Consider the following 224204-nt stretch of genomic DNA (forward strand, 5'->3'; position numbering starts at 1 on the left):
ATGCGGCACCGGCTATCACGACCGCTTCAAGCAGCCCAAAGTCGAAGGCACCTGCGACGTTTGCGGCAGTCACGAGTTCAAGCGGCGTCCGGATGACAATGAGGCGACGGTGCGGACTCGCATGGCCGAGTACCGCGCCAAGACCGCGCCGATCCTTCCCTTCTACGAGGCGCGGGGCCTTGTCCGCCGAGTCGATGGCATGGCCAGCGTCGAAGAGGTCGCGGGCCAGATCGACGCCATTCTGGACGGCGCGGCCGACTGACGGCATCCTGCACCGCTCGAGGGGAGTGGTGCGATGCGAACGATGCTTCTGGCCGTCCTGACGCTTGGGGCCGCCGTCCCGGCGCCCGCCGCGGTCCTGACCGCCGACGATCATGGTTTCGAGGTTGAGCAGTCGGTGGCGCTGGTCGTCCCGCCGGCCCAGGCCTTCGCCGCCTTCGCCAGCCTGCCGGCCTGGTGGGACCCCAGGCACAGCTACGGCGGAAAGGCCGAGAACCTCAGCCTGGACCTTCGGCCGGGCGGCTGCTTCTGCGAGCGGCTGCCGGGTGGCGGCGGGGTCGAACATCTGCGGGTCACCGCGTGGAAGCCGGGGGACGAGGCGGTGCTGACGGGCGCGCTCGGGCCGCTGCTCAAGGAGGCGGTCAGCGGCGTGATGGACGTGCGGGTCGAGGAGATCGCGGGCGGCTCGCGGCTGACGATCAACTATCGCGCGGCGGGCTTTGCGCGCGGCGGTGCGGACAAGCTGGCGCCGGCGGTCGACGGGATGCTGGCAGGGCAGCTCAAGCGGCTCCGTGCCTATGCGGCGAACCGTCCGCGCAGCTAGGCGCGCTCGAGCGTGACGAAGGCGAACGGCAGGCGCGGCCCGTCGGCGGCATGCTCCTCGCGGGCGGTCTCCCGCCAGCCGCCGCCGTCCCGCGGATCCGGCATGAGGGTGTCCCCGTCGACCTCGGCTTGGACCTCGGTCAGCTCGATGCGCCCGGCGAGCGGCAGGAACAGACGGAAGATCTCCGCCCCGCCGATGATGCTGACCGGCTCATCGCCCGCCGCCCGCAGGGCTTCCTCGGGCGAGTGGACGACCTCGGCGCCGGGCGCGTTCCAGCCTCCATCGCGGGTCAGGACCAGGTGACGGCGCCCGGGCAGCAGCCCCGGCAGGCTCTCGAACGTCCGGCGCCCCATCACCATGGCGGTGTTCATCGTCAGCGCCTTGAAGCGCCGGAGGTCGGCGGGAAGGTGCCAGGGGAGCTGACCGTCGCGCCCGATCACGCCGTTGGCGGCGCGGGCGACGATCAGGGTGACGAGACGGCTCATGCCCGCCTCTTCGCGGCTGGGAAGCGCGCGCGCAAGCGGCTAGGAACAGGGTCATGACAGCGGCCCAGCAGCAACTGATCGAGCGCCTCCGGGGCGAGCTCGGCCCCGGCGGAGTGATTGACGACCCGGCCGACATCGCGCCGTGGCTGACCGACTGGCGCGGCCGCTATCATGGCGCGTCTCCGGTCCTGCTGGCGCCTGGCAGCACCGCGGAGGTGCAGGCCGTGGTGCGAGGTGCAGCCGCGCTCGGCGTGCCGCTGGTTCCGCAGGGCGGCAACAGCGGGATGGTGGGGGGCGCTACTCCGCCCGCCGACGGCAGCGCGCTACTGGTGTCGCTGCGACGGCTGAACCGGGTGCGCGCGATCGACCGCTCGGCCCGGCTGATGGTCGCGGAGGCCGGCTGTATCCTCCAGAACGTCCATGAGGCGGCGCTCGAACAGGGGCTGCGCTTTCCGCTGACGCTCGGCGGCAAGGGCAGCGCGACGATCGGGGGGCTGGTCTCGACCAACGCGGGCGGCACGCAGGTGCTGAAGTTCGGGACGATGCGCAGCCTCGTGCTGGGGATCGAGGCGGTGCTGCCCGACGGAACCCTGCACGACGGACTGACCCCGCTCAAGAAGGACAATCGCGGGCCGAGCTTCGACCAGCTGCTGTGCGGCGCGGAAGGGACGCTGGGGATCGTCACCGCGGCGACGCTCCGGCTCTATCCGGCGGTGGCGGAACGGGCGGTCGCATGGATCGGGGTCGCCGATCCCTTCCGGGCGCTGGAGCTGCTGCGCATGATGCAGGTGCGAACCGACCGGGTGGAAGGGTTCGAGATCGTCCCCGCCGACACGCTCGGGCACGTGCTGGAGCATATTCCCGGGACCCGCGCGCCGCTCGCCGCGGCGCACCGCTGGAACGTGCTGGTCGAGGCGACGGTCGACGGTCCGGGCGACAGTCCGGCGGCGCTGCTCGAGGCGCTGCTCGGCGAGGGGCTCGAGCGCGGGCTGGTCGAGGATGCGGTGCTCGCGGGGAGCGAGGCGCAGGCGGAGGCCTTCTGGAAGCTGCGCGATAGCATCTCGGAGGCCGAGCGGGCGACCGGGCCGGCCGCGCAGCACGACATCAGCGTGCCCGTCGACGACATGCCGCGCTTCCTGGTCGAGGGCGCGGCCGAGGTTGAGCGCGCCTTCCCCGGCGTCGAGGCTTCCGGGTTCGGGCACCTGGGTGACGGCAACATCCATTTCCACGTGCGCGCCGCCGCCCGGCAGGGGCCCGACTGGTACGAGCGCGAGGCGCCGGCGGTGAGCCGGCTCGTCCACGATCTGGTGACCGCGGCCGGCGGCTCCATTTCGGCCGAGCACGGGATCGGGCAGATGAAGCGTGACGAGCTGGCGCGCCTTTCGCCCGGGCGCGTCGCCGCGCTGCGGGCGCTCAAGGCCGGGCTCGACCCGCAGGGCCTGTTCAACCCGGGGAAGCTGGTCCGCTAGCTATTTAGCCTGGGCGAGCTACCTGCACGCTGCGTCCGGGCGCTGGTCGCTGGCGGAGAAGCGGCGGTCGGTCCCGGGCTCGGCCTGGTTCCCGGAGACCGGGCGAGCACCGCTCGACCCCGCGCTCGCCGCCTGGCTGCGGGCGGGCGTGAAAAGCTTGCGGCGGGCGCATCCGACGGCGCCGCTGGTGGTTTTCTGCCGGGCGGATTGCTGGATGAGCTGGAATGCCGCGAAGCGGCTGCGCGCGTGGGGGTTCGGCGATGTTCGCTGGTACCCGGCGGGCAGCGACGGGTGGGCGGAGATGGGGCGGCCGCTCGTCGCGGTGCGGCCCTATGGGGAAGGGAAGAATTGATGTTGCCGCTGCTGCTGCTCGCCGGGGTCGAGGCCGAGCCGATCATCGTCACCGGGCGCGGTCTCCCACCGGGCGAGACCGCGGGTGCGGCGAGCGTCAGCATCGACCGCGAGCGGATCCGCCAGTCGGCCAGTGGACGGCTCGAGGACGTGCTGCGCGATGTCGCCGGAGTGCAGAGCTTCCGCCGCTCGGACAGCCGCTCGAGCCATGCGACCAACCAGTCGATCACGCTGCGTGGGCTGGGCGGCAACGCCTCCGCCCGCGCGCTGCTGCTGCTCGATGGCGTCCCCCAGGGCGACCCCTTCGGCGGCTGGATCAGCTTCCCCGCCTACGCGACGGACCGCATCGGGCAGGTTCGGGTCACGCGCGGCGGGGGAAGCGGCTACTACGGGCCAGGGGCGCTCGCCGGAACGGTCGAACTCGAGAGCGCGACCCCCAGCGAGAGCAAACCGTTCGTCGGCTCGGTCGCCTATGGCAGCCGCGACAGCCTCGATGTCCGGGGCAGCGCGTTGCTGACGGGCGGGAGCTCCGCGCTGACCATGTCGGGCGCCTTCGCACGCGGCGATGGATTTGTTCCGATCACAAGCTCGACCCGCGGTCCGGTCGATCGTGCCGCACCCTACAAGCAGGCGAGCGGCGCCGCCCGTTACGTCCAGCAGCTGGGCCAAACCGAGGCGCAGCTCAACGTTTCGGGCTTCTACGACCAGCGCGATCGCGGCGTTCCCTTCACCGAGAACCGGGGCAAGGGCATCGATACTTCGCTCCGGCTGGTCGGCAAGGGCGGCACCCGCTGGTCGGTGCTCGGCTATGCGCAGTTCCGCAACTTCGCTTCGCAGTTCAGCAGCATCAACGCCGCGCGAACCACCAGCACCGAGACGCTCGACCAGTACAGCGTGCCCTCGCGCGGGTTCGGCTTTCGTGGCGAGATCGCGCCGGTGTCAGGGCCGTTCGACCTCCGCGTCGGGACCGACGGGCGGTTCGTCCGCGGCGACACCAAGGAACTCTACCAGTTCGTCGCCGGCGCTCCCACCCGCCGCCGCGACGCCGGCGGACGGTCGAGCACCGTCGGCGCCTTCGCCGTGGCGACACTCACCCACGAACCGGCAAGCGTCAGCGCCAGTGGGCGGCTCGACCGCTGGGCGATCAGCGACGGTTTTTTCTTTCAACAGACCTTGGCCGGCGCGACGCTCACCAACACCGACTTTCCCGATCGGCACGGTTGGCAGGGGAGCGGACGGCTGGCGGGCGAGGCCCGGGTCGCGCCGCCACTCAAGCTGCGTGCGGCGGCCTATCGCGGCTGGCGGCTGCCGACCCTCAACGAGCTTTACCGTCCGTTCCGCGCCGGTGCCGACGCGACCGCGCCTAACCCGGATCTGCGGCCCGAGACCATGTGGGGCGGGGAGGTAGGAACCGACCTCGACCTTCCGGCCGGGTGGCGGGCGGCCCTGACTGGCTACGTCGCCAGGCTTCACGGCGCGATCGCCAACGTCACGCTGGGCAGGGGGCCCGGGACCTTTCCGATCGTCGGCTTCGTCGCTGCGGGGGGTGCGTACCGCCAGCGGCAGAACCTCGACGCGATCCGCTCGCGTGGCCTCGAGGCGGACCTGAGCGGCCGGCTGGCCGGGCTGGACGCGCGCTTGTCCTACGCCTTCGTCGATGCGCGGGTCGATGCGTCCGGGCCTGCCGCGGTGCTGGATGGGCTGCGTCCGGCGCAGACACCGAAACACCAGCTTTCCGCGACGCTCGGCTGGACCGGACCGAGCGGCTGGTCGGTGTCGGGGACCGGGCGAGTGCTGTCGGCGCAGTTCGACGATGACCTGAACGTGCGGCGACTGCATCCGGCGTTAACGCTGGACAGCTATGCCGCGCTGCCGCTCGGCCGGCATCTCGCCGTCGAGCTGCGGGGCGAGAACCTGTTCAACCGGACGGTCGAGACCGCCCGCGGCGCCGATGGATCGATCGAGCGGGCGCTGCCGCGCACGCTGTGGCTGGGGCTGCGGCTGCGGTGAACGCTCGTTATACCAGGACGGCCGCTTGGCTGCACTGGATCATCGGCGCGCTGATCATCGCCAACCTCGTCATCGCGTTTAGCGACGGAAGGGTCGGCACGATCCGCGCGCACAAGGCGATCGGGATCACGGTGCTGGTACTGAGCCTGGTTCGGCTCGGCTGGCGGCTCACCCACCGACCGCCACCGTTCCCGGACGACGTCACTCCCGCCGAGCGAGTGTTGGCCACGGGCGTGCACGCGATCTTCTATGCGCTGATGATCATCGTGCCGCTGGCCGGCTGGCTGTTCGTTTCCAACGCCCGGGAGCTAAGGCCGCTGAGCTGGTTCGGGCTGTTCCCGATTCCCTACCTCAAGCTTTCACCCGTTATCTATGCGCTGGCGAGGTATGTGCTTGAATGGCTGGGGATAGGCTTTGCGGTCCTGATCGCCGGGCATGTCGCCGCCGCTCTCAGGCATCAGCGGATCGGTCGCGACCGGCTGCTGGCGCGGATGAACCCCGTCTAGTCGCGGACGATGGTGCCGCCCTTCACGACCAGTCGCACCCGCCGCAGCGCGCTCATGTCGGCGGCGGGATCGCCGCTGACGGCGACGAGGTCGGCGAGCAGGCCGGGGCGGAGGCTGCCGCGGTCGGTCATCCGGAAGTAAGCAGCGTTGCCCGCGGTGGCGGCGTGGAGCACGGCGAGGGGGGCCATGCCGCTGCGCGCCATCAATTCCATCTCGAGCACGTTCTGGCCGTGCGGGAAGACACCAACGTCGCCGCCCATGCACATCGGCACGCCAGCCTGGAGCGCGAGCCGAAAGGCCCGACGGTTCTCCGCGACGGACTCGGGCGCGGGTTCCTGCCCGCTCCAGTGATTGAAGTAACGCGCCACCGACTCGCTCGCCGCCAGCGTTGGGCACAGCGCGATCCGTCGGGCGGCCATGGCGCGGAAGATCTCAGCGGTACCCCCATAGCCATGCTCGACCGTGTCGACCCCTGCCGCGATCGCCCGCTTCATGCCCTCGGCGGTCGCGGCATGAACCGCGACCTGCAGCCCGGCATCATGCGCGGTGCGGACTGCGGCGGTCATCTCGTCGAGCGACAGGGTCGGGCGGCTCGGCTCGCCCTTGCGGTAATGATAGTCGGCGTAGAGCTTGATGAAGTCCGCGCCTCCGGCGATCTGGTCGCGTACCGCGCGGACGATCTCGTCGACGCCGCTGACCTCCTGCGCGCCCTGCGGGATCGGCACGCCGGGCTCATAGCCCTTGGGGCCGTAGGCGCCGCGAGCGACGATGGCCTTGGTCGCGACCATTAGCCGGGGGCCGGGCACGATCCCTTCCTTGATCGCCTCCTCGAGCCCGACATCGGCGAACCCCGCGCCTTCGGTCCCGAGATCCCGAAGCGAGGTAAAGCCGGCGTCGAGCGTGGTCTTCGCCTGTGCCACCGCGCGCGCGGTGCGCAGCGCCAGCGGCTCATGGAGGACCTGATCGTCCCACAGCCGCTCGTTATAGGGGTGGAGGAAGAGGTGGGCATGGCCCTCGATCATGCCCGGCATCAGCGTGGCGCCGGCAAGATCGACCACGCGTGCACCAGCCGGGGCAGCGAGAGCCGGACCTGCCGCCGCGATCCGGTCACCCTGAACCAGCACCTGCCATCCCGGATGCATGGCACTGCCGTCGAACACCCGATCGGGACGGAGAATCAATGTGTCGGCGGTGGCGGGACCGGCAACGGAGAGGCTGGCTGCGAGCAGGGCGAGAAGGCGGCGCATGATGTGGAGGCTAGCCGCAGCGGGGCCAGGTGGACAATGGCGCGCGACCCTTCTGCTCACGCCATGCTGCCGTTCGCACTCGACCGGCTGGGCAGTTCGGGATGGAAGGGGGCGCTGGTTGACTGTTCGACCGGCGCTTGCGAGGCGCGGACCTGCAAAGGAAAAGGGCGCCCCGCGCGGTGCGGGACGCCCTTTCCTGTTCGAGAAGACCGAAGCCCTTAGCGCTTCGAGAACTGGAAGCTGCGGCGAGCCTTGGCGCGGCCGTACTTCTTGCGCTCAACGACGCGCGGGTCGCGGGTCAGGAATCCGGCGCGCTTGACGGTCGTGCGGAGCGCCGGCTCGTAGCGGCTGAGGGCCTGGGCGATGCCGTGCAGCACCGCGCCGGCCTGGCCCGACAGGCCGCCGCCCTTGACGGTGGCGATCACGTCATACTGGCCCTGCCGCTCGGACAGGTCGAACGGCTGGTTGATGACGAGGCGCAGCGTGGCGCGCGCGAAGTAGATCGACTGGTCGCGGCCGTTGACCTCGATCTTGCCCGAGCCCGGCTTGAGCCAGACACGCGCGACGGCGTCCTTGCGCCGGCCCGTCGCATAGGCACGGCCGTACTTGTCGAGCTGCTGCTCGCGAAGCGGAGCTTCGGGCTGGATGTTGACCGGCGTCGGGGCTTCTTCCGGCGCGACGTCGGCGGCGGGAGCCTCGGCGGCGGCAGCGGCCGGAGCCGGAGCCGGGGTCGCGGCCTGCTGCTGCGTCAGCGCGGCGAGATCGGACAGGGACTGGCGATTGTCGCTCATTATGCGCCCACCTTGTTCTTGCGGTTCATCGACGCAACGTCGAGGTTCTGCGGGTTCTGGCCGGCATGCGGATGCTCGGTCCCGTTGTAGAGGTGCAGCGAACGCATCTGCTGGCGCCCGAGCGGACCGCGCGGGATCATCCGCTCGACCGCCTTCTCCAGCACGCGCTCGGGGAAACGACCCTCGAGCACCTTGGCCGCGGTCACTTCCTTCAGGCCGCCGGCATAACCGGTGTGCTTGTAGTAGAGCTTCTGCGACGCCTTGCGGCCGGTGAAGCGCACCTTGTCGGCGTTGATGACGACGACATGGTCGCCGCAGTCGACGTGCGGGGTGAAGCTCGGCTTGTGCTTGCCGCGCAGGATGTTGGCGATGATCGTGGCGACACGCCCGACGACCAGCCCGTCGGCATCGATCAGATGCCAGTTCTTCTCGACCTCGGCCGGCTTGGCCGGCTTGGTGGTCTTCAACAGCGCCTTCATGGAGCCTGTGACCTTCTGCTAAACGAAAGAGACGCCGCCCAGCGGGCAGCGCCTGTGGCCGCGCTAATCGCGGGAGGGGGCGGGAAAGTCAAGCAAAAGCGGGGCGTTCACGGCAGGTAAAATGATACCGTAAAGAATTTTCCAAGCTTTTCCGGCGGTCTGCAGCGCTGTATTATGGACTCGTGGGCGTTCGGACCGGTCGGCGAGGAGGTTCGCATGGACTTCGACGCGGTAATGCTGCTGGCGATTGTCGCGAGCTTCTTCCTGTTCATGGGGATCGAGGCTGTCGCACCGTCCGGGCGGTCGATGCCGGTGATCCGTCACTGGCGCTGGGTCGGGATGGCGGCGTTCGCGCTGAGCCTGGCCGGGTTCGTCGGCATCCCCTTGCTGGTCGTGCCGCTCCTCCCGCCGATGGCGGTCGTCAACCTGTCGGGCTGGGGGAGCGTCGCCTTCCTCCCGCTATGGTTGCTGACGACGCTCATCAACTACGGTTTTCACCGCTTCATGCATTATTTCGACTGGGCGTGGCGGGCCGGGCACCAGTTCCATCATTCGGCCGCCCGTCTCGACATCGCCTCGGCGATGATGTTCCACCCGGTCGACACGCTGATGCAGGGGGTGCTCGGCGGGCTCCTTGCCGCAGGGCTGCTCCACGCCACCCCGCATGCGGCGGCCTGGGCGGGGCTGTTCGGCTTCTGGGCGAGCCTCTACCAGCATCTCGACGTCCGGACGCCGGCCTGGACGGCGCTGCTGTGGCAGCGGCCCGAGGCCCACATGCTGCACCACGAGCGGGACGTCCATGCCCGCAACTACAGCGATTTTCCGGCCTGGGATCGGCTGTTCGGTACCTATGCAGCGCCCGAGGAACGGACGATTCCGCTCGGCTTCGCGCCGGGTCGGGGACGACGCTGGGTCGCGATGCTGGCGATGCGCGACGTCAACCGCGAGGCCGACGAGAAGGCGCGGATCAGCCTGTAGTGCTGTCCGTCACCCAGTCGGCGTAGGTGGAGAGCAGCTTTTCCACCGGCCAGACGGTGATCGCCGGTACCGCATAGCTGTGAAGCCCGGCGATGGTCGTCATCAGCCGGTCGGAGAGGTCGGCGCTGGTCTTGAGGATCGCCGGCACTTCCTGCGCCGTCTCGATCGCGCCATTCCAGCGGTAGATGCTTCGGCAGGGCGGGAGGATGTTGATGCAGGCGGCAAGCCGCTGCTCGATGACCGTCCGTCCGATCCGCTCTGCTTCCTCGGCGCTGGCGAAGACGCAGTAGACCGAGACGACGGTCACGCTGCGGCGGCGGCGGCGGAACGGCGCTGCTCGCCCAGGCGGTGCGCTGCCATCAGGGTCGTCGCGAGCAGCACTACGGCGGTCGCCTGGTGAAGCGCCGCGACCTCGATCTTCACGCCGGTGAGCAGGGTGGCGATGCCGAGGAGGATCTGCAGCCCGACGGCGGCGTGGATGAGGATAGACTCGCGGCGGCCGCCGGCCCGCTTCACGGCGCGGGCGAGCAGGATCACGAAGCCGAGCACCACGAACGCCCACCAGCGGTGGACGAACTGGACGGTGATGGGGTTGTCGACGAAGTTGCGCAGCGCTGGCCGCATCCACTCCGCTGCTGTCGGGTAGAGCTGGTCGCCCATGAGCGGCCAGGTGTTGAAGGCGTAGCCGGCGTCGAGGCCCGCGACATAGGCGCCGAACATCAGCTGCACCGCGAGCGCCGCCAGGGTCCAGATGCCGAGAGTCGGAACGCTGATCCGTCGGCTGGCCGGCCCGAGCAGATCAAGCGCGGTCCACAGAGTGGCGGAAAAGATCAGCAACGCGGTGAGGAGATGGATGGCGAGCCGAACATGGCTGACGTCGGTCCGGTCTACGAGACCGCTCGACACCATCCACCAGCCGATTGCCCCCTGCAGTCCTCCGAGCGCGAGAATGACGACGAGCCGCGGCCCGTAGCCGGGCGGGATCTGCCGCTTCACCGCGAACCAGAGGAGCGGCAGGGCGAAGGCCACGCCGATCAGCCGACCGAGCAGGCGGTGAACATATTCCCAGAAGAAGATGTGCTTGAACTCGCCCAGCGTCATTCCGCGGTTGATCTGCTGATATTCCGGGATCTGCTGATAATGACGGAACTCGTCCGTCCACTGCGCCTCGTTAAGCGGCGGCAGGGTTCCGCTGATCGGCTCCCAGCGGGTGATCGACAGGCCGCTTTCGGTCAGCCGGGTGATCCCGCCGACGACGACCATCAGGAAGATCATCGCGGCGACAACCAGCAGCCAGTTCGCGACCGCGCGCGGGCGGGCCCGGCTGACCTGGGACTCGGGGAAGGCGGAGGCGCGAGCGGCGGCGGCGGTGGTGGGCGTCATGGGCAGCGCGCCTATGCGCCTCCCGTCCGCGCGCTTCAAGCAGCGGCGTGCGGGAGCCTGGCCGAACGCAGCGGCCGATCGGTCTTCGATCGGGGCGCGATTGTCACCTTTCAGCAACGATGTGATGTTGTAACTTCGGGCGGGTGTCTTTATATCATCGACCGTCATGACCAACGCCCATGTCCATCGCTCGCACCGGTTCGACCGGCTGGCGATCGGCCTGTCCGGCCTGTGCCTGGTCCACTGCCTTGGAACCGCCGTTCTGCTGGCGACTCTCTCGTCGTTCGGCGGGATGCTCGGCGCGCCGTGGATCCACGAGGTGGGGCTGAGCTGCGCGATGGTGCTCGGCGCCATCGCGTTGCTCCGCGGCATCGAGGAACATGGCTTCATGATGCCGAGCGCGGTGGGCGGCCTCGGGCTCGGGGTGATGGCGGGAGCGCTGACGCTTCCGCACGACGGCGGCGAGGCGCTCTACACGATGGTAGGCGTTGCCATCCTGGCGCTTGGGCACGATCTTAATCGGCGCGGCACCGTTCATCCCTTCTGAGGCGCTCGGCGGAAGGCCGGCGCTCTCGAGGGATCAGGAGCCGCAGCAACGGGAGTGGCAATGGCGGGTCACCATCACGAGCTGCACGAAGGAGATTCGCTCAAGGACGCCGCGCGCGAACAGCTGATCGAGCATGGCGAGCAATGGACCAAGATGCGCGAAGCGGTCTTCGAGGCACTCGCCGGCTTCAAGCGACCCGCGTCGGCCTACGACGTGGCGGAGGCGGTATCCAAGGCCGAGGGTCGGCGAGTCGCGGCGAACAGCGTCTACCGGATCCTCGACCTGTTCGTCGGTGCCAACCTCGCGACCCGCGTCGAGAGCGCCAATGCCTATATCGCGAACCAGCACCCGGGCTGCGTCCACGACTGCATCTTCCTGATCTGCGACGGGTGCGGGACGACCACCCACATCGACAATGACCGCCTTTCCTCCGGAGTTCGCGAGGCGGCCGAAAATGAGGGCTTCGCGCCAAGCCGCCCCATCATCGAAGTCCATGGCAAATGCGGAGAATGCGCTTAGGTTTTGCCATGGAACGGAAGGGCGTATAGGGCCGGAGGGATGTCCGATCGTCCCCAGACGCCCCTGCTCGACACCGTCCAGTACCCGGAAGACATCCGCAAGCTCGAGAAGGACCAGCTGCCGCAGCTGTGCGAGGAGCTGCGCCGCGAGGTGATCTCCGCCGTTTCGGTGACTGGGGGGCACCTTGGCGCCGGGCTCGGCGTGGTCGAGCTGACCGTCGCCATCCACTATGTCTTCGACACGCCGACCGACCGCCTGATCTGGGACGTCGGCCACCAGTGCTACCCGCACAAGATCGTGACCGGCCGGCGCGACCGGATCCGCACGCTTCGGCAGGGCGGGGGGCTGAGCGGCTTCACCAAGCGGAGCGAGAGCGAATATGATCCGTTCGGCGCGGCGCATAGCTCTACCAGCATTTCCGCCGCGGTCGGGTTTGCCACCGCCAACCGGCTGGCGAACCGACCGGGCCACGCGATCGCGGTGATTGGCGACGGCGCGATGACCGCCGGCATGGCGTACGAGGCGATGAACAACGCGGAAGCGGCCGGCAACCGGCTGGTCGTGATCCTCAATGACAACGACATGTCGATCGCCCCGCCGGTCGGATCCCTGCGCAATTCGCTGGCGCGGCTGGTTTCGTCGAACAAATATCTGACGCCGCGGCGGCTGGCGCAGAAGCTTGCCCGGGTGATGCCGCGCCCGCTCCATCGCACCGCGCGCCGGGTGGAGGAATATGCGCGGGGCCTCGTCACTGGCGGGACGCTCTTCGAAGAGCTCGGCTTCTATTATGTCGGCCCGGTCGATGGGCACGACGTGATCAGCCTGGTCGAGATCCTGGAGAATGTTCGGGATGCCGACGAGGGGCCGATGCTGGTCCATGCCGTAACCCAGAAGGGTAAGGGCTACGCCCCGGCCGAGAGCAGCGCCGACAAATACCACGGCGTCGTCAAGTTCGACGTCGTGTCGGGCCAGCAGGACAAGGGCCCGACCGGCGGGCCGCCGAGCTACACCGCGGTGTTCGCCGATGCGTTGCTCCACGAGGCGCAGCGCGACGACAAGGTGGTGGCGATCACCGCGGCGATGCCGTCGGGAACGGGGCTCGACAAGTTCCAGAAGGCCTTTCCGGACCGCACTTTCGACGTCGGCATCGCCGAGCAGCATGCGGTGACCTTCGCGGCCGGGATGGCGGCGCAGGGCTACAGGCCGTTCTGCGCCATCTACTCGACCTTCCTCCAGCGCGCTTATGACCAGGTCGTCCACGACGTTGCGATCCAGAACCTGCCCGTCCGCTTCGCAATGGATCGTGCGGGGCTGGTCGGCGCCGACGGTGCGACCCACGCGGGCAGCTTCGACCTCGCCTACCTCGGCACCCTGCCCAACTTCGTGGTGATGGCCGCCGCCGACGAGGTCGAGCTGACTCACATGGTTCACACCATGGCGATGCACGACAGCGGGCCGATCGCGGTCCGCTACCCACGCGGCAACGGGCGCGGGCTGGTGATGCCGGCCGAGCCCCAGCGGCTCGAGATCGGCAAGGGGCGGATCGTCCGCGAAGGGCGGCAGGTCGCCATCCTTTCGCTCGGCACCCGCCTCGAGGAGGCGGAGAAGGCCGCCGACCAGCTCGCCACCATGGGTCTATCCGCGACGATCGCCGATATGCGATTTGCCAAGCCGATCGACACCGACCTGGTTCGCCGGCTGCTCACCACCCACGAGGTGGCAGTGACGATCGAGGAAGCCGCGATTGGCGGCTTCGGTGCGCACGTCCTGACCTTCGCCAGCGACGAGGGGCTGATCGATGCCGGGCTCAAGCTCCGAACCCTCCGCCTTCCGGATCGCTACCAGGATCAGGACAAGCCCGAGAAGCAGTATGAGGAAGCCGGGCTGACCGCCAAGGACATCGTCGAGACAGTGCTCAAGGCTCTTCGGCGCAACGACCTCCACGCGGAGCACGGGGTGCTGGCCTGACGAAGCAGCGGGTCGATCAGCTGCTCGTCGCTCGCGGACTGGCCGAGTCCCGCGCTCGCGCGCAGGCCCTGATCATGGCGGGGGCGGTCTTCTCCGCGGAGCGAAAACTTGCAAAGGCCGGTGAGACGCTGGCCGGGGACGCGCCCCTCGAGGTGCGCGGGCGCGACCACCCCTGGGTATCGCGGGGTGGGATCAAGCTCGATCATGGGCTGGCTTACTTCGGCTTCGATGTCAGTGGGGCGATTGCGCTCGATGTCGGCAGTTCGACCGGCGGCTTCACGGACGTTCTGCTCAGCCGCGGCGCGACGAAGGTCTATGCGGTCGACGTCGGCACCAACCAGCTTGCCTGGAAGCTGCGGAGCGATCCCCGGGTGATCGTTCACGAGCAGACCAACGCCCGCCATCTCACCTCCGACATCATCCCCGAGCTGGTCGACATTGTCGTCTGCGATGCGAGCTTCATCAGCCTTGCCAAGGTCCTCGATGCCGCGCTCGACCTCGCGCGGCCCAGCGCGCGGCTTGTGGCCCTGGTCAAGCCGCAGTTCGAGGCGGGCCGGGCCGAGGTCGGCAAGGGTGGGGTCGTCCGCGATCCCGCCATCCACCAGCGGGTGTGCGACGCGGCAGCGGCGTGGATCACGGGTCGCGGCTGGCACGTTGAAGGCGTAACGACCAGTCCGATCACGGGGCCGGAGGGCAATGTCGAGTTCCTGCTCGGCGCCACAAAGGAGGGAAGCTGATGGCTACAGTTCCTGGGTCCCGTCCGCTGCTCCGGACCGCGCTCGTTACGGTTCCGGCGATCGTCGTGCTGGGCTTTCTCAGCGGCTGGCTGTCGAACAGCGGCTTCGGCAATGGCTGGTACGAGCCACTGGTGAAGCCGAGTTTCCAGCCGCCTGCGATCGCCTTTCCGATCGTATGGACGACCCTCTACGTGCTGATGGGGATCAGCCTTGCCATCGTGCTCACCTTGCCGCCGTCGGCGGAGCGCCGCCGCGGGCTTGCCCTGTTTGCGGCGCAACTGGTGCTCAACCTCGCCTGGTCGCCGATCTTCTTCGGGGCGGGCGCGATCGACTGGGGGCTGCTGGTCATCCTCGCGATGGACGTTCTGGTCACCGCCACGATCGTCAGCTTCGTTCGGCTTCGCCCACTGGCGGGACTGCTTCTCCTGCCGTATCTGGCCTGGTTGTGCCTGGCGACCGCGCTCAATCACGAGACCGGCCGCCTCAATCCCGGTGCCGACAGGGCGCCGCTGGGCCTGACGGGAGCTTGAGATGCAATCGCAGAACCGCCTCTTCGATGATTTCGTGAAGATGATGAACGGCGCGGCGGGCACGCTCGCCGGGGTCGGCCGCGAGGCGCAGGAGGGCATGCGCGAGCGGATGCGCGAGTTCATGGGCGGCATGGACTTCGTCTCGCGCGACGAGTTCGAGGCGGTCAAGGCGATGGCGGCCGCCGCGCGCGACGAGGTCGAAGCGCTGAAGGCCGAGGTCGCGGCGCTGCGGAGCCAGGCTGCAATGGGTAAGGCGCCGGGTGCGGCAAAGACGGCGGCTGCCTTCGCGGCGGATGCACCCAGGAAGAGCCGCGGCGCCAAGCCGTCGGCCGGTCTCGAGACCCCGGAAGAGTGACAGCGGCTTGAGCGAGGAAGACGGCGAGCGCGACGACGGCGCTCCGATCGAGGCTCTCGAAGCCTATTTCGAGGCACGCGGCTGGGCCTGCGAGCGCTCGGGCGAGGGGGAAATCATTGCCTCCGCGCCGGGCAGCTGGGCACAATATGAGCTGCGCGGTGTGTGGCGGCCCGACGATCAGGTGCTGCAGTTCCTGGCCTTCCCCGACATCAAGGTCGCAGCCGACAAGCGCGGCCCGATCTACGAGGCGGTCGGGCTGATCAACGAGCAGCTGTGGATCGGCCACTTCGAGATGTGGTCGGGATCCGGGCTGATCGTGTTCCGGCACGCGGTCCTGATCGACAATGGCGAGGGCGAGGGACTGACGCTGGAACAGGCCGAGGCGATCGCCGAAGCGGCGCTCGAGGAGTGCGAGCGCTTCTATCCGGTGTTCCAGTTCGTCCTGTGGGGCGGGAAGACCCCGGCCGAGGCGATCTCCGCCGCGCTGATCGATACGCACGGCGAGGCCTGAACTGGTGGACGGCGCATTGTGGCTGGTCGGCTGCGGGAACATGGCCGGAGCGATGGTCGAAGGCTGGCGCAAGGCCGGGTTCGACTTTGCCTCCACGATAGTTGTTCGGCCGAGCGGGATCCCCGTTGCCGGTATCCGCACCATAACCGAGCTTCCGCTTGGCGAACCGCCGGCCATCTGCCTGCTTGGGGTCAAGCCACAGAAGCTGGACGAGGTCGCCCCCAGGCTCTTGCCAAGCATCGCCCCCGCCACCGTGCTGGTGTCGATGCTGGCCGGGGTCGAGGTGGCGAGCCTTCGCGACCGTTTCCCGCAAGCCCGGGCGATTGTGCGTGTGTTGCCCAACCTTCCCGTCTCAGAACGGCGCGGCGTGCTGCCGCTGTTCGCGGACGGCGACCCCGGAGTCCGTGACGAGCTGCTCGCCTGGTTCGGGCTGCTCGGCCATGCCTTCTGGTGCGACGAGGAGCGGGAGCTGGCGGCGGTCGGCTCGGTCGCCGGCGCCGGTCCCGCCTATGTGGCACGGTTCGTGGCCGCGCTGGCCGCCGCGGGTGAGGAGCGGGGGCTGGCCCCGGATTGCGCCGCGCGGGTGGCGCTGGAGACGGTGCTTGGCACCGCCTTGATGGCAGAGGCGGGGCAGGAAGACATGGTCTCGGTTGCCCGCCGGGTCGCCAGCCCCAAGGGCACGACCGAGGCGGGCCTCGCCGTGCTCGACCAGAATCGCGCGCTCGACCGGCTGGTCGCCGCGACCATCGCCGCGGCCGCCCACCGGGGCGAGGAGCTGGCGGCGCTCGCCCGCCGCGATTGATTCAGCCCGGCCGCTGCCCTAGGCGCGCAGGCCAGAGAAGGATGTAGAATGCCCGCGACTTTCGACGACCGTGACGGATTTATCTGGTTCGACGGCAAGCTGGTGCCGTGGCGCGAAGCGAACGTCCATGTGCTGACCCACGGCCTTCATTACGCCGGCGCGGTGTTCGAGGGGCAGCGCGCCTACGGCGGCACGATCTTCCGCTTGCGCGACCACAGCGAACGGCTGAAGCGCAGCGCCGAACTGCTCGGCTACCAGATCCCGTGGAGCGTCGAGGAAATCGACGCCGCCTGCAACGAGGTCGTGTCGGCAAACGGCCTCACCGACGCCTATGTCCGGCCGATCGCCTGGCGGGGATCGGAGCAGATGGGGGTCACCGCCGGCAACTTCCCGCCGCACCTCGCCATCGCGGCGTGGAACTGGGGAAAATATTTCGACGAGGACAAGGCCGCCAAGGGCCTCCGCCTGGATATCGCGCCCTACCGCCGACCCGCCCCCTACACGGCGCCGGTGCACAGCAAGGCTTCGGGCCTGTACATGATCTGCACCTACTCGCGGCAGATCGCCGAGCAGCGCGGCTATGACGACGCGCTGATGTTCGACTGGCGCGGGCAGGTCGCGGAATCGACCGGCGCCAACGTCTTCTTCGTAAAGGACGGCGCGCTGCACACCCCGACCCCCGATTGTTTTCTCGACGGCATCACCCGGCGCACCGTGATCGATCTGGCTCAGCGGCGCGGGCTTGCGGTCAACGAGCGGGCGATCTGGCCGGAGGAGATGGAAAGCTTCGAGCAATGTTTCCTGACCGGCAGTGCGGCCGAGGTGACGTTCGTCCAGTCAGTCGGGCCCTATTCGTTCGAGATCGGCGATCTCTCGCGTCAGCTCGCCCGCGACTACGACGACCTGGTGAACGGCCGGCTTCCCAACGCGTGATCGCTCGCCGGCCTCGCGGTCGGTTTCAATCCTTCTTAATTCATGCTCACTATCGCGCTGGTGTTCCGCATTTTCCTGCGGCGCACGAGTGAGGACGAGTGATCTTCGAGGCGTTCAGGCGGCGGCAGGATGAAGCGGCGGAGATTGCGTCCACCGAGTCGCTGCGCTCCCTGCTGTCCTTTGCCGAGCCAGTCGACGAGCCCTCGCGAATCGTCCGTAAGGCGCAGATCGACGCCCTGATCCGCCTCGTTCCGGCGACCATCGTCTGCCACTTTGCCGTCGCCGCGGTGATCTGCACCGGCTTCTACACCGAGGTCCCCGGCTGGCAGCTTGCGCTGTGGCTCGGCTTCAGCTTCATCCTGTGCGGCTCGCGCGCGGTTCGGGCCTTTCGCCTTCGGCACAATCTCGATTATGCCCGGCGCCGCCCGACCAGCATGCGGGCGATCTGCGTCATCGTCGCCATGCTCGCGGCAACCTGGGCCGTACCCCTGTGGTGGAACGACCTAATGGGGCCGCATGACCGGCTGCTGCTGGGCGTTGTCTACGTTGCGCTGACCTGCGCCGGGACGGTCACGCTCGGCACCGTCGCGCCGGCTGCGATCACCTATGTGGTCCTGCTCACCGCCTGCGAGGTGCTGGCTGGGTTCTGCCTCGGCAGCATGCCCTATGTCGTGCTCAGCACGCTGTTCGGGGCCATCATGATCTGGTCGGTGCTGAACGGAGCGCGTCGCTTCAACGCCAACGTTCGCTCGCACCTTGAGCTGCAGGAGCAGAGCGAGCTGATCGCTCTGCTGCGCGAATTCGAGGCGAGCGGGTCCGACTGGCTGTGGGAACTCGATGAGAAGCTCCACGTCACCTACATGTCGACCGCCATGGCGGAGGCGATCGGCATTCCGCATGCCGAGCTGATCGGTCGGCCGGCCAGCCTCGTCCTCGATCCCGACGGCGAGGTGGCCAAGCTGTCGACCGGCATGCGCGCGATGTTCGCTCATGTCTCCGACCGGACCCCATTCAAGGACCTTGCCGTTCCAGCTCTGAAAGGCCGCCGCTGGTGGTCGCTGTCGGGCAAGCCGCTGATCGACAGCCGTGGCCGCTTCCTCGGCTGGCGTGGTGTCGGCTCGGATATCACCGACCTTCGGTTGAGCGGCAGCGACGCGGTTCGCGCCGCGCGGCGCGACCCGATGACCGGAATTGCCAACCGGCTGCTCGTCCGCGAGCAGCTGGAGGAGGCGCTGCTGCGGCGGCTGGCCGGCGAAGCGGGATGCACGCTGATGCTGGTCGATCTCGACCGCTTCAAGCTGGTCAACGACACGCTTGGCCACGCGGTCGGCGACCAGCTGCTGTGCGAGGTCGCGAGACGGCTCGAGCGGGTTGCGGGAAGCGGCAGCTGCGTCGGCCGGCTGGGCGGCGACGAGTTCGCCATCATCTGGACCGGCCCGCAGGACCATCCGGCGCTGTCCGGATTGGCCGAGCGGATCATCGCCGAGATCAGCCGGACCTTCCAGATCGGGGCGGCATCGCTGCACGTCGGCTGCACCGTCGGGATCGCGATCGGCGGCGGCGACGGGATCAGCGAGGAGACGCTGATGCGCAGCGCCGACCTGGCGCTCTACAGCGCCAAGGAAGAAGGCCGCGGTGGCTATGCCTTCTATGCCAACTTCATGCTCGAGCGCGCCGAGGGCGACCGGCTGCTGGAGAACGATGTGCGCGACGCGCTCAACAGCGATGCGCTGAGCCTCGCCTACCAACCGATCGTCGATGCGCGCTCGGGCGCGATCGTAGGTCGCGAGGCGCTTCTGCGCTGGAACCACCCGCAGCGCGGCGCCATCCCGCCCGACCTGTTCATTCCCGTGATCGAAGACGCAGGCCTCATTCACCAGATCGGCGACTGGGTGCTCCGCGAGGCCTGCACCGAGGCGGCGACCTGGTCCGACGAAGCCAGGGTCGCGGTCAACATCTCCGCCGCGCAGCTCGGCGGCGCCGGACTCGCCAAGACGGTGTTCGGCGCGCTGGCCAGTTCGGGGCTTGCCCCGGGCCGGCTCGAACTGGAGGTCACCGAGAGCATCTTCATGGGCGACGACCTGTCGACGCTGGGCAGTCTCGAAGCGCTCCGCTCGCTCGGCGTCGGGCTCGTGCTCGACGACTTCGGTAAGGGTTACTCGAGCTTCGGCTATCTCAGCCGGGCGCGTTTCTCCAAGATCAAGATCGACCAGAGCTTCGTGCGCGCCGCGGCGGCGGGCGAGCGCGAGGGACGCGCGATCCTCGATGGCATCCTGGCGCTCGCTCGCGGTCTGGGAATGGCGACCACGGCGGAAGGTATCGAGACGGAGGCCGAGGCCGAGGTCATGCGCGAGCTCGGCTGCCACCAGTTGCAGGGCTATTATTTCGGGCGCCCGCGTCCTGCCGAGGCCGTCGCGAAGGAAGAACGGCGCGCGGTCCGCCGCCGCGCCTGACCCGTTAACTCAGATGCCAGCGTACCACTGATAGCCGGCGACATCCTCCCAATAGCCGCCCTTGCCGCGCCCGATCCGGCTCAGACGGTCAACCGCTTCCACCCGCATCACATATTTGGCCTGCTTGTAGCCAAGCTGCCGCTCCACCCGCAGTCGCAGCGGCGCGCCGTGCCCGACCTCCAGCGGCCGCCCGTTCATTCCCCAGGCGAGGATCGTCTGCGGGTGGAAGGCGTCGATCAGGTCGATGCTTTCGTAATAGGGTGTGCCGCCAAAATCGTCGGCGCAGTGGAAAACGATGTATCGGGCTTCGCTGCGTAGGCCGGCGGCCTTGAGCAGAAGGGCGAGCGGAACGCCGGTCCACTGGCCGATCGCGCTCCACCCCTCAACGCAGTCGTGCCGCGTGATCTGGGTCCGCGCAGGTAACCCGCGGATCTGCTCGAGCGAGAGGGCGAGGGGACGCGTGACCAGCCCGTCCACCACCAGGCTCCAGTTGGCGAAGTTGCCCGCTAGGAGCTGCGCATAGGCGGGGGAGGCGGGCATGCTGTTGCCGTTGGTTCGGAACACCGGGCTCATCTCGGCCGCCGAGAACTCGGGAGCGAGCGCGTCGCGCGGGATGATCAGGCGCTGCACGCGTGAAGTCAGGCCCTCGCCGGCGTCGAGGAACCCTTGGAAGGGCTTGGACTGGCTCAGCCGATCGCAGCCGCCGAGCAGCAGTCCGCCCGCACCGAGCAGCAGGCCGCGACGATCGAGGCTCATCGCTGGTCCTCCGGCAGCTTGTAGCGACCGGTAATCATTGACCTCACCTCGTTGATCGGCCCGGCGAGCAGCACCATCAGCAGATGGACCACAATGAAGCCGAGGATCGCCATGGCCACGATGAAATGGAGTGACCGTGCCGACTGGCGGCCGCCGAGAAGGGTCAGCAGCCATGGCCAGCCCGCATCCATTCCCGGCGACATGGCCAGTCCGGTCAGCACCATCAGCGGCAGGAACACGAAGATCAGCGCGACATAGCTGAGCTTCTGCAGCACATTGTAGTCGCGCGCCGCGGCGCCGGTCGGGAAGCGGAGGCGCGCGTGCTGCTTGACGTCGTGCCACAGGTTGGCGGGCCGCAGCTCGCTTCCGGTCAGTCGGAGGTCGCGGCGGAAATGGCCATTGGCGAAGCTGAACAGCCAGAAGGCGAGCCCCGGGATCACCAGCAGCCAGGCGAAGGCGAAATGCCAGCGACGACCCCCGGCGAGGTCGTAGACGCCCGGCGCCGCAGCCCAGTCGGGGAAGGCATAGGTCCGTTCCTGCCCATCGAACCCACGCGAGCGGCCGAGCAGGCCAGTGGTGTCGAGCTTGACCCTGCCGACCCGCAGATAGCCGCTGGTCCGGGTGGCGCCGATCTCGAGCCACGGATGGTCGGCGTTGGCGCCTGCGGCACCCCAGTAGAGCCGTGGATGGGCGTTGAAGATCATCAGCCCGCTGCCCAGCATGAAGGTGATCGCAACCGCGTTGATCCAGTGCCAGAGCCGGGTCGACAGGCGGTGGCGGTAGACGGTGTCCCCACCCTTCAGTGGCTCCGCGGGCGGAGCGGACCCGGACAGTTCTGCTGCGGAAGTCGCCACCTTGATCCTCGTCGTCGTTGCCCGGCTACGCCACAGCTACGGACCCGACGTCCTGGCGGTTGCGAGCGCGCCCGTGGTTCACCACCATGATCTCTCCGGCCGGTGCACGCCAGCCCTTTCCACCGCCCGAACGGTCGCTATAAGCCGCCGCGCTGCTGGGGCGTCGCCAAGTGGTAAGGCACCGGTTTTTGGTACCGGCATTCGCAGGTTCGAATCCTGCCGCCCCAGCCAGATTTTTCGTACCCGCGGACGCAATGCGTCGCGTGCGGCTAGGTCGCGCCAAGATCCGCGTTCTTTCAATCGGTTGCCGAAGGCTCGAAAAGCGTTTCTTTTCAAAGCCGCCGGTTGCCCGGCTCCAGTGGTCTGCTACGCGGGACGGCAGGCGAAGTAGGGAGCGGGCATGGCGATGGGTTGGAAGCTGGCGACGATCATGCTGTTCGCGGCGGCGGGAACGGCGGAAGCCAAGCAGTATGAGCTCCCCGTCACGCCGACGACGGTCGCCTGGGGCCATTACGACGCCTCCGCGGCGCCCGTTCTCACGGTCCAGTCGGGCGACACGGTGGTGGTACACACCTTGCTGACCAACAGCCCGAAGGGCCTGGAGGGAGCGGGGCTGCCGGCCGACCAGGTTGAGCCGTCGCTGCGGGCCGTGTTCGATGCCGTGCCCGCGTCGGCACGCGGGCCGGGCGGGCACATCCTCACCGGACCGATCGCCATTGCTGGAGCCCAGCCGGGGGACACGCTGGAGATCCGGATCCTCAAGATCGATCTCGCCATCCCTTATGCCTATAATGCGTTCGGGCCGACGACAGGCTTTCTCCCCGACGACTTTCCATACCGCCGGATCAAGATCGTTCCCCTCGATCGGCGTCGCATGACGGGGTCGGTCGCACCGGGGGTGGAGGTGCCGCTGCACCCCTTCTTCGGGTCGATCGGGGTGGCACCGCCGGCTCCGTTCGGCCGCTATGACTCGACCGCACCCGCAATCCACGGCGGCAATATGGACAATCGCCTGCTGGTCGCGGGCACAACCCTGTTCCTGCCCGTCCACGCGCCAGGCGCCCTGCTTGAGGTGGGCGATGGGCACGCGGCGCAGGGAAACGGCGAGGTGGACATCACGGCGCTCGAGACTTCCCTGGTGGGCACGTTCGAGCTCGTGCTTCACAAGAAGGGTGCTGGAGCCGCCGCCGAGGCCGCCTATCCGCGCGCGGAAACGCCCGATGCCTTTGTGGCGATGGGCTACGACGAGGATCTTTCCAACGCCGCTCGCAAGGCGGTGCGCAACATGATCGGCTTCCTCGTCGCCGCGAAGGGGATGAGCCGCGACGATGCCTATATGCTGGTGAGCACAGCCGGCGACGTGGAAGTGACCGAGCTCGTCGACCGCAACAAGGGCGTGCACGTGGTGCTGCCCAAGCGGGTGTTCACCAGGCGCTGACCGGCGGTTCCGCGCGGCCGCAGCGACGTCGCCGCGCGCCAAACCGGCCGAGTTACGCTCGCATCGTCACCATGACGACGCCATGGGCGGGCACGGTGGCGAGGTAGCGACCGCTGATCTGACCTTGGTCCCGGTGCGTCCACAAGTCGCGGACCCGCAGCCGCAGCGACGCCGGATAGCCGAGCATCGACCAGTCCGCAGCAATGGGGACGCTGGCCTCGCTCCGGTTCCACAGCAGCACCGCACGGCCCCCGTCCGCAAGCGGCTTCATCCAGACCTCGCGATCGCCATCCTTCCAGACGCGGTGACCCTGGATGCCCGCAGCATCCTGGTCCACCGCGATGACGTCGCGATTGAGCAGGATCTCGCGGGTCGACGGGGTCATCCTCGCGACGTCGTTGCCGGCGATGAGCGGCGCCGCCATCATCGCCCAGAGCGAGAAGTGCGAGCGATATTCTGCGTCGCTCATTCCGCCATTGCCGACCTCCAGCATGTCGGGATCGTTCCAGTGCCCGGGACCGGCATAGGGCCACAGGGGTTCGTTCAGGTCGGCGATCGCCGCCACGCCCAAGCTATAGTCGTGCTTGCCGGTCCACTTGTCGGTGATGTCGCTGGTGGTGCGCCACAGATTGCCGATCCGGCTCGCCCAAAGCCAGGGCTTGGCCGTGCCCCACTCGCACATGGACAGGAGAATGGGGCGGCCGCTGCCCTTCAGCGCGTCGGCCATGAGCGCATAAGCCTCCTCGGCGTTGCGGGGACCGGTCGAGCACCAGTCATATTTGAGGTAGTCGACACCCCAGCGGGCGTACTGGAGCGCGTCCTGATATTCATGCCCCTGGCTGCCCGGCCGCCCGCCGCAGGTCTTGGCTCCCGCGTCGGAATAGATGCCAAACTGAAGCCCGCGGGCATGGACATAGTCGGAGAGGGCCCTGATCCCGGACGGGAACCGGACCGGGTCGGCCGTGATGAACCCGTTCGCGTCCCGTGGCCCATGCCAGCAGTCGTCGATCACGACATAGCGGTAGCCGGCTTCCCTCATCCCGTTGGTGGCCATGGCGTCGGCGGTGTCGCGGATCACCGTCTCGTTCACGTTGCAACCGAACTTGTTCCAGCTGTTCCACCCCATCGGCGGCGTCGCGGCGAGACCGTTGCCAAAGCGTTGCGAACCCTGGTCGGGTGCGACAACCTCCTGCGCCGCCGCTGCCGGGATGCAGGGGAGGGTCGCGACGAGGCTTGCAAAGAGGAGGAGAAGCGCTGCAGCGCTTTGGCGGATCAGCGCGAGCGTCTTCATCGATATCCCTTCTGAGACGAACAGATGGCGGAGGCAATGCGCGACCTGCAAGCGCGATGATGGATCGCCGCTGAGCGCTCGGCCGTGATCCTCGTGTCGATCAGCCGGCTCAGGCGACCGGGGGCAGCCGCCCGAGGTGCTTCTCGAGCGTGATCGGGTAGTCGCGCACCCGAACGCCGGTCGCATTGTAGACGGCATTGGCAATCGCCGCGCCCACCCCGCACAGGCCGAGCTCGCCGACACCCTTGGCCTTCATCGGGTTGGCAAGGTCGTCCGCTTCCTCAAGGAACAGCACGTCCTGATGGGGAACGTCGGCATGGACCGGGACTTCGTACCCCGCGAGATCGTGATTGACGAAGAAGCCGAACCGCGGATCGACCGCCAGCTCTTCCATCAGCGCCGCCCCGAGACCCATCGTCATGGCACCGATCACTTGGCTTCGAGCCGAGACCGGATTGAGGATGCGGCCCGCGGCACAGACCGCCAGCATACGGCGGACCCGGGTCACGCCAGTAAAGGAGTCCACGCCCACTTCAACGAAGTGCGCGCCGAAGGTCGACAGCTGGTGCGTCTTGCCGAGCTCGCCGAAGTCGATCTTGTCCTCGGCCACTAAGTCACCTTGCGCCGCCGCCTGGCGGAGGTCGAGCGAGTGACTGCCGCCCCGCACCTTGCCGCCAGCGAAGACGGCCGTCGCAGGGTCGAGCCCCAGCCGACCGGCCACGGCCTCGCGCAGCTTGACACAGGCGGCGTAGACGCCGGCGGTCGCGTTGGCTGCTCCGAACTGACCGCCCGACCCTGCCGAGACCGGGAAGTCGGAGTCGCCGAGGCGAACGGCGACTGCGTCGATCGGGACGCCCATCATCTCCGCTGCCGTCTGCGCGATGATGGTGTAGCTGCCGGTGCCGATATCGGTCATGTCGGTCTCGACCGTGACCCGGCCGTCGCGACCGAGCCTCACGCGCGCTCCAGACGCCATGTTGATGTGGTTGCGGAAGGCGGCGGCCACACCCATCCCGACCAGCCAGCGGCCGTCCCGCACGTGGCTCGGCCGGGGATTGCGCCGGTTCCAGCCAAAGCGCCCGGCACCCTCGCGCAGGCAGCGGACCAGCTGACGCTCGGAAAAGCGGCGTTCGGGTTTGGCAGGATCCACCTGAGTGTCATTGCGAGCCCGGAAGTCGATCGGGTTCATCCCAAGCTTCTCGGCCATCTCGTCCATGGCGATCTCGAGCGCCATCAACCCGGGCGCCTCGCCCGGTGCCCGCATCGCATTGCCTTCGGGAAGGTCGAGTACTGCGAGCCGCATGGCAACCATCCGGTTGGCCCCGGCGTACAGCAGCTCGGTCTGGTTGACGGCCGTTTCCGGCCCGCCTCCGGGCTGATCGCCGGAGCCGCTCTCGTGCCCGATGGCGACGAGGGTACCGTCGTGATTGGCCCCGAGCCGAATCCGCTGGCGAGTGGCCGGCCGATGCGTGGTGTTGTTGGCCATCATCGGCCGCGGCAAGGCGAGCTTGACCGGCCGCTTCGCCGCCTTGGCGCCGAGCGCCGCCAGCACCACGTCGGCCCGAAGGAACAGCTTGCCGCCAAACCCGCCGCCCACGTAGGGCGACACCAGCCGGACCTTGTCCTTCGGGATGCCGAGCGTCTTCGCAAGATCACCCCGGCCCCAGTCGATCATCTGGTTGGAAGTCCAGACGGTCAGCCGGTCACCGTTCCACTCGGCGATGGTGGCGTGGGGCTCCATCATCGCGTGGCTGTGGTCGGGAGTGCTGTAGGTGGCGTCGAGCTGGACCGGAGCGGCGGCGAACGCCTCCTCGAACTTGCCGACCCGCTTGACCGGGGGCGCCGCGCTGCCTTCGCCGCTCGATCCGCCCGTGAGCGGCGCGTGCTTCAATTCCTCGTCGAGATCGAAGCGGCCTTTGGCCCGGCTGTACTTGACCCGAACCAGCGCAGCCGCGGCGCGCGCCTGCTCGAAGCTCTCCGCTACGACGACCGCGATCGCCTGGTGGTAGTGGTGGACCTCGCTCCCACCGAACAGCTTCGCCGTGTTGAACTTGCCCTTGTCGAGCTTGCCGGCGTCGGGGGAGGTGACGATCGTAATCACGCCCGGCGCGCGCCGCGCCTCTGCCGTGTCGATCGACGCGATCTGCCCCCTGCCGATTGCCGCGCCAACCGGATAGCCGTAGGCCATCCGCTCGAAACCCTGGTGCTCGTAGGCGTAGGGGGCGCGGCCACTGGTCTTGAGCGGACCGTCGATCCGGCTGTGGGCACGCCCGACCACCGACATCCGGTCGATCGGATTGCTGCCCGCGGGCGTGTCGAACTTCATGAGTGCCTCGCTTGGCTGATCACCGCGGCAAGCGTGCGCTCGGCCAGCGGCAGCTTGAACGCATTGTGGGTCGTCGGGCGAGCGCCGGCGAGCAGACTTGCGGTCACCGCCTTTGCGCCCTGCGGCAGCGCCGCCTCGGCGGCCTCGACGCGCCACGGCTTGTGCGCCACGCCACCCAGCGCCACCCGGCCCCGGCCGTCGCGCCCGATCACCGCCGCCACCGAGACCACGGCGAAGGCGTAGGAGGCGCGGTCGCGCACCTTTTCGTAGAAGTGTCGGCCCCCGATCGGCTTGGGCAAAGTCACCGCGGTGATCAGTTCGCCCGGCTGCAGCACGGTCTCGACCTGCGGCGTTTCGCCCGGCAGCCGGTGGAACTCGGCGATCGGGATCGAGCGGGCAGCGCCATCGGATCGAACGGTTTCCACCGCGGCATCCAGCACCCGCATCGCCACCGCCATGTCTGAGGGGTGGGTCGCGATGCATTGATCGCTGGAACCGATCACTGCCAGCTGGCGCGAGTAGCCGCCGATCGCCGCGCAGCCCGAGCCTGGACGGCGCTTGTTGCACGGCATGTTGGGATCGTAGAAATAGGGACAGCGAGTGCGCTGCATGAGGTTGCCGGCGGTCGTCGCCTTGTTGCGCAGCTGGCCCGAAGCGCCTGCGACGATTGCCTTCGTGAGCACCTGATAGTCACTTCGCACGCGGCGGTCGGCGGCGAGATCGGTGTTGGTGACCAGCGCGCCGATCCGCAGCCCGCCCTCGCGGGTTTCCTCAATCCTGTCGAGGCGGAGATCCTGCACGTCGACGAGATGGGTCGGCGTCTCGATCTCGAGCTTCATCAGGTCGAGCAGGTTAGTGCCGCCGGCGAGGAACTTGGCACCGGGCCGCTCGGCGACAATCCGGGCGGCCTGAACCGGGTCGCTCGCGCGCTCGTAGGTGAAGGCCCTCATCCCTGATTCCCCGCGACCTCGGCCATCGCTTCGGCAATGTTCGAATAGGCGCCACAGCGACAGATGTTGCCGCTCATCCGTTCTCGCAGCTCCAAGTTGCTCATTCGCGGCCTGTCCGCCGGGTCGGCCTGAACATGGCTGGGTATTCCGCGGCGGATCTCGTCGAGCACCGCCACCGCCGAGCAGATCTGCCCCGGCGTGCAATAACCGCACTGGTACCCGTCATGCTTCACGAACGCGGCCTGCATCGGGTGCAGCCGTTCGGGCGACCCCAGCCCCTCGATGGTGGTCACCTTGTCGCCCTGATGCTGGACGGCGAGGCTGAGGCAGCTGTTGATCCGCTGACCATTGACCAGGACGGTGCAGGCCCCGCACTGCCCATGATCGCAGCCCTTCTTGGTGCCGGTCAGGTGCAGATGCTCGCGCAGTGTATCGAGCAGCGTAGTCCGGGTGTCGAGCTGCAGCTGTCTTGGCTGTCCATTGACCTCGATGGTGACCGGGACGAGCGATGGAACAGCCGCCGATGCCGGGCGTGGCTGCGCAATGGCTTCCATGCTAGGCGTTGCTATCACGGCCGCGGAAGCGGCCCCGCTGACCAGCACGCCTCGCCGAGTGACGGGCAGGCGATCCGTTTCTTCCATTGACTCCATTCCCTCGCAAAGGTCGCGCTTCAAGATTTTGCACCTGGAAGACCCCGCTGACGTGGCGCGCTAGCTCGGTTGGTAACTCTCAGTGGGGCGAAACTATCCGGACCAAAGCTGCTCGAAAACGAATTCTCCTGGTCTCCGCGACGGGAGTCGGCATCGTTTGCTCAGGTGTCGTTGTGCTTGGATTGGCGACAACGTCCCAGCATCAGGCCCTGCTCCAGCCGGTGGCACAGCTCGGCGTAGAAGTCGGACAGAAAGCCATAGTCGTCGCCGTCGCTGGCTATGGCGAACTTGTCGCGAATAGTGTGCGCGACGGTCGCCACCGCGGCCGGCTGCTCGCCGCGGAGCACCTGCTCCAGCCGCTGCAGTTCGTAGATGCCATAGGCAGCGAGCGCCGCTTCAGGGAATTGGCGGCGATGCCCGCGTGGCTCTCCCACAAGGTCGGAGGAGAGCGCTTCGCGACGCGCTTCGACCACCCAGGTACCCGCGACCAGGTCACCGACGCGCAGCCGGTCGCGGTTGAACAGCGGGAAGAAGAGGAAGATGCCGCTCCACCCCAGCGCGAAGATGGTGAGAAAGCTGTCGGCGAGCCCCTCGCTGGCCTGCGCGGCGAGGAAGGAGAGGGGGAGGAAGATCTCGATCTCGCGCATCGCGTTGCGGGCGACGACGGCGGCTCCGGTCAGACGGTCGCCGTCGCGGGCCACGACCCGCAATCCGGTCAGCCGCTTGCCCGGGGTTGCGCCGCGGCGGCCCATCTCGAACAGCACGAACCAGAAGTTCCGGAGGAGGAAGAAGCCGATCAGCCAGAGGATCATGAGGAACTGGTCGAGCTGCTTCACGCGCAGGTAGAGCAGGAACAAGGTAACCGCGACCAGCAGCGCGACCATCAGCAGCGCGTCGACCATGAAGGCGCCGGCGCGCGCGCCCGCGGTTCCGAGCGACAGCTGAAGATCAACCCCTTCCGGCGTGACGAAATGGCGGCGCATCGATCCGACGCTGCGACGGGCGGCAACGGCGTTCATCGTGCCTCGTCCACGGTCCGGCGAGGCAGGAAGAAATAGAGCAGCCAACCCGCCAGGGCGACTGCCCCGACCAGCAGGCGGAGCCCGTCGTCGGTGATCGTCTGCCGTCCGACCCCCTCGAGGATCCCGGCGACGCTCAGCATCAGCACCGCGCCGAGCATCGCGGTTGCCGCCGTCCGGCCTGCCGCGACCAGCGCCTCCATCCGCTGCGCGGCGCCGGGGAAGGCGAGCGCCAGCCCGATGCGGATGCCGGCAGCCCCGGCGACACAGATGGCGAGCAGCTCGGTCGTGCCGTGGATCAGCAGCCAGCCGGCGAGGTTGTGGGCGAGCCCGTGCGCGGCGAAGACCGCGAAAATCGCGCCGAGCATCAGCCCGTTGTAGGTGATCAGCAGCACCGACGGGACGGCGAAGGCGAAGCCTAGCGCGAAGGCGAAGATGGCGATCTGGGCATTGTGGGTGAAGAGGAAGGTAGCGAAGACCATCAGCCCGTCGCGCTCGTTGCCGTAGAGGGTGCCGCGCAGGAAGGCGGTCGAGGCGGCTGGATCGCGCCCGGCAGCCATGCCCTGCGGGATGATCCCGTAAAACCAGTCCGGATCGCCGCGCACCAGCAGGAAGGCGGCGAGCGCGGACGCGGCGGTCAGCACGGCGCAGAACAGCAGCTCGCGCCACAGGGCCTGAATCGCCAGCGGCCAGCCCCGCGCGAAAAAGCGGAGGACCTGCCGCCCGGGCGAAGTCTGCACTCCGTAGATCTGGAAATAGGCGCGGGTGCTGAGCTGCTCGAGATAGGTCAGCAGCGAGCGGTCGAGCGAGGTGTCCCGCGCCACCGACAGGGAGGACAGGGTCGAGCGGTAGAGCCGCGGAAGATCGAGCAGGTCGTCGTCGCTGAGCGAACGGAGCGACTTGCGCTCGAGGCGGGTGACGAGCTGGTCGAGCCGCTCCCAGTCGGCCGAATGCTCGGCGCGAAAGCGGGTGGCGTTCACGAGCGGGCCGCTCACAGCCGGTCCCTCCGCTTGATCTCGAGATAGGCCTCCGCAATCGCGGGCGCGACTCGCTCGTGGTCGGCCTCGAGCACCTCGACGCCGAGGCGGCGGAGCTCGGCAATGACCTCCTGGCGGTCGCGGATCAGCTCGGCGGCGGTGATCGCCCGGGTGACATCGTCGGCGCTGTCGGGCCGAGCCTCGACGAACGCCTCCAGCTCCTCGTCGCGGAGCACCACGACGAGCAGGAGATGGGTCCGGATCAGCAGTCGGACGGTGGCGAGCAGGAAGCGCGCCGAGACGCGATCGGTGAACTCGGTGAAGAGGATCACCAGCGAGCGGCGCGACAGGCGCGCGTTGAGGTCGGTCAGCGCGAACGTGTAGTTGGTCTCGTCGACGCCATAGTCGATCGAGGCGGTGAGGCGCTGGACCTCGGCGAAGGCGCCGGCGCCCGAGACGAGGCCGCTGGCGACCCGCGGGCGGCTGTCGAAGGCGTTGATCGCGACCCGGTCGCCGAGGCGCAAAGCGAGCCAGGCGGTGAGCAGGATCCCGGCGATCATCCGGTCCAGACGCGGCAGCCCGGCGACCGGTTCCGACATCTGGCGGCCGCAGTCGAGCGCGAAGACGATCTGGTTGTTCTTCTCGCCATGATAGTGGCGGGCGAGCAGCCGGGTCGCGCGCGCGCTGCTCTTCCAGTCGATCGCACGCCGGTCCATCCCGGGGCGGAATTCTACGAGCGCGTCGAAGTCGCTGCCCTCGCCGCGGGTGAATTGCCGCATCGTCCCGTCGACCGCATAGCGTTCGAACAGGGTCGCCCCGAGCCGCTGGGTGGGGCGGAGGTCGGGAAGAATGGGGAAGGGCTGGTCGACCGCCTGCTCGTGCTGGCGCCAGACCAGCCCCAGCGGCCCCTGCCAGCGCAGCCACAGCCGCTCGATCCTGGCGGTGCCGCGGCGGAGCATGGCGAGCGGGAGGCGCACGCTCGCTGCGCCGGCGGCAAGTCCGACCTCCGATCGGTCGCTACCCAGCGGCTCGACCACCGGCGAGTGGGCCAGCGCGAGTTGCGCAACGTCGGCGCGGGCGCCGAGCCGAAGGTCGACTGTCGCGTCTCGGGTCTCGCCGACATAGGCGCTGCCCGGAAGCTCGAGCGCCACCGCGAGCGGGCCCCGGCTCTTGAGGGCGTCGAGCCCGACTAACAGCACGATGACGAGCGGCCACACCAGCGCCATCGCCCAGCGGCCGCTCGACCACGCCGCGACGGCGAGCGCCAGCAGCGCGCCGAGCGCCATCAGCACGACCGCGCGGCGGGTCGGGTAGATCAACGCGGCGCCTCGATCCCGTCGATGATCGAGAGCACCACGTCCTCGACCCGACGGCCGTTGATCTCGGCCGAGGGCGAGAGGAGGATGCGGTGGCGCAGCACGGCGGGGGCGAGCGCCTTCACGTCGTCGGGAATGACGAAGTCGCGGCCGTCGAGCGCGGCGCGGGCGCGGGCGGCGCCGGCGAGCATCGCCCCGGCGCGCGGGCTGGCGCCCGACTGGAGGTCGGCGACCTCGCGCGTCCCGCGGATCAGCGCGGCGATATAGTCGACGATCTCCTCCACCAGGCGAATGCGGTCGACCGCTCCGACCGCGGTGCGGATGGAGTCGGCGCTGGCGACCGCTTCGACTCCCCAGCTTCCGGGCTCCATCGCGTTGGGCCGAGCGCTGTGGCTGGCGATGATCCGCCGCTCCTCGGCTGGGCTCGGATAGTCGACCAGCTGCTTGAACAGGAAGCGGTCGAGCTGCGCCTCGGGGAGCGGATAGACGCCCTGCTGCTCGATCGGGTTCTGGGTCGCCACGACGAGGAAGTTGTCGCCGAGCGGGAAGCTCTTCCCGTCGATCGTGACCTGCCGCTCCTGCATCGCCTCGAGCAGCGCGGCCTGAGTCTTGGGCGGGGTGCGGTTGATCTCGTCGGCGAGCAGCAGGTCGGTGAAGATGGCGCCGCGGGTCAGCGTGAAGCTGGACGTCTGGAAGTTGAACAGGTTGGCGCCGAGAATGTCGCTGGGCATCAGGTCGGGGGTGAACTGAATCCGCCCGAAACCGAGACCGACCGCGGCGGCGAAGCTCTGCGCGAGGAGGGTCTTGGCGGTGCCCGGCGGGCCTTCGAGCAGCATGTGGCCGCGCGACAGCATCGCGACCAGCATCAGGTGGACCGTCTGGTCCTGCCCGACGACGGCCTTGGCGACCTGCCCGCGGATCGCGTCGCCAAGCGCCTTCACCTCGTCAATCGTCACTCACGCGTCTCCTCGATCCATCGGGTCATCTGTTGGGCCGCGGCGACCAGCTCGCCGCGGGTGCGGGCTCCCGCGACATTCGCCGCGAGCGCCGAGAAGGGGCGCTCGGGGCGGAGGCGGTCGAGTGCGGCGTCGGTCTCCGCGGCGCTGGTGGACGGCGGAAGGCGGTACAAAGCCGCCGCGCGGTTCCGCGCCACCTCGGCGTAGCGGCCGCCGAGCCGCGTCTCGCGCCGCGCCTTGCGGACCAGCGCGGCGCTGTTCTCGACCAGCGCGGCCTTGCCGAAGGCGATCGCCCGGCGCGGCACGAGCGGCGCACCGAAGCGGGTCAGCGCCTGCCAGCCGGCGAGCAGAAGCGCTGCCGCGAGGCACAGGGTGACAGCAAGGAAGGGCGGGTCGAAGGCGAGCCGGAGCGGGCTCCGCGAGTGGCCGAGGCCATTGGTGGTGACGTCGAACAGGATGCTCCTGGCGCCGCTGCTGTTGAGGTCGTCGAGCATCGTCAGCGCGCCCAGCGCCTGCTGGCGATCCGCCATCGCCACATTGTCGAGGAGGTCGGGGTCGGACAGCAGGAACAGGTTTCGCGTGCCGATCTGGCCGAGCACGGTCGCTCCCCGGCTGTCGACGATGACAGGGGTGACGTGCGCGCCCGCGATGCTCTGCATGATCGGCGGCTCGCGCAGCAACGCGGCCGACGGGACCAGGGGAGAGCGGTTTTGCAGCGGGGCATGAGCGGTCTTCCGCCGCGAGACTCGGATGCGGATCGCGGGCTCGAGCACGTTCTCGAGGAGCATCGGTGGCATCAGGCCGCTCGCCGACACCCAGCCGGCGGGTCGCTCGCGCTTCTCGGTCTGCCACTTGGGAAGGACGATCAAGGTCGCGCGGGCCCCGCGCGCCGCAAGCACCTTGCCGAGGTCGGTCGAGCCGCTCGGCGGAGTGATCACCGCCAGGTCGTCGCTGGTCCCGAGCTCCTCCTCGCTGCGATAGATCCGCGGGTTGCGGCCGGTAAGTTCGGCGAGGCGGACGAGACCGCTGAAGCCGATCGCGGCGTTCGACAGCGCGTGGCCGCCGCCGTTCCTGCCCGAGCGGAGGTCGGGGGCGTAGGCGCCGAGTAGCAGCGTAGCGACGAACGCCAGCACGCCGACGCCCGTCAGCAGCAGGAGCAGCGAGCGGCGGAACGGGTCAGGCGCGCTCGATGCACTCATCGCGACCAGCTCGAGGCAAGCGCGAAGGCGCTGTAGGCGGCGCGCGCTTCGGACCATTCTCCGCCGTCGACCGCGCGGCCGCCGAACAGGCTGCGCTCGACGGTCGACGCGATGCCGGAGAAGAGCACGCGTGCCCGCTCCGGCAGCAGGACCGAGGCGGCGAGCTCGCGGCCGGTGAGGGCGGGGCGGGCGAGCTGCGGCCGGCGTCGCGCGATGTCGTCGACAGAGCGCAGCAACAGGCAGTGGATGGCCTCGGCGAACCGGCCCTGCGCGGCGAGCGCGTCGGCCTCGTCGAGCCAGGCGCGGACCGGCGCGGCGTCGGGCTGCCAGTCGAGGTCGGCCGCCTCGCCCGCGGGAAGCGGGGGCTGGCGGTGCCACGGCCACCGCCACTCGCCGCTGCGCGCCCGCTGGACGACCAGGTAGAGGATCAGCGCGGCGCCCGCGACCAGCAGCGTGACCAGGATGATGCGGGCGTAGGCGGCGTCGGGGAGATGGCTGAACAGCCAGCCAAAGAAACGGCCGATGGGGCGCAAAGCGGCCTCGACCCATCGCCCGAGCGTCTCGACCCAGGCTGGTGGCTTGGGCTTCGGCGCGGCGGGGGAGAGGCTGAACTGGATCGAGGGATCGGCGTGAAGCTGCCGCCACGCCGCGTCGAACGATGGCGCGCGCGCCGTCGACCCGGCTCCGTTGTCGAGATCCCCCATTAAACTGAAGCATGAAACGTCGTCAGCACGGGCGCAAGCGCAATAAGGCTGGACAGCTCGTTCGCCCCGCCGCAACCTGTCTCCGGTCAATGGGGGACAAGCAAGATGGCGACTGCGTATCAGGCCGTGTCGGGCGAGGTGTCGATTGGCCGCGTCTTCTCGCGCGCGTTCGGGTTCATCGGGCGCAACCCGGCGCTGGCGCTCGTCACCGCCTTCCTGTTCAGCGCGCTTCCGGTCGGGCTTGGGCAACTGCTCAACTTCGGTGCGATCCAGCCGGGCCTGTCGCGACCCATGGCGGCGGGGCTGGGCACGCTGCAGCTGCTTTCCTTCCTGCTGATCGCCGTGTTCAACGCGCTGTCGCAGGCGACGATGACCCGCGCGCTGGTGGTCGAGCATGAGGGGCGCGGGCCGTCGCTGGGCGAAAGCCTGTCGGCGGGGCTGCGCTACGCGCTGCCGGTCGTCGGCTTCACGATCCTCTGGTACATCGGCATCTTTCTCGGCACCCTGCTGCTGATCGTGCCCGGCCTGATCCTGCTGACCATGTGGGCCGTCGCGGTTTCAGCATTGGTCGAGGAGCGGACCGGCGTGATCGGAGCGTTTGGCCGCAGCCGCGAGCTGACCAAGGGATCGCGCTGGAAGGTCTTCGGCCTGCTCGCCGCCATCCTGGTTGTCTTCTATCTTTCGCTGGCACTGGTAGGTTTCGCCGCTCGCCTGACCGGGTCGCCGGGTCAGTTCACCCAGCGTTTGCCGCTGCTGATGTTCGTCTGGAGCGTCGTTTCGACCGGCATCTTCAACCTGCTCTGGTCGACCATCCAGCCCTCGCTGTTCATCGAGCTTCGCGACGCGCGCGAAGGCGGCGGCGCCGGCGAACTGCACCAGGTCTTCGCCTGATCTCGGGCAATCCCTCGCGTTCGGCTCACGTCTGGTTACTCCGCAATCGAACCGGAAATCGTTGCCGAAGCGTTGCAGGACAGGACCGTTGTGACGGGGGCGGCGGCGTCCGAGAGCCCGCCCTACACGCGTGAGACCCAGCTGAAGGGCAGGGTGGGCGATGCCTCCGGGGCCTGAACTGATATAGCGGTCGGACCGAATCGATCCGAGCCTTGTTTCGGGTCTAGCGACGCGATCAGGGAAGCGGAGAATCGATGCCCCCCACTATCCTCGGGGCTCCGGATGTGAAGCTCACGTCCCGACAGCTGCAGTGCCTTGAAGGCTTCTGGCGCCGCAAGACGGCGAAGGAGATCGGTCGGCAGCTCGGGATCACCCACTACGCGGTGGAAAAGCATCTGCTGGCTGTTCGCCAGCAGCTCGGTGTTACCTCGTCCGCGGCGGCGGCGGCCCTCGTTTTCGGCGGTCCCCAAGGAACTACGGTCGAGCCGTACTATGGCGGCGCAGAGCTACCGCAAGGGCGCGAAAGCTCGGAGATCGAGAGCGCGCTGGACGGCGGACGATCCGCTGCCGGCGCGGCTATCGACCAGCCGCCGCCGATCAACACGCTCGGGGCGGGGATGACCTTGCTGGCGATCCTGGCCGTCGCGGTCGGATCGATCCTGTCTTTGGCCGCTCTCGTCGGAGCGGCTCAGGGCGCCAACCAGCTTTGGAAAACCTTTGGCCAATAGTCTCCGTCTCGGCGTACGCCCCATTGTTAGGAGACCCCAGTGCTTAATCAACGTCATGCCGCGGCGCAGGCCGTCGCCCGCGAGCTCATCCCGGCGGAGCGGGACCTGGATGCCGCCATCGTGCACAGCGCGAAACTTGCTATCGCAGTGGTCGAAGGTCGCAAGGCAGCGAAGCTTCCGCTCGCGACGGGGCAGGAGGCGCTGACCCTGATCGCCGGCGCGACTGCGCAGCTGGTCGCCGCCCGCAAGCAGATGATCGAAGCGCACCACGCGTTCCGCGAGACCCAGATCGAGATCGGGCTCGGTGCCTTCAGCTATGGGGACATCTGGGAATGCCCGCCCTCGTCCGAGCACGAGGCTGCGCCGCTCTCGATCGTCGCTTGATCACTGGGGCGACGGAAAGGCGAAGAACGGGGGTTCAGCTTGCTTCACATCATCGCCTTTCTCGTCGCCCTGGGATTCTGTTCCATCTACGCCTTTTCGGCGGGCGCCGGGCCGGAACGGGTGGCCATTGTCGCGCAGCTCGGCGCCTTGCTGATGTCCTTCTCGGCCGGCTTCGTGCGGATCTCCGGCGGATTTAGCAGCCTGCCGGCGGGGCTTGCAGTCGCCGACCTTGCGCTCGGCGCGGCGCTCGTCGTCCTGGCGCTCTGGGCCAATCGTTTCTGGCCGATCGCGCTGGCCGGCCTGCAGGTCGCGACGATCCTCGCCCACATCGCCAAGTCGATCTTCCCGCCGCTTCCGGCGGCCGGTTACGCGATCCTGGTCACCGTCTGGGCTTGGCCGATGCTGGCGGTCACCGCCGTCGGCATCATGAACCACCGCCGGCGCGTGCTGCTGCACGGCGCCGAGCGCGACTGGAAAGACAGCTGGAGATGACGATGGTCGCGGAACCGGCCGTCCGGCAGAAGAACCCGAATGGCGGTTAAAACGTCCTCGGCCGACCGTGACCGCCTGATCGATTTCGCGCGCGCGGTGATCGCGCATCGCAGCGTGCGCCAGCGGCACTTCCCCCTCAACATGCTGGGCGAGACCGCGTGGGAGGCCCTTCTAGCCATCTACGTCCATGACCCGGTCGGCCCGATGGACCTGCCTGAGCTTGCCGCCAGCCTTTCCAGTTCGTCGGCATCGCTCACGCGCTGGCTCGACTATCTGGAAGCCGAAGGGCTGATCGAGCTTCTGCCGTCGGGTAGAGGCGAGACGAGGCAGCTCCGCCTCAGCGCCAGCGGTCTCGAGCGTACGGAAGCTTGCCTTGGGGAAATGTTGCGCAGCTGGTCCGTTTAATGCATTATTACCGGATCGTGCCGGCAGGCGGACGCGGGGAGCCGCTTGTATGCATCTATCAGGTCCAGGCGAGCGCGCGCGACTGCATTCCATCGGCCAGATCCAGCATCATGTCGAAGCGGCCATTGCGATCATGGACGCGTTGGAACCCGGTTCCGCCTTTGCCGCGGCCTGCCAAGATGCACTGGATCGCCTTCTGGAAAGCACTGCGGCCTCCCGTCATTTGCCACACTAAGGACTCTTGAGTCCGGGCGATCGACGTCGCAGGTCGATCCGGACCTAGTCGTCCGCGCGCGGTGTCGCGCCGGGGCGCATGATGGTCCAGCCGGCCAGGCGATGGCCCTTGCTGGCGGCCGCGGCAATGCTGTCCCCGCTCAGCCGCGCGGAGAGATAAGCGGCGTTGAAGGCGTCGCCCGCGCCGCTCGTGTCGACCGGATGGAGCACCGCGGCGGGCGCCACCGTCTCGCCCGAAGGAAGGCGGCACCCGGCACTGCCGAGCTTGACGATCGTCTCCGCGCAACCCAGCCCGGCCCAGTGTTCCGCAACTTCCGCCGGATCGCGCCAGCCCGACAACGCGGTCTCGTCGTCCAGCGTGGGGAGCCCGATGTTGGCGAGCGCAACCGCCTGGTTGCGGGCCTCGCGCGCCGATGCCCGATCGCGCCAGAGGCTCGGCCGGTAATTTCCGTCGAAGGCGACCCTGCCGCCATGCTCCCGCACCCGGCGGACAAGGTCGAACAGCCGCTCTCGGCCGGCGCGCGGCAGGATCGCCAGCGTGATCAGCGAGAAGAACAGCAGCGCAGAGCGCTCGGCCATGGCAAGCTGAGCCTCGCTCGCGAGCTCGAACATGGCCTGGGCTGCGCTGTTGCCGCGCCAGTAGGTGAAGCTCCGCTCTCCCTCAACGTCGGTGGTGATCGCATATAGTCCGGCGCGACGCGTCGGATGGGTCAGCACCAGCTCACCAAGCACGCCCTCCGCCAGCCACGCCTGCCGCAACGCGGCGCTGAACGGATCGAGGCCGAGCGCCGTGAGGAACTGGACCGAGTGCCCGGCCCGCGCGAGGTGAATCGCGGTGTTGAGCGTGTCGCCGCCATAGCCCAACTGACAGTCGCCGAGCGGCGCCACAGCGCTGGCGGCGGAGAGCTCCAGCATTCCCTCGCCGCAGCACAGGATGGTCGCCATGGGCCTATTTCGTCCGGTGGTCGAGCCATCCGCCGTCGGCGAGCCAGTCCGCCAGCCGGTCCGGCCAATGAAGGATGGAGATGCGGTTGGACTCGTCGAGATTGAAAGCGTGGTCGGAGTCCGCATACATGTGGAGTTCCGCTGACACGTGCGCCTTGCGCAGCTGCTCGTAGAGCGCGACCGAGGGCGGTCCGCAGCAGGCATCGAGGGAACCGGCGACGATGAAGGCGGGGGGTGCATGGGCGACGTCGTTCGCGGGCTGTCCGAGCGGGCCGGGGAACACCAGCACCTGGAAGTCGGGCTTGCCGTTCAGCCGGTCGAGCGCGTCGCGCACCGGGCGACCCTTCGGCTCTGCATTGTCGGCGACCAGCGTGACCAGCTCGCCCCCCGCGGAAAAGCCCATCAGCCCGACCCGGGCGGGGTCGATCCCGTAGTCGGCGGCATGCGCGCGGACCCAGCGGACAGCGCGCCGCGTATCGTCGGCCGCATCTCCCTCGATCGAGGTATGGGATCCCGGCTCGCGCGCCAGCCGGTACTTGAGGACGAAGGCGGACACCCCCATGCGGTTGAGAGCAGTGGCGACCTTCACCCCCTCGTTGGTCCAGACCAGGAACTGGTGCGCGCCTCCCGGCAGGATAATCACCGCCGCCCCGCTGTTGTGCTTTGCGCTTGCCGGGAAGGCCAGCAGCGAAGGGTTTTGGATGTTGCGGACCCAATAGTCGCGCGCGATCTCGGGTTCGTTCCGCCGCGCCTCGGAGCCGGACGCACCGTTCGGCCATAAAGGTATGGCGGTATAGCTCGGCGGTGGGACCGGCGCCGGGTCGGCGGCCCAGGCCGCAGCCGGTGCGAGCAGGGCCATGATCAGGCCGATGAACATGCGCATCTTCTTCTCTCCTGCGGGCGGGGGCGATGATTTCACGATGTTACGACCTCAAGGCGATTGCGCCGCGGCGCGGCGGGCCACAAGGTGCGCTCGCCCGACCGCAACGGGCGAGCAGGGAGTGAATGCCGTTGTTCGATCGTCGCACGGTTCTGGCCGGCAGCCTTGCCCTCTTCTCCATGGGTGCTGCGCGGGCTGCGGGCACGCCCACCGAGCTCCGCCTGCGGCGCTTGTCGCCGGCACTCGACAAGATGGTGGCGCCCGGGGCGCAGCCGCAGGTCATCGCTACCGGCATTAAATGGGCGGAAGGGCCGCTGTGGGTACCGGCCGGCGGTTTCCTGCTCTTTTCCGACCCGCCAGCGAACCGGGTCCGGCGATGGCGCCCCGGTCACGGCGCGACCATCTTTCTCGAACCCTCGGGCGCTGCCGGAACTGATCCCAAGCTGGTGCGGGAGCCCGGGGCCAACGGCCTGGCGCTCGACCGGCATGGACGGCTGCTGATCGCCGACAGCGGCGGCCGCAGCATCGATCGCTTCGATCTCGGCAGTCGGCGCCGAGTGGCGCTCGCCGACCGCTACGCCGGCAAGCGCTTCAACAGCCCCAATGACCTGCATGTCGCGCGCGACGGGTCGATCTACTTCACCGATCCGCCCTACGGTCTGGCCGGCGGAGATTCGTCCTCGCTCAAGGAGCAGCCGGTCAATGGTGTCTATCGCTGGCGTCCCGACGGCGAGGTGGCGCTGCTCGACGGGAGCCTGACCCGTCCGAACGGCATCGCGCTGTCGCCCGACGAAAGGCGGCTCTACGTTTCCGTGTCCGACGAGGCCGCACCGCGGATCATGGTCTACGACCTCGATGCGCGCGGCCATCCGCGCGGGTCGCGGGTGCTGCTCGATGCCAAGGCGATGGCTGGCACGGGTGCGCCCGGTCTGCCCGATGGGATGAAAGTCGCGCGCGACGGGACACTGGTCTGTTCGGTGCCGGGCGGGATGATGTTCATGACCCCCGAGGCGGAGCCGCTCGGGTTGGTCGAGACCGGCGGTCCGATCGCCAACTGCGCGTTCGGCGAACGGGGCCGTGCCCTGTTCATGACCGCCAACGATCGCGTCCTGCACCTGCCGCTGCGAGCCGGTTGGCAAGGCTGAGGTCAGCGCGTCGGCAGCTTGGTGCCGAGCAGCACCAGCCGCCGGCCGCTGATCTCGAAGCCGTGCGGAACTCCGGCCGGGATCAGCATCACGTCGCCGCGCCGGAGTGGACGGCGGGTGCCACCGACGATCCGGTCGCCTTCGACCAGGTCGGGACGGGTCGTGCTGGCATTCTCCAGCGTTCCACCCGACACCAGTGTCCCTTCGCCGTCGATCACCGTCGCATATTCCGCCTCCGCCGGGTGCACCGCAGGGCGGCCTGGGTGTTTCCAGATTTCGAGGGCGGCCACACGGTTGCCGTCGCGGACCACCGGCTGCCAGGCGAAGCCCTGGCCTGGCTTCATTGCCCGGTCCATCGCCGCCACCTGCGCGGCGATCGCGGCGGAGGAGGCGAAGGCGGTCGGGTCACTCGCCGCGCCCTGCGCCAGCGCGGTACCGGAGCAGGCCAGCGCCAACCAGCGGAGCGCGCGGGTCATGACCGGCCGTCCAGCCGAAGCGTCCGGCCCTCGCGCGCCGAGCGGTAGATCGCCTCCACGATCCGCATGTCGCGAAGTCCCTCGTCGCCGGAGACGATCGCCTCGCGCCCGGTGCGGACGCAGTCGGCAAAATGGTCGAGCTGGCCCGCGAACTGCGTCTTCGCCGGGCCGGGCGCCGGCATGATCTCGCGCTCGCGCCCGTCCTTCCCAACCCACATGTGGTTGCCGTCGTAGCGGGTCGCCGGCTCCAGCTCGACCCGTCCGGCGTCGCCCATCAGCAGGATATGGTTCTGATTGGCGCTGTACATCGACTGGCAGCTGGCGATCGCGCCGGAGGGAAACTCGAGCGTCCAGTCGATGATGTCCTCGACCTCGGTGAAGCGCGGGTCGCGGCGGTCGGTAGACTCGCGCGCGGTGACCGCAATCGGCTCCTCGCCGGTCATGTAGCGCGCCGCCTGCAGGCTGTAGATACCCATGTCCATCAGCGAGCCGCCGCCGGACAGCGCCCGCTTCAGCCGCCACCTGGAAGGGTCGCGCTGGACGAAGCCATGTTCCGAACGCACGTAGCGGACCTTGCCCGCGGCGCCGGTCCGCGCCAGCCGCATCGCTTCCAGATTATAGGGCTCGAAGTGGCAGCGATAGCCGATCATCAGCTTGCGGTTGGCCGCCCTGCACGCAGCGATCATCGCCTCGCATTCGGCGACCGACACGGCCATCGGCTTCTCGCACATGACGTGCTTGCCGGCGCGGGCGGCACGGATCGTGTATTCCGCGTGCATCGAGTTGGGCAGGCAGACATAGACGATGTCGACGTCGGGATTGTCCCGGATCCGGTCGAAGTCGGCATAGGAGTAGATGGAGCGGTTCGGCAGTCCGTGCTCCGCCGCGACCCGCTTGGCCTTGGCGGGATCGCCGCTCACCACCGCCGCCAGACGGCTGTGCGTGCAGTTGGCGAACTGCGGGATAATGACCCCGAGACCGTAGGAGCCGAGGCCGACGATCGCATAGCCGAGCGGCCGGTCGCCCGGCCCGCGGCCAATGGCCTTGCTGGCGACGGCGAGGCCGATTGCCGAAGTGATCAGGTCGCGCCGGGCCAACGTCATCATCCCCTCCCTGGTGTTGGCGGTAACGAACGGCGCCGCCATTGTTGCCGCGGCGCGGCCGACGGGTCAGGCGCGGCGCGCGTCCTCGCTCCACATGCTGGCGGCCATTGCCACCTGCGTCCGGTTGCGGACGTTGAGCTTGCGCATGAGCGCGGTCATGTGCGCCTTTACGGTCGACTCGGCGATCCCGAGCTCGAATGCGATCTGCTTGTTGAGCAGGCCCGAGTGGACCCCGTGCAGAACCTTGAGCTGGGTCGGCGTCAGCGCCGGAGCATTCCCGTGCCCGGCGACCGAGGTCGTCCGCTCCCAACCGCTTCCCGATGTCCCGAAGTGCGCGTTCATCGACCATCTCCTCCAAGTGGCGGACTGCTGATCTGACGTCAGGTCCTGAAGACGCCCGCCTGATCGCAGTAGAAGATATTTGTTGGACAGGTTCAAGCCCATTTGTGACAAGGCTCGGAAAGTTTCAGAGAGAGCGGGAGCGGGGAAGGGGTGAAAACCTGTCCAACAGAAACGCGCCGAGTCTGGCGTGAGAGCCGTGCTCGCGGGCGCGGCCCTTGCGCAGCATCGGCGCCGCGTCCATGCTTCGCCGGCGCGGTCGGGGGCCTGAGATGACGCACCTACGGTTGGCCGATCGGGCCTATGCGGGCATCGTCCAGTTCATCAACGACGAGCAGGCCGATGTGGGCGATCGGCTGCCGTCCGAGTCGCGGCTGGCGGAAATGCTCGGCGTGTCGCGCACGGTGGTCCGCGAGGCGCTCGCGCGGCTGTCGTCTGACGGCATCACTGAAGCGCGGCGCGGCGCGGGCTCGTTCGTCAAGCGGCGCCCGTCCGACCGGCTCGCCGCCTATCTGCCGCTGGCGCAGATGCCGACCACCATGGGCAGCTACGAGGTTCGGCTGGTGCTCGAGGCCGAAGCCGCGCGGCTCGCCGCGGCGCGCCGCTCGCCCGAAGCGATGGCGCTGATCGAGCAGGCGCTCGAGCAGCTCCGGGCCGCGCTCCTGTCGAACGCGCCGGCGCACGAGGAGGATATGGAGTTTCACCGCGCGGTGGCGGAGGCGACTGCGAACGAGGCGTTCATCGCCGCCTTCGACGCGTTGCAGCCCGGCGTCGACCAGATCATGCGCGCCGGGGTCGCCATCTCGCGTTCGCGCCCGCCCGAGTTCATCAACGCGATGATGCGCGAGCATGAGATGATCGTCGACGCGATCCGGGCGCAGGATCCGGACGGCGCCGCGCTGGCGATGCGCTGGCACCTGTCCGAGGGTCGCAAGCGGCTGCTGCCGTGATCAGCCGGCGGACTGGACGCTCCCCATCCAGCCGAGAATCTGCGTGCACAGGGCGTCGGGCCGGACGTTGCTGAGGAGGATGGTCGCCGGCTCGTCCGCGGCCGGCCGCTCGAGCACCGCAAACTGGCTGTCCAGCAGCGACACCGGCATGAACTCGTGCGACCGCGCGGTCAGCCGCTGCAGGATCTCCTCGCGGCTGTTGTCGAGCATGACGAAGCGCGTGGTGCCAGGGATCGCCGAGCGCAGCCGGTCGCGATAGGCGCGGCGCAGCGCGGAGCAGGCGATCACCACCCGTCCGTCGTCGGCGATCGCCTGACCGGCGGCGGCGGCGATCCGGTCCAGCCACGGCCAGCGGTCCTCGTCGCTGAGCGGGACGCCGCCCTGCATCTTGGCGATCGCCGCCGGGTCGTGGAAACTGTCGCCTTCGAGGAAGCGGCAATCCAGCGCCCGCGCGGCGAGCGATCCGACGGTCGACTTGCCCGAGCCGCTGACGCCCATCACGATCAAGGCGGTGCGGCCGGCGCCGGGTCGACGAAGACTGTGTTGCAATGTGGATTCCCGCCCTGCGACCGACTGCCGCTCGACCGGCTCATACCGGGCGGCGCGAGCGGCGAATACTACGACCATCGTCGGGAGGTGACCGGGCGGCAGGTGCGCTCTAACCGCTCGGAAGGAGGGGAGCGCGGCTCCCCGGTCCGCATGGGAGAAGGCGATGCGCGCGGTGGTAGTGGCGACGGGCTTGCTGATCGTCGGCAGCCGGGCCGAGGCGGGCGTTTCCTTCTATCCGGTCGCCCCGGACGAGCCGCAGGCGATCGTCGTCAAGGGTGTCGGCGACGGCCGCGCCGACGACAGCGCCGCGCTCCAGGCCGCGCTCGATGCCGCGCCGAACAAGGCCGGGCACGGGATCGTCTATCTTCCTTCCGGCCGCTACCGGCTGACGCGAACGATCGTCGTGCCGCCGGGCGTCCGGCTGTACGGAGTCGGCCCGACCCGGCCGGTGCTCTACCTCGCGCCAGCGACGCCCGGGTTCCAGACTGGCGTCTCAACCATGGTCGTGTTCGGCGGGGGCGACCAGTACCAGGTCGGCAAGGTGCCGGTGCCGGTGCCGACCGTCGTTCCGCGCGACCGCATCGTGCGCGACGCCAATTCCGGCACATTCTACTCGTCGATGAGCAATGTCGACGTGCTGATCGGCCGAGGCAATCCGGCGGCGGCGGCGATCCGCTTCCGCATGGCCCAGCACGCCTTCCTCAGCCACATGGACTTCGATCTCGGGACCGCCTTCGCCGGCGTCTACCAGGCCGGCAACGTGATGAAGGATGTCCACTTCCGCGGCGGGCGCTACGGGATCGTCACCGAGAAGACCTCGCCCGCCTGGCAGTTCACGCTGATCGATTCCAGTTTCGACGGTCAGCGCAGCGCCGCGATCCGCGAGCATGAGGCGGACCTGACGCTGGTGAACGTGGCGATCCGCCGAACCCCCGTCGGGATCGACATCGACCGCGGCTACAGCGATTCGCTGTGGGGCAAGAACGTCCGGTTTGAGGACGTGTCGCGGGCGGGGGTGGTGATCTCGCAAGAGAACCGCGTCTTCACGCAGATCGGCTTCGACCAGGCGAGCGCCGTCCGCACGCCCGTGTTCGCGCGCTTCCGCGACAGCGGGCGGACGGTCGCGGGCAAGGGCCGGTCCTACGCGGTCCGCTCGTTCAGCTACGGGCTCCACGTCCCCGCGCTGGGGCGAATGGGCGAGTATCGCACACTCGCCGACATCGTGCCTGCGGCGGCGCCCGCGCCGGCGAGCCCCGCGGTTCGCGCGACGCCGCCGGTCAGCGAGTGGGTGAACGTCCGGACGCTCGGCGCGAAGGGTGATTTCGTCGCCGATGACACCGCCGCGCTGCAGCGTGCGATCGACACCCACCGCGTGCTCTACTTTCCCGCCGGCTTCTACAAGGTGACCGCCACGCTGCGGCTGCAACCCGACACGGTGCTGATCGGCATGCACCCGGCGCTGGCGCAGCTGGTCATTCCCGACGAGAACCCGGCCCATTCCGGCGCGGGATCGGTGGTCCCGATCCTCGAGACGCCGCGCGGCGGCGACAACATCCTGTCGGGGATCGGCCTGTTCACCGGCCGGGTCAACCAGCGCGCCTCGGCGCTGCTGTGGCGCTCGGGCGCGAACAGCCTGGTCGAGGACGTGAAGATCATGGGCGGGGGCGGGACCCCGACCGCCGATGCCAAGCCGCTCGGCTCGCTCCAGGCGCGCTCGGGCGATCCGGTCGCCGACGGCCGGATGGACGCGCAATATCCGAGCATCTGGGTGACCGACGGCGGCGGCGGCACCTTCACCGACGTGTGGAGCCCCAACACCTTCGCCTCCGCCGGCTTCGCGATCACCGACACCAGCACGCCGGGGCATCTCTACGAGGTGTCGGTCGAGCATCATGCGCGCAACGAGTTCGTGCTCGACAATGTGCAGAACTGGGAGTTCCTCGCGCCGCAGACCGAGCAGGAGGTCGCCGACGGCCCCGACGCGGTGTCGTTCGAGATCCGCAACTCGCGCAACCTGCTGCTTGCCAACTACCATGCCTATCGCGTGACCCGCAGCTACCACCCGGCGCCGATGGCGGTGAAGCTCTTTCACTCCACCGACCTGCGCTTCCGCAACGTCCATGTGAACGCCGAGAGCGGCTACGCCTCGTGCGACGACGAGGGCTGCGGGACCTTCCTGCGCGCGAGCAAATATCCGTTCGAGAATGTCATCGACGACCAGACCAGCGGCGCCAAGCTGCGCGAGCGGGAGTTCGCCGCGCTCGACGTCACCGCCGCGCCGCCGCCGGCGGAGCCGCCGTCGGGGACGCCCGAGCCGCGCCGGCTGGCGGGCGACTTCTTCTCCATCTCGGGGGCGGCGGTCAGTGCCGACGGAACCCTCTACTTCATCGACCGCCGCTTCCAGCGCATCTACAAATGGACAGAGATGCGCGGGCTCGAGATGGTGCGCGACCATTCGCTCGACCCGGTGAACCTGGCCGTTGACCGGTCTGGCCACCTGCTGGTCCTGTCGTCGCTCGGCGCCAAGGGGGCGGTCTATTCCTTCGATCCCAACGGTCCCCGCACCGACTATCAGCTGATCCGCCCGACCCCCGCCGGCGCGGCTCCAGGATCGCGCACGTTGCTGCCGGTGAACTGGTGGGTGAACGGCGAATTCCGGGACCAGCTCGACCAGCGCAGCTACGCGTTCACCACCATGGCCCAACTGTTCGCGGCGGAGGCGGGCACGCCCAAGGCGATGCACTATGTCTCGCCCGACGGGAGCATCGCGCTGCCGGCCTTCCGCGTCTGGCAGCAGGGCCCGACCGACCATGTCGGCTGGCGCTGGTCGGACGCGCTCAACGCCAACGGCTTCGTCAGCGGGGCGGTCGGCGACCGGGTCTATGTCACCAACGGCTCGGAGAACCTGACCTACAGCGGCAGGATCGCGGCCGGAGGCACGCTCGGCGACTTGCGGCCCTTCGCCGATCGCGGCGGCGAAAGTGTCGCGGCGGGCCCCGACGGACGGGTCTATGTCGCGAACGGGCAGGTGTTCGTCTACGACGCGAGCGGGCGGAGCAGCGGGCGCATCGACGTTCCCGAGCGGCCCACGCAGCTGATCTTCGGCGGGGCGGACGGGCGCACCCTGTTCATCCTCACCCACCACACGCTGTACGCCGCCCGGACCTGACCAGCCCGCGACTTTGGTCGTGGGTGTCGCGGTTGGGGCGATGCACTATCCCGGCGGAAGGGGCCAATCCGACCGGACTGGCCAGTTCATATTTCAGGGGGCTGCAAATATGCCGATCACCGCACCGCATCGTCGCCGCGCCATGCTGGCGAGCGCCAGCATCCTTGCCGTCGCCGCGATCTCCGCTCCGGCGTCCGCGCAGACGATCACCCCGCAGGGCAGCGCAACGGTGCCCGTGACGACTCAGTCGGCCGATCCGGCAGCGCCGCCGCAGCTGGTCGCGCCGGCCGCGCCGACCCGTCCCACGTCTTCGGACGAGATTATCGTTACGGGTTCGCGCATCCAGACCAGCGGCTTCACCGCGCCGACCCCGAGCACGATCATCGGCCAGGACCAGATCCTGAAGAACGCCCAGCCGAACATCTTCAACACGATTGCGCAGCTGCCCTCGTTGCAGGGATCGACCGGCGTCGCCACCGGTACCTTCAGCACCTCGAGCGGCCAGCAGGGGCTGAGCTCCTTCTCCCTGCGCGGGCTCGGCACGATCCGTACGCTGACCCTGCTCGACGGTCAGCGGGTCGTCGGCGCGAACGTGACCGGCGTTCCCGACATCAGCATGTTTCCGCAGCTGCTGATCAAGCGCGTGGACATCGTCAACGGCGGTGCGTCGGCGTCCTACGGTTCCGACGCGGTCGGCGGCGTGGTCAACTTCATCACCGATACCCGCTTCGTCGGCCTGCGCGGCAACGTCCAGGGCGGGATCACCAACTACGGCGACGACAAGCAGGGGCTGGCGCAGCTCGCCTGGGGCGGCGCCTTCGCGCACGATCGGCTGCACGTCATCCTCAGCGGCGAATATGACGACGAGCAGGGAGTCGGCGCCGGCGACTTCGGGATCGACCTGGCGAAGAGCCGCGACTGGCACCGTGCGACCACGCTGGTCAACACTGGCATCACCAACAACGGGTTGCCGCAGTATCTCTACCGCGATTACGCGCAGCCGTTCCAGTACGCGAAATACGGGTTGATCAGCGCCGGCCCGCTGCAGGGCATCGCGTTCGACGCCAACGGCGTCCCGTTCAACTTCCAGTATGGCTCGAACGGCGTTCCCCAGCGCAACAACAACAGCGGCAACGTCACCGGCTGCTTCGTCGGCTTCTGCGTCGGCGGCGACTTGTCGGGCGCGGTCGGCTCGGGCGCGTCACTCAAGTCAGCGCTGAAGCGGGCCGACGGCTACTCGCGCATCGGCTTCGACTTCGCGCCCGACAACGAGATCTACCTGACGACCAACATTGCGCAGGTGAAGACCAGCAACCAGCCCAATCCGGGCGCAGCGAAGACCGGGCTCACCATCCAGTGCGCCAACCCGTTCGTGCCGCTATCGATCAAGCAGCAGTGCGCAACCGCGGGGATCACCAGCTTCCAGTTCGGAACCAGCAACGCCGAGCTGCCGAACATCAAGGTCCACACGGACCGCCGCCAATATCGCTTCGTCGGCGGTCTCAAGGGCAAGCTGGGATCGGGACCGAGCAACTGGCGCTACGACGCCTATTACGAGCATGGGCTCAACATCACCGACATCAATGTCGACAACATCACGCTGACCCCCCGCTTCAACGCCGCGATCCAGGCGATCAATCTCAACGGCCAGATCGTCTGCGCCAACGCGGCGGCGCGCGCGTCGGGCTGCGTTCCGCTCAACCTGTTCGCCGGGAACGCGCTGCCGAGCGCCGCGACGCTGGCCTATATCGCGCCCGAAGCCGGACCGTTCCAGCACACCAAGCAGACGCAGGACGTGGCCTCGATCGCCTTCTCGGGCGAGCCGCTGAAGCTGTGGGCGGGACCGCTCTCGCTGGCCTTCGGCGCGGAGTGGCGGCGCGAGTTCTACCGGGTCAACGCCGACCCCTATGGCGCGGGCGTCACCACCATCAGCCCGAACGACAGCGACTATCCCGCCGACCCGCTGCTGAACACGGTCAACGGCAGCAACTGGTACGCCGGCAACTACAAGAACGGACGCGGCCGCTACACCGTGTACGAAGGCTTCGCCGAGATGAACCTGCCGCTGTGGGACAATCAGGCGATCGGCCGGGCCAATTTCAACGCCGCCGCCCGGCGCACCCACTACAGCACGTCGGGCACAATCTGGGCGTGGAAGCTGGGCGGTACCTGGCAGACACCCTGGTCGGGGATCCGCTTCCGCGGCGTCACCTCGCGCGACATCCGCGCGCCGAACCTGTCAGAACTGTTCGCGGCGCCGGTGACGACGACCGTCCCCAACTTCACCGACCCGTTTACCAACACCCAGGTTTCAATCATCCAGAGCACGATCGGCAACTCGGCGCTGCGGCCCGAGACGGCGCGCGATACCGAGCTGGGCGTGGTGCTGTCACGGCCGGCCTGGCTGCCCGGCTTCAGCGTCTCGGTCGACTATTACCACATCAAGCTGAAGGACGTGATCTCGAGCCTGTCGGCGCAGCAGATCGTCAATCTCTGCTTCGCCGGCGACCCGACTACCTGCGGCGCCTTCAACCTGCACAACACAACGGGGCCGAACTTCGTCAACGTTCAATCCTTCAACCTGGCTTCGTGGGTCACCAGCGGGCTGAACATCGAGGCGAGCTATCAGTGGAACCGGCCGCTCGGGCTGCCCGGCAACTTCACCGTCCGCGCGCTCGGGACCCATATCTACAAGTTCATCGTCAACGCGGGCATCCCCAACACCATTCCGAACGACCAAGCCGGCGTGAACACCGGCGCGACGCCGGACTGGAAGTGGCTGGCGATCCAGAGCTACACGACCGACAAGTTCAGCCTGACCGCGCAGGAGCGCTGGTTCAGCGATGGCGTGTTCGGCCACCAGTATGTCGTCTGCCAGACGGGCTGCCCGGTTTCGACGGTGAACAATCCCACCATCGACTTCAACAAGATGAAGGGTGCCTTCTACCTGGACGTCGGCGGCTCCTATAACCTCAACCGCAACTTCACCGCCTTCTTCAAGGTCGACAATGTGTTCGATCATGACCCGGCGCCGGCGCCCCAGACCAACACCGGGCTGGACGTGAACCCGGCGCTCTACGACACGCTCGGCCGGATCTACCGCGTCGGTCTGCGCTTCAATTTCTGACCGCGTGACGTAAGGACAGGAGGCGGGGTGACGGGAAGGGTGAGCGTGGGTCGAGTGGCAGGAAGCATCGCCGTCGCGGTCCTCGCCGCTGGAACCCTGTGCGTGCAGGCTGGGCCAGCCCTAGCCTCGCCGTCGGTGCTGACCAGCCTTCCGGACGACCCCCGCGCAGTGCGAGTGGCCGGGGTGGGCAACGGGGTCGCGGACGACAGCGGAGCGATCCAGCAGGCGATCGACCAGGCGGCGAGCCGGGGCGGGGGCGGGATCGTGTTCCTCCCGGCCGGCCGCTACCGGATCAGCCGGACGATCCTGCTGTGGCCCGGCGTCCGGCTGCTCGGCATCGGCAAGCGGCGGCCGACGCTGGTCCTCGGCGACCATACGCCCGGCTTCCAGCAGGGGATCGCCAACATGGTGATCTTCGCCGGCGCGCGTCCCGGGAGCGAAACCAGTCCGCGTCGCCCTGTCCCGTTCCCGCCGCCCGGCAGTGTTCCGTTCGACAAGGATCTTGCCGACGCCAATCCCGGCACCTTCTACTCGGCGCTCAGCAACATCGATTTCCGCATCGGGGCGGGGAACCCGGCGGCGGCGGCGATCCGCTTCCACTCGGCCCAACATAGCTTCGTCAGCCACGCCGACTTCGATCTCGGCTCGGGGTTTGCCGGCCTCTATCAGGTCGGCAATGCGGGCGAGGACCTCCATTTCCGCGGCGGCCGCTACGGCATCGTCACCGAGAAGCCCTCGCCGGCGTGGGGCTTCGCGCTGGTCGACTCCAGCTTCGAGGGGCAGCGTGACGCGGCGATCCGCGAGCATGAGGCGGGGCTGACCCTGCTCAACGTCAGCTTCCGCGACACGCCGGTCGGGATCGAGGTCGATCGCGGCTACGGCGACTGGCTGTTCGGCAAGGGCGTCCGCTTCGACCGGGTCGCCTCGGCCGGAGTGGTCATCTCCAACGAGAAGAATGTCTACACCCAGGTCGGCTTCGAGGATGTCGTCGCCACCGGCACGCCCAACTTCGTCCGCTATCGCGACAGCGGGAGGGTCGAAGCGGCCCCGGCCCGCACCTATCGGGTGGCCTCGTTCAGCTACGGCCTGACCCTTCCGTCGCCGACGGGAGAGGGCGAGTACAAGAGCCTGTTCCGTGCCGAGCCAATGGCGAGCCGGCCGCGTCCTGTCGCCCCCGTTCTCCGCCCGCTCCCGCCACCCTCGACCTGGGCGAACGTCCGTACGCTTGGGGCCAAGGGCGACGACCGGACCGATGACCGTGCCGCGATCCAGGCGGCCATCGACGCCCACCGCGTGGTCTATTTCCCCGCCGGCTTCTACCGGGTCAGCGATACGCTGCGGCTGCGCCATGACAGCGTCCTCATCGGGCTCCATCCCGGCCTCACCCAGATCCTGCTGCCCGAGCATGCGCCTGCCTTCCAGGGTCTCGGCACCCCGCGCCCGCTGCTGCAGTCGGCGAAAGGCGGCGACGCGATCGTCAGCGGGCTTGGGCTCGCCACTGGCGGCACCAATCCGCGCGCGACCGGCCTCTACTGGATGGCGGGGGAACGGTCCCAGATCAGCGACGTCAAGTTCCAAGGCGGGCACGGCACCGACCTGTTCGACGGAACCCGCTTCAATCCCTACGACGCGACCGCCAGCGGGGATCCCGACCCGGCCAAGCGCTGGGGCGGGCAATATGCCAGCCTGTGGGTGACCAACGGAGGCGGCGGCACCATCTTCAACGTCTGGAGCCCCAACACCTACGCCGACCCGGGCATCTACGTTTCCGACACCAGCACGCCCGGGCGCATCATCCAGGCCTCGGTCGAACATCATGTCCGCACCGAGTTCGCCTTCAACCGGGCCGCGAACTGGGAGCTGTTCACCCCGCAGACCGAGGAGGAGGCGGGCGAGGGGCTCGACACCGTCGGGCTGTCGATCCGAGACTCCCGCAACCTGCTGATCGCCAATTACCACGGCTATCGGGTGACCCGCACCCGCCAGCCTGCGCCGGCCGCGGTGGTCGTCGCCAACTCGACCGACATCCGCTTTCGCAACATGCATGTGAACGGGGAGAGCGGGGTCGGCACCTGCGATCCGGTGGGCTGCTTCACCTTCCTTCGCCTGACTCGGTTCCCGTCCGAGAATGCGATCCGCGACCTCACCCGCGGAATCGACGTGCGCGAGCGTGAGTTCGCGGTCCTCGACCTGACGGGCGAGCCGGCGCCCGTCCAGCCGCCGGCGGTGACAACCGCCCGTATCGACAAGCTGGCCGACGGCTTCTTCTCGATCGGCGGTGCGGTCGCCGCACCCGATGGCACCCTCTACTTCGCCGACCGGCACCGCCAGAAGATCTATGCCTGGTCCGAGGCGCGCCGGCTGGAGATCGTCCGCGACCAGCCGCTCGACCCGCTCAACCTCGCGATGGACCGCAGCGGCAACCTCCTTGTCCAGGCCGTGAGCGGGCGACAGGGCTCGGTCTACAGCTTCCGCCCGGGCAGCCCCGACAGCGAACTCACCCCGATCCCCGCTACGCCCGCGGTGCCGCACCCGGGCGCGGTCGTCGCGCTGCCGGCGAACTGGTGGGCGAATGGAGAATTCAGAGACCAGCTCGATCCCGCCACTAACCGGTATCCGACGCTGGCCGAGCTGTTCGCGCGTGAGCTCGCGACGCCGACCGAGCGCGAATATGTCTCGCCCGACGGCTCGGTGGTAATCCCCGCCTTCCGGGTAGTCGAGCAGGGGCCGCCCGATTACCGGGCGATGCGCTTCTCGCACGCGCTCGACAGCTACGGCTTCGTCGCTGCGATGCCTGGCGCCGAGGTGCTGGTGACCAGCGGGGCGGAGAACCGGACCTATGCCGGCCGGGTCGGGCCCAAGGGAACGATCACCGACCTTCGGCCGATCGCCAATCGGGGCGGCGAAAGCGTCGTCGCCGGGCCCGATGGCCGCATCTACGTCGCCAACGGGCAGATCTACATGTTCAGCCGTGACGGGCAGCCGCTCGGCCGGATCGACCTTCCCGAACGGCCGCTGCAGCTGATCTTCGGCGGCAGCGGCAACCGCACACTGTACGCCCTCTCGCATCGCTCGCTCTACGCGGTGCGCCTGCCATGAGCAGCGCCGCGGGCGAGAGCGCCGGGACCCGGCAGGAGGGCACAAGCGTGGACGATCTCGAACGGCCGACGATCCGGCAGATCTCGGCCCGGCTGATGCCGCTGCTCGGGCTCATCTACATGGTCGCCTACATCGACCGGCAGAACGTCAGCTACGCCAAGCTGCAGATGGTCGGCGACCTCGGGCTGAGCGAAGCGGCGTACGGCCTCGGCGCATCGCTCTTCTTCATCGGCTATTTCCTGTTCGAGGTGCCGAGCAACCTGCTGCTGGAGCGGGTCGGCGCGCGACTGTGGTTCGCTCGGATCATGGCGAGCTGGGGCGTCGCCACCGTCCTGCTCGGCTTCACCTCCAGCCCGACCATGTTCTACCTGCTCCGCCTCCTTCTCGGGCTCGCCGAGGCCGGCTTCTTCCCCGGCGTCCTCTACGTCCTGACCTTGTGGTTCCCGCACGCCTACCGCGGCCGGGCGGTGGGCTCGTTCATGCTGGCGAGCGCGGTCGCCAATGCGGTTGGGGCGGCGATCGGCGGGGTGCTGCTCGACTTCGACGGGACCCTGCACCTGCGCGGCTGGCAGTGGGTTTTCCTCGCCACCGGCATCCCGGCGGTGCTGCTCGCGCCCGTGGTCCTGCTGCTCCTGCCGAGCCGGCCCGACCAGGCCCGCTGGCTCGGCGCAGAACAGAAGCGATGGCTCGCCGACACACTGGCGCGCGAGCATCCGGAGGCGTCCGAGCGCGAGGGCAATCCGGTGCGCGCGCTGGCCGATCCGCGTGTCCTCCTGCTTTGCGTTGCCTACATCGGCTTCCCACTCGCGGCCTATGGGCTCAGCTATTGGCTGCCGACGATCGTCAAGGGGTTTGGCGTATCGAACACCGCCAACGGCTTCATCAACGTCATTCCCTGGACGCTTGTCGGGCTCGCGCTGTGGTGGGTGCCGCGGCACGGCGCCCGCTTCGAGGACCAGCGCTGGCACATCGCCGGGCCGGCCTTCGTCGGCGCGCTGGCGCTGCTACTCAGCGTGCTGGTGAAGGGGCCGGTGCTGCAGTTCGCCATGCTGTGCATCGCCGCGCCGGCGATCTTCTCCGGCCAGCCGGTGTTCTGGACCCTGCCGCCGCGCTTCCTCAGCGGGGCGCGGGCGGCGGCGGGGTTCGCGGCCATCAACTCGGTCGGCAATCTCGGCGGCTTCGTCGCGCAGACGGTGGTGCCGAAGATCCACGACCAGACCGGCAGCAATCTGGCGCCGATGCTGTTCCTCGCCGCCTGCCTGGCGGCGGCAGGGGTGATGGTCCTACTGGTCGAGCGCCGGCTCCCGCGCGCCGCGGCGTGACGGGCCAGTTCCACCGCTGATCGAAGATCCGGGCGGTCTGCTGCTTAGGTTAGGGCAGGCCGCGGCGGAAAGCTTAGGCCTTCAGCCATGACCGGTCGCGACCCCCGCCTTCTCTCCCTCCGAGCCTTCGGGCCAACGTCGAGCTCGCCGTCACCCACGCCACCCCCGACCAGGCCGCCGTCCTCTGCCAGTGGCAGCCGCAGCTGTGTCAGTGGGAACAGTCCACCATTCCCCCCGCCGACCGGTCGCTCGCCGGTTTCTTTGAACCGGCGGCCAAAGGTGAGGAAAGGTAGGAGCGGGAAGAGACGGCAATGGCTGCTGTGCAAAAACAATGGAACTTCACGACACGCGGTTAAAATTAATGCTCCATAACGCCGCTTACCTGCAAATAAAACGCGAGGCACAGAGCGGCGCAATCTTGCTCAAGAAGGCCTGTTAGCTCACTCATCTTCCGCAGGATGCGCTCAGATTTGGCGATGTTCCCGGCGCCCGCTACAGCAAGCCATGCCTCATGCTCTAAATCTGTGGTTGTTCGCGTTTTCAGCGCTTGTTTCGATTGCCTTGGCCTATCTTGCCGCTGGCACGCTGGTCCGCCGCGGCTTTCCTCTGCCCGAACCCTCTTCGCGCCTCGGCCGGATCGACGGATTGCGCGGGCTGCTCGCAATGAGCGTCGTCATCCATCATTTCTTTCTGTGGATGCAAATCCAGTATTTTGCGGCACCCTGGGAAGCACCATCGATTGCACTTCTGAACCAACTTGGCGCTGGCGCGGTCGGGCTCTTCTTTATGACCACTGGGTTCGTCTTCTACCCTCGGGTTCTGAACGGCTTCCGTGACACGTCCTGGATCACCGTGCTGGTCAGCCGTGCCTTCCGCATTCTTCCGCTCGTCATCGTGTCGACCGTTGCCGCGGCCGTGATCAGCTTCCTGTTCCTAGGCGGGAGCCACGACATCGGCGATTATGGCGGGCAGATGCTCCTCTGGGTGGCGACCTGGGGTGAGCCGAACCTCGGCGGTCTCGCCGACAGCGGCCGGATCAACGCCTATGTCCTTTGGTCGCTCAAATATGAGTGGGCCTTCTATCTTTTCGTGCTGCCGCTATCGGCCGTTGCGATGGATATTGCCCGCGCGCTCCGCTTCCCAAGTTGGACGGTACCCGCGGGATTGCTGGTCGCAACAGCCGGTTTCCGCCTAGTCGATCAGGTCGAAAAGCATGCCACCTTCCTACCCCTGTTCGCGGTCGGCATGCTGGCGTTCGAGGCCAGCCGATCGCCAGCCTTGCGCCGCATCCTGACCGCTCGCCCGGTCGGAATAGCCGCCACTATCGGGCTGGTTGTCGGCGCGTTGACCACGCCGCTACCCTATTATGCCTCGCTGCCGCTCTTCAGCTTCTTCTTCGTCTGCGTCGCGTGCGGCAACCGCCTGTTCACGACACTGGGAAAGCCGAACTGGCTGGTGCTCGGGGAGTGCTCGTTCGGGATCTACCTCCTTCACGGAATCGTGCTCTTCGCCATCTTCACCGCAGGCCAACCGCTTGTGCCAAGCATATCTGCCGACGCGTTCCTGGTGGCCATGCCGCTCGCCTCCGTGATCATCGCTCCGCTGACGGCAGCCTGTTTCGTCGGCATCGAGAAGCCGATGATCGCGACCGGCAAGCGGATCGCTAGGGAGCTCACCCAGCAACGCGGGCTGCCCCCGGCGGAGCTGGAGGTCGCGCCCTAGTTGTTTTCCGGCGCGACCGCGGATCACTCTCGAACCTGGCGATCGTCGGTCGACTGATGAAGGGGAGGCCCTAACGCACGTCGCCGAGCAGCGAGACCGGCCCGATCAGTCCAGAGGGTCGCAGCGGAGCGTCGGCGCGGTAGGTCGGCATGGCGGTCCAGCTGATCTTGCGCGTGACGCCCGGCTGCGCGTCGCCGATCAGCCGGTTGACCCACAGGTTGGCGACCCGGATCGACAGTCGGTTGGTGCCGGGCCGCACCGCCTTGCCGATGTCGATCTGCCACGGCGCATGCCAGGCGCTTCCGACCAGCCGGCCATTCACGGTCACCTCCGCGATGTCGCAGACTCGGCCGAGATCGAGCAACAGGGGACGCCCGGGCCGCACCCCGCGCGGAACGGTGAAGCTTCGGCTGTAGGTCGCGATGCCCGAGAAATACTTCACGCCGGGGTCAGCCTGTTCGTTGAGCCGGCCGAGCGCGGCAAGGCGGAGCTGCGCGGCCGCGCCGCGGCCCGGCTGGAAGGCGACCGACCAGCCGTCCGAGAGCGTCGCGAGCGTGACTCGGCGCGGCGTCGGCACGGTGCGCGAGGGCGCGGCGGCGGGCTTGCGGAAGACGATGAAGACGCTGTCCTCCGGCGCCAGCGTGAGCGGAACCAGCGTCACCCCCTGCTCGACCCGGTAGCTCGCGGGCTCGCTGGTGCCGGTGTCGGCGCGCCAGATCTCCGGCGCCTTGCCGGTCACCCGAAATCGCGCGGCGAGCGTCTCGGCACGGCCCAGCCGGTTGCTGACGAAATAGGCGTCGCCGTCGGCGAGCTTGCGGTGGACGAAGAGTAGCCGGCTGTCGGGGGCGCCCCCGGGGACGAAGTCGGGCTGAACGCCGATGCCGGCGAGCGCCTGCTCGACGTCGCTCGAGGCAACCACCCGGCCAGCGCCGACACGGGTCACCGGCTGGCCGCTCCATAGCCGGCGGACCAGCGCGGCGTAGCGGGCGGGGTCGTCGCCGAGACCGGGAGAGGAGGTGGGCGCGAGGCCGACCACCGTGGCGCCCTGCTCCGCCAGCGCGGCGAGCTTCTCCAGCATGGCCAGGGTCATGCGTGGGCTCGACCCGCCAAGATAGAGCAGCCGGTAGCGCGCGCCGCCGGTCGATACCAGCTCGCCGTTCTCGACCCGCAGATGGTTCATCACCGCGTCGGCGCCGGCGAAATCATAGGCGTAGCGGGTCGGCGCGTCGGCCACCGGCTGGTCGCCGTAAAGCGCGGTGAGCGGCGCCTCCTCCCCGTAGAAGTACGCGACGTCGGCAACGTTGCGGCCCTGCTGCAGCAGGAAGCTGCTGCGCGCCATGTAGTCGACCCATGGCCTGGCGAGCTCGGCCCAGCTCTCGTGTCGGTTGAAATATTGGCCGAAGATGAACAGCGAAAGCCCGGGGACCTTGTCGTCGACCGGCTGGTGCACCGAGGTGTGGATCACCGGGCGGTTGACCCCGGTGGCGAACTCGAGGTCGATGAACTTGCGCAGGTCGTGCGGCGCAAAGTTCCACGGCTGGAGTGCCGCGGTCATCGATTCGGCTGCAACTAGGTTTTGGCCGTAGAGATGCGCCACCGACGCCGCGCCCTTCATGTCGGCGATGTGCGACGGGTTCGGACCGGCCCTGCCGTAGGTCCATAGCGCCGACATCGGCACGTCGGTGTGGCTGCGCATCGCCATGTCGTCGCCAAGCGACGGGCGATGGTCCTCGAGCGCCTCGCCATAGAGTTTCAGCCCGTTGGCATGCGCGACCTCGGCGACGGTCGCATAATGCGACGAGGTCATCAGGTCGGCGAGCGTCCGGCGATAATCGTAGAGGAACCGGTCGCTGGCGGCGCGCGAGCCGACGATCGTCCCGGTCAGCGCCGGCAGCCAGGGCGTCGGGTCGTAGCCGCGCAGGCGACGGAAGTCGGCGAGCATCGCCGGGGTCCAGTTCGCCGCGCCAACCTCGATCGAATCGTTGAGCATGGCGCGCACGCCCCGGGCGCCGAGCAGCCCCGGTCCCGCCGCGTCGCGGTACATGGCGAGATAATGGTCGAGGTAGCGGCGAACCGCGGCGCGATCGAACTTGTCGACCTCAAGCCCGGTGGCCTCGGCCGGCGCGGGATGGTTGGTGGTGCCGAGCAGCGAGGAGCCAAGCCGGACGATCCGCCAGCGCCCCGCGGGCGGGGTCCAGTCGAGCGTGCCGTCGGGGCGCAGCCGCTCGCTGACGTCGATCACCGAGCGCGGGTCGAAGCCCGGCTCGTCCGCGACGCCCCGGCTGAGCGCGTAATAGTCGGGGACGATCGCGAACCCGGCCTTGCGCTCATACTGGTCGACCCGGGCCTCGCCGGAGAGGTGGAGCTGGCCGACGCTGACGCCCTTGTCGCCGGCGGGCCCGAACATCGGCGGGAGCGCGGCGAAGTCGACCCCGGGCGCGGGCTCGCCCATGTTGGCCGAGCCGCCCTGGACCGGCGCCATCAGCACCCGGAAGTAGCGCGCGGAGACCGGCGCGAAGCTGACCGTGGTCGGCACCTCGGTGACCGCGATGTCGGCGACCGCACGCCAGCTGCGACCGTCGTCGCTCGCCTCCAACCGCGGCGACACCGAGGGCGCCGCGAACATCGTCTTGGCGCCCGGGAGGAACAGGGTCGCCGAGCGGATGGTGCGCGGCGCGCCATAGTCGAGCGTCACCGCGCCGCCCTTGGCGACCGTCAGGCCGCGCTCGGCCGGCGTTGCGCCGAGGATCGACGGATCGCCGCCGCCGACGAGGGCCGGTGCTCGCTCGTCCACCGCGACGCCGGCGAGGGGGAAGGCGAGCACCCGGACATCGGCATAATGGGTCGGCGGGACGAACGGCTTGTCGCCGCCGAGCGCCGTTAGCGGGTCGCCGAACGGCAGCGCCTGGAAGGCGCCGGTGACGCTCGGCGGGGCGGGCAGGCGGCCGACCGGGCGACCGCCCGCGACAACCGTCTCGCTCCATACCAGCTTCTTCAGCCCGTCCGCCGCCGGGACCCATGGGCCGCCCGTCTCCGACCAGCCCGGCGAGGATGCGATCGCCAGCTCGAGCCCGTTCGCCTCGGCCTGCTGCGCGGCGAAGCGGAACGCGTCCTTCCAGTCGTCGTGCATGTAGACCAGCCGCTTGGGCACGACCTGCGGCGTGGCGAGATTGACGTCGAAATTCTGCAGCCCGCCGATCCCGACGCGCTTCATCCACGCCATGTCCTTGGCGATCCCGTCCTTGCTGATGTTGCCGTTCATCCAGTGCCACCAGACCCGCGGCCGGGCGCTTTGCGGCGGGTTGGCGAAGCCCGCGGCGAGATCGTCGGCGAGCGCCGGGACGGAGGCGGAGGCGAGCAGCAGCGCGGCGGTCAGTCGGGCAAGGATCGGCTTCATGGACGGTTCCCAGGGGAGAGGGGAGATCAGGCGGCAGCCGGAGCGGCGGGTCGGGACAGCGGGTCGCCCCGCTCGGCGTCGATCTGCTCGAGCGACTTGCCCTCGTTGCGCGGCGCCCAGATCGTCCCGACGACCCCGCTGACGACGAGGAAGCCGGTCAGGATCCATGCCAGCTCGGTGAAGTTGCTGGCGGCGAGCGAGGGAACGGCGAGGCTCCACAGCCCGAGCCCGATCCGCACCAGCGCGAAGCAGAGCCCTTGCGCTGTCGAGCGTATCGCGGTCGGGAACATCTCGGCGCTCCACAGCTGGAAGAAGCTCTGCGCTCCGAATCCGCCTGCGATCCCCATGATCAGGATGTGGGCGATGACGATCGGCAGGGTGAACCCGAAGACGGCGAGCAGCGCCATGCCGGCGACGTGCATGACCGCGGAGATGGCGAACAAGGTGCGCTGGTTCACCCGGTCGCTCAAGGTCATGAAGATGGCGAGGATCGAGACCATGCCGATCGCGAAGTAGCCCGCCGGGACCACCGTCGCGGCCCACGCCGGGAGATGGTTCTGCTCGATGAGGTAGGGGGTGAAGAAGCCGTTGTAGCCGGCCCACAGGTTCCACATCCCGTACATGGTGACGAGGTAGAGGACCGAGGCGAGGTGGCGCGGCGTCAGCACCGCTGCCCAACCCGGGAAGCGGCCCTGCTGCTTCTCCTCGGCGACCGTCTCTTCCCAGCGCGAGCTTTCCTGCATCCGCGAGCGGAGGAAGGTCAGCGCCACCGCCAGCACGGCGAGGTGGATGAACAGCCAGCGCACGCCCGAGATGCCGAACGGCTTGAGGAAATAGGCGGCGACCAGCACCGCGACCGGGCCCAGGTACCAGAGGATCTGCGCCACCCCGCTATGCGCGCCGCGCTGGTCGTCGGGGGCCTGCTCGGCAATCAGCGACCAACTCGCGGGAATGTCGGCCCCGACCGCCAACCCGACCAGCAGGAAGCCGGCGATGATCATCCACGCGCTCGCCGCGAAGATCAGGAACAGCATGCCGAAGGCGTAGAACAGCATGTCGTACTGGTAGATCTTCTTGCGCCCGAACAGGTCGCACAGCCGGCCGCCGATCAGCGCCCCGACCCCCGCCGAGATGGCATTGGCGGAAAAGGCGCCGATCAGGCCGATGAAGCTGTCGGAGAGCTGGTATTGCTCCTTCCACAAAGCGAGCGCGACCGAGCCGGAGACGATACTCCCCGCGTCGATGTAGTTGGCGAGCCCGGCGAGGATCGTGTTCCGCCAGCTGCCTTCCGATTGTCCGCTCACTCTTCTCTCCTCACGCGATGATGGAGCGGTCGATCTGCTCGACCCTTGTCACTCCGGTCAGGGCCATGGCGACCCGCATTTCCGCCTCGATCAGCTTTAGCATCCGTCGCACGCCCGCCTCGCCCGCGGTGGCAAGCGCGTAGACCCAGGGGCGACCGATCAGCACGCCGCTGGCGCCGAGCGCGAGCATGCGCACCACGTCGAGGCCCGAGCGCACGCCGCCATCGGCGAGGATGGTCAGCTCGTCACCGACCGCATCGGCGATGGACGGGAGCGCGCGGGCGCTCGACAGCGCGCCGTCGAGCTGGCGGCCGCCATGGTTCGAGACCACGATCCCGTTCGCGCCGTTGGCGACCGCCTCGCGCGCGTCGTCGGGGTCGAGGATGCCCTTGACGACCAGCGGCCCCTCCCATTCGGCGCGGATCAGCTCGATGTCCTTCCAGGTGGCGGAGGCATCGAAGTTGGTCCGCATCCACTCGAAGAAGTCGCCGATTGCCTTGCGGCCTTTCAGCAGCGGGGCGACGTTGCCGAGCGTGTGCGGGCGGCCGTGAACGCCGACGTCCCACGCCCAGCCGGGATGCGCGAGCGCCTGTCCGATCCGCTGCACGGCACCGCCGAATCCGGGGTTGTTGAGCCCCGAGCGGGCGTCGCGGTAGCGCGAGCCGGGGACCGGCAGGTCGACCGTGAACAGCAGGGTGCGGCAGCCCGCTTCGCGGGCCTGGGCGAGCATGGCGCGGACGAAGCCGCGGTCCTTGACCATGTAGAGCTGGAACCAGAAGGGCTTGCTCGCCGCCGCGGCAACCTCGCCGATTCCGCACGCGCCGACGGTCGAGAGCGAGAAGGGGATCCCCGCCGCTTCGGCGGCGCGCACCGCCTGGGTCTCGCCGCGCCGTGCGTTCATGCCGGCGAGACCAACCGGTGCAAGGGCCACCGGCATCGCGAGCCGGTCGCCGAACAGCGTCGTCGAGAGATCGATCGCGGAGACGTCGCGCAGCACCCGCTGGCGCAGCGCCACGCGCTCGAGGTCGGCGACGTTCCGCGCCAGCGTCACCTCGGCGTAGGAGCCGCCGTCGATATAGTCGAACAGGAAGCGCGGGAGGCGGCGGCGGGCGAGTTCGCGATAGTCGGCGACGGAGGCGGCGGTCATGCGGCCTCTTCTAGCTGCTCGGCCGCGGCGAGCCAGCGCGAGCGGTAGGCGGTAAGGTCGAGCTCGAGCGGCTCGACCCGGCGCAGCGAACTTTGCGGCTGGAGCGAGGGATCGAGCAGCCGAAGCGCGCCGAAGCTTACGTCGTTGTGCGCGTTGGCGACATAGACGGCGAGGTCGGGGCGGAGCGTCGCCAGCGCGCGCACGAAGACCTCGGCTTCGGCGAACCGGCCCTCGACCAGGATCCGCTCGCGCGTGCCGATCAGCCCGAGCGCAACCTCGGCGACCAGCGCGGCATAGAGGCTGACCGCGGCGCGCCGTTCGGCCTGGTCGGCCGGCATGCCGACCCAGCGCCCGCGCGCGTTGGGGAAGGGGCCGACGCCGCCGGCGAAGGTCGGCAGCACCATCGCCCCGCTCGCCAGCACCGAGGGCAGCGCGGCGACGAGGCTCGGCTGGTCGGGCCGGATGTCGATCCGCCGGGTGTCGATCCCGGTCAGCGTCTCGATCTCCCGCCCGCCCATGAAGCGTGCACTCGGCACCGGGCGGCCGAAGGCGTCGACGTTGACCAGGCAGTCGCGTGCCTCGGGCAGCGCTGCGATGTCCACCTGAGTTCCCGGGGCCGGAGTGCGCATCGCGACGAACCAGGTGCCGGTCGACAGCACGGTGGACTCCCGCTCTGCGATCTCGGGGAAGGCCCTGGCCGCAACCAGCGCGGCGTTGCTGTCGTGGAGACCGGCATGGACCTGCAGGTCGGCGGTGAGCCCCAAGCGCCGGGCGAGCTCGGGCCGCAGCGGACCCAGCACCTCGCCGGCGCGGCGGAGCGGGGGCAGCCGCCCGGCCCAGCCGCGGCGGACCGCGAGCTCGCTCGCCCGCTCCTCGACCGGGTGCCAGAGATCGCTGTGGCAGCCGAGGCTGGTTACCTCGGACGCGGCCACGCCCGACAGCAGCCAGGCCCAATATTGCGGCCAGAGAAGGATCTGCGCTCCCTCCAGCACGCCCGGCTGCCGCGCCTCGAGATGGTGGAGCTGGGCACCGAGGTTGAGCCCGTGGGGGAGCGCGGGCGAGCCGGTCCGCTCGAACCCGTCGCGGTCCCGATCATAGGCGCGGCGCTCGTCCGCGGGGACCGGCTCCTCATAGTCGAGCGGGGGCAGCAGCAGCCGGCCGTCGCGGACGATCGCCGCCGCGGCGCCGTGGGCGACGGGCAGGATGTGTCCGATATCCGGCGCGAGGCGGGCGAAGGCGGCGAGCGTTTCGAGCAGCCATTCCTCGATCCCGCCGGCGTCCAGCGCCTCGAAGCCGAGCCCCGCGACGCGCGCGTTGGGGCGGGTCTCGCGGGCGAGCAGGTTGCCGCCGGCGCTCCACAGCGTCAGCTTGGACATCGTCTTTCCGACGTCGAGGACGATGCTGCTCCTCACCTCTCCACCTGCTTGTTTATGATTGGTTCTTAGCGAAGATGATTGTGTTTTGCCAAGTCCGAAACTATGAGGTCGGGAAATTCGATATCAGCCCGAGAGTGATCGTCATGAGCGAAGTCCTCGATCGTCCCGTCGCCACCGCCGCCGCTATCCCCTTCGTCGTGCCCGCCAATCGCTGGAGCGACTCGGACGCGGCGGGCAAGTCCGAGCCCGAGCTTCTGCTCTACCGCTCGAACCTGCTCGGCTCCGATCTCACAGTCACCAACTTCGGCGGCGGCAACACCTCGGCCAAGGTGGCCGAGACGGACCCGCTGAGCGGCGAGCCGGTCACCGTGCTGTGGGTCAAAGGCTCGGGCGGCGACATCGGCTCCATGGCGCTCGACGGATTCGCCACCGTCTACCTCGACAAGCTGCTCGGCCTTGAGAAGCTCTACCGCAGCCTCGAGCATGAGGACGAGATGGTCGGCTATTTGCCGCACACCACCTTCAACCTGAACAGCCGAGCCGCCTCGATCGACACCCCGCTGCACGGCTATCTGCCGTTCGCGCACATCGACCATGTCCACCCCGACGCGCTAATCGCGCTGGCGGCCTCGAGCGGCGGCGAGCAGGCGACGCGCGAGATCTGGGGCGGCGCGGTGGGCTGGCTCCCGTGGCAGCGCCCGGGCTTCGACCTCGGGCTCAAGCTGCGCGACCATGTCGCCGCCAACCCGGGCCTGCGCGGGGTCATGCTCGCCGGCCACGGCATCATCTGCTGGGGCGACAGCGCCAGGGCCTGCTACGAAAACACGATCGAGCTGATCGCCGACGCCGCGCGCTTCCTTAACGCTCATCTCGCCAGAGGTCCCGCGTTCGGCGGCCAGGTCCATGCCCCGCTCGCCGCCGACGAGCGACGCGCCGCCGCCGCCCGACTGATGCCCCGGCTGCGCGGCCACATGCCCGGCGCTCGCTCGAAGGTTGGCCATTTTGCCGACGACGCCGAGACGCTCGAGTTCGTCGGGAGCGCCGACTTCGAGCGGCTGGCGGCGATCGGCACCAGCTGCCCCGACCATTTCCTCCGCACCAAGATTGCGCCGCTGACGCTTGATCCGACGCGGCTCGACGACGACGCCTATCTCGCCGGCCGCCTCGAGGACTACCGCGCCCGCTACGCGGGCTATTACGAGCGCTGCGCCGGCCCCGCGGACCCGGCGATGCGCGACCCCAACCCGGTCGTCGTTCTGGTCCCTGGCGTCGGCCGCATCACCTTCGCCGCCGACAAGACTACCGCCCGGCTCGCCGGCGAGTTCTACGGCAATGCGATCAACGTGATGCGCGGCGCCGAGGCGATCGGCGCCTATATCGGGCTCGACGAACAGGAAGCGTTCGACATCGAATATTGGGCGCTTGAGGAGGCCAAGCTCCAGCGCATGCCCAAGCCAAAGCCGCTAGCCGGCAGGATCGCGCTGGTCACCGGCGCAGCCGGCGGGATCGGCGCGGCGACCGCCCGCCGGCTCGCCGCGGACGGCGCCTGTGTCCTCCTCACCGACCGCGACGAGACGGCGCTGGAAGGGACGCGGACGGCTCTCGCCAAGGCGTTCGGCCGCGACGTGATTCGCGCCGCTGCCTGCGACGTCACCCAGGAGAAGGAAGTCGCGGACGCCTTTTCGACCTGCGCGGTGGAGTTCGGCGGCCTCGACATGCTCGTCGCCAACGCCGGGCTCGCCAGTTCGGCGCCGATCGAAGAAACCACGCTCGCACTCTGGCGCAAGAATTATGACGTTCTGGTCGAGGGGACCTTCCTCAATGCGCGCGCCGCCTTCCCGCTGATGAAGATGCAGGGTGGCGGCTCGATCGTCATCATCGGATCCAAGAACGCGCTCGCGGCCACGCCCAACGCCTCGGCCTATGCCTCGGCCAAGGCGGCGGTCGTCCATCTCGGCCGCTGCCTCGCGCTGGAAGGCGCCGAGTTCGGCATCCGGGTCAACGTCGTCAATCCCGACGCGGTGATTCGCGGCTCGCGCATCTGGGACGGCGACTGGCGCAAGGAGCGGGCGGGCGCCTACGGCATCGACCCGGGCGAAGAGCTGGAGGATTTCTACCGCAAGCGCTCGATGCTCAAGCGCAACGTGCTGCCCGAGGACATTGCCGAGGCGGTCTACTGGTTTGCTTCGGACGCCAGCGCCAAGTCGACCGCCAACATCATCAACGTCGACGCCGGCAACGCCCAGGCGTTCACGCGGTGAGGGGCTCCGCGCTGCTCACGCTCCTGCTGTCGGCGGCGTTTGCGACGACCGCCGGGGCGCAGAACGGGCCGCCCCCATCCGCACCCGCCGCTCCGCCGGCGGAGCCCGACGCCATTCCGCTCTATGGCGAGCGGACGCCGGGAACTGCGGCGAGCGAAAACTGGGTGAAATTTGCAGGCCGCGATTATGCGGTCCGCAATGTCACTCGCCCGACCCTGACCCCAGTCCTCCCCGATCCGGCGAGAGCGACCGGGGCGGCAGCGATCGTGGTCCCGGGCGGCGCCTTCATGATCCTGGCGATGGATCATGAAGGATGGCAGGTGGCGAAGGCGCTCGCCGATCGCGGCATCGCGGCATTCGTGCTCAAGTATCGGCTGGTGCCGACGCCGGTCGACGAGGCGCGCGCCGGCGCCTTCATGGGCGAGATGCTGCACCGCGAGGTCGCCGACCCGATGCACGGCAATCTTCTTGGACAGAGCAAGGCGCCCGATGATGCTCTTGCGGCGATCGCGCTGGTGCGTGCGCAGTCGGCGCGATGGAAGGTCGATCCGGCGCGCGTTGGCGTGATCGGGTTTTCGGCCGGGGCGATGACAGTCCGCCGAGTCGCCCTCGGAGCCACTCCGGCGAACCGGCCAGCGTTCGTCGGCTATGTCTACGGGCCGCAGGATGCCGAGGCAGTGCCGCGCGACGCACCGCCCCTGTTCGACGCGATCGCCATGGACGATGAGCTGTTCCCGACCAAGTCGTTCGCCATCGCCAGCGCCTGGCAGCAAGCGGGGCGGCCAGTGGAGGTCCATGGCTACGCCCGCGGACACCATGGGTTTGGCCTCGGCGTCCCGGGAACGACGACGACCATGATGATCGACGAGTTCACCGCGTGGCTAGCGACGCAGGGCTTCTTGAGGAAGGACGCGAAATGACCCAGCTTCCCCTGTCGCAGGACCAGATCGAGAGCCTGAATGCGCAGGGGCGGGAGGCGCTCGAGGATGATTATGGCAGCCTCGGTCGCCAGCTCGGGCGGCGCGGGATCGACATCGACGCGGTGACGGAGCGGGTGGCGTCCTTCTCGGTTGCGATCCCCTCGTGGGGCACCGGCCGGGGCGGGACCCGCTTCGCCAAGTTCCCGCTCGCGGGCGAACCGACCGGAATACACGAGAAGCTTGCCGACTGCGCGGTCGTCCAGCAGCTGTCGCGGATGACCCCGCGAGTCTCGCCGCATTTCCCGTGGGACAAGATCGGCGACTATCGCGCGCTCCGCGAGGAGGCGGCCGAGCTCGGCCTCGGGTTCGACGCGGTCAATTCCAACACCTTCCAGGACCAGGCGGGCCAGCCGCTGAGCTACGGCGCCGGAAGCCTCGCCGCGACAGACCCCGCCGTCCGCGCGCAGGCGGTCGAGCATAATCTCGAATGCATCGAGATAGGCCGCCAGCTCGGCTCGACCGCGCTCACCGTGTGGGTCGGCGACGGCAGCAACTTTCCCGGCCAGCAGGACCTGTCGCGCAGCTTCGACCGGTATCTCGATAGCGCGGCCACGATCTACGCCGCGCTGCCCGGCGACTGGCGGATGCTGCTCGAGCACAAGATGTTCGAGCCGGCCTTCTACTCGACCGTGATCAGCGACTGGGGGAGTTCGATCCTCGCGGCGCAGCAGCTCGGCGAGCGTTGCCAGTGCCTGGTCGATCTCGGCCACCATGCACCCAACGTCAACATCGAGCAGATCGTCGCCCGCCTCCATCGCTTCGGCAAGCTCGGCGGGTTCCATTTCAACGACAGCAAATATGGCGACGACGACCTCGACAGCGGGACGATCAACCCGCACCAGCTGTTCCTCGTGTTCAACGAACTGGTCGAGGCCGAGCTGAACCCGCGCGGGGGGTTCGACCCGGCCTACATGATAGACCAATCGCACAACGTCACCGACCCAATCGAGAGCCTGCTGAGCTCGGCCGGCGAGATCGCCGCCGGCTTTGCCAAGGCGCTGCTGGTCGACCGCGAGGCGCTCCACCTGGCGCAGGAATCCAACGACACGATGATGGCGTTTCAGGCGCTCCGGCAGGCCTACCGCACCGACGTCACGCCAATCCTCGCCCAGGCACGGGTCGGGCAGGGGGGCGCCATTGATCCGCTCGCCGCTTACCGGCAAAGCGGCTGGCGCGCCCGCAAGGCGCAGGAACGGCGTGCCGTCGGGGTCGGCGCCGGGATCGTCTAGGGGGCAGCAGCAGGGCCATGCACGCGGCGGAACGGGAACAGGCGATCCTCGCGCTGCTCGGTGCCAGCGGGTTCGTCAGCTTCCGCGAGCTCGAGAAGACGCTGGCGGCCTCGCCCGCGACCATCCGCCGCGACCTCGAGCGGCTGGCCGGCGAGGGGCGGGTGGTACGCGTCCACGGCGGGGCCAAGCTTCCCGGCGACGCCACCACGGCCGCGCCTGCGGGCGGACTGACCGGCGTTCCCTTCCACGAGAATATCGACCGCAACCGCACCGCCAAGGAAGCGATCGGTCGCGCCGCCGCGACGCTCTGCGTGCCGGGCGAGGGGATCATCATCGACGGCGGCTCGACCACGCTGCAGATGTGCCCGCACCTCGACGGGCTGGGGCTGCAGGTGCTGACCAACTCGCTCCACATCGTCAGCGCGCTGCTGCCGCAGGCGACGACCCGCATCACCGTCCCCGGCGGCGCAGTCTTCCGCGAGCAGAACATCATCCTCTCGGCGGCCGGCGACGACCTCATGCCGCGCTTCCATGCTCCCAAGCTGTTCATGGGCGCCGCCGCCGTCGGCAGCCAGGGCGTGATGCAGGCGGACATCATCCTCGTCGCCGCCGAGCGCCGCTTCATCGAGCGCGCCGAGCAGGTCATCCTGCTGGTCGACAGCAGCAAGTTCGCGGGCTCCTCGGGCCAGGTTGTGTGCGGGCTTGACGAGGTCGACACGATCGTCACCGACGACGGCCTCGCCGACCCGCACCGCCGCATGCTGGAGGGCGCCGGGATCAAGGTGGTGATCGCGCCGCGATGATCGACCCGCGCGCGCTCCGGACCTTCCTTGCGGTCTGCCGCGCGGGGACGATCAGCGGCGCGGCGCGCCAGCTCAACATCTCGCAGCCGTCCGTGTCGGTGGCGGTTGCGCAGCTCGAGCATTCACTCGGGACGACCCTGTTCGAGCGCTCGCGCGCCGGGTCGCGGTTGACCAGCGGCGGTGAGGCGCTGCGCCGGAGGGCCGAGGCGATGGAGGCGCTCCTCGACGATGCCGAGCGCGAGGCGAGACTCGCCGGGCAGGGGGTCCGCGGGCTGCTCCGGATCGGCGGCACCCCGGGCGCGCTGGTCAGCCTTCTGCCCGATGCGATCCGCCGGCTCGAGCGGCGACCGGACCCGTTCGAGCTGCACGTCGTGGAGCGCTCCGACGCCGAGCTGATCGACCTGCTGCGCAAGGGGCAGATCGAACTCGCCTTCGTCACCACCCAGATCGAGGAGCCGCCAGCCGACATCGAGGAGGAGACGTTCGCCGGCGATCCCTTCGCACTAATCGTCGGCAAGCGGAACGACCATCTCCCCGCCTCCCTCTCGCTGCGCGAGACGGGCCGGCTGCGCTGGGTGCTGCCGGAAGCGCGCGGCTCGTTCCGGCGTCAGGTCGACGCGCTGTTCACCGCCGCCGACCTGCCGTTCCCGCGCGACGCGATCCGCTGCGATTCGCTGCTCCTCACCAAGGCGGTGGTGCGGGGCAGCGAGCGGGTGACCGTACTGCCGCGCGACGTCGCCGCCGCCGAGCTGTCGATCGGCGTGCTGCGCGCGATCGCGATCCGCGAGGCCTGCTTCGTCCGCCAGGTCGGCGTCCGCCGGCTGCGCGACGGGAGAGGGTCGCAGCTGGCCGAGGAACTGCTCGTCACGCTCCGCCACCGACCATAGGCGGCACCTATGGAAGTCCAAGAAAACATTATTTTACTTGGCCGATCGCTCGCGGCAGATTGATCCGGACCGGCGCAAAGGCCGGCACAGGAGAGTGACATGCGGACCATCATCCGCGACGTGCGGATCTTCGACGGCAGTGGGTCGCCGCTGCGCGCCGGCCATGTGGCGATCGAGGGCGAGCGGATCGTCACGGTCAGCGACCAGCCGATCACGGCCGGCGCCGGCGACCGGGTGATCGACGGCGAGGGCCGGACCCTGATGCCGGGCCTGATCGAGGCGCACGCCCACCTGTCCTGGGCCTCGTCGGTCGAGAAGATCTACCACCAGTTCATGCTGCCGCCCGACGAGATGAAGGTGGCGACGTGGCGCAACGCGCGCGTGCTGCTCGACCAGGGTTTCACCAGCGCCTTTTCCGCCGGCGCGCTCGGCGACACGCTCGAGGTCGAGCTGCGCGACGCAATCGCGCGTGGCGACGTCCAAGGGCCGCGGCTGCGCGCCTCGACGATCGAGCGTAGCCCGGAGGGCGCGGAGGGCGTCGAGACCGGCAAGAAGGTGTCGATGGAGGGCCGCGGACCGGAGGCGATGCGCGACTTCGTCCGCCGCTGCGCCGACTGGGGCATCGACAACGTCAAGCTGGTGATCAGCGGCGAGGACGCGCTGCTGCCCGGCAGCTCGCAGCATATCCTTTACGACGAGGAGGAGGTCGCCGCCGCCTGCGACGAGGCGCACAAGCTCGGCATGATCGTGGCCGCCCACACCCAGGCGGCCGAGGCGGTCAAGATCGCGCTGCGCAGCGGCGTCGACGCGCTCTACCACTGCAGCTACGCCGACGCCGAGGCGCTCGACATGCTCGAGGCCGCGCGCGATCGCATCTTCATGGCGCCGGCAATCGGAGTCATCGTCGCGACGTTGGAGGCGAGCCCGCCGCCGCACGTCGACATGAGCTCGATGAAAGAGATGGCCAAGCCGGTCATCGCCAACACGAAGGAGCTCATCCCCGAGCTCAAGCGGCGCGGAGTCCGGGTGCTCCCGGGCGGCGACTATGGCTTCCCGTTCAATCCGAACGGCCGCAACGCGCGCGACCTCGAGCATTTCGTCACCCTCTACGGCTACACGCCGGCCGAGGTGCTGTCGGCCGCGACCATGCTCGGCGGGCAGCTGATGCAGTGCGGGCACGAGCTCGGGCTGGTCCGCGAGAACTATCTCGGCGACCTGCTGCTGGTCGACGGCGATCCGACCGCCGACGTGACGATCCTCCAGGATCCGGCGCGGCTGGCCATGATCATGAAGGGCGGCCAGCTCCACAAGGCGCCCGTCGCCACGCCCGTCGCGGCCTGAGCGGAATCGGCCGACAGCCATGTTCGACGTCGCCATCATCGGCTGCGGCCCCGTCGGGGCGCTCGCCGCCAACCTGCTCGGGCAGGCCGGGCTGCGGCTGCTGGTTGTGGAGCGCGAGGCGGACCCGTTCCCGCTGCCGCGCGCGGTGCATCTCGACCATGAGATGATGCGGCTGTTCCAGTCGGCAGGCGTGGTCGAGCGGGTGCTCGGCGACATGCGCGACACCGACGGCCACCTCCACATTGGCGCCGACCATGGCGTGATCCGCTACATGGGGACGGTCGGCAAGCCGCGGCCGTTCGGCTGGTCCAACGATTATTTCTTCTACCAGCCCGAGCTGGAGGAGCATCTGCGCGAAGCGCTCGGCCGCTTCCCCAACGTCGAGCTGCGGCTCGGCACCGCCTTCTACGGCTTGGCGCAGGATGGTGATAAGGTGACGCTGACACTCGGGTCCGAGCAGGGCGAGACAGAGGCTGAGGCCCGTTTTGTCATCGCCTGCGACGGCGCCCGCAGCGCGGTCCGCAAGGCGCTCGGCCTCTGTCTTGACGATCTCGATTTCGAGGAGCCGTGGCTGGTCGTCGATGCCGAGGTGGAGGGGGAGGTGCGCTTCCCCGATCTCCACGACGTGCCCGCCGGTGCCGACCTCCAGAAGCTGTCGGTGATGATGTGCGACCCGCGGCGGCCGGCGACGATCGTCCCCGGTCGCGGGCATCACCGTCGCTGGGAGTTCATGCTGCTGCCGGGCGAGGACGACGCCGAGATGATGCGGCCGGAGCGGGTCGCCGAGCTGCTCGCGCCCTATCTCGACGGGGTAGCGCACCGGATCGTCCGCGCCGCCACTTACCGTTTTCATGGACTGGTCGCCGAGCAGTGGCAGGACGGCCGGGTGTTCCTGGCGGGCGATGCCGCGCACCAGACTCCGCCCTTCTTCGGGCAGGGCATGTGCCATGGCTTCCGCGACGTCGCCAATCTCGCCTGGAAGCTCGAGGAGGTGCTGGCCGGCCGCTCGCCGCCGGCGCTACTCGAGACCTACCAGCCCGAGCGCGATCCCCATGTCCGCGCGGTGATCAGCGCGGCGGTCGAGGCCGGGCGCTACATCTGCATGCTCGACCCCGCGGCAGCGGCGCGGCGCGATGCCGAGATGCGCGAGCGGGCGCGCGGGCGGCGGCACGGCACCGCGCACGACCTCATTCCGCCGCTCGCCACTGGGATCGTCGCCGCCGGAACGCCGGGCGCGGGCGAGCGGTTCATCCAGCCGCGGCTGGGCGACGGAACCCTGCTCGACGACGCGACTGGCGAGGGCTGGCGGCTGTTCGTCCGCGGCGACAGCGCGGTCCGGCCGGGCGCCGGGATTCGGCTCGTGGATGTCGATAAGCTGGACGACGGCGGCGCGCTCGACCGCTGGCTGGGCGAGCGGGCGGTCGCCGCCGTGCTGGTCCGGCCCGACCATTATGTCTTCGGCAGCGGCGAGGCGGCGGCGCTTCTCGGGCTGCTGCGCCACCAGCTCAGCGCCCCCGCGCTGCACCATCGGGAGCCGGTCCATGCCGACGCTTGACGAAGCCCGGGCGATCATTGCCGGAGCCCTGGCGGAGGCGCGCCGCCGCGGGGCGAAGCCGCTGGCGGTGATCGTGCTCGACGCGGGCGGCCACCCCGTCGCGTTCGAGCGCGAGGACGGCGCCAGCCTGTTCCGCCACGACATCGCCCGCGCCAAGGCGTTCGGCGCACTGGGCATGGGCAGCGACACCCGCGCGATCGCCGAGCGGGCCGCGGGCAATCCTGCCTTCTTCACCAGCGTGGTCGTCGCCAGCGGCGGCAATCTCGCGCTGTCGGCGGGCGGAGTGATCGTCCGCGACTTGGCGGGCGCGATCGTCGGCGCGGTCGGCATCAGCGGCGACACGTCGGACGTCGACGAAGCCTGCGCCATCGCCGGGATCGACGCCGCCGGCCTCAACCACGGAGCAAACTCATGACCGTCCGCCTGCGCAGCATCGAGCTGATCGTCGAGGACAGCGCCGCCGCCGCCGACTTCCTCACCGGCACTTGGGGCATGGCCGAGGCGGAGGTGCGCGGCGGCACCCATTACCTCCGCGGGTCGGGCCGGCATCCCTATCTGGTCGCGCTGGAGCAGGGCGATGCGCCGGCGGTGCGCTCGGTCACCTTCACCTGCTCGGCGGAGGAACTGGACGGCATCCGCGCCCGCGCCGGCAGCGCCGCCATTCCGGTTCGCGCCGACGATCCGGGGGGCGGCGAGGGCGTACTGGTCGCCATGCCCGAGGGCGAGTGCTTCCGCTTCCTTGCGAACTGCGAAGAGGCCGCGCCGCTCGAGGGCCGCGACCTGCCGGTCCAGCTCACCCATGTCGTCGTGAACAGCTGCGACGCGGAGGCGACCGCCGACGCCGCCGAGCGGCTGCTCGGCTTCCGCGTGTCGGACCGGACCAAGGGAATGGTGTTCGTCCGCTGCAACGACAGCCATCACAGCACGGCCTTCGCCCGCGCCGGCTTTACCAGCCTCAACCACATCGCCTTCGAGATGCAGGACATCGACGCGGTGATGCGCGGCATCGGGCGGCTGCGCGACCAGGGCATGGCGCCCGCCTGGGGACCCGGCCGCCACGGTCCCGGCGCCAACGTCTTCGCCTATTTCGTCGCGCCGTTCGGGCCGGTGGTCGAGTTCTCCACCGCGGTCGAGAAGGTGGCGGACGACTACAAGGTCGGCGCGCCCGAGGACTGGACCTGGCCCGAGAACCGGATCGACCAGTGGGGCCTGTCCAACAAGGACAATGAAGCGCTCCGCGCCGCCGAGGAGCGGTTCCGCTTCGCCGCTCCCGCCCAGCAGCCTGCCTGAGGACTCGATCCGATGCGCTTCGTCAGCTTCCGTCGTCCCTCCGGTGAGCCCAGCTTCGGCCGGCTCGACGGCGACACCGTCGTCGAGCTCCGCTCCGAGGGCGGGCCGCCCGACCTCAAGGCCGCGCTCGCCGCGGGCGCGCTGGAGCGGCTGCCGGACGGCGCCCGCCTCCCGCTCGCCGAGGTGGTGCTGCAGCCGGTGGTGCCCAACCCGGGCAAGATCCTGTGCGTGGGGCTGAACTACGCGACCCACGTCAAGGAGACCGGGCGCGAGCAGAAGGACTATCCGGCGATCTTCACCCGCTGGGCCGACACGCTGGTCGCCGACGGCGAGCCGCTGGTCCGCCCGCCCGAAACCGAGCGGTTCGACTATGAGGGCGAGTTGGCGGTGGTGATCGGCAAGGGCGGACGGCGCATTCCGGCGGCCCGCGCGCTCGACCATGTCGCGGGCTATTCCGTGTTCCAGGACGGCTCGGTCCGCGACTGGCAGCGGCACAACATCCAGTTCACGCCGGGCAAGAACTTCCCGCGCACCGGCGGCTTCGGTCCGGCGCTGGTCACCCCCGACGAGATCGGCGACCTCGCCGCGACCCGTATCCAGACCCGCGTCAACGGCGAGCTGGTCCAGGATCAGCCCGTGTCGGACATGATCTGGGACGTTCCGGCGATCATCGCCTATTGCTCGACCTTCACCGAGCTGGAGCCGGGCGACGTGATCGCCACCGGCACGCCGGGCGGGGTCGGCGATAAGCGCGAGCCACCATTGTACCTGCGCGACGGCGACATGGTCGAGGTCTCCGCCGGGGCGGTCGGCGCCCTGCGCAACCGCGTCATCGACGAACAATGAGCAGCAAAACAAAAGCATCCAGATCCGGGAGAGGCATTATGAAGGTTCAGCTCACCAAGGCCGCCCTTGCAGGGGCCAGCACCATCGCGATCGCGGCACCGTCGTTCGCCCAGGTCGCGCCCGCGCCGACCACCACCACCAACCAGGGCAACACCCCGGCGGAGGGCTCGACCGATCGCGCCACCTCGCCAGACCAGCAGGGGCCGGCCGACATCGTCGTCACCGCCCAGCGCCGCAAGGAGCTGGTGACCAGCGTTCCCATCTCGATCACCGTCGCCAACCAGGCGCAGCTCGAGCGGCAGCAGGTTAACACGCTGAACGACCTGAACCGGATCGCGCCGTCGCTCGAGATCCAGCAGGCGCCGGGACAGAACACCGGCGGCGGCGGCTCGATCCGCGGCATCGGGACCCAGACCTTCAACGCCGGCGCGGTCGCCTCGGTCGGCGTCGTCGTCGACCAGGTCAGCCAGGGCAACGCCAACATCGGAGACCTGTTCGATATCGCCCGTGTTGAGGTGCTCAAGGGACCGCAGGGCACGCTGTTCGGGCTGACCACCTCGGCCGGCGTCATCAACATCACCACCAACGCGCCCGACTTCACCCGAGTCAGCGGCCGAGTGCGAACTGAGCTGTCGCACGACGGCTGGGCGGGTTCCAAGTTCGGTCAGCAGATCGTTCAGGGCGTGATCAACCTGCCGCTCGCGTCCAACGCAGCCATCCGCGTCTCAGGGCTCGGCAACTTCCGCCAGGGCGTCAATCGCAATGCGCTGACCGGCAAGCTCAACGATGTCGATCACTATGGTGGCCGCGCCCGGCTGCTGTGGGAGCCCACGCGCGACCTCACCGTCAACCTCATCGGCGACTATACGAAGAGCCGCTTCACGGGTGCGGGCGACTTTTTCACCTTCGTCACAGCCGGCGGACCCGGCATCCTTCCGCTGCCGACGCCGTTCCCGATCCCCGATACCGGTGTCGCCAACCAGCTCGCCAGCTGCGGCGTGACGCCGCGGGTCGGCAACCAGGACTATTGCACGACCGACCCATTGCGCGGCCGAAGCTATAATTATGGGAGTTCGCTCCAGGTCGACTATGCGGCAGGACCGTTCACCATCTCGTCCATCACCGCCTATCGCGGCAACAAGGACCGGGGCGCCGGCGCTGCGGGCAACGTCTTCCGCGCGGACCCGCTCGAAATCCGGGTGCTCAACGCCGACGTCCACCGCAACCTCAACCTGTTCACCCAGGAAGTGCGGCTGACCTCGCCGTCCAACCAGCCGTTCGAATATACGATCGGTGGCTTCTACTCGCACCAGCGCCAGACCCGCGACGCCGAGCCGCTGACCGTGCTGATCCAGCCGGTTCCCGGCGTGCTGATCCCGGTGGTGCAGAACCCGAACCCGGCGCAGTCGGTGCTCGACCGCTCGACCGCTATCTTCGGGCAGGGCACCTATCACGTCAGCCGTGCCTTCCGGCTCCTCGCGGGCGGCCGCTACACCGACGAGACGCTGCGTCTCGAAGGCGCCACCGGGCTCAAGACCCACGAGGTCAGCTACAAGTTCGGCGCGCAGTACGACGTCGCGCCGCGCACCATGGCCTATGCGACCGTATCGCGCGGTTACAAGGGCGGCCAGATCGCGATCCCGGCCAACGGGGCACCTTATGTGCTGCGCCCCGAGATCCCGATGAGCTATGAGGCGGGGCTCAAGAGCACGATCCTCGGCGGGTGGATCGCGGACCTCAGCGTTTTCTACGAGAAGATCCGGGACTTTCAGGCGCAGCAGTGCACCGTCGACGCCAATGCGATCCTGTCCTGCAACCAGACCAACATCTCGGGTGTGAAGTCGCGTGGCGCCGAGATCAACTTCTTCGGCAACGTCAACCGCAACCTGTCGCTGAACACCGGTTTCATCTACGCCAAGGCGACCTACCCGTCGGGCTTCATCGGCACGGATGGCGCGGATATCGGCGGCACCCAGCTGGCCTACGCGCCCCGTTACAAGTTCACCCTCTCGGGCGAATATACGACGCAGGTCTCGGACGGGTTGAAGGGCTTCCTCGCCGCCGACACAGTGTGGAAGTCACGCATCCGTTACGAGGCGAACGCGCGCACCCAGACGACCTATCATCCGCACTGGATGGTCGGCGGCCGGGTCGGCCTGCGCAGCGAGGACGACCGCTACCAGGTCGCTCTGTTCGTCCGGAACCTGTTCAACGAGCATGAGCCGTCGCTCTACCAGAGCGACTTTCCCTATGGTGGGATCGCGAACATCGGCGCGATCTACGGGCCGCAGTCGTTCCGGCAGGTCGGTCTCAGCCTCGACGCGAAGTTCTGACAATGGGCATGCCGCCGGCAGCGAGGCGGGCGATCGCCGCCCTAGGACGGGAGATCGGCCCGGCCTCGCTGCAGGGCGTGCAGGCGCTCTATGACGAGGAGCAGCGCCGCCTGTCCGTAGCGCCAGTCCTGGCCGACGCGCCCTATGGCGAGCACGAGCGGCAGCGGCTCGACCTCTATGCGCCGGCCGGGGCGAGCGGGGCGCCGCTGTTCGTCTGGGTTCACGGCGGCGGATTCCTGCGCGGGGACAAGGGCGATCTCGAGCGCTGGCCCAACGCGCACGCCGGGCGCTGGGCGGCTGCGAACGGGATGGTCGGGGTGGTGGTCAACTATCGCCTCGCACCCGAGCATCGCTGGCCTTCGGGCGCCGAGGACCTCGCGGCCGTGGTCGCCTGGCTGGAGGCGCACGCGGCGGCGCACGGCGGCGACCCGGCCCTGATCGTGCTGGCGGGCACGTCGGCGGGCGCCGCGCATGTCGCGTCCTACCTCCAGCGGGAGGCGGGCCGCGAACAAATCGCGGGCGCGGTGCTGCTGTCCGGGCTCTACGGGGTCGCGCCGTTCAGCGACGTTCGCGACCGCAGCTATTATGGCGAGGACGACGCGGCGCACGGCGGTATGGCGTCGTTGTCGGCGCTGGCGCAGACCCGGGTCCCGCTGTTCGCCGCCTGCTCGGAATATGATCCGCCGCGTTTTCAGGCCGAATATGCCGGGCTGATCGAGGCGCGGAGCCGGGCGGGACAGCCGCTGCCGGTGGGCGGGGTGATCGCCGGCCACAATCATTTCTCGCTCGCCTATCATCTCGGGACCGCCGACCGGCGGCTCAGCGACGCGCTGCTCGACTTCGTCGCCGGACTTCCAAAATCGCTGGACAGCACCCAATAAGAACAGCCATTCTAATCACAGCAGACCGGGACTACCGGCCGCAGAGTTGGGAGAGTAGTTTGTGATCGATCGCCGCACCTTCATCGCCGCCACAGCCGCTACCGCGGCCGCGCCGGGCGTCGCCGCGCCGCTGCGGTCGGGCGGAGCCTTTCCCGAGGGCTTCCTGTGGGGCGCGGCGACGGCGGCGCACCAGGTCGAGGGCAACAACGTCAACTCGGACTGCTGGGCGCTTGAGCATGTCACCCCGACGGTGTTCGCCGAGCCGTCAGGCGATGCCGCAAACAGCTTCCAGCTGTGGCCGACCGACCTCGACCTGGTCCGCAACATGGGGCTTAACAGCTATCGATTCAGCCTCGAATGGGCGCGGATCGAGCCGGAGCCGGGCGCCTTCTCGACCGCCATGCTCGACCATTACAAGGCGATGATCGAGGGCTGCCGAGCGCGCGGGCTGACGCCAATGGTGACCTTCAATCATTTCACGACACCGCGCTGGTTCGCGGCACGCGGCGGCTGGACGGCGGCGGACTCGCCGCAGCTGTTTGCGCGCTACTGCGAACGCGCGGCGCGGCATCTCGCCGGTTCGATCGGCTATGCGACGACCTTGAACGAGCCCAATCTCGCCGGGCTGCTCCAGGAGGTGCTCCCGCCGACGATCGGCCCCCGGCTGGTCGCCGTGGACAAGGCGATGAGCGAGGCGGCGGCGCGCAAGTTCGACGTTCCCTTGTTCTACGCCGGCAATGGACTCTACGCGCCCGACCCGGCGGTCGTCCGACGCAACCTGCTCGCGGGCCACGCCGCCGGGCGCGCCGCGATCAAGGCGGTGCGCGGCGACCTGCCGGTCGGCGTCAGCCTGGCGATGCTCGACGAGCAGGCGGCGCCCGGCGGCGAGCGGCTGCGCGACGCCGCCCGCGAGCGGCTCTATGCGCCGTGGCTTCGGGCGGCCCGCGGCGACGAGTTCGTCGGCGTGCAGAACTACGAGCGCAATGTCTGGGGCCCGGCCGGCAAGCTGCCCGCCCCGGCTGGTGCGGTGCGCAACTATGCCGGCAATGAAGTCTATGCGGGCTCGCTGGCGGGCACGGTTCGCTATGCCCATTCGGTCGCGGGCGTGCCGGTCATCGTGACCGAGCATGGCGTCGGCACCGACGACGACCGGGTCCGCGCGGCGCTGATCCCGGCGGCGCTCGCCGAGCTGCGCAAGGCGATGGCCGGCGGGGTACCGGTCAAGGGCTATGTCCACTGGTCACTGGTCGACAATTTCGAGTGGGTGTTCGGCTACAAGCCGAAGTTCGGGCTGCACAGCCTCGACCGAACCACTTTCAAGCGCACGCCCAAGCCGAGCGTTTCCGTCTATTCCGCCATCGCCCGGCGCAACGCCGTCTAGGAGAGCTGCCGATGTCGCGCCTTGTCCCCATGCTCCTGCTCGCCGCGCTCGCGATGGCTCCCGCTGCCGCGCAGCCCGCGGCGACGCCGTCCGACCTCGCGAGGATCTTCACCTTCACCCGCATTCCCGCAGTCGCCGAGCCGCGCGCGATCCCGCTCATCGCGACGCCCAGCGGGAGCGCCGGGACCGAGCAGTGGGACCGGATGGGCAACGGCCAGCGCGTGGTCCGCAACGTCACCGCGCCGACGCTGACCCCGTTCCTGCCGGCGCCCGGCAAGGCGACCGGAACCGCGGTGATCGTCGCGCCGGGCGGCGGCTTCACCATGTTGTCGATGGACAATGAAGGCTGGCCCGTCGCGCAGTGGCTCGCCGACCATGGCGTCGCCGCTTTCGTGCTCAAGTACCGGCTGCTGCCGACGCCGGCGGACGAGGCCGGGTTCAGCCGGCAGGTCGCAAGCGTGATGGCGGCGGCCGCCGCCAGCAAGGCCGGGCCGCCGGACATCCAGTCGCCCGCGTCGACCACCGACGCGCTCGCCGCGCTGCGGATGGTCCGCGCCCGCGCCGGCGAGTGGGGCGTCGATCCGCGCCGGGTCGGGATGATCGGCTTTTCCGCCGGGGCGATGACGACGATGCGCGCCACGCTCTCGCCCGACGCGGCCGCGCGGCCCGACTTCATCGGCTATGTCTACGGCCCGATGCGCGGCATCCAGCCGCCGGCCGGAGCGCCGCCGATGTTCGCCGCGCTGGCCAACGACGACGGGCTGTTCGGCGGCAGAGGCTTCGAGGTGGTGGAGCGCTGGCGTGCCGCCGGCCGCCCGGTCGAGCTGCACGCCTACGAGGCGGGCGATCATGGCTTTGGCATGGGCAAGCCGGGCACCACCACCACGCTGCTGATGCCCGAGTTCCTCGCCTGGATGGAGGCGCGCGGGCTGCTCCGCCGCTAGGACGCGGCGGTCACCACCACGCGTTGCTGGATGACCCCGAAGGGCGAGCGGCCGTCGCTCGCGCGGGCCTCCATCCGCACCCGGTCGCCGTGCGCCATGAACGGGGTTTGCGGCGCGCCCGCCGCGATGATCTCCGCCGCGCGGACCTCCGAGATGCAGGAGGAGCCGACCTCCGCGTAGGCCGCGTTGCTGACTGTGCCGGAGCCGATGATCGTGCCCGCGACCAGCTCGCGGGTCCGCGCGGCATGGGCGACGAGCTGGGGGAAGGAGAAGAGCATCTCCGCCCCGTTGGCGGCGCCGAAGCGGCAGCCGTTCCACTCGATCTCGAGCGGTAGCGCGACCCGCCCATCGGCCCAGCCCTCGCCGAGCTCGTCGGGAGTGACCGCGAAGGGCGCGACGCTGCACGGCGGCTTGGCCTGGATCCAGCCAAAGCCGGTTCGCATCTCGATCGGGGCGAGGGTACGCAGCGACCAGTCGTTGATCTGCACGAGCAGGCGGATGTGGCGCGCCGCCTCGTCCGGCGAGACGCCCATCGGCACGCGGTCGACGATCACCCCATATTCGCCCTCGAAGTCGATGCCGAGGCTGGAATCGGGGAAGGGGATGTCGTCGAACGGCCCGTAGAAACGGTCGGACACGCCCTGGTACATGAGCGGCCGGTCGGTCGGCACCGGATCGAGCCCGAATGCCACCTGCATCAAGCGCCCGTGGGTCTCGAACGCCGAGCCGTCGAGCCATTGCCAGCTGCGGGGCAGCGGCGCGGCGAGCCGGGTCTGGTCGAGTGGCTCGCCCGAGCGCTCGACCTCGGCCGCCAGCTCGGCGAGGCGCGGCGCCCATTCGTCCCACCATTCGATCGCGCCGAGCAGGTTGCTCCCGGCCGGGAGCATGCGCTCCCCGTCCCCGGAGACGACGACCAGCGCGCCGTCGGGCGATCCGTCACGCAGGGTGGCGAGCCGCACCTTCTACTCCTCGATGATCGCGACGGCGCGGGTCCAGCCGGCCGAAGCGCCCTTGATCTTGTGCGGGAAGCAGCTGACCGTGAACCCGTCGGCGGGCAGCGCCTCGAGATTGTGCAGCTTTTCGAGGTGGCAGTAGCCGATGTCGCGCCCGGCCTTGTGGCCCTCCCAGATCAGCGAATGGTCGCCGGTCTGCTTCACCCGCTCGGCGGTGTAGACGAACGGCGCGTCCCAGCTCCATGCGTCAGTGCCGGTCACCCGCACTCCGCGGCTGGTCAGATACATGGTCGCCTCATAGCCCATCCCGCAGCCCTTGCTGACGAAGCCGGGATCGCCGAGCGCGCCGCCGGCGGCGGTGTTGACCAGCACGATCTCGAGCGGCCTCAGCTCATGCCCGATCCGGCCCAGCTCGGCCTCGACGTCGGCGGCGGTGACGACATAGCCGTCGGGAAAGTGGCGGAAGTCGAGCTTGACGCCGGGCTGGAGGCACCAGTCGAGCGGCACCTCGTCGATGGTGATCGCGCGCTCGCCGCCGCTCATCGTCGGGTGATAGTGCCAGGGGGCGTCGAGGTGGGTGCCGTTATGGGTCGTGAGCGTCACCCATTCCGCAGCGGCGAAACCGGCGCCGTCGGGCGTGTGCTCGGCGGTCACGCCCGGGAAGAAATGCTGCAGCTCGGCGACCGTTTCGGCATGGGTCTGGTAGCTGATCTTGGGTCGCATGAAAGGCGGGTCCGTGATCACCTCATTGTCGAGCGTGATCGACAGGTCGACGAGCCGGCGGATCATTCGCTTTCCCGCCAGTCGTAGCGGAGCGGCGCCTCGCGGAAGGCGAAGCGGTCAATATGGCGGGCGACAGCGCCCTCGAGGCCCTCGCGCTGGCCGGACGAGCTGGCCTCGATGCGGACGTCGATCGCCTGCTCGTCGGCGCGAAAGATGACCAGCCCGTCGGCTGGCCAGTCGGCGCCGCGACTGTCGCGCGGGAAGGTGACCGTCCCGCCCTCGGGGGTCTCGGTGACCGCAAGATTGTGCGACCAATGCTTGAGCAGCTGCGCGACATATTTGCGGCCCTGCGTGGTCTCGACGCGGGCCTTGACAACGAGGGTCATGAAGGCACTCCGGAATGGGAATGAAAAACGGCGCGAAGCCCAAGCGGGGTGACAATCCCGCCGAGCAGGCCGCCGTAGCCGATCTTGATCAGCAGCGCCGGGGTCCAGGCGATCGCGGTCCGGGTGGTGAGCGCGAACACCGCGGTCCACAGCAGCACACTGATCCCGGCGGCGAGCAGCGCGGTGGCGACGGCGCGTAGCGGCAGGTTGACCGTGCCGGCGCCGCTGCCTGGCGGGCCGAAGTGACCCTGCGCCAGCTTGCGGCGGGCGAGCACGCAGGGGACCAGCGTCGCCATCAACGCAACCATGAAGCCCTGCGGTGCGAAGTCGAGCAGGTAATGGCCGACGCCCCACAGCGGAACCGGGGACGAGCGCCAGAAGACCAGCAGGAAGAAGGCGAGGCTGAGCACCGCATTGATGATGACGCTGACGCTGGTCTCGCGGCGGATATGCTCCTGCGTCGTCAAGCGGTGCGACCTCCAAGCGTATCGGCGAACCAGTCGGCGATATAGTCACGGCCATAGGCCATGTTGTCCGCTCCGACATGCTCCACTCCGCCTTCGCGTGCGGTGAACAGCTTGAGTTCGCGACGAAGCGAGTTGGTGAGCTGGTCGAAGCTGCGGTGGGCATAGTCGACGCTGATCTGCCGGTCCTTCTCGCCGTGCGTGACGAGAAAGGGAACCCGGATCCGCTCCATCACCCCATCGAGGGTCATGTCGCGGCTCTTCTCGTGGAACTCGTCCATGTCGCTTGCCCCGAAGGCCCACATCACGTGCGCCCAGTAATGCGGGACGGGGTTCTCCCCCTCGCGGCGAAGACGCTTCTGCTGCACCTCGGCCCAGTCGTGATTGGCGCCCCACACCGCCCCCGAGGCGAAGCGCGGCTCATGGGCGACCGCGCGCGGGGCGAAATGCCCGCCAAGCGAAATGCCGGTCATGCCGACCCGGTCGGGATCGACGTCGTCCTGCTGCTCGAGCCAGTCGACCGCGCTGGACGCCCAATGCTCGCTATGCGGATCGACCGGAAGACCCTGAAGGCGGAGCGCCTCGCCGCTGCCGGGCTGGTCGACGCACAGAGTGGAGATGCCGCGGCGGGCGAGCGCCTCAGGGAGGCGCGACCAGTAGAGCAGCTCCTTGCAGCTATCGAGCCCGTTGCAATACACGACAACCGGCCGCCGGCCTTCGCCCGCTGCCCTTGTGTAGAGCGCGGGCATGGTGCCGCTTGAAAGCGGGATCTCCACCCGTTCGCGGTCGATCTTGCCGAGGAGGGTGGAGCGGTCGAACGCCTCCCGTGCCTTGGCGTAGGTTTCCCGTCGGCCGGGATGCCCGTGCCCCTGCATCCGCTCGGCGGTGAACAGGTAGAGCGCGGCGCGCTCCAGCTTGTTGGAGGCGGAGAAGGCGCGGCCGCGCTGCTCGTCCTCGGCGGCGAGGGCGAGCAGCTTGTCGGCCATCGCCACCCACTGCGCCATGAACTGCGGGGTTCCGGCATCGGCGCCGCTCGCCGCCGCGTCGCGGATCGGCTGGCACATGTCGACGATTTCGCCGATCTGCCCGCCGCTCTCCATCGCGATCGCGACCGACAGATTCCAGATATAATTGGGAAAAGGTTCGAATAGGGCCAAGGCGCGTCTTTCGTCAGAACATCGGGTGGGAGTTGGCGGCACGCGCGGGAACGGACTGGAGCACGTCCCGATGCTCGACGAAGCGGCCGTGCGCGAGCCGGTAGAAGTCGGCGACCGCCGCACCGCGCGGGGCATCCGGCGAGCGGACCCGGATGTAGATCGCGGCGAGGTCTCCGTCGACCAGGATGCGCTCGACGGTGAAGCGGCGGCCGGGCGACGCGAACATCGGGGCGAGCGCCGCGATCGCCGCGTCGCGCCCGTCGGCGATCCCCGGATTGTGCTGGATGTAATCGGGCGCGACGAAGCGCTCGAACGCCAGCTTCGGGTTCTTGTCGTGGTAGAAGAGGCGGGCGAATTCCGTGACGATCGTCCGGTTCCCCCGCGTGCCGGTGCCGGGCAGGGGCGATGCCGACGCCAGTGCCGCGGCCGCGAGCAGGGGCATCAGGCCGCCGCCGGCTGGAACAGGCCCTTGTCGGGCTCGGGATGCGGCATGGTCTGCGGGCCGCCGACCCCGATCCCCCACTGGTCCATGACCTGCGGACCCGGGACGTGGACCTGTGCCTCGTGGGCGTCGAAGTCGACCCGCTCGAGCTCGGCGGTATATTCGACTGCAAAGCCGTTGGGTGTCACGAAATAGCTGAAGGCATTGTTGCCGGCGGTATGCCGGCCCGGGCCCCACTTGATGTCGACGTCGGCCTGCCGCAGCCGCGATGCGCCACGCATCATGTCGTCGACGCTCAGCATGTCGTAGGCGATGTGGTTGAAGCACGGTGGCCCGGGGAGAAAGGCGACGCGGTGGTGCCATTCGTTGCAGCGCAGGAAGGCCATGAAGTCGCCGAGCCAGTCGCTGAGCTTGAAGCCGAGCACGTCGACGAAGAACTGAACCGCCGCCTTATGGTCGGGCGAGTGCATGACGATGTGGCTGATCTTCTGGGGAATGCCCTCCCACCGCGTGAGTTCGCGGGCGGTGCCGCGGCGGACGTCGGCGCTGATCTCGAACGGCAGCCCGTCGGGGTTGAAGAAGCGAAAGCCGTAGCCGCTGCCGAACCCGCCGAGCTCCTTCGGGTCGAACATAATCCGGCAGCCCGCTTCCTTCACCTTGCGGCAGAGGTCGTCGACCGAGGCGCGGCTGTCGGTGGCGAGGCCGATCACGTCGATTCTCTTCTCGTCCGAGGCACGGAGGCGGACGACGTAGGGTTCGTCGCTTCCTTCCGCCGCGAAATAGGTCATGCCGTCCTGCTCGCCGGCCAGCTTCAGCCCCCACTTGTCGGCGTAGAAGGCGCGCTCCGCCTCGAGGTCGGGAACGCCGTAGCCGACGTAGCGGAGCTCGGTCACTCGGGACATAAAATCCTCCTTGAGGTCAGACCGGCTTGGCGGTCCGTTCGAACATTTCCCGGGTCAGCGCCGGGTAATCGAGCGTGTCGCGGCGGCCGAGCTGGAACTCGCCGACCGCGACGCTGCTCTCGACGATGAAGCGGCAGCGGCCCTCGCGGCGGGCCTGGTAGGCGGCAAAGGCCGGTTCGGGCGCATGGCGGGCGAGCTCGTCGGCGAGCACGATCGAATCCTCAATCGCCATCCCGGCGCCCTGGCCGAGGTGAGGGGTGGTCCCGTGAACAGCGTCGCCGATCAGCACGACCCGGCCCTTGTGCCACGGCCCCTCGAGGTAGAGCGCCTCGAGCGGCTTGTAGACGACCGCGCGGTCGTCGGTGATCTGCTCGGCGAGCGCCGCGATCCTCGGAGCGACTCCGGCGAGGCGCTGGCGCATCGCCGCCGCGCGGCCCTCGACCGGCACGTGCGGGTTGCCCGGCTCGGGCGAGGTCACGAACATGTACATCGTGTCCGCCGAAAGTGGGACGAGGCCGAGCCCGACCCGGCCGGTATAGGCCTGGAGGCATTCGACCTCGGCAGGACGCGGGAGATTGTAGCGCCACACCGACTGGCCGGTGAAGGCGGGGCCGGGCGCATCGGGGAAGATGGCGGCGCGGGTCTGCGAATAGAGGCCGTCGGCGCCGACCAGCAGGTCGAACCGCTCGCAAGTCCCGTCGGTGAAGCGGACGCCGACGCCGTCGCCGTCGTCCTCGAAGCGCTCGACACTGGCCCCGAGGCGGATCTCGGTTCCCGCGCTTCGGGCCGCATCGGCGAGCACGCGCTGCAGCGCGGGCCGGCTGATCCCGAGCTGCGCCGGGTAATCTCCGCCGGCGAGCCGGGGCGAGGGGATGCTGGCCACCTGCGTCCCGTCGGGCGCGAACATCTCGATCCGGTCGAACGGGTAGGCGGACGCGACATAGGCGTCGAGCAGGCCCAGCGAGGCGATCGCACGGACGACATTGGCCTGCTGGATGATGCCGACACCGTAGACGCTCCACTCGGGATCGCGCTCGGCGATGGTAACGGAGAAGCCGCGCTGGCGCAGCGCGATGGCGCTGGTCAGGCCGCCGATACCGCCGCCGCTGATGAGGATTCTGGCCTGCTGCATCCGCTCCGATCCCGCGGCGGCGCTACGTGGCGCCGGTCCGTCGATATCGCTTCTACCCGCGGGTGAGTGGATAAGGATAACTGATATTTTCGATGCTGATGCATCACCAGGGCGAATAGGTTGTTGCGGCGGCGTGGAGCTGGTCGCGAAGCCAGGCGACCCCCGCTTCCTGGGTCCGGCTCCCGTGCCACTGCAGCATCTCGCGCATCAGCGGGAAGTCGAAGGGAAGCGGCGCGACAGCGAGGTCGAAATGCGGGAGCATCGATTGGGCGAGCCGCTCGTGGAGCAAAGCGAGGCGCTCGGTCCGCTCAAGCATCCACGGCACCGCCGTGAAGGAGCCGACGCTGACCTCGATCCGCCGCGGCAAGCCGATCAGTTCGAGCTGGCGGTCGGCGAAACTGGCGCCGCCGCGCGGCCCGATCGCGACCGAGACATGGCCGGCGGCGAGGAAGGCCTCGAGCGTCAGTCCCGAGCGCAGCAGCGGGTTCTGGCTCCACCCGGCGACGACGTGCCGCTCCTCGACCAGCAGCTCGGACGGCAGGCCGGGGAGGGTGAAGCTGTCGGGCGCGATGATGAGGTCGATGCGGCCGTCCTCGAGCTGGCGGAAACTGTCCTCGCTCGGCCCGATGACCTCGAAGCGCACCCCTGGCGCCTCGCGGGCGAGCCGGCGCAGCAGCGGGGCGAGCAGCGCGGTGCTGACATAGTCGGAGGCGGCGATCCGGAAGCCGCGCTGCGACGAGCCGGGATCGAAGCGGACCGAGGTGGCGAGCAGCTCGTCGACGCTACGCAGGGTTTCGCGCACCTGCGGGCGGAGCGACTCCGCGAACGGGGTCGGGTACATGCGCTTGCCGCTCACGGTCAGCAGCTCGTCGCCGAAAAAGGCGCGCAGCCGCCCCAGCGCGGCGCTCATCGCCGGCTGGCTGAGGTTCATCCGCTCCGCCGAACGCGACACGCTGCGGGTGTCGAGCAGCGTCTCGAGCGCGATCAGCAGGTTGAGGTCGAGGCCCTTGAGACGCATGCGTGCCGTTCCGCCGGTTGTTCGGCGCCTAACAGACCAAAGAGTAAGGGTCTTGACCAGCCGCGCCGCTCCTAGACCACCCGCCACGAGCGCGATTGACTCCCGCCCGGGTTGCTCTACTTAGATCAGAACAAACATTCTGATTTACCCTGAGGAGAGGGTGAGTGGCGGACGAGGTCAGATTGCCGGCGGATCGCCGGGCCGGAGTCGCGCAGGGGCTAACCGTGGTGATCGCGGGCTTCCTCCCGATCATGGCGATCGTCTCGCTGTTCCCGGCGGTCCCGTCGATCATAGACCATTTCAAGGCCGACCCGACGGCGAGCTGGAAGGTGCCGTGGATGGTTACCGCGCCCGGCCTGGCGATCGCGCTGATCGCGCCGTTCGCGGGGGTGCTGGTCGACCGGTTCGGCCGTCGTCGACTCGTCGTCTGGTCGACCTTCTTCTACGGCGCGCTCGGTTCTGCGCCCTTCTTCCTCACCAGCCTCGACGCGCTGTTCGCCTCGCGCATCCTGCTCGGAGTCAGCGAGGCGGCGATCCTCACCACTTTGAACACGCTGATCGGCGATTACTGGGACGACGCCGGACGGCGGCGCTGGTTGGCGATCCAGGGCGCGGTCGGTCCCTTCCTCGCCAGCGGGCTGATTCTCGGTTCGGGCTATCTGACCGGGATCCGCTGGAACGCGGTGTTCCTCGTCTACCTGCTCGCCTTCCTGATCTTCGCCGCAATGCTCGCCTTCCTGTTCGAGCCGGACAGCGACGACACCGCGCGACGGATGCTCGGGATCGACGAGGAGCCGGTCGACACCGGCTTTCCGGCCCGAGCGGTGGCGCTGATCGGCGGAGTGACCCTGCTCTGCTCGCTCCTCTACTATGTGTTCATCGTTAACGGCGGGCTCGTCTTCCGCGAGGCGGGAATTCAGTCGTCCGAGGAGTTGGGGCGGATCACCTTCATCCCCAGCCTGTTCGTGATCGCCGGGTCGGGCCTGTTCTGGCTGACCGGGAGGCTGCGCTCGGTCACCCAGATCGCCATCGTCCTCGCGCTGACCGGCGCCGGGCTGCTGATCATGGGGCTGGCGCCGGACTGGAAGTCGATGATCCCCGGCCTCTGCCTGCAGCAGGCCGGCTCGGGAATGACGATCCCCACCCTGATCGCCTGGGCGCAGACCAAGCTGCCGTTCGAGCATCGCGGCCGCGGGATGGGGATCTGGGCCGCTTGCTTCTTCGCCGGCCAGTTCCTCTCGCCGCCGATCGTCGCGCTGCTGGTGTCGGGCGTGGGGACGATGAAGAGCGCCTTCGCCTGGTCGGGGGTCGCCGCGGTGATCGGGATGCTGGTCGCCCTGCTGTTCGTGCTGCGCCGCCCGGCAGCCAGCCCGCTTGCCCATGCCTGAGGTTGCCATGACATCGAAGATCAAGCGTGGAGTCAGTCTCTACAGCTTCCAAGAAGAGCTGTTCCTTCGCCAGCTGAGCGTGGAGGAATGCGTCGCCTTCGCCGCCTCGATCGGAGCCAAGGGCATCGAGGTGTTGCCCGAGCAGAACATGCCGAGCTTCCCGGAGCTTGGCAGCGACGACGTCGCCTGGTGGCGCGAGATGCTCGCCCGGCATGACGCGCATTTCACCTGCTACGACATGTTCCTCGACACCAAGGTGCGCAAGGATCGCGAGATGAGCGACGAGGAGCAGGTCGCGTCGATCCGCCGCGACCTCGAGCTCGCCAATCGGCTCGGCATCCGCAACATGCGCGTGCTGGTGTTCGTCCGCCCCGACATCCTCGAGCGATGCGTCCCCGACGCCGAGCGGCTCGACGTCCATATGGGGGTGGAGGTCCATGCGCCGTGGCACCTCGAGCATGCGTGGATCCTGCGCACCATCGAGGTCGCCGATCGACTGGGCACCAGGCACCTCGGGATCCTGCCCGACATGGGCATCTTCATGAAGCACTACCCGCCCGAGTTCCGCGACCGCTTTCTTCGGCAGGGCGCGCGGCCCGAGGTGGCGCAGTTCATCATCGACAGCCACGAGCAGAAGATCATGGCCGAGTACACGATCTACGAGGTGGCGGTGAAGATGGGCGGCAACAAGGCGGAGGTGGCGATGGCCGAGACGCTCCGCCATGCGCCCTACGCCAACCCTAAGCGGATCGGCGACTACGCCCCCTACTTCCGCCACATCCAGGCCAAGTTCTACGGCATGACCGAGGACTGCCGCGATCCCTCCATCGCCTATGACGAGGTCATCCCCGAGCTGGTCCGCGCCGGTTGGGAGGGCACGCTGTCGAGCGAATATGAGGGCAATCGCTGGATCCAGGACGCCGGCCCGGTGGACAGCCGCGAGCAGGTCCGGCGCCAGCACGTCATGTTCGAGCGACTGATCGCCGAGGCGGAGGCCAGCCACTGATGTTCGAGAAATATCTCATCGTCGAGGACAGCCTGCGCAACGTGGCGGGCGGCTTCGAATTCCAGGCTCGGCTCGGCTATTATCGCGGGCTCGGCCTGTCGATGGTCGAGGATCTCGCGGTAGCGATCAACGGTGCGGCGGTCCCGCGCGAGGCGATCCGCTTCAACGAGGGGAAGGGGCCGCTCCGCCTCGCCGAAATGGAAACCGCCTATGACCGGCGCTGGGGATTCGGGGAGCCTGCCACCATCAGCGTCGACTGGCCCGAGCCGCTCGCCGCCGGAGCGCACCGGCTCGCGCTGACCGAGCGGCTGCGGGTTTCCTACATGCCGTTTCCCTCGATCCGCCAGAGCGAGACCGAGGTCTGCATCGCCGGCTGAGCGCCCGTCACGGCTCCGCGACGGGGCCGCGTTCCGCCCCCAATCACATATTTGCGCTTGACGCTTTGATCAGGCTCAAATTAGAACGCTAATACTTATTCAGATAGAGTCGAAATTCCCGTGAAGGGTCTCGACCGACAAGGCCGGGTCAACCGGCGTGAGGAGAGGGGTGTGATGAGCAGATCGAATCTCGCCGTGCGTCTTCTGGCCGGGAGCGCGCTGACGGCGCTCGGGACGGCCGCCGCCGCGCAGACCGTGCCCACCGTGCCGCCGACCGAGAACCCGGCGCTCGAAACCAACCAGACCCCCAACTCTTCGAACAACGAGCCGTCGCAGCCGGGCGCCCCCGCCTCCGAACCGACCTCGCAGAGCGGCGACGGCCTCAAGGAGATCGTGGTCACCGCCAACCGGACCCAGTCCAACGCGCAGAAGACCCCGGTCGCGCTGACCGTCTACAGCGGGTCCGACCTGGCCGCCGCCGGCGTCACCAACGTGGTCAACCTCCAGCAGGTCGACCCCAGCATCAACGTCACGACCAGCACCGGTGCGGGCTATGTCGCGATCCGCGGCGTCGCCTCGACCGACGTGACCGAGATCGGCGACCCTTCGGTGCCGATCGCCCGCGACGACTTCTTCACCAACCGCAGCTTCTCGATCGCAACCTCGATGTACGATCTCGAGCGGGTCGAAATCCTGAAGGGGCCGCAGGGCACGCTGTTCGGCCGCAACTCGACTGGCGGCCTCGTCCGCCTGATCAGCCGCAAGCCAGGCAAGACACTGGGCGCCGATGCCTCGCTGGAAGTCGGCAATTACAACACTTTCAATCTCGACGCCGGGATCGACCTTCCCGTTTCCGATCGGCTGCAGTTCCGCTTCTCGGGCATCCGCCATTATCACAAGGGCTATCGCAAGCTCGACGTGATCGGCGGACGCGGCGACGACGACGACACCTGGTCGGGCCGCGCCACCATGGCGTTCCAGCCGTTCGACGGCTTTCGCGGCTACGTGCAGTACCAGCACGACAAGATCGACGATGTCGGCGACGTGGCGCTCAAGACGGCGGTCGGAGTACGTCCGGACGGCCTCTCGTCGAAGCGCTTCGCCAACTATGTGCCGAGCTACAATCGGCTGACCGGCGATCGCGTCCGCTGGGAATTCACCTACGACCAGCTGCCGGGCGGGCTGTCGCTGATCTACGCCGGCGGATGGGACAAGCAGAAGTGGCGTCACCAGCTCGACGGCACAACCGTCGGCCCCGCCGGCACCCCGATCCTCCCGCCGCCCTTCTTCACGACCGGGCTGGCCGCCTTCCAGCAGGCGGAGAACCCGACTACCTGGAACCACGAGGTTCGGCTGGCGACGCGGCAAGACGGGCCGGTCACCGCGCAGGTCGGCTACTTCCACTTCAACGAGCATAACCGCAACCTCAACAGCGGCCTGCTCAACCAGAATCCCGGCGAATATCTCGGCCAGTACGGGATCCGCTTCAACTATGACGTGAAGACCCGCTCCGACGCGGTGTTCGGCCAGATCGGCTTCCGCCCGGTCGACTCGGTGCGGATCACCGGCGGCGCGCGCTACACCTGGGATCGCAAGGAGCGAAACGGGGTCAGCACGCTGCAGTTCGGCCCGCTTCTCAACGTGCCGTCCGTCCTCGTCCCCGTGTTCGGGCTGCCGCCGGTGCCGCTGGTGATCAACACCCCGGCGGGCGGGGAGATCTACAAGGGCAAGAAGCCCACGTTCCACGTCGGAGTCGACTGGAACCCGACACCGCGCAACATGGTCTACGCCAAGTTCGACACCGGCTATAAGTCGGGCGGATTCAACTCCAACGGCTCGGCGCCGGCGGTCCAGTACGGACCGGAGACGCTCAAGGCGTGGGAGCTCGGCACCAAGAACCGCTTCGCCGACAACCACATCCAGCTCAACGCCGACGTCTTCTATCAGATCTACGGCGGCTACCAGGCGTCGCAGTCGAGCGACGCGCTGGGCGGCTCGACCGGCACCTTCAACGTCGGCAGCGCGCACATCCGGGGCGCCGAGGCGCAGTTCGTGGCGTCGTACGGGCCGCTCCGGGTCGACGCCAACGCGACCCTGCTGCGGACCAAGGTGATCCGCGCCGCCATCCTTACCGCGGGCGACGGCACCCAGGTCGACGTGACCGGCAACCGGCTGCCGAACGCGCCCGGTTTCGTGCTGACCGGCGGGGTCGAGTATGAAATCGACGCCGGCCCGGTGACGCTCACCCCGCGTATCGACGGCAAGCATTCGACCCGCTTCAACTATTCGATCTTCAACTATGCCGACACCGAGCAGCATGCCTACACGACGTTCAACGCGTCGCTGAACATCGTGCCCAAGAGCAGCCGGTTCGAGGCGCTGCTGTTCGTTCGCAACCTCACCGACAAGACGGTGTTCGCCAACGCCGCGCGCAACTTCGTCGGCACGCCGGACATCAATACATACGAGTTCCAGCCGCCGCGCACCTATGGCGTGCGGGTTGCCTTCAAGTTCGTCGCCCCGCCGCGGGTCGAGGCCGCGCCGCCGCTGCCGCCTCCGCCTCCGCCACCGCCAGCGCCTCCGCCGACCCAAACCTGCGCCGACGGGTCGGTGATCCCGGTGACCGCCGTCTGCCCGGCGCCCCCGCCACCGCCGCCGCCGCCACCGCCGCCGCCAGCCGCGGAACGGGGCTGACCGGGCCTGATACGAACAGGGGAGGGGCGGCCCGCGGGCGCGCCCCTCCTTCCTTGTCGGACGGTGACGATCAGAGCCCGAGCAGCGACCGGTTGCGCGCCGCGTCGACGCCGCTCGCCGCAAAGTCGTCGAACGCGTGCGGGGTGACCCGGATGATGTGGTCGCGGATGAACGGAGCGCCCTCGCGAGCGCCGTCCTCGGGGTGCTTCAGCGCGCACTCCCATTCGAGCACCGCCCAGCCAGGATAGTCGTTCGCCGCCATCTTCGAGAAGATCGCACCGAAATCCACCTCGCCATCGCCGAACGAGCGGAAACGGCCGGGCCGGTCAACCCAGTTCTGGTATCCACCGTAAACGCCCGAGCGACCGTCCGGCCGAAACTCCGCGTCTTTGACGTGGAAAGCGCGGATCCGCTCGTGATAGCGATCGATGAAGTCGAGATAGTCGAGCTGCTGCAGCACGAAGTGGCTCGGATCGTAGAGGATGCAGGCGCGCGGATGGTTGCCGACTGCGTCGAGGAATCGCTCGTAGGTCGCGCCGTCGTGCAGGTCCTCGCCCGGGTGGATCTCGAAACAAGCGTCGACGCCATTGTCCTCGAACGCGTCGAGGATCGGGCGCCAGCGCCGCGCCAACTCGGCGAACGCCTCCTCGATCAGCCCGGCCGGGCGCTGCGGCCAGGGATAGACGTAGGGCCAGGCGAGCGCGCCCGAGAAGGTCGCGTGGGCGCCGAGCCCGAGCCGCCGACTGGCCATCGCGGCCTTCTTCAGCTGGTCGATCGCCCACTCGGTCCGCGCCGCAGGATTGCCGCGCACCGACTCTGCCGCAAAGCCGTCGAACAGCGCGTCATAGGCGGGGTGGACGGCGACCAGCTGGCCCTGGAGGTGAGTCGACAGCTCGGTTACGGCGAGCCCATGCGCGGCAAGCGTGCCGCTGATCTCGTCGCAATAATCCTGGCTTTCGGCCGCCCGGTCGAGGTCGACGAAGCTCCCCGGCCCGGTCGGCAGCTGCAGCCCCTGGTAGCCGAGCCCGGCTGCCCATTCGGCAATCGTGTCGAGCCGGTCGAACGGTGGCCGGTCGCTGGCGAACTGGGCGATGAACAGGCCGGGGCCACGGATCGTCTTCATGGTCGTCCTCGTCAGACGGTGAGGGAAACCCAGCCGCTTCCGTCGCGGCTGGCGGCGACGGCGGTGTCGACGAACGCCATCGAGCGCAGCCCGAGGTCGATCCCCGGCACCAGCGCGGCCTCTCCCTCGCCGCGGAGCAGCGCAGCGAAGTCCCGGTAGAGGTTGGCGAATGCCTCGAGGTAGCCCTCGGGGTGGCCACCGGGAGTACGGGTGGCCGCGGTTCCGAGCGGACCGACCGCGGCGGTTCCGGTGCGGACCAGCTCGGTACCGCCGTCGAGCCGGTGCAGAGTCAGGCTGTTCGGCTCCTCCTGGCGCCAGTCGAGCCCGCCGCGCTCGCCATAGACCCGGATCCGCAGCCCGTTCAGCTCGCCGACGCTGATCTGCGAGGCCAGCAGCACGCCGCGCGCGCCGTTGGCGAAGCGCAGCAGCACGCTGCAGTCGTCGTCGAGCCGGCGGCCGGGCACCACTGCGGCGAGGTCGGCAAGCAGCTCGGTGACCGGCTGCCCGGCCACGAACTCGGCCAGGTTGAAGGCGTGGACGCCGATGTCGCCGATGCACCCGCCGAGCCCCGCCTGCGCCGGGTCGACCCGCCACCCGGCCTGCTTGGAACCCTCCTGCTCGATGGGCTGGGCAAGCCAGCCCTGCGGATATTCGACGACCAGCTTGCGGACGGCGCCGATTTCGCCGCCCGCGATCAGCTCGCGCGCGTGGCGGACCAGCGGGTAGCCGGTGTAGGTGTAGGTGAGCCGGTAGTGCAGCCCGGACGTGTCGACCGCCGCCTTGAGCTCGCGCGCCTCGGCAAGGGTCGCCGTCGCCGGTTTGTCCGACATGACGTGGAGCCCGGCCGCCAGAGCGGCGCGGGCCGCGGGAAGGTGGAGATGGTTGGGGGTGACGATCGCGACGAACTCGATCCCGTCCGCCCGCGCCGACTCCGCTTCGATCATCGCCTCAAGGCTGGGGTAAGCGCGCGACGGGTCGATCCGGTAGGTCTCGCCCGCCGCGCGCGAGCGCCCGGCATCGCTGCTGAAGGCACCGGCGACCAGCTCGATCTCGCGGTCCATCTCGGCAGCGAGGCAATGGATCGGCCCAATGAAGGCGCCCGGCCCGCCGCCGACCATCCCCATCCGTAGCCGCGCCACCGGCTCAATCCCGCGGCGGGTGGCGGAGGAAGGCGCTGCTCATCGCCGCGAGGTCCTCCTTGAGGACCCGCCAGTCGCCTTCCCAGGCGGCGTCGGTCGACGAGCCGAAGCCGAGATAGCGGGCGACCGCGGCGTAGACGATCCGGAACAGCGAATTGATCGCCCGCTCCGGGTCGGGGTGGCGGATCTCGTCGCGCCGCGCGAGCAGCGCCTCGTGGAACTGCTGCTCGGTGACGGCATAGCTCTTCTTGCCGACCCCAGCGACGATCGCGTCGGTAGTCGCGCGGAGCATGAAGGGGCGGAGGATCGCCGAGTGCTTGCGCAGCACCTCGGCGATGGATTCCACAAGCCGCCCAACCAGGTCGACGAGCGATCCGGCCTCGGATACCGCTTGGGCGATCCCTGAGGCCTGGTCCGAGTCGATGTCGGCCAGCGCCCGGACCTGCACCGCGCGGATGAGATCGTCCTTGCTGTCGAACCGACAGTAGATGGAGCCGATCGAAACCTTTCCCGCGCGACTCACGTCGGCGAGGGTAAACTCGTCGTTACCGCGCTCGACCAGCAGCTTGGCCGCAGCATCCACCATCCGCTCGAACGAGGCGCGGCTGCGCCCCTGCAGTGGTTCGCGGCTCGGCGCCGCCAGATCGACCTTCACATTCATCGTCCCGTCGAGACCCTGGTTGACGAACGGCCGCCACCTGCATTACCAAACAATCAGAACAGCCATTCTAGTTTTCAGATTCATAGTGGAGCCGCCACGCGGATCTGTAAACCGCTAATGGGCTGCCGAGGAGAGAGTAAGATGCGCTTTTCGCAATTTCTGAACGCGCGCTCCATGTCTCCCGTCGAGGACCGCGCGCTCATCAAGAACCTCGAGGCGCATGCCACGCTGGCGGCGCGCAACGGCTTCTCGGCGATCTTCCTCCCCGATCATCATTTCAACGGCTACATGCCGATCGCCTCGGACAGCTACATGTTCGCGGCCTGGCTCGCGGCCAAGCTGCCGGAGATGCACTTCGGATTCTCGGTGACCTCGACCCCGCTGCACCACCCGGTGCGGTTCGTCGAGCGGATCAACATCCTCGACCAGCTGACCGACGGGAAGATCCTCGTCGGCATCGGCTCGGGCACCACGCCGGAGGAGATGATCGGCTTCGGCGTCAACTATACCGAGGCCTCCAAGGTGGCGGAGGAGAACCTCGCCATCGCCGACCGACTGTGGGCGAAGGAGATGGACGACCCGGCGGTCGAGTTCGATACCGGCCACTACAAGGGCCGGGTGCTGCAGCGGATCGCCCCCGCACCCTACTCGCGGCGGCCGCGGCTGATGCCGGTAGCGATGAAGGAGGCGAGCGCCCGGCGTGCCGCCGAGAATGGCTGGCCCGCCTTCATCCCGGCGTTCACCCCGCCGCAAATCGGCGGCACCGAGCCGCTCAAGCATGTGACCCGGTACTTCACCACCTACCGCGACATGCTGCTGGCAGCCGGCCACCCCGAGGCGACGGTCGCCGATGCTCTGTCCTGGACCACCCATACCTACCAGTGCGTCCATCTCGCCGAGAGCGACGAGCAGGCACGCGCCGAGCTGGAGACGATTCTGCGCGCCTACCAGGACGCGGTCGAGCGGGAGGCGGCCTTCAACCGTCGCGCCGAGTCGGATACGGCCAACACCAAAACCGATCGCACGCCCGATGCGCTGAGCGAGGACTGGATCGCCACCTGGTGCCTCTACGGCAGCCCCGACACGGTTGCCGAGCATCTCCGCCCCTATGCCGAGCTCGGCATCGGCAACATCCTGTGTGGCACCACCACCGGGCCGCTGACCGACGAGCGGCTGCGGCTTGCCAACCAGACGGTGCGGTTGCTGGGCGAGAAGGTGATCCCGCGCTTCGCCGAGCAGCGCGTCGCGGTCCCGGCGTGAGCGGGCCGCGCATCGTCGGTTTCGGCGGGACCACCCGCGAGGGTTCGACCGGCGAGCAGCTGATCCGCGCCGTGCTCGAGCGCTGCGCGCGGGGCCGCGCAAGCACTCGGCTGTTCGCCGGCGCCGAGCTTGCCGCACTCCCGCATTTCGCGCCCGAGCAGCCCGAGCGAAGCCCTGCCCAGCGCGACTTCGTCGAGGCGATCCGCGCCGCCGACGGAATCGTCATTGGAACACCCGGCTATCACGGCGGGGTCTCCGGTCTGGTCAAGAACGCGATCGATTTGCTTGAGGATCTCCGTGCCGATCAACGCCCCTATTTCGAGGGGCGGCCGGTCGGCCTGATCGTGTGCGCCGCCGGGTGGCAGGCGACCGGGGTCACACTCGCCGCGCTGCGCGGGATCGTCCACGCGATGCGCGGCTGGCCGACCCCGCTCGGCCTCACCGTCAACACGGTCGCGCAGAAGCCGTTCGATCCCGCCGGCGCGCTCGCCGATGAAGCCGTCCGCGGCGGAGTCGAGGAACTCTCCCGCCAGCTGATGAGCTTCGTTCGCCCATGACCGATCCCGCCCTCAGCCACGCGGAGCAGGCCGCGCTGACCGCCGGCGCCGCCATGTGGGAGACCGTCGCGGTGCCGCATGCCGGCGTCCCTTCGGTCCGGCTGGCGGACGGGCCGATGGGCATCGCCAGCGGCCGGGTCGACGAGCGCGACGTCGCGCTGCTCACCCCCTGTCCGACCGCGCTCGGGGCGTCGTGGGATGTCGATCTCGTCCGCCGCGTCGGCGCGCTGGTCGGGCACGAAGCGGTGCGGATGAGCGTAGACCTGGTCCTCGCTCCCAACCTCAACCTGCCGCGCAGCCCGCTGGTCGGGCGCAGCTTCGAGCTGTTCTCCGAAGATCCGTTCCTCACCGGGAGCCTCGGCGTGGCGTGGCTGCAGGGCATGCAGTCGACCGGCACCGGCGCGGTCGCCAAGCATCTGGTCTGCAACGACAGCGAAACTCAGCGCAACAGCATGAACGTGCGGATCGGCGAGCGGCCGCTTCGCGAAGTCTACCTCCTGCCGTTCGAAATGGCGGCCGAGGCAGGCGCCGCCGGCCTTCTCACCGCCTACAACCGGGTGAACGGCCTCTACTGCGCCGAGCACGCGCCGATCCTGTCCGAGATCGTCCGCGCCGACTGGCGGTTCGAGGGGCTGCTGGTCAGCGACTGGTTCGGCACGATGTCGAGCGACAGCCTCGCGGCCGGCCTCTCACTGGAAATGCCAGGACCGGGCCGCTTCATGGGCGACCGGCTGATCGATGCCGATCCCGCGCTGGTCGCGGCGGCCGCCAGCCATGTCGCGCGCACTGCCGTGCGGTGGTCCGCGGCCAAGGCGGTGCCGATCGATCCGGCAGACGCCGAGGCGCTGCTCGTCGAAGCCGCGGCGGCGGGGTTCACCCTTTTGCGCAACGAGGGCGGGCTGCTGCCGCTGGTGCCCGGTCGCGAGCGCCGGATTGCGGTGATCGGCCCGAACGCGACATCGCCCTGCTTCCAAGGGGGGACGTTCGCTCGGATTGCGCTCACCCCCTATGCGGTGAACCCGCTCGATGCACTCCGTGCCCGCTTTGCCGGAATCGCCGAGGTCGTCCACGAGCCCGGCGTCGATCCCAGTCCGCGGCTGCCGCCGATGAACGTCACTCCGGCGCGCGACCTTGGCGACGGCTGTACCCGCGGCATGACGATCGACTATTTTGCCGATCATGCGCTCTCCGGCGAGCCGCTCGCCAGCGAGACCCGCGCCACCAACTCGCTGACCTGGTTTACCGGGATGCACGAGCTCGGCGCCTGGGATTGCGATGGTGCGGTCCGCGCGAGCGGCCTGTTCAACCCCACACGCAGCGGCGAACACGACCTGCGGGTCGGGGGCACCGGCGCGGTCCGGCTGCTGGTCGACGGGCGCGAGGTGCTGTGCCACGACCAGCAGATCGCGCCCGGTGACATCATGGGCGTGCTCAAGGCCGGTGACAGCGAGGGCGTCGCGGTGAGGCTCGAGGCGGGACGGCCGGTCAGCATCCGTGTCGAGTTCCGCTACGGCAAGGCGCGGGCGCAGGGCCTGTGGTTCGGGATTCGCGAGCCCGACGAGCCCGAAGCGATGCTCGCCCGCGCGGTGGCGGCCGCCCGCTCGGCCGACGCGGTGCTTCTGGTCATCGGCGAAACCTCGGACTCGGGGGTCGAGAGCAAGGACCGCGCCGATACCGCCATCGATCCGCCGCAGCAGCGGCTGATCGAGCGGGTCTGCGCCGCGAACCCACGCACCGCGATCATCGCCAATGTCGGCCACGCCTTCGATACGAGCTGGGAGGAGCAGGCGGCGGCGATGATTCTGGCCTGGTATCCGGGGCAGGGCTTCGGGCCCGCGCTCGCCGCGGTGGTGGCGGGCGACCGCGAGCCGGGCGGGCGGATGCCCGTCACGATCGCTCGTCGCGACGAGGATTATCCCGCCTTCGACACCACACCGAATGGCGCGGGGAATCTCGCCTACGACGAGGGCGTGCGGATCGGCTATCGCGGCATGCCCCATCCGCGCCATGCGCTCGGCGCCGGCTTCGGCTACGCCCGCTTCGCCATCGCCGCTGCGGCCGTGGCGCCGACCCCCGAGGGGTGGGTTGTCGAGCTCGACGTCGAGAATGTATCGGCGCATGCCGGTTCCGAGGTCGTTCAGGTCTACCGGGCGGAGCCCGAAATCACCCTGATCGGCTTCGCCAAAGTCCATCTTGCTCCCGGCGAGCGGCAGCGCATCGCGATCCCGCTGGCGCGGCGGCGAATGATGATCTGGGACGGCGGTTGGCAGCTGCTGGGCAAACGGGCGACCCTGCTGGTCGGCCGCTCGGCCGTCGACACGCCGTTCCGGCTCGACCTGCCGCTCGCCTAGGCCTTAGCGTCGGCGAGGATCAGCTCGGCGGCGCGCGCCGCAACCGCCATCGTCGGGCCGTTGGTGTTGCCCGAGACCGGCGTCGGCATGATCGACGCATCAACCACCCGCAGCCCGTCGATGCCATGCACCCGGCAGCGAGAGTCGACTACCGACAGCAAAGGGTCGGTGCCCATCGCGCAGGTGCCGGTTCCGTGCAGGCCCGGGCTCATCATCCACTTGAGTTCCTCGATCAGCTGCTCGTCGCTCTGGCAGTCGGCGCCCGGGGTTCGCTCGCGCCCGACGTGGCGGCGCAGCGGCTCGGCCGCGGCGAGCCGGCGCAAGGTACGCAGCAGGAGCAGCGACTTGTCGCGATCCCGCTCGTCGCTCCACCAGCCGGCATCGATGCGCGGCGCGGCCGCAGGGTCGCTTGAGGCGATCCGTACCGACCCGCGGGAATGCGGGCGGAGGTCGAACCCGGCGAAGGTGATCCCCGGCGCCGCGGTCATCGGCCCGCGTCCCGCCTCGGTCTTCATCTCCTTGGACGAGCGCATCGCGAAGGGTGCCGCGGCGAGCTGGAGGTCGGGCCAGTCCGGCTGTCCCTGCGTCGAGTAGAGCATGGTCAGCGGCATGCCGACCCGTGCCATGCGTCCGGTACGGGTGAGGAAATATTGCAGCGCGTGGCGGTAGACCCGCCAGGTCACGAACTCGCGATTGTCGCCGCCATGTTCGTGGAGGTCGAAGCTGATTGACAGCATCTGGTGGTCGGCCAGGCGGGCGCCCACCGCCGCCCGTTCTGCTACCACCGGAATGCCGAGCCCGGCGAGCAGGTCGCCCGGCCCGATCCCGGAGCGTTGCAGCAGGGCAGGGGAGTTGTAGACGCCCGCCGCGACGATTACCGCGCCGCGCGCCTCGTAGCGCCGCTCCGTCCCGTCCGGCAGCCGGCACAGGATCCCGGTCGCGCGCGTCCCGTCGAACAGCAGCCGCTCGACCTGCGTGTCGCTGACGATCGACAGGTTGGAGCGGTTGCGGATCGGGTCGATGAAAGCGGACCAACTCGATGCCCGCTCGCCGCGCCGGTCGACCGTGAACTGCGTCCGCCCGACGCCTGCCCGGCCGGGTGTATTGATGTCGTCGAGCCATGGCACGCCGAGGCTCTGGCAGGCCTCGCCAACCCGCTCGATCAGCGAGTCCTTCATCACCAATTGGGTGACCTGCAGCGGGCCGTCGCGGCCGCGGCTCGGGTCCGCGCCGGGCTCGTGATAGCTTTCCAGCCAGCGGAAGTTGCGCTCGATCTCGGCCCAGCTCCACTCGGCCAGCCCGCGCTCGCGCCACCCGTCATAGTCGCGCGGCATGCCGCGCAGATACCACATGCCGTTGACTGCCGAGGAGCCGCCCAGCCCGCGGCCGTATTTGTGCGTCTCGGGCGAGCGGCCAAGATGCGGCTCGACCGCGAACTCGTGGAAAAACTCGGGCTTCTGCCCGACGCGGATGAAGCCCGCCGCCATCTTGATGAACCAGTGATCGGTCCGCCCGCCGGCTTCGACCAGCAGGACACGACTGTCCGAATCCTCGCTCAGCCGCCGCGCCAGCACGCAGCCGGCCGAGCCGGCACCCACGATCACATAGTCGAATTGGTCGGTCTGCACCCGCGATTCCTCTCCTGCCTCGATTAGAACGGCAATTCCGATCTGTCGAGATCGGAGAGGGAGACGCGCGCGAATGGAACTCGGCACGCGCAAGCAAAGTGTCTTCCGGCAATCAGCCGGGCATCAGAGCGGCAGACCCACGTAATTCTCGGCAATCGCCGTCTGCATTGCCTCGGACGAGGCGAGATAGTCGAGTTCGGCCTTCTGCATCCGATGCTCGAAGGCGCCGTCCTCGGGGAAGCGGTGCATCAGCTTGGTCAGGAACCAGCTGAAGCGCTCCGCCTTCCAGATCCGCGTCAGCGCGCGCGCGGGATAGTGATCGAGCTTGGCTGGATCGCCGTCGCGGACCGCGGCGATGAGCGCCTCGGCGAGGTAGACGACGTCCGAGCTGGCGAGATTGAGTCCCTTGGCGCCGGTCGGGGGGACGATGTGCGCCGCGTCGCCGGCGAGGAACAGCCGACCGCGGCGCATCGTCTCGAACACGTAGGAGCGGAGCGGGGCGATCGAAATTTCGAGCGCGGGCCCGCGCACCACCGGCCGGTCGGCGAGCGGCGAGAAGCGGCGCTCGAGCTCGTTCCACAGCCGATCCTCCGGCCAGTCCTCCAGCCGGTCGGTCAGCGGGACCTGGATGTAATAGCGGCTGCGCGTCGGGGACCGCATCGAGGCGAGCGCGAAGCCGTCGTCGGTGTTGGCGTAGATGAGCTCGGGGTGGCAGGGCGGGACGTCGGCGAGGATTCCGAGCCAGCCGAACGGATAGGCGCGCTCATATTCGGCGCCCGTGCCGATCGCCTTGCGCGACGGGCCGTGAAAGCCGTCGCAGCCGGCGACGAACAGGCAGTCGGCGCGACGCGGCTCGCCGGCCTCGCTCCAGGTCACGAACGGCGAGTCGCCCTCGACATCGTGAATGGCGACATCGGCCGCCTTGAAGACGATCTCCAGGCCGCGCTCGGGCGCTGCCTCGATCAGGTCGCGGGTGACCTCGGTCTGCCCGTAGACGGTAACATTCCTGCCCGTGAGGCGCTTGATGTCGATGCGGATGACCTGGTCGTCGGTGGCGAGGTTGAACCCGTCCTCGACCATCCCCTCGGCCTTCAGCCGCCGGTCGAGACCGAGCCGCCCGAGGAGGTCGGTGGTGACCGTCTCGAGCACGCCGGCGCGGATGCGGCTCTCCACCCGGGCGCGGCTCTGCCGTTCGAGCAGCAGGCAGTCGATCCCCGCGGCGCGCAACTGGTGGCCGAGCAGCAGCCCGGCCGGCCCGGCGCCGACGATGACGACTTGCCGCCTCACGCCTTGAGCTGCTGCTCGAGCCGGTCGAGCACGCGGTAGCAGGGCAGCACCTGCGCGACCGAGCTGTTGGGCTCGCGGCCCTCGCGGATCGCGGCGACGAACTCGCGGTCCTGAAGCTCGATACCGTTGTTAGAGACGGCGACGCCGCTGAGGTCGACCGGCTCCTCGCGCCCGGTGACTAGATCGTCGTAGCGCGCGATCCAGGTTCCGGTGTCGCAGATGTAGCGGAAGAAGGTGCCGAGCGGTCCGTCGTTGTTGAAGGACAGGCTGAGGGTGCAGAGGGCGCCGCTCTCGGCCTTGAGCTGGATCGACATGTCCATCGCAATGCCGAGCTCGGGATGGAGCGGGCCCTCGATCGCGTTGGCCTGGATGATTGGGCCGGCCTGCCAGGCGAACAGGTCGACCGTGTGCGCGGCGTGGTGCCAGAGAAGATGGTCGGTCCAGCTCCGCGGCTCCCCCTTGGCGTTCATGTTCTGGCGGCGGAAGAAATAGGTCTGGACGTCCATCTGCTGGACCGCCGCTTCGCCCGCTGCGAACTTGCGGTGCAGATATTGGTGGCTCGGGTTGAAGCGGCGGGTGTGGCCGACCATCGCGACGAGCCCGGTCTCGCGTTGCTTCGCGAGCACCGCTTCGGCGTCGGCGAGACTGTCGGCGAGCGGGATCTCGACCTGCACATTCTTGCCTGCGTCGAGGCACTGGATCGCCTGGGCGGCGTGCATCTGGGTCGGGGTGCAGAGAATCACCGCGTCGACGTCGTCGCGCGCGAGGCTCTCGGCGAGGTCGGTGGCGACATGGCCGATGTCGTACTTCTCGGCGACCGCGCGGGTCGGCTCGAGACGGCGGCCGACGAGGCTGGTGACCTCGACCCCATCGATCTTCTTCAAGCCGTCGAGATGCTTTTCGCCAAAGGCGCCGGCGCCGGCGAGCGCGATGCGCATGGGATTCTCCTGAGTGTTCGGGCTAGGCGATGAGCGCCTGCGCCGTGGGGTCGTTGCCCTCCAGCGTTGCGCTCGGCGGGACGGAGCCGTCGACCGGCTCCAGCACGATATGCCCGAGCGCGGTGTTGCTGACGGGGACGTGGTAGTGGCGGTGGAGCGCGCGGGTCGAGCGGCCTAGCGCGCCGCGCATGATCAGCCACATGACCATCTCGATCCCTTCCGAGCCGGTCTCGCGCAGATATTCGATGTGCGGGATGGTCCGCAGCTCCTGCGTGTCGCCGGCGAGCCGGTCGAGGAAGCGATTGTCCCACTCGGGGTTGATCAGCCCGGCGCGCGGGCCCTGGAGCTGGTGGCTCATCCCGCCGGTGCCCCAAACCTGCACGTCGAGGTCCTCGGGGAAGTTCTCGACCGCGCGGGCGATCGCCTCGCCGAGCGCCCAGCAGCGATTGCCCGAGGGCGGCGGGTAAGTGACGACGTTGACTGCGAGCGGGATGACCTTGACCGGCCAGCGCTCGACCGCGCCGAACATCATCGACAAGGGCACGGTGAGGCCGTGGTCGACTTCCATCTCGTTGATGATGGTCATGTCGAACTCGTCGAGGATCAGGCTCTGCGCGATATGCCAGGCGAGGTCGGGATGGCCCTCGACAGTTGGGACCGGGCGCGGTCCGAAACCCTCGTCGGCGGGGAGGAAACGCTCGCCGCAGCCGATCGCGAACGTAGGAATCACCTTCATGTCGAAGGCAGAGGCATGGTCGTTGTAGACGAGGATGACGATGTCGGGCGTCGCCTTCTCCCTGAGCCAGTCGCGGGTCCAACTGAACCCGTCGAACGCCGGCTTGAAGATCGGCTCCTCGGTGCGGCGATGGTCAAAGGCGAAGCCGAGCACGGGGATGTGGCTGCAGCCGATCCCGGCGGTGATCCGCGCCATCAGCGCTCCTCCTTCTTCGAGCGGACGCCCTCAGGCGAGCGCCCGCCGGCGAGCATCATCGCCTGATATTCCTCGACGCTCATCCCGGTCATGGTGCTGACCGCCTGGAGGAAGCTCAGTCCGTCGCTGGAGAAGACCTTGGCGAGGAAGTAGATGTTGCCGCCGAGGTCGAGCAGCCGGTTATAGTCGCGGTCGCGGACGGCCTGCTTCTGCTCCTCGCTCATCGGCCATTCGTCGAGATAGGCCTGCTCGTCCGCCTTGAAGCGCTCGCGGTTTTCCGGCTTCATCAGGCTCATCGCGAACTGGTTGAGGTGGTAGCCCTGCCGGGCGCGGCGCGCGGTGAACACGCGGGTGCCGGGAATGTCCTCGAACTCGGCGAGGTAGGCCTCGACGTCGCGCGGGCCGGTCATGCCGCCATCTCCTCCGCCCTGAGCGCGCGGGCGATCAGCTGGCGCGCGCGCACCCCGCCCTCGTCGATCCGGTAGGCGGACAGCCTGAGGCCGGGGTTGGTCTCGATCGAGCGCTGCTGCGCCTCAAGGATGACCTTGTCCTCGGCGAAGACGCCGCCCTGCTGCCGCTTCATCCGCGCCGTGAAGCCCGCATCGTTGACATCGAAGTTGCGCGCCATGCCCCAGAAATAATGATGGCTGGTCTCGCTCTCGGGGGTCATGAAGTCGATCACCATGCCGCGCGCGCCCTGGTCGTGCCGGTCGGGCGTGGCGCCCGCCTCGACCGGCGCCACCCCGACGTCGATCATCACCGCGGAGGGGAGCAGGAAGCGGCAGATCTGCCAGCGGTCGACCGGGCCCGGCTGCTTGAGCGCGGTGCGCCAGAAGGGCGGCGCGTCGATCCCCGGCATCCAGCGGCTGACATGCACCTCGTCGCCCTCGACCCGCGTCTCGATCGGCGCGTCGAGGATCTCGGGCTGGCCGATCGAGCCGGCATGGACGTAGGTCTCGTGGGTGAGATCCATGAGATTGTCGATCATCAGCCGGTAGTCGCAGGCGACGTGATAGGTGCCGCCGTCGAACGTCCAGCCCGGAGCCGAGCAGGGCCACAGGTCGGGGATCAGCGCGGGATCGGCAAGCGCGGCGTTACCGATCCAGATCCAGACGAAGCGGTGGCGTTCGGCGACCGGGTAGGTCGGGACGCAGATCGACCGGTTGACCGCCTCGGTGCGCAGCGGCATCTCCTCCGCGCGGCCGTCGGGACCGATCTTCAGCCCATGATATTTGCAGCGGATGGAGTCGCCCTCGCGCAGGCCCATCGACAGCGGCAGCAACCGGTGCGGGCAGGCGTCGCGCATCGCCACCGGCGTCCGGTCGAGCTTGCGGTAGAAGAGCATCGGCACGCCGCAGATCGTCCGCGCGAGCGGGGCGGAGTCGATCTCCGAGTCCCAGCCGGCGACGTACCAGCGGTTGGTGAGCCAGCTGCTCACCGGCCGCGTGCCCTGAGCTGAGCGTCGAGGCGCGGGAAGACGCGGCGGGCGTTGCCTTCGAAGATGGCGTGGCGCTGCTCGGCGCTGATCGGGAGCGCGTCGACGTAGCGCTTGGTATCGTCGAAGTAATGCCCCGTCTCCGGGTCGATCCCGCGCACCGCGCCGACCATCTCAGAGCCAAACAGGATATTCCTGGTCTCGATCACTCGCGCCAGCAGGTCGATGCCGGGCTGGTGGTAGACGCAGGTGTCGAAGAAGACGTTGTTCATCAGATGGCGGTCGAGCGGCGGCTGCTTGAGCATGTCGGCAAGGCCGCGGTAGCGGCCCCAGTGATAGGGCACCGCGCCGCCGCCGTGCGGGATGATGAAGCGCAGGGTCGGGAAGTCGGCGAACAGGTCGCCCTCGACCAGCTGCATGAAGGCGATGGTGTCGGCGGCGATATAGAAGGCGCCGGTGGCGTGAAGGCCCGGGTTGCAGCTGCCCGAGACGTGGATCATCGCCGGCACGTCCAGCTCGACCATCGCTTCGTAGACGGGGTACCAGTAGCGGTCGGTCAGCGGCGGCGCGGTGAAGTGGCCGCCGCCCGGATCGGGGTTGAGGTTGCAGCCGACGAAGCCAAGCTCCTCGACGCAGCGGCGAAGCTCCGCAACGCTGGCCGTGAGGTCCGCCTGCGGGTTCTGCGGGAGCATGCAGACGGGGGCGAAGACATCCGGGTAAAGGTCGGCGCAGCGCCTGATCAGGTCGTTGTTGGCGCGCGCCCAGGCGATCGAGATCGCCTCGTCCCCGACATGGTGCGCCATCGCCGAGGCGCGCGGGCTGAAGATCGTCATGTCCGCGCCGCGCTCGCGAAGCAGGCGGAGCTGGTTGGCCTCCAGGCTTTCGCGGATCTCGTCGTCGCTGATCCGGGGGTAGGGCGGCGCGGTCCCCCCGGCCTTGAACGCCGACTTCTGCGCCTCGCGCCATTCGTTGTGGGCCTTCGGGGCCGTCGTATAATGGCCATGGCAGTCGATGATCACGCGGCGCTCTCCAGCGGGGCCGCGGGCAGAAGGGCGGCGAGCTTGGCGGCGAGCCCCTCCGACGCGACTAGGTGGCGCTCGCCAATGTCCTGCTGGCGACACGCGGTAGCCCGGCTCATCGCGCTTCCGGTGCCGAGATCGTCCAGGGTGCGCACCACCTCGCGCATCTCCGCGGCGCGGCGCTCGCCATGCACCATCATCCGCTCGAGATTATAGTCGAACCGCCGCTCCCAGTCGGCGCCCGCCCAGCTGGCCTCGAGCGAGGCGATGACCTCCGCGCGGACCCCGGCGGCCTCGGCGGCCAGCGCGCATTCCGCCGACAGCGCCTCCATCCCCTTGACCAATACCGAGCGGATCATCTTGATCGCGGACGCGTCGCCCACTCGGCTGCCGACGATGCGGACATGGGTGAAGCCGGCGGTGGCAAGTGCCTCGGCCCCCGCTTCGGCGTGCGGACCGGAGACGAGCAGCGGGACGGCCAGGCCGAGCGGGTGGACGGGCGCCATCACCGCGACGTCGACATAGCGGCCGACGGGGCCGATCGCCGCCGCGGCACCTTGCTTGGTTCCCGGCGCGACCGAGTTCATGTCCAGCCACAAGGCGCCGGCCGCAAGCAGCGGGGCGGCGCTCCGGGCGGCGGGGAGCGCCTGGTCGGCGGTTACCAGCGAGAGCACCATGCGCGCGCCGTCGAGCGCCGCCTTCGCGCTGTCGCAGGCGGTGACGTAGCCTGCGTCGAAGTCGGAAAGCTTGGCCGCGCGGAGGGACGGATCGTCGAGCTTGCGATCATAGCCGCGCGCGCCCGCCGCAGCGAAGGCCAGACCGGCCTCGCCGAAGCCGATGAAGGTGACAGCTGATGCCATTGCCAGCGGCTTGCGCCCGGCATGCCCGAAACCGCCAATCGGAAGCTCCGCCGCGCTATTCGTTTTCCTGAAGAGCCATGTCGCCGGCGACGGTCTGGAGAAGCTCGATCAGGCGCGCCTGGGCAAGCGGCGGTCGCCACGCGGTGCGGGTGGTCAGCCCGATCGTCCGGACGCTGTTGGCGAGCGGCGGCCCGATGGTGGCGAGCCAGCCGGCCTCGATCTCGAGCGCGACCTGCTCGGGCGAGAGGAGGGTCAGGAGGTTGGTCTCGCGCAGCATGCCGCGGATGACCATCACCGACCCGCAGGCGATCGGGGCCGGCGGCGTGCGGTCGCCGAACAGCGCGGCGAACTGGCCGGCGAGCGGGGTCTGGGCCGAACCGCTGATCCAGGGGAAGGCGGCGAGCTGGTCGAGCGTCGGTTCCGAGACAGTGGCGAGCGGATGGCCGGCGCGCCCGATCACCGACACCCGGTCGCGGAACAGCGGCTGCTGTTCGAGCCCGGCGGGCGGCTCGGGGCGGAGCGCGCCGAGCATCAGGTCGAGCACGCCGTCGAGCAGCGGGTCGGCAAGCTCGCGCCACGAACCCTCGACCACCTCGATCGCCACCCCGGGCGCCTCCCGGGTGAACGCGGCGAGCGCGCGCGGAAGCAGGTGGGCGCGCGACATCGGCATGGCGCCGATGACGATCCGCCCCGCCCCGCGCGGGTCGGGCGCCAGCTCGGCGATCCCGGCGGCGATCTCGCGCTCGGCGAGGCGGACGCCGCGGGCCATGCGGCGCCCGGCCGGGGTGAGCGACGAGCCGCGGCCGCGCCGCTCGATCAGCGCCTGGCCGGTCACCTGCTCGAGATCGCGGACTGCCCGGTGCAGTGCCGGCTGCGACAGGCCGCTCGCCTGCGCCGCGCCGCTGAAGCCGCCCGCGTCCGCCACACGCAGATAGGCGTCGAGCTGGGTCGCGGTGATCAGCTGCTCGGGCCGGGTGAAGCCGCGGCCGCTGCTCCGCCCGCAGCCCGCGGCAAGATGCACGAACGCCGTGGTCGCGCGCGCCGCCATCGCGGTTCCCGCGGCGGTGGGCGACAGGCCGCCCGGCCGCCGCTCGAACAGCAACTCGCCGAGCTGCCGCTCGAGCTTGGACAGGCCCTGGGTCAGCGCCGGCTGCGACAGTCCTACCCGCGCCGCCGCGGCGCTCAGCGTGCCCTGCTCGACGACTGCCGAGAGCGAGCGGAGATGGCGCAGGTTGAGCTCGAACGGCGCTGGCATCGCAGCAAGCAACTATCGCAAATTCTTATCGCCGTCATTCACTATGGATTGGGCCGGCGGCCACCGCCTGCCTAGCCGCCGGCAGCGGAGGTAGGATCATGGCCCGGGTCGTCCAGAACATCGAGCGCGCGGACCGCGCGACCATCGACGGGCTCGCCGCCGCCGGGGTCGCCACCGTCCACGAGGCGCAAGGGCGCACCGGCCTCCTCGCCAGCCGGATGCGGCCAATCTACGCCGGCGCGCGGATCGCCGGCTCGGCGGTCACCATTTCCGCTCCACCGGGCGACAACTGGATGGTGCATGTCGCGGTCGAGCAGCTGCGCGACGGCGACATCCTCGTGCTTGCCCCGACTAGCCCGTGCGAAGACGGCTATTTCGGTGACCTGCTGGCTACGTCCGCGATGGCTCGCGGCTGCCGCGGGTTGGTGATCGACGCCGGCGTGCGCGACGTGCGTGACCTGACCGCGATGGGCTTCCCTGTCTGGTCGCGGTGCGTCTCCGCGCAGGGTACAGTCAAGGCGACGCTCGGCAGCGTCAACGTGCCGATCGTCTGCGCCGGCGCGGCGATCGAGCCGGGTGACGTGGTCGTCGCCGATGATGACGGCGTTTGCGTGGTGAAGCGCGACAATGCCGCCGCGGTGCTCGACAAGGCTCGGGCGCGTGAAGGGGCGGAGGAGGACAAGCGGCGCCGGCTCGCGGCGGGCGAACTCGGGCTCGACATCTACGCCATGCGCTCCAAGCTGGAGGCGATGGGTCTGCGCTATGAATGACGGCGTGCCCTGCCTGTGGATGCGCGGGGGGACGTCCAAGGGCGCATTCTTCCTCGCCGACGACCTGCCGTCGGACACGGCTGAGCGCGATCGCTTTCTGCTCCGCGCGATGGGCTCGCCCGACCCGCGGCAGATCGACGGGATGGGCGGGGCGGACCCGCTGACCTCCAAGGTCGCGGTGGTCCGGCGGTCGCAGCGCGAAGGCGTCGACGTCGACTATCTCTTCCTCCAGGTGTTCGTCGACCAGCCGATCGTCACCGGCAGCCAGAATTGCGGGAACATGCTGGCGGGGGTCGGCCCGTTCGCGATCGAGCGCGGACTGGTCGAGCCGGCAGGCGAGGAGACCCGCGTCGCCATCTTCATGGAGAACACGGGCCAGGTCGCGGTGGCGACGGTGCGCACGCCGGGTGGCCGGGTGACCTATGCGGGCGAGGCGGCGATCAGCGGCGTTCCCGGCACCGCGGCGCCGATCCCGCTCGCGTTCCGCGACACGGCGGGGTCGAGCTGCGGCGCGCTGCTGCCGACCGGCCGCGGGCTCGACACGATCGAGGGGGTGCGCTGCACGCTGATCGACAACGGCATGCCCTGCGTCGTCATGCTGGCGAGCGATGTCGGGGTGAGCGGCTACGAGGTCCGCGAAACGCTCGACGCCAATGACGCGATGAAGGCCCGAGTCGAGGCGATCCGCCTCAAGGCCGGACCGCTGATGAATCTCGGCGACGTGAGCGAGAAGTCGGTCCCAAAGATGATGCTGGTTGCCCCGCCGCGCGAGGGCGGGGCGATCGCGGTCCGCTCGCTGATCCCGCACCGGGTCCATGCCTCGATCGGTGTGCTCGGGGCGGTGAGCGTGGCGACCGCCTGCCTGGTCGAGGGCTCGCCCGCCGCCGCGGTGGCGGTCGTTCCGGAAGGGCCAACCAAGACGCTCGGCGTCGAGCATCCGAGCGGCGTGACCGAATGCGTGGTGACGATCGACGAAACGGGCGCGCCGCGCGAAGCCGGAATGCTGCGGACCGCGCGCAAGCTCATGGACGGAGTGGTTTTCGCATGACTCGCACCAAGACCTGGGTCGACCAGCCGAGCCGCCCGGCCTTCCGCCCACCCGCCGGCGCGGTCGACGCCCATGTCCATGTCTTCGGGCCCGAGGCGGAGTTCCCGTTCAGCCTCAAGGCCAAATATCACCCGGAGGATGCGACTCCCGAGATGCTGTTCGCGCTGCGCGACCGGCTCGGGTTCAGCCGCAACGTGATCGTCCAGGCGAGCTGCCACGGCACCGACAATGCGGCGACGCTTGCCGGCATCGCCAAGTCGAACGGCAAGGCGCGCGGGGTCGCGGTGGTCAGTCCCGACATCGGCGACGAGGAGCTGCAACGGCTCCACGCGGGCGGGATTCGCGGGGTCCGCTTCAACTTTCTGAAGCGGCTGGTCGACGATGCACCCAAAGACAAATTCCTCGACATCGCCCGCCGCATCGCGCCGCTCGGCTGGCATGTCGTCGTTTATTTCGAGGCGGACATCCTCGAGGAACTGGTGCCCTTCCTCGAGGCGATCCCGACCATCGTGGTGGTCGACCATCTGGGCCGTCCCGACATCGCGCAGGGTCCCGAGGGCGCCGAAACCCAGCGCTTCATCCGGTTGCTCGACGAGCATCCGGCGATATGGACCAAGGTGTCGGGTGCCGAGCGCCTGTCGCCGCAGGGACGGCCGTTCGACGACTTCGTCGCGGTGATCCGCCCGGTGGTCGAGCGCTTCCCCGAGCGGGTGCTGTGGGGAACGGACTGGCCGCACCCGAACATGGAGCACCGCATCCCCGACGACGGCACGCTGGTCGACGTGATACCCCGGATTGCCCCTACCGAAGAGCTGCAACGCAAGCTGCTCGTCGACAATCCGATGCGGCTCTACTGGCCCGAGGAGCTGCCGCCGGCCTGATTGCGCCCGCTCAGCGCGCCGGGCAGCGATCCCCCGCCGCGGTCTCCTGCAGCGATACCCCCGACAGCTCCATCCCAAGCGTCGCCGCGGTCTGGAGGCGGATGGAAGTGACCTTGGCGAGGTCGGCGGCCGCCGATCCGAAGCAGCGCAGCGGCACCCGGATGCTGCGCCACTCGCCGGCGCGCGACAGTTCGGCGCCAACCGGCAGCGCGGTGTCGTTGACCAGCAGCGACACCGGTCCGCGCGCCGGGGAGGTCACCCGCACCTCCAGCGCGAGGACCATCGCGCCGTTCGCCTCGCGCGACAGGTCGATCGGAGCCGAGCGTTCGAGCGTGATCCATGCCGGCCCAGCCCCCGACCAGGTCGCTGCCCAAGCGTCTTCCTGCCGGCGGCGGTCGACCCGTCGCAGGGTCAGCGCCTCGCTGCCATAGGTCGCGACGCGCGCTCCAACGGCGGCGATGTGCGGCGATTGAGCGTCGCCGATCGTCAGCCGGAAACCGTTGGTTCCGGTGCCCTCGCGGAGGAACACCCCGGGCGCGGCGGTCTCGGCGGCCACCATCGGTTCCGGCAGGGTGCCGACCCGTGCCGATTGCGCGTAGCTGAGGCCATAGCCGAAGGCGAACTGCGGGTCGTAGCCGGCCTGGCCCTTGTTGAGCGGGGTCTGGTCGGGCCGCTTGGGCCAGGAGAAGGACAGCCGGCCCCGAAAATCGTGCGCCGGTGCGCCGCCCGGCTTGGCGAGCAGCACGTCGGCCACGCCTCCGCCTTCGGAGCCCGGCAGCCAAGCGGCGACGAAGGCGTCGGCGGCGTTGATCTGCGGGTTGAGGTAGAGCGGCCGGCCCGACAGCAGCACCGCTACCGTCGGAACGCCGGCAGCCCGCAGCTTCCTGAGCAGCGCGAGGCTCTCGGCATTCTCGGTGTGGAGCGCGACGTCGGCCTGGTCGCCTTGGAACTCGGCATAGGGGTTCTCCCCGAAGACGACGATCGCGGCGTCGGGTTTGCGGCCGGTGAAGCTGCCGTCGGGGCTCAGCACGGCGGTTCCCCCGTCCGCCTCGACCGCGGCGCGGATGCCGCTCCAGATCGAGGTCGCGCCGGGAAAATCGGCGTTGGTGTTGTCGTTGCCCTGCCACGACAGGGTCCAGCCGCCGGTCTGCTTGGTGATGCTGTCCGCGCCCGCGCCGGCGACGAGGATGCGGTGACCGCGCGGGTCGATCGGGAGGACGCGGCGATCGTTCTTGAGCAGGACCAGCGATTCGCGCACGGCCTGTCGCGCGATCTTGCGGTGGGCGGGGGCGCCGAGCAGCGCCTCGTCGCCGGCGTGCGGACGGGAGGAGGGTAGTCCTTCGTCGAACACGCCTGCGCGCATCTTCACCCGAAGCACCCGCCGAACCGCATCGTCGAGCCGGGCCATCGGGATCGTCCCGTCGCGCACTTCGCGGATCATGCTGGCATATAGCGTCTTCCAGTCCTCGGGCACGTTGAAGACATCGACCCCGGCGTTGAAGGTCGTCGGGCAGTCGCCTTTGGTGCAGCGGGGCACCTGGCCGTGCGCGTTCCAGTCGCCGATCACCAGCCCGTCGAACCCTATCCGGTCCTTGAGCACGTCGGTTAGCAGCGGCTTGCTGGCGTGGAGCTTGAGGCCCTGCCAGGAGGAGAAGCTCGCCATCACCGCCTGGACGCCGCCGTTGACCGCGGCCGGGTAGCCCGCGCCATGAACGTCTCGGAGAACCTCCTCGCTCGCCCGGTTGTCGCCCTGGTCGCGCCCGCCGTCCGTCCCGCCATCGCCGAGGAAATGCTTGGCGGTGGAGATGACATGGTCCTTGTCGAGGAAGCGGCTGCCGGTGCCCTGCAGTCCCTCGACCATCGCCTTGGCGTAAAGCGCGACCACCGCCGGGTCTTCCGAATAGCTCTCGAAGGTCCGGCCCCAGCGATCGTCCTGCACCACCGCCAGCGTCGGCGCGAAACTCCAGTCCATGCCGAGCGCGCGGACCTCCATCGCGGTTGCGCCGCCGATCCGCCGTACGAGATCGGGATCGCGAGCCGCGCCCAGCCCGATATTGTGCGGGAAGAGAGTCGCCCGATAGACATTATTGTGGCCGTGGACCGCGTCCGACGCCCACATCATGGGGATGCGGACGCCCTTGTTGACGGGATCGACCGAGGCCTTCCAGTAGCCGTCGATCTTCGCCAGCCAGGCCGAGACCGGCGCATGCTTGTCGCCGCCCGGGACCGATCCGCCGCCATTCTCGATCGATCCAATATGGTAGGTGCGGACGTCCTCCGGTGTGATCGACTTCATCTCCGGCTGAAGCGTCTGGCCGACCTTTTCCTCGACCGACATGCGCGCGAGCATCGCAGTGATGCGGCGCTCCATCGCGGGGTCCTGCCGCACCGGGCTGTGCGCGACCGGCCAGCGTTCGGGGTGGATGGTCGGCGCGGTCTGCGCGAGCGCTCCGGCCGAGCAGGTGAGGGCGAGGGCGGCGAGCAGGCGGGTGGATCGGGACAAGGAAGCTGACCTCGGCTAGCGGACGAACGGGACGGAAGAACCTTAATCAACCGAGCGGACGAGAGTGGTTGATTTCTCCGCGGCTGGCCAGCACAGTGTTAACGCTAACAGGTTGCGGCGAACAGACCCGAAAAGGGCATGTCCCGCGGCGACGGCTACCATCCGCACACGGGGTGGGACGAGGAGTGAGGATGACGGCGGTGCGCGCGCGGCTGGGGGCGATGATGTTCCTCCAGTATTTCGTCTGGGGAGCCTGGTGGGTGCCGTTCGGCACCTATCTCTCGCATCACGGGCTCGACGCCTTCATCGGCACCATCTTCTCGACCCAGGGCTGGGCGGCGATTGCCGCGCCGCTGTTCGTCGGCGCCATCGCCGACCGCCACTTCGCGGCCGAGAAAGTGATGGGCGTGCTCCATGTCGCCGGCGGCGTCGCACTGCTGCTCCTGCCGCTCGCCGGAACCGACCCGACCGCCATGTTCCTCGCCGCGCTGCTGGTGCTCGGCTGCTACATGCCGACGATCGCGCTTTCCAACACCATCGCCTTTAACGCGCTGACCGACAGCGAGCGGCAGTTCCCCGCAATCCGGGTGATGGGCACGATCGGCTGGATCGTCGCCGGTCTGATCGTCGGCGCCGGGCTTCACGCCGAGGCCACCGCGCTGCCGATCCGCCTCGCGGGCGTCGTCTCGCTCGGCTACGGGCTCTACAGCTTCACCCTGCCGACGCTCCCGCCGCGGGCCGAGGCGGCACGGCCGAGCGTCGCCACCCTGCTCGGGCTCGACGCGATCGGGACGATGCGCGACCGCAGCTTCTGGGTGCTGATCGGCTGCTCGCTGCTGCTGATGCTGCCGCTCAGCTTCTACTATGCTTACGCCAACCCCTATCTGGTCGAGATTGGCGTGCCCGCCGCCGCATCGGTGCAGGCGATCGGGCAGGTGTCGGAGATCTTCTTCCTCCTCGCGCTTCCGCTGTTCTTCCGCACCGTCGGGATCAAGGGCGTGCTGATCCTCGGCATGCTCGGCTGGGCGGCGCGCTACCTGCTGTTCGCGCACGGCTACACGGCGGCGGGCCCAACCATGCCGCTGGTGATCGTCGCGCTCGCGCTGCACGGGGTGTGCTTCGACTTCTTCTTCGTTGCCGGCCAGATCTACGTCGACAAGCGCTTCCCGCCGGAGACCCGCAACCGCGCGCAAAGCTTCCTGTCGCTGGTGACCTGGGGCGTCGGTTCGGTGATCGGCAGCCTGATCGCCAATGCCGTCTATGTCGCCGGCACCCACGGCACGGGCCACGACTGGAACGCGATCTGGACCGTCCCGGCCGGGCTGGCGGCGGTGGTGGCGATCATCTTCGCACTCCTGTTTCGGGAGCGCCGCGTGAAGGAACAGGTGGAGGTCATGGCGTGACGATCGATCGACGGACAATGCTCGGCGGGCTGGCGGCCCTCGCCGCGGCGCGGCACGGCACGGCGCTGGCGAAGGGCGGCTACCCTTGGCCGCTCGGGGTCCAGCTCTGGTCGGTCAACTCGGAACTCGATGCCGACTTCGCGGGCACGCTCGCGGGGCTCGGCAAGCTCGGCTATCGCGAGGTTGAGACGGCGGGGCTGCACGGCCGCTCGCCGGCCGAGTTCCGTACTACCGCGAATAGCGCTGGGCTGCGCCTCGTCAGCGCGCATTACTCCATGCCCGACCTGTTCACAGACGCCGCCGGGCATATCGCGGACGCCAAGGCGCTGGGCGTGCAGTGGCTGGTGGCCTCGTCGCCGCGGCCCGACCGGCCGCTCGGCAAGGGCGACTGGATCCCGGCCATCCGTGAGGCGATGACCCTCCCGGCCTGGCGCGAGAACGCCGCCCGGCTGAACGAGCTCGGCCGGATGGTGCGCGCCGCCGGGATGAGCCTCGGCTACCACAACCATCCGATCGAGTTCGCCCGCTACGACGGCCAGCGCGGCTTCGACGTGCTGATGGCGGGCACGGACCCGAAGCTGGTCAAGCTTGAGCTGGACGTCGCCTGGGCGGTCGCCGGGGGGATGGACCCCGTCGCGCTGCTCCGCTCGCATGGCGACCGCATCCGTCTGCTCCACGTCAAGGGGCTGAAGCATCGCCCCGCGGCCGGACGCTACGGCACCGACTTCGGCACCGGCGTGGTCGGGCAGAATGACGTGATCGCCTGGCCCGCCGTGTTCGCCGCCGCCCGCCGCGCCGGCGTCGTCCATGCCTTCGTCGAGCAGGAGCCGCCGCACCTCCGCCCGATCCTGACCTCGCTGGCCGAGTGCCGCGACTATCTCCAGCGCCTCTGAACGAGAGAAGACATGCTCAACTGGAAGACCTTGCTCGCTGTCTCCGTCACCGCGCTCGCCGGCGCCGCCACCTCGGCCACGCCGGCGGCGCGCCCGGCGATCACCGGCATCTCTCACCTCGCGGTCTACAGCCGCGACATGGCGAAGTCGGAACAGTTCTACACCCATGTGCTCGGTGCCCGTAAGGGGGCCGACCCGGAAGATCCGGCGGGCGTTCGCTTCTACTTCAGCGGCCGGCAGTTCGTCGAAGTGCTGCCCGCGCCCGCCGGGCTCGGCGCAAGCGTCCTGGCCCATGTGGCCTACACGACCGACGATGCCGCGGGCCTGCGCAGCTGGCTCGGCGCGAACGGCATGGCGGGGCTGGGCGGGGTGCAGACCGGCGCCGGCGGCGACCGCTGGTTCGCGACGAAGGACCCGGAAGGCAATGCCGTGCAATTCGTCCAGCCGGCGAGCCGAGACGAGGCGGCGGTCCCGGGCGCGCTGAGCGGTCGGATCTTCCACGTCGGCTATGCGGTGCACGACCGGGCGAAGCAGGACGGCTTCTACCGCCGGCTGCTCGGCTTCCGGCCCTACTGGTACGGTGCGTTCGACGCGTCCAAGGTCGACTGGGTCTCCCAGCAGGCGCCCAACGGGCACGACTGGCTGGAATATATGATGGTCGGCCCGGGCTCCGACGTGCCGCTCGAGAAGGTCGATGCCAACCAGCTCGGCGTGCTCAACCATCTCTCGCTCGGCGTGCCGAACATGGAGGCGGCGGTCACCACCTTGTACCGCGGCGACCGGCTGAGCCCGCGTCATGACGGCCCGCAGATGGGGCTTGACGGCAAGTGGCAGGCCAATTTCTACGACCCCGACGGCACCCGGGTCGAACTGATGGAGTTCCAGCCGGTGATGAAGCCCTGCTGCTCGCCCTTTACCGCCGACAGTCCGACCCACTGACCGCTGGCGGCACCGCCGCGATCGGCTAGGGTCAGGGAATGAACCCCGATAACCGTCCGCTCCGGCGGCTCGGCCGCCGCGACCTGCTGCGGGGCAGCGCCGCCGCGCTCGCCGCCTCCGCCGCCGCCCCGCTCGACGCCGCCGTGCCCCGCGGTGGCGGGTGGAAGGCGCTTGGCGACGACGTCCGGTCCGAGATGGCCTGGGCCTGGGACAAATATCGCGAGCACGCCTGGGGCAAGGACGAGATCAAGCCGGTAAGCGGGGCCGTCTCCAGCTTTCCGCTCAAGCACCACCATCTCGGCCTGACCCTGATTGAGGCGCTCGACACCTTGTGGGTGATGGGCCTGGATAGCCGCTTCGCCGACGGTGTCGCTTGGGTGAAGCGAGAGGCGAACTTCGCCGTCGACGGTGAGGTGTCGGTGTTCGAGACCTCGATACGGCTCGTCGGCGGTCTGCTCTCCGCGCACCATGCCTCGGGCGATCCCGCGCTGCTCGCGCTCGCCCGCGACTTGGCCGACCGGCTGCTGCCTGCCTTCGACACCCCGACCGGCTTTCCCTATCGCTACATCAACCTGAAGACGCGAGCGGTCCGCGATCCTGCCACCAACCCGGCGGAGATCGGCAGTTTCCTGCCAGAATGGGGAACGCTGAGCCGGCTGACAGGCGATCCCCGTTACCACGACTTCACACGCCGGGCGATGGTCCGGCTGTTCGAGCGGCGCTCGCGGCTCGACCTGCTCGCGGTCAAGATCGACGCGCGAACCGGCGAATGGCTCGACCGCCGCGCCACCGTCGGCTCCTACGCCGACAGCTACTACGAATATCTGTGGGACAGCTGGCAGTTGTTCGGCGATGCCGAGTGCCGGCGGATGTACGAGGTCTGCACCGCGGCAATCCTCAGGCACCAGAAGGTCTGGAAGGACGGGCGGCTATGGATCGCCGACGTGGACTTCGAAACCGGAAAGGTCGTCAGCACCGAGCAGGACGAGCTCGCCTCCTTCTATGGTGGACTACTCGCTCAGGGCGGCCACTGTGCCGAAGGCGCCGCGCTGACGATGAGCTGGAGCGCGCTTCAGGACCGGTTCGGAGTCCTGCCCGAAGGCTATGACTATGCCAGCGGCAAGCCCACCGCGGTCGGCAACGCGCTCCGTCCCGAGCTGGCCGACTCCGCTTTCAACCTCTGGCTGCTCGATCGCCAGCCGCGCTGGCGCGAGATCGCCTGGCGGCACTTCGCGGCGATGCGGCGCTGGAACAAGGCGCGCTACGGATATACCGACCTCGCCGACATCACGAGCGACCCCAAGCGGCAGGCCGATCATTGTCCGGGCTACTGGTGGTCGGAGCAGATGAAATATTACTATCTTCTGTTCAGCGACACGCCGCGCTTCGACTATTCGCGCAATTATCTCAGCACCGAGGGCGATGTGCTGCTGGGCTTTCGTCACGGCCGCTGAGCCGCATCGACAGCGAGGGGCCCGCGTGCTTCAACGGGCCATGCGTAGCCTTGCCCTGCTCGCCGTCCTGCTCGCCGCGCCAGCGCTCGCCCAGCCGGCCGTGCCGGAACCGGTCGACAGCGTCGACCCGATGATTGGCACGGGCGGGGAAGGGCATACCTTTCCCGGCGCGACCGCCCCGTTCGGGATGGTCCAGCTCTCCCCCGACACCGACACCAGCTGCGAGATCCGCGCCTGCTACGGTCATGCCGCCGGCTACCGCTACGAGGACCCCACGATCCAGGGTTTCAGCCACACTCATTTCTCCGGCGCGGGGCATTCGGATTTCGGCGACTTGCTGGTCATGCCGCAGGCCGGGAGCGCGGTGAAGCTCGAGCCCGGCGATCCCAAGCAGCCTGGCTCCGGCTACCGGTCGCGCTTCGACCATGCGCATGAGCAGGCGCGCCCCGGCTATTATGCGGTGACTTTGAGCGACAGCGGGATCAAGGCCGAGCTTACTGCCGGAACCCGGGTCGGCGTGCATCGCTACCGCTTTCCTGCCGGGCAGGATGCGCACCTGCTGATCGACCTCCGCTCCTCGCTCTACAATTATCCCGGCAAGATTCTCTGGTCGGGGCTTCACCTGCGCCCCGACGGGACGCTCACTGGCTTTCGCGAGACTCGCGGCTGGGCTCCCGGGCGCAAGCTCTACTTCGCAATGCGGTTCAGCGCCCCGCTCGCCGACCACGCCTTCGTCGATCGTGACGAGGCGATCCCCTACAAGGGCTTCCAGGGTCCCGGCCGCGGCAGCGACGCGCTGGCGGAAAAGCTCGGTAAGGCGCTCGAGGCGCGGCTCGACTTCGGCCGGCTGGCCGCTCCGCTCGAGGTCAAGGTCGCGCTGTCCGGCGTCGACGAAGACGGCGCCGTCGCCAACCTTGTCGCCGAGCCCGGCGACTTCGACGCGATCCGCGCCAGCACGCGTGCGGAATGGGCGGCAGCGCTCGGCGCCGTCGAACTGGATGGGCCAGCGCCTATTCGCACCAGCGTCTACACCGCGCTCTATCATTCGCTGCTTGCGCCCAGCGTATGGAGCGACGCCGACGGCCGATATCGCGGTCCGGACGACCAGGTCCATCGCGCCGACGGCTATACCTTCCGCTCGACCTTCTCGCTGTGGGATACGTTCCGCGCCGAGCATCCGCTCCTGACCCTGATCCAGCCCGAGCGGACCAGCAGCGACGTCGTCCGCTCGCTGGTCGACAGCCAGCGCTTCAGCCCCGATCACATCCTGCCCGTGTGGCAGTTCGCCGGTCGCGAGACCTGGACGATGATTGGCTACCACGCAGCGCCGGTGATCGCCGACGCCTACCTCGCCGGCGTGCGCGGGTTTGACGCCAACGCCGCGCTCGACGCCATGGTCGCGAGCGCCACCTACGCTCCCTATGGCGGGCTCGGCGAATATATGAAGCGCGGCTATGTGCCGATCGACAAGGAGCCGGAGGCCGCCTCCAAGACGGTCGAATATGCCTATGACGACTGGTCGATCGCGCGAATGGCGCGGGCGCTCGGCCGGGAGGATGTCGCCGCCCGTTTCGAGAAGCGCGCCGGAAACTGGCGCAATAGCTTCGATGCGAAGAGCGGCTGGCTCCGGGCGCGGCTCTCGACCGGCGCGTTCCGGACGCCGTTTGACCCCACGGCGATCAATTACGGGTCCGACTACACCGAGGGGAATGCCTGGCAGTACAGCTGGTTCGTGCCTCAGGACCAGGCCGGGCTGTTCCGGCTGCTCGGCGGCGACGCGAAGACCGTCGCCAAGCTCGATGCCATGTTCGACTATGACAATTCCAAGCTCGACTACAGCCATGCCGAGGACATCGCCGGGCTGATCGGCCAGTATATCCACGGCAACGAGCCGAGCCACCATGTCGCCTATCTGTACGTCTACGCGGGCGCGCCGTGGCGGGCGCAGGAGCGGTTGGCGCAGATCGTCGGTACCCAGTACAAGCCGACGCCGGACGGACTCGCCGGCAACGACGACCTCGGCCAAATGTCAGCCTGGCTCGTGTTCACCAGCCTCGGCTTCTACCCGGTCGCGCCCGGCTCGAACGAATTTGTGATCGGCCGGCCCTTTCTCGACCGTGCGGTGCTCAACCTTCCGAACGGGCGCCGCTTTACCATCCTTGCCGACGGGCTCAGCCCGACCAACCGCTACGTGTCGACGGTGACGCTCAACGGCCGCCCGCTCGAGCGCACCTATCTGCGCGATTCCGAGATCCGCGCCGGCGGCGAGCTGCGCTTCACCATGGGGCCCGTGGCCAACCGCGCATGGGGCGCGGGGAAGGGCGCTCGGCCCTATTCGCTGTCGACCTCCGGACCGCGCTGACGGACTAGCGGGGCCACAGCCGGGCGGCGCCGCGAACGCCCGAGGAGTCCCCCCACTGCGCGGCGACGATGCGTCCATCCCACTGATCGCTGAACGCGTATCGGCGGATCACGTCGGGAAGCCGCTCGTAGAGCTCGACCACGTTCGACATGCCGCCACCGAGCACGAACAAGTCGGGATCGACGATGTTGACGATCATCGCCAGCGCGCGGCCGAGCCGGTCGACATAGATGTCCAGCGCTTTGGTCGCGACCGGATCGCCGCGATGCACCGCCTGGACGATGGCCGCGCCGTCGAGACGATGGCCTGCCAACCCGGCGTGGCTCGCCTGCAAGCCCGTTCCGGACACCATCGTCTCGATGCAGCCATGCTGCCCGCACCAGCACCGCGGGCCGGGGAACTCGTCGGCGGTCATCCATGGCAGCGGGACATGGCCCCATTCGCCGGTAATGCCGTGCGAGCCCTCGACGATCTGGCCGTCCACCACCAGCCCGCCGCCGACACCGGTCCCGATGATCACCGCGAAAGCCGAGCGGGCACCGGCGGCGGCACCGTCTACTGCTTCCGACAGCGCCATGCAGTTGGCGTCGTTGGCGAGCCGCGCCTCGCGGCCCAAGGCGACTTCGAGGTCCTCGCGGAAGGTCCTTCCGTTGAGGTAGGTCGAATTGCTGTTTCGCATCATGCCGGTGCGCGGGCTGATCGACCCCGGCGTACCAATCCCGACCGTCCCGCACCGCCCGACCTCGGCCTCGACGCGGCCGATCAGTGCGACCACATCGCGGATCGCCTGGTCATAGTCGCCCGGGTTGGGCGCACGAACGCGGGCGAGGAAGCGGCCGCCGGCGTCGAGCGCGGCCGCTTCGATCTTGGTCCCGCCGAAGTCGACCCCAATCTGGATCTCGGGTGCGTCCGTCACGCTTGCGCGAGTCCTTTCCACTGCTGCGCCGGACGTCCCGGTGCGTTCGCCCGCGACAGTGCAGGCGAGCCGCCGAAAGTCAATTTGCCAAGGGTTCGCCTGCGCCTGAAATGCACCGGCTAATCAATTATTTCATCTCGGTTTTCTGTCCCGTCCGGTGCATGACGCGAACCGAGCGGAGCGATTGAGACTGCGCCGAGGGAGAAGCGGATGCAAAACGGTGGAGTAGGCGCGGTTCTCGGCCTCCTCATGGCAGCCAGCGCGGGCCTAGCCACGGCGCAGCCCTACGGCCCTTTCAATGTCGAGCTGCCGGCCGGCGGCGACGGAGTCACCCAGCGGCTGGGCGGCGAGGGTGCGCCGGCCATCCCGGCCGGCACTTGGACGCTAAGCAGCTGGATCGAGGCGAGCAGCATCGCGCCGGGGCGCGTGGTGGTCGGTGGCTTCGGCGAGCCGGGCGGCGCGCGCCGCTTCCTGGTCTTGCTGTCCGGACGACCCGCGATCGAGACCGGCGAAGGTGTACTGGCCGCACGCGCGGCGATCGGCGCGGGTGGCTGGCACCATCTCGCCGCCGTGGCCAACGGCAAGCTGCTCCGCCTGTTCGTCGACGGAAAGCTCGCGGGAAGCGCGGCGACCGTCGGGGCAGCGGTCCAGCCGGTCGCCAGCATCGGCCCTCGCGGGGACGGCGCGCCCTTCGCAGGGCGGGTCGCCGGTCTCGAACTCCGCACCACGGCACTCTCCCCGACCGCCCTCACCGCTGAGAGCCGGCGGCGCCCGGACCCGCTGCTCACCACCTATCAGACCGGCAGCCCGACCTGGCCGGTGCAGGTCCGCCAGATGTACGGACAGGTCGCTCCGCAGGACGTCTGGACGCTGCCCCGCTCGGCGCAGCCCTTTTCGAAGCCAGTGGCCAAGCCGCTACCTGCCGGCCCTGCGACCATCGCGGCGGGCGAGGGCATGTGGAAGGTCGGCGGCTGGCGTCTCGCCGAGGCGCCAGGCGTGACCGCCAGTCCCCACGCGCTCAGCAGCGCCGGCTTCGATGCGAGCCGCTGGTACGCCGCGACCGTGCCCGGCACCGTACTCACCACGCTGGTCGATCGCGGCATCTACCCGGACCCCGCCTATGGGCTCAACAACATGGCGATCCCGGAGAAGCTCGCACGTCAGGACTATTGGTATCGCAGCGAGTTCGACCTTCACGCCGAAGCCGTCGGGCGGCACCAGCAATTGAGCTTTGAGGGTGTCAACTATGCTGCCGAAATCTGGCTGAACGGCGCGCCGCTAGGAACGATGAAGGGAGCGTTCGCGCGCGGCCAGTTCGACGTCACCGGGCGGCTCCGGCCCGGTCGTAATGCGATTGCCGTCCGGGTTTCGCCGCCACCGCACCCCGGCCTCAACCAAGAGGAATCGCTGACGTCGGGAGTGGGTGAGAACGGCGGCATGATGATGCTCGACGGCCCGACCTTCGTCGCCAGCGAGGGCTGGGACTGGATTCCGACGGTACGCGACCGCAACACGGGCATGTGGCAGGGCGTGACCCTGCGGTCGACCGGCGACGTCGCGATCGGCGATTCCCACGTCGTGACCGCGCTGCCGCGTCCGGACAACAGCGTCGCCGACATCGAGATCACGGTCCCGGTCGTCAATCGGAGTGCGGCGCCGGTCACGACGGTCGTCGCGGCATCCTTCGACGAGGTGCGGGTAGAGAAAAGCGTCATCCTCGCGCCGGGCGCGAGCAGCGACGTGGTGCTCCGCCCCGCCGAGTTTCCCCAGCTATCCGTCCAGCATCCGCGGCTGTGGTGGCCCAACGGATATGGCGACCCGACCCTCCACGACCTCACCCTGACCACCGCGGTCGATAGGCGCCCGAGTGATCGCAAGTCGCTCCGCTTCGGCATGCGCCAAGTCACCTACGACACGTCGTTGATGGACCGGAACGGGGTGCTCCAACGCGTGACGATCGACCTCACCAAAGCGCATGCCCGTGGCGAGCAGATCGTCGACGGAACCCACATCGGCATCCGCAAGGTGCCCAACGGCTGGGCGCAGAGCCTGGTGCCCGGCGCCGAGAACTCGCCCGCAGTGACCCGGATCGCCGACGCGCCGGGGCTCACCCCCTACCTGGTGCTGCGTGTCAACGGTGTCCGGATCGCGGCGCGCGGCGGGAACATCGGGATGGATGACTTCATGAAGCGGGTAGACCGGGCGCGTCTCGAGCCCTTCTTCAAGCTCCATCGCGACGCCCACCTCAACATCATCCGCAACTGGGTCGGCCAGAACACGGAGGAGAGCTTCTACGAGCTCGCCGACGAGAACGGTCTGATGATCCTCAACGATTTCTGGGAGTCGACCCAGGACTACAATATCGAGCCGCAGGATCCGCAGCTGTTCCTGGCCAACGCGGCGGAGGTCGTCCGCCGCTTCCGCAATCATCCCTCGATCGTCGTCTGGTTCGGCCGCAACGAGGGCGTGCCGCAGCCGATCGTCAACGAGGGGCTGCAGGCGCTGATTAACCGGGAGGACGGAACGCGGCTCTACATGGGCTCGTCCAACCGCATCAACCTCCAGAACAGCGGCCCCTACAACTACCGGTCCCCGGTCGAGTATTTTACCGAGCACGCCAAGGGCTTCTCGGTGGAAAGCGGGACTCCCTCGCTGCCGACGCTGGAAGCCTGGAAGCGGGCGATCCCCGCCGCCGATCGCTGGCCGATCAGCGACGCCTGGGCCTACCATGACTGGCACCAGACCGGGAACGGTGCGGTCAAGACCTACATGGACACGCTCGCCGCCCGCTTTGGGCCGGGCACCAGCCTCGAGGACTTCGAGCGCAAGGCGCAGATGATGCAGTATGAATCATACCGCGCCATCTTCGAGGGGTTCAACGCGGGGCTGTGGACGCAGAACAGCGGCCGGATGCTGTGGATGACACAGCCGGCGTGGCCTTCGTCGGCGTGGAACATCTTCTCCTCCGACTATGACACGCAGGCGAGTTTCTACGGGGTCAAGAAGGCGGCGGAGCCGGTCCACGTGCAGATGAACCTGCCCGACTGGAAGGTGGTGCTGGTGAACAATCGGCTTCAGGACCTGAGCGGCGTCACCGTCCGGGCACGGGTGGTCGGGCTCGATAACCGGCGGCTCGGCGAGCGGAGTGCGACGATCGGCGCGAAGGCGGGAGCGGTCACCGACGCCTTCACCCTCGATCCCGCCGCGCTGACCGCGAACGGAGTGGCGCTGGTCCGGCTGGAGGCGATCGATGCCGCTGGAACACTCATCTCCTCCAACTTCTATTGGCAGGCGGCTAGCGACGGCGCCTACCGCGCCATGAGCGGCATGGCGCAAGCCACGCTCGAGGCGAGCGTGTCACGCCGTGCCGAAGGGGCCGAGCGGGTGGCGGTCGTAACCTTAACCAACCGCGGCCCGACCCCGGCGATTGAGGCCAAGCTGACGGTCTTCAACGCCGACGGCAGTCAGGTTCTCCCTGCTTACTTCAGTGACAATTACGTGTCGCTGCTGCCGGGTGAGAGCAGGGTGGTCGAAGTGCGCTACCCGGCCGAGAAGGCGGTCGGAGAGCGGGTGGCGCTGCGCGGATGGAACGTCGTTCCCGCCAGCCTCGCCGTGCCACGCTGAGACCGAGAAGGGCGTGGCGCACAACCGATACTACCAGGGTCCGCCCAGCGATCATTTCGACGGTGTGCGCTTCTTCAACCCGGACCAGTCGTCGACCGACCGCGGGCTACTCACCGTGCTTCGGTGGAAACTGGCGGGCGGTGGGGCGCGCTGGCCGCGGTCGGTGCCGATCACTCCTGTCCGGCCAGAGCCGCGCATAGCCGGGCTTGCCGTAACGATGGTCGGTCATGCCTCGCTGCTGATCCAGGCAGCCGGGGTCAACATCCTCACCGACCCGGTCTGGTCGGAGCGGGCGAGCCCATTCAGCCGGGTCGGGCCGAAGCGGGTCACCGCGCCCGGGATCGCCTTCGACGACCTGCCGCCGATCGACGTCGTGCTGCTCAGCCACAGCCATTACGACCATCTCGACGTCGCGACGCTGCGTCGGCTCGATGAGCGCGATGGGCCGCTAATGGCGATGCCGCTCGGCAACGACGTGATCGTCCGCGAGGCGGTGCCGCGGGCGCGCTGCCTCGCCGGCGACTGGTGGGACGTCCTGCCGCTCGGCGCCGGGCTCACCTCCACCCTGACGCCGGCCAATCACTGGTCCAATCGCTGGCCGAGCGACACGCGCATGATGCTGTGGAGCGGCCATTATCTCGCGACCCCGGCGGGCCGAATCTGGTTCGCCGGCGACACCGGCTACGGCGATGGCGCGATCTTCACGGCCGTCCGTGATCGCCTCGGCGAGCCCGACGTGGCGCTGATCCCGATCGGCGCCTACGAGCCCCGCTGGTTCATGGCCCCGCAGCATGTGAACCCGGACGAGGCGGTGCGAATCTTCCGCGACGTGGGCGCAGCCCGCGCGCTCGGCATCCACTGGGGCACCTTCCAGCTTACCGACGAGGCGCGCGAGGCGCCGGTCGAAGCGCTCGCCACCGCGCTCGCCAGCGCCGGCATCGCTGCCGAACGGTTTGTTGCCGCCGAGCCTGGCGCCGCCTTCTCATTCGCCTGACCGGCCTCCGCGCTCCGGCTCAGGACGCTGTGACCTCCTTCACATTGTCGTCGCTGTTGCGGTCGATGTAGGTGTTGTACGGATCGATCCCGGCGAAGCTGGGCTTTTGCCTGCTAATCAGAAGGAAGCGCTGCGTGCCCGAGCGGAGCTGCTGGCGACCCATAAGCACAACGTCCGAGGGCGCAAAGGCACCGAGACCCGGCCGCGCGGTAAACAGCCCGATCGCGACCGGCTCGTTTAAGGCCGCGCGGGTCTCCTCGCCCTTGCCGCTCGCATAGGTCTTGGCCGCCGAGACGGTCAGCGCCGTCTGCCAGCCGCCCGCCACCTTGCGCGTGGTCGCATCGACCAGCTTCAGGTCGTAGAGCGTGATGCGCCCGAACAGGTCGTCGATCAGCTTCTGGTCGGCCGGGGTCTTCGCCTCCGCGCGGAACTCGGCGATGAGGTCAGTCGAGCGCGGGTAGGGCGGCCCCTTGAACCGCCACTTGGCAACGAAGCGGGACAGCGCGCGGTCGACCGCCGCCTCGCCGAGCCGTTCCTGCAACAGGTACATCGCCACCGCGCCCTTGCGGTAGTGGATGTAGCCTTGGTTCTCGACCCGCTCGAGCGGCACTTCCTCGACCACCTCGCCCTTGCGGTTGCTGAGGTAATTGTCGAGCTCGTACTTGAGGAAGCGGCGGATCTTGTCCGCTCCGTACATGCGCTTCATCACCATCAACGCGCTGTACTGCGCCAGCGTCTCGGTGGTCATGGTCGCGCCCTGCATGTCGGCGCCCGCCTCCTGGTGGGCCCAGTACTGGTGCGCCATCTCGTGGGCGACGACATAGCTGGTGAAGTCGATCTTGGTCGGGTCGGTGGTGTTCGCGTTGAACCCGATCGTTTCCGAATAGGGCATGGTCCCGGCGAACGCCTGGGCGAAGCTCTGATAGCCCGGAAATTCGATGATCCGGGCATAGTTGAACTGGTAGGGCCCGAAGTGCGCACGGTAATAGTCGAGCGCATTGCCCATCGCGGTCAGCATCCGCGCGACGTTCTCGTCATGCCCGCGATGGTAGAAGACCTCGAGCGCGATCCCGTTGTGCTCGCGCCGTGCCACCCGATAGTCCGACGACTGGATCGAGAAGAAGTTCTGGATCGGCGCGGTGCTGACGAACCGCGCGGTCCGGCGCCCGTCGGCGGTCACGTCCGAGACGCGGTTGCCCGGCGCGATCGGGGTCTGGCCCGCCGCGGTGCTGAAGCGGATGTCCGAAGTCACCCAGTCCGTCCGAATATAGTTGTGGCGGGTGGCCGAGAGATCCTCCAGCTTCGCCGGGCGAAGCTCGGGGGTGAGCCCCTGGCGGCGACGCTTGGCGCGATCCGACAGCAGCCCCTGCCGGTTCATTCCGATCGTCGGCGCGAACTCGAAATTATTGGCGAAGGTGCCGTTCTCGATTACGTCGGTGGCCGGTGCGCCGGCGCGGAAGCCGCGCCGCCAGATCTGCGTCTGGAAGTCGAGCCGGGTGTGCGCGCCCGGCGCAAGCGGCCGGTCGAAGCGGTAGACGCGGTAGCCGAACTCCTTGTCGTCGGCGACCAGTCGTGCACCGCCGACCGCCATCCGCTGCACGTCGAGGTCGCGGCTGCCCTGGCGGACGTGGACCTCGCCGAGCGGCCGGTCGGTCCGGTTGACGAGGTCGTACGACCCGCTTACCAGCATCCGCCGCTGGGTCGGGTAGAGCGCCACGTCCATGTCGACATGGTCGACCGAGGGCTGCGGCAGCGCCTCGTTCCTGAGATATTTGCGCTCGAACGCTGCCTGATAGGCTTCGACTTCGTCGTCAGTTTCGTAGCGGTTGAGCTGCTTGATGTTGTGATAGGTGAAGGCGCCGGTGCCGGCCATGACCAGCGCGGCGACGGCGGCTATCGCCAGCGGCACCCGCGCGGTTGACTGGCCGAAGCGGCGCGCCCGGACCTTAAGCCCGACGTCCGTCCCGCGGGGCCACAGCAGATGGGCGAGCGCGACGAGGATCGCGGCGAAGCACAGCCAGTAGAACTGGAAGGTCAGCGAGCCGTGCCAGAAGCTGCCCTGGCCGTTGAAGTCGCTGAGCGGAACCGACGGTCCGGCGGCATAGGTGTAGAGAGGGTTGGACCAGCCCATGTTCGACAGGAAGATGCTGCCGACGAACCAGACGAACAGGATACCCCACCCGATATATTTGTTCGGGCTGAGCACCTGCACCACGACCGCCAGCACCGCGATCAGCAGCCCATCGATCGCGGCAGGCAGGATGAACCAGGCGAGATAGGCGCCGATGTCGAGATCGCGGCTGCCTTCGACGATCTGGTAGAAGAGCCCGGTCACCATCGCGGCGAGATTGACGACCAGCAGCACGACGAAGATCGCCAGCACCTTCGGCAGGGTCATGACCCAGCTCGGAACCGGGGTCGAATCGAGCAGCTCGTTGAACTTGCGGTCGCGCTCACGCCACACCAGCTCGCCGCCGTAGAAGGCGGCGATCATCAGGAGCACGATCGAGAAGCCGTTGCGGATCGTGCCGATCACCCCGGCCAGCGTTGGAAAGTCGCTGGTCCCGTAGGCTGAGCGGCCAAGCCACAGCCCGGCGGCAGTCTGGGTGACCGCGAACAGCGCCAGCACGATCAAGCCGGGGCTGGTCAGCACCTGCCGCACCTCGGTCCGTAGCCGGCTGCCAAACTGGACCATCCGCTCGGGCACGAGATCGCGCGAGACAACGCGGCTGCCGGACGTGTCCGGCGTTACCGCCGCCGCCTTCGCCGTCTTCTCGTCACGCCGTGCCAGCCGGCGGAGCCGCCGCTTAGACGGGGCGCGCTCGGTCATCGAGAAGCGCCAGACGGTGAAGCCGAGAAAGATGACGCCCAGCGCGATCGTCCACAGCCGATTGAACAGGAGCACGCCCGACAGGTCGAGCAGCCGGCTGTTGAGCTCGGCCTGCGTCCAGTAGCGTTGGGCGAGGCTGAGCGCGCCCATGCCGATCGGCTCGAACCGCGCGAAGGTCTCGCGATATTCGATCTTCTGGCCGACGATGCTGGTGGTGACGAGATAGGACATCACCAGCAGCACCGCGCCGATGTAGGCTGCGAGCATCGAGCGCAGGTTGGTCGCCAGCGCGAACAGCAACGCGCTGATCATGAACAGGTTGGGCACGGCGAAAAGGAGGAAGTTCCAAGCGTAGAAGCTGAGCTTCTGCGGCCCGAGCGTCTCCGGGTCGACCCACAGCATGACCGAGCCGGCCGCCATGCCGAGCGGGAGCGCGAGATATCCGAGCCACGCGACGACGAGCCCACCAAGGAAGCGACCGAACACGATCTGGCGGCTGGTGACCGCTGTCGCGCGGACGATCGGCGCGAAGCCGCTGGCGTCGTCGCGGACGATGGCGTTGGCGACAAAGGCGGTGATCACGAAAAGGTAGAAAAGGCTCAGGATTGCCGTCGCGATGGCGATGGCCGAGGGCGCGTTCTCGTGCACCCCGCCGGGGGTACCGACGCTGACATTCTCGCTCGCCGTGATGCCGAAACCGAGTAGGAAGAAGAGCGCGAGCGCGACCCAGAAGACCGGGTTGCGCAGCTGGTAGCGGATCTCGAACCGCATGATCCCGAAGGTCATCGCCGAAGTCTCCTCAAGCCGCGCGGCGGAGCGTGGAGAGGGTCGAGAAGTAGACGTCCTCGAGCCCGCCCTCGACCGGGTCGAACCCGTCCGGCCGCTCGCTTGAGAGGACGTGGACGATGGTATTGCCGGCGAACAGCCGGGTCGAGATCACCTCGTGCTGATCCTGGAAATCGGCGAGCTCGCCATGGTTGATCGCCTTGCGCCAGACCCGTCCGCGGGTGGAGGCGATGAGGTCGGCCGGCCGCCCCTCGAGCTGGAGCCGCCCGCCCGCCAGCACCGCCATCCGCGGGCAAAGGTCGGCGACGTCGTCGACGATGTGGGTCGAGAGGATCACCACGACATTGTCGCCGATCGCGGCGAGCAGGTTGAGGAAGCGGTTGCGCTCCTCCGGGTCTAGCCCGGCGGTCGGCTCGTCGACGATGATCAGTTCGGGGTTGCCGATCAACGCCTGGGCGATCCCGAAGCGCTGGCGCATGCCGCCCGAGAAGCCGGCGATGGCCTTGTCGCGCACCGCCCAAAGGTTCGTCTGATTGAGCAAGGTCTCGACCACCGCCTTGCGGTCGGCCTTGCCGGTGATGCCCTTCAGCACCGCCATCTGGTCGAGCATCGCATAGGCCGACACCCGCGGGTAGACGCCGAAGTCCTGCGGAAGGTAACCGAGCGTCCGTCGCAGCCGCTCGGGCTCGGCGAGCACGTCGATGTCGCCGAAACGGATGGAGCCGGCAGTCGGTGCCTGCAGGCTGGCGACCGTGCGCATCAGGGTCGACTTGCCCGCGCCATTGGGCCCGAGCAGACCGAACATCCCGCGCGGGATCGACAGGTTGACGTCGTCGAGCGCCTTGGTGCCGTTGGCGTAGGTGTGCGACAGGCCAGCGATTTCGAGCATTCTTCCCCCCAGACGAATGGCGCGCCAATACGGGCCGCTGTCAGTGAGACTGCCAAGATCGAACCGAACCGGCAATGCCGCTTCGACATTCCGACGAACGACCGGGAGGTCATCGCGATCGGGGTAGGCAGCAGGGTAGTTGCGGCAGATTTGTCACGTTCGACGGCCCCGCTGCCGCCCGGGTCGTGTAAGCCTGAACCTCTTGTTGTTGGGTAAGGATCGCCGCTCTAGAGCGGGGTCGTGGTACGGCGTCTCCTCCAGTCAGTCCCGGGCTCGAGCCGCAACTTGCGCACGAAGGGCATGCTGCTCGGCGTTGCCTGCATCCTGCTGATCATCCTCATCGGCATCCTACAACTACAGGTGGTGTGGGGAGAGAGCCGGCTGCTGGCGCAGGTACAGGAGAGCAATGCGCGCCACCGCACCGTCGCCTCCTATCTCTCGCTCCTGCAGGACGTCGAGACGGGACAGCGTGGCTATGTGGTGACCGGCAAGCCCGAGTTCCTCCAGCCGTTCGAGCATAGCGCCAGGCTGATTGGGCCGATCGAAGCCGAGTTGGTCGACTTCTACAAACCCCACAGCCCGGAAGGGCGGGATGTCGCCATCCTTGTCCGGCTCGGCCAGGCCAAGCTCGCCTTTTCGCGGCTGGTGATCGCCCGAAGACAGAGCGCTGGCGAAGAAGACGCAGCCGCGATCATCGGCCGCGGCGAGGGCAAGCGGCTGATGGACCGGGCGCGGATCGTCGCCGGTACTGTCGAGCGGCACGAGCGCGAGCATGCCAATGCGCTCGCCTTCGACCATTCGGGCGATCGCCAGCGGCTTCAGCTCGTGATCGTCGTCGCTGAGCTGCTGCTGCTGGCTGCGGCAGCGTCGCTCCTAGGCTCGCTGCTCGCCTCGATCCGCTCGATCGATCGCGCGCGGGACGAAGCCAGTGACAGTGCGCGTCGACAGAGCGCCATCTTCGAGAACGCCAGCGATGCGATGATGCTGCTCGACCACCGCGGCGACATCGAGACGGTGAACGTGGCCGCCGAGCAGCTGTTCGGTCATCCCCGAACAGAGATTATCGGCCGCTCCAATCGATTCCTGTTCGCGCAGCCCCCGCGCGAAGAGGACAGCCTTGCCTACCTCGATCGCCTCGCCCGCGAGGATGCGCGCACCGCCGCGACCCAGAACTTCGCCGGGCGGCGCGCCAACGGCAGCTTCGTCGAGGTCGAGGTGGTCACCACCCCCGTGCGCCTCAATGACGGCCTCCATTTTCTTGCGGTAGCGCGGGACTCGACGGAACGGCGCAAGGTCGAGCGGCTCAAGAGCGAGTTCGTCGCGACCGTCAGCCACGAGCTGCGCACGCCGTTAACTTCCATCGCCGGGTCGCTCGGACTGCTCTCGGGCGGTGCGGCCGGCGCGCTGCCCGACAAGGCGGCACGACTGATTGGGATCGCGCACAGCAATAGCCAGCGTCTGGTCCGCCTGATCAACGACATCCTCGACATCGAGAAAATGGAGAGTGGCAAGGTGGTGTTCGAGCCGCAGCTCCTCCCGGTGGCGGCGCTGCTGGCGCAGGCGGTCCAAGCCAACCTCGGTTTCGCCGACCAGCATGGGGTCGGACTGCTGCTTGCCGAGGTCGCCGACAACGAGAGCATGATCGCCGACCCGGACCGCATGATGCAGGTCCTCACCAACCTTCTTTCCAACGCGATCAAATATTCGCCCAAGAACGGCACGGTGCGGATCACCAGCCATCGCGAGGGCGTTCGCCAGCGGATCAGCATTTCCGACGAGGGACCCGGCATTCCGGACGAGTTCCGCACCCGCATCTTCGGCAAGTTCGCGCAGGCGGACTCGACCGACACCCGGCTGATCGGCGGGACCGGGCTTGGCCTCGCGATCGTCAAGGAAATCGTCGAGCGGTCGGGCGGTCTGGTGTCGTTCGACAGCACGCCGGGGCAGGGCACCACCTTCCACATCGACCTGCCGACCCCCTTCGCGCTGCGCCGCCCGGTCGCCGCCGGGGACCAGCGGGTCCGGGCCGGGGACAAGCGCTGCCAGATCCTCCATGTGGAGGACGACGCAGACACGCTGCGGCTTGTCGCCAGCGCCTTCGACGGGCTGGCCGACGTCCATTCAACGCCAAGCGCGCAAGAGGCCCAGGCCTCGCTCTACCGCTTCCACTACGACGCGGTGATCCTCGACGTGACGATGCGCGATGGCAGCGGGCTCGATCTCGTCCCGCTGATCAGCGAGCTGGAGGGCGAGACGCCGATCGTGCTGTTCACCGCCGCCGACATCGGTCCTGCGACGCGCGCCGGGGTCGACGGGGTTCTCATCAAGTCGCGCTCGACCCTGGCGGACCTTGTCGCCACCGTGGAGCAGCTGCTGCACGGCGAACGGGAGCTGGCGGCCGAATGACGAGCAAGATCCTTTATGTAGACGACGAGGCGGACATTCGCGAGTTGGCCTGCTTCGCGCTAGAACTGGACTCCGATTTTGACGTCCGCGACTGCGGCTCCGGGGCCGACGCGCTGGAGCTGGTGGCGGACTGGCGCCCCGACCTCGTCCTGCTCGACGTGATGATGCCGGCGATGGACGGGCCGACCACGCTTGCCCGGCTCCGCGAGGGTCCCGGAACGATGGCCGATGTCCCGGTCGTGTTCATCACCGCGCGGACCCAGACGGCGGAGGTCGAGCATCTCCGCTCGCTGGGCGCGGTTGGGGTGATAGGGAAGCCGTTCGATCCGATGACGCTGGCCGGGCAGGTCCGCGCCTTCCTGCCATGACCTTCGACGATTTCCGCCGCCGCTACCGAGAGAAGTGCGCGGGCGAGCTCGAGCCGCTCCGCGCCGCGCTGGCGGACGGGGACGAGCAACGCCTGCGGGATATCGGGCATCGCTTTGCCGGCAACGGCGGGACGTTCGGCTATCCGGTGCTCAGCGATCTCGGCGCGGCGCTCGAGCAGGCGGTGGAGGAGCGGGCGGACCAGGCCGCGATCGCCGCCGCTGCACGCGCGCTCATGTCCGAGCTGGAGGCGACGGCTCGGCACTCGTAAAGCCCTTGCGGGTCATGGTTCCCCAGCCTTGCTTTTTGCGGAAGAATTGGAACATCCCCCATATCCGCCATAGATTGCTGAGCTGGCGGTAGCCGAAGTTCTCGACGATCGCGACGGCGGTCAGGATGATGAGGTCGCTGGCGCGGGGGAAGCGGCGGAGCTCGAACTCCTCGAGGATCAGCGTCGCCACGCTGACGAAGATGCCGAAGGTGAAGGTGATCGCCAGGAAGGCGAGCAGATATTCGACCGCGAGCAGCCCGACCGCCCACAGCAGCGGCACCAGCGCATAGCCGACCACCTCGACCACCGGCCCCATCACGTCGACGATCATGACCTGCCCGAAGCCGATGAAGCCGATCCGCCCGTAGCGCGGGTTGAACAGCATGTCCCTGTGCTTGGCGAAGGTCTCGAGCGCCCCGCGCTGCCAGCGCGAGCGCTGCCGGCCAAGAATGGTGAGATCCTCCGGCGCCTCGGTCCAGCAGACCGGCTCCGGGATGAACTCGATCCGATATTCCTGCTTCAGGTCGCGCATGTGGCGATGGAGCTTGACCACCAGCTCCATGTCCTCGCCGACCGTGCCGTGGCTGTAGCCGCCGACCTCGAGCGCGAGCCGCCGCCGGAACAGCCCGAACGCGCCGGAGATGACGGTCAGCACCTGCATCCGGCTGAGCGCCAGCCGCGCCATCAGGAAGGCGCGCAGATATTCCATGATCTGAACGAGCGCGAGGAAGTTGGTGGGAAGGCGGACGCTCGTCACCCGCCCGGCGGCGATGTGGCTGCCGTTGGCGAGGCGGATCGTGCCGCCGACCGCGACCATCTTCTCCGGCTCCTCGACGAAGGGCCGGACGGCGCGGATCAGCGCGTCGCTCTCGAGCAGGCTGTCGGCATCGATCGAGCAGAAGAGGGGCGAGCGGGCGACGTTGATCCCGGCGTTGAGCGCGTCCGACTTGCCGCCATTCTCCTTGTCCACGACCAGCAGGCGCGGCAGTCGCGGCGACGCGTAGAGGCCGCGGATCGGCTGATGCTGGACGGTGAGGTCGTGGTAGCGGTCGACCCGCTCCAGCCCGAAATGGCCGAGCAGCCGGGCGAGCGTGCCGTCCTTCGATCCGTCGTTGATGACGATCACCTCGAAGTCGGGATAGTGAAGGGCGAGCAGCGAGTTGACGCTCTCGACGATCGTCACCTCCTCGTTGAAGGCCGGGGCGAGCACGGCGATCGGCGGCGCCTGCTCGGCATAGCGCTGCCACAGCTGCGAGGAGCGGACGACGGGCGGTCGCTGCGCCAGCGACAGGCCGGCGAAGCCGAGCTGGACGATGTAGAAGCCGATCTGCAGCAGCCCCGTCCCGATCACCACCAGCGCGATGATCTCGGCGGAGGCGACCGCCCACCCGGACCATTCGATGTCCATCATGCCGGCACGCCCTGTTCGGCGAGGGTCAGCCGCGCCGCGTCGCGGGCCCGCTCGGTGCCGCAGCGCGCGGTCTCGCCGAGCAGCCGGCGACCGGGTTCGCCCAGCCGGACCAGCGCCTCGCCGGCGCGGAAGCGGACCCACCAGTCGCCATCGTCGAGCATGGCGAGCAGCTTGTAGGAGAGTTCGTAGAGGCAGATCTTGCCCGCCGCCTCGGCCGCGGCGGCGCGGACGTACCAGGTCGGGCTGGCGAGATATTTGGTGACCGCGGGAGTGCCCGCCGGGTGCTGGAAGTTGCCGAGCACGCGAAGGTAGCGGGGCAGTTCCTCGCCGGACGGGTCGGCCGCCAGCGCGAGCGCGTTCACCACGGGCACGAGGCTGTAGTCGCCGGTCGCGCCGAGCGCCTCGATCGCGGCGGCCTTGACCGGCGGCGGCACGGCCGGATCGTCGATCAGCGCGCGCACCTCCGCTTGGCGTTCGCGGGCGATGTCGGCGAGCAGGCTGGTAATGAGCAGGCTGCGTTCGCTGGTGCCGAGCCGCAGCCGTTCGACCAGCAGGCCGACCGGAGGCGCGCGGTTGGAGTGGGCGAGCGCCAGCGCGGCGGCGAGGCGGACGTCGGGGCTGCGATCGTCCAGCGCGGCCTCGAGCGCGGCGGCGCTGTGATCGTCGGGGAAGTCGCCGAGCACCTCGGCGGCGGTGATCCGGGTGCGGGTCGCCCCCTTGATCAGCCGGCGGCGGAGCTCGGCGTCGATCCCGAGGCGGGTGGCGGTGGCGATGAACTGGTCACGCTCCTCGCCGCGCACCAGCTGGATCAGCTCGAGGCTGAGCTCGCCGAGCAGGCGCGGCGATTCCTGGCTGAGCTGCGCCAGCTCCTCCTCGCTGCCGTCGCCGAGCAGCAGTGACAGGAAATGCCGGCGTTTCGCGACCAGCGCCTCGTGGCGATGCCCGGCGACGATCCGGGCAAGGATCAGCACCACCATGATCATGATCGCCGCCGACGACAGCAGCAGCGAGGTGCCCCAGAGCTGGCGAAGCGCGATCAGAACCGAACCCCGAGACCGAGCGAGAGATCGGTCCGGCTCGGGCCGAGGCTCTGGTCGACATGTGCCGCGGAGAGGCGCAGCTCGTGGCGGGGGTCGAGGGTGGCGGCGACCCCGCCGAAGACGGTCGTCACGCGGGTGACGATCCCTTCCGACGTGTCGGGCGCGCGGGCGGCGCCGGCGAACAGGCGCAGCCGCTCGCTGGCCTGGACGTCACCGCGGCCGAGCAGGCCGCTGCGATGCCGACCGTCGGCGAACAGGTTGATCCACTGGGCGGTGACCCAGGCGCGCCCGCCCGCGACATATTGCTGGACGCCGGGGACGAGGGTCTCGACCCGGCCGCTGGCGTAGCGCGCGGCGCGGGCGTCGAGGGTGAGCACGGTCGCCCGGCCACCGTCGGTCAGGCGCGCGGCGAGGCCGCCGCCGAGCTGCCAGCGGGGGCGGTAGTCGGCGCCCGGCGTGCCGCCGGCGCTGGCGTAGAGGTCGACCCGCGGCGACACGCGCGCATCCACCCGCACCTCGCCATAGGTGTCGTCGAGCCCAAAGCGGCGGGTCGCCTCGATGCGGCCGGTGAGCGCGGTGCGCGCGTCGAGCTGGTAGCGCAGCTGGCCGTCGAGCTCGCGCCAGTCGGGTTGCCCGCGGACCGCGCTGGTGCCGGCATCGAGGTCGAGCCGCCAGCGCGGAACGACCTCGGCGCGGCGGCGGCGGGCGAGCGCGAGCCCGTCGCGCGCATCGGCATAGCCCGGAGCGCGGCGGAGCACTTCTGTGAAGGCGGCCGCGGCCGCGTCGGACCGGCCGAGCGCGAGCAGCGCATAGCCATATTGAACGCGCGCATCGACATTGCCGGGCTCGGCGGCGAGCAGCGGCTCGAGGAGCTGGACCGCGTCCTCGGGTCGGTGTGCCCGCCGCGCGGCAACGGCGCGATCATAGGCGGTCGGGTCCACCGCGGTGACGGGCAGGGGGGCGGCCGCGAGGGCCGCGGAGACCAGCAGAAGGACGGGCATCAGCGCGCGATCAGCCGCAACAGCCGAGCCGCCAGCTCCTCGGGGATGAACGGCTTGGCGAGGTAGTCCGAGGCGCCGATCTCGAGCGCCTCGACGATGTCGCGCTCCTGCTTGCGCGCGGTGAGCATCAGCACGGGGAGCGCGCTGCCCTCGTCGCTCTCGCGGATCCGGCGGAGCACCTCGAAGCCGTCGACGACGGGCATCATCGCGTCGAGCACCACCGCGTCCGGCCGTTCCGCCGCGATCGCGTCGAGCGCTTCGCGGCCGTCGCGGGCGAGGCGGACGCCGAACCCCTTGCGGCTCAGCCGATGGTGAAGAAGATCGAGCAGCAGCTCGTCATCATCACAGACCAGCACCTGACGCAAAGCATGACCCATGACGCAACCCGCGGCTGTGGGGCGGCCCGAGCGACTTCCCCGGCGGAAGCGCTATCGGACTAATGGTTAACAGCTTACCAAACCCCCGTTCAGGAGCCAGTTTCTAACCCGAACCCGCAAGAGTGTTGCATCCGCTTCGGTGGGAAAACCGGATTGTCGGAAAAGCGCGTCCGGGCCGCAACAGTCGGCTTGGCGACGGAGCGCGGCGCAACCCGGTCGACCGGGCGCGGCAAAGCGCCTAGCAGGGCCGCGATGAACCCCCTGTTCGAACAGATGCCGACGTCCGTGTTCGAGCGAATGAGCCTTGCCGCGACCGAACATGGCGCGGTCAACCTCGGCCAGGGCTTTCCCGACTTCGGCTGGCCGCCCGAGATCCTCGCGCAGGCGGCCGAGGCGCTGCTCCACCAGAGCAACCAGTATCCGCCCTCGCGCGGGCTGCCGCGGCTGCGCGAGGCGGTCGCCGACCATTACCGGCGCCACCAGGGACTGGCGCTCGGCAGCGACCATGTGGTGGTCACCAGCGGCGCGACCGAGGCGCTGGCGGCGGCGATCCTCGCGCTGGTCGAGCCGGGCGACGAGGCAATCATCTTCGCGCCCGCCTACGACGCCTACGCCCCGCTGGTGCGGCGCGCGGGCGGGGTGGTGCGCGAGGTCAAGCTGGCGGCGCCGGGCTGGCGGATCGAGGAGCAGGCGGTCGAGGCCGCGGTGAGCGACCGGACGCGCGTGATCATCGTCAACAATCCGCACAACCCGACCGGCCGTCTGTTCGGCCGCGACGAACTGCAGGCGATCGCCGCGGTCGCGCAGCGGCACGACCTCATCGTCATCACCGACGAGGTGTGGGAGCATCTGCTGCTGGGGAGCGAGCCGTTCGTGTCGATGGCGGCGCTGCCGGGCATGGCGGAGCGGACGATCAAGTGCGGGTCGGCGGGCAAGATCTTCTCGCTGACCGGGTGGAAGATCGGCTGGCTGGTCGCGCCGCCCGGGCTGGCGCGGGTGCTGACCCGGGCGCACCAGTATCTCGCCTTCGCCAGCCCGCCCAACCTCCAGCAGGCGGTGGCGTGGGGGCTGGCCGAGGGCGATGCCTGGCTGGCGCCGATGCGGGCCCGGTTCGCGCGCGGCCGTGACCGGCTCGCGGCGGGGCTGGCCGCCGCCGGCTATGCCGTCCTGCCGAGCGAGGCGACCTATTTCTGCTGCGTCGACCTCGCCGCCTCGGGGCTGGCGCCGGACGACGAGGCGTTCGCGCAGGCGGCGGTGGAGCAGGCGGGGGTTGCGGTGATCCCGCTCAGCCCCTTCTACGAGGAGGCGCCCGAGCGCGGCTTCGTCCGGCTCTGCTTCGGCAAGCAGGACGCGACGCTCGATGCGGGGATCGCCGCGATGACCAAGGCCAGGGAGCTTGCCCGATGACGACCGCCGGCGACGACGCCCGACTGATCCTCGAGCGGCTCGGCATCGGCGGCGGGGCGGGGCTCGACAGCCGCTCGCCGATCGACGGCTCGCTGCTCGGCTCGGTGAGCGCGGCGGGGGCGGCGGAGAGCGGGGCGGCGTGCGACGCCGCCGCGACGGCGTTCCGGCGCTGGCGGAGCGTCCCCGCGCCCCGCCGCGGCGAGCTGGTCCGGATGATCGGCGAGGAGCTTCGGCGCGAGAAGGAGACGCTGGCGCGGCTGGTGACGCTCGAGGCGGGCAAGATCGTCCAGGAGGGGCTGGGCGAGGTCCAGGAAATGATCGACATCTGCGACTTCGCGGTCGGGCTGTCGCGGCAGCTCTACGGGTCGACCATCGCCTCCGAGCGGCCCGAGCACCGGATGATGGAGCAATGGCATCCGCTCGGGCCCGTGCTGGTCATCTCCGCCTTCAACTTCCCGGTCGCGGTCTGGGCGTGGAACGCGGCGCTGGCGCTGGTGTGCGGCGATCCCGTCATCTGGAAGCCGAGCGAGAAGACGCCGCTGACCGCGGCCGCGACGATGGCGCTGGTCGGCCGCGCGCTCGAGCGGTTCGGGGCGGACGCGCCGCCGGGACTGGTGCAGTGCCTGCAGGGCGGGCGCGCGCTGGGCGAGCGGCTGGTCGACGACCCGCGGATCGCGCTCGTCTCGGCGACCGGGTCGACGGCGATGGGGCGCGCGGTCGGCCCGCGGGTCGCGCAGAGGTTCGGGCGGGTGCTGCTCGAGCTCGGCGGCAACAATGCGATGATCGTCGCGCCCTCGGCGGACCTCGAGCTGGCGGCGCGGGCGATCCTGTTCAGCGCGGTCGGGACGGCGGGCCAGCGCTGCACCACGCTGCGCCGGCTGATCGTCCACGAGAGCGTCGCGGCTGAGCTGAGCGGGCGGCTGGTCCGGCTCTTCGCGGGAATTGCGGTCGGCGATCCGCGCGACCCGGGGACCCTCATCGGGCCGCTGATCGACGCGTCCGCCTTCGCTGCGATGCAGCGGTCGCTGGACGAGTGGCGCGCGGCCGGGGCGCGGGTCCATGGCGGCGAGCTGGCCGAGGGACCGGACGGCGGCTGCTACGTTCGCCCGGCGCTGGTCGAGCTGGAGCCGCGCCACGGCAACCCGCAGCGCGAGGTGTTCGCGCCGATCCTCCAGCTGATGCGCTACAGCGCGCTGGAGGAGGCGATCGCGCTCAACAACGCGGTGCCGCAGGGGCTGAGCTCGGCCATCTTCACCACCGACCTGCGCGAGGCCGAGCGGTTCCTCGCCGCGGCGGGCTCGGACTGCGGGATCGCCAACGTCAACATCGGGCCGTCCGGGGCCGAGATCGGCGGGGCGTTCGGCGGCGAGAAGGAGACGGGCGGCGGCCGGGAGAGCGGCTCGGACTCGTGGCGCGCCTACATGCGGCGGCAGACCAGCACGGTGAACTACGGAACCGACCTGCCGCTGGCGCAGGGCATCCGCTTCGACGTCGCGCCCTGAGCGGGGGTCAGGCGGCGAGCAGCTCGTTCCAGCGTTCGGGCAAGGCGGCGGACCAGGGGGCGAGCCGCTCGGGCTCGAGCGGGGCGGCGACCAGATACCCCTGGACCACGTCGCAGCCGAGATCGCGGAGGAGGCGGAGCTGCTCGGCGGTCTCGACCCCTTCCGCGGTGACGGTCAGGCCGAGCCCGTGCGCGAGGTCGATCATCGCCTTGACGATCACCCGGCTGTCGCGGCTCTCCGGCGCGTCGGCGACGAAGAAGCGGTCGATCTTGACCTCGGTGAAGGGAAGCTGGCGGAGCTGCATCAGGCTCGAATAGCCGGTTCCGAAGTCGTCGATGGCGAGGCCGATGCCCTTGATCCTGAAGCGGGTCAGCGTGTCCATCAGCTTGATCAGCGGCTGGGTCGCCCCCTCGGTGAGCTCGAGCACCAGCCGGTCGGCCGGGACCTCCAGCGCGCGGCACATCCGCTCGACCAGGTCGGGGAAATCGAGGTGCTGCAGCGACAGCGCGGAGATGTTGAAGGCGAGGCAGGTGTCGAGCCCCTCGCCGCACCAGGCGAGCCACTGGCGGAGCGTGGTGCGCAGCCCCCACTGGGTGAGCGGGTCGATGAGGCCGTGGCGCTCGGCCAGCGGGACGAAGCGGGAGGGCGGGACGCTGCCGTAGCGGCTGTCCTCCCAGCGGACGAGGGCCTCGACCCGGACCAGCTTGCCATCCGACAGCCGGACCTTGGGCTGGTAGACCATCGACAGGCGATTGTTGATGAGGGCTCGCTCGAAGCCGTCCAACAGCCCGCGTTCGAGGCCGACGCGCATCAGTTCGCCGGCGTGGGCTTCAACCGGGTGAAGAGATCCTCGAGCGCCTCGAGCCGGGCCGGCTTCTCGAGCGGCCCGACCATGGTCAGCCCGAGCGCCTCGCCGAGGCGGAACGCGCTCTCCAGCACCCGCCGGTCGAACCCAGAGATGATCAGCACCGGGCCGTCGAACTGGTTCTCGGCCAGCAGGCGGAGCAGCTCGACTCCATCCATTTCGGGCATGCCCAGGTCCAGCGCGACCATGTCCGGCCGCTCCGTCGTGAATTGCGAAAAGAAATCACGCTGATCGCGCGCAACCATCGGCTTATAGCCGCAATGACGCGCCGCCGCGGCGACGTAATCGGCGAGTGCCGGTTCGTCGTCGATCAGCAGCAGCCGTGGCTGCTCCATCAAATCACCCTCATGATCGAACGTGTTGGGCGTTTTGATTGAGCGCGTCAAACGCCCAGTCGTTCCCGAAACGGAGTTTTAACCCGTTGGGCCGAAAACGGGGTGCAACAGTCCGCTAACGGGAAGACTTCATGCTGGCATCTCTCCTGCGACGGAGGTCGCACCGGACGTCCGAACAGGACGAGGCGGCCTTCGAGTCGACCACCTTCTCGCTGTCGACCGCGGTGCCGCGGCCGGCCGAGCGGCGCGTCGACGATCGCCTCCTGCCGCTGCTCCGCGTCGCCAAGCTGATCGCCAGCGACCATGAGCAGCTTATCCGGGTCCGCAACATCTCCGCGGGCGGGCTGATGGCCGAGACCAGCCGCGAGGTGAAGGTCGGCGAGAAGATCGAGCTGGAGTTCTCGACCCAGAAGATCCCCTCGACCATCGTCTGGACGCGCGAGGGCACCTGCGGGCTCAAGTTCGACCAGAATGTCGACCTCGGCGAGCTGCTCGCCGGGCGCAAGCCGCGCCACGGCTTCCGCCCGCGGCCGCCGCGGCTGGAAGTCGACTGCAAGGCCTCGATCCGGGTCGGCAAGGTCTATTACACGGTCGACGTCCACGACATCTCGCTGGGCGGGATGAAGGTCATGCCTATCGAGGAATATTGCCTCGGCAAGGACGTGGTGGTGGTGGTCGAGAGCCTCCGGCCGATCCGCGGCAGCATCCGCTGGTTCTGCGACCGCCGGGCCGGGATCGTGTTCGACGAACCGCTGAGCTTCGACGAGCTGGCCGAGTGGGTCGGCAAGCGGCTCGAGCTCGCCAGCCTCAAGGCCAGCTACAAGCGCCACTGAGCGCCGGCGCCGCCGTTCCTGCTAGTCGCGGTGGTCCTCGGCGACCCACACCGCGAGCTCGTTCCCGCCGGGATCGATGAAGTGGAAGCGTCGGCCGCCGGGAAAGGTGAAGATCGGCCGCGACAGCGTCCCGCCGTTGGCGAGCACCGCGTCGAGCGCTTCCTCGATGTCGTCGACCCGGATCACCGGCAGCGGCGCCGACAGCGCCTCGTTGGGATCGCCCTGCAACCCGAGATCGACATCGCCGCTGGTGGTCGCCGAATAGTCCGGCCCGAACGCGGTGAAGGTCCAGCCGAAGGCCTTGCCGTAGAAGGCCGCGGTCAGTTCGTGCGCGGCGAGGCTCGGCAGCTCGACATAGTCGATCCGCGCCATCAGTAGCGCCGGATCAGGCCGGCGAGCCGGCCCTGGATCTGCACCCGCCGGGGATCGTAGCGCTGCGCCTCGTAGCTGCGGTTGGCGGGATCGAGGCGGACCATCTGCCCTTCGCGCCGGAAGGTCTTGAGCGTCGCCTCGGCCCCGTCGATCAGCGCCACCACGATTTCGCCGTCGCGGGCAATGTCGACCTTGCGGATGAGCGCGAAGTCGCCGTCGAGAATGCCTTCCTCGACCATCGAATCCCCGGCGACCTCGAGCGCATAATGTTCACCCGGGCCGAGCAGCGCGGCGGGAACGGCGAACTGCTCCTGTCCCTGCAGCGCCTCGATCGGGGTGCCGGCCGCGATCCGCCCGTGCAGCGGGATCTCGATCGTGTCGTTGGCCGGGGTGCGCAGCGCCGGGGCGGGCCGAAGCTCGGGCGCGGCGGCGGGCCGGGCGCCGGCGGGCTTCGCCGCCTCGGGCATCCGCAGCACCTCGAGCGCGCGGGCGCGGTTGGGCAGGCGGCGGATGAACTTGCGCTCCTCAAGCGCCGAGATCAGCCGGTGGACCCCCGACTTGCTCTTGAGGTCGAGCGCCTCGCGCATCTCGTCGAAGCTGGGGCTCACCCCCGTCTCGCCAAGCCGGTCATGGATGAACTGGAGAAGTTCGTGCTGCTTGGCAGTAAGCATGGTCGGAGCCCCGAAGAAGGAACGAACGGGGAACGTCTATCGAACGTGCGACTCGGCGTCAAGCAGCCAGGCGGAGGAAGTTCTCGAGGAGATCGCGGCCCTGCTCGGAGGCTACGCTCTCCGGGTGGAACTGGACGCCGTGAACGGGCGCGGCGGGGTGGCGGAGGCCCATGATCGTCCCATCCTCGCTGTGCGCGTTGGCGACGAGGTCGGGACCCGGGACGGCGACCGCGAGCGAATGGTAGCGGGTCATGGTGAGCGGGGAGGGGAGCCGCTCGAACAAGCCGCTGCCGTCATGCGCCACCGCCGCGGTCTTGCCATGGACGGGGAGGGTCCGCTCGACGCTGCCACCCGCGGCGAGCGCGATTGCCTGGTGGCCGAGGCAGACGCCGAGCAAGGGCCGGCGGGCGGCGATGCAGGCGGCGGCGAGCGGGACGGAGATGCCGGCGTCCTCCGGCCCGGCCGGGCCAGGGGAAACCAGCAACGCGTCGGCATCGCTTGAAAGGGCGGCGGCGACGCTCAGTGCGTCATTGCGGACGACCGGGACCTCGGCGCCGAGGCTCAGCAGCTGGTCGACCAGCATGAAGGTGAAGCTGTCGACATTGTCGATCACCAGCACCTTCACGGCCGGGTGTTTCGCCTACTGCCCGCTGGTCAGCAGCCGCTGCCGCCCCTGCGCGATCGCGTCGGCGTTCCGGCGGGTGCCGAGGCTCTTCTGAGCGGCGCGGATGAACTGCTCGGCGAGCTCGCTCCCGGCCTGCTGGTTGAGCTGCGCCTGCTGCTGCGCGATCACGCTCGGGTTGGTGCGGGCGTCGCCGGCGACCACCCGGTCGGCCTTCACCAGGAAGAAGCCCTCGTCGTTCGGGGCAGCGACATATTGCGTCTTGCCGGCGGGCAGGCTGAACAGCATCCGCAGCGCGGGCGGGACATTGCCCTGGAGCTGGAGCAGCTGGATCCGGCGGGCGGTGACCGGCGCGGGCGCCGGGACCGGGACGCCGAGCGTCTTCACCGCCGCGGCGATGCTGCCGTTGCCGACGCGGGCGGCGATCGCCTGGGCGCTCGAGCGGGCCTTGTCGAGCGCGCCCTGGCGGACGAGGTCGGCGCGGACCTGGTCGCCGATCTGCGCCAGCGGAGCCGGCTGCGCCGCGGTGACCGGGCCGAGCGCCACCAGCGCATAGCCGGCATCGCCCTGCAGGTTGACCGCGGTGGGATCGTCGTCGGGCGACAGCGCGAAGCCTTCCTTGAGGACCGGCTGGAGCTCGGCCGGGAGCCTGAAGCCCGGCTGCGTGCGCGACTGGCCGTTGGCGAGCAGCGGCGGGGTCTCGCTGACCGGCAGCTTGTGCTTGGCGACCGTCTCGGTGAAGTTGGCGCCGTTGCTGAGCTCGTCCTCGACGGTGCCGACGAGATCCGCCAGCCCGTCCTTGGCCTTGTCGGCGCGGAGCTTGGCGGCGATCTCGGGGCGGGCCTCGTCGAGCGTCTTGCCGGCCTGGCGCTTGATCCCGTCGACCTTGACCACGACCCAGCCGAGCTCGGTCCTGATCGGGCCGACCACGCCGCCCGACGGCGCCGCGAAGGCGGCCGCGGCGACCTGCGCGTTGGTGAGGTTGGCGAGCGCGTCGCGGGTCTGGTCGCCGAGCGCGATGTCGGCGGCGGCGAGCCCGGCGGGGGCGGCGGCCGCGGCGAACGGCGTGCCCGAGCGGACCTTGGCGGCGATCGCGTCGGCCTGCACCTTGTCGGCGACCACCGCGCGGCTGATCCCGCGGGTCTCCTTCGCCGCATATTGCGCCTGGTTGGCCTGGTAGGCGGCGGCGATCTCTTGGTCGGTCGGGTTGACGTTGGGGAGCTGGTCGGGGCCGATCCGGGCGATCCGCAGCACGCGCTGCTCGGGGACGAGATAGCGGGCGCGGTTCTGGGTGTAATAGGCCTGGACCGCGGCCGGGGTCGGGGCGATCCCCGCCTCGAACGCCTTGGTCGGGATGAAGCCGACCTCGCCCTGGCGCAGCTCCAGCATCAGCGAGGCATAGGGCAGCGCCTGCCCGGTCGGCACGCGGGCCGAGGCGGCGGTCGGGACCACGATCATGCGCTGGAGCAGCGCGGTGCGGATCTCGTCGCGGACCTGCTGGTCGGTCAGCCGCTCCCGCGACAGGAACTGCTGGTAGTTCTGCTCGCTGAACTTGCCGTCCAGCCCGTTGAGGCCGGGGATCTGCGCGATCTCGGCGTCGACCAGCTTGCGCGAGACGTCGAGGTCGGCCTTGTCGCCCATCGCCTGGACCGTCTTGTCCTGCAGCAGCGCCTCGATGATCGCGTCATAGTCGCCCGCGATCGTCGCATAGGTGGCGTTGGGGTTCTGCTGGCGGACCTGCTGCAGCCGCCGCTCGAGCGCGCGGTCGATGTCGGCCTGGGTCAGCGAGGTCGAGCCAACCTTGGCCACGCCGCCGCCGCCGCCGAACCAGCTGAACCCGCCGCCGCTCTGGATGCTGGTCACGTCGGCGAGCCCCCAGGCCGCGAGCATGGTGACGAGCAGGATGGCGAAGATGAATTGGCCGCCCTTGCTGTTGGAAACGCGGCGCAGTGTGGTCAGCATCGGTCTCGGGATCGCTTCAAAGATCGGGAAAGCGGTGCCTTTAGAAGCCGCGGGGATCGGCTTCAAGCTTGGCCTTGGCGGGCCGGACCCCGATTGCTACGCGCTCCGCCAACGATCCGGAGGGGAAGAACATGCAACGTCGCAAGCTGGTGGCCGGCAACTGGAAGATGCACGGCACCGCCGCCGACCTCGACGAGGTGCGGGCGATCGCCGGCGCGGCAGCCCAGTTCGGCGGCCAGGTCGACGTGGCGCTGTGCTTGCCGGGAACGCTGATCCACCGCGCGGCGGACGCGGTGCCCGGCTTCCCGATCGGCGCGCAGGACGTGCACGCGAGCGAGAAGGGCGCCTTCACCGGCGACACGTCGGTGGCGATGCTGCGCGATGCCGGCGCGGTGCTGACCATCGTCGGGCACAGCGAGCGGCGCGACCTGCACCGCGAGGACGATTCGGGCGTCAAGGCCAAGGCCGAGGCCGCGCTCGCCGCCGGGCTCGACGTGATCCTGTGCGTCGGCGAGAGCCTCGAGGAGCGCGAGGCCGGGCGCGCGGTGGCGACGGTGGCGGGGCAACTCGGCGGGTCGCTGCCGGAGCGGATCGACCCGGCCCACCTGGCGCTCGCCTACGAGCCGATCTGGGCGATCGGCACCGGCAAGGTCGCGAGCTGCGACGACATCGCGGAGATCCATGCCGCGATCCGCGCATTGCTGGTCGAACGCTTCGGCGCGGCGGGCGAGGGGGTGCGGATCCTCTACGGCGGCTCAGTCAAGGCGTCGAACGCGGGGGAGATCTTCGCGGTCGCCGACGTCGACGGTGCGCTGGTCGGCGGGGCCAGCCTCAAGGCCGCCGACTTCCTCCCGATCGTCGAGGCGGCGGCGCGCCCCGTTGAAAGCCGCGCCGCCTGACGCTAAGTGGCCGGTTCAGCCCGCAGCGCAAGAAAGTCCCGATGTTCAAGTTCCTCCTCATCTTCCAGATCCTCGTCGGCGTCGGGCTGTGCAGCGTCATCCTGATGCAGCGCTCGGAAGGGGGCGGACTGGGCGTGGGCGGAAGCTCGTCGGGCTTCATGACGGCGCGCGGCGCGGCCGACTTCCTGACCCGGATGACGGCGATCCTCGGCGGCGTGTTCATCGTGGTCTCGATCCTCATGGCGGCGCTCGCCGGGATCAACCGCGAGCCGACCAAGATCGACACCTCGCTGGTCGGCAAGTCGAGCCCGATGGCGCCGACCACCAGCGGCACCCCGCCTACCGTCCCCGGCCCGGCGCAGACGCCGCCACAGTCGACCGGCAACGGCTCGGTCCCGCTCGCCCAGTAAGCCGCTTTTCGGCTGAATTTTCGGGGGCGTTGCAAAAACGCCCCTTGCCCTATCGCGTCTCCAATCCCTAAGGCTCGACTCCCATGGCGCGGTTCATTTTTGTCACCGGCGGCGTGGTTTCCTCGCTCGGAAAAGGTCTTCTCTCGGCGTCCCTCGGGGCGCTTCTGCAGGCGCGCGGCTACAAGGTCCGCATTCGCAAGTTCGACCCTTACCTGAACGTCGATCCGGGGACGATGAGCCCCTACCAGCACGGCGAAGTCTACGTCACCGACGACGGGGCGGAGACCGACCTCGACCTCGGCCACTACGAGCGGTTCACCGGCGTGTCGGCGCACCAGTCGGACAATGTGACGTCCGGGCGAATCTACCGCGACATCATCGCCAAGGAACGGCGCGGCGACTATCTTGGCGCGACCGTCCAGGTGATCCCGCACGTCACCAACGAGATCAAGGCGTTCGCGCTGGCCGATACCGAGGACCTCGACTTCGTCATCTGCGAGATCGGCGGGACGGTCGGCGACATCGAGAGCCTGCCGTTCGTCGAGGCGATCCGCCAGCTGCGGAACGACCTTGGCCGCGACCAGACGGTCAGCGTCCACACGACGCTGGTGCCGTGGATCAAGGCGGCGGGCGAACTGAAGACCAAGCCGACTCAGCACAGCGTCCGCGAGATCGCCAGCCTCGGGGTGCAGCCCGACGTCCTGCTGTGCCGCTGCGAGCTGCCGATCCCGGCGAGCGACAAGGCCAAGATCGCGCAGTTCTGCAACGTGCCCCAGTCGGCGGTGATCACCGCGCTGGATGCGCGGTCGATCTACGACGTGCCGCTGCAATATCATCGCGAGGGCCTCGACGACGAGGTGCTGCGCGCGTTCGGGATCGCCGACGCGCCGCCGCCGGCGATGGCGCAGTGGGACGACATCATGGACCGGCTCGACCATCCCGAGGGGGAGGTCACGATCGGCGTGGTCGGCAAATATGTCGGCCTGCCGGACGCCTACAAGTCCCTGCGCGAGGCGTTGGTCCACGGCGGGATCGCCAACCGGGTCAAGGTCAACATCAACTGGCTCGACGCCGAGCTGTTCGAGGGCGCCGACGGCGAGCTCGCCGGCAAGCTCGAGCCGTGTCACGCGATCCTTGTCCCCGGCGGGTTCGGCGAGCGCGGGTCGGAGGGCAAGATCGCCAGCGTGACCTTCGCCCGGGAGCGCAAGGTGCCCTTCTTCGGCATCTGCCTCGGCATGCAGATGGCGTGCATCGAGGGCGCGCGGAACACCGCCGGGATCGCCGGCGCCTCGACCACCGAGTTCGGCGAGACGAGCGAGCCGGTGGTCGGCCTCATCACCGAGTGGATGAGCAAGGAAGGGCTGCAGGAGCGGGCGGCCGGCGGCGACCTTGGCGGGACCATGCGGCTCGGCGCCTATGAGGCGAAGCTCAGCGGCAACAGCCATGTCGCCTCGATCTACGGCACCACTGACATCTCCGAGCGGCACCGCCATCGCTACGAGGTCAACGCCCACTACAAGCCGGCGCTGGAAGAGGGCGGGCTGGTCTTTTCGGGCATGTCGCCGGACGGGCGGCTGCCGGAGATCGTCGAGCGGCCGGACCATCCCTGGTTCATCGGCGTCCAGTTCCACCCGGAGCTCAAGAGCCGCCCCTTCGCGCCGCACCCGCTGTTCGCCAGCTTCATCGAGGCCGCGCTGAAGCAGTCGCGGCTGGTCTAGCCCGGCAGGGGGCCTTCGTCGAAGGCCTCGATGATCGGGCAGGGGCCGCCGGTGCCGCTCCCGCATTCTCCCGCCAGCCGCGCCAGCGAGGCGCGGGCCTGGCGCAGCTCCTCGATCTTCACATCCAGCGCGGCGATGCGCTGCTCGGTCAGCTCGCGGATGGTGGCACGGTCGTCAGTGCGGTCGAGCTCGAGCAGGCGGCCGATCTCCTCCAGCGTGAAGCCCGCCGCCTGAGCCGAGCGGATGAAGCGGAGGCGGCGGACGTCCGCCTCGTCGTAGCGCCGGATGCCGCCCGCGCTGCCGAAGCCGGCGGGTCGCTCGGGCGTGTCGATCAGCCCGCGGCGCTGGTAGTAGCGGATCGTCTCGACTCCGACCCCGGCGCTGTCCGCCAGCCGGGCGATCGTCAGGCTGGCCATGCTTGACTCCGGACCATGGTACGGACCCCATATGAGGGGCATGGACCGCGAGACAAGCATCGCCGCCGGTGCCAAGACCGCCGCGCTCTACCGCATGGTCATGCCGACCCATGTCTGTCCCTATGGGCTGAAGGCGCTGCACCTGCTGCGGTCGAAGGGCTATGCGGTCGAGGACCATTGGCTGAGGACCCGCGAGGAGACCGACGCCTTCAAGGCCGAGCATGGGGTCAAGACCACGCCGCAGGCATTCGTCGGCGGCGAGCGGATCGGCGGCTACGACGATCTGCGCCGCCACTTCGGCCAGCATGTGCCGGAGCTTGGAGAGACCAGCTACCGGCCGGTCATCGCGCTGTTCGCCATGACCGCGCTGATGGCGCTGGCGGCGAGCGCGGCGGTGTTCGGGACCCCCTTCACGATCCGCGCGGGGGAGTGGTTCATCGCCTTCTCGATGTGCGTGCTGGGGCTCCTCAAGCTGCAGGACGTCGGGAAATTCTCGACCATGTTCCTCAACTACGACCTGCTGGCGCGGCGCTGGGTGCCCTATGCGAGCCTCTATCCCTTCCTCGAAGGACTGGCCGGCGTGTTGATGATCTGGGGCGGGGCGCGCTGGCTCTCCGTGCCGATCGCGCTGGTCATCGGCGGGATCGGCGCGGTGTCGGTGGTGAAGGCGGTCTATGTCGACCGGCGCGAGCTCAAGTGCGCCTGCGTCGGCGGGTCGAGCAACGTGCCGCTGGGGTTCGTCTCGCTGACGGAGAATTTGATGATGGTCGCGATGGCGGCGTGGATGGCACTCGCCTAATATGCGTTCGTTGGCCCATCGATGACCCGCCTGTCCGTCCTCCTGCTGGCGTTCGCCGCGCTGCTGCTGTCCCCGTTCGGGCAGCAAGCCATGGCGGCCGGCCATTGCCTGGGGCGGCCCGCGGCGGCGCACCACATGGACGGGCATGGCGCCAAGCCGGCGACCGCCGCCGACGGCTGCTGCACAGCGCTGGTCGCGGCGCTTCCCGACCAGTCGTATCCGGCACCGGTGCCCCCCGCAGCCGCCGAGCGGCGCGAGCGCGCGCTGGTGGCGCAGCTGAGCGGGATCGAGCCCACCGGCCAGGACCCGCCTCCGCGCGGCTGAGCCCGGGCCGGCGACCGTGCCGGCCGAGCTGATGCCATTCGGAGAAGAGACGTGAAGATCCTGTTGTTTTCGGCCGCCTCGGCGCTCGCGCTCGCCGCGACCCCAGCGGCCGCCCAGATGATGACCATGCCCGGCATGACCATGGACCATGGCCAGCACCGGCGAGCGGCGAAGAAGCCGGCTATCGCGAAGAAGACGGTTGTGAAGAAGACGGTCGCGAAGAAGACCGTTGCCAAGAAGCCCAGTGCCGCCAGCCCCGCAGCGCCCCACGCGGGGCACGGCGTCGCCATGCCGGCAACTGACGATCGCTCCATGCCGATTGGCCAGGGTTCGATGCCGATGGACCATGGCTCCATGCCGATGGGCGGAGGCTCGATGCCGATGGCCGTTCCGGGCGGTCCGGCCCAGCCCGCCATGCCGATGGATCATGGCTCGATGGCAGGCATGGACCATGGCGCGATGGCGGGCATGCACGACATGAAGGCGGGGCTCGGGCCTTACTCGATGAACCGCGAGGCGTCGGGCACCAGCTGGCAGCCCGACACGTCCAACCACATGGGCGTGATGGCGATGGCGGGCGGCTGGCACCTGATGGGGATGGGCGTGCTCAACCTCGTCGCCGACACTCAGGGCTCGCGGCGCGGGGCGGACAAGCTGTTTCCCTCCGGCATGCTGATGGGGATGGCGCAGCATCCGCTCGGCGACGGTACGCTGCAGTTCAAGGCGATGCTCAGTCCCGATCCGATCATGGGCAAGCGCGGCTACCCGCTGCTGCTCGCCAGCGGCGAGACGGCGGACGGGGTGACCCGGCTGGTGGACCGCCAGCACCCGCACGACTTCTTCATGGAGCTTTCGGCGAGCGTCTCGCAGAATGTCGGCCGGAAGGGCAGCGTCTTCCTCTACGCCGGGCTGCCGGGCGAGCCGGCGTTCGGGCCGCCGACCTTCATGCACCGCGAATCGATCATGGACTCGCCCGAGGCGCCGATCGCCCACCACTGGCTCGACAGCACCCACATCAGCTTCGGAGTGCTGACCGCCGGCGCGGTGCTCGGCAACGCCAAGGTCGAGGTCAGCCGCTTCAACGGGCGCGAGCCGGACCAGCACCGCTGGAACATCGAGACGGGGCCGCTCGATTCCACCGCGGTCCGCCTGTCGTGGAACCCGACCCGCGAGCTCTCGCTGCAGGGGAGCTGGGGGCATTTCAAGGATCCCGAGCAGCTCGAGCCCGGAGTCGACCAGGAGCGGCTGTCAGCCAGCGCCATCTACACGCGACAGATCGGCCCCGACCTTCACTGGTCGACCACGCTCGCCTGGGGGCGCAAGACGGTCGAGCACCACAAGGACGATGCCTTCGTCCTCGAAAGCTCGGTCCGCAAGGGCGAGTGGACCGTCTTTGGTCGCGGCGAGGTGACCGAGAACAGCGAGCTGCTCGACACGGCCGAGCATGGGCCGTCGTTCCGCGTCGGCAAGGTCTCGCTCGGCGCGGTGCGCGACGTGCCGGTGGCGGAGCATGTCGCGCTCGGGGTTGGCGCCCTCGCCAGCGTCAATTTTCTCCCTGCCGACCTCGCGCCCCTTTATGGCGGCCGGCATCCGCTCGGCGCGATGGGGTTTGTTCGGATGAAGGTTAATTAACGGTTCGCTAGCGGAACAGTCGTGGCGGTGACCTGTTCATCGGGCAGATTCGCAGGAGGAACCTAATGCTAGCCATCATAGCCATTATCCTGATCGTTCTCTGGCTTGGCGGCTTCGCCCTGCATGTCGGCGGCGGGCTCATTCATATCCTGCTGGTGATCGGTGTGATCGTGCTCATCGTCCACTTCCTCCGCGGCCGCGGCGTTTGATCGTCTGATCGACTGACGGGCGGAGCCTGCCATTGCGGGCTCCGCACCGCTTGCCTAGATGCGTCCGGGTATGAGCAACACCGTCTCGACCCGCATGCTGATTCTCGGTTCCGGCCCGGCCGGGCTGACCGCCGCCATCTACGCCGCGCGCGCCGGCCTCTCGCCCATCGTGGTGCAGGGCATCCAGCCCGGCGGGCAGCTCACCACCACCACCGACGTCGAGAATTATCCCGGCTTCCGCGAGGTCATCCAGGGCCCGTGGCTGGTCGAGGAGATGCAGGCCCAGGCCGAGCATGTCGGCACCAAGATGGTGTGGGATCATATCAGCGCGGTCGACCTCAAGCAGCGGCCGTTCCGGCTGACCGGCGACAGCGGCACCACCTATGTCGCCGACACGCTGGTGATCGCGACCGGCGCGCAGGCCAAGTGGCTGGGGCTGCCGTCCGAGGAGCATATGAAGGGCAAGGGCGCGAGCGCCTGCGCGACCTGCGACGGCTTCTTCTATCGCGGCAAGAAAGTCGCGGTGATCGGCGGCGGCAACACCGCGGTGGAGGAGGCGCTCTACCTCACCAACCACAGCCACGACGTGACCCTGATCCATCGCCGCGACAGCCTTCGCGCCGAGAAGATCCTGCAGGACCGGTTGTTCGCGCACCCCGGGATCAAGGTGATCTGGAACCACAAAGTGACCGAGTTCCTCGCCGGCGGGACGCCCGAGGCGCTGGTCGGGCTCGAGCTCCAGGACACCCGCACCGGCGCGACCCGCACGCTCGACGTCGAGGGCGCGTTCGTCGCGATCGGGCACCACCCGGCGACCGAGCTGTTCACCGGCCAGCTCGAAGTCGACGACGACGGCTACCTCAAGGTCGAGACCGGCTCGACCCGCACCTCGATCCCCGGCGTGTTCGCTTGCGGCGACGTGATGGACAAGATCTACCGCCAGGCGGTGACGGCGGCCGGCACTGGCTGCATGGCTGCGCTCGACGCCGAGCGGTGGCTCGCCGAGCAGGAGTTCGAGGCGCTGCAGGCGGCGGAGTAGGCTTCGCCGCCGAGCGGCCGTGTCGCCGCTCAGCCGTTTCGGAGCGGGGCCGGCAGCTTGCTGTCGGGCAGTTTCGCGACGAGGTGATCCTTGATGATCGCGGCGCAGTCCGCGTCGCCGGCATGCACCATTTCCTCGCCGGCCTGGTAGGACAGCTGGTCATATTTGATCGACCGCACGAACTGCAGTTCCTCGCCCTCTAGCGGGCGAAAGAGCGAGTTCTGCCGCAGCGGGCATTCCGTGCAGTCAACGAACACCGGGCGGTCGTCCCTTCTCCGGGCGGTGGCATCCTTGCCCCATTCGATGTCCTCTCTCTCCACCAACGAAGCGTTCCTTTGTCAAAGGGGTGGCCGCTCCGCGACAGTCTAAATTGAGACCCTTGAGGCGGGCCGACGGCTTACGCAGAGCCAGCGCCCGGCAGTGACCGGAGAGGGCTGCGGCGGATGGAGCGATATATTTTCATGTCTGCGACGGCCGGGAATATCCCGACCTTCAGGGCACCCTCCTGCCCGACAGCGAGGCCGTGCGGCGGGAGGCCGTCCGGTTCGCGGGGCCGCGCCCGGCCGGGCGCCCGCGCTCAGCGCCCGCGCACGCGCTCCACGAAGGCGAGCAGCGAACCATAGGTGAGGAAGTCCTCGGCCTCGACCTCGTCGTCCTCGATGGTGAGGTGGAAGCGGTCCTCGATCCCGGTCAGCAGGTTGGCGACCGCCATGGAGTCGAACTCGGGCAAAGCGCCGAACAGCTCGAGGTCGCGGGTCAGCGCGGCGACGCGGTCGGCGGGGAGGCCGAGCACGTCGGCGAGCAGGCCGCGAAGCGCGGGGTCGAGGTCTTGCTGCGCGCGGGCGGCGTTCATGGCGGGGCGCCCTAGACAATGCTGCGGTGCAGCGCAACGTTCAGCCCGGCGGGCGGCGTTCCAGCTTGGCGAGCTCGACCAGGATCCGAAGCTCGATCTCCTGTTCGAGCGCGGCGAGATCCGGGTCGTCCGAGCGGCGGCGCCCGCGCGCCCAGTCGCGAAGCATGCGGATGCGTTCGGGCGGCACGCTGCCGTGGACCAGCGCTCGGCGCAGCGCGTCCAGCCCGTCGAGCCCGCGCTCGGCCTCGCGCGGGCCCGCGCCCCGGCCGGGCGTCCCGGCGTCCGTGGCGGCGAGGGTGACCAGCATCGCCACCGAGGGCGCGATGCCGCCGACCTGTCCGGGCTGCGCGGCCGGCGGGACTGGCGGGGCCGGCTGCGCGAAGGAGGCGGGGCGGGCATCCGGCTTCTCGGCCGGGGCGAGCAGCGCCGACTGGAGCAGGGCCGTGACTGCATCCACCTGCATTTCGGACGGGCCTTTCGAACCGAGGCGTCTGCTCTTCCTATAAGAGAAGGGCGGTCCGGCCCGGCCGCGGAGGAGCGGTTTTTGACGAGCATCTCGACACGGCTGGCCCTCTCCGCCGCGCTAACGGCCGCGCTGCCCGGCTGGGCAGCGGCGGCGAGCCCGCGGATCAAGGACATCGTCAGCGTCGAGAATGTCCGTGCCAACCAGCTGGTCGGCTACGGGCTGGTGGTCGGGCTGGCGGGCACCGGCGACCGGCTGCTCAACTCGCCCTTCACCGAGGAATCGATGCAGTCGATGCTCGAGCGGCTGGGCGTCAACGTCCGCGGCTCGCAGATGCGGATCCAGAACGTCGCGGCGGTGACCCTGACCGCCTCGCTCCCGCCGTTCGCGCGGGCGGGGTCGACCATCGACGTGCAGGTCTCCGCGCTGGGCGATGCGAGCAGCCTGCAGGGCGGGACCCTGCTGGCGGCGCCGCTCAAGGGGCTCGACGGGCAGGTCTATGCGATGGCGCAGGGACCGGTCGCGGTGAGCGGCTTCAAGGCGCAGGGCGCGGCGGCCAAGGTCAACCGCGGGGTGCTGACCAGCGCGCGGATCGCGGACGGGGCGATCGTCGAGCGGGAGGTCGCCTTCAGCCTGGCTTCGGCGGGCTCGCTCAAGCTGGCGCTGCGCAACCCCGACTTCACCACCGCGCAGCGGGTCGCCGGCGCGATCGACCGCCGCTTTCCCGGCGCCGCGCGGGTGCTGGACCCGGCGACGGTCGAGCTTCGCCCGGCCCCCGGGACCTCCCTGATCGACACCTACAGCCAGGTCGAGAATGTCGAGGTCGCGGTCGACCAGCCGGCGCGGATCATCATCAACGAGGCGGCGGGCACGGTCGTGATGAGCGCCGACGTGCGGATCAGCCCGGTCGCGATCGCGCAGGGCGGGCTGACGATCAGCGTCAGCGAGGCGCCGCAGGTTGCGCAGCCGGCCCCGCTGTCGGGCGGCGAGACGGCCACCGTGCCGCGCACCGCGGTCCAGGTCGACGACGGCGGCGGCAAGTCGCTGGCGATGGTCGAGGGCGCCTCGCTTCGCGAGCTGGTCACCGGGCTGAACGCGCTCGGCGTCTCGCCGCGCGACCTCATCACCATCCTCCAGGCGGTCAAGAGCGCCGGAGCCCTCCAGACCGACATCGAGGTCCAATGAGCTTCCTCCAGCCTATTCGCGCCGCCGCGGCCCTCCCGACCTCGTCCCTGCCGGTCGCAGGCGGGGCGGAGAAGGTGGCGCGCGACTTCGAGGCGATTTTCGCCGGGCAGCTCGCCAAGCTGATGCTGGAGAGCGTCAGCGTCGACAGCCAGTTCGGCGGCGGCCACGGCGAGGAGATGTTCCGCGGCATGCTCGCCGAGCGGCTGGGCGAGGAGATCACCCGCAACGGCAGCTTCGGGCTGAAGGCCGCGGTGCTCGCGCAGATCCAGCAGATCCAGGACCAGATGAAATGAGCGAGGCGATGGTCGAGGCGATGGAGGCGCTGACCGCCCTGATGGACGAGGAATGCACGCTGCTGAAGGGCGGCGTCGACCACCAGGGGGTCGCCGCGATCGCCGCCGCCAAGCAGAAGCTCACCGCCAGGCTCGAGGCGCAGACCGTCTTCCTCGACCGGGAGGAGCCGGGCTGGCGCGAGCGGCTGTCGCCCGAGATGCTCCACCTCACGAGGCAGATGCAGCAGTCGGCGGCGCGCAACGCGGCGATGCTCCGGCGGCAGATCGAGCTGTCGCGCGACCTGCTCGACGCGATCGCCGCGGAGGCGCAGCGGCTGACCGGGCTGCGGGTCGACACCTATGGCGACCAGGGCGCGATCAGCCGGTTCGACCAGCCGGCGCCGCTGGCGATCAACGCCCGCGCCTAGCTGCCGCCGGTCCGCCCGAGCGCGGTCTTCATCAGCTGCATCTGCTTGCGATAGAGATTGGTCAGCACCGCGAAGTCGGCCTGGACCTGCCCCAGCCGGAGCAGCTGGTCCTCGAGCGAGACATTGTTGCCGTCGGGCTTGGTCTCGCTGACGTCGGGATCGAGGATCGTCGGGGTCGAGGAAGGCGTTGCGCCGAGCGCGGCCATGGCGCTGGTGACCCGGACGGTGGGGCGCTGGACGGCAACGCCGGAGCGAATGTCGAGCAAGGCGCCGAAGTCCGGCTCGCCGAGGGTTCGGGCCTCGAAGCCCGGCGTATCGCTGTTGGCGACATTCTCGGCGATGACCTTCTGCCGCTCCGACAGGTGTCGCATCGCGGCGGCGATCCCGTCGACGAGACGCAGGCCTCCCATCAGGCGCCGAGCCTCGCCAGCGCGTCGCGGTAGCGGGCGAGCTGCGCGGCCTGGTAGGGCGAGACCCGCCCGCCGCGGCCGGCGCCGTCGACCAGCGCCGCCTTGTTGTCGTCCCAGTAGAGCGAGTGGAAGGCGGTCTGGCTGGTCGACAGCGCCGCCTTGATGCGGTCGAGCGCAAGTGCGGCGGAGGGCGCGTCGGAGAGGTTGAGCGCGGCGCTGAGCTCGAGGCTGTAATGCCCGCCGGGGCGGACCCGCGGCGCCCGCGACGGGAGTGGGGCGTCGGCGGTGAGCCGGGCCGGCTCGAGCCCGAGCTTGGCCAGCGCGTCGCGGCCGTCTGGCCCCCGGAGCAGTTCGACGGTGTGACCGGGGGCGACCTCGATGCGCAAATCGCGGCCGTCCCCGGTCGTCGCGGCGGAGATGGGAACATTGGCTCCCGCCGCTTTCCGAAGCTTGTCGACGAGGCTGGACAGCGTGTCCGCGGCGTCGATGCTGACCCGCCTGAGCGCGCCGCCGTCGACCCGCAGCGCCAGCTGGTCGCCGGGGCGGAGGCTGGTGGTGGCGACCAGTCGCTCGCTGTCGGGCGGGTTGATCCAGCCCTGGTGGAAGCCGAGCGCCTCGACCGCGCCGCCGCCGCCGGCCGCGACCGAGAGCGAGACCGGCTCCATCCGGCTCGCCGCGCGGCCCCACTGCCGGACCGGGCCGAGGCTGCCGTCGGCGGGGTCGATGCGGGCGACGAAGGCGTCGAGCGCGCCGACCCGGGCGTCGCCGAGCACCCCGTCGGTCCGCCCGCCGGCGAACAGCGCGCCGTCGACGAAGGCGAGGCTGTCGACCCGGTCGGAGCCGGCGCTGGCGATGCTGGTCGTCCCGGCGAGCGCGAGGTCGGGGCCGATGCGGAGGACCAGCCCGTCGCCCGCGGCATGGCCGCCAACGGCAACGGAGGTCCCGTCGACCGCGAGCGCCTGCGCGTCGATCAACCCGAGGTCGAGCGTGCCGAGATCGGCGCCGAGCGCGGCCGGATCGAGCCGGCGGAGGGTGGCGGCGGCGCCGTTCTGGGTGAGCAGCAGCAGCCGCCCGCCGGAGTCTTCCCCGAGCGCCCGCACGATCGAGCCCGCGATGCTCCGCCGCTCGGCGATCCGCCCGTCGGGGTCGAGGCGGGCGAGCAGGGCGGAGCCGTCGGCCGAGCGGCCGCCGACCACCACGCTGCCGTCGCCGAGCGCCGTTACCGCGGTGGCGCTGTCCGCGCCGACCGAGCGGATCAGCGTGGCGGAGCGCTCGTCGCCGGCCTCGTCGAAGCGGACGACCAGCATGTCGCCGTCGCTCGACTGGCCGTCGAAACTGCCTTCGACCGTCCCGGCGACGACCACGCCGCCGTCGGGCGCCAGGCTGATCGCGGCGCCGGCGGCGGTGTCGGTCGCGCCGAGGCTGCGCTGCCAGACCAGACCCCCGTCGCTGCCGAGCTTGGTGAGAACGAGATCGCCGCGACCATTGCCGATGTTGGTGCCGAGATCGCCCGGGGTCGTTCCGACCAGATAGGTGAAGCCCTGGGCGTCGGTGACGCTGGCGGCGGTGAGGAGGGGCGCGGCGGCCGGCGCGACGCTCGCGCCGGCGATCGACGCGAGCCTCGCCTCCGCGCTGGCCGCCGGGTCGAGCGCCGACAGGCTCGCCACGGTGCGCCGCTCGAGCGTGCCGGCGGGATCGTCGAAGCGGAAGATGCCGGTCGCGGTGGGCGCCTCGAGCGTGCTTCGCCCGCTCGCCGCGACCAGCGCGTCGGGAGCCCCCTGCTGCTCGATCGCCACCTGCTCGACGTCGCTGTCGAGCTGGAGCCCCCAGCCATTCTCCTGCCGGACCGCCTCGAACCGCGCTCGCCACTTGGGAATGGGATCGCCGCCGGTGTCGAGCGCCACGCTGCCGTCGGCGGTCAGGCGGGGGATGGAGGCGATCGCCGCGTTGAGCATGGCGGTGATGCTGTCGAGCGTCGGCGGTTGCGGGCCGTGGCTGAGGTCGACGGTGACCCGGTCGAGGCTGGTGACGCTGCGCAGGGTGATGGTGAAGACCTCGGTGCCGCCGAGCCCGGGCAGCGCATCGCTGCGCAGCTTGACGATCGCGCGCCCGGGCAGCTCGAGCACCGGGCTGCGGCCAGCGGCGACGCTATCGGCGCGGCGCGCGGCGACCCCGAAGGCGATGGTCAGCCGGTCGGCTGGCGCGCTGGCGAGGAAGGACTGGAGCTCGCCAAGGCCGTGGGCGAAGCTGGCCTGCAGCTGGCGGCGGGTCGCGTCGGTGGCGCCGGGCTCGGCCGCGCCCTCGGCGAGCACCCGCAGCCGGTCGAGCGCCTTCCAGGTGATGAAGGCGCTGGAGACGTCGTCGGGCAGCCCGCGCGCGGCGTCGGGGCGGTCGATCAGCGAGGCCAGCCGGCGGACCGCCGCGAGCTGGGTCGAGGCGGGGAGGGCGGAGCCGGGCTCCTTCCACGGCGGGGTGACGGGGGCGAGCGTGAACTGCGCTTTGGCCTGGCGGACGGCGCGGCTCTCGACCGGCGCGGAGAGGCCTGCCGCGAAGGCGGGAGTGCCGCCGCTCAGCATCGCCAGACCGATCAGACCATTGTTGAGGTCGGGCACCGCGCTCGTCCTTTCTCCGCCTATAATAGGAGAGGCGCGGCGACGGGCGGCGGAAGGCCGGTCAAATTGCCGCAGGGGGACAGATCAATGGCGGCAGCCGGGCCGGTGGTCGAACCGGCCGAGCTCAAGAAATTCAGTGGACCGCAACGGGCGGCGGCGCTGCTGCTCGTCCTCGGCAAGGACCATGGCGCGCCGATCTGGGAGGCGCTGCAGGTGGAGGAGGTCAAGGAGCTCTCCGCCGCCATGTCGCAGCTGGGCCGGCTGCCGGCGCATGTGGTCGAGTATCTGCTGGTCCAGTTCTCGAGCGAGATCAGCAGCATGTCGTCGCTGCACGGCAGCTACGAGACGACCGAGCGGCTGCTGTCGGACATGCTCCCCGACGACCGGGTGAAGGAGATCATGGACGATATCCGCGGCCCGTCCGGCCGCACCATGTGGGACAAGCTCAGCAATGTCGGCGAGGGGCTGCTCGCCGGCTTCCTCCGCCAGGAACATCCGCAGACGGTCGCGGTGATCCTCTCCAAGCTGCGCCCCGACCATGCCGCGCGGGTGCTGGCCGAGCTGCCGCGCGACTTCGGGGTCGAGGTGGTGACCCGGATGCTCCAGAGCGACATCGTCCAGAAGGAGGTGATCGCGCGGGTCGAGCAGACGCTGAAGACCGAGTTCATGAACAACCTGTCGCGCACCTCGGTCCGCGACCCGCACGAGAGCATGGCCGAGCTGTTCAACGCGATGGACCGCTCGACCGAGGAGTCGATACTCGGCGCGCTGGAGGAGAAGGCGCCGGAGAGCGCGGAGCGGATCCGCTCGCTGATGTTCACCTTCGAGGACCTGACCAAGCTGCTCCCGCCGGCGATCGCGGCGGTGGTGAAATCGGCCGACAAGAAGGTGATGGCGCTGGCGCTGAAGGGCGCGCCGGAGGACGCCCGCAAGGTCTTCTTCGGCGGGATGACCGAGCGCGCCGCGGCGCTGCTCAAGGAGGACATCGCCAACATGGGCCCGGTCCGCGCCCGCGACTGCGAGGAGGCGCAGGGCGAACTGGTCCGGCTCGCCAAGGGGATGGGCGACCGCGGCGAGATCATGCTGGTCGATCCCAAGAGCGACGATGCCCTCATCATGTGAGCCCTTCCGGCTGGAGCCGCTGCTCGACGTGCCGACGCCGATCGTGGCGGCGGACCCGGCGACGGCGGCGCGGCGGCAACGCGAGGAGGCGGCGCTCGAGCGGGCCCGGCAGGAGGGGCGCGAGGCCGCGTTCGCCGCCTGCCGGGCGGAACGCGAGAGCGTGCTGGCGGAAGCGGCGCGGCAGATCGCCGAGCGGCTCGGGCGCTGCGAGCAGGAGCTGGAGCGGCTCGCCGCGGCGCAGGCGGAGGCGGCCGCGGCGCTGGCGGTCGAGGCGGCGGACTATCTCGCCGCGCAGGCGCTTGAGCGGGCACCGGCGGCGGCGATCGGCGGCGCGCTCGATCGCGCGCTGAGCCAGGCGGGGCGGGGGGTCGCGCTCAAGCTGAGGATCCACCCCGAGCTCGTCGAGGCGGTCGAGGCCCTGGTCGCCGAGCGGCAGGCGGGGGAGCGGCGGCGGCTGCAGGTCCAGGTCGGGGCCGACCCGTCGCTCGCGCCCGGCGATGCGCGGATCGACTGGGAGAGCGGCGCGCTCCGGCTCGACCGCGCGGCACGGCGGGCGGCGCTGGAGGCGGAACTCGCCGCGCTGGCGTCGGACCCGACCGCGGCCGGCTAGATCAGCGGCACAGCCGCGCCCGCGCGGCGCGATATTCCTCGGTCAGCCGGGCGACCAGCTCGCCCGCCGGCTGGACCCGGTCAATCGCCCCGATGCCCTGGCCCGAGCCCCAGATGTCGCGCCACGCCTTGGCGCCGGCGCTGGACTGGAAGCTCATCGCCTCCGGGCCGGCCTGGGGGAGATTGTCGGGATCGAGCCCGGCCGCGACGATCGAGCCGCGGAGATAGTTGCCGTGGATCCCGGTGAAGAGGTTGGAATAGACGATGTCGGCGGCGCGACCGTCGACGATCCCCTGCTTGTAGGAGGGATCGGCCCGCGCCTCGTCGGTGGCGATGAAGGGCGAGCCGATATAGGCGAAGTCCGCGCCCATCGCCTGCGCGGCGAGCACCGCGCTGCCGCTGGCGATCGAGCCCGACAGCGCCAGCGGGCCGTCGAACCACTGGCGGATCTCCTGCACCAGCGCGAAGGGGGAGAGGCGGCCGGCATGGCCGCCGGCGCCGGCGGCCACCGCGATCAGCCCGTCGGCGCCCTTCTCGATCGCCTTGCGCGCGAAGCGGTCGTCGATGATGTCGTGGAGGGTGATGCCGCCCCAGCCGTGGACGGCCTGGTTGAGCTCCGCGCGCGCGCCGAGCGAGGTGATGACCAGCGGCACCTTCCATTTCTCGCAGGTGGCGACGTCGGCCTCGAAGCGGTCGTTGGAGCGATGGACGATCTGGTTGACGGCAAAGGGCGCCGAGGGCGCGTCGGGATGGTCGCGGTCGTGCTCGGCGAGGCTTTCGCTGATCTCGTGAATCCACTCGTCGAGCTGGCTCTGCGGCCGCGCGTTCAGCGCCGGGAAGCTGCCGACGATCCCCGCCTTGCACTGGGCGATCACCAGCTGCGGGTTGGACACGATGAACAGCGGCGCGCCGACGACGGGCAGCCGCAGTCGGTCAAACAGGCTCGGCACGCTCATCCCGCTCATTCCCCCCTTGTTGTTCAGACGCCGTGGAAGTCGCGATACCAGCGGACGAACCGCGGCACGCCTTCGTCGATGGTCGTGGTCGGCGCATAGCCATGGTCGCGCTGGATCGCGCTGATGTCGGCGAAGGTGTCGCGGACGTCGCCGGGCTGCATGCCCTCGAAGTGCCGGACGGCCTCGCGGCCGAGCTGCTGCTCGAGCAGGCCGACCACCTTCATCAGGTCCTCGGAGCGGTTGTTGCCGATGTTGTAGAGCGCATGGGGCGAGCGGCTGCCGCCCGCCTTCTCGCGGCCGTCGTCGGCCGGCGGTCCTTCGAGGCAGGCGATGACCCCGGCGACGATGTCGTCGATGTAGGTGAAGTCGCGGCGCATCTGGCCCTCGCCGAAGATCCGGATCGGCCGGCCCTCGAGGATCGCCTTGGTGAAGATCCACATCATCATGTCGGGGCGGCCCCACGGGCCGTAGACGGTGAAGAAGCGCAGGCCCGTCTGGGGAAGGCGGTAGAGATGGGCGTAGCTTTCGCTGATCAGCTCGTCCGACTTCTTGGTCGCGGCGTAGAGCGAGAGCGGCTGGTCGACCCGGTCCTCGACCCGGAAGGGCAGCGTCTCGTTACCGCCATAGACCGAGGAGGAGGACGCGTAGACGAGGTGCCGGACGGCGCGGTGGCGGCCCAGCTCGAGCAGGTTGAGGTGGCCGACGAGGTTGGAGCGGACGTAGGCGCGCGGGTGGTCGATGCTGTAGCGGACGCCAGCCTGCGCGCCGAGGTGGACGATGCGGTCGAACTCGACCCCGTCGAGCGCCCGGTCGAGCGCCTCATGCTCGGCGAAGTCGGTGCGGCGGAAGGCGAAGGCGTCGCCATAGTCCGCCGTCAGCCGAGCCAGCCGGGCCTCCTTGAGCGCGGGATCGTAATAGTCGTTGACGTTATCGATGCCGACCACCCGCTCGCCGCGCTCGAGCAGGAGGCGGGCGGTGGTCGAGCCGATGAATCCGGCGACGCCGGTCACGAGAATCGTCATGCGATCTGCTCATAGCGATGCTTAGACACGGTTCCAGTCTACCCACGGAATGACCAAAGCTTAAGTGGCCCGCTTGTCTAAGCAATGTCATGGCCGGCGCTTCGATGTTCGCGAGATCGAGCCTTCCCGTCCCGCTTGCCTGCCCGTTCCGCCATGCCGACTGAGCGAGGGTTTCCCTTCGCCTGGCTGGTGGTCGGCGCGAGCCTGGTCATCCTGCTCGTGCTGGTCTGCGCGGTGAGCCTCAGCGGCCCGCTCCACCTGCTCCAGCAGGGGCAGCCGCAGACCGCGCTGGGGATGACCCTGTCGCAGGGTGACCGGCAGGGCGGGGTGTTGGTCACCAGCCTCCAGCAGCGCGGTCCGGCGGAGCGCGGCGGGATCGAGGTCGGCGACCGCATCATCAGCGTCGATCACCGCCCCGCCATGTCGGCCGCAGCCGTCGGCGACGCCGTGCGTTCATCGCCTTCGAACATGATTCATCTGCAGGTCATGCATGATGGGCGTGAACATGTGGTGCAGCTAAGCAGGCAAGGGAGCCCTCATGAGTCATAAGCTTCTCGTCGTCGAGGACGATGAATCGACAGCGGCTTACATCGAGAAGGGTTTGCGGGAGGAGGGCTTCACGATCGACCGCTGCGGAAACGGGCGCGACGCGCTGTTCCTCGCCACCGACGGGAGCTACGACGCGATCGTACTCGACCGCATGTTGCCGGGGATGGACGGGATGGCGGTGCTGGGCGGCCTGCGCGCGGCGGGGATCGAGACGCCGGTGCTGATCCTGTCCGCGCTGGCGACCGCCGAGGACCGGGTCACCGGGCTCACCGCCGGGTCGGACGACTATCTCACCAAGCCCTTCTCCTTCGCCGAGCTGCTCGCCCGGCTGCGGCTGCTGCTGCGCCGCTCCAAGGGCGTGCAGCCGGTCACCAAGCTCGACTGCGCCGACCTCCAGATGGACCTGCTGTCGCGCAAGGTGCGGCGGGGCGAGCGGATGATCACGCTCCAGCCGCGCGAGTTCCGGCTGCTCGAGTTCCTGCTCCGCCACGTCAACCAGGTGGTGACCCGGACCATGCTGCTCGAGGGCGTGTGGGACTATCACTTCGATCCAGGGACCAACGTCATCGACGTGCACATCTCGCGGCTGCGGCGGAAGATCGACGTTCCGGGCGAGCCGGTGCTGCTCCACACGGTTCGCGGCGCGGGGTATCGGCTCGGCCTCGGCGACTAGGTGAGGGCAGTGCTCTCCCGCCTGCGGTCGCCGATGGCGGCGTTCACGCTGCTGGTCTTCGCGCTGCAGCTGCTGGCGGTGGGCGGACTCTTCTTCTTCGTCGAGCGGTCGAGCCTCGCGGCGCAGCAGCAGGATGAGCGGAGCGACACCGCCGAGCTGCGCGACGCGCTGCTCGACAATTATCGAGCCGGCGGCCGGGCGGCGCTGGTGGACGCGATCGACGTTCGGCTCGGCGAGATCAGAACCGAGGCCGAGGTCATCCTGCTGGAGGGCAAGAACGGCGAGGAGCTGGCCGGCAATCTCTCCGACTGGCCGGCCAGCATCCCGTTCAACGCGGCGTGGCGCGAGATCGAGCTCTACCGCAAGAACTCGCAGGCGCCGGCCGCGGTCGGGCTGATCGCCACCTCGCTTCCCGACGGTTCCAGCCTGCTGACCGGCCATGTGATCGAGGGCAGCCGGGCCACCCGCACCGCCTATCGCGAGGCGCTGCTCGACGCGCTGCTGATCTCCGTTCCGCTGGCGCTGCTGATCGCCGGCATCGCCGAGCTGTTCATCTCGCGCCGGCTGGCGAAGGTCGCGCGCACCGTGCGCGGGGTCCGCGACGGCGACCTCTCGGAGCGGGTCGCCGCCGGCCGCAGCGGCGATGCGTTCGAGCGGCTCGGGTCCGAGGTCAACGCGATGCTGGACCAGATCGAGGACCTGATCCGCGAGCTGCGCAACCTGACCGACGGGCTCGCGCACGACCTTCGCTCGCCGCTGACCCGGCTCAAGCTCAAGATCGACCAGGGGTTTGCCGTGGCCCAGACGGAGCGTGGCCGGACCGTGCTCCAGTCGATCGCGCAGGAGGCCGACGTGCTGCTGGCGATGCTCTCGACGACGCTGGAGATCAGCCGCGCCGAGGCGGGGATCGGCCGCCAGCAGCTCGCCAAGGTCAATCTTTCCGAGCTGCTCGCCGACCTGTGCGAGCTGTACGAGCCGGTGGCGGAGGAGCGCGGGTTCGAGCTGACGACGACCATCCCGCCGGCCGTCCGGCTGCTGGTACAGCGGGACCAGGTGGCGCGGGCCGTCGCCAACCTGCTGGACAACGCCACCCTCTACGCCAGCGGGGGAAGCCAGATCGGGGTCGAGCTGGTTCGCCGTTCGGGCGGGGCCGACATCATCGTCAGCGACAATGGCCCGGGCATTCCCGAGCAGCGCCACGCCGAAGCGCTCAAGCGGTTCGGGCGGCTCGACCCCTCGCGGCATCTCCCCGGATCGGGCCTCGGCCTGACGCTGGCGGACGCGGTCGCCCGCTTCCACGACGGCCACCTCCTCCTCCAGGACGGCGGCCCGGGGCTGCGGGTGGTCATCCAGCTGCGGACCGAGGGAACGGCGGGCGACTAGGCCGGTTTGCCCTTTCCACGATGTGAAGGGTGAGCGTTGATGGCAGGGCAGGGCAAGGCGTCTCCGGACGATCGCGGGCGGAACGCGCAGACGCCCTGGTCGATGCCGTGGAGCGGATGGAAGGACGTGCTGCTCCGGACCGCCAAGGAATCCGGCAAGGACAATGTCGGGCTGGTCGCAGCGGGGGTCGCCTTCTACGCCTTCCTCTCGCTGGTCCCGCTGCTCGGCGCGCTGGTGCTGACCTATGGCTTCATCGCCGACCCGCACACGGTGGTGCAGAACATGCAGTCGCTCACCCGGGTGCTGCCGGCCGACGCGGCCAAGCTGATCGGCGACCAGCTGCTCGGCGTGGTCAAAACGTCCGGCGGCAAGAAGGGGATCGGGATCATCGCCGCTCTCGGTATCGCGATCTTCGGCGCGCGCAACGCCGCGGGCTCGCTGATCATCGCGCTCAACATTGCCTATGAGGAGGAGGAGAAGCGGAGTTTCGTCCGGGTCACTCTGCTCGCACTGATGATGACCGCAGCCGGGATCGTGGCGGCGCTGCTGGCCATGCTAGCCTTCTCGGTGCTCGGCTTCCTCGAGGCGCTGCTGCCGAACACGGCCGGGATCGTCCTGATCGTAACGAAGCTGTTGTCCTACGCACTGATGCTCGCCGCCGCCGCCGCCGCCGCGGCGACACTGTACCGCTACGCGCCGAGCCGCGATCGGGCGCGCTGGACCTGGCTCACCCCGGGTTCGCTGTTCAGCGCGCTCGGCTGGCTGATCCTGACCGTGGGGTTCGGCATCTACGTCGCCAACTTCGGCAGCTACGGCAAGACGTACGGGTCGCTCGCCTCGGTGGTGGTGCTGCTGACCTGGATCTACCTGTCCAGCTACGTCTTCCTGTTTGGCGCCGAGCTCAACAGCGAGTTCGAGCACCAGACCCAGGCGGACACGACGCGGGGCGCGCCCAAGCCGCTCGGCGGCCGGGGAGCGTGGTCCGCGGACCATGTCGCGAGCGGCGCCGACGATGCGGGCAAGGAGGGCGAGCAGAGTCCTGCGGGGGGCGACACCGCGACGGGCCATGAGCCCCGGACCGCGGGCGCGAAGCCCGGCGAGCCTGTTCCGGCCGGGCGCCCGCGCATCGTCGAGGACAAGGACCATCCCTATCTCGCCTCGCGGCTGACCGCGCGGTCGGCGCGCATCGCCGGTCTGCCCAAGATCGGGGTGGTCGGGTCGGTGCTGTCCACCGCCGGCCTGTCGCTGCTCCGGCGCAAGGGGCGGGCGCCCGCGGGCGCGGTGCTGCTCGGCACCGCCGGGCTCCTCGCCTGGCTCCGGCGGGAACGCTAGCGAAGACCCGGTCCTTGGGGTAAGCGAAGCGCCGGGGAGTTCGGGTAAGCGGGTGTAATGGCGAGAGATTTACGGGACGGAAGTGACGTTCCTGAAGCGGTAGGGTTCCTCCAGGGGCGCGGCGAGGTGCCCGCCCTGCTGCGTGGTTTGGACTGGCGCGGGCATCAGCTCGGGCCGCCGGAGAACTGGCCACCGGAGCTGAAGACCGCGGTGGCGATGATGCTGGGCAGCCAGCAGCCGATGTTCCTCGTCTGGGGTCCGGAGCGCGTCTACCTCTACAATGACGCGCTGCGGGTGCAGCTCGGCGACCGTCATCCGGCGGCGCTCGGGCGCGACTGGCTCGAGGTGTGGCCGGAGCGGCGCGAGCGGCTGCTCGGCCTGCTCGCCTGCCTCTCCGAGGGAAAAACGGTGACCCAGTCCTCCTACGAGGTGGTCACCGAACACAACGGCCATGCCGAGAAGGCGACCTACAGCTTCAGCTTCTCGCCGATCGCCGGCGCCGAGGGGCGACCCGGCGGTTACTGCTGCTTCGTCTCGGAGATCACCGACCGGCTGTCGACCGAGCGCAAGCTGGCCGATGCCGAGAAACGGCTACGGACCGAGGAGGAGCGGGTCGAGCTCGCCCAGCAGACCGGCGCTATCCTCGGGACTTGGGACTGGGACATCGCCAACGATGTGGTGATCGCCGACCAGCGCTTCGCGCACAGCTTCGGGCTGGACCGGGCGGAGTGCGAGGCGGGACTGCCGATCGATCGCTATCTCGAGTCCATTCACCCAGACGACCTGCAAGGCCTGGAGGCGGCGATCGCCGCAGCGCTGGTCGAAGGGGATCGCTTCACCCATCGCTACCGGGTTCGCCGGGCCGACGGCGAGTTCCAGTGGGTCGAAGCGCTCGGCCGGGTCGAGCGAGAGGCGGACGGTAAGGCCAAGCGCTTTCCCGGCGTGCTGCTCAACATCGAGGAGCGGCGGCGCCAGCAGCTCGCGCTGCAGGAGAGCGAGGCCAAGTTCCAGGCGATCGCAAACTCGATCGACCAGATGATCTGGGTCACCCAGTCGAACGGCTATCACGAATATTACAACGACCGCTGGTACGAATATACGGGCGTCTCGCGCGGGTCGACCGACGGGGAGGAGTGGAACGGCATGTTCCACCCCGACGACCAGGAGCGGGCCTGGGCGGTGTGGCGCCACTGCCTGGAGACGGGCGAACCCTATCACATCGAATATCGCCTGCGGCACCGGTCGGGCGAATATCGCTGGGTAATCGGCCGCGCGCAGTGCCAGAGGGACGAGCAGGGAGCGATCGCCCGCTGGTATGGTACCTGCACCGACATCCACGACCAGCGGATGGCCGAGGAGGAGCTGCTCCGGACCAGCTCGCTGCTGCGGCTGATCGGCGAGAGTACCCCCGATCTTATCTACGCCAAGGACCGCGACGGGCGCCTGCTCTATGCCAACCCGGCAGTCGGCCGGGCGCTCGGGCGCGAGAATGTCATCGGGCTCAATGCCTATGACTATGCGGTCGACCGCTCGGAAGCAGACGCGATCATGGAGAATGAGCGCCGTATCATGGAGAGCGGCGAGACAGTGGAACGCGACGAGCTGCTGACCTCGGAAGACGGGATGCAGCGGTATTTCCGTACGACCAAGGCCCCGCTGCGGGCGAGCGACGGCACCACCATCGGGATCGCGGCCATCACCGAGGACGTCACCAAGCGGCGCATCGCCGAAGAACGCGAGCGGCTGCTGGTGCAGGAGGTCGACCATCGCGCCAAGAACCTGCTCGGGGTGGTCCAGTCGGTCGTCCAGCTCACCCGCGCCGAGACGATCGGCGCGTTCAAGGAAGCGGTCGCGGGGCGGATCCAGTCGCTGGCGCGCGCCCACAGCCTGCTCGCCTCCGAACGCTGGGACGGCGTCAACCTCCGGTCGCTGATGATCGAGGAACTGGCCGGGTTCGACCAGGCCGGTCGGGTCAGCATCAGCGGGCCGGCCCTGCGGCTGCGGCCGGCGGCATCGCAGGCGCTGGCGCTATGCGTCCACGAACTCGCGACCAACGCGGCGAAATATGGCGCCCTGTCGGTGCCGGGCGGGACGCTCGAGGTGCACTGGGAGATCAGCCGGCCGGACGGCGCGGCGTGGCTCTGCTTCAGTTGGAACGAGCGCGGCGGTCCGCTAGCCGAGCCGCCCTCCCGCCAGGGCTTCGGGTCGACCGTCATCAAGACGTCGATCGAGCGGCAGCTGGGCGGACGGTTGGCAATGAACTGGGAGCGGCATGGGCTCGAGTGCCGGATCGAGATCCCAGCCGACCAGCTTGCCGATGCCGCGCCGTCGAGCGAGGCGGGCGAGGGCGAGACACTCGAGCTGACCGAGGTCCATATGCCGGTCTCGGGCAAGCGGATCCTCATCGTCGAGGACGAGGCGCTGATCTCCATGCAGATCGAGCAGGTCGTTCGTCAGCTCGGCTTCACGGCGCTGGGGCCGGCCGGCTCGGTCGACCAGGCGCTGGAGGTGCTCGCGACGGAGGCGGTGGACGCGGCGGTGATCGATGTCAGCCTGGGCCGGGAGCGGAGCGATCCGCTGGCCGACGAACTGGCCGAGCGCGGGATCCCGTTCGTCGTCTGCACCGGCTATGCGACGCCGGTCAGCCGCTCGGTCGAGAAGGCCGTCGATACGCTTGGCAAGCCGATCGACCCCGCCACGCTGAAGCGGGTGCTCCAGCGGGCGGTATCGGTGAAGCCCTAGGCGGCGGGGAGGAGCCGCTGCTCGCCGGCGAGGCGCAGCAGCGCGGCCTGCAGCTTCTCGAACGCGCGCACCTCGATCTGGCGGATCCGCTCGCGGCTGACATTGTAGACCTGGCTCAGCTCCTCGAGCGTCTTGGGCTCGTCGGCCAGCCGCCGCTCGGCGAGGATATGCTTCTCGCGGTCGTTGAGGCTGTCCATCGCCGAGACCAGCAGGTCGTGGCGGACGCGGCGCTCCTCGTCATCGGCGATCGTCTCGTCCTGCAGCGGGCCGCTGTCGACCAGAAAGTCCTGCCACTGGCCCTCGCCATCCTCGTTGCTCTTGAGCGGAGCGTTGAGGCTGGTGTCGCCGCCCATCGACATGCGGCGGTTCATCGAGACGACCTCGTCCTCCGTCACGCCGAGATCCTTGGCGATCTTGGCGACGTCGGCGGGCTTGAGGTCGCCCTCCTCGAAGGCGTCGATCTGGTTCTTCATCCGCCGCAGGTTGAAGAAGAGCTTCTTCTGCGCCGCGGTGGTGCCCATCTTCACCAGGCTCCACGAGCGGAGGATGAATTCCTGGATGGACGCGCGGATCCACCACATGGCGTAGGTTGCCAGGCGGAAGCCGCGGTCGGGCTCGAACTTCTTGACGCCCTGCATCAGGCCGATGTTGCCCTCGGAGATGAGCTCCGAGACCGGCAACCCGTAGCCGCGGTAGCCCATGGCGATCTTGGCCACGAGGCGCAGGTGCGAGTTCACCAGCCGCGCCGCGGCATCGGTATCGCCATGCTCGGTCCAGCGCTTGGCGAGCATGAACTCCTCTTCCGGAGCGAGGATCGGAAATTTCTTGATTTCCGATAGATAGCGGTTGAGCCCGGCCTCCCCGCCAGTGGCGGGAATGGAAAGAGCCCCTTTCGCCTGTGCCATGTTTACCCTAACCCTTTCTCGGGCAGGAGGGCCGTGAGCCCTGCCGCCACCTTTGCTTTCTTATACACGAAGTGCCGTGAACAGTTCCTGCATATCGACCGGAATGGGGCTTTCGAACGACAGGCGGTGCTTGGTCACGGGATGGGTGAAGCCCAGCCCGGCGGCGTGAAGCGCCTGTCGTTGAAAGCCCAATTCGGCGAGGATCGCCCGGTTTCCCTTGTTTCGCCCATAGACCTGATCGCCCAGCAGCGGATGGCCGATGGAGGCCATGTGGACCCGCACCTGATGGGTCCGGCCGGTCTCGAGCCGGCACTCGACCTCGGCCGCGTCACGGAAGCGCTCGACCAGCTTCCAGTGGGTTACCGCCCGCTTGCCACGGTCGGCCGCGACGATCGCAATCTTCTTGCGATCAGTCGCCGAGCGGGCGAGATTGGCCTCGATCCGGCCTTCGCCGACCCGCGGCACCCCGTTCACCAAAGCGACGTAGCGGCGGTCGATGCTGTGCGCCGCGAACTGCCGGGCGAGGCCCTCGTGCGCGACGTCGGTCTTGGCGACCACCAGTAGCCCCGACGTGTCCTTGTCGATGCGGTGGACGATCCCCGGACGGGCGACTCCGCCGATGCCGCTGAGCTGCCCGGCGCAATGGTGGAGCAGGGCGTTGACCAGCGTTCCGTCGGGATTGCCGGCGGCGGGATGGACGACCAGCCTGGCCGGCTTGTCGACGACCAGCAGATGCTCGTCCTCGTGGACGATGGCGAGCGGGATGTCCTGCGGCTCGTTGTGGGCCGCCGCGGGTTCGGGAACGGCCAGTCGGAACTGCTCGCCGCCGCGGACCTTGAGCGCCGGATCGCGCAGACTGGCCTCGCCGAGGGTCAGCGCGCCCGAGCGGACCAGCGCCTTCAGCCGCTCGCGCGACAGAGTGGGGAGGGCATCCGCCAGAGCGCGGTCGAGCCGCCACCCCGCATGTTCGGCGCCGAGCGCCACCTCGATGATGTTGGACCCCCGGTCATTCGAAGTCCGATATGGGGTGAATTCCCGTTGCTTCAAGATGCTTGCGTGCTCGCCGGCAATCATCAACAACGCGCTTCATGAACGCCATCGATCTCGCCAGCCTTCTCTGCTCCCGGCTCTGCCATGACCTGCTGTCCCCGATCGGGGCGCTCAACAACGGTATCGAGCTGCTGGCGGACGAGCAGGACCCGGAGATGCGCGAGCGATGCCTCGAGCTGCTGGCGGAGAGCGCCCGGGCCAGCGCGAACAAGCTGAAATTCTTCCGCCTCGCGTTCGGGGCCGGCGGCGGGTTCGGGGCGGAGATCGATACCCGCGAGGCGAAGGCGGCGCTCGAGGGGCTGTTCGGGCCCGAGCGGCGGATCGAGCTCGGCTGGATGGTCGAGGCCGACAAGCTGCCCAAGGATGCGGTCAAGCTGCTGCTCAACCTCGCCATGATCGCGGGCGACGCGCTGGTCCGCGGCGGCCGCCTGGACATCGGCGGCGAGCGGCAGGACGGGGGCGTCGAGCTGGTGATCCGCGCCGAGGGCCCGCGGATCCTGCTCGATCCGGTGCTTCGGCAGACGCTGGCGGGAACGATGGACGGGCATGTCGAGCCGCGGGCGGCCGGCGCCTGGCTGGCGCGCGGGCTTGCGACCGGCGCCGGCGGCTCGATCCAGCTGTCCGGAATGGAGGAAGAGGTGCTGCTGATCGGCGCCAACCTGCCCGGTCCAGCTTCGAGTTAAAGTCAACACCGCCTTAACGGTTTGCCCGCATAAGCAGCGCTTGAAGGCGCGCGTTTCGCGGGGGACCAGTGGACGATCTGATTGCCGATTTTGTCGCGGAATGCCGCGAGATGCTGGAAGCGGTGGGCGGCGAGATCGTCGCCTGGGAAGCGGAGCCTGGCAATCGGGCGCGGCTCGATTCCATCTTCCGCTTCGTCCACACGGTGAAGGGCAACTGCGGCTTCTTCGAGTTCCCGCGCCTTGAATCGCTGAGCCATGCCGCCGAGGACGCGCTTGCCGATGTCCGGGCCGGACGGCGCCAGGCCGATGCCGCGCTGGTCAGCGCGGTGCTCGCGATCATCGACCGTATTTCCGAGATGGTGGCCGCGATCGACACCGGCGGGGAGGTCCCCGCGGGCGACGATAGCGCGCTGATCCTCGCGCTTGCGCCCGGCTCGGAGCAGCTGCTCGCGCCAGCGGCGGCGCCGGCCGAGAGCGGCGGAACGAAGGCGGTGGCGGCGCCGCGCACGATCCGCCTGTCGGTCGAGCTGCTCGACCGGGTGATGAGCACGGTTTCGGACATGGTGCTCGCCCGCAACGAGCTGTCGCGGCGGCTGCGCGACACCCAGGGCGACGTCGCGGTCGAAGGCGCGTTCGAGCGGCTGTCGGCGATCATCGCCGAGATGCGCGACGCGATCACCCGCACCCGCATGCAGCGGATCGAGAATCTCTTCGTCGGGCTGCCACGGATGGTCCGCGACCTGTCGGCGGAGCTCGGCAAGCAGGTGCTGGTCGACGTCGACGGCGGGGACGTGGAGCTCGATCGCGAGATGATCGAGATGATCCGCGACCCGCTGACGCATATCGTCCGCAACGCAATCGACCACGGGATCGAGAAGCCCGGCGAGCGGCTCAAGGCCGGCAAGCGCGAGACCGGACTGCTGTCCGTCTCGGCGCGCCAGTCGGGCAACCAGATCCTCATCGACATCACCGACGACGGCCGCGGGATCGATGCCGGGCGGCTGGTCGAGAAGGCCGTGGCGAACGGGCTGCTCGAGCGGAGCGAGGCGGCGCGGCTCTCGACCAAGGAGAAGCTGGCGCTGATCTTCGAGGCGGGCTTGTCGACCGCGACCGCCGTCACCAACATCTCCGGCCGCGGGGTCGGGATGGACGTCGTGCGCTCCAACGTTGAGCGGATCGGCGGAACGGTCGAGATCGACAGCAAGCCCGAGCAGGGCACGCGGATGACCCTGCGGGTTCCGCTGACCTTGACCATCATCCCGGCGCTGACCGTGTCTATCGGACAGCAGCATTTCGCCATTCCGCGCACCGCGATTGACGAGATCGTCCGTGCCCGCGGCGAGAGCGTCGAACTGTCGCAGGTCGGCGGCGCCGGAGTGGCGACGATCCGCGGCCGGCGCGTGCCGGAAATCGCCCTGGCCGACGTGCTCGGCCTGCCGAGCGAGCTGCGCGACGAGGAGCGGACGCTGGTGGTGATCCGCCCGGCGGGCGGCGACGTCTATGCGCTGGCGGTGGACCGGATCCACGATCATGAGGAACTGGTGGTCAAGCCCGCGGCGCCGGCCGTGATGGCGACCGGCCTCTATGCCGGGACCACCCTGGCCGACGACGGCAGCCCGATCCTCCTGTTCGACCCTGCCGGCTTGGCGCGGGTCGGCGGAGTGCGGCTCGAGGCCCAGGAGCGCGGCGCCCGGATCTTCGAGGAAGCGGGGCGCAAGCGCGAAGACGTGGCGACTCAGGTGCTGCTGTTCCGCGGCCTCGGCGGCGAGCGCCGGGCTGTCCGGCTGGCGATCGTCGACCGCATCGAGGAAGTACCCGCCTCGTCGATCAAGATGAGCGCCGGGCAACTGCGGGTGCAGCTGGGCGAGGTAATCCTGCCGCTCGTCGGACTGGTCGAGCCGCCGGTCGAGGGCAAGGTGCGGGTGTTCCGCCTCAACGACGGCCACCAGGAAGTGGGCTATGCCTTCCACGAGGTCATCGACCTCGAGGCGCTCGCCTCGCAGGTCATGCCGGCCGAGACGCCGGGGGTGATCGGCGGCGTCGCGCTGATCGCCGGGGAACCAGCCGAGATCATCGACGCGCACTGGCTGTTCGCGCGTCATTCTGCGCATAGCCGGACCGCGTCGGCCTCGGTCTGCCGGCTCCCGGCGGGCGACCCGTGGATCCAGAACATGCTCCGGCCGATCGTCGAGGCCGCGGGATATCGCGTGGTGTCCGGCGAGGACGAGCCGGCCGACATCGTCATCGTCCAGGACGGCAAGTCCGAGCCGGCCGCGACCGGCGGCAAGCTGATCCGTCTCCGCTCCGACCCCGAGGCGGGCGAGGGCGATGGCAGCATCTACCGCTACGACCGGGCGGGGCTGCTCGCCGCCCTCCACTCCGCGGCGGGAGCCTGATCCGATGAACGACCTTCTCCTCATCGTCACCATCGGCGGCCAGCGCGTCGCGCTTCCCGCGGCGCAGGTGGAATCGGTGGTCGAGCTCGACACGCTGATCCCGGTCCCGCGCGCGGCCCCGCACGTCGCCGGCCTGTCGGCGCTGCGCAGCCGGGTGCTGACAGTGATCGACTGCATGCGCTCGCTGGGGCTCGGGACGTCGGACGCCGCGGACGGGATCCGCGAAGCCGCCGTCGTCGAGCTCGACGGCCATCATTACGCGCTGCTCGTCGACGGGGTCGAGGACGTGGTCGACGCGACCGGCGACCCGGCTCCGCTGCGGGGGGCCATGGGACCGGGCTGGGAGCGGGTCAGCCTCGGGCTGGTCGAGACCGGCGAGGGCGCGCTTCTGCTGGTCGACGTCGCCGCGCTGATCGCCGGCAACGACCAGCGCGCCGCAGCTTAAGCAACTGGTTATCTTTGCCAATTAGGTCCGTCACTTCGAACTATCTGGAAACGCCATGAAGACCTGCCTCATCGTCGACGATAGCAAGGTGATCCGCAAGGTCGCCCGGCACATCCTCGAGACCCTCGACTTTCAGGTCGAGGAGGCGGCCGATGGCCGCGAAGCCCTGACCCGCTGCGAGAGCAGCATGCCCGACGTGGTGCTGCTCGACTGGAACATGCCGGTCATGAGCGGCATGGAGTTCCTCAAGCTGCTTCGCCAGCGCGGGCACGACGACCAGCCCAAGGTGGTGTTCTGCACCACCGAGAACGACATGGCGCACATCCGGGCCGCGCTCGATGCGGGCGCCGACGAATATGTGATGAAGCCGTTCGACCGGGAAACGCTGCACATCAAGCTCCAGCTCGTCGGCGTCGCCTGAGGCTCGGGCGATGAGCTCGGCGGCAGCCCGCTCCGACCCGCCTGGCGGGGCCCGGACGCGTCCGATCCGGCTGATGCTGGTGGACGATTCGCTCGTGGCCCGGGCGGTGCTCTCGCGGATGCTGGAGAGCGACGGCGGGTTCGAGATCGCGGCCGTGGCAGGGACCGCCGAGGACGCGATCGAGGCGCTGGCGCACGTTCGGGTCGACATCATCCTGCTCGACCTCGAAATGCCGGGCGCGGGCGGGCTGAAGATGCTCCCGCACATCATCGCGGCGGCGCGGGGGGCGCGGGTGATGATCGTCTCCTCGCTCGCCGAGGAAGGGGCGGAGCAGACCATCGCCGCCCTGGCGCTCGGCGCCGCCGACACGTTGCCCAAGCCGGGTACCGGCCGATTCAACGGCCGCTTCTCCGAAGTCCTGCTGAGCCGCCTGCGGGCGCTCGGCCATGCCGAGGCGACCGCCGCCGAGCCGGTCGAGCAGCGCCGTGCGGAGCGGCCCGCCACGCCGATCCGAAGCCCGTTGCGCGCGATGAGCAACGATCGGCTGCAGCTTCTCGCGATCGGTGCGTCCACCGGCGGAATCCACGCGCTTGGCGCCTTCTTCGCCGCGCTGCCGATGCGGATCGGGGTTCCGATCCTCGTGACCCAGCATCTGCCGAGCCCGTTCATGACCGTGTTCGCGCGGCAGTTGGCCTCGCCCGCGCGGCGCCGCGTGCTGGTCGCGGAGGACGGGATGGACCTGCTGCCCGACCTGGTGCTGGTCGCGCCCGGCGATGCGCATCTCACGGTCGAGCTCCTCGGCGACGCGCCGCGGGTGCGGCTCGATCGCCGCGCGGCCAAGAGCGGCTGCCTGCCCTCGGTCGACCCGATGTTCGCGACGGCCGGCGCCGCCTATGGCACGGGGGCGCTCGGCGTCGTCCTGTCCGGCATGGGCCGCGACGGAACGGAAGGGTCACAGCGGCTGGTCGCCTGTGGCGGGTCGGTAATCGTCCAGGACGAGCCGACCTGCGCCGTGTGGGGAATGCCCCGCGCGGTCGCCGAAGCGGGGCTCGCCGCGGCGATCCTGCCCCCCGACAAGCTTGCCCGGCGGGTCGCGACCCGCGTCGGAGATTGATTAATGGAGCTGAGCGACAGTTCGACGCGTATCCTCGCCGGCCTCCTCGAAGCCAGAACCGGACAGCAGCTGACGATGAACCGCCGGTGGCGGCTCGAGACGGCGCTGAGCGGACTCCTGCGCGAGCGCGGCATCGCGACCATCGACGAGTTGATCACCATCCTGGTGATGGGTCGTGAGCCGGGGCTAGCCAACCAGGTGGTCGAAGCCTTGCTGAACAACGAGACTTACTTCTTTCGCGATCGCAGTCCGTTCGACCTCCTCGCCCGCCACGCGCTGCCGCTGCTGCGCCAGGCGCGGGCCAAGGAGAAGCGGGTGCGGATCTGGTCGGCCGGCTGCTCGACCGGGCAGGAAGTCTATTCGATGGCGATGCTGTTCGCCGAGGAACAGGCGAGCTGGGCCGGATGGACGGTCGACATTCTCGGGACCGACGTGTCGCAGCAGGCGATCGACCGGGCTCGCGAGGGCGTCTACTCGCAATTCGAGGTGCAGCGCGGGCTGGCGATCACCCAGACGATCAAGTGGTTCGCAGAGCAGGGAAGCCAGTGGCGCGCCGCCGATAGCCTGCGCAAGAGCCTTCGCTTCCAGACCCACAACATCCTCGAGGGACCGCCGCACCCGGGCGGGTTCGACATCATCCTGTGCCGCAACGTGCTCCTCTATCTCTCGCCGGAGACGCGGCGGAAGGCGTTCGACCGGCTGTCCTCCGCCCTGGTCAGCGACGGCTGGTTGATGCTCGGCGCGGGCGAGACGGTGATCGGGCAGACCGACAAGCTGCTGTCCGACAAGAATGCGCGTGGCCTCTACGTGCATGCCGCCAACAGCGGCCAGGCGGAGCGCCGGGCGGGTCGCGGCTGAGCCGCGCAAGGGGTTGACCGGCGGCGCTTTTCCGTGCGCTTGTGAAGCATGAAATTCATCGACCGGCCGTCGCCCAACCATGACGAGCGCCAACTGGCCGTGTCGATGATCGTCCTCCACTATACCGGCATGCCGGATTGCGGCGGCGCGCTCGACCGGATGACCTCGCCCGAGGCCAAGGTCAGCGCGCACTACTGCGTCGACGAGGACGGCAGCGTCTACCGGCTGGTCGACGAGGAACGCCGCGCATGGCACGCCGGCCGCAGCTACTGGCGCGGGACGACCGACGTGAATTCGGCCAGCGTCGGGATCGAGATCGTCAACCCGGGCCACGAGTTCGGCTATCGCGCCTTCCCCGACGAGCAGGTGGCGGCGGTGGTCGGCCTCGTCACCCGGATCAAGGAGCGGCATGGAATCAGCCGCGGCAACGTGGTCGGGCACAGCGACGTCGCGCCGACCCGCAAGGAAGATCCGGGCGAGCTCTTCCCGTGGGAAGTGCTGGCGCGGCGGCGCCTCGCCTTGCCGAGCCCGACCCGCAACCTGATTGACCCCTACTGGACCGACGCCGCCTTCCTGCTCGCGCTCGAGCGGTTCGGCTATGACGTGACCGACAGCCAGAAGGCGGTGATCGCCTTTCAGCGGCGCTTCCGCCCCGACATGATCGACGGGGTCATCGACGGGGAGTGCCGGGCGAAGCTGCTCGCGCTCCTCCTGCCGCGGCCGACTGGCGAACCCTGATCCGCGCGGCTATAGCGCGGGGGCCAGAGGGCCGGGCGACCGCGGGCGCCGGAGTTGATCCGGGGCACGAGGAAAGTCCGGGCTCCACGGAACAACGGTGCCGGGTAACGCCCGGCGGGTCGCCGCGAGGCGGCTCAGGGACAGTGCCACAGAAAGCATACCGCCCGTTCTCGAGCGGGTAAGGGCGAAAGGGTGCGGCAAGAGCGCACCGCGCTTCCGGCAACGGCAAGCGGCACGGTAAACCCCACCGGGTGCAAGACCGAATAGGGGCGACGAGGGATGCACAATCCCGGGGCTGTTCCGGCCCGTCGCCCGGGTTGGTTGCTTGAGCCCCTCCGCAAGGACGGGCCTAGAGGAATGGTCGCCCATCCGCCTTCGCGGGCGGTGGACAGAACCCGGCTTACAGGCCCTCTGGCGCATCATCGCGGACGCTCGCAAAAGCGGACGCAATTTTCTAATTAGGGCCGCGATGGTACGGCAAACTCGTTCGGACGATTGGGGATTCCCGCGTTGGCGGTCCTATGGTGACAAGCAGCGCGGCGCGGCGCGCATCCGGCTGTGCGATCGCGAAGGCTGCGAGGAGGCCGGCGACCGGCCCGCGCCCAAGAGCCCCAACAGCCCCGACCGCTGGTATTTCTGTGAGGCGCATGCCGCCGAGTACAACAAGAACTGGAATTACTTCGAGGGACTGGACGCCGAGGCGGCGGCCGAGCGCGAGCGGAGCGAGAGCGCCGGGGCGCGCGGCTATCGGCATTCCTCGCACTGGCAGTGGGGTGGAGCGGGGGACGGCAGCCGGAGCCGCGACGAGATGCGCGCGCTCGACGCGCTGGACCTCAACAGCGATGCGGACATGACCGCGATCAAGACGGCCTATCGCCGGCTCGCCAAGGAACATCATCCCGATGTCCGCCCCGGCGACGAGCAGGCGGCCAAGCGCTTCCAGCAGGTGCAGGCCGCCTATGACGTGCTGCGCAAGGCGGAGGAACGAAGGGCGGCGGGCGACGCCGCCTAAACCCCGTCGAGCATGAAGGTGCCCGCGCTTCGGGCGATCGGCCGGTCCGGGTCGCCGCCGTGCGCCACCCCCGACACGAAGGCGATCTGGCGGGTGATGCTGGTGCAGTGGCAGCGGGCCACGACGGTCTCGCCGCGAACGGCGGGACGGAGATAGTCGAGGCGGAGGTCGAGCGTGACGCTCGGCCGGTAGGCGCCGAGGGCAGTCCATACCGACACTCCGGAGCAGGTGTCGACGAGGCTGACGATCGGTCCCGAGGCCATGATCCCGCTGCTCGAGAAAGCGACCAGCTCCGGACGCCAGGGAAGGGCCATCTCGACCCAATCGTCGCCAGCGGCGCGGAACTGGAGCCCGATCGCCTTGGCGTGACCGACGTGGCGCGCCATCTCGAAGAAGCTGGCGATATCGAATCCGCTCACGCGAGCCGTGCCGCCGTGTCCCTGATCAGCGCGATCATGTTGGGAATGCCCTGCGTCCGGTTGGACGAGAGCTGGCGCGACAGGTCGAACCGGGCGAGCTCAGTCGGGATGTCCATCGCCAGGATTTCCTCTGCGGGCCGGTCCTGCACCGCCGACAGCACCAGCGCCACAATCCCCTTGGTGATCGCGGCATTGCTGTCGGCGAGGAAATGGAGGCGATGATCCGGCTGCGGCATGGCGTAGAGCCAGACCGACGCCGAGCAGCCGCGCACCTTGGTCGAGTCGGTCTTGAGTGGATCGGGCATCGGCTCGAGCGAGCGGCCCAGCTCGATCAGCAGCCGATAGCGTTCCTCGCCGTCCAGCAGCTCATAATCGTCGAAGATGTCGGACAGCGCGGGGAGGGTCATGGCCAGCGCCTAGCAGAGCCTAGCGGTGGCGCAATTCCTCGATCTGGCGCGAGAGCGTGTCCTCTTTCTCGACCGCGATCCGCTCGAGCACCTGGATCCGGTCTTTGAGCTGGCGGACCTCGTCGCGAAGCTGGCGGGTCTCGACGCCGGCATCTGCGTCCACCTCGGGATGCTCCCAGCGGTGCCGGACCCGCATGCGCTGCTTCATCAGGGTGAACAGGAACACCATGCCCAGGACGGTCAGCACGAACTCGAACGGGTTCATCGGTCCTTACTCTCCCACCGAGAGGCGCGGCCTGGCCCGCAGCGCCTCGATCTGCGACGCGGTCTCGAGCCCGCGATCGGTGACGATCTGCTCGAGGATTCGTACCCGGTGCTCCAGCTCCATGTTGCTGGCCGCATATTGCGCCGTCTTCTCTGCCACCACGCGGGCCTCCACTTCCAGCCTCTTCTCGCGCAGGTTGAACCAGCGGCGCGCGAGATAGAGGAGCAAGATGGTGGGGAGCAGGAAGGCAATCAACAGGCCGAAAACGTCACCGGGTTCCATTATGCATCTCCAAGTTGGCGCGGGGATGGCTGCCTGCGCAGCGCCTCGATCTGGGCGGCCGTCTCGAGCCCCCGGTCGGTGACGATCTCCTCGACCGTCTCGACCCGGCCCGCGAGCCGGTCGAGGTCACTGCGAAGGCGGGCATTCTCCGCGACAAGGGTTCTGATCTGATCAAGCGCCGCCTCGCCGGCCACCGGGTGCGCCGGCTTGCCGAAGCTGTCGAGCGGATAGCCGTGCCGAACCCGAAGCCAGGTCGTGAAGATCCAGCCGCAGACCGCGACCAGCCCAACCAGGATGCCAAGGACGGGAATCAAGCCGATGACCTGATCCATCATCATCTCTCCCTGTTATGGCGGGCTTACCGCTGTTCGCCCTGACCGATCGGAACGACCGGCTGACGGCGGAGCGCCTCGATCTGCGCCGCGGTCTCGACGCCGCGATCGGTGACGATCTCCTCGAGCACCCGGAGGCGCTGTTCGATGCGCTCGACATGCTGGGCATATTGCGCGCTCTTCTCGGCGGCGAGGCCGGTCTGCGCGTCGAGCTGACGCTCCTTGACCCGGATCCACATCTTGAACGGCGCGATCCCGATCGCGGCAAGCGGGATCAATACCCAGATCCAGCTGGCGACATCATGCATGACAGGGGTCCCCTAGTTACGAGTGATCTGCAGCGCGTCGATTTCGCGCGACAATTGCGAAGGCTGGTCGGTGACGATCCGCTCGACCGTCTCCAGCCGGTCCTTGATCGAACCAATCTCGGCCTTGAGCTGGGCATTCTCGCTGGTCAGGAGCTTGATCCGTTCGACCGCTTCCTGGTCGCTCTTCGGGTGGATCGGCATGCCCCAGGCGTTTTGCAGCGGATAGCCGTTCTTGATCTTGAGCCAGGTGTGCATGAGCGACCCGCCGACCCCGATCGCGACGATCGCGACGACGAGGGGAAGGATGCGCAGGACGAACTCGAAGGCGGCGCTGACTTCCGGATCCATGGTCGTTCTTCTCCCTATTGGCTGACGCCGCTAGCGCAGCTGCTCGATCTCGCGTTCGAGCGAGCGGTTGCTGGTGGTGACATAGGTTTCGACGTCGGCCAGCCGGCGGTCAATCTCGCGCAGCCGGGCGCGGATGTTGCGCGCGCTGGACGAGGGCGACTGGCGGACGCCTTGCCAGAAGCGGTCCTCCTCAGGGGTCGCCGTCGCGAACTCACGCGGCTTGTCCTCGGCGATCCAGCCGGTGATGAAATAGGCCGGGATCAGCACGCCGGCGCCGCCCATCACGCAGGCCAGCACGAACATGATCCGGACCAGGTTGACGTCCATCCCGGCATAGTCGGCGATCCCGGCGCAGACGCCCATCACCTTGCCGTTGCGCTTGTCCTTGTAGAAGCGGGTGCGGCTGGGAGGCTGGACGCTCATCGACGGGTCTCCTGCATGGCCCGGCTGCGCTCCAGCTCGGCGCGGATCGCGTCGACGCTGTTGTCGGGCAGGCACTGCTGCCGCCAGCCGGGATTCTCGGCGTTCATGATCCGCTCGATCGAGCAGAGCCGGTCGTCGAGACGGCGGGCCATCTCGTGCAGCTCGTCGAGCAGCTTCTCGTCGCTGTCGGTCAGCTTCGCGCTGCTCTTCCACTTGGTGACATAGTGGAAGATCAGCCACGGCAGGCCCAGGAACAGGACCGTGATGGCGATCAGCGGGACGAAAACCTCTTCCATGTGACTATTTCCCCTTGGCGGCGAGGGCCGCCTTCATCTGTTCAAGTTCCTTGTTGACCGACTCCGACGCGCGGAGCTCGGCGATCTCCTCCTCCAGGCTCTTCGGCCCGGCCATTCCCATCGCATCGGCACGCCCCTCGGCGAAGTCCGCGCGCCGCTCGAGCAGCTCGAAGCGGCTCATCGCGTCGCCCGTGCGGCTGCCGTTCAGCACCTCGTTGGTGCGGGCGCGGGTCATCGCGCTGTCCATCCGGCTGCTGATCGAGTTCTGCCGGGCCCGCGCCTCGCGGATCTTGCCCATCAGCTTGGCGATGTCCGCCTCATAGCCCTTGAGCGTGTCGTCGATCGTGGCGCACTCGCCCTTGAGACCGGCCGCCATGTCGGCCGCCTTCTGCCGCTCGATCAGCGCCGCCTTGGCGAGATCCTCGCGCTCCTTGCTGAGCGCCAGTTCGGCCTTCTCGGTCCAGCTGTCCTGAAGCGTCTCGAGCTTGCCGATCGCCCGGCGCATTTCCTTGCCGTCGGCGATGCAGCGCGCCGCCGAGGCGCGGACCTCGACGAGGGTCTCCTCCATTTCCAGGATGATCATGCGGATCATCCGCGAGGGATCCTCGGCGCGGTCGAGCAGCTCGGCGAAATTGGCTGCCATGATGTCCCGCGTTCGGGAAAAGATGCTCATCCGTCACTCCGTATTCGAAAAGCAGGGCCCTGTGCTTTGTCCCATCGATGCAGGGAGCGTGCCAAATGCCCGCTTTCGGCCAATGTCCTCCCGAGTTCTGCGAACGAACCAACGGACGCTTGGCGAGCCGTACGAACCATCTTGCCAAAGCATGGGATTTCCCGCCAACTCGCAGCCATGGAACGGACCCAGCAGTTCGTCGGCCAGAGCCTCGCCTTCCTCGACGCCGTCGAGCGGACCAGCCGTGCCGCGCCACTCAATCGGCCGGTGCTGGTGATCGGCGAGCGCGGGACGGGCAAGGAGCTGATCGCAGAGCGCCTCCACCACCTGTCGACCCGCTGGGCGGGGCCGCTGGTGACGATGAACTGCGCCGCGCTTCCGGAGAACCTGATCGAGGCCGAGCTGTTCGGGCATGAGGCGGGCAGTTTCACCGGTGCGGCCAAGACTCGCAAGGGGCGGTTCGAGGAGGCCGACGGGGGGACGCTGTTCCTGGACGAGCTGGCGACGCTCTCCTCGCCGGCGCAGGACCGGCTGCTGCGGGCGGTCGAATATGGCGAGGTGACCCGGATCGGCGCCTCCAAGCCGGTGCGGGTCGACGTCCGCATCGTCGCCGCCACCAACGAGCATCTTCCCGGGCTGGTCGAGCGGGGCAAGTTCCGGGCCGACCTCCTCGACCGGCTGAGCTTCGAGGTGGTGACCCTGCCGCCGCTGCGGCTGCGCACCGGCGACGTGCCGTTGCTGGCCGAGCATTTCGCCCGGCGCATGGCGGCCGAGCTGGAATGGCCGGGCTGGCCGGGTTTCTCGCCGGAGGCGCTGGCGACGCTCGACGGCTATGGCTGGCCGGGCAATGTGCGCGAGCTTCGCAACGTGGTCGAGCGCGCGGTCTACCGGCACGAGGACCCGGAGCGGACGGTCGACGAAATCGTCTTCGATCCCTTCGCCTCGCCGTGGGCGCCGCAGCGGACCACGCCGACGCTGGTCCACCCGGTCCAGGCGCCGGGGCCGGAGCCGGTCGTCGAGACCGCCCCGGCCGCGGCGGCGGGGGTGGCGGGCGAGGAGGTCAACGACTTCCGGGCGGCGGTCACCCAGTTCGAGCGGGGCGTGCTGGAGGATGCGCTGGCGAAGAACCGCTACAACCAGCGGGCGACCGCGGCCGCGCTCAGCCTCAGCTACGACCAGCTCCGCCATGCGCTGAAGCGTCACCAGCTGCTCGACCGCGAAGCGGCGGCGGGCTGAACGACCGTCCGCGAAGGACCAGCGCCGGCCGGGCGCGTTGACTTGTCCCCGCCGCGGCGTAGGGCGGGGTATCCCCAAACCCCGAGGAGCCCTTCCATGGCCTATGAAGTTGCCCCGCTGCCGTACGACTATGCCGCGCTGGCGCCGACCATCGACGAGCAGACGATGCGGCTGCACCACGACAAGCACCACCAGACCTATGTCGACAACCTCAACAAGGCGGTGGACGGCGACAGCAATCTCCAGGGCAAGAGCCTGGAGGAACTGCTGCAGCAGGCGAGCAAGCTTCCGCCGGTCGTCCGCAACAATGGCGGCGGCCACTGGAACCACAGCTTCTTCTGGGAGACGATGAGCCCAGACGGCGGCACGCCGGGCGGCGACCTGCTCAAGGCCATCAATGGCAAGTGGGGCTCGTTCGACAGCTTCCAGGAGCAGTTCAACGCCAAGGGCGCGGGCCAGTTCGGCTCGGGCTGGGTCTGGCTCGCCGGTCGCGGCAACGAGCTGGAGGTGCTGTCGACGCCGAACCAGGACAACCCGCTGATGGACGTGGTCGAGGGCGGCTATACCCCGATCCTCGGCAACGACGTGTGGGAGCACGCCTATTACCTCACCTACAACAATCGCCGCGCCGACTATCTCAAGGCGTGGTGGAACGTGGTGAACTGGGACAAGGCCAACGAGCGGTTCGCCCGGCTCGGCTGAGGCCCGACGGTGACCGGCTGGAGGCTCAGGCCTTCAGCCGGTAGCCGGTGCGGAAGATCCACCAGACCAGCGCGACGCACACCGCCAGGAAGGCGAAGGTCGCGCCCAGCGCGGTCCCGACCGCCACGTCCGCGGTGCCGAAGAAGGTCCAGCGGAAGGCGTTGATGAGGTAGACCACGGGGTTGAACAGCGTCACCGTCCGCCACGGCTCCTGGAGCATGGTGATCGAGTAGAAGGCGCCGCCGAGGAAGGTCATCGGCATGATCACCAGCAGCGGGATGATCTGGAGCTGCTCGAACCCCTTGGCCCAGACCCCGACGATGAAGCCGAACAGGCAGAAGGTCACCGCGACCAGCAGCAGGTAGAGCAGCATCAGCACGGGGTGCGCAACGCTCACCGAGACGAACAGGTGTGCGGTGATAAAGATGACGAGCGCGACCGCGCTGCCCTTGGTCGCCGCGGCGCCGACATAGCCGACCACCGTCTCGAATGCCGACAGCGGCGCGGAGAGAATCTCGTAGATGGTCCCGGTAAAGCGCGGCATGTAGATGCCGAAGCTGCCGTTGAAGATGCTCTCGTTGAACAGGCTCAGCATCATCAGCCCGGGGACGATGAAGCTGCCATAATCGATCCCGTTCACCTCGCGGATGCGGCCGCCGATCGCCGAGCCGAAGACGATGAAGTAGAGGGTGGTGGTGATCACCGGCACCGCGAGCCCGGTCCACAGCGTCCGCCGGAAGCGGTGCATCTCGAACTTGTAGATCGCCCAGATCCCGCGCCAGTTCATGCGGCCGCTCCCGAGCGCTGCTGATGGATCAGCCCGACGAAGATGTCCTCCAGGCTCGATTCATGGGTGTCGAGGTCCTTGAAGCCGATGCCGGCGTCGCGCAGCGCGGCGAGCAGCGAGGGCACGCCGGTGCGCTCGGCCCGGCTGTCGAAGCGGTAGACGAGCTCGCGGCGGTCGTCGGAAAGGCGGAGGTTCCACTCGGCGAGCGAGGGCGGGATGGCCGCGAGCGGTTCGGCGAGGTGGAGCACCAAGTCCTTGTGGCCGAGCTTCTTCATCAGCTCGCGCTTTTCCTCGACGAGGATCAGCTCGCCCTTGTTGATGACCCCGACGCGGTCGGCCATCTCCTCGGCTTCCTCGATATAGTGGGTAGTGAGGATGATGGTGGTGCCCTGGTCGCGCAGGCGGCGGACCATCGCCCACATGTCGCGGCGGAGTTCGACGTCGACCCCGGCCGTGGGCTCGTCGAGGAACAGGATCTCGGGCTCGTGGGCGAGCGCCTTGGCGATCATCACCCGGCGCTTCATCCCGCCCGACAATTCCTTCATGATCGTCTTGCGCTTGTCCCACAGCGACAAAGCGCGGAGGACCTCCTCGATCTTGGCCGGGTTGCGCGGCTTGCCGAACAGCTCGCGGCTGAAGCTGACGGTCGACCAGACCGGTTCGAAGGCGTCAGTGGTCAGTTCCTGCGGGACCAGCCCGATCCGGCTGCGCGCGCGGCGATAGTCGCTGCGCCAGTCGGCGCCGTCGACCAGCACGGTGCCGGTCGAGGCGTTGACCAGCCCGCAGACGATCGAGATCAGCGTCGTCTTGCCCGCGCCGTTGGGGCCGAGCAGCGCGAAGATCTCCCCGCGCTCGATATCGAGGTCGACGGTCTTCAGCGCCTCGGTGCCGCTGTCGTAGCGCTTGGACAGGCCGCGGATGGAGAGGACGGGATCGCTCACTCGATCGGCGCCGGTTCGCTCGCCTGCTCGGCCTCGTCGCGGTTGAGGCCGTGGCGCAGGAGCATCGGCACGTTCAGCGCGGCGAACAGGAAGGTAAGGGGGAGCGCGCCCCACAGCTTGAACCCGACCCAGAAGTCGGTGGTGGTGAGCCGCCATACCGTCTCGTTGAGCGCGGCCATGAACAGGAAGAACAGGGACCAGTTGCGGGTGAGCTTGCGCCAGCCTTCCTCCTCCAGCCCCGGGTAGGCGCTGCCGAGCACCTGCTTGAGGATCGGGCGGCCGCTCAACAGCCCGAAGCCGAGGATGCCGGAGACGAGGAGATAGTAGATGGTCGGCTTGATCTTGATGAAGGTCTCGTTGTGGAGCCAGATGGTCAGCCCGCCGAGCACCACCACCATCACGCCGGAGAACCAGAGGAGCGGCGAGATGCGGCGGTAGCGGATCGCCGAGAAGAGCATCGCGGCGATCATCGCGACGATGAAAGCGCCGGTCGCGACGAAGATGCGCATCACGTGCGGGACGGGCGCGGCATAGTTGGCGATGAAGAAGACGAGCAGCGGCCCGACGTCGATCAGCAGCCGGCCGAAGCCGCTCGGCTCTTCCTGGGCGCGGCTCATGCCGGGGGCAGCCCGGCAATGGCGCGAGCGACCGCGCGCGGGTCGAACGGGCGAAGGTCGTCGACGCCCTCGCCGACCCCGATGGCGTGGATGGGAAGGCCGAACTGCTCGGCCGCCGCGACCATGATGCCGCCGCGCGCCGTCCCGTCGAGCTTGGTCATGATCAGCCCGGTCACCCCCGCCGTCTCCCGGAATACCTTGATCTGGTTGAGCGCATTCTGGCCGGTCGTGGCGTCGAGCACCAGCACCACGTCGTGCGGCGCTTCCGGGTTGAGCCGGCCGAGCACGCGGCGGACCTTGGCCAGCTCGTCCATCAGGTGCGACTTGTTCTGGAGACGGCCGGCGGTGTCGACGATCAGCGCGTCGATCCCGGTTGCGGCAGCCTGCTTGACCCCGTCGAACACGATCCCCGCCGCGTCGCCGCCTTCCTTGCCGGCGATCACCGGGGCGTGGATCCGCTCACCCCAGATTTTGAGCTGCTCGATCGCGGCGGCGCGAAAGGTGTCGCCGGCCGCCAGCATGACGCCATAGTCCTGCTCCTGCAGCCAGTGGCCGAGCTTGCCGATGGTGGTCGTCTTGCCCGAGCCGTTGACGCCGATGACGAGCACGACGTGCGGTCTTGGAAAGCCGGTGACCTCGAGCGGGCGGGCGACCGGGGCGAGGATCTTCTCGATCTCCTCGGCGAGGATGGTGCGCAGCCCGCGCTCGTCGAGCTGCTCGAACCGGCGCGCGGCGATGGCCTCGCGGATCCGCCGGGACGCCTCCGGACCGAGGTCCGAGGCGATCAGCGCCTCCTCGATATCGTCGAGCGTCGAGGTGTCGAGCGCCTGGCGGGTGGCGAGCCCGGTGAGATTGTCGCCGATGCGCTCGGCGGTCTTGGCGAAGCCGCCGCGCAGGCGGTCCATCCAGCTCATGCGAATTGTCCGATCAGATGGTCGGCCGTCCGGCCGGTGAGTTGAATGGCGCCCATGTCGCCTCTCGCGGAGCCGCTGACAAGGATCGGCGCGAACGTGTCGCTGTGGCCCTTCTCCCTGTTCTCGATCAGGCCGTGAACGGTCGTTCCGACCAGCCCGTCGAGCCAGGAGGAGCGCCGCTCCGCCGCCCGCGCGCGAAGCTCGGCGGCACGCGCCTTGACCGTCTCGCGCGGCAGCTGCGGCATGCGCGCGGCGGGCGTGTCCGGCCGGGCGGAGAAGGGGAAGACATGCGCGGCGATCACGTCGCATTCGTCGAGCAGGCTGACGAGACTGGCGAAGGCGGCTTCGCTCTCGGTGGGAAAGCCGGCGATCAGGTCGGCGCCGATCGTCGCGTCGGGCCGGGCGGTCTTGATCCGCTCGACGAGGCGAACCGCGTCGCGCCGTAAATGCCGCCGCTTCATGCGCTTGAGGATGAGGTCGTCGCCATGCTGCAGCGAGAGATGAAAGTGCGGCATCAGCCGCGGCTCGCCGGCGACCAGCTCGAGCAAGGCGTCGTCGATCTCGACGCTGTCGAGCGAGGAGAGGCGGAGGCGCTGGAGGCGTGGCTCGGCGGCGAGCAGGGCCTGGCAGAGCCGCCCTAGCCCGCCCTGGTAGTCGGTAATGTCGACCCCTGTCAGAACGATCTCGCGGGCGCTGGAGTCAAGCTCGCTGCGGACCGCGTCGAGGATGGCGGGGAAAGGGAGGGAGCGGCTGGGTCCGCGCGCCTGCCAGATCGAGCAGAAGGTGCAGCGATGGTCGCAACCGGTCTGCACCGCGACGAAGCTGCGGACGCGCGCGCGGTAGCCAGCGGCGGTGGCGAGTGGCGCGGCGAAGTCGCGGGTCTCGACCGCGTCCACCTCGGGCATGGCGGCGAAGCGCTGCGGCTCCAGTTGCACGGCGCAGCCGGCGACGACGATCCGGGCGGCGGGCCGCTCGCGCCGGGCGCGGCGGATCGCCTGCGCGGTCTGGCGCACCGCCTCGTTGGTGACGGCGCAGCTGTTGACGATCAGCGTGTCGCCGTCTGTGGCCGCGAAGCGCTTCTTGAGCGTCTCGCTCTCGGCGAAGTTGAGCCGGCAGCCGAGCGTAATCGCCTCGACGCTCACAGCGCGATTTCGCCCGAGAAGACGTGGGTGGCGGCGCCGGTCATCCGAATGGGCTCGCTGGGTGCCCAGGCGACCCTCAACGTCCCGCCGGTCATTCGGACCTCGACCGGTGAGACCGCGCGGCGGGCGCGGATCGCGGCCACCGCGGTCGCGCAGGCACCCGTTCCGCAGGCGCGGGTGAGGCCGGCACCGCGCTCCCAGGTGCGCAGCTGGAGGGCGCCGTCGGGCGCGATGCTGGCGACGTTGACGTTGATGCGCTCGGGGAAGGCGGGATCATGCTCGATCGCCGGTCCCAGCTCGTCGAGCGAGACCGTGGCGCTGTCGGGGACGAAGAAGACGAGGTGCGGGTTGCCGACGCTGAGCGCCGCTGGGCCTTCCAGCGGGCCCCAGCGCATCGGCAGGGCGGCCGTGTCCATCGGGTAGTCGAGCGGGACCTCGTCCCAGCCGAACCGCGGCTCGCCGAGACTGACCTCGATCCGGTCGCCGGCCGCGCTGCCGCTGAGCAGGCCGCCGGCGGTCTCGATGGTCCGCGCCCCGGTCAGCGCCACCACGCAGCGCGTGGCATTGCCGCAACTCTGCACCTCGGACCCGTCGTGGTTCCAGATCCGCATCCGCAGCTCGGCGCGGTCGGAGGGTTCGAGCAGGATCAGCTGGTCGCAGCCGATTCCGAGCTGCCGGTCGGCCAGTCGCCGGGCGAGCGTGGCATCCATGGCGAGCGCTTCCCGGCGCGCGTCGAAGATGACGAAGTCGTTTCCGAGCCCTTCCATCTTGTCGAACCGTCGGCGCATCCGCCGCGACTTAGGTAAGCCCCGCCACGCTGTCCACCGGGGCCATGTTCATCTGCTGTTCACTTTGGGCAACAGCTCACCGCGGATTTGTTGCCCATCGGCCACAGTACGGTCGCCTTCGCCTTCGCAGGTGCGGAATTCATCGAACCTCCGCCGTCCTGCCTTGTTGAGCGGGCTCCCCTGCGGAACCACGAAGGACTTGAATACTCATGCGTAAATATCTCCTCGCAGCGGCGACGGCCATGGCCATCGCTTCTCCGGCCATGGCCCGCGACGGCGCGCCCTACGCCGGCGTCGAGGGCGGCATTCTCTTTCCCCGGAATCTGAATTTCGACCTCACCACCACCAACAGCGCGAACACGACCACCACGTCGTACAACCGGGGAACGAGCGTCGATCTCAAGCGCGGCTATGACGTCGACGCCCTGCTCGGCTACGACTTCGGCTTCTTCCGGCTCGAGGGCGAGCTCGGCTACAAGCGCTCGCGGATCCGCAGCGTCACCGCCAGCAGCGCGCTGACGACCGACCTGTCGACCGCGACCGGCACGACCGTCACCAGCGGCAGCTTCGCGACCGGCGGCCATGCGCGCGTCTACTCGGCGATGCTGAACGGCCTGTTCGACATCGGCTCGCCCGACAGCCTGAACTTCTATGCCGGCGGCGGCGCCGGCCGGGCCCGGGTCAAGATGCTCGGCGACCGCGACACGGCATGGGCGTGGCAGGGGATCGCCGGCGTGCGTTACCCGATCACCCCGAACGTCGATCTCGGCCTCAAGTATCGCTACTTCCAGACCGGCAAGCTGAACTTCGTCGAGAATGCGACCTTCGCGCCGTCGACGACCAACTACAGCTTCGACCAGCGCGGCAAGTTCAAGTCGCACAGTCTGCTCGCCAGCCTGGTGTTCAACTTCGGCGGCAGCGATGCGGCCCCGCCGCCTCCGCCGCCGCCGCCGCCGGCACCAGTGGCGGAACCCGCCCCGGCCCCGGCTCCGGCGACCCAGACCTGCCCGGACGGGTCGGTGATCGACGTGACCGCGGTCTGCCCGGCGCCGCCGCCGCCGCCGCCCCCGCCGCCGCCGCCGCCCGCTCCCGAGCGCGGCTAAGCCGTCGGCCGGAACCAGCTGACCGAACGAAGGCCTCTCGCCCCGCAAGGGCGGGGGGCCTTCTCCTTTGCGGCGCCTTTCTCTAGGGCCGTCGAGACTTACTTCCACGAAAGCCCGCCCGACCATGGCCAGAGCCGCCATCGACGTAATGCAGTCCGTCATCTTCTCCGCCGTGCTCGACGCCATCGCGGCGCTCAAGACGGCGTCGAACGGGCTTCCCAACCAGCTCATCCGCGATCTCCAGGCGATCCACCCGAACACCACGTTCGAGGACCTGCCGAAGGAGCTGCAGCAGGCGATCGGGCAGAGCGTGCGCAGCGCCTTCACCCAGCTCCTCAAGGAGGGCTATGCGGTGGCCCCCAAGGGCGAACAGACGATGACCCGGCCGCTCGACCGGGTGCCCGAGCGCGAGCGGCGCCAGCCCGGCGACCGGCCGCCGGGCGATCGCCGTCCGCCGCGCGGTCCGCGACCCGGCGGCTCCGGCCGACCCGGCGGCGGTGGCGGCAGGCCCGGCGGCGGACGCCCCGGCGGCGGTCGTCCGGGCGGGGGCGGCGGCGGCGGTTCCAAGCCGCGGCCCTGACCCGCCTTCCTTGACGGGAGGGCGCCCGTCGCCTAAGCGCCCGCCCGTCGTTTTCGACAAAACATCGATGAGCGTCCCTCGGGACACGCTGGCCGGCGAGGTTTCGCCCGCCGGCGTCGTTTGCGTTTGGCCCTGCGCCAGCCGCTTCCCACATGGGACGCTCGTCATGGGAGTGAGTGGATGTTCGACACGCTGAGCGACCGCCTTTCGGGGGTCTTCGACAAGCTTCGGGGGCGCGGTGCGCTGACCGAGGCCGACGTGCGCTCGGCGATGCGCGAGGTGCGCGTGGCGCTGCTCGAGGCGGACGTCGCGCTGCCGGTGGCGCGCGAGTTCGTCGACCGGGCGACCGAGAAGGCGGTCGGCCAGGAGGTTCTGCGCTCGGTCACGCCGGGGCAGATGGTCGTCAAGATCGTCCATGACGCGCTGGTCGAGATGCTCGGCGCGGACAGCAGCGAGCTCAATCTCGCGGTCACGCCGCCGGCGGTGGTCATGATGGTCGGGCTCCAGGGCTCGGGCAAGACGACCACCACCGCCAAGCTCGCCCGGCGCCTGTCGGAGCGCGAGCGCAAGAAGGTGCTGATGGCCTCGCTCGACGTCGCCCGGCCGGCGGCGCAGGAGCAGCTGGCGGTGCTCGGGCGCCAGGCGAGCGTCGACACGCTGCCGATCGTGCCCGGCCAGTCGCCGGTCGAGATCGCCGCCCGCGCGCTGCAGTCGGCGCGGCTGCAGGGCTATGACGTCCTCCTCCTCGACACCGCGGGCCGGCTCCACGTCGACGATGCGCTGATGGGCGAGATGAAGGCGGTCGCCGCCACCTCGAAGCCGGCCGAGACGCTGCTGGTGGTCGACAGCCTGACCGGCCAGGACGCGGTCAATGTCGCCAAGGGCTTCGCGGCCGAGGTCGAGCTGTCCGGCGTGATCCTGACCCGGATGGACGGCGATGCCCGCGGCGGCGCGGCGCTGTCGATGCGCGCGGTCACCGGCAAGCCGATCAAGTTCGCCGGCACCGGCGAGGGGCTGGACGCGATCGAGGCCTTCCATCCCGAGCGGGTCGCCGGGCGGATCCTCGGCATGGGCGACGTGGTCAGCCTGGTCGAGCGCGCCGCCGAGACGATCCAGGTCGAGGACGCGGAGAAGCTCGCGGCCAAGATGGCCAAGGGCAAGTTCGACCTCGACGACCTCCGGATGCAGATCGCGCAGATGCAGCGGATGGGCGGGCTCGGCGCGCTGGCCGGGATGCTTCCCGGGCTGAAGGGCGTGAAGGGCGCGATGGACAAGGCGCAGGACGGCAAGGCGCTCATTCACCTCGAGGCGATGATGAGCTCGATGACCGCGAAGGAGCGGGCCAAGCCGGAGCTGATCAACGCCAAGCGCAAGATCCGCATCGCCAAGGGCAGCGGGACCACCGTCCAGGAGGTCAACCGGCTGCTGAAGATGCACCAGGAAATGTCGACCGCCATGAAGCGGCTCAAGAAGATGGGCGGTCTCGGCAAGCTCGCGGCGATGTTCGGCGGCGGCGGCGGCGGTCCAGCGGGCGGACTCGGCGGACTGCTCGGCGGGGCTGGTGGCGCGGGCGGGCTCGGCGGGGCGGGGGGTGCGGGAGCGCTTCCCGGGCTCGGCGGCGCGCCGTTCAACATGCCGCTCGGTTTCGACAAGTTCGGCAAGAAATAAATCAAGCTAGAAGAAGGAATTACAACATGGCTCTTTCCATTCGTCTCGCCCGCGGCGGCGCCAAGAAGCGGCCCTACTACCGCATCGTCGTCGCCGACGCCCGCGCTCCGCGCGACGGCCGCTTCATCGAGAAGATCGGCACCTACAACCCGCTGCTGGCGAAGGATTCGCCCGAGCGCGTCAAGCTCGACGCGGAGCGCGCGTCGCACTGGCTGAAGGCCGGCGCGCAGCCGTCGGATCGCGTCGCCCGCTTCCTCGACGCCGCCGGCGTCCGCGAGCGCGCTGCCCGCAACAACCCGAACAAGGCCGAGCCGGGCGAGAAGGCCAAGGAGCGCGCCGAGGAGCGTGCGACCAAGGCCGCCGAGGCCGCCGAGGCGGCGGCCGCCGCCAGCGCGGCCCCGGCCGCCGAAGAGGCTGCCCCGACCGACGAGGGCGTGTCCGCGACCGATCCGGCCGAGGGCAGCGTCGAGAGCGCCCCGGCCGAGGGCGCCGAGACGGCCGAGTAATGACCGGACAGGCCTCCCCGGGGCATCCCCGGGGAGGATCGTCCACGAGCCGGGTCACGCTGGCGGCGATCGCCGGCGCGCACGGGGTTCGCGGCGAGCTTCGCCTCAAGCTGTTCGGCGAGAGCCCCGACACGCTCGCCGCGCAGAAGCAGGTGCTGGTCGGCGGCCGCCCGTTCGAGCTCGCCAGCCTCAAGGACGGCGGCAAGGTCGCGATCGCTCGGCTGGCCGGGGTGACCGACCGTGATTCGGCGGAAGCGCTGCGCGGGCAGCTGGTCGAGATCGAGCGCGGCGCGCTGCCGCCGCTCGAGGACGGCGAATATTATCACGCCGACCTGGTCGGCCTGCCCTGCGTGGACCCGTCCGGCGAGCCGGTCGGCACCGTGGTTGCCGTTGAAAATTTCGGTGCCGGGGACCTGCTGGACGTCGAGCTGGCGGGCGGCAGGACCTCGCTGATCCCGTTCCGCGACGGGATCGCCGATCTCGCCGGCGACCGCATCGTCGTCGACCGCGAGTTCCTCGCCTAGTTGCCTGCTTCGGCGTCCTGCAGCTCGGTCTCCGGCATCGGCGGCTCGCGCAGGATCGGCGACTTGGCCGCGATGTCGTTGCGGATGGTAGTCGCGGCGACCCCGCCTTCGCCCATCGCGTGGCTGATCTGGTCGAGCCCGTGGACCACGTCGCCGGCGGCATAGACGCCCTCCACGCTGGTCCGCTGGTGATCGTCGCAGCAGAAGCAGCCGTCCTCCGCCAGCGTGCAGCCGAGCATGACCCCGAGCTGAGTGTGCATGTCGGAGCCGAGCGACGGGTAGACGCTGTCGAAGGTCCGTGAGCCCGATGCCGTCTCGACGGTGATGCAGTCGCCGCTCACCGCGACCCCTTCCGCCGGGCCGTCGATCATCGTCACGCCCGCCTTGTCGAGCCGCTGGCGATCCTCCGCGCTGACCTCCAGCGCCTTGTCGGGCGCGATCAGGGTCACGTCGCAGGTGTAGCTGCGGAGGAAGATCGCCTCGGCGACGCCGTGGCTGCCCGAGCCGATGATCCCGATCTTCTTGTCGGTGACCTCGAACCCGTCGCAGATCGGGCAGTAGCGGATCTGGCCGTTGGCGAGCGCCTCGTCGTGGAGGTCGCTGTCCATCCGCGGGCGGCGGTTGGTGACCCCGGTGGCGAGCAGCACCGTTTTCGTCCGCTGGCGGCCCGAGCCCCATTCGACCGTGAACAGCCCGTCGTCGTCGCGGTCGATGCGAGTAACCCGCGCGGTCTCGATCCGGGCGCCATATTTCTGCGCTTGGGTCCGCATCAGCGCCAGCAGCTCCTTGCCGTTGATCCCGTCGGGGTAGCCGGCATGGTTGCGGGTGCGCGGGATCCAGCCGGCGCGGCTGTTGCCGTCGTCGATCACCCGGATGTCGAGGTGAAAACGGGCGAGATAAATGGCGGCGGTCAGGCCGGCGGGGCCGCCGCCGACCACCAGGCAGTCGAGGATGTCGTCCATAAGCAGCTCTAGCGCGGGGCGGCGCGGGCGGTTCCTTCGCGGGGCCGGGCTGATATAGGCACGCGCCATGACGCCACCGCCTGCCTTCCGTGCGACCGTGCTGACCCTCTACCCCGAGATGTTCCCGGGGCCGCTCGGGACGAGCCTTGCCGGACGCGCGCTGGCGGAGGGTCGCTGGGGTCTGGAGTCGGTCCATATCCGCGACTTCGCGACCGACCGGCACCGCTCGGTCGACGACACGCCGGCAGGAGGCGGAGCGGGGATGGTGCTGCGCTGCGACGTGCTCGCCGCGGCGCTCGACAGCGTCGCCGATGGACGCCCAATGCTGGCGATGAGCCCGCGTGGCAAGCCGCTCGACCAGCAGCGGGTCCGCGCGCTCGCGGCCGGCGAAGGAGCGATCATCCTGTGCGGCCGGTTCGAAGGGTTCGACGAGCGGATCTTCGAGGCGCGGCCGGTCGAGCCGGTGTCGATCGGCGACTATGTCCTGTCCGGCGGCGAGCTCGGGGCGATGGTGCTGCTCGACGCTTGCGTCCGCCTGCTTCCCGGAGTAATGGGCGCGCCCACGAGCGGAGAGGAAGAGAGCTTCGAACAGGGGCTCCTGGAATATCCGCACTATACCCGACCAGTGACATGGGAAGGGCGCACGATTCCCGAAGTGCTGCGATCGGGGGATCATGCGAGGATTGCCGCGTGGCGACACGAACAGGCGGTCCACGATACACGGCTACGGCGGCCGGACCTGATCGAGCGCCATGGGGGCGCATCGCAGGCACCGCCCTCTGGCGCGCGGCGCGAAACGCAAGGTGAAGTGAAGTGAACCTGATTCAGACCCTCGAGCGCGAGCAGATCGAAGCGCTCACCGCCGACCGCCAGATCCCCGAATTCCGTCCGGGCGACACGCTCCGCGTCGGCGTCAAGGTGATCGAAGGCGAGCGCACCCGAGTCCAGGCCTATGAGGGCGTGTGCATCGCCCGGTCGAACAAGGGCATCGGCTCCAACTTCACCGTCCGCAAGATCTCGTTCGGCGAGGGCGTCGAGCGCGTCTTCCCGCTCTATTCGCCGACCATCGATTCGATCGAAGTCGTCCGCCGCGGCGCCGTCCGTCGCGCGAAGCTCTATTATCTGCGCGGCCGCACCGGCAAGTCGGCCCGCATCGCCGAGCGCCGCGACCCGCGCCGCGAAAGCGGGAAGAGCGAGGCCTGAGCCGCCGCGCTTCTTCCGGACTGATCTGAACAGGCGCGCGGGCAGGCTTCTTCCCGCGCGCTTTTCTTTTGAACGGGCCGGCAGCCACCGCTAGCGTCGGCGGCAATGACCGTTTCCCGTCTCGCCCTCGCCGCCGCTCTCGCCATCGCCGCCACCATTCCCGCCCTCGCCGCCACGCCGGCGCGGCTGACGCTGGAACGGGTGTTCGCCAGCCCCGCGCTGACCGGCAAGGTACCGCGACTGCCCAAGCTGTCGCCCGACGGCCGGCTTGTCACCGTGCTGCGCAACCGGCCCGACGATCTCGAGCGCTACGATCTGTGGGCGATCGACCCGGCGACAGGGCAGGCGCGCATGCTGGTCGACAGCCAGAAGCTGGGCACCGGCGCCGCGCTGACCGAGGAGGAGCGGATGCAGCGCGAGCGGGCGCGCATCGGCAATCTGAAGGGCATCGTCGCCTACGACTGGGCGCCCGACGGGCAGCACCTGGTGGTGCCGCTCGACGGCGACATCTATCTTGCCGCGCTCGATGGGTCGGTGCGGCGGCTGACCAGCACTAAGGCGCCCGAACTCGACGCGACGGTCAGCGAGAGGGGACGCTACGTCAGTTTCGTCCGCGACCAGGCGCTGCATGTCCTCGACCTGTCCACCGGCCAGGAGAAGCAGGTCAGCCCGGACGGGTCGGACACGCTGAGCTGGGGCCTCGCCGAGTTCATCGCGCAGGAGGAGATGCAGCGCTTCCGCGGTCACTGGTGGGCGCCGGACGACCGCCGGATCGCCGTGGCGCGGGTCGACGAGAGCCCGGTCGAGCTCACCACCCGCACCGCGATCGGCGCCGACAAGACGACCACCGTCCAGCAGCGCTACCCGCGTGCCGGGACGGCCAACGCGATCGTCGACCTCTACCTGATGAACCCCGACGGGAGCGGGCGGGTGCAGGCCGATCTCGGGCCGAACAAGGACATCTATGTCGCCCGCGTAGACTGGCTACCCGATTCGAGCGCGCTCATCGTCCAGCGCGAGAGCCGCGACCAGAAGCGGCTGGACTATCTGCGGGTGGACGCGGCGACGGGCCGCTCGACCCTGTTGTTCAGCGACACGTCGGACACGTGGATCAACCTGTCGGACGACCTCAAGCCGCTCAAGGACGGCTCGCTGGTCTTCAGCTCGGAACGCTCCGGCTTCCGCCATCTCTACCGGTGGCAGAACGGACAGACTCAAGTGCTGACAAGCGGCGAGTGGGTGGTCGACAGCGTTGCCGCGATCGATGAGGCCGGGCACCGCCTCTACTTCACCGCCAACCGCGGGCGCAGCTACGAGAAGCAGCTGTTCGCGCTCGACTATCTGACACCCGGCGCTCAGCCGGTGCAGCTGACCCGGACCGGGACCAACAACGCGGTCAAGATGGACAAGACCGGGCGGCTGGCGCTGGTCACCAGCAGCGGACCCGGCCAGCCGCCGCAGGTGTGGCTCGCGGACGGTAGCGGCAAGCGGCTCGCCTGGGTTGAGGAGAACCGGGTTGCCGGGGACCACCCCTACGCGCCGTATCTCGCCGGCGATGCACGGCCGGAGTTCGGCCGGCTGCCCGCCGCCGACGGACGCACCATGCTCGACTACCGGATCATCCGCCCGAAGCTCGCGCGCGGACGCAAGGCCCCGGTCTTCTTCCGGGTCTATGGCGGCCCGCAGGCGCAGGACGTCCAGCAGGGGTTCGTCTCGCCGCTCGACCAGTACCTGGTGCGGCAGGGCTTCATCGTCTTCGCGGTCGGCAACCGGGGGCAGGAGGGACGCGGAACGGCGTTCCAGAAGCCGGCCTATCATGCGCTGGGCAGCGTCGAGGTCGCCGACCAGCTTGCCGGACTGGCTTGGCTCAAGCGGCAGCCGGGGGTCGATCCGAGCAAGGTCGTGGTGCACGGCTGGTCCTACGGTGGCTACATGACGCTCAAGCTGCTCGAGGCCGCGCCGCACGCCTTTGCGGCGGGGATCGCCGGAGCGCCGGTCACCCGCTGGGACCTCTACGACACGCATTACAGCGAACATTACATGGGCGACCCGCGCACCGGCCGGGTCGACTATGACAGGTCCGACGCGCTCCACGACGCGGCGAAGATCGCCGACCCGCTGCTGCTGGTGCACGGTCTCAGCGACGATAATGTCCTGTTCCAGAACTCGACCGAATTCATGGCGCGGATGCAGGAGAGCCGGACGCCGTTCGAGATGGCGGTCTACCCCGGCAAGACGCACAGCTTCGGCGGCCCGAACATCCAGGTCGACCTGTGGCAGCGCATGCTGCGCTTCCTCTCGCTGCACGGGGTCAAGCTCGTGCCTGGCCGCGGCTAGAGGCGGGTTCGGGCTAGCGTGAGCGTCTCGTCCGGGACATATTGGGGGCGGGCGACCGGCGGACGCGCCCGGAGCAGCGGCGCCGCGGCGGGCGGGAGCGCATAGCGGACGGCGGTAAGGTCCGCCGTGACGGGCCGGCTGTTCCGGAAGACGAGGTCCAGCACGGAACCGTCGCAGCTCCGGCCGACGCAGCGGATCATGTAGCCGTCGCGATCCGCGGCGATCAACCGTTGCGGGCTCGCCAGTCCGGCGGCAGTCAGCGCGGCGCCGGGGGGCAGGCGCAGCATGATGGCGTCCGCGCCCGGGGCGACGAGGCGCAGGCGGAGGCGGCGCCCACCGGGGCCGCTGCTCTCGCCTAGCCTGACCAGCGCCGGCCTGACCACGCCCGGCAGCGCCGGAGCCTGAAGCACCCAGCGCTTGCGCTTCGAATAGGGGAGTTCGGCGAAGGTCCAGCGGCCCATCGCGCGGATGGCGGGCGGCAGCGACGCGCGATCGTTGACGATCGCCCAGCGTGGCGGCTGCAGCGCATCGCCCGATGCATGTTCGATGCTGAACTGCTGCTGCCGGTCGGTCGAGTAGGCGGGGGCAAGCGCGGGCGGGAGCCAGGCCAGCACGGCAAGGCCGGCAGCCGCGGCGGCGAGCGGTCGGGCAGGAAGGCGGGCGATCCCGACCTTGGCCTCGATCAGCCAGGGGAGGACGAGCAGCGCGCCGAGCGGCGCGAAAATCCACAGGGGACCGCCGTTCAGCAGTTCCTCCAGCTGCGCCAGCATCGAGCCGAGGGTCACCGCCTGCAGCAGCGCGGCGGCGATCATGGCGGTGCGCTCCGCTCCGGCGGACCAGCGGCCGAGCAACAGCCCAAGGGCGGCGAGCAGCGGGGGCAGGAGGAAATAGACGATCCCGCCCGGGGCGATCAGCAGGAGCAGCGCGCCGAGCAGGAGCAAGAGCAGCCAGTATGCGACTCGAAGCGCGGTGATCGGCGTCTTGCGGGCGATGGTCGCGAGGGCCGGGACCGAGACGGCGATCGAACCGGCGTAGACCGCCGTCATCGTGAGGGCCGGGTAAGCGCGCCAGAACTGACCTTCGCGCAGCACGCCGAGCAGGGCTAGGCCGAGCCAGCCGAGGAGCAACCCGCCGGGCAGGGGCACCAGCACCGCGAGCAGCGCGCGCCCGAGCGCCCGCCGGCGGACGGCCGCGATCGCGAACAGCAGGACCAGCAGGCCGAGCAGCAGCTCGCCCTGCGAGAGATCGAGCGTGACGAGGCCGAGGCCGGGCAGGTCGGTGAAGATGCGGTTGCCGCCTGCCTGCGGAGCCGGGCCGGCGGCGAGCGCCCGAGCAAGCGCCAGCGTCTGGTCGCCCATGTGCTGGAGCGTGCGCGGGCTGAGCGCCGCGAGATCGTCGCCTGCGCTGTGATAGCGGGTCTCGTTCCAAGTCGGCGCCAAGTTGAGGGTCAGCCACTGCCGCGGCGCGAAGCTGGTGACGTCGGTCGAGTTGGGGATCTGGCGGTAGAGATCGGTCGACAGGCTGCCGGCGGACGGCCGGGCGACGGCGCGCCGGAGCAGGTCGATGGCGCGGCCGTTGGGCACGTCGGTCTCGAACATCTGCACCGGCCCGCGAACCCCGCGCGCCTCTAGGTTGACGAGGCTGTCGACCTGGCGGCTGAGCGGGTCCGCGAGGAAGGCCTTTGCGCCGAGCAGCCCGGCTTCCTCGCCTTCGTTGAAGAGCAGCAGCACGGGGCGCCGCAGCCGCTCGTTCCGAAGCTTCGCGGCCACCTCGAGCAGGGTCGCGACTCCGATCCCGTCGTCGCCGGCACCGGGCCCAACGGGCACGCTGTCGTAATGGGCGTTGAGCAGGATCGCCCTACCGCCGGCAGGGCCGAGCGGGACGATGACGTTGCGCACGCGCGCGCAGACCAGCCCCTTGCTCTTGGACAAATCGCCGCATGCCTGCTGGTCGCGGACGATCGCGGCCAGCCCGAGCGCATGAACCTCGTCCAATAGCCGGGTGCGCACCGCGTCATTGGCCGGCGTGTCCACCGGGTGCGGCCTTTGGTCGTCGAGAATGCGCGCCAGCCGGGCCTTGGCGGCGAGCGCATCGAACTGGCCCGGCGCGTTGTCGGCACGAAGCGCGGGCGGCTCGGCGAGCCACGACTTGCCGGCGAGTGCAAGCAGCAGCGCCGCCACCAGCAGGCCGAGCAAAGTCCAGTTTTTCACCCGCACGCTACCCCCGCGCCCTTGTTTCGAAGCGCATATGGTGCATATCGCCCCGGCGCCCCGGGCGGGATACAATCACGGCGCTCAATTGGAGACAAGGAATGGGTTACCGGGTCGCCGTCGTCGGTGCGACGGGCAATGTCGGACGCGAGGTGCTGAACATCCTCGCCGAGCGCCAGTTTCCGCTGGACGAGGTGGCCGCGGTCGCCAGCCCGCGCTCGACCGGCGACATCATCGACTTCGGGGACTCCGGGCAGGAGCTCAAGGTCAAGAACCTCGAGCATTTCGACTTCGAGGGCTGGGACATGGCGATCTTCGCCGCCGGCTCGGACGTGTCGAAGGTCCACGCCCCGCGCGCGGCAGCGGCGGGCTGCACGGTGATTGACAACAGCTCGCTGTACCGGATGGACCCCGACGTGCCGCTGGTCGTGCCCGAGGTGAACCCGGAGGCGATCGACGGGTATCGCGCCAGGAACATCATCGCCAACCCCAACTGCTCGACCGCGCAGATGGTGGTCGCGCTGAAGCCGCTGCACGACGCGGCGCGGATCAGGCGCGTGGTCGTCGCGACCTACCAGTCGGTCTCGGGCGCCGGGAAGGCGGGCATGGACGAACTGTTCGAGCAGAGCCGCAACATCTTCGTCGGAGACCCGTCGGAGCCCAAGAAATTTACCAAGCAGATCGCCTTCAACGTCATTCCCCACATTGACGTCTTCCTCGACGATGGGTCGACCAAGGAGGAATGGAAGATGGTGGTCGAGACCAAGAAGATCCTCGATCCCTCGATCAAGGTCAGCGCGACCTGCGTCCGGGTGCCGGTGTTCGTCGGCCATTCGGAAGCCATCAACATCGAGTTCGAGGAGGAGATATCGGCCGAACAGGCGCAGGAGATCCTGCGCGAGAGCCCCGGCGTGATGCTCGTCGACAAGCGCGAGAACGGGGGATACGTCACCCCGGTCGAGGCGGTCGGCGAATATGCGACCTTTGTCAGCCGCGTGCGCGAGGACCCGACGGTTGAGAACGGCCTGTCGCTGTGGTGCGTGTCCGACAATCTCCGTAAGGGCGCGGCGCTGAACGCGGTCCAGATCGCCGAGCTGCTTGGCCGGCGGCACCTGCAGAAGGCGGCCTGACGGATACGCTTGTTCTCCCATCCGTTCGGCCCGAGAAAGCTGGACCCCGCGCTCGCGGGGGTGACGGAGGGTAAGATGCGAACGATGATGATGGTCGCCGTCCTGGCGCTCGCCGCCTGTGCGAAAAGCGGGCAGACCGGGCAGGCGCCCGTCACCGAGGCGGAGGCGACCCGCATCGCGCAGGGCGCAGAAGCGAGCTTCTCGTCGGGCGACGCCAACCGGATCATGGCCAATTACGGCAGCAAGGCCGTGATGATCGATGCGTCCAACCCGACTCCGACCGACGACCGCTCGGCGCAGACCGGCTGGGCCAAGACCTTCACCAGCATGCGGCCGGCCGACTATGCGGTGACCGACCGCCACATCCAGCTGGTCGGCCCGGATGCCTTCGTCAGCTCGGGAGTCGAGAGCTTCACCGTGCAGGCGGGCGCCGCCCGGCCCAAGGTCAGCTCGCGCTTCACCGACGTCTACCAGCGGCAGGGCGACGGCCAGTGGAAGATCGTCCACGAGCATGTGTCGATGATGCCGACGCCGGCTGGCCAGCCGTGAGCGAGATCCCGGACAGCGTCGCGGCGGCGGCCTTCCGCCGTCTGGTGACGCACCTCCGCCAGCGCGACGACGCGCAGAACATCGACCTGATGGGGCTCGCCGGCTTCTGCCGCAACTGCCTCAGCGAATGGGTCGAGGAGGAGAGCGCAGCGCAGGGGCAGCCGATCGACCGGGCGCAAGCGCGAGCGGCGGTCTACGGAATGCCGTACGACGAGTGGAAGAAAGGCCAGCCGAAGGCCACGCCGGAGCAGCTGGCGCGGATGGAGGAGAGCCTCAGGAGGAACGAGGAGGTCCGCCGATGAGCCGGATGGAGGGGGGATGCGCCTGCGGCAAGGTCCGCTTCAGCGCCGAGGTTGCAAGCCCCGACGCTTATCTTTGCCATTGCCGCATGTGCCAGCGCTCGAGTGGGAACGTCAGCCTCGCCCTGCTCGGGATCGAACAGGCCAAGGTCGAATGGAAGCAGGCGCCGGACTGGTACGACAGCAGCCCGATCGCGCGACGGCCTTTCTGCAGCTCCTGCGGCACCTCGCTCGGGTTCCAGTTCCGCGAGGGCAGCGCGCACATGGACCTGACCGTCGCCGCGTTCGACGATGCGGACTATTTCAAGCCCACCCATCATTTCGGCGCGGAGAGCATGCACGAGGCCTGGCTCGACACCCGCGAACTGCCGCAAACCCGCAGCGAAGAATATCAGCCGCTGCAGGAACGCTGGACAAGGGCGGGGGCGCGACCGCCGGCATAGCCGAGCTGTTCGAGGCTTTGCCGCGCGCCGGCTTGTGGCGACGCTCCCGCGACCCCAAATGCCCGTTCGAAAAGGAGATCAGGCGATGGCTGAGCAGACGGCGGTATTCGCGGGCGGGTGTTTCTGGTGCACCGAGGCGGTGTTCCTCGACGTGGTCGGGGTGAACGGCGTGGAGAGCGGCTACACGGGCGGCCAGACGGTGAACCCGACCTACAAGCAGGTTTGCGGCGGCAACACCGGCCATGCCGAGGCGATCAAGATCCGGTTCGACCCCGAGGCGATCAGCTACGGCGAGCTGCTCGAAATCTTCTTCGCGACCCACGATCCGACCCAGCTCAACCGGCAGGGCAACGACATTGGGACGCAGTATCGCTCGGCGATCTTCCCCGAGAACGAGGAGCAGGAGCAGGAGGCCCGCGCCGCGATCGAGCGCGCCAACGCCGATCACAACGGCCGGATCGTGACCACGATCGAGCCCAAGGCCGACTGGTACCCGGCCGAGGACTATCACCAGGATTACTGGGCGAGCGAGGGCCAGCGGAACCCCTACTGCATGGCGGTGATCCCGCCCAAGCTGCAGAAGCTGCGCAAGAGCTTTCAGGCGCGGACCAAGAGCGCGGCGGCGACGGCCTGAGGGCCTAGCCGCCGAGCTTCGACAGCGCGAAGGCGACGAGGAAGCCCGAGACGGCGATGATCCCGGCATAGTCGTGGGTGCCCTCGAACGCTTCGGGCACCATCGTGTCGACGATCATCGCCAGGATTGCGCCGGCGGCGAGCGCCTGGACGAAGGCCGTGATCCCGGGGTCGACGCCGGCAAAGGCGACATAGCCGATGAAGCTGGCCAGGCCGGAGACCAGCGCGACTCCGGCCCATAGCGCGAAAGTATAGGCAAGCGTCTTGCCCTCCGCCTTGAGCCCGGCCGAACTCGAGAGGCCCTCGGGAATGTTGGAGAGGAAGATGGCGGCGACGGCGACCAGCCCGACAGCGCCGCCCTCGATCATGCTGACGCCAATGACGATCGATTCGGGGATGCCGTCGAGCAGAGCCCCGAGCGCGAGCGCCATGCCGTTCGCCGGATGCTTGTCCTGCTGCTTTTCCCGCACGTCCGGGGTCGAGCGCTTGCGGTGGCGCGCGCCGCGGTAGGCGAGGAGGAGGTTGAGCCCGGTGTAGATGCCGGCGCCGCCGAGGAACCCGCCGGCGACCGGTCCGAAGCCCCCACGCTTCCACGCCTCGTCCATCAGCTCGAACGAGAGGGCGGAGATGAGCACGCCGGCGCCGAACGCCATGATCGCGGCGATGACCCGGCGGGACAGCGGGACGAACCAGCCGACGGCGGCGCCGAGGAGGAGGGCCGAGCCGCTGAGCAGGCCCCACAGCCCGGCCTGGAGCGCCAGGGGAATGGTCACGCAGAGCGGCCGGGCGGCGGCGGGACAGGATGGTGCATGCTCCGCCAACGGCGGGTGAACCGCGGCGTTCCGGGGCTCAGCCGCGATCGGCGGCCGCCCTCCGCAGCCGGTCGTTGATCGCCGCGCCGAGACCGTCCGCAGGAACCGGTGCCACCGCGATGGCTTCGCATGGGCTCTCGTCCGCTTCGTGCAAGGCGCTGAACAGATTGGCGGCGGCCTCGACCAGGTCGCTGCCGGCGCTGAGGGTCGAGCGGCCGGGGACGGGACCGAAGCCGATCAGCCATTCGCCCGGTTGCGCCTGAGTGGCGTCGAGCCGGAGCGGCTTGATCGGGGCGTAGTGGCTGCTCATCATGCCCGGCGCCTCGATCTGCCCGCTGCCGGCGCGCTGCGCCTCGGGAACCTCGACCGGTCCGGGTCGCAGCAGGCGCAACGGGCCGCCGGTCGCGGCGATGATGGTCGATTCGATGCCCCGTTCGGTCGGGCCAGCGTCGAGCAGCAGCGGGATGCGGCCGTCTAGGCTGGCCAGCACATGCTCGGCGCGAGTCGGGCTGATCCGGCCGCTGGCGTTCGCGCTGGGGGCGGCGAGCGGACGGCCGCTGGCACGCAGCAGGGCCTGCATGACCGGGTGGGCGGGCACGCGGAGACCAATGCTGGGCAGGCCGGCGGTGACGATCGAGGCGATGCTCCCGCCGGGGCGGAGCGGCACCACCAGGGTGAGTGGGCCCGGCCAGTGCGTTTCGGCGAGCGCCAGCGTGGCCGGGTCGAACAGGCCGTAGCGTTCGGCGGTGGCAAGGTCGGGCACGTGCGTGATCAGGGGGTTGAAGCTGGGTCTTCCCTTGGCCTGATAGATGCGCGCGACCGCTTCGCCGTTCGTCGCGTCGGCGGCGAGGCCGTAGACCGTCTCGGTCGGAACGGCGACCGGCCGCCCGGCGAGGATGGCGCGGGCGGCCTCCTCGATCGCGCCGTCATCGGCGGGCAGGCGGACTGTTGGCGTGCTCATGGGCCTGACGCTATGGCTTGGCGGCAACCCTAATCCAAGAGCGCGCCCATGCCATTCCGCTGCCCCGTCGAAGACCAGCGCTTCATCCTCGACCATGTCGTCCGTATCGGCGAGCTCACCAACGACGGCGATCTGGTCGACGCGGTGCTGGAAGGGGCGGCGGCGTTCGCGGAGGGCGAATATGCGCCCCTCGCCAAGGTCGGCGACGCGGTCGGCGCGCGGTGGAGCGATGGCGCCGTGACCATGCCCGAAGGCTTCCGCGAGGCCTACCGCGCCTTCGTCGAAGGGGGATGGGGAACGATCGCCGCGCCCGAGGATGCGGGCGGACAGGGTCTCCCGACGGTGCTCGGCGCCGCGGTGATGGACGACCTGAACGCCGCCAACGTCGCCTTTGCGCTCTGCCCGATGCTCAGCATGGGGGCGATCGAGGCGCTCGAGGTCTATGGGACGGAGGAGCAGAAGCGCGATTATCTGCCGCGGATCGTGTCGGGCGAGTGGCCGGCGACGATGAACCTCACCGAGCCGCAGGCGGGGAGCGACGTCGGCGCGCTCAAGACCCGCGCCGAGCCGAATGGCGACGGCAGCTGGCGGATCCGCGGGACCAAGATCTTCATCACCTATGGCGAGCACGACCTTGCCGAGAACATCATCCATCTCGTCCTCGCCCGAACGCCGGACGCGCCGGCGGGAACGAAGGGGATCTCGCTGTTCCTGGTGCCCAAGATCCTGCCCGACGGCTCGCGCAACGACCTTCGCTGCGTGTCGATCGAGCACAAGCTGGGGATCCATGCCTCGCCGACCTGTGTGATGAGCTATGGCGACGAGGACGGTGCGACCGGCTGGCTGGTCGGGCCCGAGATGGGCGGCATGCGCGCCATGTTCACCATGATGAACAATGCGCGGCTGAACGTCGGGCTGCAGGGCGTCGGGATCGCCGAGGCCGCGACCCAGCACGCGGTGGGCTATGCGCTCGAGCGGCGGCAGGGCGCGCGCGCCGGGCAGGCGGCGGCGATCGCCGACCATGCCGACGTGCGCCGGATGCTGCTGCGGATGCGCGCGCTGACCACCGCGGCGCGTTCGCTCGCCTATTATGCCTTCGGGCAGGTCGACCGGGGACGGGCCGGGGACCGGGCGGCGGCGGCGCGGGCGGACGTGCTGACCCCGCTGGTCAAGGCCTGGTGCACCGACATCGGCTGCGAGGTCGCGAGCCTCGGAGTTCAGGTCCACGGCGGGATGGGCTATGTCGAGGAGACCGGCGCGGCCCGCCACCTGCGCGACGCCCGGATCGCACCGATCTACGAGGGGACGAACGGGATCCAGGCGGCGGACCTTGTCGGGCGCAAGCTCGGGCTCGACGGCGGACTGGCGTTCGACGGACTGGTCGCCGACCTGCGCGAGGAGATCTTGGCCAAGCCGCTGGTGGCGCTGGCCGACGCGGTCGAGGTCGCCGCCGCCTCGCTTCGGGCGGCAGAGGCGGACGAGCGGCAGGCGGGCAGCTATGCGTTCCTGACGATGTGCGCGGTGCTGGTCGGGGGCTGGCTGCTCGAGCGGCAGGCGCGCGTGGTCGGGGAGGGTGCATTCCTCGCCACGAAACGGGCGGCGTCGGCCTACTTCAATGCGGCGGTCGTGCCCGAGGCAATTGGGCTGGCAGGGGGCGCCGGACTGGCGGCAGACCTACTCTACTCGGTCGAGGCCGGGGCGCTGGCCTGAGCCGTAGGCGTCCTCGCGGCGGAGCAGTTCGGCGGGATCGATGCCCAAGCGGCGCATGCGGGTGCGAATGGCCGGCCATTCGCGCTCGATAAAGGCGGTCCGCTCGGCGCTCGACAGGCGGTCGCGGGCGCCGTCGGCAACGAACATGCCGATCCCGCGGCGAACGGTGATCAGCCCCTCGTCCTGGAAGCCCTGATAGGCCTTTGCGACGGTGAGCGGGTTGGCGCCCTGTTCTGATGCGAAGGCGCGGACGGACGGGAGCGGATCGCCGTCCTTGTAGCGGCCGGAGAGGATCGAGTCCGCGATGGTCTCGCGGAGGCGGACGTAGACGGGCTTGTCGGATCCGGCGGAACGGAGTGGCATGCTGTCCTAATACAGCATCGCGCAGCTCGGATCAATCCGCCGGAGCGTTCCAGCGGCTGACAATCTGGTCATGTTGCGGCCGGGGACGCTCCTCGAGCGGCCGACCGGGATGGCCGATGAAGATGAAGCCGGCGATCCGCTCCCCTTCGCCGCAGAAGGCGCGGCGAACCGTCTCGTCGAAGCTGTACCAGCCGGTCAGCCAACCGGGCACGAAGCCCATCGCGGTGGCCGCGAGCAGCAGGTTCATCGCGACCGCGCCGCACGAGAGTTCCTGCTCCCAGACCGGGATCTTGTGGTTGGGCACTGGCGCGGAGACCAGAACGACGAGCGCTCCGGCGAAATGGGCGAAGTCGTCCGCAGCCTGGTGGTGGGCGGGCGAGGCGCAGGGATCGCTGGCGGCGAGCGCCTTGCGGAACAGGATGCCGAGCGCGTCGCGCTGATCGGCGCCGACGGTGACGAGGCGCCACGGCGACAGCTTGCCATGGTCCGGCACGCGCGAGGCGAGGCGGAGCATCTCGCCGAGCTCGGCCTCGTTCGGGCCGGGGCCGACAAACTCGCGCGGCTTGCCCGAGCGCCGGGTCCGGAGCAGGTCGAGCGGGCTCGAGAGGTCGTTGAACATCGCCGCGCGCCTACCAGCGGGGGCGGAGGCCAACAATCGACTTCCCAACAAAATTTCACCCGCTACGGTGCGCGCCCGTCAGGGTGCCGACAGAGCGCCCGCCGCAGGGAGTCATGAATGGTCAACGTCGGTCCGGAAACCACCACGGCACCGGAAGATCCGGACGTCAGCCGAAGCGACCACGACAGCTGGTTCGGCCACCCGCGCCAGCTTGCCCGCCTGTTCACCACCGAGATGTGGGAGCGGTTCGGCTATTACGGCATGCGGGCGCTGCTGACGCTTTACCTGACCAAGCACTTCGTCCTCGGCGACCGCGCCTCGACCGGCCTCTATGGCGGCTACACCGCGCTGGTCTACTTGACCCCGCTGATCGGCGGCTTCCTCGCCGACCAGTATCTCGGCTCCAAGCGCTCGGTGAAGTTCGGCGCGATCATGATGGCGATCGGCTATCTGACGCTGGCGGTGGGCGGCGAGCCGTCGCGGCCGTTCGCCACCATCGACGGCCAGCGCTGGGAAGTGCAGGTCGACAATTTCCGTGACCGGCCGACCAGCGCCGCCAACGAGACCCGCTTCGTGGTCGATCCCGCGACCCACCAGCGGTTCCAGGTCAAGGGCAACGACGACGGCAGCGTCGCGCTGCTTGGGCCGAACAACGAGGTCGCGCGAACCATCCCCAAGGGCGGGCTGGTCGACGGCAGCGACAAGAACCCGCTGATGGTCGCGATCCTGCTGGTCGCCCTGTCGCTGATCAGCGTCGGCAACGGCTTCTTCAAGCCCAACATCTCGACCATCGTCGGCACGCTCTACGCGCAGGGCGACCGGCGCCGGGACAGCGGCTTCACCATCTTCTACATGGGCATCAATCTCGGCTCGATCGGTGGCCAGTTCTTCTGCCCGATCCTCGCCGACTGGCTCGGCTGGTGGGCGGGCTTCGGGCTCGCCGGGCTGGGCATGATCGTGTCGTTCTTGCTGATGCAGTTCGACGGCGGGCGACTGACCGGGTACGGCGATGCGCCGGAAGGCAAGGCCGACCGCTCGATCATCATCTATATCTGCGCCTTGCTCGCGGTGCCGGTGCTCTACCTGCTGTTCGTCAACCTGATGAACACGCCCGAGCCGACCCCGGGGAGCGGCTTCCTCGGCTATCTTGCGGGCCTGTCGCTGATGGGCAAGCTGCTGTTCGGCACCTTCCTCGTCAGCGTCCCCGGCATCCTCATCTGGTCCTATGCCAAGGGCAGCCGGCAGGAAGGCCAGATGATGACCGCGGCGATGATCCTGATCGTCTTCAACGTCTTCTTCTGGACGCTGTTCGAACAGGCTGGTTCGTCGCTGACCCTGTTCGCCGACCGCAACACCGACCGCAGCGTGTTCGGGCTGTTTGAACTCTCGGCTCCGCAGACGCAGAACTTCAATCCGCTCTCGATCGTCATCTTCGCGCCGATCATGAGCGCGCTGTGGACCTTCCTCGCCAAGCGCAACCTTGAGCCATCGATCCCGGTGAAATTCGCTATCGCGCTGGTCGGGGTCGGCGCGGGCTTCCTGTTCCTAGTGTTCGGGTCGCAGTTCGTCGGACCCGACTTCAAGGTCGGGCTGTGGTGGCTCGCCGGTCTTTACCTGCTCCACTCGCTGGCCGAGCTGTGCATCTCGCCGGTGGGACTCTCGATGATCACCAAACTGTCGATCGCCCGGATCGTCGGGCTGATGATGGGCGTGTGGTTCCTGTCGATCTCGGTCGCGCAATATGTCGCGGGCGTGGTTGCCCAGTTCGCCAGCGTCGAGACGGTGGGCGGCCAGGTGACCAACCTCAAGGTCAGCCTCGACACCTATACCGCGACCTTCACGACGATCGCCTGGATCGCGATCGGCGCCGGCGTGCTGCTGTTCCTCCTGTCCTGGCCGCTCAAGAAGTGGATGCATGGTGTTCAATAAGGGCCTGTTCGCGGCGGTCATCGCTGCTGCCTGCGTACTGACCGGCTGCGCGGAGAATCCGCCGCCGAAGAAGAATACCCCGGCGATCAGGATCAACGAGGATCCTTATCCGTCGACCTACCGGCCCTACCCGGGCGTCCCGACCGTGATCCGCGGCGCGACGCTGTTCGACGGCGAAGGCGGGCAGGTGCAGGACGCCACGCTGATCATCGCCGACGGCAAGGTGCAGGCGGTCGGCGGGCCCGAGCTCGCCAGCCCCGCCGGCGCGCGGACGATCGATGCGCGCGGCAAGTGGGTGACGCCGGGCGTGATCGACGTCCACAGCCATCTCGGCGACTATCCCTCGCCGGGCGTGGAATCGCTGTCGGACGGGAACGAGGCGACCGGCCCTAACCGGGCCGAGGTTTGGGCCGAGCACAGCGTCTGGCCGCAGGATCCGGGCTTCAGCCGGGCGCTTGCCAATGGCGGCGTTACCACGCTGCAGATCCTGCCCGGCTCCGCCAACCTTTTCGGCGGCCGCTCGGTGGTGCTGAAGAATGTGCCGGCGCGGACGGTGCAGGGGATGAAGTTCCCGGGCGCGCCCTATGGGCTGAAGATGGCGTGCGGCGAGAACCCCAAGCGGGTCTACGGCAGCAAGGGCGTCATGCCGCAGACGCGGATGGGCAATATTGCGGTCGACCGCGCCGCCTGGATCCGCGCGCAGGCCTACAAGCGCAAGTGGGACCGCTACTACAAGAATGGCGGCGACATGCCGGAACGGGACCTGCAGCTCGACACGCTGAAGGGCGTGCTCGACGGCAAGATCCTGATCCACAATCACTGCTACCGCGCCGACGAGATGGCGATCATGATCGATATGTCGAAGGAGTTCGGCTATCATATCGCGGCGTTCCACCACGCGGTGGAGGCCTACAAGGTCGCCGACCTCCTTCGCCAGAACGGCATATGCGCCGCGATGTGGGCCGACTGGTACGGCTTCAAGATGGAAGCCTATGACGCGGTGAAGGAGAACATCCCGATGGTCGCTCACGCGGGCGCCTGCGCCATCGTCCACTCCGACGACCCGAACGGCATCCAGCGGCTGTACCAGGAAGCCGCCAAGGCGCTCGCCGACGGACGGCGCGCGGGGCTGAACTTCACCGAGGCGCAGGCCTGGCAGTGGTTGAGCTACAACCCGGCCAAGGCACTCGGCATCGCCGACCGGACGGGCAGCCTCAAGCCCGGAAAGATGGCCGACGTGGTGCTGTGGAACGGCAACCCGTTCAGCAACTACACGCGGCCCGAGCGGGTCTGGATCGACGGCGCCGAGATGTACGACTCGAACGATCCGAAGCGGCGTCCGGTCAGCGACTTCGAGCTGGGCCAGCCCGGCGAGGGAGACGTGAAGTGAAGCGGCTGCTGCTCGCCGCCGCCGCGCTGCTGGCCGTCGAGCCAGCGGGCGCGCAGACGATCGCGGTGACCAACGGCACGGTCGCGCTCGGCGACGGTTCGGCGCCGATCCCCGGCGGAACGGTGGTGATCCGCAATGGCCGGGTGGTCGCGGCGGGCGCCTCCGTCCGGGTGCCGGCGGGCGCGCAGGTGATCGACGCCACCGGCAAGTGGGTGACCCCGGGAATCGTGGCGGGTTTCTCCCGGCTCGGGCTCAACGAGGTCGACCTGTCGGGCGGGATTGCCGACACGAGTGCGAACAATGGCCCGTTCAGCGCGGCGATCGACGTCGCGCCCGGGATCAACCCGCGCTCGACCCCGGTCGCGGTGAACCGCGCCGACGGGGTGACCCGCGCCATCGTCGCGCCGGAGACGGCCCGCTCGATCTTTGCGGGCCAGGGGGCGGTGATCGACCTCGGGGCCGACGACCAGCCGATCACGGCGGCGCGGCGCTTCCAGTTCGTCGAGCTGGGCGAAACCGGTGCGCAGAAGGCGGGCGGTTCGCGGCCGAGCGCGCATCTCCTGTTCCGCAACGCGCTGCGCGAGGCGCGCGAGCTCGGGCGGCGCTTGCCGACCGTCGCCTCGACCCGGAGCGCGGGAACCCTGCCGACCGACCAGCCGGAGGTACGCGATCCCAACGAGTCGCGGCTCTACGATGCGCAGCGGAGCCAGGACGTCCTGCTGACCCGGTTCGATGCCGCGGCGCTCGTCCCGGTGCTGCAGGGGCGGCAGTATCTCCTCGTCCATGCCGAGCGGGCCAGCGACATCCTGCAGGTGCTGGGGCTGCGGCGCGAGTTCCCGGCCTTGAAGCTGGTGCTGGTCGGCGCCAGCGAGGGGTGGACGGTCGCCGACAAGATCGCCGCGGCGGGCGTGCCGGTCATCGCCTCGGCGGTAAACGACCTGCCGGCGAGCTTCGAACAGCTGGCCGCGACCCAGTCGAACATCGGCCGGATGCGGTCCGCCGGCGTCAACGTCTCGGTCGGGATGATCGACGACAACGACACCCGGTACCTGTTCGACGAGCGGCAATATGCCGGCAACCTCGTCGCGCTCGCCAAGGTGCCGGGTGCGTCGGGGCTGAGCTGGGGCGAGGCGCTGCGGCTGATCACTTCCGCCCCGGCCGAGGCGATCGGGATGGGCCGGGACTTCGGCAGCCTCGCACCGGGGCGACGCGGCGACCTCGTGATCTGGTCGGGCGACCCGCTCGAGACGACCAGCCGGGCCGAGCAGGTCTATATCGACGGGGTGCAGCAACCGCTGGTGACCCGCCAGGACAAGCTGCGCGACCGCTACATCGATCTCAGCCGGCGCGAGCTGCCCGAGGCGTACCGCCGGTGAGCACGCATGGCCTCCTCGTCGGGGCCGCCGCGCTGTTCCTTGGCACGCACTTCCTCCTCTCGCATCCCTGGCGCGAGCCGCTGGTGCGGCGCATGGGCGAGGGGCCGTTCCGCGGCCTCTACTCGCTTGTCGCCCTGCTGACCTTCGGAGCCCTACTGTGGATCTACCGCGGGATCGGGCGGGAGACGCCGCTGTGGGGTGCCGGGGACGGGCTCTGGGCAGCCGCGACGCTGGTGATGTGGGCGGCCTCCATCCTGTTCGTCGGCAGCTTTCGCGGCAATCCGGCGCTTGCGGGGGCCCCGTCGGCGAAGGGCCGGCCGGCAGGGGTGCTCGCGATCACCCGCCACCCGATGATGTGGAGCTTCGCGCTGTGGGCGTTCGTCCATTCGGCGCTGATCGCCACACCCAAGGCCTTCGTCCTCGACGCCACCATCCTCATCCTCGCGCTGGGCGGCGCGGCGGGGCAGGACGCCAAGAAGGAGCGGCTGTCCGGCGAGCGGTGGCGATCGTGGGAGGCGCAGACGAGCTTCCTTCCGTTCGGCCGCGGCCTCGCCTTCCCGGGCTGGTTCGCGCTGGTCGGTGGAACGTTGCTGCTGCTCGTCGCGACATGGGCGCATCCGGTGCCGGCGGGGCTGTGGCGCTGGTTCGGCTGAGCCGCTAAGGCCCGCTCATGACGCGTAAATTCTTCGGCACCGACGGCATCCGCGGCCTCACCAACAGCGCTCCGATGACGGCGGAGACCGCGCTCAAGGTCGGACAGGCAGCGGGCGCCCACTTCCTCCGCGGCGACCATCGTCACCGCGTGGTGATCGGCAAGGACACCCGCCTGTCCGGCTACATGATGGAGTCGGCGATGGTCGCCGGCTTCACCTCGGTGGGCATGGACGTGGTGCTGCTGGGGCCGATGCCGACGCCGGCGGTCGCCATGCTGACCCGCTCGATGCGCGCCGACCTGGGCGTGATGATCTCGGCCAGCCACAATCCCTTCGCCGACAACGGGATCAAGCTGTTCGGCCCCGACGGCTACAAGCTCAGCGACGAGGACGAGCTTGCGATCGAGGCGCGGCTCGAGCAGGAGCCCGAGCTCGCCCGCCCCGAGCTGATCGGTCGTGCCAAGCGGATCGACGACGCGCGCGGCCGCTACATCCATTTCGCCAAGGCGACCTTCCCCGAGCAGCTCCGCCTCGATGGGCTGAAGGTAGTCGTCGACTGCGCCAACGGCGCCGCCTACCACGTCGCCCCCGAGGCGCTGTGGGAGCTGGGCGCGGAGGTGATCCCGCTCGGCGTCAAGCCGAACGGTACCAACATCAACGACAAGGTCGGCTCGACCTACCCGCAGGTGATGCAGGAGACGGTGGTCGGCAGCGGGGCGCACATCGGGCTGGCGCTCGACGGCGACGCCGACCGGCTGATCGTCGTCGACGAGACCGGCACGACGATCGACGGCGACCAGCTGATGGCGCTGATCGCGCTCGACCAGAAGCGCCGCGGTACGCTGCGCGGCGGCGGGCTGGTGGCGACCGTCATGTCCAATCTCGGGCTGGAGCGAAAGCTCGCGGCGGAGGGCCTCGAGCTCCACCGCACCACCGTCGGCGACCGCTACGTGCTGGAAGGCATGCGCGAGAAGGGGTGTAATGTCGGCGGCGAGCAGAGCGGCCACATCATCCTCGCCGACCATGCGACGACCGGCGACGGGCTCGTGGCTGGACTGCAGGTGCTTGCCGCGCTGGTCGAGGCCGGCAAGCCCGCGAGCGAGCTGCTGCGGCAGTTCGAGCCGGTCCCGCAGCTGCTCCGGAACGTCCGCTTCAAGGGTGGAGCGCCGCTCGAGACGGACAGAGTGAAGCAGGTCATCGCCGAGGCCGAGCGCGACCTGGACGGCAATGGGCGGCTGGTCATCCGCAAGAGTGGGACCGAACCGCTGATCCGGGTCATGGCTGAGAGCGACGATGCGGCGCAGGTCGAGGCGGTGGTCGCCCGCATCTGCGACGCGGTGGCTTCTGTTTAGACTTTCGCGCTAGGTCGCGGAGAGAATGCCGACGACCGTCCCTCGCATCCTCATCATCGCCGGCTCCGACAGCGGGGGCGGGGCGGGTATCCAGGCGGACATTAAGACCGTCACCATGCTGGGGGGGCATGCGATGACCGCCATCACGGCGATTACGGCGCAGAACACGCTCGGTGTCAGCGCCGTCCATCCGGTCCCGGCGGAAACGGTGCTGGCGCAGATCGACGCGGTGGTGGGCGACATCGGTGTCGATGCGGTGAAGATCGGGATGATCGGAAGCGCCTTCACCGCGCGGCTGGTCGCCGAGCGGCTGCGCGCGCTGGAGCAGCCGGTGCCGGTCGTCTTCGATCCCGTCATGGTGGCGACCAGCGGTGCGCCGCTCGCCGACGAGGCGACCGTCGCCGCGTTCGGCGAACTGATGGAACTGGCGACCATCGCGACGCCGAACCTGCCGGAGCTGCAGCGGCTGGCCGGGGCCGAGGACGATCCCGTCAGCGCGGCGCTGGCGCTCGTCTCGCGCCATGGCTGCGCGGTGCTGGTCAAGGGCGGCCACGACGAAGGCGAGGCGATCGCCGACGCGCTGATCGAGGAAGACAATATCACCAGCTGGCAGGGCAGCCGGATCGAGACGGAGCACAATCATGGCACCGGCTGCACGCTGGCGAGCGCGATCGCGACGAACCTCGCGGCCGGCATGAGCCTGCCCAAGGCGGTTGGCCGCGCGCGCGAATTCGTCCGCGTCGCTTTGCGCGAAGCTCCGGGACTGGGGCAGGGGCACGGGCCGATGGGGCAGGGCCGGGTCCGCCTCGATGCCGGGCCGATCGGCGGCCCGCGGCTCAACCAGGTGACGGTAACGGTCAGGGACTATGACCGCTCGGTTGGTTTCTACCGCCGGCTCGGCCTTCGCCAGATCGTCGACAGCAAGGACAATTATGCCCGCTTCGAGACAGCCGGCGGCGGGACCTTCTCGCTCCAGGTCGACCCCGAGGAGGAGGTCCGCGCCACCACTGCCGTCTATTTCGAGTGCGATGACCTCGACGAGCGGGTGGAGGCACTGGCCCGGGCTGGCGTGGCCTTCGAGCATGGCCCGCGCGGCCAGCCATGGATGTGGCGGGAGGCGCGGCTGCGCGACCCCGACGGCAACATCATCTTTCTCTATCATGCGGGCGAGAACCGGCGCTTTCCGCCCTGGCGGGTGGATGACGAGGCTGCCGCGAGCCGGTAAACGAGGGGCATGCCTCGCCCCTGCTTCAAGCTCGAACGCGACCATCCGATGCCGCTCGCCGGGGTCGACGAAGCCGGCTGCGCGCCGCTTGCCGGGCCGGTCGTTGCGGCGGCGGTGATCCTCGACCGCGACCGGTTCCCGCGCGGGATCGACGATTCGAAGAAGCTCGACCTCGAGACTCGCGAGGCGATCTACGCCAAGCTGCAGAAGGTCGCGGTGTTCGCCGTCGGGGTCTGCAGCGTCGAGGAGATCGACCGGATCAACATCTACTGGGCGAGGATGCTGGCGATGACCCGCGCCGTTGCGGCGCTTGGGGTCGAGCCCGCGTTCGTCATGGTCGACGGCAACCGCTGTCCGAAATGGGAGCGGCCAAGCCGGGCGGTCGTTGCCGGCGACGCCAAGTGCCGCTCGATCGCCGCGGCCTCGATCGTCGCCAAGGTCACCCGCGACCGGCTGATGGCCGAATATGCCCTCGATCATCCGGGCTACGGGTGGGAGAGCAACCGCGGCTATCCGACTCCCGACCACCGCCGCGCGCTTCGGGAGCTCGGACCGACACCGCTCCATCGGCGCAGCTTCGGGCTGGTCCGCGAAATGGTCGAGAGCTGGTCCCAGCCGATGCTGTTCGCCGCGGAATGAGAATGCGCCCGTAACGAGTCAATTGCGCCACACCACTACCGATTGAGTCCGGAAGACTCGCGATGACTCAACATCTTGTGCCCGGCTCGGAATGGACTCCTTCCGTTCCGCCGCTCGCCCGGGTCGCGTTAACCCTTCTTCTGTTGACGCGGAGTCCGCGCGGACTCACCCTGCCATGCAATCTCTTGGGGGCACGTCACCGATGAACATGATTCTTCCCGTCACGGAGGAACTCGGCCGCTCGCGGCCGCTCGCCAAGCGCGAGGCCCCGACCTGGACGCTGCCGCTCGACCAGATCCTGATGGGCGACTGCATCACCGAGATGGCGCGCCTGCCGGCCAAGTCGGTCGACATGATCTTCGCCGACCCGCCCTACAATCTCCAGCTCGGCGGCGAGCTGTTCCGCCCCGAGGGCGGGCGCGTGGATGCCTGCGACGACGACTGGGACAAGTTCGACAGCCTGGCCGCCTATGACGATTTCACCCGCGAGTGGCTTGCGGAGGCGCGGCGGATCCTCAAGGACAACGGCACGATCTGGGTCATCGGCAGCTACCACAACATCTACCGCGTCGGCTCGCTGCTGCAGGATGCCGACTTCTGGATCCTCAACGACATCGTCTGGCGCAAGGCCAACCCGATGCCTAACTTCCGCGGCACCCGCTTCACCAATGCGCACGAGACCCTGCTGTGGTGCGCCAAGGACGAGAAGGCCCGCTACACCTTCAACTATCGCGCGATGAAGGCGCTGAACGACGACCTGCAGATGCGGTCGGACTGGGTGCTGCCGATCTGCTCGGGCGGGGAGCGGGTGAAGGGCAACGACGGCGGCAAGGCACATCCGACGCAAAAGCCGGAGGCGCTGCTCTACCGGATTCTGCTCGCCTGCACCAAGCCGGGCGACGTGGTGCTCGACCCCTTCTTCGGGACCGGGACGACCGGCGCGGTGGCGCGCCGGCTCCAGCGGCGGTGGATCGGGATCGAGCGCGAGCGGGCCTATGTGAAGGTTGCCTCCGAACGCATCGCCTCGACCCTGCCGCTGGACGAAAGCGCCATGCAGACCGTTGCCGACAAGCGCAGTCAGCCGCGCGTTGCCTTCGGTCTGCTGGTCGAGAGCGGGATGGTGCCGCCGGGCGCTACGCTGACCGATTCCAAGCGGCGCTGGACGGCCAGCGTGCGGGCCGACGGCAGCCTGGCATGCGCAGAGCATTCGGGCTCGATCCACAAGGTCGGTGCCGCGCTTCAGGGCGCGCCAAGCTGCAACGGATGGACGTTCTGGCATGTCGAGCAGGACGGTGCGCTGGTCGTCATCGACGCGCTTCGGCAGAAGCATCTCGCCGGCCTCTAAGTGCGCACGCTGATCCGGCCGACGGGCTTCGTCGATTCACCCTTCGGCCACGACGGCAAGGTCGCGCGGCTCGCCGGCGGTCTGAACTGGTTCGGCAGCGTCGAGCTGGTCACCGTCGAGGGAGGACGCCGAGCGGCCTCGGAGCTGGTCCCAGTCGAAGGTCTCGAGGCGCGCCTTAAGGCCGACACGGCGGCGCAATGGGCGGCACTCACCGCCGTCCGGGCGCCGCTCCGGCTCGGCGAGCGGGTGGTGCGGCTGGACCAGCCGCAGGTCATGGCGATCGTCAACGCCACGCCCGACAGCTTTTCCGACGGCGGCCAATTCGCTTCTCCCGCAGAGGCAGCCAGCGCGGGAGCCGACCTCGCGGCGGCCGGCGCGGCGATCGTTGATGTCGGCGGCGAAAGCACGCGGCCCGGCGCCAAGCCCGTCTGGGAAGGCGACGAGATCGAGCGGATTGTTCCCATCGTCCGGCAGCTCGCGACGAGCGGCGCGGCAGTGTCGATCGACACGCGCAAGTCGGCGGTGATGGAAGCGGCCCTCGGGGCGGGCGCGCGGATGGTCAACGACGTGTCGGGCTTGACCTGGGACGAGCGCTCCGCGGGGATCGTCGCGGCCGCCGGGGTGCCGGTGGCGATCATGCATCATCAGGGTGACCCGCAGACGATGCAGGACGCGCCGCGCTACGGCGACGTCGTGGTCGAGGTGTACGACTGGCTGGCCGTGCGGATTGGGGCGGCGGAGGCGGCGGGCATCGCTCGTTCGAACATCCTCGTCGATCCCGGCATCGGCTTCGGCAAGACGGTCGCGCACAATCTCGAGCTCATCAACAATCTTGCGCTGTTCCATTCGCTCGGCTGCCCACTCCTGTTCGGGGCCAGTCGCAAGCGGACCATCGGGGCGCTGTCCGGGGAGGCGCCGGCAGACCGCCGGGTGGCGGGCAGTATCGCGTTCGCGCTCAAGGCGGTGGAGCAGGGCGCCCAGATCGTCCGGGTGCACGACGTGTTCGAGACGGTCCAGGCGCTGCGAGTCTGGCGGGGCCTGCGCGACCAGGCGCTGACCCCGCGCTGACCTCGGCCTATTGGCATTCGGCCGCGACCTCTTTGGTTCGGCCGGCACCTGGTCCTGCCCCGAGGTCCGCACCGGTTGTGGGATCCTCGCTGCTGTTCGACCGGGTCCGGGTCGCCGCCGCCTTGAGGTCGTCCATTTCGTCGCTGGCAAGCTGCACGCTGGCAACTCCGTCGCCGCCATCGACCGGAAGGCTCTTGGTCAGATCGTCGATGCGGTCCCACTGGGGCCCGCTGTTCCACGGACCAGTCGCATCGCCCTCACCCTGCGAGGTGTTCACGTAGACGCTGGCGTAGCGATCGTCGCCCGGCAGCTTGCCCGGCGGGAAGTTGTTCTCGATGGAGTAGAGTGCCTTCTCGAAGCTTTTCTGGTGCGCGACCTCGCGGGTCATCAGAAAGTTGAGGGCGTCCTTCACGCCCGGGTCGTCGGTGATGTTGATCAGCCGCTCGTAGACGATCTTGGCCCGCGCCTCCGCGGCGATGTTGGAGCGAAGGTCGACCGTCGGCTCGCCGCGAGTGTCGATGTAATGTCCGTTGAAGGGGACACCCGCCGAATTCACGAACGCCGGGCCGCCGCCGTAGAGGATCGACTCCGTGTGGCTGATCCCGCCTCCGTTGATCTCGCGGTAGAGTTCCGCTTCCTCCATCGTACCCTCGGTCATCGAGGCCTTGGCGCCCTTGCAGAGCATGGCGACGATCGAACCGATCACTTCGAGGTGGCTGAGTTCCTCGGTGGCAATGTCCATCAGCATGTCCTTGCGCCTGGGGTCGTCTTCCGAGAGACCCTGACTGAAGTAGCGCATGGCCGCCGCCAGCTCCCCGTCAGGACCGCCGAACTGTTCGAGCATGAAGGTGCCGAGGACCGGATCCGGTTCGTTGACGCGGACGGTATATTGAAGCTTCTTGTTGTGGATGAACATCGGGGGACGCTCCAGGGAGGAGCTCAACCTACGTCCCGCAACCGCCGCACGTTGCCTCAGGAGGCGGCCAGAGGAACATGCGGCGCGACGTTGCGCACATCGAACGAGGTCGCCGCTGACATAGGTTAGCGGCTGTCCTCCTAAAGCGAGTAGCCGCCGTCGCTGACTAGGACCGCGCCGGTGATCGTCGCCGCCGCATCCGAGAGCAGGAAGAGGATCTGCGCCGCGATCTCCTCCGCCGTGGCGTAGCGGCCGAGCGGTGTCGCCATGCGCGCCATCTCGTCGAAGGCGGCGCTCCGGCCGACCTCGGCTGCGCGCTGGGCGAACATCGGGACCGAGTCCCAGATCGGCGTCTCGACCCCGCCGGGCGCGACGGCGTTGACCCGGACACCGCGCGGTGCGCCTTCCTTGGCGGCGACCCTGGCGAGCTGGATCGCACCGGCCTTGGAAGCGGCATAGGCAGCGATACCGGGTTCCGCCTTCACCCCGGCAGCGGAGGCGACCACGACCGCCGAGCCGCCGTCGACCAGCGAGCGCATCGCCGCTCGAAGCGTCAGGAAGGCGCCGTCGAGGTTGACGCCGAGAATGCGGCGCCATTCGGCGTAATCGAGGCCGACGATCGGGGCTGCGCCGGCGACACCGGCGCAGACCAGTGCATGATCGAGCGGGCCGAGCTCGACCTTCTCCCACAGCGCCTCGTCCGCAACGTCTCCCCGATGATGTCGGCCGGGCAGGTCGATGGGCTCGCGGTCGACCAGCAGCAGCTCGGCGCCCTCGATGTGGAGGCGTTCGGCGACGGCGCGGCCGATTCCGGAGGCCGCGCCTGTGATCAGGACGCGCTTGCCGGCGAAGCTCATGGCCGCAGCGCCACGATCATCGGGCCAATCGCGGCAAAGGCGTCGCGGCGGCCGTGTTCGGGCACCCACAGGGAGCTCACCGAGCCGTCGAGGTACAAGGCATCGCGGCAATGGAGCGCCTGCTGGAAAAAGCGCGCGAACTTGCCCATCGACACCTCGTCGTCGCTCATGACGAATACCGGTCGACCATCCGGCCCGATGCCCACGCCGTTGCGCACGTAGCGGGACGGGCTGTCCGCCGAGAAGCGCGGGTTGATCGCGCCCGCGACGACCAGCATCGGTCCGGACTGGGTGGCGAAGCGGATATTCGGCGACGGTTGGAACTCGGCGGAGGTCACCACCGCGGCCTTACCGTCGTCGCGCACGAGAAAGACGCCGTTGGGCATCACATGAAAATTGCCGCCACCCTTTCGCCGATTGAGCTCGGCGAGGGTGCGGTGATCCTCGACGTAGAGGCCGATGGGCTCGTTCGCATGGCCGAACATGCCGGCGTTCATCGCGAAGGCGACCCGCTCCGCCTGCGCGCCGAGCGCCTGCTCCAGCGCCACGAAGCCGCGGAACGGTCGGCCCTGGCGATCGGCCCAGCGGGTCTCAATCCGCAGGTCGCCGGCCGGGCACACGCTGAACCGGCTGCCCTCGAACAGCTGCTGCGAGCAGGGGCCGTCGGCGAGCGCCTGGGAACCGGGCGCCGGTGCGGGCTCGCCCCGCCGGCACGCGGCGAGCAGCACCAGCAGGGCGAGCACCAGCTTCATGCTAGCGGCGTCGGGCGGCGCTCTGGCGGCGAATCGGCGCGAACTCGCTGCTGGGCTTCCAGCTCGGCCAGATGCGGCTGTTCGCAAGCCGGGCGCCGATCCGGTACATCATGTCGACCTCCTGCGCGGCGCCGCCGAGGTTCCAGCTTGCGCTCCACTCGTCGCAGGTCTGGTGGTAGCAGTTGCCCGTGTAGTCGGCGAGCCACTTGGCACCGGCGGGACGTCCGCCGTCGACCAGGTCATATTCGCCCGCCAGCGCCATCGTCAGCAGCGTCGGTACGCCCCGCTTGGCGAAGCTGAAATGATCGGCCCGGTAGAAGAGGCCGCGCTCGGGATGGCTCTCGACAGTGACGCTGCGGCCCTGCTTGCGGGCTTCCTCGGCCATCATGTCCTCGAGGCTGTCCTGCCCGCGGCCGATCACCACGGTGTCGCGGGTCGGCCCGGCGAACTGGAGCGTGTCCAGCGTGAGGTTCGCCGCCATCGT

At 69.2% G+C, this 224204-nt stretch carries 218 protein-coding genes, 1 tRNA gene, 1 other RNA gene and 1 pseudogene (2 of these 221 only partly in view); 121 read left to right on the forward strand and 100 right to left on the reverse strand.

Annotation, left to right across the window (positions count from 1 at the left end; genetic code table 11):
• Both HMF7854_RS06890 and HMF7854_RS06895 read left to right on the forward strand, forming a co-directional pair.
• A protein-coding gene (locus HMF7854_RS06890; protein ID WP_126718425.1) for an adenylate kinase crosses the window boundary here: on the forward strand, positions 1 to 262 show its final stretch. It extends 392 nt beyond the left edge of the window; the window shows 262 of its 654 coding nt (coding positions 393-654); its start codon lies off the left edge, out of view; the stop codon is at positions 260 to 262.
• A 33-nt stretch (positions 263 to 295) separates the two neighbouring features.
• Positions 296 to 823: an SRPBCC family protein gene (locus HMF7854_RS06895; RefSeq protein ID WP_126718426.1), complete on the forward strand. Its 528-nt coding sequence runs from the start codon at positions 296 to 298 to the stop codon at positions 821 to 823.
• On the opposite strand, the gene HMF7854_RS06900 is transcribed toward HMF7854_RS06895, so the two are convergent.
• Entirely contained in the window at positions 820 to 1308 is a 489-nt protein-coding gene (locus HMF7854_RS06900; protein ID WP_126718427.1) for a dihydrofolate reductase, read from the reverse strand. The genes HMF7854_RS06895 and HMF7854_RS06900 overlap by 4 nt on opposite strands.
• Before the next feature lie 53 nt (positions 1309 to 1361).
• Here HMF7854_RS06900 and HMF7854_RS06905 point away from each other — a divergent pair, with 53 nt between their 5' ends.
• The 4 genes from HMF7854_RS06905 to HMF7854_RS06920 all read left to right on the forward strand — a co-directional run bounded on the left by HMF7854_RS06905 (position 1362) and on the right by HMF7854_RS06920 (position 5644).
• A complete protein-coding gene (locus tag HMF7854_RS06905; protein ID WP_126718428.1) occupies positions 1362 to 2777 on the forward strand; it encodes an FAD-binding oxidoreductase in 1416 nt (471 codons plus the stop codon).
• Positions 2778 to 2925: 148 nt separating this feature from the next.
• A complete protein-coding gene (locus HMF7854_RS06910; RefSeq protein ID WP_126718429.1) occupies positions 2926 to 3129 on the forward strand; it encodes a rhodanese-like domain-containing protein in 204 nt (67 codons plus the stop codon).
• Positions 3129 to 5138, forward strand: coding sequence for a TonB-dependent receptor (locus tag HMF7854_RS06915; protein WP_126718430.1), 2010 nt, complete (start codon positions 3129 to 3131; stop codon positions 5136 to 5138). The genes HMF7854_RS06910 and HMF7854_RS06915 overlap by 1 nt, the downstream gene beginning before the upstream one ends.
• Complete coding sequence (locus HMF7854_RS06920) at positions 5135 to 5644, forward strand: cytochrome b (RefSeq protein ID WP_239016872.1); 510 nt, start codon at positions 5135 to 5137, stop codon at positions 5642 to 5644. The genes HMF7854_RS06915 and HMF7854_RS06920 overlap by 4 nt, the downstream gene beginning before the upstream one ends.
• On the opposite strand, the gene HMF7854_RS06925 is transcribed toward HMF7854_RS06920, so the two are convergent.
• The 3 genes from HMF7854_RS06925 to rplM form a co-directional block, all read right to left on the reverse strand.
• A complete protein-coding gene (locus HMF7854_RS06925) occupies positions 5641 to 6891 on the reverse strand; it encodes a metal-dependent hydrolase family protein (protein ID WP_185829194.1) in 1251 nt (416 codons plus the stop codon). The two genes, HMF7854_RS06920 and HMF7854_RS06925, sit on opposite strands and share 4 nt — an antisense overlap.
• 218 nt (positions 6892 to 7109) lie before the next feature.
• Entirely contained in the window at positions 7110 to 7682 is a 573-nt protein-coding gene (gene rpsI, locus HMF7854_RS06930; protein ID WP_126718432.1) for a 30S ribosomal protein S9, read from the reverse strand.
• The gene (gene rplM / locus HMF7854_RS06935; protein ID WP_126718433.1) at positions 7682 to 8161 is read right to left on the reverse strand and encodes a 50S ribosomal protein L13; all 480 of its coding nucleotides are present in this window, start codon (positions 8159 to 8161) and stop codon (positions 7682 to 7684) included. The genes rpsI and rplM overlap by 1 nt, the downstream gene beginning before the upstream one ends.
• A gap of 174 nt (positions 8162 to 8335) precedes the next feature.
• On the opposite strand from rplM, the gene HMF7854_RS06940 reads away from it, so the two are divergent.
• A complete protein-coding gene (locus tag HMF7854_RS06940; RefSeq protein ID WP_126718434.1) occupies positions 8336 to 9139 on the forward strand; it encodes a sterol desaturase family protein in 804 nt (267 codons plus the stop codon).
• On the opposite strand, the gene cutA is transcribed toward HMF7854_RS06940, so the two are convergent.
• Together cutA and HMF7854_RS06950 are read right to left on the reverse strand one after the other, a co-directional pair.
• Positions 9129 to 9446, reverse strand: a complete 318-nt coding sequence (gene cutA, locus HMF7854_RS06945; RefSeq protein ID WP_126718435.1) for a divalent-cation tolerance protein CutA — start codon at positions 9444 to 9446, stop codon at positions 9129 to 9131. The two genes, HMF7854_RS06940 and cutA, sit on opposite strands and share 11 nt — an antisense overlap.
• Positions 9443 to 10522, reverse strand: a complete 1080-nt coding sequence (locus tag HMF7854_RS06950; RefSeq protein WP_126718436.1) for a COX15/CtaA family protein — start codon at positions 10520 to 10522, stop codon at positions 9443 to 9445. The genes cutA and HMF7854_RS06950 overlap by 4 nt, the downstream gene beginning before the upstream one ends.
• Before the next feature lie 166 nt (positions 10523 to 10688).
• Between HMF7854_RS06950 and HMF7854_RS06955 the strand changes: the two genes are divergently transcribed.
• The 10 genes from HMF7854_RS06955 (at position 10689) to HMF7854_RS07000 (ending at position 19877) form a co-directional block, all read left to right on the forward strand.
• Entirely contained in the window at positions 10689 to 11069 is a 381-nt protein-coding gene (locus tag HMF7854_RS06955; protein WP_126718437.1) for a MerC domain-containing protein, read from the forward strand.
• A 60-nt stretch (positions 11070 to 11129) separates the two neighbouring features.
• Entirely contained in the window at positions 11130 to 11588 is a 459-nt protein-coding gene (locus HMF7854_RS06960) for a Fur family transcriptional regulator (protein ID WP_126718438.1), read from the forward strand.
• A gap of 39 nt (positions 11589 to 11627) precedes the next feature.
• On the forward strand, positions 11628 to 13556 hold the full coding sequence (dxs, locus tag HMF7854_RS06965; RefSeq protein ID WP_126718439.1) for a 1-deoxy-D-xylulose-5-phosphate synthase: 1929 nt from the start codon (positions 11628 to 11630) through the stop codon (positions 13554 to 13556).
• On the forward strand, positions 13553 to 14293 hold the full coding sequence (locus HMF7854_RS06970; RefSeq protein WP_126718440.1) for a TlyA family RNA methyltransferase: 741 nt from the start codon (positions 13553 to 13555) through the stop codon (positions 14291 to 14293). Before dxs ends, HMF7854_RS06970 begins: the two co-directional genes overlap by 4 nt.
• Entirely contained in the window at positions 14293 to 14823 is a 531-nt protein-coding gene (locus tag HMF7854_RS06975) for a TspO/MBR family protein (RefSeq protein ID WP_126718441.1), read from the forward strand. The genes HMF7854_RS06970 and HMF7854_RS06975 overlap by 1 nt, the downstream gene beginning before the upstream one ends.
• Position 14824: 1 nt before the next feature.
• Entirely contained in the window at positions 14825 to 15178 is a 354-nt protein-coding gene (locus HMF7854_RS06980; protein WP_126718442.1) for an accessory factor UbiK family protein, read from the forward strand.
• Positions 15117 to 15689, forward strand: coding sequence for a type III secretion system chaperone family protein (locus HMF7854_RS06985; RefSeq protein WP_126718443.1), 573 nt, complete (start codon positions 15117 to 15119; stop codon positions 15687 to 15689). The genes HMF7854_RS06980 and HMF7854_RS06985 overlap by 62 nt, the downstream gene beginning before the upstream one ends.
• Before the next feature lie 4 nt (positions 15690 to 15693).
• A complete protein-coding gene (locus HMF7854_RS06990; RefSeq protein WP_126718444.1) occupies positions 15694 to 16491 on the forward strand; it encodes a pyrroline-5-carboxylate reductase family protein in 798 nt (265 codons plus the stop codon).
• Between the two features lie 48 nt (positions 16492 to 16539).
• The gene (locus HMF7854_RS06995; protein ID WP_126718445.1) at positions 16540 to 17424 is read left to right on the forward strand and encodes a branched-chain amino acid aminotransferase; all 885 of its coding nucleotides are present in this window, start codon (positions 16540 to 16542) and stop codon (positions 17422 to 17424) included.
• A 98-nt stretch (positions 17425 to 17522) separates the two neighbouring features.
• A complete protein-coding gene (locus HMF7854_RS07000; protein WP_126718446.1) occupies positions 17523 to 19877 on the forward strand; it encodes a putative bifunctional diguanylate cyclase/phosphodiesterase in 2355 nt (784 codons plus the stop codon).
• 9 nt (positions 19878 to 19886) lie between these two features.
• On the opposite strand, the gene HMF7854_RS07005 is transcribed toward HMF7854_RS07000, so the two are convergent.
• A complete protein-coding gene (locus HMF7854_RS07005; RefSeq protein WP_126718447.1) occupies positions 19887 to 20633 on the reverse strand; it encodes a molybdopterin-dependent oxidoreductase in 747 nt (248 codons plus the stop codon).
• A complete protein-coding gene (locus tag HMF7854_RS07010; protein WP_126718448.1) occupies positions 20630 to 21487 on the reverse strand; it encodes a cytochrome b/b6 domain-containing protein in 858 nt (285 codons plus the stop codon). Before HMF7854_RS07010 ends, HMF7854_RS07005 begins: the two co-directional genes overlap by 4 nt.
• Positions 21488 to 21643: 156 nt before the next feature.
• Between HMF7854_RS07010 and HMF7854_RS07015 the strand changes: the two genes are divergently transcribed.
• Positions 21644 to 21718 (forward strand) — tRNA-Gln (locus HMF7854_RS07015).
• A gap of 169 nt (positions 21719 to 21887) precedes the next feature.
• Entirely contained in the window at positions 21888 to 22925 is a 1038-nt protein-coding gene (locus HMF7854_RS07020) for an acetamidase/formamidase family protein (RefSeq protein WP_239016874.1), read from the forward strand.
• A gap of 52 nt (positions 22926 to 22977) precedes the next feature.
• On the opposite strand, the gene HMF7854_RS07025 is transcribed toward HMF7854_RS07020, so the two are convergent.
• From HMF7854_RS07025 to HMF7854_RS07070, 10 genes are all read right to left on the reverse strand, one after another.
• The gene (locus tag HMF7854_RS07025) at positions 22978 to 24216 is read right to left on the reverse strand and encodes a glycoside hydrolase family 27 protein (protein ID WP_126718449.1); all 1239 of its coding nucleotides are present in this window, start codon (positions 24214 to 24216) and stop codon (positions 22978 to 22980) included.
• A gap of 109 nt (positions 24217 to 24325) precedes the next feature.
• On the reverse strand, positions 24326 to 26542 hold the full coding sequence (paoC, locus tag HMF7854_RS07030; protein WP_126718450.1) for an aldehyde oxidoreductase molybdenum-binding subunit PaoC: 2217 nt from the start codon (positions 26540 to 26542) through the stop codon (positions 24326 to 24328).
• Positions 26539 to 27492 carry an FAD binding domain-containing protein gene (locus HMF7854_RS07035; RefSeq protein ID WP_126718451.1) on the reverse strand — a complete coding sequence of 318 codons (954 nt, stop codon included), beginning with the start codon at positions 27490 to 27492 and terminating at the stop codon, positions 26539 to 26541. Before HMF7854_RS07035 ends, paoC begins: the two co-directional genes overlap by 4 nt.
• Positions 27489 to 28133: an aldehyde dehydrogenase iron-sulfur subunit PaoA gene (gene paoA, locus HMF7854_RS07040; RefSeq protein ID WP_126718452.1), complete on the reverse strand. Its 645-nt coding sequence runs from the start codon at positions 28131 to 28133 to the stop codon at positions 27489 to 27491. The genes HMF7854_RS07035 and paoA overlap by 4 nt, the downstream gene beginning before the upstream one ends.
• A gap of 170 nt (positions 28134 to 28303) precedes the next feature.
• Positions 28304 to 29161, reverse strand: coding sequence for an RDD family protein (locus tag HMF7854_RS07045; RefSeq protein ID WP_239016875.1), 858 nt, complete (start codon positions 29159 to 29161; stop codon positions 28304 to 28306).
• Positions 29158 to 30156: a stage II sporulation protein M gene (locus tag HMF7854_RS07050; protein WP_126718453.1), complete on the reverse strand. Its 999-nt coding sequence runs from the start codon at positions 30154 to 30156 to the stop codon at positions 29158 to 29160. The genes HMF7854_RS07045 and HMF7854_RS07050 overlap by 4 nt, the downstream gene beginning before the upstream one ends.
• The gene (locus HMF7854_RS07055; protein ID WP_126718454.1) at positions 30153 to 31457 is read right to left on the reverse strand and encodes a DUF58 domain-containing protein; all 1305 of its coding nucleotides are present in this window, start codon (positions 31455 to 31457) and stop codon (positions 30153 to 30155) included. Before HMF7854_RS07055 ends, HMF7854_RS07050 begins: the two co-directional genes overlap by 4 nt.
• Positions 31454 to 32410: an AAA family ATPase gene (locus HMF7854_RS07060; RefSeq protein ID WP_126718455.1), complete on the reverse strand. Its 957-nt coding sequence runs from the start codon at positions 32408 to 32410 to the stop codon at positions 31454 to 31456. Before HMF7854_RS07060 ends, HMF7854_RS07055 begins: the two co-directional genes overlap by 4 nt.
• Entirely contained in the window at positions 32407 to 33609 is a 1203-nt protein-coding gene (locus HMF7854_RS07065) for a hypothetical protein (protein ID WP_126718456.1), read from the reverse strand. Before HMF7854_RS07065 ends, HMF7854_RS07060 begins: the two co-directional genes overlap by 4 nt.
• Positions 33606 to 34313, reverse strand: coding sequence for a DUF4129 domain-containing protein (locus HMF7854_RS07070; RefSeq protein ID WP_239016876.1), 708 nt, complete (start codon positions 34311 to 34313; stop codon positions 33606 to 33608). Before HMF7854_RS07070 ends, HMF7854_RS07065 begins: the two co-directional genes overlap by 4 nt.
• A gap of 105 nt (positions 34314 to 34418) precedes the next feature.
• On the opposite strand from HMF7854_RS07070, the gene HMF7854_RS07075 reads away from it, so the two are divergent.
• The 5 genes from HMF7854_RS07075 to HMF7854_RS07095 all read left to right on the forward strand — a co-directional run bounded on the left by HMF7854_RS07075 (position 34419) and on the right by HMF7854_RS07095 (position 37213).
• Positions 34419 to 35204, forward strand: coding sequence for a hypothetical protein (locus tag HMF7854_RS07075; protein ID WP_126718457.1), 786 nt, complete (start codon positions 34419 to 34421; stop codon positions 35202 to 35204).
• Positions 35205 to 35488: 284 nt separating this feature from the next.
• Positions 35489 to 35932 carry a LuxR C-terminal-related transcriptional regulator gene (locus HMF7854_RS07080; RefSeq protein ID WP_185829195.1) on the forward strand — a complete coding sequence of 148 codons (444 nt, stop codon included), beginning with the start codon at positions 35489 to 35491 and terminating at the stop codon, positions 35930 to 35932.
• 39 nt (positions 35933 to 35971) lie between these two features.
• Entirely contained in the window at positions 35972 to 36316 is a 345-nt protein-coding gene (locus tag HMF7854_RS07085) for a hypothetical protein (protein WP_126718459.1), read from the forward strand.
• A gap of 39 nt (positions 36317 to 36355) precedes the next feature.
• Entirely contained in the window at positions 36356 to 36808 is a 453-nt protein-coding gene (locus HMF7854_RS07090; RefSeq protein WP_126718460.1) for a hypothetical protein, read from the forward strand.
• A 39-nt stretch (positions 36809 to 36847) separates the two neighbouring features.
• Positions 36848 to 37213, forward strand: a complete 366-nt coding sequence (locus HMF7854_RS07095; protein ID WP_126718461.1) for a MarR family transcriptional regulator — start codon at positions 36848 to 36850, stop codon at positions 37211 to 37213.
• A 58-nt stretch (positions 37214 to 37271) separates the two neighbouring features.
• Here the strand turns inward: HMF7854_RS07095 and HMF7854_RS15730 are convergent, their stop codons facing one another.
• From HMF7854_RS15730 to HMF7854_RS07105, 3 genes are read right to left on the reverse strand one after another with little or no spacing between them, the layout of a single operon-like run.
• Entirely contained in the window at positions 37272 to 37436 is a 165-nt protein-coding gene (locus HMF7854_RS15730) for a hypothetical protein (RefSeq protein WP_185829196.1), read from the reverse strand.
• A gap of 56 nt (positions 37437 to 37492) precedes the next feature.
• Entirely contained in the window at positions 37493 to 38392 is a 900-nt protein-coding gene (locus tag HMF7854_RS07100) for a sugar kinase (protein ID WP_126718462.1), read from the reverse strand.
• Between the two features lie 4 nt (positions 38393 to 38396).
• Positions 38397 to 39275: an alpha/beta hydrolase gene (locus tag HMF7854_RS07105; protein ID WP_126718463.1), complete on the reverse strand. Its 879-nt coding sequence runs from the start codon at positions 39273 to 39275 to the stop codon at positions 38397 to 38399.
• A gap of 122 nt (positions 39276 to 39397) precedes the next feature.
• Here HMF7854_RS07105 and HMF7854_RS07110 point away from each other — a divergent pair, with 122 nt between their 5' ends.
• Positions 39398 to 40417: an SMP-30/gluconolactonase/LRE family protein gene (locus HMF7854_RS07110; protein ID WP_185829197.1), complete on the forward strand. Its 1020-nt coding sequence runs from the start codon at positions 39398 to 39400 to the stop codon at positions 40415 to 40417.
• Positions 40418 to 40419: 2 nt separating this feature from the next.
• Here the strand turns inward: HMF7854_RS07110 and HMF7854_RS07115 are convergent, their stop codons facing one another.
• The 3 genes from HMF7854_RS07115 to HMF7854_RS07125 form a co-directional block, all read right to left on the reverse strand.
• Positions 40420 to 40893, reverse strand: coding sequence for a cupin domain-containing protein (locus HMF7854_RS07115; RefSeq protein ID WP_239016878.1), 474 nt, complete (start codon positions 40891 to 40893; stop codon positions 40420 to 40422).
• Entirely contained in the window at positions 40890 to 41996 is a 1107-nt protein-coding gene (locus HMF7854_RS07120) for a Gfo/Idh/MocA family protein (protein ID WP_126720110.1), read from the reverse strand. Before HMF7854_RS07120 ends, HMF7854_RS07115 begins: the two co-directional genes overlap by 4 nt.
• A 66-nt stretch (positions 41997 to 42062) precedes the next feature.
• Complete coding sequence (locus tag HMF7854_RS07125) at positions 42063 to 42338, reverse strand: response regulator transcription factor (RefSeq protein ID WP_126718464.1); 276 nt, start codon at positions 42336 to 42338, stop codon at positions 42063 to 42065.
• 269 nt (positions 42339 to 42607) lie between these two features.
• On the opposite strand from HMF7854_RS07125, the gene HMF7854_RS07130 reads away from it, so the two are divergent.
• Entirely contained in the window at positions 42608 to 43285 is a 678-nt protein-coding gene (locus HMF7854_RS07130; RefSeq protein WP_126718465.1) for a FadR/GntR family transcriptional regulator, read from the forward strand.
• Here the strand turns inward: HMF7854_RS07130 and HMF7854_RS07135 are convergent, their stop codons facing one another.
• Positions 43286 to 43834 (reverse strand): gluconokinase, encoded by a 549-nt coding sequence (locus HMF7854_RS07135; protein WP_338056330.1) that lies wholly within the window; start codon positions 43832 to 43834, stop codon positions 43286 to 43288.
• A 163-nt stretch (positions 43835 to 43997) separates the two neighbouring features.
• Between HMF7854_RS07135 and HMF7854_RS07140 the strand changes: the two genes are divergently transcribed.
• The 5 genes from HMF7854_RS07140 to HMF7854_RS07160 all read left to right on the forward strand — a co-directional run bounded on the left by HMF7854_RS07140 (position 43998) and on the right by HMF7854_RS07160 (position 56273).
• The gene (locus HMF7854_RS07140) at positions 43998 to 47003 is read left to right on the forward strand and encodes a glycosyl hydrolase family 28-related protein (RefSeq protein ID WP_126718466.1); all 3006 of its coding nucleotides are present in this window, start codon (positions 43998 to 44000) and stop codon (positions 47001 to 47003) included.
• A gap of 109 nt (positions 47004 to 47112) precedes the next feature.
• Entirely contained in the window at positions 47113 to 50130 is a 3018-nt protein-coding gene (locus HMF7854_RS07145; protein WP_185829198.1) for a TonB-dependent receptor plug domain-containing protein, read from the forward strand.
• Positions 50131 to 50184: 54 nt separating this feature from the next.
• On the forward strand, positions 50185 to 53229 hold the full coding sequence (locus HMF7854_RS07150) for a glycosyl hydrolase family 28-related protein (protein WP_126718467.1): 3045 nt from the start codon (positions 50185 to 50187) through the stop codon (positions 53227 to 53229).
• Complete coding sequence (locus HMF7854_RS07155; RefSeq protein ID WP_126718468.1) at positions 53226 to 54551, forward strand: MFS transporter; 1326 nt, start codon at positions 53226 to 53228, stop codon at positions 54549 to 54551. Before HMF7854_RS07150 ends, HMF7854_RS07155 begins: the two co-directional genes overlap by 4 nt.
• Before the next feature lie 561 nt (positions 54552 to 55112).
• On the forward strand, positions 55113 to 56273 hold the full coding sequence (locus HMF7854_RS07160) for an acyltransferase family protein (RefSeq protein ID WP_185829199.1): 1161 nt from the start codon (positions 55113 to 55115) through the stop codon (positions 56271 to 56273).
• Between the two features lie 70 nt (positions 56274 to 56343).
• On the opposite strand, the gene HMF7854_RS07165 is transcribed toward HMF7854_RS07160, so the two are convergent.
• Genes HMF7854_RS07165 through HMF7854_RS07180 form a run of 4 tightly spaced genes read right to left on the reverse strand, consistent with a single transcriptional unit; the run spans position 56344 to position 63533 of the window.
• Positions 56344 to 59670, reverse strand: a complete 3327-nt coding sequence (locus HMF7854_RS07165) for a glycosyl hydrolase (RefSeq protein ID WP_126718470.1) — start codon at positions 59668 to 59670, stop codon at positions 56344 to 56346.
• A gap of 26 nt (positions 59671 to 59696) precedes the next feature.
• The gene (locus tag HMF7854_RS07170) at positions 59697 to 60974 is read right to left on the reverse strand and encodes an MFS transporter (RefSeq protein WP_126718471.1); all 1278 of its coding nucleotides are present in this window, start codon (positions 60972 to 60974) and stop codon (positions 59697 to 59699) included.
• Positions 60975 to 60984: 10 nt separating this feature from the next.
• The gene (lldD, locus tag HMF7854_RS07175) at positions 60985 to 62121 is read right to left on the reverse strand and encodes an FMN-dependent L-lactate dehydrogenase LldD (protein WP_126718472.1); all 1137 of its coding nucleotides are present in this window, start codon (positions 62119 to 62121) and stop codon (positions 60985 to 60987) included.
• Entirely contained in the window at positions 62118 to 63533 is a 1416-nt protein-coding gene (locus HMF7854_RS07180; RefSeq protein WP_239016879.1) for an FGGY-family carbohydrate kinase, read from the reverse strand. Before HMF7854_RS07180 ends, lldD begins: the two co-directional genes overlap by 4 nt.
• 107 nt (positions 63534 to 63640) lie before the next feature.
• Here HMF7854_RS07180 and HMF7854_RS07185 point away from each other — a divergent pair, with 107 nt between their 5' ends.
• The 14 genes from HMF7854_RS07185 (at position 63641) to HMF7854_RS07250 (ending at position 80228) form a co-directional block, all read left to right on the forward strand.
• Positions 63641 to 65758, forward strand: coding sequence for a bifunctional rhamnulose-1-phosphate aldolase/short-chain dehydrogenase (locus tag HMF7854_RS07185; RefSeq protein ID WP_126718473.1), 2118 nt, complete (start codon positions 63641 to 63643; stop codon positions 65756 to 65758).
• The gene (locus HMF7854_RS07190; protein WP_126718474.1) at positions 65755 to 66678 is read left to right on the forward strand and encodes an alpha/beta hydrolase; all 924 of its coding nucleotides are present in this window, start codon (positions 65755 to 65757) and stop codon (positions 66676 to 66678) included. Before HMF7854_RS07185 ends, HMF7854_RS07190 begins: the two co-directional genes overlap by 4 nt.
• Positions 66675 to 67967, forward strand: a complete 1293-nt coding sequence (gene rhaI, locus HMF7854_RS07195) for an L-rhamnose catabolism isomerase (RefSeq protein ID WP_126718475.1) — start codon at positions 66675 to 66677, stop codon at positions 67965 to 67967. The genes HMF7854_RS07190 and rhaI overlap by 4 nt, the downstream gene beginning before the upstream one ends.
• Before the next feature lie 17 nt (positions 67968 to 67984).
• A complete protein-coding gene (locus HMF7854_RS07200; protein ID WP_126718476.1) occupies positions 67985 to 68770 on the forward strand; it encodes a DeoR/GlpR family DNA-binding transcription regulator in 786 nt (261 codons plus the stop codon).
• Positions 68767 to 69657, forward strand: coding sequence for a LysR family transcriptional regulator (locus tag HMF7854_RS07205; protein WP_126718477.1), 891 nt, complete (start codon positions 68767 to 68769; stop codon positions 69655 to 69657). Before HMF7854_RS07200 ends, HMF7854_RS07205 begins: the two co-directional genes overlap by 4 nt.
• A gap of 99 nt (positions 69658 to 69756) precedes the next feature.
• Positions 69757 to 70998 (forward strand): amidohydrolase family protein, encoded by a 1242-nt coding sequence (locus tag HMF7854_RS07210; RefSeq protein WP_126718478.1) that lies wholly within the window; start codon positions 69757 to 69759, stop codon positions 70996 to 70998.
• 19 nt (positions 70999 to 71017) lie between these two features.
• Positions 71018 to 72553, forward strand: a complete 1536-nt coding sequence (locus tag HMF7854_RS07215; protein ID WP_126718479.1) for a bifunctional 3-(3-hydroxy-phenyl)propionate/3-hydroxycinnamic acid hydroxylase — start codon at positions 71018 to 71020, stop codon at positions 72551 to 72553.
• Entirely contained in the window at positions 72540 to 72968 is a 429-nt protein-coding gene (locus HMF7854_RS07220; protein ID WP_126718480.1) for a GlcG/HbpS family heme-binding protein, read from the forward strand. Before HMF7854_RS07215 ends, HMF7854_RS07220 begins: the two co-directional genes overlap by 14 nt.
• Positions 72965 to 73843: a VOC family protein gene (locus HMF7854_RS07225; RefSeq protein ID WP_126718481.1), complete on the forward strand. Its 879-nt coding sequence runs from the start codon at positions 72965 to 72967 to the stop codon at positions 73841 to 73843. The genes HMF7854_RS07220 and HMF7854_RS07225 overlap by 4 nt, the downstream gene beginning before the upstream one ends.
• A gap of 12 nt (positions 73844 to 73855) precedes the next feature.
• Positions 73856 to 74689, forward strand: coding sequence for a fumarylacetoacetate hydrolase family protein (locus HMF7854_RS07230; protein ID WP_126718482.1), 834 nt, complete (start codon positions 73856 to 73858; stop codon positions 74687 to 74689).
• A 38-nt stretch (positions 74690 to 74727) separates the two neighbouring features.
• Complete coding sequence (locus HMF7854_RS07235; protein WP_239016880.1) at positions 74728 to 77022, forward strand: TonB-dependent receptor; 2295 nt, start codon at positions 74728 to 74730, stop codon at positions 77020 to 77022.
• 2 nt (positions 77023 to 77024) lie between these two features.
• Complete coding sequence (locus HMF7854_RS07240; protein WP_239016881.1) at positions 77025 to 77903, forward strand: alpha/beta hydrolase; 879 nt, start codon at positions 77025 to 77027, stop codon at positions 77901 to 77903.
• Positions 77904 to 77964: 61 nt separating this feature from the next.
• Positions 77965 to 79284 (forward strand): family 1 glycosylhydrolase, encoded by a 1320-nt coding sequence (locus HMF7854_RS07245; protein WP_126718483.1) that lies wholly within the window; start codon positions 77965 to 77967, stop codon positions 79282 to 79284.
• 11 nt (positions 79285 to 79295) lie between these two features.
• Positions 79296 to 80228 carry an alpha/beta hydrolase gene (locus tag HMF7854_RS07250; protein WP_239016882.1) on the forward strand — a complete coding sequence of 311 codons (933 nt, stop codon included), beginning with the start codon at positions 79296 to 79298 and terminating at the stop codon, positions 80226 to 80228.
• On the opposite strand, the gene HMF7854_RS07255 is transcribed toward HMF7854_RS07250, so the two are convergent.
• The 9 genes from HMF7854_RS07255 to HMF7854_RS07295 all read right to left on the reverse strand — a co-directional run bounded on the left by HMF7854_RS07255 (position 80225) and on the right by HMF7854_RS07295 (position 87405).
• Positions 80225 to 81187, reverse strand: a complete 963-nt coding sequence (locus tag HMF7854_RS07255) for a fumarylacetoacetate hydrolase family protein (RefSeq protein ID WP_126718484.1) — start codon at positions 81185 to 81187, stop codon at positions 80225 to 80227. The two genes, HMF7854_RS07250 and HMF7854_RS07255, sit on opposite strands and share 4 nt — an antisense overlap.
• 3 nt (positions 81188 to 81190) lie before the next feature.
• Positions 81191 to 81970, reverse strand: coding sequence for a cyclase family protein (locus tag HMF7854_RS07260; protein WP_126718485.1), 780 nt, complete (start codon positions 81968 to 81970; stop codon positions 81191 to 81193).
• A complete protein-coding gene (locus tag HMF7854_RS07265) occupies positions 81967 to 82290 on the reverse strand; it encodes a DUF2218 domain-containing protein (RefSeq protein ID WP_126718486.1) in 324 nt (107 codons plus the stop codon). Before HMF7854_RS07265 ends, HMF7854_RS07260 begins: the two co-directional genes overlap by 4 nt.
• Positions 82287 to 82757 (reverse strand): hypothetical protein, encoded by a 471-nt coding sequence (locus HMF7854_RS07270; RefSeq protein ID WP_126718487.1) that lies wholly within the window; start codon positions 82755 to 82757, stop codon positions 82287 to 82289. Before HMF7854_RS07270 ends, HMF7854_RS07265 begins: the two co-directional genes overlap by 4 nt.
• Positions 82754 to 83911 (reverse strand): alpha/beta hydrolase family protein, encoded by a 1158-nt coding sequence (locus HMF7854_RS07275; RefSeq protein WP_126718488.1) that lies wholly within the window; start codon positions 83909 to 83911, stop codon positions 82754 to 82756. The genes HMF7854_RS07270 and HMF7854_RS07275 overlap by 4 nt, the downstream gene beginning before the upstream one ends.
• Positions 83912 to 83924: 13 nt before the next feature.
• Positions 83925 to 84353, reverse strand: coding sequence for a nuclear transport factor 2 family protein (locus tag HMF7854_RS07280; protein WP_126718489.1), 429 nt, complete (start codon positions 84351 to 84353; stop codon positions 83925 to 83927).
• A complete protein-coding gene (locus tag HMF7854_RS07285) occupies positions 84353 to 85255 on the reverse strand; it encodes a VOC family protein (RefSeq protein ID WP_126718490.1) in 903 nt (300 codons plus the stop codon). Before HMF7854_RS07285 ends, HMF7854_RS07280 begins: the two co-directional genes overlap by 1 nt.
• Positions 85256 to 85271: 16 nt before the next feature.
• A complete protein-coding gene (locus tag HMF7854_RS07290; RefSeq protein ID WP_126718491.1) occupies positions 85272 to 86387 on the reverse strand; it encodes an FAD-dependent oxidoreductase in 1116 nt (371 codons plus the stop codon).
• A 103-nt stretch (positions 86388 to 86490) separates the two neighbouring features.
• Positions 86491 to 87405, reverse strand: coding sequence for a LysR family transcriptional regulator (locus HMF7854_RS07295; RefSeq protein ID WP_126718492.1), 915 nt, complete (start codon positions 87403 to 87405; stop codon positions 86491 to 86493).
• 164 nt (positions 87406 to 87569) lie between these two features.
• Between HMF7854_RS07295 and HMF7854_RS07300 the strand changes: the two genes are divergently transcribed.
• The 4 genes from HMF7854_RS07300 to HMF7854_RS07315 all read left to right on the forward strand — a co-directional run bounded on the left by HMF7854_RS07300 (position 87570) and on the right by HMF7854_RS07315 (position 92870).
• Positions 87570 to 88793 (forward strand): MFS transporter, encoded by a 1224-nt coding sequence (locus tag HMF7854_RS07300; RefSeq protein WP_239016883.1) that lies wholly within the window; start codon positions 87570 to 87572, stop codon positions 88791 to 88793.
• 7 nt (positions 88794 to 88800) lie between these two features.
• Entirely contained in the window at positions 88801 to 89799 is a 999-nt protein-coding gene (locus tag HMF7854_RS07305; RefSeq protein WP_126718493.1) for a sugar phosphate isomerase/epimerase family protein, read from the forward strand.
• A complete protein-coding gene (locus HMF7854_RS07310; protein WP_126718494.1) occupies positions 89799 to 90176 on the forward strand; it encodes a C-glycoside deglycosidase beta subunit domain-containing protein in 378 nt (125 codons plus the stop codon). Before HMF7854_RS07305 ends, HMF7854_RS07310 begins: the two co-directional genes overlap by 1 nt.
• Positions 90177 to 90350: 174 nt before the next feature.
• Complete coding sequence (locus HMF7854_RS07315) at positions 90351 to 92870, forward strand: TonB-dependent receptor (protein WP_126718495.1); 2520 nt, start codon at positions 90351 to 90353, stop codon at positions 92868 to 92870.
• A 70-nt stretch (positions 92871 to 92940) separates the two neighbouring features.
• Here HMF7854_RS07315 and HMF7854_RS07320 read toward each other — a convergent pair whose 3' ends face one another.
• From HMF7854_RS07320 to HMF7854_RS07330, 3 genes are read right to left on the reverse strand one after another with little or no spacing between them, the layout of a single operon-like run.
• A complete protein-coding gene (locus HMF7854_RS07320; RefSeq protein WP_126718496.1) occupies positions 92941 to 93993 on the reverse strand; it encodes a sugar phosphate isomerase/epimerase family protein in 1053 nt (350 codons plus the stop codon).
• An 11-nt stretch (positions 93994 to 94004) separates the two neighbouring features.
• Positions 94005 to 95117, reverse strand: a complete 1113-nt coding sequence (locus HMF7854_RS07325) for a Gfo/Idh/MocA family protein (RefSeq protein WP_126720118.1) — start codon at positions 95115 to 95117, stop codon at positions 94005 to 94007.
• 19 nt (positions 95118 to 95136) lie between these two features.
• On the reverse strand, positions 95137 to 95787 hold the full coding sequence (locus HMF7854_RS07330; protein ID WP_185829200.1) for a TetR/AcrR family transcriptional regulator: 651 nt from the start codon (positions 95785 to 95787) through the stop codon (positions 95137 to 95139).
• 147 nt (positions 95788 to 95934) lie between these two features.
• On the opposite strand from HMF7854_RS07330, the gene HMF7854_RS07335 reads away from it, so the two are divergent.
• Genes HMF7854_RS07335 through HMF7854_RS07345 form a run of 3 tightly spaced genes read left to right on the forward strand, consistent with a single transcriptional unit; the run spans position 95935 to position 99961 of the window.
• Entirely contained in the window at positions 95935 to 97053 is a 1119-nt protein-coding gene (locus tag HMF7854_RS07335) for an LLM class flavin-dependent oxidoreductase (RefSeq protein WP_126718498.1), read from the forward strand.
• The gene (locus tag HMF7854_RS07340; protein ID WP_126718499.1) at positions 97050 to 97610 is read left to right on the forward strand and encodes an NADPH-dependent FMN reductase; all 561 of its coding nucleotides are present in this window, start codon (positions 97050 to 97052) and stop codon (positions 97608 to 97610) included. The genes HMF7854_RS07335 and HMF7854_RS07340 overlap by 4 nt, the downstream gene beginning before the upstream one ends.
• The gene (locus HMF7854_RS07345; protein WP_126718500.1) at positions 97607 to 99961 is read left to right on the forward strand and encodes a glycoside hydrolase family 3 C-terminal domain-containing protein; all 2355 of its coding nucleotides are present in this window, start codon (positions 97607 to 97609) and stop codon (positions 99959 to 99961) included. The genes HMF7854_RS07340 and HMF7854_RS07345 overlap by 4 nt, the downstream gene beginning before the upstream one ends.
• Here HMF7854_RS07345 and HMF7854_RS07350 read toward each other — a convergent pair.
• From HMF7854_RS07350 to HMF7854_RS07390, 9 genes are all read right to left on the reverse strand, one after another.
• Entirely contained in the window at positions 99958 to 101589 is a 1632-nt protein-coding gene (locus HMF7854_RS07350) for a GMC family oxidoreductase (RefSeq protein ID WP_126718501.1), read from the reverse strand. The two genes, HMF7854_RS07345 and HMF7854_RS07350, sit on opposite strands and share 4 nt — an antisense overlap.
• A gap of 123 nt (positions 101590 to 101712) precedes the next feature.
• Positions 101713 to 102876: a 4-hydroxybenzoate 3-monooxygenase gene (pobA, locus tag HMF7854_RS07355; protein ID WP_126718502.1), complete on the reverse strand. Its 1164-nt coding sequence runs from the start codon at positions 102874 to 102876 to the stop codon at positions 101713 to 101715.
• Positions 102873 to 103814: a Gfo/Idh/MocA family oxidoreductase gene (locus HMF7854_RS07360; protein WP_126718503.1), complete on the reverse strand. Its 942-nt coding sequence runs from the start codon at positions 103812 to 103814 to the stop codon at positions 102873 to 102875. The genes pobA and HMF7854_RS07360 overlap by 4 nt, the downstream gene beginning before the upstream one ends.
• Before the next feature lie 22 nt (positions 103815 to 103836).
• Positions 103837 to 104745, reverse strand: coding sequence for a class III extradiol dioxygenase subunit beta (locus HMF7854_RS07365; RefSeq protein ID WP_126718504.1), 909 nt, complete (start codon positions 104743 to 104745; stop codon positions 103837 to 103839).
• On the reverse strand, positions 104745 to 105155 hold the full coding sequence (gene ligA / locus HMF7854_RS07370; protein WP_126718505.1) for a protocatechuate 4,5-dioxygenase subunit alpha: 411 nt from the start codon (positions 105153 to 105155) through the stop codon (positions 104745 to 104747). The genes HMF7854_RS07365 and ligA overlap by 1 nt, the downstream gene beginning before the upstream one ends.
• Positions 105152 to 106183 carry an aromatic ring-hydroxylating oxygenase subunit alpha gene (locus HMF7854_RS07375; protein WP_126718506.1) on the reverse strand — a complete coding sequence of 344 codons (1032 nt, stop codon included), beginning with the start codon at positions 106181 to 106183 and terminating at the stop codon, positions 105152 to 105154. The genes ligA and HMF7854_RS07375 overlap by 4 nt, the downstream gene beginning before the upstream one ends.
• Positions 106180 to 107199, reverse strand: coding sequence for an amidohydrolase family protein (locus HMF7854_RS07380; protein ID WP_126718507.1), 1020 nt, complete (start codon positions 107197 to 107199; stop codon positions 106180 to 106182). Before HMF7854_RS07380 ends, HMF7854_RS07375 begins: the two co-directional genes overlap by 4 nt.
• Positions 107196 to 108059 carry a DUF1932 domain-containing protein gene (locus HMF7854_RS07385; RefSeq protein ID WP_126718508.1) on the reverse strand — a complete coding sequence of 288 codons (864 nt, stop codon included), beginning with the start codon at positions 108057 to 108059 and terminating at the stop codon, positions 107196 to 107198. Before HMF7854_RS07385 ends, HMF7854_RS07380 begins: the two co-directional genes overlap by 4 nt.
• A 55-nt stretch (positions 108060 to 108114) precedes the next feature.
• Positions 108115 to 109314: a LysR family transcriptional regulator gene (locus tag HMF7854_RS07390; protein WP_126718509.1), complete on the reverse strand. Its 1200-nt coding sequence runs from the start codon at positions 109312 to 109314 to the stop codon at positions 108115 to 108117.
• A gap of 98 nt (positions 109315 to 109412) precedes the next feature.
• Here HMF7854_RS07390 and ligK point away from each other — a divergent pair, with 98 nt between their 5' ends.
• Genes ligK through HMF7854_RS07405 form a run of 3 tightly spaced genes read left to right on the forward strand, consistent with a single transcriptional unit; the run spans position 109413 to position 112013 of the window.
• Positions 109413 to 110084, forward strand: coding sequence for a 4-carboxy-4-hydroxy-2-oxoadipate aldolase/oxaloacetate decarboxylase (ligK, locus tag HMF7854_RS07395; protein WP_221766418.1), 672 nt, complete (start codon positions 109413 to 109415; stop codon positions 110082 to 110084).
• Entirely contained in the window at positions 110077 to 111132 is a 1056-nt protein-coding gene (locus HMF7854_RS07400; RefSeq protein ID WP_126718511.1) for a 4-oxalomesaconate tautomerase, read from the forward strand. Before ligK ends, HMF7854_RS07400 begins: the two co-directional genes overlap by 8 nt.
• A complete protein-coding gene (locus HMF7854_RS07405; protein ID WP_126718512.1) occupies positions 111129 to 112013 on the forward strand; it encodes an amidohydrolase family protein in 885 nt (294 codons plus the stop codon). The genes HMF7854_RS07400 and HMF7854_RS07405 overlap by 4 nt, the downstream gene beginning before the upstream one ends.
• A 10-nt stretch (positions 112014 to 112023) precedes the next feature.
• Here HMF7854_RS07405 and HMF7854_RS07410 read toward each other — a convergent pair whose 3' ends face one another.
• On the reverse strand, positions 112024 to 114516 hold the full coding sequence (locus HMF7854_RS07410; protein WP_239016884.1) for a glycoside hydrolase family 3 protein: 2493 nt from the start codon (positions 114514 to 114516) through the stop codon (positions 112024 to 112026).
• A gap of 191 nt (positions 114517 to 114707) precedes the next feature.
• Here HMF7854_RS07410 and HMF7854_RS07415 point away from each other — a divergent pair, with 191 nt between their 5' ends.
• The 5 genes from HMF7854_RS07415 to HMF7854_RS07435 are packed head-to-tail and all read left to right on the forward strand — an operon-like array spanning position 114708 to position 121567.
• On the forward strand, positions 114708 to 115919 hold the full coding sequence (locus HMF7854_RS07415) for an MFS transporter (protein ID WP_126718513.1): 1212 nt from the start codon (positions 114708 to 114710) through the stop codon (positions 115917 to 115919).
• Positions 115916 to 116812, forward strand: coding sequence for a sugar phosphate isomerase/epimerase family protein (locus HMF7854_RS07420; protein ID WP_126718514.1), 897 nt, complete (start codon positions 115916 to 115918; stop codon positions 116810 to 116812). The genes HMF7854_RS07415 and HMF7854_RS07420 overlap by 4 nt, the downstream gene beginning before the upstream one ends.
• 12 nt (positions 116813 to 116824) lie before the next feature.
• A complete protein-coding gene (locus HMF7854_RS07425) occupies positions 116825 to 117751 on the forward strand; it encodes a VOC family protein (RefSeq protein WP_126718515.1) in 927 nt (308 codons plus the stop codon).
• Between the two features lie 38 nt (positions 117752 to 117789).
• Positions 117790 to 119205 carry a glycoside hydrolase family 47 protein gene (locus HMF7854_RS07430; protein ID WP_126718516.1) on the forward strand — a complete coding sequence of 472 codons (1416 nt, stop codon included), beginning with the start codon at positions 117790 to 117792 and terminating at the stop codon, positions 119203 to 119205.
• 40 nt (positions 119206 to 119245) lie between these two features.
• On the forward strand, positions 119246 to 121567 hold the full coding sequence (locus HMF7854_RS07435) for a GH92 family glycosyl hydrolase (protein ID WP_126718517.1): 2322 nt from the start codon (positions 119246 to 119248) through the stop codon (positions 121565 to 121567).
• Between the two features lie 4 nt (positions 121568 to 121571).
• On the opposite strand, the gene HMF7854_RS07440 is transcribed toward HMF7854_RS07435, so the two are convergent.
• Complete coding sequence (locus tag HMF7854_RS07440; RefSeq protein ID WP_239016885.1) at positions 121572 to 122483, reverse strand: ROK family protein; 912 nt, start codon at positions 122481 to 122483, stop codon at positions 121572 to 121574.
• Positions 122484 to 122732: 249 nt separating this feature from the next.
• Between HMF7854_RS07440 and HMF7854_RS07445 the strand changes: the two genes are divergently transcribed.
• Complete coding sequence (locus tag HMF7854_RS07445) at positions 122733 to 126107, forward strand: glycosyl hydrolase 2 galactose-binding domain-containing protein (RefSeq protein WP_239016886.1); 3375 nt, start codon at positions 122733 to 122735, stop codon at positions 126105 to 126107.
• A gap of 13 nt (positions 126108 to 126120) precedes the next feature.
• Complete coding sequence (locus tag HMF7854_RS07450) at positions 126121 to 127101, forward strand: MBL fold metallo-hydrolase (protein ID WP_126718519.1); 981 nt, start codon at positions 126121 to 126123, stop codon at positions 127099 to 127101.
• A gap of 19 nt (positions 127102 to 127120) precedes the next feature.
• Here the strand turns inward: HMF7854_RS07450 and HMF7854_RS07455 are convergent, their stop codons facing one another.
• The gene (locus HMF7854_RS07455) at positions 127121 to 130717 is read right to left on the reverse strand and encodes an ABC transporter permease/M1 family aminopeptidase (protein WP_126718520.1); all 3597 of its coding nucleotides are present in this window, start codon (positions 130715 to 130717) and stop codon (positions 127121 to 127123) included.
• A 13-nt stretch (positions 130718 to 130730) separates the two neighbouring features.
• Complete coding sequence (locus HMF7854_RS07460) at positions 130731 to 131606, reverse strand: ABC transporter ATP-binding protein (RefSeq protein ID WP_126718521.1); 876 nt, start codon at positions 131604 to 131606, stop codon at positions 130731 to 130733.
• Between the two features lie 285 nt (positions 131607 to 131891).
• Between HMF7854_RS07460 and HMF7854_RS07465 the strand changes: the two genes are divergently transcribed.
• From HMF7854_RS07465 to HMF7854_RS07475, 3 genes are read left to right on the forward strand one after another with little or no spacing between them, the layout of a single operon-like run.
• Complete coding sequence (locus HMF7854_RS07465; RefSeq protein WP_126718522.1) at positions 131892 to 134012, forward strand: ATP-binding protein; 2121 nt, start codon at positions 131892 to 131894, stop codon at positions 134010 to 134012.
• Positions 134009 to 134380, forward strand: a complete 372-nt coding sequence (locus HMF7854_RS07470; protein ID WP_126718523.1) for a response regulator — start codon at positions 134009 to 134011, stop codon at positions 134378 to 134380. Before HMF7854_RS07465 ends, HMF7854_RS07470 begins: the two co-directional genes overlap by 4 nt.
• Positions 134377 to 134649: an Hpt domain-containing protein gene (locus HMF7854_RS07475; RefSeq protein WP_126718524.1), complete on the forward strand. Its 273-nt coding sequence runs from the start codon at positions 134377 to 134379 to the stop codon at positions 134647 to 134649. Before HMF7854_RS07470 ends, HMF7854_RS07475 begins: the two co-directional genes overlap by 4 nt.
• Here HMF7854_RS07475 and HMF7854_RS07480 read toward each other — a convergent pair.
• Genes HMF7854_RS07480 through HMF7854_RS07495 form a run of 4 tightly spaced genes read right to left on the reverse strand, consistent with a single transcriptional unit; the run spans position 134612 to position 138478 of the window.
• Positions 134612 to 136060: a glycosyltransferase family 2 protein gene (locus tag HMF7854_RS07480; protein ID WP_221766419.1), complete on the reverse strand. Its 1449-nt coding sequence runs from the start codon at positions 136058 to 136060 to the stop codon at positions 134612 to 134614. The genes HMF7854_RS07475 and HMF7854_RS07480 overlap by 38 nt on opposite strands.
• Positions 136057 to 137043 carry a HEAT repeat domain-containing protein gene (locus HMF7854_RS07485; protein ID WP_126718525.1) on the reverse strand — a complete coding sequence of 329 codons (987 nt, stop codon included), beginning with the start codon at positions 137041 to 137043 and terminating at the stop codon, positions 136057 to 136059. Before HMF7854_RS07485 ends, HMF7854_RS07480 begins: the two co-directional genes overlap by 4 nt.
• 53 nt (positions 137044 to 137096) lie before the next feature.
• Complete coding sequence (locus tag HMF7854_RS07490; RefSeq protein ID WP_126718526.1) at positions 137097 to 138101, reverse strand: YaiO family outer membrane beta-barrel protein; 1005 nt, start codon at positions 138099 to 138101, stop codon at positions 137097 to 137099.
• Positions 138101 to 138478: a response regulator transcription factor gene (locus tag HMF7854_RS07495; protein ID WP_126718527.1), complete on the reverse strand. Its 378-nt coding sequence runs from the start codon at positions 138476 to 138478 to the stop codon at positions 138101 to 138103. The genes HMF7854_RS07490 and HMF7854_RS07495 overlap by 1 nt, the downstream gene beginning before the upstream one ends.
• Before the next feature lie 252 nt (positions 138479 to 138730).
• Between HMF7854_RS07495 and HMF7854_RS07500 the strand changes: the two genes are divergently transcribed.
• Positions 138731 to 139885, forward strand: a complete 1155-nt coding sequence (locus HMF7854_RS07500) for an aminotransferase (RefSeq protein WP_126718528.1) — start codon at positions 138731 to 138733, stop codon at positions 139883 to 139885.
• Positions 139882 to 141387, forward strand: a complete 1506-nt coding sequence (amaB, locus tag HMF7854_RS07505) for an L-piperidine-6-carboxylate dehydrogenase (protein WP_126718529.1) — start codon at positions 139882 to 139884, stop codon at positions 141385 to 141387. The genes HMF7854_RS07500 and amaB overlap by 4 nt, the downstream gene beginning before the upstream one ends.
• A 7-nt stretch (positions 141388 to 141394) precedes the next feature.
• Here the strand turns inward: amaB and HMF7854_RS07510 are convergent, their stop codons facing one another.
• Together HMF7854_RS07510 and HMF7854_RS07515 are read right to left on the reverse strand one after the other, a co-directional pair.
• A complete protein-coding gene (locus HMF7854_RS07510; RefSeq protein WP_126718530.1) occupies positions 141395 to 142198 on the reverse strand; it encodes an EAL domain-containing protein in 804 nt (267 codons plus the stop codon).
• Positions 142198 to 142587, reverse strand: a complete 390-nt coding sequence (locus tag HMF7854_RS07515) for a response regulator (protein ID WP_126718531.1) — start codon at positions 142585 to 142587, stop codon at positions 142198 to 142200. The genes HMF7854_RS07510 and HMF7854_RS07515 overlap by 1 nt, the downstream gene beginning before the upstream one ends.
• A gap of 131 nt (positions 142588 to 142718) precedes the next feature.
• Between HMF7854_RS07515 and HMF7854_RS07520 the strand changes: the two genes are divergently transcribed.
• Complete coding sequence (locus tag HMF7854_RS07520; protein WP_126718532.1) at positions 142719 to 143420, forward strand: PilZ domain-containing protein; 702 nt, start codon at positions 142719 to 142721, stop codon at positions 143418 to 143420.
• 21 nt (positions 143421 to 143441) lie between these two features.
• Here the strand turns inward: HMF7854_RS07520 and HMF7854_RS07525 are convergent, their stop codons facing one another.
• The 4 genes from HMF7854_RS07525 to HMF7854_RS07540 are packed head-to-tail and all read right to left on the reverse strand — an operon-like array spanning position 143442 to position 147047.
• Positions 143442 to 143792 carry a VOC family protein gene (locus HMF7854_RS07525; RefSeq protein ID WP_126718533.1) on the reverse strand — a complete coding sequence of 117 codons (351 nt, stop codon included), beginning with the start codon at positions 143790 to 143792 and terminating at the stop codon, positions 143442 to 143444.
• On the reverse strand, positions 143792 to 144463 hold the full coding sequence (gene lexA, locus HMF7854_RS07530) for a transcriptional repressor LexA (RefSeq protein ID WP_126718534.1): 672 nt from the start codon (positions 144461 to 144463) through the stop codon (positions 143792 to 143794). The genes HMF7854_RS07525 and lexA overlap by 1 nt, the downstream gene beginning before the upstream one ends.
• Positions 144464 to 144521: 58 nt before the next feature.
• The gene (locus HMF7854_RS07535) at positions 144522 to 145088 is read right to left on the reverse strand and encodes an anthranilate synthase component II (protein ID WP_221766420.1); all 567 of its coding nucleotides are present in this window, start codon (positions 145086 to 145088) and stop codon (positions 144522 to 144524) included.
• A 15-nt stretch (positions 145089 to 145103) separates the two neighbouring features.
• Positions 145104 to 147047, reverse strand: coding sequence for a peptidylprolyl isomerase (locus HMF7854_RS07540; protein ID WP_126718535.1), 1944 nt, complete (start codon positions 147045 to 147047; stop codon positions 145104 to 145106).
• Between the two features lie 131 nt (positions 147048 to 147178).
• Between HMF7854_RS07540 and tpiA the strand changes: the two genes are divergently transcribed.
• The 3 genes from tpiA (at position 147179) to HMF7854_RS07555 (ending at position 150074) form a co-directional block, all read left to right on the forward strand.
• Positions 147179 to 147946 (forward strand): triose-phosphate isomerase, encoded by a 768-nt coding sequence (tpiA, locus tag HMF7854_RS07545; RefSeq protein WP_126718536.1) that lies wholly within the window; start codon positions 147179 to 147181, stop codon positions 147944 to 147946.
• Between the two features lie 41 nt (positions 147947 to 147987).
• Positions 147988 to 148356 (forward strand): preprotein translocase subunit SecG, encoded by a 369-nt coding sequence (secG, locus tag HMF7854_RS07550; RefSeq protein WP_126718537.1) that lies wholly within the window; start codon positions 147988 to 147990, stop codon positions 148354 to 148356.
• A gap of 83 nt (positions 148357 to 148439) precedes the next feature.
• On the forward strand, positions 148440 to 150074 hold the full coding sequence (locus tag HMF7854_RS07555; RefSeq protein ID WP_126718538.1) for a CTP synthase: 1635 nt from the start codon (positions 148440 to 148442) through the stop codon (positions 150072 to 150074).
• Here HMF7854_RS07555 and HMF7854_RS07560 read toward each other — a convergent pair.
• Positions 150071 to 150490: a MerR family transcriptional regulator gene (locus HMF7854_RS07560; RefSeq protein WP_126718539.1), complete on the reverse strand. Its 420-nt coding sequence runs from the start codon at positions 150488 to 150490 to the stop codon at positions 150071 to 150073. The genes HMF7854_RS07555 and HMF7854_RS07560 overlap by 4 nt on opposite strands.
• Positions 150491 to 150530: 40 nt before the next feature.
• Here HMF7854_RS07560 and HMF7854_RS07565 point away from each other — a divergent pair, with 40 nt between their 5' ends.
• The 5 genes from HMF7854_RS07565 (at position 150531) to trxB (ending at position 154493) form a co-directional block, all read left to right on the forward strand.
• Entirely contained in the window at positions 150531 to 151289 is a 759-nt protein-coding gene (locus HMF7854_RS07565) for a glutaredoxin (RefSeq protein WP_239016887.1), read from the forward strand.
• Between the two features lie 21 nt (positions 151290 to 151310).
• Positions 151311 to 151613: a hypothetical protein gene (locus HMF7854_RS07570; RefSeq protein WP_126718540.1), complete on the forward strand. Its 303-nt coding sequence runs from the start codon at positions 151311 to 151313 to the stop codon at positions 151611 to 151613.
• 51 nt (positions 151614 to 151664) lie between these two features.
• The gene (locus HMF7854_RS07575; RefSeq protein ID WP_126718541.1) at positions 151665 to 153245 is read left to right on the forward strand and encodes a hypothetical protein; all 1581 of its coding nucleotides are present in this window, start codon (positions 151665 to 151667) and stop codon (positions 153243 to 153245) included.
• Between the two features lie 65 nt (positions 153246 to 153310).
• Positions 153311 to 153454, forward strand: a complete 144-nt coding sequence (locus HMF7854_RS07580) for a lmo0937 family membrane protein (RefSeq protein ID WP_126718542.1) — start codon at positions 153311 to 153313, stop codon at positions 153452 to 153454.
• Between the two features lie 70 nt (positions 153455 to 153524).
• The gene (trxB, locus tag HMF7854_RS07585) at positions 153525 to 154493 is read left to right on the forward strand and encodes a thioredoxin-disulfide reductase (RefSeq protein ID WP_126718543.1); all 969 of its coding nucleotides are present in this window, start codon (positions 153525 to 153527) and stop codon (positions 154491 to 154493) included.
• 29 nt (positions 154494 to 154522) lie between these two features.
• Here the strand turns inward: trxB and HMF7854_RS07590 are convergent, their stop codons facing one another.
• Complete coding sequence (locus HMF7854_RS07590; protein ID WP_126718544.1) at positions 154523 to 154813, reverse strand: hypothetical protein; 291 nt, start codon at positions 154811 to 154813, stop codon at positions 154523 to 154525.
• A 131-nt stretch (positions 154814 to 154944) separates the two neighbouring features.
• Here HMF7854_RS07590 and HMF7854_RS16255 point away from each other — a divergent pair.
• Positions 154945 to 155034: pseudogene (locus HMF7854_RS16255) on the forward strand (DUF6894 family protein); the annotation flags it as partial.
• A 36-nt stretch (positions 155035 to 155070) separates the two neighbouring features.
• Here HMF7854_RS16255 and HMF7854_RS07595 read toward each other — a convergent pair.
• Complete coding sequence (locus HMF7854_RS07595) at positions 155071 to 155346, reverse strand: acyl carrier protein (RefSeq protein WP_126718545.1); 276 nt, start codon at positions 155344 to 155346, stop codon at positions 155071 to 155073.
• 40 nt (positions 155347 to 155386) lie between these two features.
• Positions 155387 to 155809 carry a flagellar assembly protein FliX gene (locus tag HMF7854_RS07600; RefSeq protein ID WP_126718546.1) on the reverse strand — a complete coding sequence of 141 codons (423 nt, stop codon included), beginning with the start codon at positions 155807 to 155809 and terminating at the stop codon, positions 155387 to 155389.
• Positions 155810 to 155890: 81 nt separating this feature from the next.
• Between HMF7854_RS07600 and HMF7854_RS07605 the strand changes: the two genes are divergently transcribed.
• The 3 genes from HMF7854_RS07605 to HMF7854_RS07615 are packed head-to-tail and all read left to right on the forward strand — an operon-like array spanning position 155891 to position 157694.
• Positions 155891 to 156994, forward strand: coding sequence for a flagellar basal body P-ring protein FlgI (locus HMF7854_RS07605; protein WP_126718547.1), 1104 nt, complete (start codon positions 155891 to 155893; stop codon positions 156992 to 156994).
• A complete protein-coding gene (locus HMF7854_RS07610; protein ID WP_126718548.1) occupies positions 156991 to 157287 on the forward strand; it encodes a rod-binding protein in 297 nt (98 codons plus the stop codon). The genes HMF7854_RS07605 and HMF7854_RS07610 overlap by 4 nt, the downstream gene beginning before the upstream one ends.
• Positions 157284 to 157694: a flagellar protein FlgN gene (locus HMF7854_RS07615; protein WP_126718549.1), complete on the forward strand. Its 411-nt coding sequence runs from the start codon at positions 157284 to 157286 to the stop codon at positions 157692 to 157694. Before HMF7854_RS07610 ends, HMF7854_RS07615 begins: the two co-directional genes overlap by 4 nt.
• Here the strand turns inward: HMF7854_RS07615 and HMF7854_RS07620 are convergent.
• Together HMF7854_RS07620 and HMF7854_RS07625 are read right to left on the reverse strand one after the other, a co-directional pair.
• Complete coding sequence (locus HMF7854_RS07620; RefSeq protein ID WP_239016888.1) at positions 157691 to 158104, reverse strand: flagellar basal body protein; 414 nt, start codon at positions 158102 to 158104, stop codon at positions 157691 to 157693. The genes HMF7854_RS07615 and HMF7854_RS07620 overlap by 4 nt on opposite strands.
• Complete coding sequence (locus HMF7854_RS07625; RefSeq protein WP_126718550.1) at positions 158104 to 160716, reverse strand: hypothetical protein; 2613 nt, start codon at positions 160714 to 160716, stop codon at positions 158104 to 158106. The genes HMF7854_RS07620 and HMF7854_RS07625 overlap by 1 nt, the downstream gene beginning before the upstream one ends.
• A gap of 87 nt (positions 160717 to 160803) precedes the next feature.
• Between HMF7854_RS07625 and HMF7854_RS07630 the strand changes: the two genes are divergently transcribed.
• A complete protein-coding gene (locus tag HMF7854_RS07630; RefSeq protein ID WP_126718551.1) occupies positions 160804 to 161838 on the forward strand; it encodes a flagellar motor switch protein FliG in 1035 nt (344 codons plus the stop codon).
• Positions 161822 to 162448, forward strand: coding sequence for a FliH/SctL family protein (locus tag HMF7854_RS07635; protein ID WP_126718552.1), 627 nt, complete (start codon positions 161822 to 161824; stop codon positions 162446 to 162448). The genes HMF7854_RS07630 and HMF7854_RS07635 overlap by 17 nt, the downstream gene beginning before the upstream one ends.
• A 1-nt stretch (position 162449) precedes the next feature.
• On the opposite strand, the gene HMF7854_RS07640 is transcribed toward HMF7854_RS07635, so the two are convergent.
• The gene (locus HMF7854_RS07640) at positions 162450 to 163403 is read right to left on the reverse strand and encodes an NAD(P)H-dependent flavin oxidoreductase (RefSeq protein WP_126720125.1); all 954 of its coding nucleotides are present in this window, start codon (positions 163401 to 163403) and stop codon (positions 162450 to 162452) included.
• A 23-nt stretch (positions 163404 to 163426) separates the two neighbouring features.
• The gene (locus HMF7854_RS07645; protein WP_126718553.1) at positions 163427 to 164425 is read right to left on the reverse strand and encodes a GDP-mannose 4,6-dehydratase; all 999 of its coding nucleotides are present in this window, start codon (positions 164423 to 164425) and stop codon (positions 163427 to 163429) included.
• Positions 164426 to 164578: 153 nt separating this feature from the next.
• On the opposite strand from HMF7854_RS07645, the gene HMF7854_RS07650 reads away from it, so the two are divergent.
• Genes HMF7854_RS07650 through HMF7854_RS07670 form a run of 5 tightly spaced genes read left to right on the forward strand, consistent with a single transcriptional unit; the run spans position 164579 to position 171104 of the window.
• Complete coding sequence (locus HMF7854_RS07650) at positions 164579 to 164974, forward strand: PDZ domain-containing protein (RefSeq protein ID WP_185829201.1); 396 nt, start codon at positions 164579 to 164581, stop codon at positions 164972 to 164974.
• Positions 164964 to 165647, forward strand: a complete 684-nt coding sequence (locus HMF7854_RS07655; protein WP_126718555.1) for a winged helix-turn-helix domain-containing protein — start codon at positions 164964 to 164966, stop codon at positions 165645 to 165647. Before HMF7854_RS07650 ends, HMF7854_RS07655 begins: the two co-directional genes overlap by 11 nt.
• Before the next feature lie 33 nt (positions 165648 to 165680).
• Complete coding sequence (locus HMF7854_RS07660; RefSeq protein WP_126718556.1) at positions 165681 to 167030, forward strand: sensor histidine kinase; 1350 nt, start codon at positions 165681 to 165683, stop codon at positions 167028 to 167030.
• Between the two features lie 39 nt (positions 167031 to 167069).
• Positions 167070 to 168362: a YihY/virulence factor BrkB family protein gene (locus HMF7854_RS07665; RefSeq protein WP_126718557.1), complete on the forward strand. Its 1293-nt coding sequence runs from the start codon at positions 167070 to 167072 to the stop codon at positions 168360 to 168362.
• Positions 168363 to 168419: 57 nt separating this feature from the next.
• Positions 168420 to 171104 (forward strand): PAS domain S-box protein, encoded by a 2685-nt coding sequence (locus tag HMF7854_RS07670; RefSeq protein ID WP_126718558.1) that lies wholly within the window; start codon positions 168420 to 168422, stop codon positions 171102 to 171104.
• Here HMF7854_RS07670 and rpoH read toward each other — a convergent pair.
• Both rpoH and HMF7854_RS07680 read right to left on the reverse strand, forming a co-directional pair.
• Positions 171101 to 172009 carry an RNA polymerase sigma factor RpoH gene (gene rpoH / locus HMF7854_RS07675; protein ID WP_126718559.1) on the reverse strand — a complete coding sequence of 303 codons (909 nt, stop codon included), beginning with the start codon at positions 172007 to 172009 and terminating at the stop codon, positions 171101 to 171103. The genes HMF7854_RS07670 and rpoH overlap by 4 nt on opposite strands.
• A gap of 60 nt (positions 172010 to 172069) precedes the next feature.
• Positions 172070 to 173056 (reverse strand): RluA family pseudouridine synthase, encoded by a 987-nt coding sequence (locus HMF7854_RS07680; protein ID WP_420822360.1) that lies wholly within the window; start codon positions 173054 to 173056, stop codon positions 172070 to 172072.
• A gap of 41 nt (positions 173057 to 173097) precedes the next feature.
• Here HMF7854_RS07680 and HMF7854_RS07685 point away from each other — a divergent pair, with 41 nt between their 5' ends.
• The 9 genes from HMF7854_RS07685 (at position 173098) to HMF7854_RS07725 (ending at position 180726) form a co-directional block, all read left to right on the forward strand.
• Positions 173098 to 173742: a histidine phosphotransferase family protein gene (locus HMF7854_RS07685; RefSeq protein ID WP_126718561.1), complete on the forward strand. Its 645-nt coding sequence runs from the start codon at positions 173098 to 173100 to the stop codon at positions 173740 to 173742.
• Between the two features lie 68 nt (positions 173743 to 173810).
• Positions 173811 to 176138 carry a chemotaxis protein CheA gene (locus tag HMF7854_RS07690; protein WP_126718562.1) on the forward strand — a complete coding sequence of 776 codons (2328 nt, stop codon included), beginning with the start codon at positions 173811 to 173813 and terminating at the stop codon, positions 176136 to 176138.
• Between the two features lie 4 nt (positions 176139 to 176142).
• Positions 176143 to 176583, forward strand: coding sequence for a chemotaxis protein CheW (locus HMF7854_RS07695; protein ID WP_126718563.1), 441 nt, complete (start codon positions 176143 to 176145; stop codon positions 176581 to 176583).
• Positions 176584 to 176638: 55 nt separating this feature from the next.
• On the forward strand, positions 176639 to 177004 hold the full coding sequence (locus tag HMF7854_RS07700; protein ID WP_126718564.1) for a response regulator: 366 nt from the start codon (positions 176639 to 176641) through the stop codon (positions 177002 to 177004).
• Positions 177005 to 177014: 10 nt separating this feature from the next.
• A complete protein-coding gene (gene cheB / locus HMF7854_RS07705; protein WP_239016889.1) occupies positions 177015 to 178118 on the forward strand; it encodes a chemotaxis-specific protein-glutamate methyltransferase CheB in 1104 nt (367 codons plus the stop codon).
• Between the two features lie 3 nt (positions 178119 to 178121).
• Positions 178122 to 178976 carry a CheR family methyltransferase gene (locus HMF7854_RS07710; protein WP_126718565.1) on the forward strand — a complete coding sequence of 285 codons (855 nt, stop codon included), beginning with the start codon at positions 178122 to 178124 and terminating at the stop codon, positions 178974 to 178976.
• A gap of 48 nt (positions 178977 to 179024) precedes the next feature.
• Positions 179025 to 179714, forward strand: a complete 690-nt coding sequence (locus HMF7854_RS07715; RefSeq protein WP_126718566.1) for an N-acetylmuramoyl-L-alanine amidase — start codon at positions 179025 to 179027, stop codon at positions 179712 to 179714.
• 23 nt (positions 179715 to 179737) lie between these two features.
• Positions 179738 to 180133: RNase P RNA component class A (gene rnpB / locus HMF7854_RS07720), an RNA gene on the forward strand.
• Between the two features lie 50 nt (positions 180134 to 180183).
• Positions 180184 to 180726, forward strand: a complete 543-nt coding sequence (locus HMF7854_RS07725) for a J domain-containing protein (protein WP_126718567.1) — start codon at positions 180184 to 180186, stop codon at positions 180724 to 180726.
• Here the strand turns inward: HMF7854_RS07725 and HMF7854_RS07730 are convergent.
• From HMF7854_RS07730 to pspA, 10 genes are read right to left on the reverse strand one after another with little or no spacing between them, the layout of a single operon-like run.
• Positions 180723 to 181145 (reverse strand): PaaI family thioesterase, encoded by a 423-nt coding sequence (locus HMF7854_RS07730; protein ID WP_239016890.1) that lies wholly within the window; start codon positions 181143 to 181145, stop codon positions 180723 to 180725. The two genes, HMF7854_RS07725 and HMF7854_RS07730, sit on opposite strands and share 4 nt — an antisense overlap.
• On the reverse strand, positions 181142 to 181552 hold the full coding sequence (locus tag HMF7854_RS07735; RefSeq protein WP_126718568.1) for a SufE family protein: 411 nt from the start codon (positions 181550 to 181552) through the stop codon (positions 181142 to 181144). The genes HMF7854_RS07730 and HMF7854_RS07735 overlap by 4 nt, the downstream gene beginning before the upstream one ends.
• A 19-nt stretch (positions 181553 to 181571) precedes the next feature.
• Positions 181572 to 181817, reverse strand: coding sequence for a hypothetical protein (locus HMF7854_RS07740; RefSeq protein WP_126718569.1), 246 nt, complete (start codon positions 181815 to 181817; stop codon positions 181572 to 181574).
• A gap of 6 nt (positions 181818 to 181823) precedes the next feature.
• A complete protein-coding gene (locus HMF7854_RS07745; protein WP_126718570.1) occupies positions 181824 to 182099 on the reverse strand; it encodes a hypothetical protein in 276 nt (91 codons plus the stop codon).
• Positions 182099 to 182434, reverse strand: coding sequence for a hypothetical protein (locus HMF7854_RS07750; protein WP_148104696.1), 336 nt, complete (start codon positions 182432 to 182434; stop codon positions 182099 to 182101). Before HMF7854_RS07750 ends, HMF7854_RS07745 begins: the two co-directional genes overlap by 1 nt.
• A 23-nt stretch (positions 182435 to 182457) precedes the next feature.
• Positions 182458 to 182739 carry a hypothetical protein gene (locus HMF7854_RS07755; RefSeq protein ID WP_126718572.1) on the reverse strand — a complete coding sequence of 94 codons (282 nt, stop codon included), beginning with the start codon at positions 182737 to 182739 and terminating at the stop codon, positions 182458 to 182460.
• Positions 182740 to 182751: 12 nt separating this feature from the next.
• A complete protein-coding gene (locus tag HMF7854_RS07760; RefSeq protein WP_126718573.1) occupies positions 182752 to 183087 on the reverse strand; it encodes a hypothetical protein in 336 nt (111 codons plus the stop codon).
• A 30-nt stretch (positions 183088 to 183117) separates the two neighbouring features.
• Positions 183118 to 183510 (reverse strand): envelope stress response membrane protein PspC, encoded by a 393-nt coding sequence (pspC, locus tag HMF7854_RS07765; protein WP_126718574.1) that lies wholly within the window; start codon positions 183508 to 183510, stop codon positions 183118 to 183120.
• A complete protein-coding gene (gene pspB / locus HMF7854_RS07770; protein WP_126718575.1) occupies positions 183507 to 183806 on the reverse strand; it encodes an envelope stress response membrane protein PspB in 300 nt (99 codons plus the stop codon). The genes pspC and pspB overlap by 4 nt, the downstream gene beginning before the upstream one ends.
• 4 nt (positions 183807 to 183810) lie before the next feature.
• A complete protein-coding gene (gene pspA, locus HMF7854_RS07775; protein ID WP_126718576.1) occupies positions 183811 to 184479 on the reverse strand; it encodes a phage shock protein PspA in 669 nt (222 codons plus the stop codon).
• A 177-nt stretch (positions 184480 to 184656) separates the two neighbouring features.
• On the opposite strand from pspA, the gene pspF reads away from it, so the two are divergent.
• Positions 184657 to 185715, forward strand: coding sequence for a phage shock protein operon transcriptional activator (gene pspF, locus HMF7854_RS07780; RefSeq protein ID WP_126718577.1), 1059 nt, complete (start codon positions 184657 to 184659; stop codon positions 185713 to 185715).
• Positions 185716 to 185811: 96 nt separating this feature from the next.
• Positions 185812 to 186417: a superoxide dismutase gene (locus tag HMF7854_RS07785; protein ID WP_126718578.1), complete on the forward strand. Its 606-nt coding sequence runs from the start codon at positions 185812 to 185814 to the stop codon at positions 186415 to 186417.
• A 25-nt stretch (positions 186418 to 186442) separates the two neighbouring features.
• Here HMF7854_RS07785 and HMF7854_RS07790 read toward each other — a convergent pair whose 3' ends face one another.
• From HMF7854_RS07790 to dapF, 6 genes are read right to left on the reverse strand one after another with little or no spacing between them, the layout of a single operon-like run.
• Positions 186443 to 187204 (reverse strand): ABC transporter permease, encoded by a 762-nt coding sequence (locus tag HMF7854_RS07790; RefSeq protein WP_126718579.1) that lies wholly within the window; start codon positions 187202 to 187204, stop codon positions 186443 to 186445.
• Complete coding sequence (locus HMF7854_RS07795) at positions 187201 to 188145, reverse strand: ABC transporter ATP-binding protein (protein WP_126718580.1); 945 nt, start codon at positions 188143 to 188145, stop codon at positions 187201 to 187203. Before HMF7854_RS07795 ends, HMF7854_RS07790 begins: the two co-directional genes overlap by 4 nt.
• Positions 188142 to 188762 carry a septation protein A gene (locus tag HMF7854_RS07800; RefSeq protein ID WP_126718581.1) on the reverse strand — a complete coding sequence of 207 codons (621 nt, stop codon included), beginning with the start codon at positions 188760 to 188762 and terminating at the stop codon, positions 188142 to 188144. The genes HMF7854_RS07795 and HMF7854_RS07800 overlap by 4 nt, the downstream gene beginning before the upstream one ends.
• Positions 188759 to 189676 (reverse strand): signal recognition particle-docking protein FtsY, encoded by a 918-nt coding sequence (gene ftsY, locus HMF7854_RS07805; protein WP_126718582.1) that lies wholly within the window; start codon positions 189674 to 189676, stop codon positions 188759 to 188761. Before ftsY ends, HMF7854_RS07800 begins: the two co-directional genes overlap by 4 nt.
• Positions 189673 to 190818, reverse strand: coding sequence for a MiaB/RimO family radical SAM methylthiotransferase (locus HMF7854_RS07810; RefSeq protein WP_126718583.1), 1146 nt, complete (start codon positions 190816 to 190818; stop codon positions 189673 to 189675). Before HMF7854_RS07810 ends, ftsY begins: the two co-directional genes overlap by 4 nt.
• Positions 190815 to 191606, reverse strand: a complete 792-nt coding sequence (dapF, locus tag HMF7854_RS07815) for a diaminopimelate epimerase (protein ID WP_126718584.1) — start codon at positions 191604 to 191606, stop codon at positions 190815 to 190817. The genes HMF7854_RS07810 and dapF overlap by 4 nt, the downstream gene beginning before the upstream one ends.
• Positions 191607 to 191815: 209 nt before the next feature.
• On the opposite strand from dapF, the gene HMF7854_RS07820 reads away from it, so the two are divergent.
• The 5 genes from HMF7854_RS07820 (at position 191816) to rimM (ending at position 195987) form a co-directional block, all read left to right on the forward strand.
• Positions 191816 to 192709, forward strand: coding sequence for an outer membrane protein (locus tag HMF7854_RS07820; protein ID WP_126718585.1), 894 nt, complete (start codon positions 191816 to 191818; stop codon positions 192707 to 192709).
• 124 nt (positions 192710 to 192833) lie between these two features.
• Positions 192834 to 193289: a hypothetical protein gene (locus HMF7854_RS15735; RefSeq protein WP_185829203.1), complete on the forward strand. Its 456-nt coding sequence runs from the start codon at positions 192834 to 192836 to the stop codon at positions 193287 to 193289.
• 180 nt (positions 193290 to 193469) lie between these two features.
• Positions 193470 to 194957 (forward strand): signal recognition particle protein, encoded by a 1488-nt coding sequence (gene ffh / locus HMF7854_RS07825; RefSeq protein ID WP_126718586.1) that lies wholly within the window; start codon positions 193470 to 193472, stop codon positions 194955 to 194957.
• A gap of 26 nt (positions 194958 to 194983) precedes the next feature.
• On the forward strand, positions 194984 to 195463 hold the full coding sequence (gene rpsP, locus HMF7854_RS07830; RefSeq protein WP_126718587.1) for a 30S ribosomal protein S16: 480 nt from the start codon (positions 194984 to 194986) through the stop codon (positions 195461 to 195463).
• Positions 195463 to 195987 (forward strand): ribosome maturation factor RimM, encoded by a 525-nt coding sequence (gene rimM, locus HMF7854_RS07835; protein WP_126718588.1) that lies wholly within the window; start codon positions 195463 to 195465, stop codon positions 195985 to 195987. Before rpsP ends, rimM begins: the two co-directional genes overlap by 1 nt.
• On the opposite strand, the gene HMF7854_RS07840 is transcribed toward rimM, so the two are convergent.
• Entirely contained in the window at positions 195984 to 196949 is a 966-nt protein-coding gene (locus HMF7854_RS07840) for an NAD(P)/FAD-dependent oxidoreductase (RefSeq protein WP_126718589.1), read from the reverse strand. The two genes, rimM and HMF7854_RS07840, sit on opposite strands and share 4 nt — an antisense overlap.
• A gap of 67 nt (positions 196950 to 197016) precedes the next feature.
• On the opposite strand from HMF7854_RS07840, the gene trmD reads away from it, so the two are divergent.
• From trmD to HMF7854_RS07855, 3 genes are all read left to right on the forward strand, one after another.
• On the forward strand, positions 197017 to 197766 hold the full coding sequence (gene trmD / locus HMF7854_RS07845) for a tRNA (guanosine(37)-N1)-methyltransferase TrmD (protein ID WP_126718590.1): 750 nt from the start codon (positions 197017 to 197019) through the stop codon (positions 197764 to 197766).
• Entirely contained in the window at positions 197763 to 198152 is a 390-nt protein-coding gene (gene rplS, locus HMF7854_RS07850; RefSeq protein ID WP_126718591.1) for a 50S ribosomal protein L19, read from the forward strand. Before trmD ends, rplS begins: the two co-directional genes overlap by 4 nt.
• Before the next feature lie 105 nt (positions 198153 to 198257).
• On the forward strand, positions 198258 to 200489 hold the full coding sequence (locus HMF7854_RS07855) for a S9 family peptidase (protein ID WP_126718592.1): 2232 nt from the start codon (positions 198258 to 198260) through the stop codon (positions 200487 to 200489).
• Here the strand turns inward: HMF7854_RS07855 and HMF7854_RS07860 are convergent.
• On the reverse strand, positions 200486 to 202699 hold the full coding sequence (locus tag HMF7854_RS07860; protein WP_185829204.1) for a M20/M25/M40 family metallo-hydrolase: 2214 nt from the start codon (positions 202697 to 202699) through the stop codon (positions 200486 to 200488). The genes HMF7854_RS07855 and HMF7854_RS07860 overlap by 4 nt on opposite strands.
• 101 nt (positions 202700 to 202800) lie before the next feature.
• On the opposite strand from HMF7854_RS07860, the gene HMF7854_RS07865 reads away from it, so the two are divergent.
• The 5 genes from HMF7854_RS07865 (at position 202801) to msrA (ending at position 205754) form a co-directional block, all read left to right on the forward strand.
• Positions 202801 to 203829, forward strand: a complete 1029-nt coding sequence (locus tag HMF7854_RS07865; RefSeq protein ID WP_126718594.1) for an aspartate-semialdehyde dehydrogenase — start codon at positions 202801 to 202803, stop codon at positions 203827 to 203829.
• A gap of 87 nt (positions 203830 to 203916) precedes the next feature.
• Positions 203917 to 204378 (forward strand): nuclear transport factor 2 family protein, encoded by a 462-nt coding sequence (locus HMF7854_RS07870; RefSeq protein WP_221766421.1) that lies wholly within the window; start codon positions 203917 to 203919, stop codon positions 204376 to 204378.
• Complete coding sequence (locus HMF7854_RS07875) at positions 204375 to 204680, forward strand: DUF1244 domain-containing protein (RefSeq protein ID WP_126718596.1); 306 nt, start codon at positions 204375 to 204377, stop codon at positions 204678 to 204680. Before HMF7854_RS07870 ends, HMF7854_RS07875 begins: the two co-directional genes overlap by 4 nt.
• Positions 204677 to 205120, forward strand: a complete 444-nt coding sequence (locus HMF7854_RS07880; RefSeq protein ID WP_126718597.1) for a GFA family protein — start codon at positions 204677 to 204679, stop codon at positions 205118 to 205120. Before HMF7854_RS07875 ends, HMF7854_RS07880 begins: the two co-directional genes overlap by 4 nt.
• Before the next feature lie 85 nt (positions 205121 to 205205).
• Entirely contained in the window at positions 205206 to 205754 is a 549-nt protein-coding gene (gene msrA, locus HMF7854_RS07885; RefSeq protein WP_126718598.1) for a peptide-methionine (S)-S-oxide reductase MsrA, read from the forward strand.
• A gap of 4 nt (positions 205755 to 205758) precedes the next feature.
• On the opposite strand, the gene HMF7854_RS07890 is transcribed toward msrA, so the two are convergent.
• Together HMF7854_RS07890 and HMF7854_RS07895 are read right to left on the reverse strand one after the other, a co-directional pair.
• Positions 205759 to 206526 (reverse strand): ZIP family metal transporter, encoded by a 768-nt coding sequence (locus HMF7854_RS07890; RefSeq protein ID WP_239016891.1) that lies wholly within the window; start codon positions 206524 to 206526, stop codon positions 205759 to 205761.
• 76 nt (positions 206527 to 206602) lie between these two features.
• Positions 206603 to 207526 carry an L-threonylcarbamoyladenylate synthase gene (locus tag HMF7854_RS07895; RefSeq protein ID WP_126718599.1) on the reverse strand — a complete coding sequence of 308 codons (924 nt, stop codon included), beginning with the start codon at positions 207524 to 207526 and terminating at the stop codon, positions 206603 to 206605.
• A gap of 48 nt (positions 207527 to 207574) precedes the next feature.
• Here HMF7854_RS07895 and HMF7854_RS07900 point away from each other — a divergent pair, with 48 nt between their 5' ends.
• Positions 207575 to 209236, forward strand: coding sequence for an acyl-CoA dehydrogenase family protein (locus HMF7854_RS07900; RefSeq protein WP_126718600.1), 1662 nt, complete (start codon positions 207575 to 207577; stop codon positions 209234 to 209236).
• Here the strand turns inward: HMF7854_RS07900 and HMF7854_RS07905 are convergent.
• Positions 209201 to 209599 (reverse strand): GntR family transcriptional regulator, encoded by a 399-nt coding sequence (locus HMF7854_RS07905; protein ID WP_126718601.1) that lies wholly within the window; start codon positions 209597 to 209599, stop codon positions 209201 to 209203. The two genes, HMF7854_RS07900 and HMF7854_RS07905, sit on opposite strands and share 36 nt — an antisense overlap.
• Positions 209600 to 209630: 31 nt before the next feature.
• On the reverse strand, positions 209631 to 210218 hold the full coding sequence (locus HMF7854_RS07910; protein ID WP_126718602.1) for a nitroreductase family protein: 588 nt from the start codon (positions 210216 to 210218) through the stop codon (positions 209631 to 209633).
• A 117-nt stretch (positions 210219 to 210335) separates the two neighbouring features.
• Here HMF7854_RS07910 and HMF7854_RS07915 point away from each other — a divergent pair, with 117 nt between their 5' ends.
• The 9 genes from HMF7854_RS07915 (at position 210336) to folP (ending at position 221195) form a co-directional block, all read left to right on the forward strand.
• Positions 210336 to 212147: a peptide MFS transporter gene (locus HMF7854_RS07915; RefSeq protein WP_126718603.1), complete on the forward strand. Its 1812-nt coding sequence runs from the start codon at positions 210336 to 210338 to the stop codon at positions 212145 to 212147.
• On the forward strand, positions 212134 to 213537 hold the full coding sequence (locus HMF7854_RS07920; RefSeq protein WP_126718604.1) for an amidohydrolase: 1404 nt from the start codon (positions 212134 to 212136) through the stop codon (positions 213535 to 213537). The genes HMF7854_RS07915 and HMF7854_RS07920 overlap by 14 nt, the downstream gene beginning before the upstream one ends.
• A complete protein-coding gene (locus tag HMF7854_RS07925) occupies positions 213534 to 214913 on the forward strand; it encodes an amidohydrolase family protein (RefSeq protein WP_126718605.1) in 1380 nt (459 codons plus the stop codon). Before HMF7854_RS07920 ends, HMF7854_RS07925 begins: the two co-directional genes overlap by 4 nt.
• Entirely contained in the window at positions 214910 to 215566 is a 657-nt protein-coding gene (locus HMF7854_RS07930) for an NnrU family protein (RefSeq protein ID WP_126718606.1), read from the forward strand. Before HMF7854_RS07925 ends, HMF7854_RS07930 begins: the two co-directional genes overlap by 4 nt.
• A gap of 17 nt (positions 215567 to 215583) precedes the next feature.
• On the forward strand, positions 215584 to 216918 hold the full coding sequence (gene glmM / locus HMF7854_RS07935) for a phosphoglucosamine mutase (protein WP_126718607.1): 1335 nt from the start codon (positions 215584 to 215586) through the stop codon (positions 216916 to 216918).
• Between the two features lie 25 nt (positions 216919 to 216943).
• Positions 216944 to 218143: a bifunctional hydroxymethylpyrimidine kinase/phosphomethylpyrimidine kinase gene (gene thiD, locus HMF7854_RS07940; RefSeq protein WP_126718608.1), complete on the forward strand. Its 1200-nt coding sequence runs from the start codon at positions 216944 to 216946 to the stop codon at positions 218141 to 218143.
• A 9-nt stretch (positions 218144 to 218152) separates the two neighbouring features.
• Positions 218153 to 218782, forward strand: coding sequence for a ribonuclease HII (locus HMF7854_RS07945; RefSeq protein WP_126718609.1), 630 nt, complete (start codon positions 218153 to 218155; stop codon positions 218780 to 218782).
• Between the two features lie 208 nt (positions 218783 to 218990).
• Positions 218991 to 220127 (forward strand): site-specific DNA-methyltransferase, encoded by a 1137-nt coding sequence (locus HMF7854_RS07950; protein WP_275402018.1) that lies wholly within the window; start codon positions 218991 to 218993, stop codon positions 220125 to 220127.
• On the forward strand, positions 220128 to 221195 hold the full coding sequence (gene folP, locus HMF7854_RS07955) for a dihydropteroate synthase (protein WP_126718611.1): 1068 nt from the start codon (positions 220128 to 220130) through the stop codon (positions 221193 to 221195).
• A 7-nt stretch (positions 221196 to 221202) separates the two neighbouring features.
• Here folP and HMF7854_RS07960 read toward each other — a convergent pair whose 3' ends face one another.
• From HMF7854_RS07960 to HMF7854_RS07975, 4 genes are all read right to left on the reverse strand, one after another.
• On the reverse strand, positions 221203 to 222111 hold the full coding sequence (locus HMF7854_RS07960) for a manganese catalase family protein (RefSeq protein WP_126718612.1): 909 nt from the start codon (positions 222109 to 222111) through the stop codon (positions 221203 to 221205).
• A gap of 140 nt (positions 222112 to 222251) precedes the next feature.
• Positions 222252 to 222968, reverse strand: coding sequence for an SDR family NAD(P)-dependent oxidoreductase (locus HMF7854_RS07965; RefSeq protein WP_126718613.1), 717 nt, complete (start codon positions 222966 to 222968; stop codon positions 222252 to 222254).
• A complete protein-coding gene (locus HMF7854_RS07970; protein WP_185829205.1) occupies positions 222965 to 223696 on the reverse strand; it encodes a phosphodiester glycosidase family protein in 732 nt (243 codons plus the stop codon). Before HMF7854_RS07970 ends, HMF7854_RS07965 begins: the two co-directional genes overlap by 4 nt.
• A 25-nt stretch (positions 223697 to 223721) precedes the next feature.
• A protein-coding gene (locus tag HMF7854_RS07975; protein WP_126718615.1) for a M28 family metallopeptidase crosses the window boundary here: on the reverse strand, positions 223722 to 224204 show its final stretch. It continues 1173 nt past the right edge of the window; 483 of the gene's 1656 nt are visible here — the last part of the coding sequence; its start codon lies beyond the right edge, outside the window; it ends in the stop codon at positions 223722 to 223724.

The sequence above is a fragment of the Sphingomonas ginkgonis genome, assembly GCF_003970925.1.
GTDB lineage: Bacteria > Pseudomonadota > Alphaproteobacteria > Sphingomonadales > Sphingomonadaceae > Sphingomicrobium > Sphingomicrobium ginkgonis.

Coding starts and splice junctions, on each gene's coding strand:
- HMF7854_RS06895 (WP_126718426.1), top strand. CDS start 296: ATGCGAACGATGCTTCTGGCCGTCCTGACGCTTGGGGCCGCCGTCCCG.
- HMF7854_RS06900 (WP_126718427.1), bottom strand. CDS start 1,308: ATGAGCCGTCTCGTCACCCTGATCGTCGCCCGCGCCGCCAACGGCGTG.
- HMF7854_RS06905 (WP_126718428.1), top strand. CDS start 1,362: ATGACAGCGGCCCAGCAGCAACTGATCGAGCGCCTCCGGGGCGAGCTC.
- HMF7854_RS06915 (WP_126718430.1), top strand. CDS start 3,129: ATGTTGCCGCTGCTGCTGCTCGCCGGGGTCGAGGCCGAGCCGATCATC.
- HMF7854_RS06925 (WP_185829194.1), bottom strand. CDS start 6,891: ATGCGCCGCCTTCTCGCCCTGCTCGCAGCCAGCCTCTCCGTTGCCGGT.
- rpsI (WP_126718432.1), bottom strand. CDS start 7,682: ATGAGCGACAATCGCCAGTCCCTGTCCGATCTCGCCGCGCTGACGCAG.
- rplM (WP_126718433.1), bottom strand. CDS start 8,161: ATGAAGGCGCTGTTGAAGACCACCAAGCCGGCCAAGCCGGCCGAGGTC.
- HMF7854_RS06940 (WP_126718434.1), top strand. CDS start 8,336: ATGGACTCGTGGGCGTTCGGACCGGTCGGCGAGGAGGTTCGCATGGAC.
- HMF7854_RS06950 (WP_126718436.1), bottom strand. CDS start 10,522: ATGACGCCCACCACCGCCGCCGCCGCTCGCGCCTCCGCCTTCCCCGAG.
- HMF7854_RS06955 (WP_126718437.1), top strand. CDS start 10,689: ATGACCAACGCCCATGTCCATCGCTCGCACCGGTTCGACCGGCTGGCG.
- HMF7854_RS06960 (WP_126718438.1), top strand. CDS start 11,130: ATGGCGGGTCACCATCACGAGCTGCACGAAGGAGATTCGCTCAAGGAC.
- dxs (WP_126718439.1), top strand. CDS start 11,628: ATGTCCGATCGTCCCCAGACGCCCCTGCTCGACACCGTCCAGTACCCG.
- HMF7854_RS06975 (WP_126718441.1), top strand. CDS start 14,293: ATGGCTACAGTTCCTGGGTCCCGTCCGCTGCTCCGGACCGCGCTCGTT.
- HMF7854_RS06980 (WP_126718442.1), top strand. CDS start 14,825: ATGCAATCGCAGAACCGCCTCTTCGATGATTTCGTGAAGATGATGAAC.
- HMF7854_RS06985 (WP_126718443.1), top strand. CDS start 15,117: ATGCACCCAGGAAGAGCCGCGGCGCCAAGCCGTCGGCCGGTCTCGAGA.
- HMF7854_RS06995 (WP_126718445.1), top strand. CDS start 16,540: ATGCCCGCGACTTTCGACGACCGTGACGGATTTATCTGGTTCGACGGC.
- HMF7854_RS07005 (WP_126718447.1), bottom strand. CDS start 20,633: ATGAGCCTCGATCGTCGCGGCCTGCTGCTCGGTGCGGGCGGACTGCTG.
- HMF7854_RS07020 (WP_239016874.1), top strand. CDS start 21,888: ATGGCGATGGGTTGGAAGCTGGCGACGATCATGCTGTTCGCGGCGGCG.
- HMF7854_RS07025 (WP_126718449.1), bottom strand. CDS start 24,216: ATGAAGACGCTCGCGCTGATCCGCCAAAGCGCTGCAGCGCTTCTCCTC.
- paoC (WP_126718450.1), bottom strand. CDS start 26,542: ATGAAGTTCGACACGCCCGCGGGCAGCAATCCGATCGACCGGATGTCG.
- HMF7854_RS07035 (WP_126718451.1), bottom strand. CDS start 27,492: ATGAGGGCCTTCACCTACGAGCGCGCGAGCGACCCGGTTCAGGCCGCC.
- paoA (WP_126718452.1), bottom strand. CDS start 28,133: ATGGAAGAAACGGATCGCCTGCCCGTCACTCGGCGAGGCGTGCTGGTC.
- HMF7854_RS07045 (WP_239016875.1), bottom strand. CDS start 29,161: ATGAACGCCGTTGCCGCCCGTCGCAGCGTCGGATCGATGCGCCGCCAT.
- HMF7854_RS07065 (WP_126718456.1), bottom strand. CDS start 33,609: ATGAGTGCATCGAGCGCGCCTGACCCGTTCCGCCGCTCGCTGCTCCTG.
- HMF7854_RS07070 (WP_239016876.1), bottom strand. CDS start 34,313: ATGGGGGATCTCGACAACGGAGCCGGGTCGACGGCGCGCGCGCCATCG.
- HMF7854_RS07075 (WP_126718457.1), top strand. CDS start 34,419: ATGGCGACTGCGTATCAGGCCGTGTCGGGCGAGGTGTCGATTGGCCGC.
- HMF7854_RS07095 (WP_126718461.1), top strand. CDS start 36,848: ATGGCGGTTAAAACGTCCTCGGCCGACCGTGACCGCCTGATCGATTTC.
- HMF7854_RS15730 (WP_185829196.1), bottom strand. CDS start 37,436: ATGACGGGAGGCCGCAGTGCTTTCCAGAAGGCGATCCAGTGCATCTTG.
- HMF7854_RS07100 (WP_126718462.1), bottom strand. CDS start 38,392: ATGGCGACCATCCTGTGCTGCGGCGAGGGAATGCTGGAGCTCTCCGCC.
- HMF7854_RS07105 (WP_126718463.1), bottom strand. CDS start 39,275: ATGCGCATGTTCATCGGCCTGATCATGGCCCTGCTCGCACCGGCTGCG.
- HMF7854_RS07110 (WP_185829197.1), top strand. CDS start 39,398: ATGCCGTTGTTCGATCGTCGCACGGTTCTGGCCGGCAGCCTTGCCCTC.
- HMF7854_RS07115 (WP_239016878.1), bottom strand. CDS start 40,893: ATGACCCGCGCGCTCCGCTGGTTGGCGCTGGCCTGCTCCGGTACCGCG.
- HMF7854_RS07120 (WP_126720110.1), bottom strand. CDS start 41,996: ATGACGTTGGCCCGGCGCGACCTGATCACTTCGGCAATCGGCCTCGCC.
- HMF7854_RS07125 (WP_126718464.1), bottom strand. CDS start 42,338: ATGAACGCGCACTTCGGGACATCGGGAAGCGGTTGGGAGCGGACGACC.
- HMF7854_RS07130 (WP_126718465.1), top strand. CDS start 42,608: ATGACGCACCTACGGTTGGCCGATCGGGCCTATGCGGGCATCGTCCAG.
- HMF7854_RS07140 (WP_126718466.1), top strand. CDS start 43,998: ATGCGCGCGGTGGTAGTGGCGACGGGCTTGCTGATCGTCGGCAGCCGG.
- HMF7854_RS07145 (WP_185829198.1), top strand. CDS start 47,113: ATGCCGATCACCGCACCGCATCGTCGCCGCGCCATGCTGGCGAGCGCC.
- HMF7854_RS07155 (WP_126718468.1), top strand. CDS start 53,226: ATGAGCAGCGCCGCGGGCGAGAGCGCCGGGACCCGGCAGGAGGGCACA.
- HMF7854_RS07165 (WP_126718470.1), bottom strand. CDS start 59,670: ATGAAGCCGATCCTTGCCCGACTGACCGCCGCGCTGCTGCTCGCCTCC.
- lldD (WP_126718472.1), bottom strand. CDS start 62,121: ATGACCGCCGCCTCCGTCGCCGACTATCGCGAACTCGCCCGCCGCCGC.
- HMF7854_RS07185 (WP_126718473.1), top strand. CDS start 63,641: ATGAGCGAAGTCCTCGATCGTCCCGTCGCCACCGCCGCCGCTATCCCC.
- rhaI (WP_126718475.1), top strand. CDS start 66,675: ATGACCCAGCTTCCCCTGTCGCAGGACCAGATCGAGAGCCTGAATGCG.
- HMF7854_RS07200 (WP_126718476.1), top strand. CDS start 67,985: ATGCACGCGGCGGAACGGGAACAGGCGATCCTCGCGCTGCTCGGTGCC.
- HMF7854_RS07205 (WP_126718477.1), top strand. CDS start 68,767: ATGATCGACCCGCGCGCGCTCCGGACCTTCCTTGCGGTCTGCCGCGCG.
- HMF7854_RS07210 (WP_126718478.1), top strand. CDS start 69,757: ATGCGGACCATCATCCGCGACGTGCGGATCTTCGACGGCAGTGGGTCG.
- HMF7854_RS07215 (WP_126718479.1), top strand. CDS start 71,018: ATGTTCGACGTCGCCATCATCGGCTGCGGCCCCGTCGGGGCGCTCGCC.
- HMF7854_RS07220 (WP_126718480.1), top strand. CDS start 72,540: ATGCCGACGCTTGACGAAGCCCGGGCGATCATTGCCGGAGCCCTGGCG.
- HMF7854_RS07225 (WP_126718481.1), top strand. CDS start 72,965: ATGACCGTCCGCCTGCGCAGCATCGAGCTGATCGTCGAGGACAGCGCC.
- HMF7854_RS07230 (WP_126718482.1), top strand. CDS start 73,856: ATGCGCTTCGTCAGCTTCCGTCGTCCCTCCGGTGAGCCCAGCTTCGGC.
- HMF7854_RS07235 (WP_239016880.1), top strand. CDS start 74,728: ATGAAGGTTCAGCTCACCAAGGCCGCCCTTGCAGGGGCCAGCACCATC.
- HMF7854_RS07240 (WP_239016881.1), top strand. CDS start 77,025: ATGGGCATGCCGCCGGCAGCGAGGCGGGCGATCGCCGCCCTAGGACGG.
- HMF7854_RS07250 (WP_239016882.1), top strand. CDS start 79,296: ATGTCGCGCCTTGTCCCCATGCTCCTGCTCGCCGCGCTCGCGATGGCT.
- HMF7854_RS07260 (WP_126718485.1), bottom strand. CDS start 81,970: ATGATCCGCCGGCTCGTCGACCTGTCGATCACGCTCGACAATGAGGTG.
- HMF7854_RS07265 (WP_126718486.1), bottom strand. CDS start 82,290: ATGACCCTCGTTGTCAAGGCCCGCGTCGAGACCACGCAGGGCCGCAAA.
- HMF7854_RS07280 (WP_126718489.1), bottom strand. CDS start 84,353: ATGCCCCTGCTCGCGGCCGCGGCACTGGCGTCGGCATCGCCCCTGCCC.
- HMF7854_RS07285 (WP_126718490.1), bottom strand. CDS start 85,255: ATGTCCCGAGTGACCGAGCTCCGCTACGTCGGCTACGGCGTTCCCGAC.
- HMF7854_RS07290 (WP_126718491.1), bottom strand. CDS start 86,387: ATGCAGCAGGCCAGAATCCTCATCAGCGGCGGCGGTATCGGCGGCCTG.
- HMF7854_RS07295 (WP_126718492.1), bottom strand. CDS start 87,405: ATGCGTCTCAAGGGCCTCGACCTCAACCTGCTGATCGCGCTCGAGACG.
- HMF7854_RS07305 (WP_126718493.1), top strand. CDS start 88,801: ATGACATCGAAGATCAAGCGTGGAGTCAGTCTCTACAGCTTCCAAGAA.
- HMF7854_RS07310 (WP_126718494.1), top strand. CDS start 89,799: ATGTTCGAGAAATATCTCATCGTCGAGGACAGCCTGCGCAACGTGGCG.
- HMF7854_RS07315 (WP_126718495.1), top strand. CDS start 90,351: ATGAGCAGATCGAATCTCGCCGTGCGTCTTCTGGCCGGGAGCGCGCTG.
- HMF7854_RS07320 (WP_126718496.1), bottom strand. CDS start 93,993: ATGAAGACGATCCGTGGCCCCGGCCTGTTCATCGCCCAGTTCGCCAGC.
- HMF7854_RS07325 (WP_126720118.1), bottom strand. CDS start 95,117: ATGGGGATGGTCGGCGGCGGGCCGGGCGCCTTCATTGGGCCGATCCAT.
- HMF7854_RS07335 (WP_126718498.1), top strand. CDS start 95,935: ATGCGCTTTTCGCAATTTCTGAACGCGCGCTCCATGTCTCCCGTCGAG.
- HMF7854_RS07345 (WP_126718500.1), top strand. CDS start 97,607: ATGACCGATCCCGCCCTCAGCCACGCGGAGCAGGCCGCGCTGACCGCC.
- HMF7854_RS07360 (WP_126718503.1), bottom strand. CDS start 103,814: ATGCGCATCGCGCTCGCCGGCGCCGGCGCCTTTGGCGAAAAGCATCTC.
- HMF7854_RS07365 (WP_126718504.1), bottom strand. CDS start 104,745: ATGGCGCGGATCACCGCCGGGATCGGCTGCAGCCACATCCCCGTGCTC.
- ligA (WP_126718505.1), bottom strand. CDS start 105,155: ATGACCGGCCCGCGCGACGTCGAGGCCTACCTCGCCGAGTTCGAGGAC.
- HMF7854_RS07385 (WP_126718508.1), bottom strand. CDS start 108,059: ATGGCATCAGCTGTCACCTTCATCGGCTTCGGCGAGGCCGGTCTGGCC.
- HMF7854_RS07390 (WP_126718509.1), bottom strand. CDS start 109,314: ATGCCAGCGCCGTTCGAGCTCAACCTGCGCCATCTCCGCTCGCTCTCG.
- ligK (WP_221766418.1), top strand. CDS start 109,413: ATGGCCCGGGTCGTCCAGAACATCGAGCGCGCGGACCGCGCGACCATC.
- HMF7854_RS07400 (WP_126718511.1), top strand. CDS start 110,077: ATGAATGACGGCGTGCCCTGCCTGTGGATGCGCGGGGGGACGTCCAAG.
- HMF7854_RS07405 (WP_126718512.1), top strand. CDS start 111,129: ATGACTCGCACCAAGACCTGGGTCGACCAGCCGAGCCGCCCGGCCTTC.
- HMF7854_RS07415 (WP_126718513.1), top strand. CDS start 114,708: ATGACGGCGGTGCGCGCGCGGCTGGGGGCGATGATGTTCCTCCAGTAT.
- HMF7854_RS07425 (WP_126718515.1), top strand. CDS start 116,825: ATGCTCAACTGGAAGACCTTGCTCGCTGTCTCCGTCACCGCGCTCGCC.
- HMF7854_RS07430 (WP_126718516.1), top strand. CDS start 117,790: ATGAACCCCGATAACCGTCCGCTCCGGCGGCTCGGCCGCCGCGACCTG.
- HMF7854_RS07435 (WP_126718517.1), top strand. CDS start 119,246: ATGCGTAGCCTTGCCCTGCTCGCCGTCCTGCTCGCCGCGCCAGCGCTC.
- HMF7854_RS07445 (WP_239016886.1), top strand. CDS start 122,733: ATGGCAGCCAGCGCGGGCCTAGCCACGGCGCAGCCCTACGGCCCTTTC.
- HMF7854_RS07455 (WP_126718520.1), bottom strand. CDS start 130,717: ATGACCTTCGGGATCATGCGGTTCGAGATCCGCTACCAGCTGCGCAAC.
- HMF7854_RS07460 (WP_126718521.1), bottom strand. CDS start 131,606: ATGCTCGAAATCGCTGGCCTGTCGCACACCTACGCCAACGGCACCAAG.
- HMF7854_RS07470 (WP_126718523.1), top strand. CDS start 134,009: ATGACGAGCAAGATCCTTTATGTAGACGACGAGGCGGACATTCGCGAG.
- HMF7854_RS07475 (WP_126718524.1), top strand. CDS start 134,377: ATGACCTTCGACGATTTCCGCCGCCGCTACCGAGAGAAGTGCGCGGGC.
- HMF7854_RS07480 (WP_221766419.1), bottom strand. CDS start 136,060: ATGATGGACATCGAATGGTCCGGGTGGGCGGTCGCCTCCGCCGAGATC.
- HMF7854_RS07485 (WP_126718525.1), bottom strand. CDS start 137,043: ATGATCATGGTGGTGCTGATCCTTGCCCGGATCGTCGCCGGGCATCGC.
- HMF7854_RS07490 (WP_126718526.1), bottom strand. CDS start 138,101: ATGCCCGTCCTTCTGCTGGTCTCCGCGGCCCTCGCGGCCGCCCCCCTG.
- HMF7854_RS07495 (WP_126718527.1), bottom strand. CDS start 138,478: ATGGGTCATGCTTTGCGTCAGGTGCTGGTCTGTGATGATGACGAGCTG.
- HMF7854_RS07500 (WP_126718528.1), top strand. CDS start 138,731: ATGAACCCCCTGTTCGAACAGATGCCGACGTCCGTGTTCGAGCGAATG.
- amaB (WP_126718529.1), top strand. CDS start 139,882: ATGACGACCGCCGGCGACGACGCCCGACTGATCCTCGAGCGGCTCGGC.
- HMF7854_RS07510 (WP_126718530.1), bottom strand. CDS start 142,198: ATGCGCGTCGGCCTCGAACGCGGGCTGTTGGACGGCTTCGAGCGAGCC.
- HMF7854_RS07515 (WP_126718531.1), bottom strand. CDS start 142,587: ATGGAGCAGCCACGGCTGCTGCTGATCGACGACGAACCGGCACTCGCC.
- HMF7854_RS07520 (WP_126718532.1), top strand. CDS start 142,719: ATGCTGGCATCTCTCCTGCGACGGAGGTCGCACCGGACGTCCGAACAG.
- HMF7854_RS07525 (WP_126718533.1), bottom strand. CDS start 143,792: ATGGCGCGGATCGACTATGTCGAGCTGCCGAGCCTCGCCGCGCACGAA.
- lexA (WP_126718534.1), bottom strand. CDS start 144,463: ATGCTTACTGCCAAGCAGCACGAACTTCTCCAGTTCATCCATGACCGG.
- HMF7854_RS07540 (WP_126718535.1), bottom strand. CDS start 147,047: ATGCTGACCACACTGCGCCGCGTTTCCAACAGCAAGGGCGGCCAATTC.
- tpiA (WP_126718536.1), top strand. CDS start 147,179: ATGCAACGTCGCAAGCTGGTGGCCGGCAACTGGAAGATGCACGGCACC.
- secG (WP_126718537.1), top strand. CDS start 147,988: ATGTTCAAGTTCCTCCTCATCTTCCAGATCCTCGTCGGCGTCGGGCTG.
- HMF7854_RS07555 (WP_126718538.1), top strand. CDS start 148,440: ATGGCGCGGTTCATTTTTGTCACCGGCGGCGTGGTTTCCTCGCTCGGA.
- HMF7854_RS07560 (WP_126718539.1), bottom strand. CDS start 150,490: ATGGCCAGCCTGACGATCGCCCGGCTGGCGGACAGCGCCGGGGTCGGA.
- HMF7854_RS07565 (WP_239016887.1), top strand. CDS start 150,531: ATGGACCGCGAGACAAGCATCGCCGCCGGTGCCAAGACCGCCGCGCTC.
- HMF7854_RS07570 (WP_126718540.1), top strand. CDS start 151,311: ATGACCCGCCTGTCCGTCCTCCTGCTGGCGTTCGCCGCGCTGCTGCTG.
- HMF7854_RS07580 (WP_126718542.1), top strand. CDS start 153,311: ATGCTAGCCATCATAGCCATTATCCTGATCGTTCTCTGGCTTGGCGGC.
- trxB (WP_126718543.1), top strand. CDS start 153,525: ATGAGCAACACCGTCTCGACCCGCATGCTGATTCTCGGTTCCGGCCCG.
- HMF7854_RS07595 (WP_126718545.1), bottom strand. CDS start 155,346: ATGAACGCCGCCCGCGCGCAGCAAGACCTCGACCCCGCGCTTCGCGGC.
- HMF7854_RS07600 (WP_126718546.1), bottom strand. CDS start 155,809: ATGCAGGTGGATGCAGTCACGGCCCTGCTCCAGTCGGCGCTGCTCGCC.
- HMF7854_RS07610 (WP_126718548.1), top strand. CDS start 156,991: ATGAGCTTCCTCCAGCCTATTCGCGCCGCCGCGGCCCTCCCGACCTCG.
- HMF7854_RS07615 (WP_126718549.1), top strand. CDS start 157,284: ATGAGCGAGGCGATGGTCGAGGCGATGGAGGCGCTGACCGCCCTGATG.
- HMF7854_RS07620 (WP_239016888.1), bottom strand. CDS start 158,104: ATGGGAGGCCTGCGTCTCGTCGACGGGATCGCCGCCGCGATGCGACAC.
- HMF7854_RS07630 (WP_126718551.1), top strand. CDS start 160,804: ATGGCGGCAGCCGGGCCGGTGGTCGAACCGGCCGAGCTCAAGAAATTC.
- HMF7854_RS07635 (WP_126718552.1), top strand. CDS start 161,822: ATGCCCTCATCATGTGAGCCCTTCCGGCTGGAGCCGCTGCTCGACGTG.
- HMF7854_RS07640 (WP_126720125.1), bottom strand. CDS start 163,403: ATGAGCGTGCCGAGCCTGTTTGACCGACTGCGGCTGCCCGTCGTCGGC.
- HMF7854_RS07645 (WP_126718553.1), bottom strand. CDS start 164,425: ATGACGATTCTCGTGACCGGCGTCGCCGGATTCATCGGCTCGACCACC.
- HMF7854_RS07650 (WP_185829201.1), top strand. CDS start 164,579: ATGCCGACTGAGCGAGGGTTTCCCTTCGCCTGGCTGGTGGTCGGCGCG.
- HMF7854_RS07655 (WP_126718555.1), top strand. CDS start 164,964: ATGAGTCATAAGCTTCTCGTCGTCGAGGACGATGAATCGACAGCGGCT.
- HMF7854_RS07660 (WP_126718556.1), top strand. CDS start 165,681: ATGGCGGCGTTCACGCTGCTGGTCTTCGCGCTGCAGCTGCTGGCGGTG.
- HMF7854_RS07665 (WP_126718557.1), top strand. CDS start 167,070: ATGGCAGGGCAGGGCAAGGCGTCTCCGGACGATCGCGGGCGGAACGCG.
- HMF7854_RS07670 (WP_126718558.1), top strand. CDS start 168,420: ATGGCGAGAGATTTACGGGACGGAAGTGACGTTCCTGAAGCGGTAGGG.
- rpoH (WP_126718559.1), bottom strand. CDS start 172,009: ATGGCACAGGCGAAAGGGGCTCTTTCCATTCCCGCCACTGGCGGGGAG.
- HMF7854_RS07685 (WP_126718561.1), top strand. CDS start 173,098: ATGAACGCCATCGATCTCGCCAGCCTTCTCTGCTCCCGGCTCTGCCAT.
- HMF7854_RS07695 (WP_126718563.1), top strand. CDS start 176,143: ATGAACGACCTTCTCCTCATCGTCACCATCGGCGGCCAGCGCGTCGCG.
- HMF7854_RS07700 (WP_126718564.1), top strand. CDS start 176,639: ATGAAGACCTGCCTCATCGTCGACGATAGCAAGGTGATCCGCAAGGTC.
- cheB (WP_239016889.1), top strand. CDS start 177,015: ATGAGCTCGGCGGCAGCCCGCTCCGACCCGCCTGGCGGGGCCCGGACG.
- HMF7854_RS07710 (WP_126718565.1), top strand. CDS start 178,122: ATGGAGCTGAGCGACAGTTCGACGCGTATCCTCGCCGGCCTCCTCGAA.
- HMF7854_RS07715 (WP_126718566.1), top strand. CDS start 179,025: ATGAAATTCATCGACCGGCCGTCGCCCAACCATGACGAGCGCCAACTG.
- HMF7854_RS07725 (WP_126718567.1), top strand. CDS start 180,184: ATGGTACGGCAAACTCGTTCGGACGATTGGGGATTCCCGCGTTGGCGG.
- HMF7854_RS07735 (WP_126718568.1), bottom strand. CDS start 181,552: ATGACCCTCCCCGCGCTGTCCGACATCTTCGACGATTATGAGCTGCTG.
- HMF7854_RS07740 (WP_126718569.1), bottom strand. CDS start 181,817: ATGAACCCGTTCGAGTTCGTGCTGACCGTCCTGGGCATGGTGTTCCTG.
- HMF7854_RS07745 (WP_126718570.1), bottom strand. CDS start 182,099: ATGGAACCCGGTGACGTTTTCGGCCTGTTGATTGCCTTCCTGCTCCCC.
- HMF7854_RS07750 (WP_148104696.1), bottom strand. CDS start 182,434: ATGATGGATCAGGTCATCGGCTTGATTCCCGTCCTTGGCATCCTGGTT.
- HMF7854_RS07755 (WP_126718572.1), bottom strand. CDS start 182,739: ATGCATGATGTCGCCAGCTGGATCTGGGTATTGATCCCGCTTGCCGCG.
- HMF7854_RS07760 (WP_126718573.1), bottom strand. CDS start 183,087: ATGGATCCGGAAGTCAGCGCCGCCTTCGAGTTCGTCCTGCGCATCCTT.
- pspC (WP_126718574.1), bottom strand. CDS start 183,510: ATGAGCGTCCAGCCTCCCAGCCGCACCCGCTTCTACAAGGACAAGCGC.
- pspB (WP_126718575.1), bottom strand. CDS start 183,806: ATGGAAGAGGTTTTCGTCCCGCTGATCGCCATCACGGTCCTGTTCCTG.
- pspA (WP_126718576.1), bottom strand. CDS start 184,479: ATGAGCATCTTTTCCCGAACGCGGGACATCATGGCAGCCAATTTCGCC.
- pspF (WP_126718577.1), top strand. CDS start 184,657: ATGGAACGGACCCAGCAGTTCGTCGGCCAGAGCCTCGCCTTCCTCGAC.
- HMF7854_RS07785 (WP_126718578.1), top strand. CDS start 185,812: ATGGCCTATGAAGTTGCCCCGCTGCCGTACGACTATGCCGCGCTGGCG.
- HMF7854_RS07790 (WP_126718579.1), bottom strand. CDS start 187,204: ATGAACTGGCGCGGGATCTGGGCGATCTACAAGTTCGAGATGCACCGC.
- HMF7854_RS07800 (WP_126718581.1), bottom strand. CDS start 188,762: ATGAGCCGCGCCCAGGAAGAGCCGAGCGGCTTCGGCCGGCTGCTGATC.
- ftsY (WP_126718582.1), bottom strand. CDS start 189,676: ATGAGCTGGATGGACCGCCTGCGCGGCGGCTTCGCCAAGACCGCCGAG.
- dapF (WP_126718584.1), bottom strand. CDS start 191,606: ATGCGCCGACGGTTCGACAAGATGGAAGGGCTCGGAAACGACTTCGTC.
- HMF7854_RS07820 (WP_126718585.1), top strand. CDS start 191,816: ATGCGTAAATATCTCCTCGCAGCGGCGACGGCCATGGCCATCGCTTCT.
- HMF7854_RS15735 (WP_185829203.1), top strand. CDS start 192,834: ATGGCCAGAGCCGCCATCGACGTAATGCAGTCCGTCATCTTCTCCGCC.
- ffh (WP_126718586.1), top strand. CDS start 193,470: ATGTTCGACACGCTGAGCGACCGCCTTTCGGGGGTCTTCGACAAGCTT.
- rpsP (WP_126718587.1), top strand. CDS start 194,984: ATGGCTCTTTCCATTCGTCTCGCCCGCGGCGGCGCCAAGAAGCGGCCC.
- rimM (WP_126718588.1), top strand. CDS start 195,463: ATGACCGGACAGGCCTCCCCGGGGCATCCCCGGGGAGGATCGTCCACG.
- HMF7854_RS07840 (WP_126718589.1), bottom strand. CDS start 196,949: ATGGACGACATCCTCGACTGCCTGGTGGTCGGCGGCGGCCCCGCCGGC.
- trmD (WP_126718590.1), top strand. CDS start 197,017: ATGACGCCACCGCCTGCCTTCCGTGCGACCGTGCTGACCCTCTACCCC.
- HMF7854_RS07855 (WP_126718592.1), top strand. CDS start 198,258: ATGACCGTTTCCCGTCTCGCCCTCGCCGCCGCTCTCGCCATCGCCGCC.
- HMF7854_RS07865 (WP_126718594.1), top strand. CDS start 202,801: ATGGGTTACCGGGTCGCCGTCGTCGGTGCGACGGGCAATGTCGGACGC.
- HMF7854_RS07870 (WP_221766421.1), top strand. CDS start 203,917: ATGATGGTCGCCGTCCTGGCGCTCGCCGCCTGTGCGAAAAGCGGGCAG.
- HMF7854_RS07880 (WP_126718597.1), top strand. CDS start 204,677: ATGAGCCGGATGGAGGGGGGATGCGCCTGCGGCAAGGTCCGCTTCAGC.
- msrA (WP_126718598.1), top strand. CDS start 205,206: ATGGCTGAGCAGACGGCGGTATTCGCGGGCGGGTGTTTCTGGTGCACC.
- HMF7854_RS07895 (WP_126718599.1), bottom strand. CDS start 207,526: ATGAGCACGCCAACAGTCCGCCTGCCCGCCGATGACGGCGCGATCGAG.
- HMF7854_RS07900 (WP_126718600.1), top strand. CDS start 207,575: ATGCCATTCCGCTGCCCCGTCGAAGACCAGCGCTTCATCCTCGACCAT.
- HMF7854_RS07905 (WP_126718601.1), bottom strand. CDS start 209,599: ATGCCACTCCGTTCCGCCGGATCCGACAAGCCCGTCTACGTCCGCCTC.
- HMF7854_RS07910 (WP_126718602.1), bottom strand. CDS start 210,218: ATGTTCAACGACCTCTCGAGCCCGCTCGACCTGCTCCGGACCCGGCGC.
- HMF7854_RS07915 (WP_126718603.1), top strand. CDS start 210,336: ATGGTCAACGTCGGTCCGGAAACCACCACGGCACCGGAAGATCCGGAC.
- HMF7854_RS07920 (WP_126718604.1), top strand. CDS start 212,134: ATGGTGTTCAATAAGGGCCTGTTCGCGGCGGTCATCGCTGCTGCCTGC.
- glmM (WP_126718607.1), top strand. CDS start 215,584: ATGACGCGTAAATTCTTCGGCACCGACGGCATCCGCGGCCTCACCAAC.
- thiD (WP_126718608.1), top strand. CDS start 216,944: ATGCCGACGACCGTCCCTCGCATCCTCATCATCGCCGGCTCCGACAGC.
- HMF7854_RS07945 (WP_126718609.1), top strand. CDS start 218,153: ATGCCTCGCCCCTGCTTCAAGCTCGAACGCGACCATCCGATGCCGCTC.
- HMF7854_RS07950 (WP_275402018.1), top strand. CDS start 218,991: ATGATTCTTCCCGTCACGGAGGAACTCGGCCGCTCGCGGCCGCTCGCC.
- HMF7854_RS07960 (WP_126718612.1), bottom strand. CDS start 222,111: ATGTTCATCCACAACAAGAAGCTTCAATATACCGTCCGCGTCAACGAA.
- HMF7854_RS07965 (WP_126718613.1), bottom strand. CDS start 222,968: ATGAGCTTCGCCGGCAAGCGCGTCCTGATCACAGGCGCGGCCTCCGGA.